The organism is Actinomadura graeca (assembly GCF_019175365.1).
GTDB classification, from domain to species: domain Bacteria; phylum Actinomycetota; class Actinomycetes; order Streptosporangiales; family Streptosporangiaceae; genus Spirillospora; species Spirillospora graeca.
In genome coordinates this window covers 5351839-5577334 of record NZ_CP059572.1, presented here as the reverse complement: position 1 = coordinate 5577334, position 225496 = coordinate 5351839, and the positions used below count along the sequence as shown (strand labels likewise).

Below are 225496 nucleotides of genomic sequence, written 5' to 3'. Positions count from 1 at the left end.
GGGCGGCCTCCTCGAAGACGCGGATGAACTCACGGCCGATGATCTTGCGCTTCTCCTCGGGGTCGGTGACCCCGCCGAGGGCGGCGAGGAAGCGCTCCTGCGCGTCCACGACGTGCAGGTTCACGCCGGTGACGGCGACGAAGTCCTTCTCGACCTGCTCGGCCTCGCCCTTGCGCAGCAGCCCGTGGTCGACGAACACACAGGTGAGCTGGTCGCCGATCGCCTGCTGGACGAGCGCCGCGGCGACGGCGGAGTCCACGCCGCCGGACAGCGCGCAGATGGCGCGCCTCCCGCCGACCTGCGCGCGCACGGCCTCGATGGACTCGTCGGCGATGTTCACCATCGTCCAGTTCGGACGGCACCCGGCGCCCTCGTAGAGGAAACGCCGCAGGATCTCCATGCCGTGCTCGGTGTGCAGCACCTCCGGGTGGAACTGCACGCCGAAGAAGCCGCGCGTGCGGTCCTCCATGCCCGCGACGGGGGTCACGTCGGTGCTGGCGGTGACGGTGAAGCCGGAAGGGGCACCGCTGACGAAGTCGCGGTGCGACATCCACACGGCCTGCTCGTGGGGCAGACCCGCGAAGAGCATGCCCGGCGAGGTCACGGCGATGGTCGCGCCGCCGTACTCGGCGACATCGGAGTTCTCGACCGTCCCGCCGAGCGCCTGCGCCATGACCTGGTGCCCATAGCAGATCCCGAAGGTCGGCACGCCGAGGTCGAAGAGACCCTCGGGGGCGGCGGGGGCGCCCTCCTCGTACACCGAGGCGGGGCCGCCCGACAGGATGATCGCCTTCGGCCGCCGGGCGAGCATCTCCGCGGCGGGCATGGTGGACGGCACGATCTCGCTGAACACATGGCACTCGCGGACGCGCCGCGCGATGAGCTGCGCATACTGCGCGCCGAAGTCGACGACGAGCACGGTGTCAAAGGACTGGTCTGCGGCCACCAACAACGCCTTTCGCACGGCCGGAAGGGCCTCCCAGTCTAAGGGCCCCGGCCTGGGCGGACGCGCGCGCCCCTCGCCTGCCGATCACTTAGAGAAACTGGCCGATAACGGTCAGCAACCTTTGACCTTGATCACACGCGGAGCAGGACTTCGCTCTGATACCTCTTGATAACGCTCTGTGTTCATTTGTTTCCCATCCGCGTACGAACGCCCTCCCTAGGAGTGCCGTGAAGCTGCTCGCCGCCGCCCTGATCGCCGCCCTCGTACCCGCCGTCCCGACCGGACCCGCGGGCACCGGCACAGCGGCCGGACGCCAGCACCCGGGCGGCCACGCGTACGAGGCCGGACGCCCCTACGCGGCCGGGCACACGGTTACGGCCGGGCGGCATTCGCACCCGGGCGACTGCGCTTCCCCCGAGGCCCGGCTCCGTCCCGGCGCCGACCCCCACGTCCGCGAGCCCAACGACCTGACGCCTGAGCAGGCGGCGACCATCGAGTTCGGCCTCGACCGGCTCCTCACCCGCCTCGGCCTCCACGGGCCCCGCGCCACCCGCTCCCCGGCGGCGGCCAGGCGCCTCGCCGCGCCGATCAGCGTTCCGGTCTACTTCCACGTCCTGCATGACGGCGCCAGCGGGAACGTCTCCGACGCGGACGTCCGCCGGCAGATCGACGTGCTGAACGCCTCCTACGGCGGACGCAACGGCGGCGCCAACACGAACGTGACGTTCAAGCTCCGCCAGATCAGCCGCACCGACAACGCCGCCTGGCACCGCGACCCGGAACGGTACGAGCGCACGTACAAGCCGCGGCTCCACAAGGGCGGGAAGGAGACCCTGAACCTCTACAGCGCCTACATCGGCGGTGACCTGCTCGGCTGGTCGACCTTCCCGTGGAAGTACAAGGCCGAGCCCAGGATGGACGGCGTGACGATCCACTACGCCAGCATGCCGGGAGGGTCGATCGAGAACTTCAACCGGGGATTCAGCGCGACGCACGAGGTCGGCCACTGGCTCGGGCTCTACCACACCTTCCAGGACGGCTGCGGCGGCAAGGGCGACCGGGTGGCCGACACCCCCGCCGAGCGCGACGCCACCAACGGCTGCCCCGCCGGTAAGGACACCTGCCCCTCCCCCGGCGCCGACCCCATCCACAACTACATGGACTACAGCTACGACACCTGCATGAACTCGTTCACCGCCGGACAGGGCGCCCGCATCCACAAGACTTGGGCCGCCTACCGCGCCTGACACCACCGGAGCCGGAACGACCCCGCGGCACCGACGGCGCGGGGTCAGCGGGCCCGGTAGGCGGCCATGAGCCTCGCCGCGTCGTCCTCCGGCAGGCGGCGCACCGCCTCGCGGATCGTCACGCCGGAGACGGCGTCCATGCGGGCGCCGACCCAGTCCGCCACCCACGCCGGGTCCTTCTTGGACAGCTCCCGCAGTACCCAGCCCAGCGCCTTGCGGATGAAGAACTCCTTCTCACCGATCAGCGCGTCCCCGAAACGGGAGAGCCGGTCCAGGTCCGGGGCACCTGACCGGACACCGGGGAGCAGCGCCAGCAGAGCCGTGCGCCGGATCCACATGTAGGGGTCGCCGACCCACACGTCCAGCGTGCCGCCCAAGGACGGGTAGCGCACGACCAGCGAACCGACCACCTTTTCCGCCAAGTGGTCGACGTACGCCCAGCTCACCGACTCGCGGACGAGCCGCTCCGCCACATCCAGGTCACCGGGTTCCAGCAGGGACGACCGCTTGGCCAGGATCTCCACCGCCGCCATACGGGTCTCGTGCAGCGGGCGGCCGTCGTCGGTGACCGTCCACAGGCTGTGGACGAGCGCGAGCAGCTCCCCGCGCTCCGGCGGCCTCCGCACCGACGCCAAGGCGACCTTCCGCAGTGCCGGAACCGGGACGCCCAGGTGCGTGTAGTCGCTCTTGAGGTAGCGCTTCTCACTCGCGGCGCGTTCAGGATCAGCCTGGTCACGCAGCCGCGCCAGGATCCGCGCCGTCTCCTCCTCGACGTCCATGGCGACACGCTACGCCCGGCCCCGACGTCGCGTAGACCGCGCTACGGCGCCGAATTCGACATTATCTGTACGGATTCGTCCAGGATTGCTAAAGACGCAGTATCCAGCGGCTACCAGGCTTGTTCACAGCGATGACTCCGCTCCCACGCGCGTCCCCACCGCGCCGGCCCCCAAGGAGTTCCATGAACCGCGCCGGAATCGCCACCGCCGCCGGAATGCTCGCCGCCTTCTCCGCGTACGCGCCCGCCGCCGTGTCCGCCGCACCGTCCGCCGCAGCGTCCGCCCAGGCCCGCGAGTGCGCCCCGGAGAGCGGGCAGGCCGCTCAGGCGCGCGTCCGCGCGGGCTCGCACGTCACCGAACGCAACCAGCCCGGCGCCGCCCAGGTCGCCGAAATGGAACGGGACTTCCGCGGCCGCCTCGGACGCCTCGCCGTGGCCGGTCAGAAGCCGCTCGTCGCGATCACCGTCCGGGTGCACTTCCAGGTCGTGTACGGCAGCTCGGGCAACGTCCCGGACGCGACGCTCGCCAAGCAGCTCGACGTGCTGAACAAGGCGTACGCGTCGAGCGGCGTGTCGTTCACGCTCGCCGAGACCAAGCGGACGAACAACGCGACGTGGTTCTCCGACCCCCAGGCCAACGAGTCCAAGATGAAGAACGCCCTGCGCGCGGGCGGCGCGCAGGACCTCAACTTCTACACCGGCAACCTCGGCGGCGGACTGCTCGGATGGGCAACGTTCCCCAGCAGCTACCGTTCGCAGCCCAAGCTGGACGGTGTCGTCGTCCACTACCAGAGCCTGCCCGGAGGCACCCTCACCAACTACAACGAGGGTCACACCGGAACCCACGAGGTCGGCCACTGGCTGGGGCTGTACCACACGTTCCAGGACGGATGCAGCGGCCAGGGCGACGCGGTGGCCGACACGCCCCCCGAGCAGAGCCCCGCCTCAGGCTGCCCGAACGGCCGCGACACCTGCACCTCGCCCGGCGTGGACCCCATCCACAACTTCATGGACTACAGCTACGACTCGTGCATGACGGAGTTCACGCCCGGACAGAAGCAGCGCATGAGCGAGCAGTGGGCGGCCTACCGCACCGCCTGATCCACCTCTCGGCGGTCCCGGCCCCCCACGGGCCGGGACCGTGCGACACGCACTGGGTTCAGGCGCACTTGCTTACGGGCATGCCCCAGGCGCGCATCAGGCGCTTGGGGGCCGGACGCGCGCACGGGTCGTACGCTCCGTCCGCCATGGTGACGGCCCAGCGGCCTTTGGCGCCGCGCTTGGTGAACCCGGTTCCGGCATCGGTGTTCTTCGTCGGGCTGTCGCGGTACCAGAGGGACAGGACGGCGTAGTAGCGGTTACCGACCCGTCCGTAGTGGGCGCCTTGTTTCTCCACAACGAGGTCCCGGAAGCGCCCGGGGTTGTTCTTCTGGTGGTAGAGCCGGGCAAGGTCGTCTCGTAGTTTCGCGCTCATCGGCAGGACCCGCGGGGACGGTCCACCGGCCAGCGCGGGCCCGGCCGGGGGCGCGAGCGCCAGGACCGGGGAGAGGATCAGCGCCGGGAGCAGGGCTGAGGTCGTGCGCATACCCGAAGGGTAGGACGGTCCGGTCGGCAATGCACGACTACGGAGTGTCGGAACTTTTAGGGCCTTTCGACCATCAGCCGCAAAGGCGCGATAAGGGCATCGCGCCTCCGGCCCGGAGGATCAGGTGACGTCCACGATGGGCAGGCGCAGCGCCGCGGGCGCGTCGGACGGGACGACCGGGTCCTTCGGCGCGACCGCCGGGACGCGCCGGTAGCCGCCGCCCAGTCCGGGACGCGGATCCCGCTGGCCCCGGTTGGGCCAGAAGGACATCGCCCGCTCGGCCTGCGCGGTGATCGTCAGGGACGGGTTGACGCCGGGGTTGGCCGAGACCGCCGAGCCGTCGACGACGTGCAGTCCGGGGTGGCCGTAGACGCGGTGGTAGGCGTCGACGACGCCCGACTCGGCGGAGTCCCCGATCACGCAGCCGCCGAGGAAGTGCGCGGTCATCGGGATGTCGAACAGGTCGCCCCAGGTGCCGCCCGCGACGCCGCCGATCTCCTCGCCGATCAGCCGGGTCGCCTCGTGGCCCTCGGGGAGCCAGGTCGGGTTCGGCTCGCCGTGCCCGGCGGCCGCGCGGACGTCCCACCCGAACGGGCCCTTCCTCGGCCGGAGGGTGATCGAGTTGTCGCGGGTCTGCATGACGAGCGCGATGACCGTCCGCTCCGACCAGCGCACGACGTCGAACAGCTGGAGCAGGTCACGGGGCCGCCGCGCCGCCTCGCGGGCGAACCTCACGAGGCGGGGGGTGTGCCGCTCGCCTGGACGGTCACCGTCCACGAGCAACGTCTGGAGGATCGCCAGCAGGTTCGACCCGCGCCCATAGCGGACGGGTTCGATGTGCGTGTCGGGGGTGGGATGGAACGATGACGTGATGGCCACGCCCCGGGAGAAGTCGGGTCCCGGCCTCCCGCGCCGGCGGCCGGCGCCGAGGATCGCCTCGGAGTTCGTGCGGGTCAGTGAGCCGAGCCGGTCGGACAGGCGCGGGAGGGCGCCGGTCGCCTTCAGCTTGTGCAGGAGCTTCTGCGTCCCGTAGGTTCCGGCGGCGAAGACGACCTCCCCCGCCGTCAGCGTCTTGCGGTGGCGCCCGAACGACCCCGTCCGGACGATCTCGACCTCATACCCTCCGCCCCGGCGGGGCGCGACGCGGGTGACGCGGCTCAGCGGCATCACCCGGGCACCCGCCGTCTCGGCCAGGTAGAGGTAGTTCTCGGTCAGCATGTTCTTGGCGCCATGGCGGCATCCGACCATGCATTCGCCGCATTCCAGGCAGCCACGGCGGCGCGGGCCGCGGCCGCCGAAATAGGGGTCGGCGCCCTCGATCCCGGCGCCGCGCCCGAAGTAGACGCCGACGGGGGTCCGGACGAACGTGCCGCCCGCGCCCATCCGGTCGGCGACCCTCTTCATGACCTTGTCGGCCTCGGTGGTCGTCGGGTTCCGGACGACGCCGAGCATCCGCTGGGCCTGCTCGTAGTAGGGGGCCAGCTCGTCCCGCCAGTCGGTGATGTGCGCCCACTGGCGGTCCCGGAAGAACGGCTTCGGCGGCACGTACAGGGTGTTGGCGTAGTTGAGCGAGCCGCCGCCGACGCCCGCGCCGGCCATCACCATGACGCGGCTGGACCGGGCACCGCGGATCAGGTGGATCCGCTGCATGCCGGTCAGGCCGAGCGCGGGCGCCCACAGATAGCGTGCGATGCGCCAGTTCGTCTTCGGCAGCGCGGGATAGCGGGAACCCGGCGCGCCGGACGGGCTGCTCCGGGGAGTGTGGGGGGTCGTCCCAGAAGAGACCGGGGCGGTGTCGAAGCGCCGTCCCGCCTCGATCACGCCGACCTTGTAGCCCTTCTCGGTCAGCCGCAGCGCCGAGACGCTGCCGCCGAACCCCGACCCGACGACGAGGACGTCGAAGTCATGCCGCACGGGTGATCCCTACCTGATCCGCAGCTTCTTCATGATCTTGACGCCTTCGGCCATCAGGTCGGCGAACCGCTCGTAGCCGAGGGCGCCGGGCGGTTCGAAGTCCATGAGGTGCTGGCTCGCGACCGTCTGGGCCTCGGTGAACCTCAACAGGCCCTCGGCGCCGTGGCGGCGCCCGACGCCGGACTGCTTCATACCGCCCATCGGCGAGTCGTAGGAGGCGTACGCGGCGCCGTACCCGTCGTTGACGTTGACGGTGCCCGCCTGGAGCCGGGCCGCGACGCGCCGTCCGGCGGCGGTGTTCCTGGTCCACACCGAGGCGTTGAGGCCGTAGGGGGTGTCGTTGGCGCGGGCGATGACCTCGTCCTCGTCCCGGTACTTGTAGACCGCGACGACGGGTCCGAACGTCTCGTTGGCGCACAGGTCCATGTCGCCGGTGACGCCGGTGAGGATCGTCGGCTCGTAGAACAGCGGGCCGAGGTCCGGGCGGGCCCGGCCCCCGGTGAGGACGGTCGCGCCCTTGCCGACGGCCTGGTCGACGTGCCGGGTGACGGCGTCCAGCTGGCGCTGGTGGGTCAGCGACCCCATCTCGGCCTCGAAGTCGAGCCCGGAGCCGAGCCGCATGCCCTCGACCAGTTCCACCAGGCGCGGGACGAACCGGCCGTAGACGTCCTCGTGGACGTACATCCGCTCGATCGAGATGCAGAGCTGCCCGGCGTTGGTGAAGCACGCGCGGACGGCGCCGCGCGCGGCGCGCTCGACGTCGGCGTCCGCCATCACGATCATGGGGTTCTTGCCGCCGAGCTCCAGCGAGTACCCGACGAGCCGCGGCGCGACCCGCTCGGCGATCGCCCTGCCGCCCCGCGTGGAGCCGGTGAACGAGACGTAGTCGGCGCCGTCGACCAGCGGGTCGCCGATGTCGGACGGGTCGCCGACGACGATCTGCCACACGTCCTCGGGCAGCCCGAGCGAGGTCAGCAGGTCCAGCACCCAGAGGCTGGACAGGCACGTCTGGGTGTCGGGCTTGTGGATCACCGCGTTGCCCGCCATCAGCGCTGGCGCGATGTCGGCGGCGCCGAGCGCGAAGGGGTAGTTCCACGGGGCGATCAGCGCGACGACGCCCTTCGGGTGCCGCAGCTCCTGGACGCGGGTCAGCGCCGGCATCAGGCCCTGCCTGCGGCGCGGCTTGAGCAGGCGTTCCGCGCGGCGGGCGTAGTAGAGCGAGCACAGGGCGACGTCCAGGAACTCCTCCATCGCGTGGCGGCGCGCCTTGCCCGTCTCCAGCTGGATGATGTCGAGGATCTCCGAGCGCCGTTCGACGAGCGCGTCCGCCAGCCGGAGGAAGGGCCTGACCCGCTCGCGGACGGGTAGCGCCGCCCAGGCGCGCTGCGCCGCGCGGGCCCGCCCGTACGCCACGCCGATGTCATCGGCGCTGGTCAGCGGGATGGTCGCGAGCGGCTCACCGGTGAACGGACCGGGGATGGCCGCCGTCGCGGCGCCGTCCGAGACGACACGGGACACCAGCCGGCCGACGAGCGCCGGGGGGAGCGTGTGCTCTGCCGCGCCTTCGGCGGGAACCGTCGGGGAAGCCATGCCGACAAGGGTATGACCCCCCGGCCACTTTTGGCTACCCGCAAGTAACGAGCCGCTTGGAGGCAGCTTGTTGGCATATGCCCCACCTGCCCTGATTCCGATAGTCCGCCCCCCGAAGCGGACCGTTCCAACCCGGCCGGACTTACGCAACTCGGGGAATGACCATGTTCAGCCGGTGTATCCCGGAAAGCAGGAGGAGAAAACCGGCGTCGCCCCCGGACGTCCGCTGCCGCGCGTCCCGGGGCCCACGCCCGATCCCCGAAAGGGAGTGCGCATGAACGACACCCACGGACCGCCCGAGGGTGACGCGAGCGTCCGGGACGACGGCCCGTCCCCGGCGAGCGGCAGCAGACCACGCCCCGCCCTCCCGTCCGCGCGGCGGGACCGGCGCGAGCAGACCCGTACCGCGCTCCTCGGCGCGGCCGAGCGCCTCTGGGCCGAGCACGGCATCCACGGCGCCTCACTGGACGACATCGCCGCGGCGGCCGGGCTCACCAAGGGCGCGGTCTACTCCAACTTCGCGGGCAAGACCGACCTGCTGCTCGCCCTCATGGACCGCTTCACCCGCGACCGGGCCGGCCGCGGGGTCCTCGACGAGCTCCAGGCCGCCGCCGGGGACGACCTCCCCGAGAGCGCCGGGCCCGCCCGTCATGCCCGCCCGTGTCCCGACGCCCAGGAGCGCGCCCGCCGCGTCGCCCTGCTGTTCGTCGAGTTCTGGCTGTACGGGATGCGCGACTACGCCGCGGGCTGGCGCATCGCCGACTGGTACGCCGAGCGCCGCGCCCGCCTGACCCGCGACCTGGCCGAGACCGGATCCGGCGACCAGCACGGCGCCGCGGCCGGCGACCGCGCCACCCTGGCCCTGGCCATGGAGATCGGCCTGCCGTTCCAGCAGCTCCTGGACCCCGAGCGGGTCCCCGCGCGCCTCTACACCGTGGGGCTGGACCTCCTGCTCGGCCCGCCCTGACGTTTCGGTCCCCCTGGAGCGGACCAACTACGGCCACCGTAAAACACCCCAAGTCCGACACTTCTCACTAGTCTGATTCCCCAACGGAGCACGCCGTAGGGGGAAGATGGCGAGGCGGGTCGGCGGGGGCGCGTTCAGGCGCGGGAAAAGGCGACGGGGCCGGCGGAGGTTACCGGTCACCGCGATGTTGATCGCGGTGTTCGCCGGGCTGCTCGCGCTCTACATTCCGCTCAACCATGGCCCGGCCCGCTGGTCGCCGAAGACCCCGCTGGACGACCACATCCCGCTGATCAAAGAGATGGTGGTCCCCTACGTCACGGTGCTGGCACTGGGACCGTTCACGCTGGTGTTCCTCGTGCTCACCTCGGTGCGGCTGGCGCGCGCGGCGCTCGTCGCGGGCATCGTGCTGCTGCTCGTCGCCTACCCGTTCTACGCGTTCGCGCAGACGCACGTGCCACGGCCCGAGGTGAGCGGGGACGACGTGTTCTCCACGCTGCTGCGCCTGGTCTACGGCGGCGACAACGCCTACAACTGCTTTCCCAGCCTGCACGCCGGATTCTCGACGATCATCGCGGTGTACTGGCTGCTGAGCCGCCGGCGGGCGGGCCGGTACGTCGCCGCCTGGTGCGCGCTGATCATCGCGTCCACGCTGTTCGTCCACCAGCACTACGTCCCCGACATGGTCGCCGGTGTGACGGCCGGCCTCTTCGCCGGCTGGGTGGGACTGCGGATCGTGCGACCGCCCGGTCAGGCGTCAGAACGGGCCAGCTCGCCCTGAAGATAGACGTGCTGGAACTGGTACACCGGCCCCACCCGCCGCAGGACGCCGCGTTTGTGGGCCTCGTCCAGGAAGTCCATCAGCTTCCAGGGCGGCGGTGTCTTGCCCCCGGGCCACAAAATCAGCGTGAACAGGAACAGATGCACCGAGGCGACGACGCCCGCCTTCCCCTTCGCCGACCTCAGCGCGAGCACCCAGGGGAGCCCGTACAGCAGCCCGCCGCACAGCGCGCTGCACATGCCGAAGACCACGCCGAACACCGGATGGACCAGGAACCACGCGACCCCGCCGCTGGTCAGCCCGTAGGCGAGGCCGAAGAAGACCACGACGCGCCTGTCACGCCGCAGCAGGATGCGGGGACTGCCGATCCGCACGGTGGCGTCCGGTTGCGCCCCGCTGTACGCCAGCCCGAGGGGGATGCCGACGACCGCGCCGACGAGGATCGCGCCCCCGGCCCCTCCCAGGAGGAAGCCGCTCACCCCTCCGGCCAGCGCGGTGCACAGGCTGCCCATGAGCATGGTCTGCCACTTGTCCTGCCAGCCGAACTGGAGCTCGGACGGGATGGGCAGGTTCCGCGCCGCCGGGACGGCCATCCCGGCCCCGCCGGCGACCGCCGCCAGCACCCCGATCAGAACGCCCGTCGCCGACCCCCATCTGAGCCAGCCCACCGTCCCGAAGGCCAGCCCCGCCGTGGCGCCGGAGATGCCCCCGCCCAGCACGCCCGCCAGCACCCGCTGGCGGCGGCCCGCCAGCTCGGGCAGCGTCCACCAGGCGATGTTCGGCAGCTCCCGCGCGTTCATCCCGGCGGCGAGGAACCGCAGCCACCGTCCCACGTCCGCGCCGTGCCAGCCGTCGCGCCGGTCCTGCGCGGGGAGCGAGGGGAACACGGCCGGGACGAGCCGCCGCAGGAGATGGTCCCGGAGGTCCTCGGACCCGGGGAAGCGGCCGGTGTCCAGTAACTCCTCCGGCTCGGTGCCCGGGTCCTTGTAGACCTCCCGGGCCAGCGCCACCATGAGCGGGGTGGACAGGGCGTGGGCGAGCCTCCCGTCCGGCTCGCCGCGCAGCGACGCGAACACCGGCTCCCAGCGCGCCCGGCCGTCCATGATCCCGGACAGGTAGTCGACGACGCTCCGCGGATCCAGGTCCCGCAGCTCGACGACCTTCGCGTCGCGGATCGGCGCCCTGTCCATCGTGGCGTTCTGGAAATGCTCGGTACGGCAGGTGATGATCAGCCCGGGCAGCCGGACGAGCGCGTCGTTGATCTGCTCGATGGGGTTCGCCCGCGCGGACGCGTCCCAGCTCAGCTCGTCCAGGCCGTCCAGGACCGGCAGGATCTTCCGCGTGGTCAGCAGCCGCTCGATCGTGTCCGGCGGGTACTTGCCCTTGTTCCGCAGGAACAGGAACTGCACGCCGAGCTCCTCCTCCAGCCACTTGATCAGCCCCTGCTCGTGCGGCACCCAGTTCGCCAGGGACAGCTTGACCGGCACGGGGCCGGTCCCGTCCTCGGTGCGGCGCTTGACCAGGTCGAGGGTGAGCAGCACCGCCAGCGAGGTCTTGCCCGCCCCGGGCTCGCCGGTGATCACCAGCCGCCGGGACGGCGACGCCACGAAGGCGTCCATCATCGTCGGGATGTCGACGACCGCGTCCTCGTCGAACCCGGTCAGCGACCACCGGAACGGCACCAGGCCCGCGTGCAGGTCAAGCCGCCGGACGGCGGCCTCCTGATGCCAGTCCTCGTTCACCAGCTCGGCGAGCTGCGCGGTGATGGCGTCGAGATCGTCGACCGTCACCCGGTCGGCCCTGGCCTGCAGCACCAGCCAGATCACCAACACGACCGCCAGCAGGACCATGGTCCACGGCCAGTGCTGCTCCCCCCAGTCCTCGAACGGCTTCGACGCCAGGCCCGAGAGGATGCCCACGATCAGGGACAGGATGAGCGTCAGCACCGCGAGGCGCGCCGCCGAATCCCCTCTCCGGCGGCTCATCCCCGCCCGCCCGTTCGAGCCCCGCCAACCCGCACGACATCGCCCCCTCGGCTCCCTCCTCAGGCTCCGGACGCGGAGCACAGTAGGGCCAGCGCGAGGCCATGTCCATACCATCGGACACAGAGGTCCATTTCGGGCACAAAGTCACAAAAGCAGGACTTCACCCCGGTTTGTTATCCCACGTCAGACAAGTCGTGCACGCGATAAGGATCGCGCCGCAAACCAGGCCGAAAACCCATCCCTCCCACGCCCAACACGAACACCCGGCACCCGCCAAAGGAAGGCGCCCCAGAGCCTGATACAAGGACACCGCAATCGCATCCGAGACAGTTGCGGCGAACGCAAGCTTGCGCCACACCCGGACGAAAACAGAACACCCTACCAAGCAGGCTCGTAGCCCAGCCCCCGACAACCTCCACGTTGCGATCGCGTCCAAGGGCAGGTGCGAGCGAAGCGAAAACCTGCGAAGACAGTGCGGCGAACGCAAGCATGCGCCACACCTGGACGAAAACAGAACACCCCACCAAGCAGGCTCGTAGCCCAGCCCCCGACAACCTCCACGTTGCGATCGCGTCCGAAGGCAGTTGCGAGCCTGCGAGCAACTGATCGCGGAGCGAGCCGCCAGGCGAGTCCGGAGCGATGCAGCGATCGCGCGCGGCACCCGTTGAAGGGAGGGCCGCCAGGCCCGACCGCCGAGGGTGCCGCTAATAAACAGGAACTATGTCGGGGGCGCCTCGGCGGCGGGCGTCGGCCTCCTGGTCGTCGTCCTGGGTCTGGGACGCCCGTTCCGCTTCGACGCGTTTGCGGTAGTACTCGATTTCGCGGTCGCGTTGTTTCTTGGACCAGCCGAGGACGGGTCCGAGGAGGTCGGCGGCCTCCTGGGCGACGCCGACGCCGCGGTCCCAGGTCTCGATGGAGATGCGGGTCCGGCGGGCGAGGACGTCGTTGAGGTGGCGGGCGCCCTCGTGGGAGGCGGCGTAGACGATCTCCGCGCGGAGGTAGTCGTCGGCGCCGGCGAGGGGTTTGCCGAGGTCGGGTTTCTCGGCGATGAGGGCGAGGAGGTCGTCCACGAGGGTGCCGTGGCGGCGCAGGAGGTGCTCGATGCGGGCGACGTGCAGGCCGGAGCGGGCGGCGAGGCGGTGCCGGGCGTTCCACATGGCCTGGAAGCCGTCGCCGCCGACGAGCGGGATGCGGTCGGTGCACGATTCGGCGACCTTGCCGTCGAGGCCGTGGGCGACGGCGTCGATGGCGTCCTTGCCCATGACCCGGTAGGTGGTGTACTTCCCGCCGGCCACGAGGACGAGGCCGGGGACGGGGTGGGCGACCATGTGCTCGCGGGAGAGCTTCGAGGTCTCCTCCGTCTCGCCGGTGAGGAGGGGGCGGAGGCCGGCGTACACGCCTTCCACGTCGTCATGGGTGAGGGGCGTGTTGAGGACGGCGTTGACGTGGTCCAGGACGTAGTCGATATCGGCCTTGGACGCGGCGGGGTGCGCCCTGTCCAGGTCCCACGCGGTGTCGGTCGTCCCGATGATCCAGTGGCGTCCCCAGGGGATCACGAACAGGACGGACTTCTCGGTGCGCAGCAGGATTCCCGTCGCGGAGTGGATCCGGTCCTTCGGGACGACCAGGTGGATGCCCTTCGACGCCTTCACGTGGATCTGCCCGCGTCCGCCGACGAGTTCCTGGATGTCGTCGGTCCACACGCCGGTGGCGTTCACGACCTGCTTGGCGCGGACCTCGGCCATGGTGTTGGCCTCAAGGTCGCGGACGCGGAGCCCGGTGACGCGTTCGCCTTCGCGCAGGAAGCCGAGGCACTGGGTCCGCGACGCGATCTGCACGCCGTACTCCGCGGCCGTGCGCAGCACCATCATGACGAAGCGCGCGTCGTCGACCTGCGCGTCCCACAGCTGGATCGCGCCGGTGAAGGCGTCCTTGCGCAGAGACGGCGCCAGGCGCAGCGCCCCCCGGCGGGTGAGATGGCGGTGATGCGGGACGCCGCGGGTGCTGCCCATCTGGAACGCGAGCATGTCGTACAGGGCCACGCCCGCGCCAAGGTAAGCGCGCTCCCACACGTGGTGGGTCGTCGGCAGCAGGAACGGGACGGGGCGGACGAGGTGCGGCGCGATCTGCTGGAGGAGCAGCCCGCGTTCGGTGAGCGCCTCCCGGACCAGGTCGAAGTTGTACTGCTCCAGGTAGCGCAGCCCGCCGTGGATCAGCTTCGAGGACCGCGAGGACGTCCCGGACGCGAAGTCGCGGGCCTCGACGACCGCCACCGACAGTCCCCGGGTGGCGGCGTCGAGGGCGGCGCCGGCGCCGACGATGCCGCCCCCGACGACCACGACGTCGAACTCCTCGCGGGCCATGCGGTCGAGCGCCGCGGCCCGTTCGGCGGGTCCGAGCCGTGAGCTGCCGAGGCCGGTCACCGGTGATCCCGTCATCGCGATTCCCCCCAGTGCTGTTGGTTCACCAGCTGTACCTACCCAACGGTAGGGACGGCACCACCCGGGAGGCGCCCGATTATCGGTGAGCCCGATCTCAGTCGCCGAGACGGCGCGGCGCGACGACCACCTGCACCCGCTGGAACTCCTTCAGCTCGGTGTAGCCGGACGTCGCCATCGCGCGGCGCAGCGCCCCGATGAGGTTCATCGAGCCGTCCGCGACATGGGACGGGCCGTGCAGGATCTCCTGCATCGTCCCGATCGTCCCGAGGTCGAGGCGGGTGCCGCGGGGGACGTCGCCGTGGTGGGCCTCGCTGCCCCAGTGGTAGCCGCGGCCGGGCGCCTCGGAGGAGCGCGCGAACGGCGAGCCGACCATCACCGCGTCCGACCCGCAGGCGAACGCCTTCGCGATGTCGCCGCTGTTGACCATGCCGCCGTCGGCGATGACGTGGACGTAGCGGCCGCCGGACTCGTCCATGTAGTCGCGGCGCGCGGCGGCCACGTCCGCGACCGCGGTGGCCATCGGCACCGCCACTCCCAGCACGGTGCGGGTCGTGTGGCCGGAGCCGCCGCCGAACCCGACCAGCACGCCGGCCGCGCCGGTGCGCATCAGGTGCAGCGCGGCGGTGTAGGTCGAGCAGCCGCCGACGATCACCGGGACGTCCAGATCGTAGATGAACTGCTTGAGGTTGAGCGGCTCGGCGCGCCCGGAGACGTGCTCGGCGGACACGGTGGTGCCGCGGATCACGAACAGGTCCACGCCCGCGTCGATGACGGCCTTGTGGAACTGCGCGGTGCGCTGCGGCGACAGCCGCGCCGCCACGGTCACGCCCGCCGACCGGATCTCCTCGATCCGGCGGCCGATCAGCTCCTCCTTGATCGGCTCGGAGTAGATCTCCTGGAGCCGGTGGGTGGCGCTGACGTCGTCCAGCGAGGCGATCTCGGCGAGCAGCGGCTCGGGGCTCTCGTACCGCGTCCAGAGCCCTTCGAGGTCGAGGACGGCGAGGCCGCCGAGCCGTCCGACCGCGATCGCGGTGGACGGGCTGACCACGCTGTCCATCGGCGCGACGACCAGCGGCATCTCGAAGCGGTAGGCGTCGATCTGCCAGGCGACGCTGACCTCCTCGGGGTCGCGCGTGCGGCGCGACGGCACGATGCCGATGTCGTCGAAGGCGTATGCCCGGCGGCCGCTCTTGCCCCGGCCGATCTCCACCTCAGCTGCCACTGCGCCCTTCCCTCACGTGGTCGGTGTCCCCGCCGGTGGCGGGGACGAGCCCCGGAAGAGCTTACGCGAGGTCAGCGGCCCTGGTAGTTGGGGGCCTCGACGGTCATCTGGATGTCGTGCGGGTGGGACTCGCGCAGGCCCGCCGGGCTGATCCGCATGAGCTGGCCGCGCTCCTGGAGCTCGGGGATCGTGCGGGTCCCCGCGTACCACATCGACTGGTGCAGGCCGCCGATGAGCTGGTGCGCGACGTTGGCGAGCGGCCCCCGGTAGGGGACCTGGCCCTCGACGCCCTCGGGGATCAGCTTCTCCTCGCTGGTGACGTCCGCCTGCGCGTACCGGTCCTTGGAGAACGACGCGCCGCGCTCGCGGTTGCGCATCGCGCCGAGCGAGCCCATCCCCCGGTACGACTTGTACTGCTTGCCGTGGACGAAGATCAGCTCGCCCGGGGACTCCTCCACCCCGGCGAGCAGGCTGCCGAGCATCACCGTGTCGGCGCCCGCGACGAGGGCCTTGGCGATGTCCCCGGAGTACTGGAGGCCGCCGTCCCCGATCACCGGGACGCCCGCCTCCCCGGCGGCGCGGGCCGCCTCGGAGATCGCGGTGATCTGCGGGACGCCCACCCCCGCGACGACGCGGGTCGTGCAGATCGACCCCGGCCCGACACCGACCTTGACCGCGTCGGCGCCCGCGTCCACCAGCACCTTCGCGCCGGCGTAGGTCGCCACGTTCCCGCCGACGACCTGTACCCGCGCGTTCGCCTTGACCGCGGCGATCGTGTCGGCGACCCCCTTGGAGTGGCCGTGCGCGGTGTCGACGACGATGACGTCGGTGCCCGCGTCGATCAGCGCGGCGGCCCGGCGGAGCGCGTCCTCCCCGACCCCCACCGCCGCCGCGACCAGCAGCCGGCCGTCGGCGTCCTTGGTGGAGTCGGGGTACTGCTCGCTCTTGGTGAAGTCCTTGGTGGTGATCAGCCCCCGGAGCCGGCCCTCGCCGTCCACCAGCGGGAGCTTCTCCACCTTGTTGCCCGCCAGCAGCCGGAACGCCTCGTCCTTGGTCACGTCCACCGGCGCGGTGACCAGCGGCATCGGGGTCATGACCTCGCGGACCGGACGGGACGGCTGCGTCTCGAACCGCATGTCCCGGTTCGTCACGATGCCGACCAGCACGCCCCGCACGTCCGTGACCGGCACGCCCGAGATCCGGTACCGCGCGCACAGTTCCTCGACGTCGGCGAGCGTCGCGTCCGGCAGGCACGTCACCGGGTTGGTGATCATCCCCGCCTCGGACCGCTTGACCCGGTCGGCCTGCTCCGCCTGCTCCTCGATCGCCATGTTCCGGTGCAGCACGCCGATGCCGCCCTGCCGGGCCATCGCGACCGCCGTGCGCGCCTCGGTCACCGTGTCCATCGCCGCCGACACCAGCGGGATCCGCAGGGAGATGTCACGGGTCAGCCGTGTCGTCGTGTCGGCCTCGCCGGGCTGCAGGTCGGAGTACCCGGGGAGCAGCAGCACATCGTCGAAGGTCAGGCCCTGGGGGAGGAATGCGGCGGGCTCGGCGGCGGGGTTCATGAGGACCTTCCCTTGGAGGCGGCGGTATCCGGCCAGGTCACGGCGACCCTGTTCCCATGGTAGGGCGTGAACCCGCGGCGGGACGGGCCGTTGGGGGCGCCACGGCAGTGGGCTTGGTGACATCCCTGAACAAGCACGCAGCGTTCCCTCATTCCCCGTGAATGGACACGCTGGGTGATTGTTCGCGTACAGAGAAGGCCGGGGGTGCACCTGGCGGGGCGTCGCGCAGTAGCGTGGGTACGTGCACGACGATGCTCCGCTCGACCCGTTCGCCGGAGATCCGGAGGATCCGGCGGCGTCGCTCGGCGACCCCGGCGAGGACGCCGCTCCGCTCAGCGTGGCGGAGCGCGAGGACGTCCTGGCCGATCTCGCCGACCTGGAGGTGTTCCGGGCGCTGCTGGAGCCGCTCGGCGTGCGCGGGCTCACCGTCGACTGCGGCGACTGCGGCAAGCTCCACTACATCGACTGGGACCTGCTGCACGGCAACCTGCGCCACCTGCTCGACCAGGGGCTTCCGCGCGTCCACGAGCCCGCCATGTCCCCCGATCCCGTCGACTACGTCAGCTGGGAGTACGCCCGCGGCTACGTCGACGGCGTCATCGACAGCGAAGAGGGCCACGACGACTAGGCCGTGTTCCACAGTCCCGGCCTACTTCACTGGCGCGGACATCACGGGGCCGAGCGGACATCAGCGGTCGTACGGGTAGTTCTGGTAGCGGTCCAGGCGTTTCTGGGTGCGGCGGCGGATGTCGTCCAGGCGGCGGCGCGCGTCGTCGGACGGCTCGCCGGACTTGGCGCCCTGGTCTCCGGGACGGCCGCCGTAGGTCGGGTAGCCGGGCCGCCGGTAGCGGGGCGGTTGCGCCAGGAGACGTTCGAGCCGGTTCCTGAAGCGCTCGTAGTCCGCGCGCCCGTTGTCGTCGGCGCGGCCGGGACGTCCGGGCTCCGGCGCCGGGCGGGACACGGGCGCCGGAGCGGGGCGCTCGAAGCTGGCGACCTCGGTGTCGTTGGGTTCGGTGCGGGGTCCTCCCGCCTCACCGGCCGCCTCGGTGGCCGGGACCGACGCGGCGGACGTGTGCTCGCCCGCCCGGTCGCCCGCGGCGGCGACGCCGGTGCTGGCCAGCATGGCACCGGCCACCCCCAGGGCGACGATGGTGCGGGGGCCCCGGCGGCGCGGGCCCGAGCCGGGGCCGGTGGGCGGCGCGGGCTCGGGAGAGTCACGGGGGTCGCGGGCGGGCTCGTCCACGTCGGTGACCAGCGCCCGGAGCAGGCGGACGATCGTGTCGCCGCCCTCGGAGCCGGCGGCGCGCCGCTCCGCGAGGGCCTCGATGATCGCGTCGGTGCGGCGCACCGCGCCCAGGTCGGCGGGAGGCGCGGCGGACGGCCGGGCCCCCGGCGCGGGGACGTCGCCGGAGTGCGAAGGCTCGGCCGGATCCGGGGCTCCAGGGCTCCGCTCCGTCAAGCGATCGACTCCTCTCTGGCCATCGCGCGGAGCCGGGCCAGCGCCCGGTGCTGCGCGACGCGTACCGCCCCCGCGGACATGCCCAGTACATTACCGGTCTCCTCCGCCGACAGTCCCGCCACGACCCGCAGCAGCACCAGTTCGCGCTGGTGGTCGGGGAGGCGCGTCAGCAGGTCACGGGCGCGCTGGGCCTCGATGTAGCGGACCACCGTCTCCTCGGGCCCCGGGCGGTCGTCCGGTCCGTCCGGGAGGTCCTCGGTGGGCACGGCCGCGCGGACCGCGCTGCGCAGCGCGTCCGCGATCTTGTGGGCGGCGATGCCGAAGACGAAGGACGCGAAGGGCCGGCCCATGTCCCGGTAGCGGGGCAGGGCCGACAGCACGGCGATACAGACCTCCTGGGCCACGTCGTCGGCGATGTGGTACTGCCCGGAAACCCGGCCGAGCCGGGCACGGCAGTAACGGACGACCATCGGGCGAACCTCCCCGATGAGGACCTCGATGGCCCCGGGGTCGCCCTGGACGGCGAGCGTCGTCAGCTCCTTGAGGTCACCGTCGTCGGCCTTCGCCGCGCGCAGCATCCGCACCCCGCGGCCGGTTTCACGGGGTGGTGGGGGGGTCGGCCCCCGGGAGGGTTCGGTAGCGCGCGCGGTCACGGTCCCGGCGTAGCATCCCTCGGTCACGTCAAGCATGATGCCCAGCGTCGCCGGGCGTGTCTCCACTGTCCTCGACAACGGAATGGTCACAGTGCGGGGACGAGTCTGGGGATACTACGCAACGCAGTCACGGACGTGCCCTGAGTGCCGAATTCCGTGGCGTTCCCGTAAGTTGCACTACAACATTACGCACCGGGAAAGTACCCGGAACGGTGAGACCCCGCCCGGCGCACCGGACGGGGTCTCTCAATGATCTCGGGGACGGGCGAGTCGCGCGCCCGGCCCCGCCGGCCGGCGGCCGATCAGTGACCGTGGCCGTGACCGTGGCCGTGACCCCCGGCGGCGGCCTCGTCGGCCTCCTCCGGCTTCTCGACCACGAGCGCCTCGGTGGTGAGCAGCATGCCCGCGATGGAGGCGGCGTTGGTGACCGCCGAGCGGGTGACCTTCACCGGGTCGGTGACGCCCTGGGCGATCAGGTCGCCGTACTCGCCGGTGGCGGCGTTGTAGCCGTGGCCCGGCTGCAGCTCCTGCACCTTGGAGACGATGACGTAGCCCTCCTGGCCGGCGTTCTCGGAGATCCAGCGCAGCGGCTCGACCAGCGCGCGGCGCACGGCCTCCGCGCCGGTGGCCTCGTCGCCGGACAGCCCGAGGGTGTCGAAGCCCTCCTTGGCCACGTGCACCAGGGCGCTGCCGCCGCCGGACACGATGCCCTCCTCGATCGCCGCGCGGGTCGCCGAGATGGCGTCCTCCAGGCGGTGCTTCTTCTCCTTCAGCTCCACCTCGGTGGCGGCGCCGACGCGCAGCACGCAGACGCCGCCGGCCAGCTTGGCCAGCCGCTCCTGGAGCTTCTCGCGGTCCCAGTCGGAGTCGGAGTTGTCGATCTCGACCTTGATCTGGTTGATCCGCGCCGTGATGTCGTCCGCGGCGCCCTCACCGTCGACGATGGTGGTGGCGTCCTTGGTGACGGTGATCCGGCGGGCGCGGCCGAGGTCCTCCAGGCCGATGGAGTCCAGCTTGAGGCCGATGGCCTCGCTGACGACCTGGCCGCCGGTCAGGGTGGCCATGTCGCCCAGCATCGCCTTGCGGCGGTCGCCGAACCCCGGCGCCTTGACGGCGACGGAGGTGAACGTGCCGCGGATCTTGTTGGCGACCAGCAGCGCCAGGGCCTCGCCCTCGACGTCCTCGGCCACCACCAGCAGCGGCTTCTTGGTCTGGGCGACCTTCTCGGCCAGCGGCAGGAACTCCTGCACGTTGGAGATCTTGCCGTCCACGATGAGCACGTAGGCGTCCTCCAGGACGGCCTCCATGCGCTCGGGGTCGGTCACCATGTGCGGCGACAGGTAGCCCTTGTCGAACTGGAGGCCCTCGGTGAACTCCAGCTCCAGGCCCATGGTGTGGGCCTCCTCGACGGTGATGACACCGTCCTTGCCGACCTTCTCGAACGCCTCGGCGATCAGCTCGCCGATCTGCGCGTCCTGCGCGGAGATGGTCGCGACGTGCGCGATGTCCCCCTTCTCCTCGACCTCGCGGGCCGACTTGAGGAGCTGGTCGGACACGTACTGGGCGGCCGCGTCGATACCGCGCTTGAGGCCGAGCGGCGAGGCGCCGGCGGCCACGTTGCGGGTGCCCTCGCGGACCAGCGCCTGCGCGAGGACGGTCGCCGTGGTGGTGCCGTCGCCCGCGATGTCGTTGGTCTTGGTCGCCACTTCCTTGGCGAGCTGGGCCCCGAGGTTCTCGTAGGGGTCCTCCAGCTCCACCTCGCGGGCGATGGTGACGCCGTCGTTGGTGATCGTCGGCGCGCCGAACTTCTTGTCGATGACGACGTTGCGGCCGCGCGGGCCGATCGTCACCTTGACGGCGTCCGCGAGAGCGTTGACGCCGCGCTCAAGAGCCCGGCGAGCGTCCTCCTCGAACTCCAGGATCTTCGCCATGCGGATACTCCTCTTTCACGCGATCCGCCCCGGCAGCCCCGCCGAAGGGCGGCGCCTGCCGGGGCGGGGGCATCACGTCTCGGTGATTACTTCTCGATGACCGCGAGCACGTCGCGGGCCGAGAGGACGAGGTAGTCCTCGTTGTTGTACTTGACCTCGGTGCCGCCGTACTTGCTGTAGAGCACGACCTCGCCGACCTTGACGTCGACGGGGACGCGCTCGCCCTTGTCGTCGACGCGGCCCGGGCCAACGGCAAGGACGGTGCCCTCCTGGGGCTTCTCCTTGGCGGTGTCCGGGATCACCAGGCCCGACGCGGTGGTGGTCTCGGCCTCAAGCGGCTGGACGACGATGCGGTCCTCGAGCGGCTTGAGAACAACCTTGGTGGCGGTCGTCACGATCTGACCTCCCCTTCGATTGGTCCTCGGCCGGCCATGGCTGACCGACCGGCACATGTGACAGAAGAGGCGACCCTGGACCGGCCTGTCGTCGCGGGTGCCAGACCGACCTTTGTCGCTGTGTTTGGCACTCTCGCAAGGAGAGTGCCAGTCATGGAGACTATGCCGTGCCCGGAGGCCCGTCAACACGGACACGACCTCCCCCTCCGCCGGGGATCCTCCTCGCGGGACGGGCCGCCGTGCCTGGTCGCGCGCCGTTCACCGGCCGATAACTTCCAGCGTATGGACATCGCGTCGTTCCGGGGCCTGCTGACCCCTGCCGGACAGGCCGTCCTGGACGAGGCCGCCGCCGCGGACGTGAGCGAGGGCGGGCTGCTCGCCACGGCGTCCCGCCTGCGCGAACGGCACGACCCGGCGCTGGTGGCGGCGGCCCTGACCCAGGTGCGGCTCCGCGACCGGGCGGTGGCCAAGTTCGGACCGGACGCCCGCCGCATGTACTTCACGCAGGCCGGGCTGGAACAGTCCACGCGCGCGAGCGTGGCGGCGCATCGCGCGCGCCGGTTCGCCGAGTGTTCGCTGTCCGGTGAAACCCTGGAACTGGGATGCGGGGTCGGCGCGGATCTGGTCGCACGCGCGCGCGCCGGGCTCCCAGGGGTCGGCGTGGAGATCGACCCGCTGACCGCTGAGGTGGCGCAGGCCAACGTCACGGCACTCGGGCTGGACGGTCTCGCGTCGGTCCGGGTGGGTGACGCGACCGAAGAGGACCCCGCCGGGCATGCGGCCGTCTTCGCGGATCCGGGGCGCCGCACCGCGCGGGGGCGCGTCTTCGACCCCCGCTCCTACGAGCCGCCGCTGGACACCGTCCTGGACCTGGCCGGACGGGTCCCCGCGGCCTGCGTCAAGGTGGCGCCCGGCATCCCGCACGAGGCCGTCCCGGACGGCGCCGAGGCGGAGTGGGTGTCGGTGGCCGGGGACGTGAAGGAGGCCGCCATCTGGCTGGGCCGTCTCGCGGGCGACGTCGGCCGCCGCGCCACCCTCCTCCCGCCCGACGACGCGGACCGGCCGAGGGACGAGGACCCTCACGGAGGGTGGACGCTGACGCCGCGCGGGCTGGACGATCCCGACGTGCGCCCGTGGGGCCGCTACCTCTACGAGCCCGACGGCGCGGTGATCCGCGCGCACCTCGTCGCCGAGGTCGCGGAGCTGGTCGGCGGCGGCCTGGCCGACCCCCGGATCGCCTACGTCACCTCCGACGCCCTGCACCCGACCCCGTTCGCGTCCGCGTACGAGATCGAGGACGTGCTTCCGTTCTCTGTGAAGCGGCTGCGGGCCGAGCTGCGCCGCCGCGGGGTGGGCGTGCTGACCGTCAAGAAGCGCGGTTCGGCGGTCGACGTGGACCGGCTGCGGCGCGACCTCGGTTTCGGCGGACGGCGCGCCGGGCGTGGCGGGGCCGCGCTGACGCTGGTGGTGACCAGGGTGGGACGCGATCCGGTGGCGCTGCTGGCGGCGCCGGTGCCCCGCTGACCGTCCCGTCCCCGGCGGGCCGCCCGAGGGCCCCTGGCGGCCGCGCCGCTACCCCGAAGACCCGCCCGGGCGCGGCCCGGCGCCGCTAATCGGGCCAAAGATCTTCCGCCCGGACGGGCAATGCCAAGGGGCCCCGGGGGACGCGCCATGGCAGCGCAAATCATCGGCGCTTTCCGGCATTGCGTTGGCCAGGGAATGCTCGTCACCGGCAAGAGCACGACGGGCCACGGGAATCGGCGCGTCGAGATCCTCAGGCGAAGAAACACCAAGGCAGGTTCAGCAACCGGGTCCGTGACGCGTCCGAAAACGGTCCCGAATTCACCTCCGGACCGCCCGCTCCGGAGCGCCGGCGGGGCGGCACGTGCGGGACCACCGGTCCGCGGGGCAGGACACGAACTCCGGATATCAGTGGAGATGTACGGCCATACTCCACGCCGAACGGCCCCGCCATCGCGCGGACACGCCGTCCCCGTACCGGGACAGCGGCCACCCGACGGCCGATGCCCGCCGAACCGGGAATTCTCCCTGACATCCCGCGGTACCCAGCAATCCGCATCAGTGGGGTAACAGGCGCATTCCACAGAACTCGCAATGTTCCCTGCTACCCCTTATAGCGGCGGTGTACACGCACTACAGTGGCCACTTCACGATTCATTGCCGTGCGCCATTTCGTGCGTCGGCACACGAAGGAGCATCGGGTGGAAACGAATCACAACTTCCTGCAGACGGGGGGTCAACCGGTCTCGGATCGGATGCGGGAGTTGCTCGCCCGTGCGGCGCAGGACCACGTCTATGAACAGCGCTCACAGGGTCAGGTCCTGGACGAGATCCGCCAGCGGCTGGAGGGTATGGAGTGGCTGCTCCGCGAGGTCCGCGAGCGCGAGCTCAGCGGGCTGACCGGGCAGATCGACAGCGTCCGCGGGCAGGTCGACGACCTGTCCAGCAAGCCCCCGGAGTGGGCCGAGGGGCTCGCCGAGCACATCGAGGCGTTCGGCGAGCGGGTCAAGCCCGTCGCCGAGCTGCCCGCCCTGTGGGCCGACGTGGGCGTCGTCGCCGAGAACGTCGACGAGGGCCTGACCCGCATCCAGGCCGTCCTGGACTCCGCGCAGCACATCACCGAGGCCACCCAGCAGGCCGCGCAGCGCATGGAGGAGATGACCAAGCGGCTGGACAAGCTCCAGGGCAGCATGGAGGCCGCGTCCGTCCGCTTCAACCGGCTGGACAAGTCCCTCGCGGAGCTCGGCCACCGGTCCGAGCGGCTCGAGCACTCGATCAACGGGGTGACGGCGCGGGTCGACCAGGCGCTCGGGGAGATGGCCGAGCGGATGGAGCAGGGGCTGGAGGCGGTCAACGGCCGGGTCGAGGGCGTCGGCGGCCGGCTGGACGGGCTGGACGGGCGGCTCGACGGCGTCGACGGCCGGCTGGAGGGCCTGTCGGGCAAGCTGGAGGGCCTGGACGGGCGGTTCGAGAGCATCGACGGGCGCCTGGACGGCGTGGGCGAGCGGATCGGGCGGCTCCCGGCCACGCTGGAGATCGCCGAGCTGCACCGGCTGCTCGCCGAGCTGGCCCAGCGTCCGATGACCGACCACAGCGACCGCTTCGACGCGCTGGAGAAGCACCTCGCCGACGCGGTCGACCCGCTGATCGAGGAGCTGCGCGCCCGCCCGGACCGGGACGAGGTCAAGGCGACCATGTCCCAGATCGCCGAGACGGCCTACAGCGACGTCGCCAAGCGCATGGACGAGTTCTCCCGCCGGTTCGAGGACGTGCACGAGAACGTCCGCAAGCGCATCGAGGGGATCCACGAGGAGGTCACGAAGAGGGTCGACGGCGCCCTGGAGGAGTTCACGGCGCAGGTCGACCTCGTCTCCCGCCGGGTGGAGTCGGTGCACATCGACGTGACCAAGCAGGTCGAGTCGGTGCACACCGAGGTGGCGCGCCAGGTCAGCGGCGTGCACGACGACTTCGGCAAGCGGATCGGCGACATCCACGACGACGTCACCCGGCAGGTCGGCAGCATCCACGAGAACGTGGCCAAGCAGGTCGGCAACATGCAGGAGGACGTCGCCCGGCAGGTCGGCGGCGTGCAGGAGGAGTTCGCCCGGCGCGTCGAGGGCATGCAGGACGAGGCGGGACGGCGCGCCGAGGCCGCGCAGTCCGAGTTCGCCAAGCGCTTCTCCCACGTCGAGACCGAGGTCGGCAAGAAGGTCGACGGCGTCCACGACGACGTCTCCAAGCAGGTGAACGCGGTGCACGAGGACGTGCTGAAACGGCTGTCCACCTTGGAGGAGACCATGCTCGCGCTGGCCGAGGCGCTGCTGCGCCCGCGCCGCGAGGGCAAGGACTGAGGCGACCGCTCACCGGCGTCGCCCGGGATGGAAAGGTGTGATCGGGGACCGGGGGATTATCCCCAGAATGGACTATTCCGGTGGAACCGAACGGGTTCCTCCTGGAATGAATGGCACCCGAACCGCGATCGGGTGGGGCCGTGCCGGCCCCGCCCGATGCACTCCTTCGGATACCCATCGGAACCCGCGACATTTGTCCGGTAAACCGACGCGACGACCGAAGAGGTTCCATCAAGACACGTCGATGACGTGCAATTTGTTACGTTCCGTCTTCGCAAAATCACTCCCAATACCCTTCGGAATCCGTTTTCATGGATCTCGTGACCCACTCACCGGCTCCCACTCTTCCCGTCGGCGCCCCGCTCAGCCCCACCACCCTGCGCTGGGTGGAGGGCTGTCTGGGCAAGGGCGCCGAGGTGCGGATGATCCGGCCACTGGCGGGGGGCTCCGCCCACGCCAACCACGCCCTGCTGGTGGAGACCCCCGCGGGCAGCGCCCACCGGCTCGTCCTGCGCCGCTGGACGCCCCGCGACACCGCGCCCGCGGCCGACCCGGTGACGGCCGCCCGCCGCTACTACGTCGACACGGAGTTCTCACCCGAGCGTGAGATCGCCGCGCTCGCGCTGCTCGCCGGCTGTGAGATCCCGACCCCCTCGCTCGTCGCCGCCGACCCGTCCGGCGCGTACTGCGATGTCCCCGCGCTGCTCATCACGCGGCTGGTCGGGCACCCGCCCCGCCCGGCGCCGGACGACCTGCCCGAGTACCTGATCCAGCTCGCCGCGGCGCTGCTCGCGGTGCACGCGCTGAACGGGGCGTCCACGATGCCCCCGTACGTCCCGTACAACCGGCTCGACGTGCGGCTGCCGCCCAAGCACGCGACGCGCCCGGGCCTGTGGGAGCGCGCCTTCGAGGCCGCCGCGGGGACGCCGCCCGAGGCGCCCGCCCGGTTCATCCACCGCGACTACCACCCCGACAACACGCTCTGGTCGTACGGCAAGCTCACCGGCGTGGTCGACTGGTCGGACGCCTCGTCCGGCCCCATCGCCGTCGACATCGCGCGGATGCGGCGCGGGCTCGTGCTGCGGTACGGGCGGGGCGTCGCCGACCGGTTCCTGGCCACGTTCGACCAGGTGTCCGGCGGCCACCCGCACCACCCGTACTGGGACGTGCGCAGCGTCCTCGACCTGCTGCCCGAGGAGGACGACCGCCTCCTCGACGAGGCGAAGGTCCCGCTCCTGGAGGACTACCTCGCCGGCCTGCTGGCCGGGCTCACAGGGTGATCGACTCGATCGGCAGGCTGGAGTCGGCCGGAAGCTCCAGGTCGGACGGGGCGAGCCCCGAGGCGACCAGCTCCGAGCCCAGCGCGGCGACCATCGCGCCGTTGTCGGTGCACAGCTTCGGGCGCGGCACCCGCAACCGGACCCCGGCGGCCTCGCACCGCTCCGCCGCGAGGGCCCGCAACCGCGAGTTCGCCGCGACTCCCCCGCCGATCAGCAGGTCGTGGACGCCGTTGTCCTTGCAGACCTTCAGCGCCTTCTGCGTGAGGACGTCCACCACGGCCTCCTGGAAGGACGCGGCGACGTCCGCGACGGGCACCGGCTCCCCGGCCCGCTCCTTCGCCTCCACCCAGCGGGCCACCGCCGTCTTCAGGCCGGAGAACGAGAAGTCGTAGGTCCCGTCGTTGTACTTCCCGCGCGGGAACGCGATCGCGGCCGGGTCGCCCTCGCGCGCCATCCGGTCGATCACCGGCCCGCCGGGGAACCCGAGGTCCAGGACCCTCGCGACCTTGTCGAACGCCTCCCCCGCCGCGTCGTCCACCGTGCTGCCGAGGGACCGGACGTCGCTCGCCACGTCCGGCACCAGCAGCAGCGAGGAGTGCCCGCCCGAGACGAGCATCGCCACGCACGGCTTGGGCAGCGGCCCGTGCTCGAGCTGGTCGACGCACACGTGCGCGGCGAGATGGTTGACGCCGTACAGCGGCTTGCCCAGCGACAGCGCGTACGCCTTGGCGGCGGCCACGCCGACCATCAACGCGCCCGGCAGCCCCGGCCCGGCCGTCACCGCGAACGCGTCGACATCGGTGAACGACACGCCCGCGTCGGCCAGCGCCCGCTCCACGGTCGGCGTCATCGCCTCCAGATGCGCGCGCGACGCGACCTCGGGCACCACCCCCCCGAACCGGGCGTGCTGGTCGACGCTCGACGCGATGGCGTCGGCGAGCAGGGTGTGCCCCCGCACGATGCCGACGCCCGTCTCGTCGCATGAGGTCTCGATGCCGAGCACCAGCGGCTCGTCGCGGATCATCACTTCTCCCTGGAAAAGCCCACAGGACGGCGGTGCAGCACGCGCCGCATCACGATCGCGTCCACGTTCGAAGGCTGGTAATAGCGTCGGCGGATGCCGACCTGCCCGAAACCGAACCGCTCGTACAGCCGGCGCGCCCCGGCGTTGTCGGCGCGGACCTCCAGGAACACCGCCTCGCTCTCCCGGCGGACCGCCTCGTCCACCAGCTCGGTCAGCAGCGCCGCGCCGACCCCGGCCCCGCGCCGGTCCTCCCGGACCCCGATGGTCTGCACATCGGCCTGCCCGCCCGCGGCGGCGAGACCCGCATAGCCGATGATCTCCTCCCGCTCCTCGGCCACGACGTAGTGCCGCGTGCCGGGCTGCCCGGCCAGCTCCTCGCGGAGCATCCCCTCGCTCCACGCGTCCTCGGGGAACAGCACCGTCTCCAGCCGGTGGACGGCCGGGAGGTCCGCGCCGGTCATGGGCCGCAGGACGACCTCGCTCACGCCCGCGTCACCTTCTTGCGCGGGCCCGGCTCCTTCGCGTCCGGCCTGCGCAGGTAGAGCGGCTCGGGCGGCAGCAGCACCGGGACCTTGAGCCCGCCCAGCCGCGCGATCGCCAGCTCCGCGAGCGCCGTGGCCGTCGGCAGCAGCGGCTCATGCCCGGACTCGCCGAAGACCTCCGGATACAGGGCCGCGCCCTCCCCCACCACGGGCAGCCCCTGCGGCGCCCCGTCCAGGACCTCCGACGGCGGCCCCACGGACGGCTCGCCGATACGCGCGCCACGCGAGGCGTACCGCGCCCAGTACACCTCCTTGCGCCGCGCATCCGTGGCCACCGCGAACGGCTCGTCCCGCCCGGAGGCCCACGCGATCACGTCCAGCGTGCAGACGCCGTGCACCGGCACGCCGAGGGCCTCCCCCATGGCGCGCGCGGTCACCAGCCCCACCCGCAGCCCGGTGTACGGCCCGGGCCCCACCCCGGCCACGATCGCGCTCAGATCCTCCGGCGCGGCACCGGCGTCCGCCATCACCCGCGCGATGGACGGGGTGAGCACTTCCGTGTGCCGTCGCCGGTCGACGGCCTCGGCCGCCCCCCGCGACACGGCACCCTCGCCGGGCGTCCACTCGTACAGCGCCACGGTGATCGCGGCGGTAGCGGTATCGAAAGCCAAGACCAGCACAGGTCCAGTTTAGGTTCGAGCTGTCTGCGCCTGGGTCAGTCCAGGTTTTGCAGGACGGCTTTGGCTGCTTGGACGGCGCCGTTGATGGCGGTCTTGGCCGCCAGGGGGTCGCCTTTGTCGGAGCCGGAGTAGTGGACGGTCACCAGGACGTTGGCCGCGCGGACGTTGGCGATGGCCTCGCCGGAGCCCTGGGCGCCGTCGACGCTGTAGACGGCGTAGCCCTCGTCGCCGACGTCGTCCAGGCCGCGCTTCTCGGTCAGCTCCTGGCCGGCCAGGAGCGCCTTGCCGGATTCGTCGTCCTTGCGCTCGGAGGCGAAGGCGGCGCCTGCGGCGTCGGTCGCGGTCCGGTCGCCGTTGCCGGGGATGGCGCGCAGTTCCACAGTGAGCTGGCGCTTGCGGTCGCCCGTGTAGGCGCCCCAGACGCACTGGTTCTGGCGGTCGTTGCCCTGGTAGTTGTCGGCCTGGTTGCGCGTGGCGCCGGGCGCGAGGCGGGCGGCGAGGTCGTCGCCCACGGTCGTGCAGGTGTCCGGGACGAGGGAACGTTCCGTTCTGTCCATCGGCGTGCTCTCCGCGGCGCTGGAACCGACGACCTGACCCGACGCGTTCCCGTGCCCGTCGGAACCGCCCAGGATGGCGACGGCGGCGAGCACGCAGGCGACGGCGCCGACCCCGACACCGGCGAGCGTGATCGCCACGCGGCGTCCGGTGTGCGGCTCGCGGACCACGCGGTGGGTGCCGGTCCCCGTGCGGTGGCCGGTAGCGGCCCGGTGGGCGCCGCTGCCCGCCTGGTAGCCGCCCAGCCGGTAGCCGCCGCTGCCCGCCTCGTAGCCGCCGTGGCCCCGATGGTCACGGCCGTGGTAAGGCCCGTATTCGCGGTCGTGTCCACCGCTGCGATGGCTTCCACTCACCGGATCCCCACTCCCGCTTGCGAAACTCTCATTTGTCGCGAAGAAGAGGTTCGTTCGCGCAAAGAGTACGACATGGACCAGCGAAGTAGTTCATGCCAGACTCACAAAAAGCGGGACGATCTTCCAGCGCTCAGGCGGGGTCGAGCTCCAGGTCGGACCAGCGGTCGCCCACGCCCGTGATCCGCACCCGCCGCTCCTCTCCGGGGCCGTCCCCGCGAGAAATGATCATTTCCAGGCGGTCGTCGGCAAGGCCCTCGGCGAGCCCTTCGCCCCATTCCACGATCGTCACCGATTCCTCCACGGAGGCGTCGAGGTCCAGATCGTCCAGTTCCGCGAAACCGCCCAGCCGGTAGGCGTCCACGTGCACCAGCGGCGGCCCGCCAGCGAGCGAGGGGTGCACCCGCGCGATGACGAACGTCGGGGACGTGATCGGCCCCCGCACCTTCAGGCCCTCGCCGATGCCCTGCGTGAGCGTCGTCTTGCCCGCGCCCAGGTCACCCGTCAGGACGAGCAGGTCCCCGGGCCGCAGCAGCCCGGCGAGCCGCAGCCCGAGCTCCCGCATGTCCCCCGCCGTCGGGACGGTGACCGTGATGTTCTTCACGCGCTGCGCTCCTCCTCGTACCCGGGCCGGACCCGCTCGGCGAGCCGCCGGAGCCCGCCGGTCACCACGCCGGGGTACTCCAGCGGCAGGACGTGCCCGGCCTCGTCCACCTCGATCAGCTCCGCGTCCGGCAGCGCCCCGGCGATACGGCGGCCGTGCGAGGCCGGGGTGAGCCGGTCCTGGCCGCCCGCCACCACCAGCACCGGCACCTTGCCCACCACGTCCAGCGAGGCCGCCTCGTCGTGCGCGGCCAGCGCCGGATAGAACTCGGCGATCACGTCGATCGGCGTCGCCCTGATCATCTGCTCCAGGAAGTCGACGACCGTCGGGCTGACGTGCTTGTCGGCGAACGCCATCCTCCGCGTGACGACGAACGCCAGGTCCGCGCCCAGCCCGCGGGCGCGGTCCACCAGGTCGGCGCGCCGGCCGAGGCCCCGCAGCGTCCGCGGCGCCAGCGGGCGGACGAGCTTGGCCAGCACCAGCGGGAGGCCCAGCGTCATCTCCGCGAGGTCGCCGCACGAGGTGTTGATCAGCGCCACCCCGGCCACCTGGTCGCCGAACAGCTCGGGATGCCGTCCGGCCAGCGCCATGATCGACATGCCGCCCATCGAGTGTCCCACGAGGATCACCGGCTCGCCCGGCCGGGCGGTCGCCCGCAAGACCGCGTACAGGTCCTCGCCGGTCTGGCCGATGGTGGCGTGGGTGGGCTTGCCGCGCCCGCTGCGGCCGTGGCTGCGCTGGTCCCAGAACACCGTCCGGAGCCCGCGGAGGTCGCGCCGCTGGTAGTGCCAGGAGTCCTGGTTGAGGGTGTAGCCGTGGCAGAACACGACCGTCAGGGGGGCGTCGTCGGCGCCGTCCACCTCGACGTGCAGCGGGAGGCCGTCGTCGGCCTCGACCGTCAGCTCACGGCCCCGCAGTTCACCGAACGGCTCCCCGGCGTCGGGGTCGGGACGGAGCCGCACCCGCCCGACCGCCAGATGCCGCAGCCCGACCGCCGCGCCCACCCCGGCCGCGCCGACGCCCGCGACGGCGCCGGCGATGCCGATCCTGCGCCTGTTCCTGCTGCCCATGCGCGGCCCCCTACAGCGCCCCGCCCGAGTACACCCTCGGCACCCGGGAACCGATGCGGGTGACGATCTCATACGAGATCGTTCCAAGGGCGTCCGCCCACTCCTGGGCCGTCGGCTCGCCCCGGTCCCCCGGGCCGAAAAGGATGATCTCGTCACCGGCGGACATCTCATCGTCCCCCAGGTCGATAACGAACTGGTCCATGCAAACGCGCCCGGCGATCGTCCTGCGCCGGCCCGCCGCGAAGACCTCCAGCAGATTGGACCCGTGCCGGGGTACGCCGTCGGCGTACCCGGCGGGCACCAGGGCCAGGGTCGTCGCCTGCCCGGTGTGGTAGGTGTGGCCGTACGACACGCCGCTTCCCGCCGGGACGCGCTTGACCAGCGCCGCGTCCGAGACGAGCGTCATCGCGGGACGCAGGCCGAACGTCCCCAGTTGCGGCACCGGCGTCAGGCCGTACGTCGCGATGCCCGGCCGGACGAGATCGAACCGGGCCTCCGGCAGAGTCAGCGCCGCCGCCGAGTTCGACAGGTGCCGGACCTCGAACCGCGCCCCCGACCGCTCCGCGTGCTCCACCATCGCGGTGAACGCGGCGAGCTGCGACGCGATCGACGGATGCCCCGGCTCGTCCGCGCAGGCGAAGTGCGACATGACCCCGGCCACCCGCAGATGCCCGGACGCCTCCGCCTTCAGCGCCGCGTCCACGAGCATCGGCCAGTCCCGGTCCCCCGCGCCGCCCCTGCTCATGCCGGTGTCGGCCTTCAGATGCACCCGTGCCGGGCGCCCGGCGCGCTCGGCGGCCTGGACGACCTCCTCGATCATCCACAGGGCCCCGGCCGTCAGGTCCACGTCCCGCGCGACGGCCTCCTCGTAGGGCTCACCGGGCACCCCGACACCCACCAGCGTCCGCACCGCGACCCCGGCCTCACGCAGCCTCAGCGCCTCGTCCAGCTTCGCCACGCCGAGCCAGGACGCCCCTCCGGCGACCGCGGCGCGCCCGGCCTCCACCAGCCCGTGCCCGTACGCTTCGGCCTTCACCATGGCCATGACCTCGGCGCCGCCCGCGTGCTCGCGCACCCGGCCGACGTTGTAGCCGATCGCGTCCAGATCGACGCGTGCCTCCGCTGGAACCCTCATGGTCACCCAGTGTGCCGTCCCGGAACCCCTGCTCGGGGCACCCTGCCCCAGCTCACGGCCCCCGCACCCCGTCCCTTCTACCCCTTATGACGCCTTTATCCCTGATCTGGTTGGGCCCATTTTCACGGGGACGGCGGACCCGAGCAGGTGGCGAAGGCCGCGGGGAGCGCGTTGATGACGTCTTCGGCGCTGATCGGGGTCTCGGCCCGCCAGGGGGTCTCGGGCGTGCGGGGGGCGTTGGCCGCCAGGCGGGCCGCCAGCCCGTGGAGGTAGGCACCGGCGGCGGCCGCGTCCAGGGCGGGCATACCGCCTGCCAGGAGGGCGCCGATCAGCCCGGAGAGGACGTCGCCGGTGCCGGCGGTGGCCAGGCGCGGAGTGCCGGTGGGGTTCACGCGGACGGGACGGTCCTGCTCGGCGATCAGGGTCGTGGAGCCCTTGAGCAGGACGGTCGCGGACAGTTCGGCGGCGGCCAGCCGGACGTGGTCCAGGCGGGCCGCCTCGATGGCGGCGCGGTCGGCGTCGATCAGCCGGGACAGCTCGCCGGCGTGGGGGGTCAGGACGGTCGGGGCGGCGCGCCGCAGCAGGTCGCGGCGGCGGGCGAGGACGGTGAGGCCGTCGGCGTCCACGAGGACGGGCAGGTCGGTGGCGAGGGCGGCCTCCACGAGCGACTCGGCGGCGGCGCCGGTGCCGAGGCCGGGGCCGACGACCCAGGACTGCACGCGGCCGACGCGCTCGACGACCTTCGCCCCGTGGCGGCCCGGCTCGATCACCGTGGTCACGGCCTCGGGCCAGCGGTGCCGGACGAGCTCGACCGGGTGGGCGACGGAGGCGAAGCGCACCATGCCCGCCCCGCCGCGCACCGCGCCGCCGGTGCTGAGGACGGCCGCGCCGGTGAACTCGTCGCCGCCCGCGAGGATCCCGACGACACCGCGCCGGTACTTGTCGGACTCCGGGCGCGGCTCGGGCGGCTGGACGTCCGCGGGGCGGAGCGCCACCACGTCCGGGTCGGGCAGGTCGGCGCCGAGCCCGATGTCGACCAGCTCGACCACGCCGCAGCGGGACGCGCCCGGGTCGATCAGCAGGCCCGGCTTGTAGGTGCCGAACGTGACGGTCACGTCGGCGTGGACGGCGGCGCCGGCGACCCGCCCGGTGCTCGCGTCGACGCCGCTCGGCACGTCGCAGGCGACCACCGTGCCGGGGGCGGCGGACGCGAGGGCGGCCAGGGTGGCGTGGGGCTCGCGGAGGCCGCCGGACCCGCCGATGCCGGTCAGGCCGTCGATGATCAGGTCGGCGGCCTCGACGGCGGCGGCGCCGTCGTCCTCCAGCAGGCGGCCACCGGCGGCGCGCAGGGCGGCGAGGCCCTCCTGGTGGATCTTGGAGCCCGCCTGGACGGCGGAGACGCGGGCACCGCGCCGGGCCAGGCGTGCACCGGCGTAGAGGGCGTCACCGCCGTTGTCGCCGCCGCCGACGAGGAGCACCACGCGCGCCCCGTACACGGCGGGCAGGAGGCGGGCGCACACCGACGCCAGGCCGGCCGCCGCCCGCTGCATCAGCGCACCGTCCGGCAGGCGCGCCATGAGCGCCTGTTCCGCCGCCCGCACCTTGGCGACCTCGTGCGCGTACCTCACCAGAAGCTCCCCTCCCGCCGATCACATACTCAGGGTGCCACGGCGGTGACGTCCGCACCCCCTGGCGTCGATCAGGAAATTGCTCTGCAAGTTGCGGCGTCATGTGCGCATAAGAATCTTGGGTCGTAGAATCGAGTTCACGGTCCGATGTGTTCGCACTGCCGTGCCCCCGTGCGGCAGAATGCGGCCTGAACAGTCCGTTGAGGACTGGAGAGGCACCGGCAATGAGCACTTCCCGAGGTCCCTCCGTCCGGCAACGTCGGCTGGCCGCCGAACTCCGCAGGCTCCGCGAACGCAGGGGCCTGACGGGGGACGAGGTCGCCGAGCGGCTGACCTGGTCCACAGCCAAGGTCAGCCGGATCGAGAACGCGCGGACCGGCGCCAAGATCAGCGACGTCCATCGCCTGCTCGACCTGTACGACGTCGACGGCGCCCGCCGCGGGGACCTCATCTCCCTGGCGCGCGACGCCGCGGAGCGGGACTGGTGGGAGGACTACCGCGACCTCCCGAGCCCGCTCGCCGACTTCATCGCGCTGGAGTCGGAGGCGTCCGCCGTCCGTGAGTGGGGCAGCACGGTCTTCCCCGGGCTGCTGCAGACCGAGAGCTACGCGCGGCACGTGATCGGCGGCTGGAGCGCCCTCGCGACGCTGCCGCCCCAGGAACTGGAGCGCAGAGTCGAGGTGCGGATGCGCCGGCAGGAACTTCTGCGCCGGGAGAATCCGCTGGAGCTCTCGGTGGTCATGGACGAGGCCGTCCTGCAACGCCGGATCGGCGATCGGAAGGTCATGCGGGAGCAGCTCGAACATCTCTGCGGGATGACGGAGCTTCCCAACGTGACCGTGCAGATACTTCCACTCGACATCGCGCACTCGGTGTTGGCGGAGACATTTATCCTGCTCGAATTCAAGCCGGTGCACGACATCGTTTTTCCTGATATCGTGCACACCGAATCGCTGACAATCAGCCACTTTGCGGATGAGACCGTTACTTATATGTACAGGCTCGCCTATACAAATCTCGCTGGTCAGGCATGGGGCGCCGAGGAATCGCGGCGCCGTCTCGCCGAGGCCAGGGACGCGTGGTGACGGGCCGCCGCACAGTGGCCTTCACCATGTGAAAGGCACCTAGTGTCCCCTTTCGCCACTCCCGCTCCGCATTGGCGTAGAAGCGCCCATTGCGGGGCAAGCAACACGTGCGTCGAAGTTGCCACACTGGCCGATCCGTCCCTTTCCGTCGGGGCACGGGACGCGAAGCACGGTTCTCAGAGCCCGGTCCTGTCGTTCTCCCAGGGAGAGTGGCGGACCTTCGTCGAACGGGCCAAGAAGGGCGAGTTCGACCTGGGCTGACGGCACGCGGCCGGCTCCCGGCGCGCGGGGGCCGGCGGCGAAACAAGCAGTTCCGGGGGGTGTGGGGGGTCGCCCCCCACAAGAGACAGGGCTGTTCCGGGGGGTGTGGGGGGTCGCCCCCCACAAGAGACAGGGCTGTTCCGGGGGGCATAGGGGGTCGTCCCCCCACAGAGAAACCGGGCCGGATTCGGCGGGGCGGGACCCGGCCGGGCCCGGCCCTCCGCCGTCGCGGGGGAAACAGTGGTGCTACCTCGCCCCTTCCGCATCTCCGGCACCATCCGGCCGTCCTCGATCACCCGTTTTCGGCGATCTTGTTACCTTGTGCTTGAGCACCGGCAGCGCGGCCGCGGGCACAGGCAACTTTCGAGGCAGGAGCCGGAATGGGTTTCGATGTGACACCGCCCGCCCGATGGCGGAGGAGTGCCCGATGCGGCGCCAGCAATGGATGCGTCGAGATCGCACGGCCGGGCGCCGGGGTGATCTTCGTACGTGACAGCACTCACATCGGCGAGGACACCCCGATCCGGCTGGTGTTCGATGTGGGAGAATGGCGGCGGTTCGCGGACGACGCCAAGGGCGGTCGATTCGACCGCCCTTGAGAATTACAGAGCCAGTGGGAATCTCAATTTCTGCTGGGAATGGAGATTCCTGATCTCCGTCCGCGCGAATGCGAAAAGCATGACGGTACGGGGTGGGAACGCACGCTCAGGCGACGCGGACGCCCTTGGGCACACGGCGCAGCGGCGTCCGCAGCCGGGCGGCGCTGACCCAGACGGCGCCCGCCCCGAGGGCGAGGTCGAACACCAGCCCGTAAGGCCAGACGGGGGGACGGTCGTCCCGGGTGCGGTACCGGTAGCCGTCCTCCACGCGCAGCCCGCGCACGTCGCGGCTGAGCTCGCCGAGCGGGTCCCCCGGCGGGGAGACCAGGTAGACGTGGTCCCCGGCGACGACCCGCCGCTTGGGCAGGCTCGGCGCGGCGTCGGCCAGCACGACGGCGGGGTTCGGCGCGAGCAGCCACCAGACGCGCTCCTCGTGCTGCTCGGTGTAGCCGCCCACGTGGCGGTCGGCGGTGAACGGGACCGCGATCATGAACAGCAGCGGCGTCCCGACGATCAGCCCGAACACGGTCAGGTACGACATCAGGACGGAGGTGACGCTGCGCGCCAGCAGCGCCGACCAGCCCTGGGAGAGGGCGCAGACCACGCCGATCAGCAGCGCGGTGACGAGCAGCACGACGGCGGCGCGGCCGGGGCCGACCGCGCCCTCGGCGACCGGCCACAGCAGGCAGGGCAGGGTGAGCAGCAGCACGACCAGGCCCGAGCCCCACGCGGCGGCGAGCTTGCCGAGCGCGATGTCGCCGGGGGTGAGCCGGGTGACCTGGAGGGTCGCGAGCGTCCCGCGCTCCCGGTCGCCGTTGATCGACTGCGCGCCGAGCGCCGGGGTGACCAGCAGCGTCAGGACCAGGACGCCGAGCAGCACGCCGCCGAACATGGGGACGCCCGGGTGCCCGTCGCCGGGGTCGTAGTCGGCCTCCAGTGCCAGCCGGAACGCCAGCCCGAGCCCGTTCACGAGGACGAACCAGACTCCCAGCAGCACCCGCCAGCGGCCCGTGCGCAGCCGGGTCCTGATCTCCTGCCGCGCCACGAGGGCGGCACCGCGTGCCGTCATCCCCGCGTCACCTCCGGTTCTCGGTCATCGCCAGGTACGCCGTCTCCAGGGCGCTGCCCGCCGGGGCGAGTCCGGTGACCGGCACGCCCCGGGTGACGAGCGCGGCCAGCAGCCCGGCGGCCTCGGTCTCGGTGAAGGGGCCCGCCTCGGCGCCGCCCGGCAGGTCACGGACGGGGTCGAGGCCGGACCACGCCGACAGCTCCCCCGCCAGCGCCTCGGCCAGCAGGCCGGGGTCGAGGGAGCGGAGCCGCCACCGGACGCGCGCGGCGGACGAGCCGGCGAGGTCGGCCATGGCGTGCTCGCCGACCGTGCGCCCGTGGTCGACCAGGACGACCCGGTCGGCGATCTCCTCCAGCTCGCTGAGGATGTGGCTGGACACCAGCACCGCCACGCCGTCGGCCGCCAGCGAGCGCAGGAGGTCGCGCAGCTCGACGCGGGAGCGCGGGTCGAGGCCGGACGCCGGCTCGTCCAGCAGCAGGACGCGGGGCCGGTGCACCAGCGCGCGGGCCACGCCGAGCCGCTGCTTCTGGCCCCGCGACAGCGCGTGCACGGGGTGGCCGAGCCGGTCCTCCAGGTGGACGAGGGTCAGCAGCGCGCGGATGCGCCGCGGCCGCTCGTCCTTGGGGAGCCCGTAGGCGTCGGCGAAGAACGCCAGGTACTCCTCGACGGTGAGCTGGTCGTACACGCCGAAGGTGTCCGGCATCCAGCCGAGGGCGTCGCGGGCCTCGCCGGGACGCGCGCGGACGTCGTGCCCGGCGATCCGCACCGTCCCCTCGTCCGCGCCGAGCAGCGTCGCGAGGATGAGCAGCAGGGTCGTCTTCCCCGCGCCGTTCGGCCCGACCAGCGCGGTGACCTGGCCGTACGGGACGGTGAGGTCGAGTCCGCGTAGGGCGTGCAGCGTGCCGAAGCGCCGCGTCACGCCGCGCGCCTCGATCCCGAGTCCTTCAGGGGCTCCCACCCGCCACCTCCCGCAACACCGGGGTCCTCCCCCTGCGACGCGTGAGGACGGCGGGCGGTTCCCGCGGGGCGGCTACTCGACGGTGACGGACTTGGCGAGGTTGCGCGGCTGGTCGACGTCATGGCCCTTCGCGGTGGCCAGCTCGCACGCGAACACCTGGAGGGGGACGGTCGTGACCAGCGGCTGGAGCAGCGTCGGGACGGCCGGCACCCCGATCAGCGTGTCCGCGTACGGCTCGACCGACGTGTCGCCCTCCTCGGCGATCACGAGCGTCCGGGCGCCGCGGGCGCGGATCTCCTGGATGTTGGAGACGATCTTGTCGTGCAGCACCGCCCGCGCGCGCGGCGGGACGATCACCACGACCGGCAGCCCGGACTCGATCAGCGCGATCGGGCCGTGCTTCAGCTCGCCCGCCGCGAAGCCCTCGGCGTGCATGTACGCCAGCTCCTTGAGCTTCAGCGCGCCTTCGAGCGCGACGGGGAAGCCCACGTGCCGGCCGAGGAACAGCACGCACCGCTCCCCCGCCAGCGACCGGGCCAGCTCCCGGACGGGCTCCATCGTCTCCAGGACCTTCTCCACCTTCTCCGGCATCCGCTCCAGGAGCTGCACCATGGCGAACACCTCGTCGCCCCACTTGGTGCCCCGCACCTGCGCGATGTACAGCGCGATCAGGTAGACGGCGACGAGCTGGGTGAGGAACGCCTTGGTGGACGCGACGGCGATCTCGGGCCCCGCGTGGGTGTACAGGACGCCGTCGCACTCGCGCGGCAGCGTCGAGCCGTTGACGTTGCAGATGCCGAGCAGCTTGGCCTTCTGCTCGCGGGCGTGCCGGACGGCCATCAGCGCGTCCATCGTCTCGCCGGACTGGGAGATCGCGATGACCAGCGTCGTCGGCGACAGGATCGCGTCCCGGTAGCGGAACTCGCTGGCCAGCTCCACCTCGCAGGGCAGCCCGGCCCAGTGCTCGATCGCGTACTTGGCGATCAGGCCGGCGTGGTAGGACGTCCCGCAGGCCACGATTATGATCTTGTCGACCTCGCGGAGCTCCTGGTCGGAGATCCGCATCTCGTCCAGCGTGAGCCGCCCGTCGGCGCCGATCCGGCCGAGCAGCGTGTCGGCGACGGCGCGCGGCTGCTCGGCGATCTCCTTGAGCATGAAGTAGTCGTAGCCGCCCTTCTCGGCGGCGGACACGTCCCAGTCGACGTGGTACTCCTTCACCTCGGCGGGACGGCCGTCGAAGTCGGTGACCGTCACCCCGGCGGCGCGCAGCTCCACGATCTGGTCCTGGCCGAGCTCGATCGCGTCGCGGGTGTGGGCGATGAACGCGGCGACGTCGCTGGCGAGGAAGTTCTCCCCGTCGCCGACGCCCACGACCAGCGGCGAGTTGCGGCGCGCGCCCACCACCAGGCCCGGATCGCCGGTGTGCACCGCGACCAGCGTGAACGCGCCCTCCAGGCGGCGGCACACGGCGCGCATGGCGGCGGGGAGGTCGCCGCCGGACTTCAGCTCGTCCTCCAGCAGGTGGGCGACGGCCTCGGTGTCGGTGTCGGAGCCGAGCTTGTGCCCGGCCTCCTCCAGCTCGCCGCGCAGCGCGGCGAAGTTCTCGATGATCCCGTTGTGGACCACCGCGACGGTGCCGGTGCAGTCGACGTGCGGGTGGGCGTTGCGGTCGTTCGGCGGGCCGTGCGTCGCCCAGCGGGTGTGCCCCATGCCGAGCGTCCCGGCGGGGGGCGGCTCCTCCTCCAGCGCGCCGCGCAGGTTGACGAGCTTGCCCGCGCGCTTCGCCGTCGCCAGCCGCCCGTCCGCGAGCACGGCCACCCCGGCCGAGTCGTAGCCGCGGTACTCCAGCCGCGCCAGACCCTCGATCACCACGTCGAGCGCCGGCCTGCCGCCGACGTAACCCACGATTCCGCACATGACGGCAAGCCTATTCAATGCATGCCGTAAGACCTACAGGCAGGCGCGTCCGAGAGTGGCGTCACCGTGTACGCAGGGTGAAAACCGGGGAGCCGACTTGAACGGGCGGTTACTGTTCGACCCATGACTAGCGGATGGGACAGCGTGCCGAGCCCCTACGTGGAACTCTCCCGTGAGGACTGGCGGGCCCTGCGGGAGAACACCCCGCTGCCCTTAACGCCCGGTGAGCTCGACGCGCTGCGCGGGCTGCGGGACCCGATCGACATCACCGAGGTCGAGGAGGTCTACCTGCCGCTGTCCCGGCTGCTGAACCTGTTCTTCCTGTCGGACGGGCGGCTGCGCGACACCGTCAGCGGCTTCCTCGGCGGCGAGGTCGAGCCGACGCCGTTCATCATCGGGGTCGCGGGCAGCGTCGCGGTCGGCAAGTCCACCACGTCCCGCCTGCTGCGCACATTGCTGGCCCGCTGGCCCGAGCATCCGAGTGTGGAGCTGGTCACCACCGACAGCTTCCTGCACCCGAACTCCGTGCTGACCGAGCGCGGGATCATGGACCGCAAGGGGTTCCCCGAGTCCTACGACCGGCGCGCCCTGGTCCGCTTCGTCTCCGCGATCAAGGCGGGCGCGGACGAGCACACCATCCCCGTCTACTCCCACCTGGAGTACGACATCGTCCCGGGGGCGGCGCAGACCGTCCGGCGGCCGGACATCCTGATCGTCGAGGGCCTGAACGTGCTCCAGGCCCCGCCCGCCGGCTCCCTCGGCGTGTCCGACTTCTTCGACTTCTCCATCTATGTGGACGCCCGGGTGGAGGACATCAGGCAGTGGTACGTCGACCGGCTGTTCGCGCTGCGCCGGACCGCCTTCACCGATCCCCGCTCCTACTTCCACAAGTACGCCCACGAGCTGGACGAGGACGAGACCGCCGCGTTCGCCCAGCGCGTCTGGCGGGACGTCAACGAGATCAACCTCGTCTCCAACATCCTCCCGACCCGCGCCCGCGCGACGCTCGTCCTGCACAAGAACAGGGAGCACGCCGTTCAGCGCGTACGGCTGCGCCGTATCTGACACGCTTCCGGGGGAACCGTCCCGGCCGTCCGCGGGTCGTATCCGCGATCATCCGGCGGACACACCCAGGAAACAGGAGCGATGTCGCCTACTCCCCCCGAAGCGCCCCAGAACTCCCTGCCGCCGCTGCTGGCGGCGCCGCCCTGGGTCAGGGCGCCCCGCGACCCGGAGCCGGTCGTCCTCAAGGGCCTGAAGGCGCCGTCGGAGCCGACGGCCGTCATCTGGGCGCCCGGCGAGCGGGAGGAGTGGACGGCCAAGGCCCGCCAGGAGTGCCCGCCGCTCGGTGAGACCGACTGGGACGCCCGCGCCGCGGCCTTCGCCGACGGAACAGCCCGGTCCGAGCAGCTCCGCCGCCGCAGGGCACTGGTGGCCGACCTCCTGCTGTACGGCCCCGAGGAGCACGGCCGGACCCTGCTCGCGGACGACCGTTACCGCGACGACCTCACCGGCACGTTCGTCCTGCGCGGCGTCGTCGCCCGCTACGAGCTCGCCGCGCTCCCCCTGGCCCTGTACCGGGACAACCAGTGGGCGGTGAGCCCCTTCCTCGACGCCCAGATCGCGCAGTACCTCCTCAAGCACAAGGACAACTCCTTCAGCCACCCCGCGAAGGACTGGTTCGTCAAGCACGGCCCGGCCGCCATCGCCCTGATCGTCCCCGACGCGCTGCGCCGCCCCGGCCCCAAGCGCGCGCGGGCAGAGGCGCACATCCGCGCCGTGGCGGACGCGCACGGCGGCGCGGCCGTGCTGGAGGCCGTTCGCCCCTACGGCGAGGAGGCGGAGCGGGCCATCGCCGCGCTGGGCATCGACCCGCTCGACCGGTACCCCGTCCTGCTGCCCGAGATCGGTTTCGACCTCGCCGCGCTCCCGCCCGTCCTGCTGCGCGGCCGGGAGCACCGGCTGCCGGAGTCGGCCGTCCGCCACCTGGTGACGATGCTGCTCATCTCGACGCCCGCCGAGCCGTACGCCGGTGTCGAGCCGTCCGTCGAGGCGTGCGACCCCGGCTCCCTGGCCGAGTTCGCCTGGGCGCTGTACCGGGCCGAGGACACCCGCCCGCGCTGGGCGTCGCCCGGCGTCGAGTACGCGCTGGGCCGCCTGGGCGACGACGGGACCGCCGCCCGCCTGGGCCCGGTCGTGGCCCGCTGGGAGAAGTCCACGTCCTGGTACAACGGCGGCGTGAGCGCCCTGAACGTGTTCACCTCGATCGGGACGGACGGCGCGCTCCGCCAGTTGCACCTGCTGGCACAGGGGGCGAAGGACAAGAAGCGCATCCGCGCCTACGCCAAGTCCGCCCTTGCCCGCATCGCCCGCGACCGGGGGCTGAGCGACGAGCAGCTCGCCGACCGGCTCGTCCCGGACCTGGGCCTGGACGCCGACGGCGGCTTGACCCTCGACTACGGTCCCCGCCGCTTCGCCGTCGGCTTCGACGAGCACCTCAAGCCCTATGTCGCGGACGAGGACGGCAAGCGCCGCAAGGCCCTCCCCAAGCCCGGCGCCAAGGACGACGCCGACCTCGCGCCCGCCGCCCACCGGCGCTTCGCCGAGCTGAAGAAGGAGGTCCGGGCCGTCGCCGCCGACCAGGTCAGGCGCCTCGAATCGGCGATGGTCGCCGGCCGCCGCTGGGAGCCCGAGGAGTTCCGGACCGTCCTGCTCGACCACCCCTTCCTCTGGCACATCGCCCGGCGGCTCGTCTGGAAGTCCGGCCCCACCGCGTTCCGCGTCGCCGAGGACCGCAGCCTCGCCGACGTCAACGACGACGCCTTCACCATCACCGCGCCCGTCGACCTGCCGCACCCCCTGCGCCTGGACGCCCTGGACGCCTGGTCGGAGATCTTCGCCGACTACGAGATCCTCCAGCCGTTCCCGCAGCTCGGACGCGCCGTCCACACCCTCACCGACAAGGAGCGGGACGCGACGCGCCTGGAACGTTTCGAGGGCGGCACCGTCCACTTCGGCCGCATCCTCGGCCTCGCCGACCGCGGCTGGACGCTGGGCGGCAAGGAGACCGGCGGGTTCCGCCGCCACGTCTCCCTGAAGCTCGCGGAGGAGCGCCACCTGGTGATCGACCTGGAGCCCGGCGTCCGCGTGATCTCCCCCGAGGAGTTCGCCGACCAGGAACTCCGCCGCGTGACGCTCGCCACGACCTCCTACGGCAGCGGCGAACGCCCCTTCGGCGACCTGGACCCCGTCACGGCGTCCGAGATCCTCGCCACCCTGACCACCCTCACCGCCCGCTGAGCCTGGCGGCGTCCAGCCACACCCGCCGGCCCTCCGGCGTCACCGTCATCGTCCCCGATACCCGTACCGCGCACTCACCGGCACCGTCGTCCTTTCCGGTCCGGGGCGCGGCGGCGGGACGGGAGGGCCGTCCCGCCGCTCTCGACCGCAGGGCTGTCCGCGGCCGGGGCCTCCTGGGTCCATACGGAGGTCGGGTGGAGCTGGCGGGACCCGATCAGCAGCAACCACCACGTCCAAGGCCCGACCCTGGGGTCCTCCCGAGGATCGGGCACGCGAAGCGGCATTTCAGGAACTCCTCCGGTGACGGTGACGCGGCGGGGCCGCGAAGTGGGGCATCTGGGCTGGAGAAGGGTGGTCCGATCGGGAAGCCGCTCCGCTGCGGGTCGTGGCCATGCCGTCCATGAGGTGTTGGACGTGTCCGGCCAGGTCGTCCTCACTTCTGGCCTCGATCAGCAGATAACCCAGCCGGGACCAGGGCCAGGGAAGCAGCGCCCAATAATGTCCGGTGGTATTGCCTCGCCAGTGCGACACCCCGAGCGGGAAACGCGGCGCGGGAACGCCGGTCATGGCGGGCACACCAGAGCGTCGGCGACGTGTCGGACCGCGCCGTCCACGTCCGTGATCGGCCCGATGTCGTCGCCCAGCCCCCAGCGGAACCTGCCGTTCCTGCAGGTGATCAGAAATTGGCGCTCGTTCCGCCCGGTGACGATCAGGTTCGTGGCGTAGGTGCGGACGGCGATACCGCGCGCGACCAGCCCGTCCGACAAGGCGCGCAGGGCCTCCTCGCGCCCGCTCACTGCCCGGCCTCCTCGGCGCGGGCAGCCTCCCGCAACTTGAGGCGCAGCCCGTCAGCCGTGTCGGCGTCGAAGGTGGAGCCCTCGACCCGCGACAGATCCTCACTGACCAGCGTCACCCGCGTCGCCCACCAACGCCCGGTATCGGTAGTGCGGATGATCGACCACCCAGGAAACTCCCCCCGCAGTGCGGCCTTTTGCGCCAACACATCACGACTTAAGGCGGCCTTGGACTCGTTGAGTGATCGATCGTGTTCCATGAGTCACAGAATGCGGGTTGTGAAAACCGGCACTGTTCCGACTCAGAACATCCCGCGGTTGCGGATCGAGCCGCCATTCCCTAGCCGACTACCCGGGCATGGAGGCGACGCAGCGGCTCTGGCAGAGTGCGCCGTACGTCCACCAGATGTGCCACCACCGTGTGAGCAGTCGGGTGGTAGTGCGTCATCAGTGGCGCGTTCCGCTCGGCGAACGACAGCCGCCGCAACGCCCGGTCATAGGCGCCCGCCTCGGTGAGTGCTCGCGCCATGTCGATCTCATGATGCGTCCGCCGTTCGAGCGGCAGGGCCGACAGCGTCCGCTCACCGATCCGCTCGTCCCGTCGTACGGCCTCGTCCATGTCGCCGAGCTCGACCGCGACGGCCGCACCGTGTACGGCCGCGTTCGCCGCGGTCACCTCCTGCCCGTACACCGCGGTCACCTGGCCCGCGGCATGGATCATGTCGGTCACCCGCCCGTGGTAGTCCCACGCCCGCGTCGCGTCACCCGCCCGGGCGGCGATGACGGCCGAACGCAGTCCCAGCGCGCCTTGTACCTCGCCCGCGTCCGGACGGCCGGTCACCACCTCGGCGGAGGCCCGATCGAGAAGACGCAGTGCGGGTAGCGACTGGTTCATGCCGGTCAGCACCAGGGCCCGCAGCAGCGGTTCGAGCAGGCGGAGATTCGGTTCACCGCTACGCCGCGCCGCCGCGGCCTCACGTTCGAGCAGCGCGAGGCAGTCTCCGCTGTAACCGAGTCTGCGTGTCAGGCTCGCGGCCAGGTAGAGGGCCCTGCTCAGCAACCCCCATGCTCGCGGGTCGTCACCGTCATGAGCCCACCAGGACAGTTCTTCCAAGACCGATGGGAGCCGCGTCCCGGCCTTCGACAGCTTCGCGTCGTTCAGCAGGCGCCGGACGGTGGCGGTCTCGGCCGCCAGCACATCGAGGGAACGCGACGACCCGCGCAGGTCAGGGCCCACATCACCCAACGCGATGGCCCGGCGCAGTTCCGGGATCACCGCATGAAGCCGGTCATCGCGACCATGTGCCTGGTAGGGCTGCCCGTAGAGCTCAGCGGGGTCGACGTTAAGGGCCGCAGCCACCGAGGCGACGAACGCCGGGGTGGCGACTTTCCGGCCAGCCTCCACCCCGGCGATGTGGGAGCGGGAGTACGTCGCTCGTTCGGCTAGACCGATCTGGGTGAGGCCGCGACGTTTGCGCGCACGAGCCAGCCGCGTTCCGACGGTGCTGGGAGTGTCGTCAGACATGGCCCTGCCCTTCCGCGAAGCGTCGACGACTTCACAGTAGGCGTGGGGCCGTCTCCATGTCAGGCGCCGACCACGTTCTGCCTGCGCCTGGCTGACGGGCCGCCGGATCCAGCACGCCGCCGCGCTATCCCTCCAGACCCACCCGTCCGCGCTATCCCGGGAACTGCGGGCCGCCATCGGGGCTACGCGCCAGGAGCTTGCGTCTCCTCGTCCATCCATTCCAGGTACGACGGCCCGCGCCACACTCGAAGCCGTTCGTGTTGCCCGGTCGCGGGCTTGTTCAGCCGAGCGCGAGCGGGATCCTCGCGGCCAGCCCGCCCAGGGCGGCCCTGTCGGCGTCCGTCGGGGGACGGCGCCCGGTCACGACCAGCAGGGCGTCGGCGTCGGAGAAGGACGCCGGGACCGGCGTCCCGATGATCTTCTCCAGGGAGGCGCGGGCGGCCGCGAGGGTCTCGGCGGGCGGTTCGGCGGCGGACGGCAGGTGCGCGATCAGGTCGAGGTGGTGCAACGTCCATTCCATGACGTACGCGGCCAGGAAGTCGCCCACGGTCAGGACCTTGTCCTGGGTGCTGACACGGGCGTTCGCGTCCGCGAGTTCGGCGGCGCGGCCGGCGGCGGAGCCGACGTCGTCGAAGTGGAACTTCAGCCACCTCGGCTCGCCGTACGCGGCGGCCAGCCGGGGGATCAGGGCGTCGAGCGGGTCCTCGCCGGTCGGCGGCTCGACGAGGTCCCAGTAGGTGGCCGAGTCCACGGTCGGTTCGGACTCCGAGGGCGTGACCAGCGTGATCAGGACGTCCTGGGCGTCGATGACCAGATGGCACACCAGGTCCCGGACGAGCCAGCCCGCGCAGCCGGACGGCCGCTCCCAGTCCTGGCCGGAGAGTTCGTCGACCGCCGCGCGCAACGCCGTCCACGAGCGTGAGAAGAGATCCACTTCCGCAAGCTAACGCCGTACAGGAGCGATGGACAAGCCGATTCGCGGAGCGGCCGGGGCCGCCCCGCGCCCAGGGGTTCCGTCCTAGTCGGCGCTCGCTACGGCGAGGGAACGGAGGCGGTGGACGGCCAGGAACGTGCCGGCCAGGGCCACCGCCACCAGGAGCGGAATGGCGACCGGGAGGTCCACGGACGACTTCACCGGGCTGGCCGAGGTGAGGGCGTCGGTGACGGACAGGGCCCACTGCTGGATGGACGCCGACTTCGCGCCGGGGGCGAAGTTGCCGAGGAGGCTCTCCCACACCAGGGCGTACAGGAGGCCGATCGTGACGGCGTTGCGGCTGGCCACCGCGAGGGCCACGAACACGGCGCTGTAGGTGACGCCGCCCACGAGGACGCCGACGGTGAAGGCCGGTGTCATCTGCGCGGTCGTCCCCGTCAGGATCAGGCCCGCCAGCAGCGTCGGCACCACCGCGAAGGCGGTCACCAGGACGATCGCCACCGCGAGCTTGGTGAGGACGACGACCTGGCGCGGGATGGGCTTGGTCAGCACGTACATGATCTGGCCGTCGTCGATCTCCGGGCCGATCACGCCGGTGCCGGCGATGAGGGCCAGCAGCGGCAGCAGCGTCGCCAGGCCGAACTTCTGGAGGACGTCCGCGGAGATGTCGAGGTCGTCGTTGCCGGTGTAGCGCAGGACGGCCGCGAGGACGAGCAGCACCAGCGGCAGCGCCAGCAGGAGCAGCGCCCGGCGGCGGCCGAGCATCGCCCGGAACGTGATCATGGCAATGGTCGGGTTCATCGGGCCACCAGGTAGGAGAAGACGCTTTCCAGGGACTCGTCCGCCGGGGAGACCTCCCAGAGCCGCACCTGCGCCTCGCGGGAGATCCGCGGGAGGAGCCAGGTGAAGCGCTGGAAGTCGACCGCCTCGATCTGCAGGCCCTTGTCGGTGAGCTGGACGCTGCTGGCCGAGCCGTCGGCGATGATCGAGGCGGCGAGGCGGCGGTCGTCGGACGAGCGGACGAGGAAGATGTGCGGCCGGTCCGTCATCAGCCTGCGGATCTTGCGGAAGTCGCCGGACGCGGCGTGCCGGCCGGCCACGATGACCTCGATGTGGCTGGCGAGCCGCTCGACCTCCTCCAGGATGTGCGAGCTGAACAGGATGGTGCGGCCCTCGGCGGCCATCCGGCGGATGAGGTCCATGAGCTGGAGCCGCTGCCGGGGGTCCATGCCGTTGAACGGCTCGTCCAGCAGGAGGACGGGCGGGTCGTGGACCAGCGCGGACGCCATCTTGATGCGTTGCTTCATGCCCTTGGAGTAGGTGCCGATCGTGCGTCCGGCGGCGTAGCCCATCTCGACCTGCGCGATGGCGCGCCGCGCGCAGGCCTCCGGGTCGGCCAGCCTGTGGAGCTTGGCCATCGCGAGGATGAACTGCTCGCCGGTGAGGAAGTCGTAGGCCGACTCCCGCTCGGGCACGAGCCCGAGGCCGCGGTAGACGCCGGGGTTCTGCCAGATCGGCTCGCCGTCCAGCGTGACCGTCCCGGACGAGGGGGCGAGGAAGCCGCCCATCATGTGGATCAGCGTGGACTTGCCGGCGCCGTTCGGGCCGAGCAGCCCGGTGACGCCGGGGCCGACCGTCATGGAGATCCCGTTGACGGCGACGACGTTGCCGTACCAGCGGGACACGCCGTCCAGCCTCAGCTCGCTCATGACAGGCCCGCCTTCCGGAACCGGCGGTACAGGACCGCGACCGCGCCGAGGACGATGACGGCGCACAGCGCGAGCGCGATCGCGCCGCCCGCCACGCCGGGCGCCACCTGCACCGACGACTTCTCCGCGCCGAGCAGCCTCACCTGCACGGCGTCGACCAGGTTGAACGGGGCGAGCAGCCCGACCCAGCCGGACAGCGTGAAGTCGGTCTGCTCCTCGGCGATGCCCTGCACGATCAGGACGAACGTGCTGCTCAGCATGTAGACGGCGATGACGGCGGCGACGCCGAAGCCGCGCCGGGGCGTGAACGCCGCGACCACCATCCCGATGGCGCCGAGGACGAGCGCGAACAGCACGCAGCCGACCAGGGCGCCGAGGTAGCGGCCCAGCTGGTCCGCCGAGTCGGGGACCTTGGTCACCAGCCCGCCGACGTACAGGACGGTGACGGGCACCGCCATGAGCGCGAACAGCGCGGTGGTCATGGCCACGACCTTGGCCAGCACGAAGTCCAGGTGGCCGACGGGGCGCGAGAAGTACAGCGGGACGACGTGGAAGCGCAGCTCCCGCGAGGCCAGCACCGGCGCCTGCGTCGCCAGGAAGATCGCGATGATCACCTGGAGGAGCGGCGCGTAGGAGGAGTAACGCATGAGCGCGTCCTCCTGCTTGGTGACGGCGAAGACCGCGACCGACCCCGCGGCGGGCAGCAGCATGATCGCCGCGAGGAGGAACGGCATGACCTTGGCGCGGGCGGGACGGCCGAGGCCGTACGCGGCGCGCAGGTTGTGCACGAACAGCGACCGCAGCACGTACGCGCGGCCGTTGCGGCGGCCGTCGTAGTGCCGGTAGCCGATGTCGTGGATCGTGCTGGTGCTCATCGGGGCGCTCCCTGCGGGACGTTCCCTGCGGGCGCCCGCCGCTCGGGCGGCGCCTCCTGGAAGACCTCTTCGATGTGGTGGCGGCGCTGCTCCATCCGGATCAGCCGCAGGCCGAGGTCGGCGACGCCGTCGCGGACGAGGTCGTAGGTCGTCTCCCCGGCGATGTCGACGATGAGGAACCGTCCCTCGGGGTGGACGGCGACGCCCTGGGCGTGCAGGTGCCGGCCGAGGTCGTCGCGCCCCTCGTCCACCTCGACGGTGAGCACGCCGCTCTCGGTGGTGTACGCCTCGACGGCCTGGGACCGCAGCAGCCTCCCGCCGTCGATGATGACGACGTGGTCGCAGACGCGCTCCAGCTCCCCCAGCAGGTGCGACGTGACCAGGACGCTGATCCCGAACTCGGCGCCGATCCGGCGGATGAGGTCGAGCATCTCGTCGCGCCCGGCCGGGTCGAGGCCGTTGGTGGGCTCGTCCAGGAACACGAGCTTCGGGTCGTGGACGAGGGCCTGCGCCAGCTTCACGCGCTGCCGCATCCCGGTGGAGTAGCCGCCGATGGGACGGTAGCGCTCCTCGTACAGCCCGACGTGGCGGAGCGTGTCGGCCGCGCGCTCGCGGGCGGCGGTGGGGGGCAGCCCGCACATGCGGGCCATGTGGACGACGAACTCGGTCGCGGACACGTCGGGCGGCAGGCACTCGTACTCCGGCATGAACCCGACGCTCTCGCGGATCCGGACGCCCTCGCGGGCGATGTCCATGCCCAGCACGGTCGCCGTCCCGGCGCTCGGCGGCTGGAGGCCCAGCAGGATCTTGATGAGCGTCGACTTGCCGGCGCCGTTGGCGCCCACGAGCCCGACGACCCCGGGTTCGACGGCCACCGAGAGGTCGTCCAGGGCGGTCACCCGGGGGAACCTCATCGTCAGCCCCTGGGTGGCGATGATCGGCATAGTCCGAACCTAGTGCCTGGTCCCGCCGTCGGCGTCCCCCTCAGGTGCTATGCGCGCACAGCCTCATGGCCGATTTTCCATCGACCTAAGTTCCCTGTCCCGCTGCCCTCCGGCCCTTCCGGCGGAGCACGAGCGCCCACATCGCGCGCTGGACGAGCAGCGTCGCCGTCCCCGCGATGATCATCCCGGCGAAGTTCAGGGCCAGCTGGAGCAGGGAGCCGTTGATCTCGCTGCCGTGCTCGAGCGCGAGCGCGACCGCGAGGTTGCCCGCGGCGGGCACGGTGGTGACGGAGATGAACACCCCGACCAGCGCGGACGACTTCCCGGCCGTCAGCGACAGCACCCCGGCGGCGCCCGCCAGCAGAGCGACGATGAACGACCAGCGGTCCGGGCTGTAGATGAACGCGGTCAGCGGCCGCTCGTCCGGCAGCCGCGACATCTCGATCACCCCGGTCCAGTGACTCACCAGGGCGCACACATAGGTGATCACGATGGCGATGAGGAATCCGGCGGCCAGCGTCCGCACCGCCTGGGCGATCCGCCACGGCTGCCGGCGCGTCAGCCCGTAGCAGATGGCCGCGACGGCGGCGAACTCCGGGCCGAGCACCATCGCGCCGACCACCAGGACCGGCGAGTCGATCAGAGCGGCGATGCCGGCCAGCTGCGTCGCCAGTGCCAGGAACGCCACGAACGACCACGTCAGCGCCGTTCCCTCGGTGACCTGCCGGTCGAGGTCCGCCCAGACGACGGCGTCGTCGCCGTGCCCGGGGGCCCGTCTCTCGGCGAGGTCCGCGGTCTCCGACAGCGGCAGGTCGATCTTCTCGACCGCGATGGAGCCGTCCCGCTCCAGCCCGAGGTCCCGCAGCCCCGCGAGCACCTCGTTGGCGGCCTCCCGGGCGATGTCGCTGGTCACCAGGTCGCCGCGCGGCGAGCGCGCCGCGCCGGGGACGACGACGATGTTCGTCGCGCCTCGGCTGTCGCCGAGCAACGCGCAGACGGCTTCGGTCCGGTCGGCCGGAACGATCACTCTGAGGTGCAACACGCCGTACATCGTGCCGCATGGGCCGCGGGCACGCCGCACGGAACCCCAGGTCGTACAGTGTGATCGTTTAACTCCGGCGAAGACGGCGAAACCCCGCACAAACCCCGGGTGGTGACGCAATGACGTGGCGCAACCGCGTGGCGGCGGCCGTACTGGCACTGGCCGTCCCCCTGGCCACCGGCTGTGAAGGCAGTGTGGGCCTGTCGGACACCGGCTCCCCGAAGGAGCCCGGCTCCCGTCCCGCCGCGGGCGAGCAGGGACGGGCCCGCAAGGACCTCTCCGGGCTCCGCGTCGCGGACGAGGGCAGCGGCGGCGGCTACCGGCGCGACGAATTCGGCACGCGCTGGAAGGACACCGACCACAACGGCTGCGACCAGCGCAACGACGTCCTCGCCCGCGACCTGACCGGCGTCGCGAAGAAGGGGCGGTGCGTCGTCACGTCCGGCCGCCTGCACGACCCCTACAGCGGCAAGGACATCACCTTCGCCAAGTCCGACGCCGCCGAGGTCCAGATCGACCACGTGTACCCGCTCGCCCTCGCCTGGCGCATGGGCGCCTCACGCTGGGACGAGGACCGCCGCGAGCGCTTCGCCAACGACCACGCCAACCTGCTCGCCGTCTGGGGCGTCCCCAACCGGCAGAAAAGCGACTCGGGGCCCGGCGAGTGGAAACCGCAGAAGGGCTTTCAGTGCGCCTACGCGGTCAAGTACGTCGCGGTCGCCAAGAAGTACGAGCTGCCCGTGACCCGCGCCGACCACGACGCCCTGCAGGACTTCCTCGGACGCTGCTGAGCCGCCCGCGCGCCGCCCGGGCTCCCCGCGTCCGGGCGGGAGCGCGGCCCCCATATGCTCGACGCATGAGCAAGGAATCCCACGAGCGGTCACCCAACGGCGAGGTCACCGGCACCAGGAACGAGCGCCCCCGCGTCCGCGACGGACGCGCCGTCGGCGCCCGCGCCACGGGCGCCGAGGTCACCGGCGCGTCCGCGACCGGCCTCACCCTGCGCTTCGGCAACGGCCTCGGCTCCCTCGCCCTCGGCGCGATGGCCCTCGGCGCCCTCACCGTCGGCGCCGTCGGCATCGGGAAGCTCGTGGTCAAACGCGCCGTCATCGAGCACCTCAAGGCCGGCACGGTCGAGATCAAGCACCTCAAGGTGGGCCGCCTGGACATCGACGACGCAGGCTGAGCCGATGCGATCCCGGCCCAAGGGACCCGCCTGGCGGCTCGCCCCTTGACCGTGCCCGGGTAGACGCGACACCGCTTCGCGATCAGCCCGGCGGGACCCGCCTCCGGCTTCGTCCCGCCGGGCCGGTAGCGCACTCGGGTGACGGCCTCAGGTCGCCGCCCGTCAGCCCAGGGCCGCCTGGACGACGCCCACCAGGTGCTCGGCCACCGACTGGGCGCGGTCGTGCGACTCCGCCTCCACCATCACCCGCACCATCGGCTCGGTGCCGCTCGGCCGGATCAGCACCCGGCCCGTGTCGCCCAGATCCGCCTCGGCCGCCGCGACCGCCGCCGCCAGCTCCGGAGAGGTCTTCGCGCGCGCCCTGTCCACGCCCCTGACGTTGATCAGCACCTGCGGCAGCCGGGTCATCACCTTCGCCAGCTCGTCCAGCGGACGGCCCCGCCGCGCCATCGCCGCCAGCAGGTGCAGGCCGGTCAGCACGCCGTCCCCCGTCGTCGCGTGGTCCAGCATGATCACATGGCCGGACTGCTCGCCGCCGAAGCCGAACCCGCCGTCCTTCATCGCCTCCAGCACGTACCGGTCGCCGACCGCGGTCTCCACCACGGTGATCCCGGCCTCCCGCATCGCCAGCTTGAACCCGAGGTTGGACATCACGGTCGCGACCACCGTGTCCGCGGCCAGCGCCCCGGCCTCCCGCAGGTCCAGCGCCAAGATCGCCATGATCTGGTCACCGTCCACGACGTCGCCCGACGCCGTCACCGCCAGGCAGCGGTCGGCGTCGCCGTCGTTCGCGATCCCCGCGTCCGCGCCGTGCTCCCGGACGGCCCGCTGCAACGCCTCCAGATGCGTGGACCCGCACCCGGAGTTGATGTTCAGCCCGTCCGGCGCCGCCCCGATCGTGATCACCTCGGCGCCCGCGCGGCGCAGGGCCTCCGGCGCCACGTCGCTGGACGCGCCGTTCGCGCAGTCCACCACGACGCGCAGCCCGTCCAGCGACACCGGCAGCGTCGTCATCAGGTGCGCCACGTACTGCTCGACGGCGCCGTGCGCCTCCCGGACCCGCCCGACCCCGGCACCCGTCGGCGGCTCCCACTCCGCGCCGAGGCTCGCCTCGATCCGGTCCTCGATCCCGTCCGGCAGCTTGTAGCCGCTCCGGTCGAAGAACTTGATCCCGTTGTCGGGCGCCGGGTTGTGCGACGCCGACAGCATCACGCCGAGATCCGCGTCCAGCGCGTGCGTCAGATACGCGACGGCCGGCGTCGGCAGGACGCCCAGCCGCAGCACCTCCACGCCCGCGCTCGCCAGCCCCGCCACCACGGCGGCCTCCAGGAACTCGCCCGACGCCCGCGGGTCACGCCCGACCACCGCCAGCGGCCGGTGCCCCTTGAACGCCCCCTCCTCGCCCAGCACCCGCGCCGCCGCCACGGACAGGTCCATCGCGAGCCGGGCGGTCAGATCGCGGTTGGCGAGGCCGCGCACGCCATCGGTGCCGAACAGACGACCCACAGTTCAACTCCCCAGAGAGACGAAAAGACCGCGCGGACGCGCCGCGCGGTCAAATCTAACGGGAATGCCAGGCCGGAGCGTCACCCCACGGCCGCACCCGGCCCCCCGGAACGCGCACGAGCCGCCGCGCCCGCCGGAGCGGGTGCGACGGCTCGTACCGACGATCAACGCTTGCTGTACTGCGGCGCCTTGCGCGCCTTCTTGAGACCGGCCTTCTTGCGCTCCGGCACCCGCGCGTCACGGGTGAGGAACCCGGCCTTCTTCAGGGCCGGACGGTGCTCGATGTTCGCGAACTGCAGCGCGCGGGAGATCCCGAGGCGCAGCGCACCGGCCTGGCCGGTGGTGCCACCGCCGTTCACCCGGGCGAGGACGTCGAACTGGCCCTCCAGGCCCAGCAGCACGAACGGCTCGTTCACGATCTGCTGGTGGACCTTATTGGGGAAGTACTGGTCCAGCGTCCGGCCGTTGATCTTCCACTGGCCGGAGCCGGGAACGATGCGGACCCGCGCGATGGCCTGCTTGCGGCGGCCCGTGCCCGCCGCCGGGCCCGTCGCGACCGGCTGGCCGAGCAGGCCCTCGCCCGCCGTCTCAGGGGTCTCGGTGCTGTACTCGGACGGCGTGTCCTCGTACGAGTCGAGCTCGGCGCCCTCGGCGGGCGCCTCCGTGCCGGTGGAATCGTCCACGGTTCTCCTTGGTGTTCTAGCCAGGGCGGCTGACCCGGTCATCGGGTGCCCCGGCGGCCTCTGTCCTCACAACCGCGCGCCGACGGGCGCGCGGGTCACTTCTTGATCTGGCTGACCTGCGAGATCTCGAACGGAACCGGCTTCTGCGCCTGGTGCGGGTGCTCCGGACCGGCGTAGACCTTCACCTTGCCGAACATCTTCCGGCCGAGGGAGTTCTTGGGCAGCATGCCCTTGATCGCCTTCTCGACCGCCCGCTCGGGGTGCTTGGCCAGCAGGTCGCCGTAGGCCACCGAACGCAGACCCCCCGGGTACCCGGAGTGCCGGTAGGCCTTCTTCTGCTCCAGCTTGTTGCCGGACAGCGCCACCTTCCCGGCGTTCACGATGACCACGAAGTCACCGGTGTCGAGGTGCGGCGCGTAGATCGGCTTGTGCTTGCCCCGAAGCAGCTGCGCGACCTGACTGGCGAGACGGCCCAGCACGACATCGGTCGCGTCGATGACGTACCACTGACGCTGGACGTCAGCGGGCTTAGGGGTGTACGTGCGCACGGTCGTAGACCTTCGTTTCTCGTCGACTTCTCAGCGGATATCCTGCTCGCGCCGATCAGAGGTCTGCATCCGACCTGGCGCTCCGGGACGCCGGGACCCGCGCGAACACGCAGAGGCGCACCGGCTCATCGTTGCGAACCGACCCCGCCCGAGCGGGCAGGCGACGGCACACACAACAAACCCGCAGAATACCCAGCCCTAGGCGGCGGGGTCAATTTTCACTGGGGGGGGCGACCCCCATACCCCCCGGCTGCGCAGCACGGGTCTCCTCCACTGCGCTCGCTGCACTCGCTTCGTTGCGGGGACGCGGCGCGCCGGGGATACCCGCTGCGCTCGCTTCGCGTGCCTCCCCGTAACCGGTGGCTGAGCTTCAAACCGTCGGCTGAGGCTCGGCCTGCCGGGGTGCGGCCGACCCGCCCGGGGCCGGTTCTTGCTGGTGGGGGTGGGGGTGGTGAGTTGGATGGGGTGTTGGGGGCGTGCGGTTTTGGGGGGATTCTCAGGATTTTGGCGTTCTGTGGGGATAAGGTGCGGCCGACCGGTCCACGCCGGCTTGTTCCGGCCCGCACCCGGGAGCCCCCGCTGACCTCTCCCCGCAGACCCGGCCCACCCCCCGGACGTCATCAACACGACGGTCGTGGCGCCGCCTTCCACGAGGCCGCTCCCCGCGGCATCGGCCCGCAGGACACCATCGGGCCCCGCTCCCGTCCCGTCCCTCCGCCGGGGCGCGGGCGCTCCGGGGCCAGGACGGTGATCGCCGCCGGGGTGGCGGTCACCGCGGCCTCGCTCGCGATCGGGACGGGGATCGCGCTCGACCGGCTCGTCCTGCCCGAGCTGCGGTCCGAGCCCGCCTCCGTGACCGGGCCGACGGCGGAGCCCCAGGCGGTCGAGTCGTCGGGGCTGCCGGACATCGACACGAGGGCGCCCGCGGACCCCACCGCCAAGCCGGTGCCCACGGCCACCGAGAAGGCGCCGCCGCTGAGGTCGATGCCGGCGCGGGCGCGGCCGTCGGCGCGGCCGTCCCCGACGAAGACGCGGAAGCCCGAGCAGCCGCTGCCCACCGGGCCTGTGGGGGGCGGGTCCGGGCCCGAGGCGACCGTCGTGGCGCTGACCAACTCCGAGCGCGTCAAGGCGGGCTGCAAGGCGCTGCGGCCGGACGCGCGGCTCGCGGCAGCGGCGCGTAAGCACTCGGCCGACATGGCGGCGAACGGCTACTTCGACCACACCTCGCGCAACGGCGACAGCCCCTGGAAGCGGATGGAGGACGCCGGGTATCCGAGCCCCGGCGCGGAGAACATCGCCAAGGGGTACGCGACCGCCGCGGCCGTCGTCGCGGGCTGGATGAAGAGCCCCGGGCACCGCGCCAACATCCTCAACTGCGACCTGCGCGCCATCGGCGTCGGCATGGCCGACGGGGCGGGCGGCCCGTTGTGGACGCAGGACTTCGGCTGGAAGTGACGCACCCCCGGCCCCGGGCCGACCTTTGGCGAACCGGGGACGCCCGGTTCGCCCCCATGTCATGGTGGGTGTTCCGAAGGTCCAGAGCCCTGAACCAGGAACGGTAAGGTCCAAGCCATGGGTTATCCGGGCGATCAAGGCAAGCCCGGCGGCTGGCCACCCGAGCAGCCGCCGCAAGCGGCGTACGGCCCCGGAGGCGACAGGCCGGAGACGTCACCGTACGGCACCGGCGACGACGAGGCCCCCTTCGCCCCGCGTGCGGAGGGGGAGACATCGGGCACCGGCCCGCTCGGCGCGTTCGGCGGCACCGTCGACTCGGGCGCGTGGGAGAGCGGGACGGGAGCGCCGCAGTCCACCGCGCCACCGGACGGGGCCGCCCCCGCGCGGCGCCGCAACCTGCCGCTGATCATCGGCGGCGCGGTCGTGGCGGGCCTGGTGCTCATCGGCGGCGGCGTCGGGCTGTCGTCCATATTGAAGGACGACCCGAAGCCGAAGAGCGCCGCCGCGCCGACGCCGTCCGCCTCCACGGCGCAGACCAAGGTGAGCCCGAGCGTCCCGCCGCTGGAGCCGGTGAAGCTCAAGAGCCGCACGACCGACCCCAAGGCGCTCACCCTGCCCGAGGTGTTCGGCAAGTCGTCCTTCAAGGCCGGCAAGCAGAAGTACGTGCGGACGGCCGTCAACGCCAAGAAGGGCTGCACCGGCGTCGTCGGCGGCACGACGCTGACCTCGACCCTCAAGAAGGGCGGTTGCGCGCAGGCCCTGCGCGCCACCTACGCGCTCAGCACGGGCAAGCTCATCGGCACCGTCGGCGTCCTGAACCTCAGGACCGAGGCCGCCGCCAAGCAGGCCGTGAAGGCCGCCGGGAACAAGGACGCCTTCCTCCAGGCCCTGCCGGGCACAGGCGTCTCCAAGACCAACGGCAAGGGTGAGGCGCTCGGCACGTCCGAGGCGTTCGGCCACTACGTCATCATGACGTGGGTGCAGCGGCCGGACGGCAAGAGGATCGCCAGCCGGTACCACTCCGTCGTCCGCGTCTTCGGCACCCAGCTCGTCAAGGGCAGCGGCCTGTCACTGGCCCTGCACTACAGGGAAACCGAAGGCAAGCCCCTCCAGAAGTGACCGCTTTGAATACGCTGACTGCTTATGTCTGGACCTGAAGACACCCGGGAGTCCGCCGCGGAGGCGGGGGCGCAGGCCGTCCCCTCCACCCCGGCGCCGCCCAGCTTCGGCGGCTCGGGCCCCCCGGCCGAGGCACCCCCCGAGGACGCGGCGCCCGCCGCGGCCGGGGCGGAGCCCGCGTCCCCCGCCGCCCTCACACTGCCTCCGTTCGGCCTCCAGACCCCCTGGTGGGCCGCCGAGTCGCAGGAAGCGGCACCGGAGCCCGCCCCCGCCGCCGAAACCGCGGAACCCGAGGCCGTGGAGCCGGCGCCCGAGGTCGGCGAACCGGCCGCCGAGGCCGCCGTAGCCGCGGAGCCCGCGCCCGACGCCTCGCCCGGCACCCTCGTCGCCGGGATCGGCGTCCCGAAGGTGGACTCGCGCCGGGCCGTCCCCGCCGAGCCGATCGTCAAAGGCGCGGCCACCGATCTCACCGACACCGACCCGGAGGGCATCCCCGCCGTCCAGGACGAGATCCCGCCGGTGCCCGGACCCGAGCCGCAGCCCGAACCGGAGGCACCGGCCGCCGCCGTCCCGGACCCGGACGAGCCGGAGCCGCCCGCCCGGCCCTCCCCCGCGGACAAGCGCCCGCCCGCCTTCGAGAGGGTCGCCGAGGCGGACGGCCCCAAGCCGCCCCCGCCTCCGGCCGAGAGGCCGGTCCCTGGTGAGGGGACGACGACCCCCCACAGGCCCGTACGTCCCGCCGCGACCTGGGTGAGCGAGCGTCCCTCGGCCTTCGAGAAGGCCAAGGAGGCGGAGAAGATCAAGGCTCCGCTCGCGCCGGTGCTCGTGCCCGACGCGATCCTGCCACCCGGCGTGGTGCCGCCCACCGGCAGCGGGCCGCATCCGAAGACCGGGCAGAACGGCGCGCAGCAGCCCGCCATGGCCGCCGTGATCACGCCGGTGTACCACGCCGAGGGCATCTCGCTCGATGCGCCGTCCGCGCCGTCGGCGAAGAAGCCCGCGCCGAAGGCGGCCCCCTCCGGGAAGCGGAGGCCGATGATGATCGGCGGGGGCGCCGCGGCGGTACTCGCGGCGGTCGTCGCGCTGTTCACCCTCGGCGGGACGGGCGCGGGCGACGACGCGAAGGGCGGGTCCGCGCAACCTCCCGTGAAGAGCAGCGCACCGGTCCCCGCGCCCCCGGCGCCCGCCCCGGTGGACATCACCGACGAGAAGAACGACACCAAGGGCCTGGAGTTCACCGAGGTGTTCCCGGAAGGGACGATCCGCCTCGGCGGGCGCACCTACGTCCGGGACCGCTGGTCGATCAACAAGGACCCGGCGTACGCGGCGAACGGCGCGATGCTCGCGGTGCTCAGGCGGGAAAACTGCCGGAAGGTCGTCCGGGCCACCTACCTGGACCGTGACCGTAAGCTCGCCGTCACCTCCGGGATCGCGGTGATGCCGACCAAGGCCGCCGCGCTGAAGGTCGGCAAGGCCGGGAACCCCGCGAAGTACGAGTGGTTCCGCGGGATGCCCGGCAAGCGCGCCACCGACATCGACAGGGCCGGCGGGTACGCGGCGGCCACCGTCCGCGGCCGGTACGTCGTCTACGCCTACGTGCAGTGGGCCGACGGCCGCAGCGCCCGCCCCGGCGACCCCATGATCAAGCAGGTCGCGCAGCAGTTCCTGGACTACGACGCCCGGCCGATCGAGGCCCGGGCCCGCGGCTGAGACCGGTCAGGGCCGCTCCTCGGCGCCGTCCGCCGCGGCCGCGGCGGCGGCGTTGAGGGTCCGGACCCGGCGGGTCTCCTGCGCGCGTCTCGCGAGGCTCTCGGCCCCCGGGTAGCGGATCTCCTCCAGCGACAGCCCGTGCGCGGGCGCCACGTTCACGCCCGAGTCGCGGACGCGCGCGGCCAGCACCTGCGCCGGCCACTCGGGTTCACGGCGCCCGTCGCCGACCATGAGCAGCGCGCCGACGAGCGCGCGGACCATGGAATGGCAGAACGCGTCGGCCTCGACCGTGGCGAGCGCGAGATGCGGGTCGCGGTCGTCGCGCGCCCACTCGTACCGCAGCAGCTCGCGGATGGTCGTCGCGCCCTCCCGCTTGCGGCAGTACGCGGCGAAGTCGTTCTCGCCCACGAGCAGCCGCGCGGCCTGGTTCATCCGCTCCAGGTTGAGCGGACGGGGATGCCACAGGACGTCGTGGCGGCGCAGCGGGTCCACGCCCACCGGGTTGTCGCAGACGCGGTACACGTAGCGGCGGGACAGGGCGGAGAAGCGCGCGTCGAAGCCCTCGGGCGCGATCGACACCCGCCACACCCGCACGTCGGGGGGCAGCAGCCCCGCGAGACGGCGCGGCATCGTGCCGTTGATCGCCGAGTACGCCGCGACGGGCACCACGAGGTGCGCGACCTGCGCGCTCGCGTGGACGCCGGCGTCGGTGCGTCCGGCGACGGTGAGCATGGGCGGCGGGTCGAGCCGCAGCATCCGGGCCAGCGCGTCCTCGATCACGCCCTGGACGGTCCGCTGGTTCGGCTGGCGCGCCCAGCCCGCGAAGTCCGACCCGTCGTAGCCGATGTCGAGCCGGAGTCGTACCAATGCGGTCATGTCGGCTGGGCTGTCCTTCTCCAACGTCTGTCCGTTCCTCCCGACGAGCCGCGTTCATCGGGCACTCCCCTGACACGCTCCCCAGCGAATCGTCGCCCCCCTGACCTGACCATGAGATCAAGTCTGGCAAAGATCAGGCCCACCGTCTCGTACCGACGACGGTGGGCCTGGTGAGCCTTGGCGAGATGGCGTCCGGAGAACCGCGAGCTGCCGGTTACTTGTCGTCCTTTTCCCCGCCCTTGGCGTCCTCGGCCTCGCCGGTCTCGCCGGTCTCGGCCTCGCCGGTCTCGGCCTCGTCCTTGGTGAGGGCGACCTCGTCCTCGGCGGGCGCCTCCGGCTCGGGCGCCGCGGTCGCCGGAGCGGCCGTGGCGGTGGCGGCGGTGGAGGCGGCCAGCTGCTCCTGCACCAGCTCGATCACGGCCATGGGGGCGTTGTCGCCCTTGCGCGGCCCGATCTTGGTGATGCGGGTGTAGCCGCCGGGACGGTTCTCGAAGCGCGGCGCGATCTCGGTGAAGAGCTCGTGCACGACGCCCTTGTCGCGGATGACCTTGGCGACCTGGCGGCGGTTGTGCAGGTCGCCCCGCTTCGCCTTGGTGATCAGCTTCTCCGCCAGCGGGCGCACCCGCCGGGCCTTGGCCTCGGTGGTGGTGATGCGGCCGTGCTCGAACAGCGCCGTGGCCAGGTTCGCCAGGATCAGCCGCTGGTGCGCGGCGCTGCCGCCGAGGCGGGGGCCCTTGGTGGGCTGGGGCATGGTGCTTCCTTCCTGCATCGGCCGTATCAGGTACCGATGTCAGCCGGTCGCGGCGGGGACGTTCCCCACCGCGCTGGGTGTCGTGTGACCGCCGAGGACCGTCAACGGGCCTCAGCCGTCACGCGAGCGCGAAGGCTGCCCGCGAGGGGCAAAGCCGAAGGCGAGCCCCACGCGGGCAGATCGCGAAGCGATGACGCGCTCGCACGATCACGGTCAGGTTCCGAGCCGCCAGGCGAGGATCCTGGGCCGGGATCACAATCAATACTGCTCGGTCTCGGCGTAGCCCTGGTCGTCGTCGCCGTAGTTGTCCGCCGCCGCGCTCGGGTCGAACCCGGGCGGGGAGTCCTTCAGCGAGAGGCCCATGTCGTTGAGCTTCTGCTTGACCTCTTCGATCGACTTGGCGCCGAAATTCCTTATGTCGAGAAGGTCCTGCTCGCTGCGGGCCACCAGCTCGCCCACGGAGTGGATGCCCTCGCGCTTGAGGCAGTTGTAGGAGCGGACCGTCAGGTTCAGCTCCTCGATCGGCAGGGCCAGGTCCGCGGCGAGCGCGGCGTCCGTGGGGGACGGGCCCATGTCGATGCCCTCGGCCTCGACGTTGAGCTCCCGGGCCAGCCCGAACAGCTCGACGAGGGTCTTGCCGGCGGAGGCCACCGCGTCGCGCGGCAGCATCGCCTGCTTGGTCTCCACGTCCAGGATGAGCCGGTCGAAGTCGGTGCGCTGCTCGACGCGGGTCGCCTCGACCTTGTAGGTGACCTTGAGCACGGGCGAGTAGATGGAGTCGATCGGGATCCGGCCGATCTCCTGGCCCGGCTGCTTGTTCTGGGCGGCGGAGACGTAGCCGCGGCCGCGCTCGACCGTCAGCTCCATCTCCAGCTTGGCCTTGTTGTTGAGCGTGGCGATGTGCAGGTCGGGGTTGTGGACCTCGACGCCCGCGGGCGGCGCGATGTCGGCCGCGGTCACCTCGCCCGGGCCCTGCTTGCGCAGGTACATGACCACCGGCTCGTCGTGCTCGGAGGAGACGACGAGCTCCTTGAGGTTCAGGATGATGTCGGTGACATCCTCCTTGACCCCGGGGACGGTGGAGAACTCGTGGAGGACGCCCTCGATCCGGATGCTGGTGACGGCCGCACCGGGGATCGAGGAGAGCAGCGTACGGCGGAGCGAGTTGCCGATCGTGTAGCCGAAGCCCGGCTCCAGCGGCTCGATGGTGAACCGCGACCGGTACTCGTCGACCTGCTCTTCGGTGAGAGTGGGACGCTGTGCGATGAGCATGGTTGTGCCTTCTTCCCGCGGTGCCCGCTATTTGACTACCGCGTTCCTGAGTGTTCCCCGTATCCACCAGGATCCCACGGATCCCGCCGCGGGATCCTGGCGGACGTCGAGCCCTTACTTGGAGTAGAGCTCGACGATCAGCTGCTCCTGGACGGGAGCGTCGATCTGCTGCCGGACGGGCAGCGAGTGCACGAGGATCCGCATCTTGTCGGCGTCGACGCCGAGCCACGCCGGGACGGGCCGCTCGCCGGCCTCGGCCTTGGCGACCTGGAACGGCGTCATCTCCAGGGACTTGCCCTTGACGTCGACGATGTCGGCCTCGCCCACCTGGAAGGACGGGATGTCGACCTTCCTGCCGTTGACCCGGATGTGGCCGTGGCGGATGAGCTGGCGGGCCATGTCGCGCGACTTGGCGAAGCCCGCGCGGTACACGACGTTGTCGAGGCGGCGCTCCAGGAGGGTGAGGAGGTTCTCACCCGTCTTGCCGCCCTGGCGGTTGGCCTCGACGTAGTAGTTGTGGAACTGGCGCTCCAGCACGCCGTAGATGCGGCGGGCCTTCTGCTTCTCGCGAAGCTGGAGCAGGTACTCGGTCTCCTTGGGCCGGCCGCGACCGTGCTCACCCGGCGGGTAAGGACGGATCTCGATCGGGCACTTGGGGCCCTCGCACTTGCTGCCCTTGAGGAACAGCTTCATCTTCTCGCGGCGGCAGAGCTTGCAGTCCGCACCGGTGTAACGAGCCATTGTTCTAGATCTCCCCTGCCTCAGACGCGCCGGCGCTTCGGCGGACGGCAGCCGTTGTGCGGAACGGGCGTGACGTCTTGGATCGAGCCCACTTCGAGTCCGGTCGCCTGCAGCGACCGGATGGCGGTCTCGCGGCCCGAGCCCGGGCCCTTCACGAAGACGTCGACCTTGCGCATGCCGTGCTCCATCGCGCGCCGGGCGGCGGCCTCGGCGGCCTGCTGCGCGGCGAACGGGGTCGACTTGCGCGAGCCCTTGAACCCGACGTGGCCCGAGGAGGCCCAGGAGATCACGTTGCCGTTGGGGTCGGTGATCGAGACGATCGTGTTGTTGAACGTGCTCTTGATGTGGGCGTGCCCGTGAGCGACGTTCTTCTTCTCCTTGCGGCGCACCTTCTTGGCGCCGACACGGCTCTTAGGAGGCATCTGCTCTCTCTACTCTTGAGGTCATCGATCCGGAGGACCGACTCCGGACTACTTCTTGCCGGCCTTCTTCTTGCCGGCGACGGTCTTCTTCTTGCCCTTGCGGGTGCGCGCGTTGGTCTGGGTGCGCTGGCCGTGGACGGGAAGACCGCGGCGGTGCCGGATGCCCTGGTAGCACCCGATCTCGATCTTGCGGCGGATGTCCGCCTGGACCTCGCGGCGAAGATCACCCTCGATCTTGTAGTTCGCCTCGATCCAGTCGCGGAGCTTCACCAGCTCGTCGTCGCCGAGCTGGTGCACCCGCAGGTCGCCGCTGATCTCGGTACCCGCGAGGGTCTCGAGGGCGCGCGTCCGGCCGATGCCGAAGATGTAGGTGAGAGCGACCTCCAGGCGCTTTTCGCGCGGGAGGTCGACGCCGAGGAGGCGTGCCATCTGGGCAGTTCCCTTCATATCGCGGAGGTATGGACGCGCCGCCCCCGCACACACCCTGCCCGGGTGGCGGCCCCGGCCTCCGTCGGTCCGGGGGTGTCCCTCGCACACCGGCGCCGTGCGACCGATCAAGGTCGCACGGCTCACTGTGCGAAGGCTGCGACGCGCTTGTCGTGGGATGGTCCGGCCGTGCGGCCGGTCAGCCCTGGCGCTGCTTGTGGCGCGGGTCCGAACAGATGACCATGACCCGGCCGTGCCGGCGGATGACGCGGCACTTGTTGCAGATCTTCTTGACGCTCGGCTTGACCTTCACTGGGTCTCCTAGGATCAGGGTCACCCCCGCGCCGCCACGCGCGGGGAAGGCAACCCCAGTGCGACTACTTGTAGCGGTAGACGATCCGACCGCGCGTGAGGTCGTAGGGGCTCAGCTCCACAACAACACGGTCGTCCGGCAGGATCCGGATGTAGTGCATCCGCATCTTGCCGCTGATGTGGGCGAGCACCTTGTGCCCGTTGTCGAGCTCCACCCTGAACATCGCGTTCGGGAGGGACTCGATGACGGTGCCCTCGATCTCGATGGCCCCTTCTTTCTTGGGCATGTCCTCCGCGCTTCACTGATCGGCTCATTGGACCCGGCCCGGGCGTCCCCCCCAGGGGACACGGCCACACCCGTGCCACGACACCAGGGGCATCGAGAACAGGGGAATCAGGCGGCCGACAGCGGACCGGCATAGGAGTCTACGGTACCGGGCCGCCGAATGCGAAATTGTCGCACGATACAGCTCCGGAGACCGCTCCCGACACAAGCATACCTCGCGTCCGCGTTGTACCTTTCCACTAGAGCCCGTGAGGCGGGCAGGGGGCCGTTCCCCGTGATGACAGGGCGTCGAGACGTCCGAAGGAGGGTCAGCATGCCGAGCTACGACTTCGCGCTGATCCTCAGCCGCCCCCTCTACGAGGACGAGCTCGACCCGCTGTTCGACCGGACGGACGGCGCCGTCACGGTCTCGATCATCAGCGAGCCGCAGCACGCCGACCGTCCCGGCAACGCCTCCTGCTCCTGGCAGGGCGCCACCCTCGCCGCCGCGATCATGGAGATCGTCCAGCACGTCGAGGCGAGCGCGCCGGGCGTGCACGTCCTGCGGGTCGAGGCCGACCCGCTGCTGACGATCCGCGACATCGCCGAGCGCGTGGGCCGCTCGTTCGACTCCGTCCGGCTGGCGATCACCGGCGCCCGCGGCCAGGGCGGCTTCCCCGCCTCGGAGATCTCCACGGCCGGGCACCGGCTGTGGCGCTGGTCCAAGGTCGCCGCCTGGTACGGCCTGGAGGACCCCCAGCTCATCGAGGCCAAGCCGACCGTCCAGGCGATCAACGGCTGGCTGGCCCTGCGCGACGTCGTCCCCGACGTCGCCCCGGCCCCCGAAGACGTCACTTCCGCCCTGTCCCTCGTGATCCCCCATGTAGCGTAGGACCCAGTGATCATCTAGCTGGGGCACCCATTCCCGAACCATCGCCGTCCTCAGCCTCGCGATCGCGTCCGAAGGCGGGTCCGAGCTAGCGGGGCCCCGATCGCGCAGCGAGCCCCAGGGCGGGTCGGGGCGATGCGGCGACCGCACGCGGTGTCCGCCGAAGGAGGGCGCCCCAGCGCCCGACGCCAAGGGCACCGCAAGGAGCACGCATGCCGATCATCGCCCAGTTGAGCGACATCCATCTGGCGGCCGGACGCGACGGCGAGGTCGACGACGGCTCGGGGCCGGTGCGGGCCCTCCGGGCGGCCGTGTCGAGCCTGCTGACGCTGCCCGCGCGGCCGGACGCCGTGGTGCTCACCGGCGATCTCGCCGACGGCGGCCGGCCCGCCGAGTACGCCCGGCTGCACGCGCTGCTGTCGCCCCTGCCGATGACCGTGTTCCCCATGCCCGGCAACCACGACGACCGCGACGCCCTCCGCGAGGCGTTCGCCGGCCACCCGTCGCTCGCGGGCACCGGCAGCGGCCCCCAGGCGCCCATCCAGTACGCGGCGGACGTCGCCGGGATACGGCTCGTCTGCTGCGACACGACCGTGGACGGCCATCCGCACGGCCACATGAGCGAGGACCGGCTCGCCTGGCTGGACAGGACGCTCGGCGCCGCGCCGGGGGTCCCCACGGTCGTCGCCACCCACCATCCGCCGTTCCCCATCGGCATCCGCTTCATCGACGACATGCGCTTCGTCGACCCCGCCGGGTTCGCCGCGGTCATCGCCCGGCACGAGCAGGTCGTCCGGATCATCAGCGGGCACGTGCACCGCGGGGCGGTCGGGCAGGTGGCGGGCAGGGTCAGCACGACGTGCCCCAGCACCTACCGCCAGTTGTTCCTCGACCTCACCCGTCCCGGCCGCGCCGCGGTGACCGGGGAGCCCGCCGGGTTCGCCGTCCACCTCGTGGGCGACGACGGCACGGCCACCACCCATTTCGTGCCCACGGGCAACTACCGCCCGCTGATGGACGTCGAGTAGGCCGGCCGGAGGTCAGCCGTGGCGTTTCGGTCCCAGCAGCGAACTGAGCAGGATCACCGCGCCCCAGGGGCCCGCCACCCAGATCCACCAGGGGTAGACGACCTCGCCCGCGAGGGCGATGGCCAGCCAGACCGCGACGTTGATGCCGCTCACGAGGGCCCAGGTGCCCCACATCGCCCGCATGCCACGCCCGTACAGCTCGCCCTTCGGACGGGGCGCGACGGAGGCGGTGCTCTTGGCCTGGGACGCGGGGACGGGCAGCTGGTACAGGTCCTCCTCGGGGAGGTCCGAGGTGATCTCCTGGAGCTGGCCGAGCGTCTTGGCCTGGTAGACGAGGTCGAGCCGTTCGTTCATCTCGTCCATGCTGATCCGGCCGACGCCGCAGTGCTCGCGCAGGCTCTCGGCGACGCGGTCACGGTCGGCGTCCGACGCCCGCATGTCAGGATTCGGCGCCATCTCGACTCCTTCCGCCCCCTCTGCCCGACGGGCCCCTCCGCCTGACGGGCCCCTCCGCCTGACGGGCCCCTCCGCCTGACGGGGGCCCGGTCCGGCGGACCCTCCGCCTAACGGGACGGAGTGCCCGCCTCCAGCTTGGCGAACCACTCCCGGCCCTCGTCAAGTGCCGTCAGCACACGGGGCCCGTCCGGGGTGACGGCGAACGAGTGCTCGAAGTGCGCCGAGAAGCGGCCGTCGGCGGTGACGACCGTCCAGCCGTCGTCCAGTTCCAGGGTCTCCTTGGTGCCGAGGTTGACCATCGGCTCGACCGCGAAGCACATGCCGGGCTTCAGGACCGGACCCTGCCCCGGGGCGCCGTGGTTGGGGATGAGCGGGTCCATGTGCATCTCGGTGCCGATGCCGTGCCCCCCGTAGCCCTCGACGATGCCGTAGGGGCCCTGAGAGCGGATGTGAGCCTCGATCGCGTGCGACATGTCCGTGAGCCTGGCCCCGGCGCGTCCGGCCGCCAGGCCGTGCCACAGGGCCGTCTCGGTCACCTCCAGCAGCCGCCGCAGCTCCGCGGTGATCTCCCCGACGGGGACGGTGACGGCCGCGTCGCCGTGCCACCCCTCGACGATCGCCCCGCAGTCAATGGAGATCACGTCGCCGTCCCGCAGCGTCTTCCCGGCGCTGGGGATGCCGTGCACGATCTCCTCGTTGACGGACGCGCAGATCGTTCCGGTGAACCCGTGGTAGCCCTTGAAGGACGGGATGCCGCCGTTGTCGCGGATGTTCCGCTCGGCGAGCTCGTCCAGCTCCAAGGTGGTGATGCCCGGCTTGACCGCCTCGCGCAGCAGCTGGAGGGTCTTCCCCACGAGCAGCCCCGCGGCGCGCATCAGCTCGACCTGCTCCGGCGACTTCACCTGGATCGCCGGTCTACGGCCTCTGAACATGAACCCCCCTGGAACGGTCCGCCGGGATCGCCATGCGGGCGACCCCGGCGTGAGGACGCGGAGACCCCGCGTCCGCTGTCACTTCCCCGGCGGCCCCGCTCACCTCTCGAACGGGCGGAGGGCGGTGAGCGCGCGCTTGGTGACCTCTTCGACCGGGCCCGTCGCGTCTATGCCGACGAGGATGTCCTCGTCGGCATAGAACTGCACCAGCGGGGCCGTGTCGTGCCGGTACACCTCCAGCCGGTGCATGACGACCTCTTCCTTGTCGTCGTCCCGCTGGAACAGGTGCCCGCCGCAGTCGTCGCAGATGTCGTCCTGCTTGTCGTCGAAGTCGACGTGCCAGATGCGCCCGCACTTGTCGCAGGTGCGCCGGCCCGACAGCCGCCGGACGACCTCGTCCTCGTCGACCACCAGCTCCAGGACGATGTCCAGCCGGTTGTCCCACTCGGCGAGGATCTTCTTGAGGGTCTCCGCCTGCGGCACGTTGCGCGGGAAGCCGTCCAGCAGGAACCCGTCGCTCGCGTCGTCCTCGCCGAGCCGGTCGCGCACCATCGCGATCGTCACCTCGTCCGGGACGAGGTCGCCGCGGTCCATGAACTGCTTGGCCTGCCGGCCGAGTTCGGTGCCGCCGCTCACGTTGGCGCGGAAGATGTCACCTGTCGAGATCTTCGGGATGGACAGATGAGATGCGATGAACTGGGCCTGCGTCCCCTTGCCCGCACCCGGGGGGCCCACCAGCACGATACGCACTACCGGAGGAAGCCCTCGTAGTTGCGCTGCTGTAGCTGACTCTCGATCTGCTTCACGGTATCCAGTCCGACGCCGACGACGATGAGGATGCTCGTGCCGCCGAACGGGAAGTCCTGGCTCGCCTTCAGGAGCGAGAAGGCCACCATGGGGATCAGTGCCACGAGCCCCAGGTAGAGCGCACCGGGTGTGGTGATCCGGGTCAGCACGTAGTCGAGGTACTCGGCGGTCGGCCGGCCCGGACGGATACCTGGGATGAATCCACCATACTTCTTCATGTTGTCGGCCACTTCAGTGGGGTTGAACGTGATCGCCACGTAGAAGTAGGTGAAGAAGATGATGAAGACGAAGAACACCGCCATGTGCCAGGCGTTGCTGGGCTGCAGGTAGGGCTGGATCTTCTGCAGCCACTTGGTGTTCGGCCACAGCTGCGTGGCGAGGACCGGCAGGTACAGCAGCGACGAGGCGAAGATCACCGGGATGATGCCGGCCTGGTTCACCTTCAGCGGGATGTAGGTGGACGTGCCGCCGTACATGCGGCGTCCGACCATCCGCTTGGCGTACTGGACGGGAATGCGGCGCTGCGCCTGCTCGACGAACACGACCCCGGCCATGATGGCCAGGCCCACGAGGACGACGATCGCGAAGACGAAGCCGTTCTTGGTCTGGTAGATGCTCCAGAACTGCGCCGGGAAGACCGCGACCACCTGCGTGAAGATCAGGATGGACATGCCGTTGCCGACGCCGCGGTCGGTGACCAGCTCGCCCAGCCACATGATGACCGAGGTGCCCGCCACCATGCAGATCACCATCGTGATGATCGGGAAGACGCCGGTGTCGTACAGCACGTCGCCGCCGCCGGAGACGCCCTGGAACAGCTGCCCGGTGCTCGCCATCGCCACGATGCCGGTGGCCTGGAGGATCGCCAGCCCGATCGTCAGGTAACGCGTGTACTGGGTGATCTTCGTCGTGCCGGCCTGGCCCTCCTTCTTGAGGGCCTCCAGACGGGGGATCACGACGGTCAGCAACTGCAGGATGATGCTCGCGGTGATGTAGGGCATGATCCCCAGCGCGAACACCGACAGCTTCAGCAACGCACCGCCACTGAACAGGTCAACAAGGCCGTAGAGCTGGTTCTGGTCCTTGGCCGCGTCGGCGGTGTCCTTGAGCACCTTCACGTTCACGTTGGGTGTCGGCAGGATCGATCCGATCCGGAACACCACGATCATCAGCAACGTGAACAACAGCTTTTTACGCAGGTCAGGCGTACGGAAAGCCCGAGCGAACGCGGTCAGCACCATTCCTCCTGCGCGGGTGACGAGTTCATGGCCGCCGAGGGGCCGGTTACAGGTCCATGAGGTACGGCGGAAACGACCGTGTGATATCTCACTCCGGGCGTGTCCGCCGGTGTGACTCTAACAGCAGATGACACCGGGGCCGTCCCACCGAGCGCGCGGACCTCTCGGCCCCCGGCACTTGGTGAACACGGCCCCGGCATCGACGGTGTTCTTTCTACAGCTCGTCGGTGGTTCCACCGGCTGCGGCGATCTTCTCCTTCGCGGCGGAGGAAAAGGCGTGGACCTTCACCTGGACCGCGACGGAGATCTCGCCGGTACCGAGGATCTTCACCGGGCGTCCGCGGCGCACCGCGCCCCTGGCCGCCAGGTCCTCCGCGGTGACCTCGCCCCCGTCGGGGTAGAGGGCGGCGAGCTTGTCCAGGTTCACGACCTGGAACTCGACCCGGTTCGGGTTCTTGAAGCCCTTGAGCTTCGGAACCCGGCGGATCAGCGGCATCTGGCCGCCCTCGAAACCGACGGGGACGGTCGAGCGGGCCTTGGTGCCCTTGGTGCCGCGGCCCGCGGTCTTGCCCTTGGACGCCTCGCCGCGGCCCTTGCGGACCTTGGCCTTCCTGGCGCCGGGGGCCGGACGCAGGTCGTGCACCTTGAGGGGCGTGCCCTCGGTGGCCGGGGTCTCCTTCTCGAGATCAGCCGCCATGTCAGTCGACCTCCTCGACGATGACCAGGTGCGCCACCGTCCGGATCATGCCGAGCACCTCGGGGCGGTCCTCGCGGACGACGCTCTGCCCGATCTTCTTCAGGCCGAGGGTGCGCAGCGTGTCACGCTGGTTCTGCTTCTCGCTGATCACGGACTTCGTCTGCGTGATCTTCAAGTTGCTCATGAGCTCGCGGCCTCCGCCCTCGGCTCGCTGCCCGCGGCGCGGGCCCGCAGCATGGCGGCGGGCGCGACGTCCTCGATCGGCAGCCCGCGCTTGGCGGCGATCTCCTCCGGGCGCTTGAGCGCCTTGAGGCCCGCGATCGTCGCGTGCACGATGTTGATCGCGTTGTCGCTGCCCAGCGACTTGCTCAGCACGTCGTGGATGCCCGCGCACTCCAGCACCGCGCGCACCGGGCCACCGGCGATGACGCCGGTACCGGGGCTGGCCGGACGCAGCAGGACCTCGCCCGCCGCGTCGCGCGCCTGCACCAGGTGCGGGATGGTGCCCTGGATCCGCGGGACCTTGAAGAAGTGCTTCTTGGCCTCCTCGACGCCCTTGGCGATGGCCGCGGGCACCTCCTTGGCCTTGCCGTAGCCGACGCCGACGGTGCCGTTGCCGTCACCGACGATCACCAGGGCGGTGAAGCTGAAGCGACGGCCGCCCTTGACGACCTTGGCGACACGGTTGATCGCCACGACCTTCTCGATGTACGACTGGCCCTTGTCGGCGCCACCGCGGCGGTCGTCGCGGCGGCCGTCGCGACGGTCGCCACCCTGACCGCCGCCACGCCTCTGCGCTGCCATCAGTGGTTCCTTCCAGTAAAGGTGGTGGGTGGGGACTGGAGGACGGTCATCACAGCTCCAGGCCCCCCTCGCGCGCACCGTCCGCCACTGCGGCGATGCGGCCGTGGTACTTGTTGCCGCCGCGGTCGAACACGACCGCGGACACACCGGCGTCCTGGGCGCGGCGGGCGACGAGCTCGCCGACCTTGCGGGACTTGGCCGTCTTGTCGCCGGACTCGGCGCGCAGGTCCGCCTCCATCGTCGACGCGGAGGCCAGCGTGTGGCCCTTGTCGTCGTCGATGACCTGGACGAACACGTGCCGGCTGGAGCGGGTCACGACCAGGCGGGGACGCGCGGCGCTGCCGACGACCTTCTTCCGGACCCGCAGGTGCCGGCGCTTGCGGGACAGCGCGCGTCGGCTCGTGGCCTTTCCGGCCAGGGTCTTGGTGCCTGCCATGCCTACTTACCAGCCTTTCCGACCTTGCGGCGGATCTGCTCACCCTCGTACCGCACGCCCTTGCCCTTGTACGGGTCGGGCTTGCGCAGCTTGCGGATGTTCGCGGCGACCTCGCCGACCTTCTGCTTGTCGATGCCCTCGACGATCAGCTGGGTCGGCCGCTCCACCGTGAAGGAGATCCCCTCCGGGGGCTCCACGGTGATCGGGTGGCTGTACCCGAGCGAGAACTCCAGGTTCTTGCCCTTGGCCGCCACGCGGTAACCGACGCCCTGGATGACCAGGGTCTTCTTGTAGCCCTCGGTCACACCGACGACCATGTTGTTGATCAGCGACCGGGTGAGCCCGTGCAGGGCGCGCACCGTGCTCACGTCGCTCGGCCGGGACACGGTCACCTGGCCGTCCTCCAGCCGGACCTCGATGGGGTCGGCGACGGTGTGCGACAGCGTGCCCTTCGGCCCCTTGACGGTGACCTCCCGGCCGTCGAGCTTCACCTCGACGCCACCGGGCACGGCGATGGGGAGACGTCCGATTCGAGACATGGTTAGAGCCCTCCCCTCACCAGACGTAGGCGAGGACTTCCCCGCCCACGCCGCGCTTGCCCGCCTGCCGGTCCGTCATCAGGCCGGAGGACGTCGAGATGATCGCGACGCCCAGTCCGCCGAGGACCTTGGGCAGGTTGTCCTTCTTCGCGTACACGCGCAGACCCGGCTTGGAGACGCGCTTGATCCCGGCGATCGAACGCTCGCGGGTCGGGCCGAACTTGAGCTCGATGTTGAGCTTCTTTCCGACCTCGGCGTCCTCCACGCTCCAGCCCGAGATGTAGCCCTCCTGCTGGAGGATCTCGGCGATGTGCGCCTTGATCTTCGAGTACGGCATCGCCACCTGGTCGTGGTACGCCGAATTCGCGTTCCGCAGACGCGTCAGCATGTCTGCGATCGGGTCGGTCATCGTCATGGCCTGCTGGCCCTCCCTCGCCACGGTTTCCTCGGGCTGATGTGGTCCCGTGGACCTGTGGCGCGGTCGTGGGCACCCTCGCCGGGTGCCCGGTGGTTATTACATGCCGGTGCGCCGCCCCCGGAGGGGCGGGCGGCTACCAGCTGGACTTCGTGATGCCGGGCAGCTCGCCGCGGTGGGCCATCTCCCGGAAGCACACGCGGCACAGGCCGAACTTCCGGTAGACGGAGCGCGGACGTCCGCAGCGCGAGCACCGAGTGTACGCGCGGACGCCGAACTTGGGCTTGCGCGCCGCCTTGGCGATCAGCGACTTCTTCGCCATGCTCAGTTCTCCTTGATGCGATCCCCGGCCGGTGACCCGGCCGCCACAGGACCCCTAGTTGTCCTTGAAGGGGAAGCCCAGGAGCTTGAGCAGCGCCCGGCCCTCGTCGTCGGTCTTCGCGGACGTCACGATCGTGATGTCCATGCCCCGCTGCCGGTCGACCTTGTCCGGGTCCACCTCGTGGAACATGACCTGCTCGGTCAGCCCGAAGGTGTAGTTGCCGTTGCCGTCGAACTGCTTCGGCGACAGGCCGCGGAAGTCGCGGATACGGGGCAGGGCGGTGGCCAGCAGCCGGTCCAGGAACTCCCACATCCGGTCGCCGCGCAGCGTGGTGTGCGCGCCGATCGGCATGCCCTCGCGCAGCTTGAACTGCGCGATGGACTTGCGGGCCCGGTTCACGGCCGGCTTCTGGCCGGTGATCGCCGACAGGTCGCGGATGGCGCCCTCGATCACCTTGGCGTCCTTGGCCGCCTCGCCGACCCCCATGTTGACCACGATCTTGGTCAGCCCGGGGATCTGCATGACGTTGGCGTAGCCGAACTGCTCGCGCATCGCGCCCGCGATCTCCTCGCGGTAGCGGAGCTTGAGCCTCGGCTGCGGGACGGGGCGCTCGGTCACGGTCTCGGTCATCGGTCTCAGATCTCCTTACCGCTGCGCCGCGAGATCCGGACCTTCGTGCCGTCGTCGTTGATCCGGTAACCGGCGCGGACCGGCTTGCCGTCCTCGACGAGCGCGACGTTGCTCACGTGCAGCGGCGCCTCGACCGTCACGCGCCCGCTCTCCTTGCCCGCACGCTGCTGGTCGGCCTTGATGTTCTTGGTGATGAGGTTGACGCCCTCGACGACGACGCGCTCGGCGCGCGGGTCGACGCGCAGGACCTTGCCCGTCGCGCCCTTGTCCTTGCCGGCGATGACGATGACCTCGTCGCCCTTACGGATCTTCATCACAGCACCTCCGGCGCGAGCGAGATGATGCGCATGAACTTCTTCTCGCGCAGTTCGCGGCCCACCGGGCCGAAGATGCGGGTACCACGGGGGTCGCCGCCGTCCTTGATCAGGACGGCCGCGTTCTCGTCGAAGCGGATGTAGGAGCCGTCCGGGCGCCGGCGCTCCTTGCGGGTGCGCACGACGACCGCCTTGACGACGTCACCCTTCTTCACGCCCGCGCCGGGAAGGGCGTCCTTCACCGTCGCGACGATGATGTCGCCGACTCCCGCGTAGCGCCGACCCGAGCCGCCGAGAACCCGGATGCAAAGGATCTCCTTCGCACCCGTGTTGTCGGCGACCTTGAGTCGCGACTCCTGCTGGATCACGTCAACTCCTGTTCGTCACACCGGTTCTGCCCGGGACACCGTCCGGCGGGCAGCCTGGTGGAACCAGTAATTACTTGGCCTTCTCAAGGATCTCGACCACGCGCCACCGCTTGGTGGCCGACAGCGGGCGGGTCTCCATGAGACGGACGCGGTCGCCGACGCCACACTCGTTGGCCTCGTCGTGCGCCTTGTAGTTCTTCGTGCGGCGGATCACCTTGTGGTACTTGGCGTGCTTCACGCGGTCCTCGACGGACACGACCACGGTCTTGTCCATCTTGTCGCTGACCACCAGACCCTCAAGGATCTTGCGGCTGCTCCGCTGCTGCGTCTGCTCGGTCATTCGTCGTCCTCCCCGGCGTCCCCGGTGGCGTCTGCGGCGACCGTGACGATGCCGAGCTCCCGCTCCCGCATCACGGTGTAGATGCGGGCGATCTCGCGCTTCACGGTGCGCAGGCGCCCGTGGCTCTCAAGCTGGCCGGTCGCGGCCTGGAAGCGGAGGTTGAACAGCTCCTCCTTCGCCTCCTTGAGCTTGGTGACCAGGACGTCCTCGGGCTCGGTCCGCAGGTCGTCGGCGGCAAGACCCTTGGCCATCAGGACTCACCCACCTCTCGCTTGACGATCTTGCACTTCATCGGCAGCTTGTGGATCGCGCGCGTGAGCGCCTCGCGGGCCACCTGCTCGTTCGGGTAGGAGATCTCGAACATCACCCGTCCCGGCTTGACGTTGGCCACCCACCACTCGACCGAGCCCTTGCCGGAGCCCATGCGAGTCTCGGCGGGCTTCTTGGTCAGCGGACGGTCCGGGAAGATGTTGATCCAGACCTTGCCGCCGCGCTTGATGTGGCGGGTCATGGCGATACGCGCGGCCTCGATCTGCCGGTTGGTCACGTACGCGGGCTCGACCGCCTGGATGCCGTACTCGCCGAACGTCACCTTGGTGCCGCCCTTGGCCATGCCCCGGCGCTTCGGGTGGTGCTGCTTGCGGTGCTTGACCTTGCGAGGGATCAGCATGGGTTACTCAGCTCCCCTCACCCTGCGGAGCAGCCTCGGCCGTCTGCGCCGGCTGCTCGGAACTCTGCTGCTGCTTCGGCGCGCCGTCGCGGCTGCCACCGCGCTCGCCGCCACCGCCACCGGCGCCACCGCGGCCGCCACGACCACCGCGGCCGCCGCCGCGGCGGTCGCCGCCACGGCGCTCACGGCCGCCGCCGCCACCGGCGGCGCGCTGCTGCGCGGCCTGCTGCTCGCGCTCGGCGCGGGTCTGGGCGGCCTCGCCCTTGTAGATCCACACCTTGACGCCGATGCGGCCGAACGTCGTCCGGGCCTCGTAGAACCCGTAGTCGATGTCGGCGCGCAGCGTGTGCAGCGGCACCTGGCCCTCGCGGTAGAACTCCGAGCGGGACATCTCCGCGCCGCCCAGCCGTCCGCCGCACTGCACCTTGATGCCCTTGGCGCCCGACTTCATCGCCGACTGGATCGCCTTGCGCATGGCGCGCCGGAACGCGACGCGGCTCGACAGCTGCTCGGCCACGCCCTGCGCGACGAGCTGGGCGTCGATCTCGGGGTTCTTGACCTCAAGGATGTTCAGCCGCACCTGCTTGCCGGTCAGCTTCTCCAGGTCGCCGCGCAGCCGCTCGGCCTCCGCGCCGCGGCGGCCGATGACGATGCCCGGCCGGGCGGTGTGGATGTTGACCTCGACACGGTCACGGGTCCGCTCGATCTCCACCTTGGAGATGCCCGCCCGGTCCATGCCCTTCTGCAGCATGCGCCGGATCTGGACGTCTTCCTTGACGTAGTCCTTGTAGAGCTTGTCGGCGAACCACACGGACTTGTGGTCGGTGGTGATGCCGAGCCGGAACCCGTGCGGGTTGATCTTCTGACCCACTACCGGGCCCTCCTCGTCTTCTTACCGCCGGGCGCGGCCCCGCTGCCGGCGGACGCCTCGTCCCGCGACTCCACGACCACGGTGATGTGGCTCGTGCGCTTGTTGATGCGGTAGGCCCGGCCCTGGGCGCGGGGGCGGAAACGCTTGAGCGTCGGCCCCTCGTCCACCCACGCACGGCTCACGACGAGCGTGTCCGAGTCGAGCTTGAAGTTGTGCTCGGCGTTGGCGATGGCACTCGCCAGCACCTTGCCCACCGGCTCACTCGCAGCCTGGGGGGCGAACCGCAGCACCGCCTGAGCCTCCGCGGCAGGCAGGCCGCGGATGAGGTCCACCACGCGGCGGGCCTTCCTGGGCGTGACGCGGATGAACCGCGCCTGGGCCCTGGCTTCCATCGCTGATCCCTCTCTCCTACGTGCGTGCTCTGCCTGCTCAGCCGCGACGGCTGCGGCGGTCTTCCTTGACATGGCTGCGGAACGTCCGCGTCGGCGCGAACTCGCCGAGCTTGTGCCCCACCATGGCGTCGGTGACGAACACCGGGACGTGCTTGCGGCCGTCGTGCACGGCGATCGTGTGACCGATCATGTCCGGCACGATCATGGAGCGCCGCGACCACGTCTTGATGACGTTCTTGGTGCCCTTCTCGTTCTGCACGTCCACCTTCTTCATGAGGTGGTCGTCCACGAATGGGCCCTTCTTAAGGCTACGTGGCATGACGAGCGACTCCTACCGCTTCTTCTTGCTGCGACGACGGACGATCAGCCGGTCGCTCGACTTGTTCGCCTGGCGAGTGCGGCCTTCCTTCTTACCGTTCGGGTTCACCGGGTGCCGGCCACCGGAGGTCTTGCCCTCACCACCACCGTGCGGGTGGTCGATCGGGTTCATGGCCACGCCGCGGACGGTCGGGCGCTTGCCCTTCCACCGCATGCGGCCGGCCTTGCCCCAGTTGATGTTCGACTGCTCGGCGTTCCCGACCTCGCCGACCGTCGCGCGGCACCGCACGTCCACCATCCGCATCTCGCCCGAGGGCATGCGCAGCGTGGCGTACTTGCCCTCCTTGGCCAGCAGCTGGACGCCCGCGCCCGCGCTGCGGGCGATCTTGGCGCCGCCGCCGGGCCGCAGCTCGATGGCGTGGATGACGGTACCCGTCGGGATGTTGCGCAGCGGCAGGCAGTTGCCCGGCTTGATGTCCGCGCCCGGCCCGTTCTCCACCCGGTCGCCCTGCCGCAGGCCGCGCGGGGCGAGGATGTAGCGCTTCTCGCCGTCCACGTAGTGCAGCAGCGCGATCCGCGCGGTGCGGTTCGGGTCGTACTCGATGTGCGCGACCTTGGCCGGGACGCCGTCCTTGTCGTGCCGGCGGAAGTCGATCAGGCGGTAGGCGCGCTTGTGCCCGCCGCCCTGGTGCCGGGTGGTGATGCGGCCGTGGTTGTTGCGGCCGCCCTTCTTGGGGAGCGGACGCAGCAGCGACTTCTCCGGCTCGCGGCGCGTGACCTCGACGAAGTCGGCCACGCTGGAGCCGCGACGACCCGGGGTCGTCGGCTTGTAGTTACGGATGCCCATCTTTTTCGTTCATCCCTTGGTCTATCTCCGGGACGGCCGGCTGGTTAGGCCGGGCCGCCGAAGATGTCGATCCGCTCGCCCTCGGCGAGGCTGACGATGGCGCGCTTGGTGTCCTTGCGCTTGCCGTAGCCGAACCGGGTGCGCTTGCGCTTGCCCTGCCGGTTGAGCGTGTTCACGCTGGTCACCTTGACGCCGAACACGGCCTCGACGGCCTGCTTGATCTGCGTCTTGTTGGCGTCCGGGCGGACCACGAACGTGTACTTGTTCTCGTCCAGCAGCCCGTAGCTCTTCTCCGAGACGACCGGCGCGATGATGACGTCGCGGGGGTCGGCGATCTTGTTCATGTGCGACCCTCCTTACTTCTTCGCCGCGCGCGAGATGAACTCGTCGTACGCCTTCTGCGTGAAGACGACGTCGTCGTTCACCAGCACGTCGTAGGTGTTGAGCTGGTCGGAGACGATCACGTGCACGCTCGGCTCGTTGCGCAGGCTCTTCCAGGTCAGCTCGTCCTCGCGGTCCAGGACCAGCAGGACGCGCTTGGCCTCGGTGACCGAGCGCAGCGCCGTCAGCGCCGTCTTCGTCTTCGGGGTGTCGCCCTCGATGAGGTTGTCGACCACGTGCACCCGGCCGTACCGGGCGCGGTCGGACAGGGCGCCGCGCAGCGCGGCGGCCTTCATCTTCTTGGGCGTCTTCTGCGAGTAGTCCCGCGGCTGCGGGCCGTGCACCGTGCCGCCGCCGGCGAACTGGGGCGCGCGGGTCGAGCCCTGGCGGGCGCGGCCGGTGCCCTTCTGCCGGTACGGCTTCTTGCCGCCGCCGCGGACGTCGCCGCGGGTCTTGGTCGAGTGCGTGCCCTGGCGCGCCGCGGCCAGCTGCCCCACCACGACCTGGTGGATCAGCGGCACGCTGGTCTTCGCGTCGAAGACGTCGGCGGGCAGGTCGATGTCGAGCTTGGAGGTCACTTGCCCGTCCCCTTCACTGCGTCGCGGACCAGCACCACGCCGCCGTTGGGACCGGGAACCGCGCCCTTGATGAGCAGCAGGTTCTTCTCCGCGTCGATGGCGTGGACGGTCAGGTTCTGCACGGTGGTGCGGGCGTTGCCGTGCCGTCCCGCCATGCGGAGGCCCTTGAAGACGCGACCGGGGGTCGCGCAGCCGCCGATCGAGCCCGGGGAGCGGTGCTTGCGCTGGGTGCCGTGCGAGGCGCCGAGGCCCTTGAAGCCGTGGCGCTTCATGACACCCGCGGTGCCCTTGCCCTTGCTCGTGCCGGTGACGTCGATCCTCTGGCCGGCCTCGAAGACGCTGGCGGTGATCTCCTGGCCGAGTTCGAACTCGGTGGTGTCGTCGGTGCGCAGCTCGACGAGGTAGCGGCGCGGCGTGACGCCGGCCTTCTCGAAGTGACCCGTGCGCGGCTTGTTCACCTTGCGCGGGTCGATCTGCCCGTAGCCGATCTGGACGGCGGTGTAGCCGTCCTTCTCCTGGCTGCGGAGCTGCGTGACGACACACGGCCCGGCCTGGACGACGGTCACCGGGACGATCCGGCCCTCATCGTCGAAGACCTGGGTCATGCCGAGCTTCTCGCCCAGGACGCCCTTCCTCTGCGTACTCATTGTCGGTGCGTCCCTTAGAGCTTGATCTCGATGTCAACGCCGGCCGGAAGGTCGAGCCGCATCAGCGAGTCGACCGTCTTGGGCGTCGGGTCGATGATGTCGATCAACCGCTTGTGCGTGCGCATCTCGAAGTGCTCGCGGCTGTCCTTGTACTTGTGCGGCGAGCGGATGACGCAGTACACGTTCTTCTCGGTCGGCAGCGGCACCGGGCCCGCGACCTTGGCGCCCGTCCGCGTCACCGTCTCTACGATCTTCTTCGCGGAGGTGTCGATGACCTCGTGGTCGTAGGCCTTGAGCCGGATGCGGATCTTCTGTCCCGCCATGGTGGCCTCGGTGTCCTTTGCTGTAGTGCCGCTGTTTACTTCACTGATCGCGATGCGGCGGCCCGGCTGTGCTGAGAGCGGCCGGACCGCCGCCGCGCGAGAGGTGTTACTTGATGACCTTGGTGACGCGACCCGAGCCGACGGTCCGGCCACCCTCGCGGATGGCGAACTTCAGGCCCTCCTCCATGGCGACGGGCTGGATCAGCTCGACGCGCATCTCGGTGTTGTCGCTCGGCATGACCATCTCGGTGCCCTCGGGGAGGTTCACCACGCCGGTGACGTCCGTGGTCCGGAAGTAGAACTGCGGACGGTAGTTGTTGAAGAACGGCGTGTGACGGCCGCCCTCGTCCTTGGACAGGATGTAGACCTGCGCCTCGAACTCGGTGTGCGGGGTCGTGGTGCCCGGCTTGATGACGCACTGGCCGCGCTCGACGTCCTCGCGCTTGATGCCGCGCAGGAGCAGGCCGACGTTGTCGCCCGCCTGGCCCTGGTCGAGCAGCTTGCGGAACATCTCGACGCCGGTGACGGTGGTCGAGGTGGTCTCGTTCTTGATGCCGATGATGTCGACGGTCTCGTTGACGTTGACGACACCGCGCTCGATGCGGCCGGTCACGACCGTGCCGCGGCCGGTGATCGAGAAGACGTCCTCGATCGGCATCAGGAACGGCTTGTCGATGTCGCGCACCGGCTCCGGCACGTTCTGGTCGACGGCGTCCATCAGCTCGGCGACGGAGGCGCCCCACTTCTCGTCGCCCTGCAGGGCCTGGAACGCGGAGACGCGCACGACCGGGACGTCGTCGCCCGGGAACTCGTACTCCGACAGCAGCTCGCGGACCTCGAGCTCGACGAGCTCCAGGATCTCCTCGTCGTCGACCATGTCGCACTTGTTCAGCGCGACGACGATGTAGGGCACGCCGACCTGGCGGGCGAGGAGCACGTGCTCCTTGGTCTGCGGCATCGGGCCGTCGGTGGCGGCCACCACCAGGATGGCGCCGTCCATCTGCGCCGCACCGGTGATCATGTTCTTGATGTAGTCCGCGTGACCGGGGCAGTCCACGTGCGCGTAGTGCCGGGCCTCGGTCTGGTACTCGACGTGCGCGATCGAGATCGTGATGCCGCGCTCGCGCTCCTCCGGCGCCTTGTCGATGTCCTCGAACGGCGTGAAGGGGTTGAGGTCCGGGTACTTGTCGTGGAGCACCTTGGTGATCGCCGCGGTAAGCGTGGTCTTACCGTGGTCGATATGTCCAATGGTGCCGATGTTCACGTGCGGCTTCGTCCGCTCGAACTTGGCCTTCGCCACTGGTTGCTCCTTGTTGCGATCCTCGGCCGTCTAGACGACCGCTTCGATGTACGTCTGGTGTGATCTGTGGGCAGGCCCGGCGCTCTACTCGCCCCGCGCCTTCGCGATGATCTCCTGTGCGACGTTCGCGGGAACCTCGGCGTAGGAGTCGAACTGCATGGTGAAGACGGCCCGGCCCTGGGTCTTGCTGCGCAGATCACCCACGTAGCCGAACATCTCGGACAGGGGCACGAGCGCCTTGATGACGCGCATGCCGTGCCGCTCGTCCATGGACTGGACCTGGCCGCGGCGGCTGTTGAGGTCGCCGATCACATCGCCCATGTTGTCCTCGGGCGTGGTGACCTCGACGGCCATCATCGGCTCCAGCAGCGTGGGGGACGCCTTGCGGGCGGCCTCCTTGAACGCCATGGAACCGGCGACCTTGAACGCCATCTCCGAGGAGTCGACCTCGTGGTAGGCGCCGTCCCTCAGGGTGACCTTGACGCCCACCATCGGGTACCCGGCGAGGACGCCGAACTCGGCGGCCTCCTGGCAGCCGGCGTCCACCGACGGGATGTACTCCCGCGGGATGCGGCCACCGGTGACCTTGTTCTCGAATTCGTAGCCGTCAGACCCTCCGCCCAGCGGCTCCAGGTCGATGATCACGCGGCCGAACTGGCCGGAGCCACCCGTCTGCTTCTTGTGGGTGTACTCGACCTTCTCGATCTTCTTGCTGATCGTCTCGCGGTAGGCGACCTGCGGCCGGCCCACGTTCGCGTCGACCTTGAACTCGCGCTTCATCCGGTCGACGAGGATCTCCAGGTGGAGCTCGCCCATCCCGTAGATGATCGTCTGCCCGGTGTCCTCGTCGGTCTTCACCTGGAAGGACGGGTCCTCCTCGGCGAGCCGCTGGATGGCGGTGCTCAGCTTCTGCTGGTCGCCCTTGGTCTTGGGCTCGATCGCGAGGTGGATGACGGGCGCCGGGAAGTTCATCGACTCCAGGACGATCGGGTCCTTGTCGTCGCACAGCGTCTCACCGGTGGTGGTCTGCTTCAGGCCCATCACCGCGACGATGTCGCCCGCGCCCGCGCGCTCGATCTCGGTGCGCTTGTTGGCGTGCATCCGGTAGATCTTGCCGATGCGCTCCTTGCGCTCCTTGACGGAGTTCATCACGTTCGCGCCGGACTCCATGACGCCCGAGTAGACGCGGACGAACGTCAGCTTGCCGAGGTGCGGGTCGCTCATGATCTTGAACGCGAGCGCGGAGAACGGCTCCTCCTCGCTCGGCTTGCGCGCGAGCACCTTCTCCTCGTCGCGGACGGAGTGGCCCTCGATGGCGTCCACGTCCAGCGGGGAGGGCAGGTAGCGGACGATCGCGTCCAGGAGCGGCTGCACGCCCTTGTTCTTGAAGGCCGTCCCGCAGGTCACCGGCGTCAGCTTCGCGGCGACGGTCGCGCGGCGGATGCCCGCGTAGAGCTGCTCCACGGTGGGCTCGTCGCCCTCCAGGTACAGCTCCATGATCTCGTCGTCGTTCTCGGCGAGGGTCTCGACCAGCTTGTCGTGCCACTCGCGCGCCGACTCGGCGTGCGTCTCGGGGATGTCGACCGTGTCGTACATCTCGCCGAGCTTGGCCTCCTCGTTCCACAGCAGGGCCTTCATCGTCACCAGGTCGATGACGCCCTTGAAGTCGGCCTCGGCGCCGACCGGCAGCTGCAGCACGAGCGGGGTCGCGTTGAGACGATTCTCGATCATGTCGACGCAGCGGTGGAACTCGGCGCCGACCCGGTCGAGCTTGTTCACGAAGCACATGCGCGGCACGCCGTACCGGTCGGCCTGGCGCCACACGGTCTCGGACTGGGGCTCGACACCGGCGACACCGTCGAACACCGCGACGGCGCCGTCGAGCACCCGCAGGTTGCGCTCCACCTCGACGGTGAAGTCGACGTGACCCGGGGTGTCGATGATGTTGATGGTGTGCTTGACGTCGTCCACGGGCCACTCGCAGGTGGTGGCGGCGGAGGTGATGGTGATCCCCCGCTCCTGCTCCTGCTCCATCCAGTCCATGGTGGCGGCGCCGTCGTGGACCTCGCCGATCTTGTAGCTGATGCCCGTGTAGTACAGGATCCGCTCGGTCGTCGTGGTCTTGCCCGCGTCGATATGGGCCATGATCCCGATGTTGCGGACCTTGGCCAGGTCTACACCGGTTTTGGTAGCCACTGTGTCCTCGCGTCGTCTCGTCGTTGCGGTGCCCGCCGGCTTACCAGCGGTAGTGGGCGAAGGCCTTGTTGGACTCCGCCATCTTGTGCGTGTCCTCGCGCTTCTTGACAGACGCGCCGAGGCCGTTGCTCGCGTCGAGCAGCTCGTTCATCAGCCGCTCGGTCATGGTCTTCTCGCGGCGCTGCCGGGCGTACACCACCAGCCAGCGCAGCGCGAGCGTGGTGCTGCGCGCGGGCCGCACCTCGACCGGGACCTGGTAGGTCGCGCCACCGACACGGCGGCTGCGGACCTCCAGGGTCGGCTTCACGTTGTCGAGCGCGCGCTTCAGCGTGACGACCGGGTCGTTGCCGGTCTTCTCGCGAGCGCCCTCCAGAGCGTCGTACACGATGCTCTGCGCGATCGAACGCTTGCCGTCCAGGAGAATCTTGTTGATGAGCGCGGTGACCAGCGGCGAGTTGTACACCGGGTCAGCGATCAGCTGGCGCTTGCCAGCAGGGCCCTTGCGCGGCATCAGCTCTTCTCCTTCTTGGCGCCGTACTTGCTACGCGCCTGCTTGCGGTTGCGGACGCCCTGGGTGTCGAGGGACCCGCGGATGATCTTGTACCGCACACCCGGGAGGTCCTTCACACGTCCGCCTCGCACGAGCACGATCGAGTGCTCCTGCAGGTTGTGACCGACGCCGGGGATGTAGGCCGTGACCTCGATCCCGCTGGTCAGCCGGACACGGGCGACCTTGCGAAGCGCGGAGTTCGGCTTCTTGGGCGTCGTCGTGTAGACGCGCGTGCAGACACCCCGCCGCTGGGGGCTCTCCTTCAGCGCGGGCGTCTTGTTCTTGGTCACCTTGTCCTGGCGGCCCTTGCGGACCAGCTGCTGGATCGTGGGCACCGCGTCTCCGTCTTCCTCGTACCGAGCCGGTAAGTCCTTATGCTGCAATCACCACCTCAGGCGAGGCTGTGACCTGCCGGTTTCCCGACCTCTCCGACCCACGCGGTCGGGCGTGTCGCCACCTCACGGAGCATCGCGCCGCCAAGAACCGACACAGACCGCCCGGCCCATATCAGGGCCAGATCAAGCCGGGGAGTAGATGCGGCGCTGAGCCCGGCCTCACCGGCCTCGCCTACGCGCACGCATAGCGGCCCGCACACAGCGGGCACAAGTGAAGAGGTTACCGACCCCCACGCCAAAGTGCAAAGCGAACTGTGTCGACTGTAGTGCCCTTGGCGTCAGGCGCTGGCGCGCCTTCCTTCGGCGGGCACTACGGCGATCGCTGCATCGCTTCGACTCGCCCTGGAGGGCTCGCTGCGCGATCAGGTTCTCGCTTCGCTCGCACCTGGCTTCGCACGCGATCGCAACGTTTCAGGTCGTCGGTGGCTGGGGTGGTGGCTGGTGTTGTGTGACCGGTCGGTCCGGCCCTTTGATTTGCTGCGCGCTTCTGCGGCGGAGGCCGTTGCGCTCGGACGGGGCCGGAGGCGGCGGTTGTCGCATTCTGTCTCACATCCTCGCTGTTGGGGAAGATGTGGACGAGCTTTTACGCCGTCCCCGGCCCTCCGGGCGTCCTAGAGGACGAAGGCGACCACCAGCACGACGATGATCACCACGATGGCGACCGCGCCGGCGATGAGGAGCAGCGTGTTCTTGCCGCCGCCCTTGCCCTCGTCGTGGCCGGACTGCTGCTGGCCGCCGTACTGGGTGGGCTGCCCGTACTGCTGCTGCCCGAACTGTCCCTGCTGTCCCTGCTGCCCGAACTGTCCCTGCTGCCCCTGTTGTCCTTGTCCTTGCTGTCCCTGCTGGCCGTACTGCTGCTGGCCGTACTGGGGCTGTTGCTGGCCATACTGCTGGTCCGGCTGGCCGCCGTACTGCTGGTTCTGCTGCTGACCGCCGAACTGCTGCTGCTCCTGCTGGCCGTACTGCTGCTGGCCCGCGTAGGGCTGCTGCTGGCCGTACTGCTGCTGGGCGCCCCACTGCTGCTGGCCGATGTCCATCCGCGTGGGCTCGGCCATGCCCTGCGGCTCCGCCGGACGGGTCTGGGCCTGCGGGTCGAACGTCTGCGTCGGCTTCGCGTCCTCGCCGCTCTCGGCGTGGCGGCCGAACGGCGGCGGCTCCTCCGCCGGGGGCGCGGGAGGCGCGCCGAAGCCCTGCTCGGGCGGCGGGACCATCAGCGTGCGGTCGTGGTCGGCCTGGCCGCCCTCCGGGGACCACGGCTCCGGCGTGGGCGGCGGGGTCGGCGCCTGCCACGGCTCGGCCGGGGCCTCGTGCTTGCGCTCGGGGCCGGTGGCCACGGGGATGTCGGTGCCCGGCGACCAGTGCAGCGTCGCCTGGTCGTCGATCACCGGGCGCTGGGCCTCGGGCTCGGGCGCGGTGGCTCCCGGGCCGGGCACGATGAGCGTGCGGTCGTTGGAGCCCTCCTGCGGCGGCTCCTGCCTGGCGGGCGGCGCGGCCTCGGGCGCGCGCGGTTCCGCCGGGGGTGCGTAGCCGCCCGGTCCTGCGAAGGGCTGCTGCCCGTACGGCTCCTGCGGCGCGCCGTGCATGGGCTGCTGCGGGTACTGCTGCTGTTGCTGCTGCGGAGGCGGCGCGTACGGGTCCTCGGGCTGCTGGCCGTAGGCCGGCGGCGGACTGTACTGCTGCGGCTCCTGCGGGGGCGGGAAACCGCCCGGTCCGGGAGGGGCGCCGTAGGGCGCCTGCTGCCCGTACTGCCCCGGGGCCCCGTACTGCGGGGGCGGCGGTGGCTGCTGCTCGCCGAACTGCTGCACCGGCTGCTCGACCATCGTGGGCGGAGGCGGCGCGGGGCGCTCGCCCTCGCGGGGCTGCTGGGGTGCGGGCGGCTGCTGGCCCGGGGTGCCGCCGAGCTGCGGTGCCCCGAACACCACGGTGCGGTCACCGAGCGGGCGGGCCGGAGGCTCGTTCTGCTGGTCCTCGGGGGGCCTCGGCTGCCCCTCGTCCTCCGGCAACGGCCACTGCGGTCCCTGCGTGCCGTCATTGTCGGTCATCGTCGGGCTCCTTCAGCGCCGTCGTCCCGGGTTCCTCGGCACCCGGCAGCTCGGAAACGCGCGGCGCATAACGCGGCCTCCAAGCCTTGTCACCGATGTCCCCACGTGGCGGTCTTGCCGCCCGTGGGCGTTCTCGTCCCCAGCCTGCCCCGATAGCCGGTGGTATCGCAAATCACCACCCTGGTAGACGCCCGGCACCCCCGGACTGTTCGCGTCCGAGGGTGCCGATCTACGGCGGCAGGTCAGGAATGCCCGTTGACCGGGTGGGGCCGGTAGGGGGCCTCCAGCCGCGCGACCTCCTTCTCGTCCAGCCGGAGGTCCGCGGCGGCGATCGCGTCCTCCATGTGCGTGAGCTTCGTCGCGCCGATTATGGGCGCGGTGACGCCCGGCTTGCCGAGCAGCCAGGCCAGCGCGACCTGGGCGGCCGGGACGCCCCTTTCGGCCGCGACCTCCCGGACGACGTCGACCACGTCGAAGTCGGACTCCTCGTACAGGTCGTCGGCGTAGGCGTCGCTGTTGGCGCGGACGGTGTTGCGTTCGCCACCCCGCCCGCGGTTGCCCGCAAGGAGTCCCCGGGCGAGCGGGCTCCAGGGGATGCACCCGACCCCCTGGTCGAGGCAGAGCGGGATCATCTCCCGCTCCTCCTCCCTGTAGACGAGGTTGTAGTGGTTCTGCATCGTGACGAACTTCGTCCAGCCCCGGGTCTCTGCGACGTGCTGCGCCTTGGCGAACTGCCAGGCGTACATGCTGGACGCGCCGATGTAGCGGGCCTTGCCGGACTTCACGACGTCGTGCAGGGCCTCCATCGTCTCCTCGATGGGCGTCTCGTAGTCCCACCGGTGGATCTGGTAGAGGTCCACGTGGTCAGTGCCGAGACGGCGCAGGGACGCGTCGATCGAGGCCGTGATGTGCTTGCGCGACAGGCCCGCGTCGTTCGCCCCCGGACCCATGGGGAAGTACACCTTCGTCGCGAGGACGTAGTCGTCGCGGTGCTCGAACATGCGGGACAGCAGCCGTCCTGTGATCTCCTCGCTGGCGCCCCTGGAGTACATGTCGGCGGTGTCGAAGAACGTCACCCCCGCCTCCACGGCCCGCCGGACGATCGGCTCCGCGGCGTCCTCGCCGAGGAACCACTCCCGCTGCCCGGGGTCGCCGTAGCTCATCATCCCGAGGCAGATCCGCGAGACCTTCGTCCCGGTCGTCCCGAGCCGCACCTGGTCCATATCTTCTCCCTCTGCTCTTACCGCCCACCATGCCGCATATGGCCGTATTCTCGGCCGATCCGTAACGTGGTGGAATGGCGAACCGAAGGAACCGGCCGGGCCGCGCCTGCGAACCCAAGCCGTGAGGTCAGCCGAACGCGGAGCACTCCACCTCGGCGCGACGCTCGGTCATGCCCAGCTGCACCGACGACGTCACGCACGCCCGCTGCTTCTCGTTGAGCTGGACCTTGCCGCACTCGGTGACGCTGGAGTAGGTGCGGCAGTCCTGGCGTGCGCCCTGCTCCGGGGACTGCTGCGCCGCGGCGGCGCTGCCCGCTCCCCCCAAGGCGACGGCTGCGGCGATCATCGCTCCGGTCATGACCTTCTTCATATGCGTCCTCCCCCGAGGTGAAGATTATCTGCCGCTCCCGTCATCCCCGGGCACGTGGTGACAAAACGTGGCAAAAGGTCAAGAAAACCAGCGAACGCGCAGGTAAAGCCGGTGCACCGGTGACGCGCCTCCACCGTGAGGCGGGCACCGGAATCGACGATCGGCAGATGTGCCACCCGAGGGCGGGCCGTGACCATGGAACCCATGACGCCGGTGACCGAACGCCTCCGCCGAGGCGCCACCCTGACCTCAGGAGCGCTCCTGCTGTCCCTGACGGCCCCGCACGCGGCCGGTGCGCCCTTGGACGGGAAATCCGAGACGGGGTTCCAGAGGCGGCTTGACGAGCTGCGGGACGCAGGCGTCATCGGCATCGAAGGCCGCGGCATCCCCCCGGCAACCGAACGCCGCCCGAACCGCTACCAGTAGTCACGCCGATCCCGCACCCCAACGAAGTCACCACCTTCCAGGCGCGCTCGGTGGGACGCCCTTCCTGCGCGGACGGCTCAGGGCCTCGCACGGCTCCGCGGACTGGGTGAGGGTGGTGTTGACCGCGCTCTGTGCCGTTTGGGCCGGAGGGAGGCCGAAGGCCCCTTCCGAGGGTTCGGAAGGGGCCTTCGGACCTGGTGACTACCGGTTGTACTGGCCGAAGTCGTACTCCTCCAGGGGGACGGCTTCGCCGGAACCCTGGCCGAACGCGTACTCGGCGCCGTCGTCGTAGGAGCCGACGGAGTACACCGCCGCCTTCGCCTCCTCGGTGGGCTCCACCCGGACGTTGCGGTACTGCGGCATGCCGGTACCGGCCGGGATGAGCTTGCCGATGATGACGTTCTCCTTGAGGCCGAGCAGCGGGTCGCTCTTGGCGTGCATCGCGGCCTCGGTGAGGACCCGGGTCGTCTCCTGGAAGGACGCCGCCGACAGCCACGACTCGGTCGCGAGCGAGGCCTTGGTGATGCCCATCAGGACGGGGCGGCCGGCGGCGGGGACCCCGCCCTCGGCCACGACGTTCCGGTTCGTCTCCTCGAAGATCGGACGCTCGACGAGGTCACCCGGGAGCAGGTCGGTGTCGCCCGACTCCAGGATGTTCACCCGCTTCAGCATCTGGCGGACGATGATCTCGATGTGCTTGTCGTGGATCGACACGCCCTGCGACCGGTAGACCTCCTGGACCTCGTGGACCAGGTGGAGCTGCACGGCGCGGGGGCCGAGGATGCGCAGCACCTCGTGCGGGTTGATGGCACCCGCGATGAGCTGCTGGCCCACGTCGACGTGCTCGCCCTCCTTGACCAGGAGGCGGGAGCGCATCGGCACCGGGTAGGCGATCTCGTCGGAGCCGTCGTCGGGGACGACGACGACCTTGCGCGCCTTCTCCGTCTCGTCGATCTTGACGCGTCCGGCGACCTCGCTGATCGGGGCCACACCCTTGGGGATGCGGGCCTCGAACAGCTCCTGGACGCGCGGCAGGCCGTGCGTGATGTCACCGCCGGCGACACCGCCGGTGTGGAAGGTGCGCATGGTCAGCTGCGTGCCGGGCTCGCCGATGGACTGCGCGGCGATGATGCCGACGGCCTCGCCGACGTCCACCCGCTTGCCGGTGGCCAGGGAACGGCCGTAGCAGGCGGCGCAGACGCCGATCTTGGCCTCGCAGACCAGGGCGCTGCGGGTGCGGACACGGTCCACACCGGCCTCGACCAGGCGCGTCACGACCGCGTCGGACAGGTCGGTGTCGGCCGGGAAGATGATCGTCCCGTCGACCTCGACGTCCTCGGCGATGGTCCGGCCGACCAGGCTGGTCTCCGTGGTGGCCAGCTTGACCAGCGACCCGTCGGCGGCGCGCTCGGCGACCTCGAAGGGGATCGTGCGGTCGGTGCCGCAGTCCTCCTCGCGGACGATGACGTCCTGCGCGACGTCCACCAGGCGCCGGGTCAGGTAGCCCGAGTCGGCGGTGCGCAGCGCGGTGTCGGCGAGGCCCTTGCGGGCGCCGTGCGTCGAGATGAAGTACTCGACGACCGACAGCCCCTCGCGGAACGACGACTTGATCGGACGCGGGATGGTCTCGCCCTTGGGGTTGGAGACCAGGCCGCGCATCCCGGCGATCTGCCGCAGCTGGAGCGGGTTGCCGCGGGCGCCCGACTGGATCATCATCCAGATCGGGTTGGCCTTCGGGAACGCCTGCTCCATGTCCTTGGCGACGTCCGCGGTCGCGTGGTTCCAGATCTCGATGAGCTCCTGCTTGCGCTCGTCATCGGTGATCAGACCGCGGTTGAACTCGCGCTGGACCTTGTCGGCGCGCTGCTCGTACCCGCCCAGGATGTCCTGCTTGTTGGGCGGGGTGATGACGTCGTCGATCGCGATGGTCACGCCGGACCGGGTCGCCCAGTGGAACCCGGTGCTCTTCAGCGCGTCCAGCGCGTTGGCGACGGCCACCTTCGGGTAGGTCTCCGCCAGCTCGTTGACGATCGCCGAGAGCTGCTTCTTGCCGATCTCGTCGTCGACGAACGGGAAGTCGTCCGGCAGCGTCTCGTTGAACATCGCGCGGCCGAGCGTCGTCTCCAGCCGGTACGGCTGGCCGGGCTCGTAGCCCTCGGGCGCCATCCAGCCGCGCGGCGGCGGGACGTCCTTCAGCCGAATGTGGATCTTCGCCTGGAGGTCCAGCTCGCCCCGGTCGTAGGCCATGATCGCCTCGGCGATGCCGCCGAACGCCCGGCCCTCGCCCTCGGCGCCGTCCTTCTGCGTGGTCAGCCAGTACAGGCCGATCACCATGTCCTGGGTGGGCATGGTGACGGGCTTGCCGTCCGACGGCTTCAGGATGTTGTTGGTCGACAGCATCAGGATCCGCGCCTCGGCCTGCGCCTCGGCGGACAGCGGCAGGTGCACCGCCATCTGGTCGCCGTCGAAGTCCGCGTTGAACGCGGTGCAGACGAGCGGGTGGATCTGGATGGCCTTGCCCTCGACCAGCTGCGGCTCGAACGCCTGGATGCCGAGACGGTGCAGGGTCGGCGCGCGGTTGAGCAGCACCGGGTGCTCGGTGATGACCTCTTCCAGCACGTCCCACACGACCGGACGGGCGCGCTCCACCATCCGCTTGGCGGACTTGATGTTCTGCGCGTGGTTGAGGTCGACCAGCCGCTTCATGACGAACGGCTTGAACAGCTCCAGCGCCATCTGCTTGGGCAGGCCGCACTGGTGCAGCTTCAGCTGCGGGCCGACGACGATGACCGAACGGCCGGAGTAGTCGACGCGCTTGCCCAGCAGGTTCTGCCGGAACCGGCCCTGCTTGCCCTTGAGCATGTCCGAGAGCGACTTCAGCGGGCGGTTGCCCGGCCCGGTGACCGGGCGGCCGCGGCGGCCGTTGTCGAACAGCGCGTCGACGGCCTCCTGCAGCATCCGCTTCTCGTTGTTGACGATGATCTCGGGGGCGCCCAGGTCGAGCAGGCGCTTGAGCCGGTTGTTGCGGTTGATGACGCGGCGGTACAGGTCGTTCAGGTCGGACGTGGCGAACCGCCCGCCGTCCAGCTGCACCATCGGGCGCAGGTCCGGCGGGATCACCGGGATGCAGTCCAGCACCATGCCGAGCGGGCTGTTGCGGGTGTTGAGGAACGCCGAGACGACCTTCAGCCGCTTGAGGGCGCGGGCCTTCTTCTGGCCCTTGCCGGTGCGGATGATGTCGCGCAGCTTCTCGGCCTCGGCGTCGAGGTCGAAGTTCTGGAGCCGGGCCTGGATGGCCGCGGCGCCCATGCCGCCCTCGAAGTACTTGCCGAACCGGTCGCGCATCTCGCGGTAGAGCAGCTCGTCGCCCTCCAGGTCCTGGACCTTGAGGTTCTTGAAGCGGCTCCAGACCTCGTCGAGGCGGTCGATCTCGCGCTGCGCGCGGTCGCGCAGCTGCTTCATCTCCCGCTCGGCGCCGTCGCGCACCTTGCGCTTCTGGTCGGCCTTCGCGCCGGCCTCCTCCAGCTCCGCCAGGTCGCCCTCCAGCTTCTGCTGGCGGGCCTCGACCTGCGCGTCGCGGGCCTGCTCGATCTGCTGGCGCTCCACGGAGATGTGGGCCTCCAGCGTCGGCAGGTCGCGGTCGCGGCGCTCGGCGTCCACGCTGGTGATCATGTAGGCCGCGAAGTAGATGATCTTTTCGAGATCCTTCGGGGCCAGGTCCAGCAGGTAGCCGAGGCGGGACGGGACGCCCTTGAAGTACCAGATGTGCGTGACGGGCGCGGCCAGCTCGATGTGGCCCATCCGCTCACGGCGCACCTTGGCACGGGTCACCTCGACGCCGCAGCGCTCACAGATGATGCCCTTGAACCGGACGCGCTTGTACTTCCCGCAGTAGCACTCCCAGTCGCGGGTCGGACCGAAGATCTTCTCGCAGAAGAGCCCGTCCTTCTCCGGCTTGAGGGTGCGGTAGTTGATCGTCTCCGGCTTCTTGACCTCGCCGTGGGACCACTGGCGGATGTCGTCAGCGGTCGCCAGGCCGATGCGTAGCTCGTCGAAGAAGTTGACGTCAAGCAACTGTTTTCCCCTTGAGTTGATCAGACCTCTTCGACACTGCTCGGCTCACGCCGGGACAGGTCGATGCCGAGCTCCTCCGCGGCGCGGAAGACGTCCTCGTCGGTGTCGCGCATCTCGATGGACATGCCGTCGCTGGAGAGGACCTCGACGTTGAGGCACAGCGACTGCATCTCCTTGATGAGCACCTTGAAGGACTCGGGAATGCCGGGCTCGGGGATGTTCTCGCCCTTGACGATGGCCTCGTAGACCTTCACGCGGCCAAGGACGTCGTCGGACTTGATGGTCAGCAGCTCCTGCAGGGCGTAGGCGGCGCCGTAGGCCTCCAGCGCCCAGACCTCCATCTCACCGAAGCGCTGGCCGCCGAACTGGGCCTTACCGCCGAGCGGCTGCTGGGTGATCATGGAGTACGGGCCGGTCGAGCGGGCGTGGATCTTGTCGTCGACCAGGTGGAGCAGCTTGAGGATGTAGATGTAGCCGACCGAGATCGGGTCCTTGTACGGCTCGCCGGTGCGGCCGTCGAACAGCTTGGCCTTGCCCCCGGGGCCGACCATGCGGTTGCCGTCGCGGTTCGGCAGCGTGCTCTCGATCAGGCCGGTGACGTCGTCCTCGCGGGCACCGTCGAACACCGGCGTCGCGGTGTTCGTCCAGGCCGGGGCCTCATCGGCGCCGATGGCCTTGAGGGCCTTCTTCCAGTCGGCGTCGTCGCCCTCGACCTTCCAGCCGCGGGAGGCGACCCATCCGAGGTGGGTCTCCAGGACCTGGCCGACGTTCATGCGGCCGGGCACGCCCAGCGGGTTGAGCACGATGTCGACCGGGGTGCCGTCCTCCAGGAACGGCATGTCCTCCACCGGCAGGACCTTGGAGATGACGCCCTTGTTGCCGTGCCGGCCCGCGAGCTTGTCCCCATCGGTGATCTTGCGCTTTTGCGCCACGTACACCCGGACCAGCTCGTTGACCCCCGGCGGCAGCTCATCACCCTCGTCCCGGGAGAACACCCGCACCCCGATGACCTTGCCCTGCTCACCGTGGGGCACCTTCAGCGAGGTGTCGCGCACCTCCCGCGCCTTCTCACCGAAGATCGCCCGCAGCAGCCGCTCCTCGGGCGTCAGCTCGGTCTCGCCCTTGGGCGTGACCTTGCCCACCAGGATGTCCCCGGGCACCACATCGGCGCCGATCCGGATGATCCCGCGCTCGTCCAGATCGGCCAGCACCTCCTCGGAGACATTGGGGATGTCCCGGGTGATCTCCTCGGGCCCCAGCTTGGTGTCGCGGGCATCGACCTCGTGCTCCTCGATGTGGATCGAGGACAGCACATCGTCTTGCACCAGCCGCTGCGACAGGATGATGGCGTCCTCGTAGTTGTGGCCCTCCCACGGCATGAACGCCACCAGCAGGTTCTTGCCCAGCGCCATCTCACCGTCATCGGTGCACGGCCCATCGGCGATGACCTGCCCGGCCTCCACCCGCCGGCCCTCGTCCACGATCGGCTTCTGGTTGAAGCAGGTGCCCTGGTTGGACCGCTTGAACTTGGCCACCCGGTAGGTGGTGCGGGTCCCATCGTCGTTCATCACCGTGACGTAGTCGGCCGAGACCTCCTCCACCACCCCGGCCTTCTCGGCGGTGATGACGTCACCGGCATCGGTGGCCGCCCGGTACTCCATCCCGGTGCCCACCAGCGGCGCCTCGCTGCGCAGCAGCGGCACCGACTGCCGCTGCATGTTCGAGCCCATCAGCGCCCGGTTGGCGTCATCGTGCTCCAGGAACGGGATCATCGCGGTCGCGACCGAGGTCATCTGCCGCGCCGAGACGTCCATGTACTGCACGTCCCGCGGCGCGATCAGCTCGACCTCACCGCCCTTCTTGCGGATGAGGACCTTGTCCTCGACGAAGGTGCCGTCGTCGTTGAGCAGGGAGTTGGCCTGCGCGATGACGTAACGGTCCTCCTCGTCGGCGGTGAGGTAGTCGATCTGGTCGGTCACGACACCGTCGGTGACCTTGCGGTACGGCGTCTCGACGAACCCGAACGGGTTGACGCGCCCGAAGGCCGCCAGCGAGCCGATCAGCCCGATGTTGGGGCCTTCCGGCGTCTCGATCGGGCACATCCGGCCGTAGTGCGAGGGGTGGACGTCACGGACCTCCATGCCCGCCCGCTCACGCGACAGGCCGCCCGGCCCCAGCGCCGACAGCCGGCGCTTGTGGGTCAGCCCGGCCAGCGGGTTGGTCTGGTCCATGAACTGCGACAGCTGGCTGGTGCCGAAGAACTCCTTGATGGAGGCGACGACCGGCCGGATGTTGATCAGGGTCTGCGGCGTGATCGCCTCGACGTCCTGGGTGGTCATCCGCTCCCGGACCACCCGCTCCATCCGCGCCAGGCCCAGCCGGACCTGGTTCTGGATCAGCTCCCCGACCGTCCGCAGCCGCCGGTTGCCGAAGTGGTCGATGTCATCGACCTCGATCGGCACCGCCACCGCGCCCAGCGTCGCCTCCTCCTCGCCGGCGTGCAGCCGCACGAGGTACTCGATGGTGGAGACGATGTCGTCCTCGGTCAGGGTGCCCTGGTTCATGTCCAGGTCCAGGCCGAGCTTCTTGTTGATCTTGTAGCGGCCGACCTTGGCGACGTCGTACCGCTTGGGGTTGAAGTACAGGTTCTCCAGCAGCGTCTGCGCCGACTCCCGCGTCGGCGGCTCACCGGGGCGCAGCTTGCGGTAGATGTCCAGCAGCGCGTCGTCCTGGCCGGAGGTGTGGTCCTTCTCCAGCGTGACATTGATCGACTCATACGACCCGAACCGCTCGCGGATGCGCGCCTCGTCCCACCCCAGCGCCTTCAGCAGCACCGTCACCGGCTGCTTGCGCTTGCGGTCGATCCGCACGCCCACGTTGTCGCGCTTGTCGATCTCGAACTCCAGCCACGCCCCCCGCGAGGGGATGACCCGGCACCCGTAGATGTCCTTGTCGGACGCCTTGTCGAGCGCACGGTCGAAGTACACGCCGGGCGAGCGGACCAGCTGCGAGACGACCACGCGTTCGGTGCCGTTGATGATGAAGGTGCCCTTGGGGGTCATGAGCGGGAAGTCGCCCATGAAGACCGTCTGGCTCTTGATCTCACCGGTGGTGTTGTTGATGAACTCCGCCGTGACGAACATCGGGGCGGAGTAGGTCATGTCCTTGTCCTTGCACTCCTCCACGGAGTACTTGGGCGGCTCGAACCGGTGGTCGCGGAACGACAGGGACATGGTCCCGGAGAAGTCCTCGATCGGGCTGATCTCTTCGAAGATCTCCTCCAGCCCCGACTGCGTCGGGACGCTCTTACTTCCGGCCTTCTGGGCCGCCTCGACCCGGGCCTTCCACCTCTCGTTGCCCAGCAGCCAGTCAAAGGAGTTGGTCTGCAGCGCAAGGAGGTCCGGGACTTCGAGCGGCTCCTTGATGCGCGCGAAGGAGACGCGGTTCGGACCGGTTGCGGTATTCGAGGCGTTGCGCGAGGCTGCCAAGAGTGGTCCTTCCGAGGGCTCGCGGCGTAACTGACGACACGCACGCCAGACGATCCACGCCCAAGACCCGCACTTCAGGGTCCAGAACAGACCCCTCGCGGGGGAGCTCTCACACGTGGATAGTCAGAGGGCAGCGCAAAGGGGCAGTGTAGCCGACCACCACACCGCTCGCAACTCTAGCGCCGCAGTATGCATCACAGTTGCCTTGGAGCATCGCCCCTCAGGGCCTTCTAGTCAAGAGCGGACTTGGACTTTTCGGGCTCTGACCTGCAGTGAGGAACGCCATAGTTTAGGATCCCGTCGCCTACCCGTTGGTATGCCCTGGAAACGGGCAGAACGCCCACTCCAGAGGGGTGATCGTCCCACTCTGGGCGGGAGTGTCCGGGCAGGTCCCCGGGCGGATGCCCGGGGCCGACGCGGGCCCTAGGAGATCACCGTGAGCTCGGAGGCGAGCCACGTCCCGTCCACCTTGATCATGGTCATCTTGATCCGCAGCGGCTCGGGCAGCCGCTGTTGCTTGTCGGTGTTCGTGGCCGCCGACCGGTTGGCGTACACCAGGGCCACGACCCGGTCCGGGGAGGCGCTCACGGCCCCCGCCTTCATCACGGTCGTGGTGGAGACGGCCTGCTGGCGCGGCGCGAGGGTCTTGAGGGTCTCGGCGAGCTTGTCGAACTGCTCGCGCAGCTTGCCCGTGGTCATCGCCGAGGCGGCCTTCAGATCGCCGTCGAGGCTCCGGTAGTCGTAGGACGACAGCGCCTGCGCGGCACGCGACGCCGCGAACACGCCCTCCCTGGACGCCGCCTCGGTCGCCTTCTGGTCGCGCATCTTCATCGCCAGTGCCGTCGTCGCGCCCCCGAGCGCCAGGACGAGCACGACCAGAACGGCGATCAGCGTCCCACTCCGCAGCGCGCCGGGCCACGTCCGCCGCTCCCGTTCGTCGTCCTCCGCAGGAGCGGAGGCGGCCTCCGAAGCGTCTGAGCCGCCCTCTGCGCCCTCTTCGCCCTCAGAGGCGGTTTCGGGAACGTCCGAGTCGCGTTCGCGCTTCTCCGTGGATGTGACGGCCTCGGCTTCCGGCTTGATCCCGGGATCCGAAGAGGAGTCGATCTCGGCGTCGGGCTCAGGGTCGATCTCGGCGTCGGGCTCGGGGTCCGTGTCGGCTTCCGCGGCGGCCTCGGCGGCTGCTTCGGCGGCGGCGATCTCGGCCAGCCGGGCGGCCTCCCGGGCACGCTCGGCGGCCTCCTCGGCGAGCCGGGCGGCCTCCTCGGCCTTCGACGGCTGCTTGGCGGTCTTGCGCGCCGTCACGGGACCACCTCCAGGTTGGACACCAGCCACCGGTCGCCGACCCGGGTCAGGTCCATCAGGTATCTGTACGCGCGCGGGGCGCCTTCCTTCACCTTGGCGTTGGTGACGGTGCCGTTCAGGGAGACCATCACCTCGGCGGAGTCGCCGTCGATGGACACCACCGCGGCGTCCACCTCGCTGACGGTGGACTTGGCGCCGGTCTTGGCGAGCTGGTCCAGCAGCGACTTGGTCTGGGAGCCCAGGGTGTTCTTCAGGTCGCCGGTGGTGCCCGCGACGATCCGGTCGATGTCGTGCTGCGCGGTCTTGTTGTCGAGGGTCAGCAGGTTCACGCCCATCTGCCGCGCCGACTGGAGGGCCTTCGCCCTCTGGTCGGCGTCGTCCTTCTTGTGCAGGGTGACGAAGCCGAGCCAGGAGGAGGCGACGATGAGCCCGACCACGAGGACGCTCAGCACGACCGTGGCGACCGGGGTCCAGGGGAGGCGTCTCATAGGCCCGGCCTCACTGGCTCAACGGTCCGAGCAGGAGCCACTTCCACGACGCTTCCTCTCCCAGCTGGCGCGTCCCGGCACTGCGGGGCATGACGTATCGCTTGCCGTCGGGGCCGTAGACGGCGCCCGTCGATGGATCGTATCCAGCGAATTCCACCGAATCGGCCGGGTAGGAGAGGTAGAGCCGGCCGTCCGCGAGCTGCCCGGTCGGCGCGGCGGCCTGCTCCGGGTCCTGCTGGCCTGGGTTCTGCTGGTCCGGGTTCTGCCGCTTCGTGCCGCCGGAGCCGCCCGCGGCCTCGGCGCCGCCCTTGCCCTTCGTCCCGTAGGCGCCGCCTCGTGGGAAACCGGCGCCGCTGGTGGCGCCCGGGGGGACCTGCGGGTAGGGCGAGATGGCGTCACGCGGGAAGTTGCGGGCGCCGCGTACCGCGCTGGGCGAGTTGTGGGCGTCCTTGCAGCCGACATTCAACGCCGGGTTCCGTTCGCGGGTGTCCTGGGGCCAGCGGGGCTTGGTCTTCTCATAGCCCTTCGTGCAGGGGGGCGGCGAGTCGATGTTCAGCGCGAGACCCAGGTGCTGGGTGCCGTCCCCGGGTGTGACGGTGAACGCCCCCGCGACCGTCACCGGGTACAGGATGAACAACGAGCGCAGCCCGGCCTGGCGGGACGAGATGATCTGGCCGGTCGTGGTGAGGTTCGCCAGCAGGACGGGCAGGGTCGGCGAGAGCTGGTCGATGGCCCTGTGGGTCTCGTCCACGGCCCCGGGGGCGTTGGTGAGGGTCTGGCGCAGCGCCGGGTCGTCCTTGCGGATCGAGGTGGTCAGCTCGTTGAGGTTGCGGGCGAAGCCCCGGATGTCCGCGCCCAGCGAGCGCTGCGTGCCGAGGACGGTCACGCTGTTGTCGAGCAGCCCCTTGGTGTCCGGGTAGGCCCGGTCGGCGGTCTTCAGCAGCCGGTCGGTGTCGTCGAGGATGGATTGCAGGTCCGAGGACGAGCCGGAGAACGCCTTGTCCAGCTCGTCCACGATCGTGCCGAGGTCCCGGGTGTCCACCGACCCGACGAGCGCGTCGACGTTGCGCAGCAGCTCGGCGGTGGACACCGGCAGCCTGGTGAGCCGCCTCGGGATCGTGTAGGCGGGGCCCTGGTCCATGTAGGGGCCGCTGCCCTTGGTGGGCTGGAGGTCGATGTACTGCTCGCCGACCGCGGACCGGTTGGCCACGATGGCGGACGTGCCCTCGCGCGGGATCCGCCTCCCGCGCTCCAGCAGCAGCTTGACGCGGATGCCGTCCTTGGTCAGCTCGATGGGGCCGACCCGTCCGACGGGCACGCCGCGGTAGGTGACCTCGGCGTTGGTGAACACGCCGCCGGAGTCGGTGAGGTCGACGTAGGCGGTGTACTCCTTGCCGAGGACCCCGCGCCCGATCCCGATGTAGTTCACCGACACGATCGTCACGCCGATGACGGTGATGAGCGCGAAGGCGATGAGCTGCAGCTTCACGCCGCGCTTGAGGATCACGAGAGGCCCCCCGTCATCAGGGTCTGGAGACCGCCGCCCGGTGCCATCGCCCCGGGACGGCCCTGCGTGGCGCCGCCTCCGGGCAGGGCGGGGATCTCGGGGAGCCCGGGCAGGCCGCCGCCCGGGCCCGCGCCGGGCGTTCCGGTGCCGGACGAGCCGCCCGGCGACTGCGGCAGCACCCCGAGCGGCGGCTGCGGCAGCGTCACGTTCGGGACCTGGAGCATGTCGCGCATCTGCCGGCCGCTGCCGAGCAGGCCCTCCAGGTCGGTCCCGCCGAGCAGGTTCCGGGCGATGGACTCGAAGTCCAGGTCGAGGGTGAGCCGGACGTTGCCGTAGTCGCCGGCGATGACGTTCCCGAACGTCGCGGGGAACGGGAAGGTGATCAGTGTCTCCAGCGACTTCGGCAGGTCCGAGCCCGCCTTGTTGAGGTTGCGCAGGATCGTGTCGAGGTCGCGCAGGTTCGCCACCATGTCGGCGTGCGAGCGGTCGATGACGCCGGTGGTGGTGCGGCTGAGCCTGTCCAGAGCCACGAGCATCCTGGTGAGGTCGGCGCGGTTGCGGTCGAGGACGGTGATCGCCGGTCCCGTCCTGTCGATCGTGTCGGTGATCGTCTTGCGTTCCGCGGCGAGCTTGCCGGTCAGCCGGTCGATGCCGTCGAGCGCGCGGGTGATCGCGGCGCGGTTGCGGTCGAGGGTGCCGGTGAAGGTGTCGAGCCGGTGCAGGACCGACCTGATCGTGGCCTCCCGTCCGCCCATCGCGGCCTGGAGTTCGTGGCTGATCGTGGCGACCTGCTCGATGCCGCCGCCGTTGAGCAGCAGCGACATCGCCGACAGCACCTCCTCGATCTCGGTGGTGCGGGTGGTGCGCGCGAGCGGGATGAGGTCGCCCGAGCCGAGCTCGCCGGTGGCGGGCCGGTTCGCGGGCGGCGCCAGCGCCACGTACTTCTCGCCGAGGAGGCTGGTCTGGCCGATCGTCGCGGTGGCGTTGTCGGGGAGCCTGACGTCGCGGCGCAGCTTGACGGTGACGACGGCGTGCCAGCCGCCCGTCCCGCCCGCGAGGTCGATCTTCTCGACCTTGCCGACGGAGACGTCGTTGACCTTGACGACCGACTGCGGGACGAGGTCCAGCACGTTCGCGAACTCGATCCGGACGGTGCGGGGGTCGGAGCCGAGGTCGGGGCCGCCGGGCAGCGGGAGGGTGTCCACGCCGCCGAACGAGCAACCCGACAGCGCCGCCGCCACCGCGGCCGCCGCGGCGCCGAGCAGCCGCGCCCGGCGCCCGGTGCCGCGCCGCGTCCGGCTCGTCGCCGGTGTCCTCGTCATCGGCCGCCTCCGGGGAGCAGCGAGGTGATGTCTTGGGGTTTGTGCTGGTTCGGGGTCTGGCGCGATCCGGCGCCGCCGCGCGGGGCGGCCGTCGTGGACGACCCGCCCCGGCCGCCGGGCCCGTAGGCGTCCGGCGGGATCGGCACCGGGTCGTAATGCGTGGTCAGCGCCGTGATCCAGGACAGGTCCAGGCTGAAGCCGGTGAGCGCCTTGCCGATCCCGTTGTAGGGGCGGACGAAGTCGAGGCACTGCTTCGCGGGCGTGCCCACCGAGTAGGCCAGCGAGCAGATCCAGTCGGCGAGGTCGTGGAACTGGCGCAGGTCGGCGCGGTTGTGGATGGTCCCGCTGATCGGGTCGTAGGCGCGCGCCAGGTTGTTGATGGCGAGCGGCCCGACGGTGAGCAGCTCGGCGAGGGCGTCCTTCTCCTTGACGAGCACACCGGTGATCTGCGCGAGCTGCCGGACGGACGCCGACAGCCCACCGCGGTTGTCCTTGATGAACCGCTGCACGTTCCGCAGCGTCGGAGCCAGCGTGTTCAGCGCCGCGCTCAGCTCCTCCTTCTCCCCCGCGAGCTGCCCCGACACGCCGTTCAGGTGCCCGGTGAACGACGCGATCTGCCGGTCACTGGCCTTCATCGCGTCGGTGATGATCCGCAGGTTCCGGATCGTGCCGGCGACGTCCTCGCGGTCGGTGCTGAGCGTGCCGAGCATCCTGGACGTGTCGCCGATCGTCTGCCGGATGCTCTCGCCCTGGCCCTCCAGGTTGTCGGCGCCGACCTTGAGCAGCCGCGACAGCGAGCCCGTGCCGTCGGTCCCGGGGGCGTTGGCGCCCTGCGGCCCGAGTGCCTTGGTGAGGTCGTTCAAGCTGCCGCCGACCTCGTCCACCTCGACCGGGACCGCGGTGCGGCCGACGGTCAGCGTCGCGCCGTCGGCCAGCACCGGCCCGCCCTTGTAGACGGGGGTGAGCTGGACGTAGCGGTCGGCGACGAGCGTCTGGTTGACGATCACAGCCTGCGCGCCGGCGGGGACCTTGTACGTGGCTTCGTACTCCAGCTCGACCTTGACCGCGTCGCCGACGGGGGTCACCTTCGTGACGGTTCCGACCGGGATGCCGAGGATGCGTACGTCGGCGCCCTTGTACAGGCCGACGGCCCGGGTGAAGTACGCCGTCATGTGCCGCCGCTCGGGTTTCTGGAACACCAGCATGAGCGCGGCGGCCAGCACCGCGACGGCCAGCACCGCGACGGCGAGGCGGAGGATGGTTGCGGGGTTGCGCACGGTGACCTGCCTGCTGCTCACGGGAGGAACGGCAACGGGTTGCCGCTCTGGTCGCCGGTCCGGCCGTCGTTCTGGCCGTTCTTCTGGCCGCCGCCCCGGGGCGGGTTCTGGATGGACGCGGGGATCGGGAGGAGGTTCTGGATGTAGGAGTCGAACCAGCGTCCCGTGCCGGTGACGTCGGCGAACTGGCGGGCGAACGGCGCGAACAGCCGGAGGATCCGGTCGAGGTTGCCCTGGTTCCTCAGCAGCACCCCGTTGACCTTCTGGAGGTTGTCCAGCATGGGCCGCAGCTGCCCCTCGTTCTCCTTGATCAGGGCGTTCACCTGCTGGGAGAGCGTCACCGTGTTGATCAGGAGCTGGTGGATGACGGCGCGCCGGGCCTGGACGGCCTGGAGCACCTTGTCGCCGTCGGCGATGAGCCTGGCGAAGTCCTGGTTGCGGGAGGCGAGCAGCTGCGAGACGTCCTTGGCCTTGCCCGCCAGCTCGTGCAGCTGGTCGTCGCGGGAGGCGACGGTGTCCGACAGCCGGCGCAGTCCCTGGAGCGACGCCCGGATCTCGTCCGGCGAGTTCTCGAAGGTCCGTGACAGCACGTCGAAGGACGTCGCGAGCTGCTTGTAGTCGATCTTGCTGACCCGCCGGCTCAGCTCGCTGATCGCCGGGACGACCTCGAACGGCGTGTGCGTACGCTCGATCGGGATCGTGCGGCCGAGCCGCCCCGTCCCGCGCGGGGTGAGCGCCAGGTAGTGCGCGCCGAGCACCGTCTTGATCTTGATGTCGGCCTCGGTGCGGTCGCCGAGCCGCACCCCGTCGTCCACCCGGAACGTGACTTTGACGTGGTCGCCGTCCAGGTCGAGGCCGGTGACCTTGCCGACCTTGACGCCCGCGACGCGGACCTCCTCGCCGGCCTTGAGCCCGGCCGCCTCCTTGAACGAGGCGGTGTGCGTCCTGCCGCCGGACACGAACGGGATGCTGTCGAGGTTCAGCGCCACCACCAGCGCCACGATGATGACCGCGAAGCCGCCGAGGCCGATGGGGACCGGGTTGCGCTCCCGGAAGGGGACCCTCATCTACTTGCACCTCGCGTTCTCGTTCACGATCGCCGGGGTCTGGTAGACCGGTCCGCCCGGCAGCCGCACCTTCGCGTCGAGGCCGCAGATGTACATGTTGAACCAGGAGCCGTAGGAGGAGATGCCGACGAGCTTCTGAAGCCTGTCCGGGGTCCGCTTCAGCCCCGAGTCGAGGATCCCGCTGTTGGCGTCCAGCGTCCCGGTGAGCCGCCGGAGCCCGGCGATGTCGTCCTTGAGGCCGGGCCGGACGTCCTTGAGCAGGCCCTGCGTGGTGCCGGTCAGGTCGTTGATCGCCGCGACCGAGTCGAAGATCGCCTGCCGGTCCCGGGAGACCCCGCCGACGAACCCGCGCAGGTCGGTGATCAGCCGGTTCACCTCGTCGTGCCGCTCGTCGATCGTGCCGAGGACGGCGTTCAGGTTGTCGATCACCCGTCCGATGACCTTGTCGCGGTCGGCGAGGGTGCTGGTGAGGGACGCCACGTGCGCGAGGAGGCTGTTGACCGTCCCGCCCTCGCCCTGGAGGGTCTGGACGATCTGGAACGCCAGCTTGTTCACGTCGTCGGGCTCCAGCGCCCGGAACAGCGGCCGGAACCCGTTGAACAGGACGGTCAGGTCCAGCGCGGGCCTGGTCTGGCCGACCGGGATGGTGCCGCCCGGCCGCAGGTAGTCGTTGGCGCCGCCCGGCCCGTCGGTCAGCGCGAGGTACCGCTGCCCCATGAGGTTGCGGTACCGGATCTGCACCTGCGTGGACGCGGGGAGCCCGGCCTGGAAGACCCCGCCCTTCCGGACGCTGAACGTCACCTCCGCCTGGGTCCCGTGGTACAGCCGGATCTTCTCGACCTGCCCGACGCGGACGCCCGCGACCCGCACGTCGTCCTTGTCCAGCAGCCCGGCCACGTCGGTGAAGATCGCCTTGTAGCTGCGCGTCGCCCCGAAGTGCACGTTCGAGATCGTCATCGCCAGCACGCCGGTGACCAGGGACGTCAGGACCACGAAGATCCCCAGCTTGATCGCCGCGCTCGTCGTCCTCATCGGACCGTCACCACCGATCCCCGCATGACGGGCGCGAACATCAGCTGCGCCACGTCGGAGACCTCGTCCGCGGGGGTCCGCGTCATCGGGCCCACGACGCTCTTGATCCGCTCGTTCTCGCTCATCGAGCCCGGGTCGACGAACACGTTCGACAAGGCGCGCCCTCGGTCACCGCTCCCGCCGTTGGGGTCGTCGGGGTTCTTCCACCACAGGTCGTCCTGGGTGCCGTCGAGCGCCAGGTAGTCGGGGAAGGGCACCTTCGGATTCGGCAGGCCGTAGCAACGGGGATTGCGATGGTCCTTGGCCTCCGGGAGGTCCAGCGGGTACTTGTACGCCGGACGCGGCTTGACGATCTCGATCGTCAGGTTGAACGTCTTGGACCCGTTCCCGCCGGCCACCCGCTCCGCCTCGGGCGTCAGCTTCGTCATCCCCGCGAACACGCACGGCAGGGACGGCGAGTAGCGGGCGATCAGCGCCAGCCCGTCCCGGTTCGCGATGTTGAAGCCGATGATCTTCGGGCCGTTCTGGCGCATGAACGTGGTCCCGTCGACCGCCAGCCCGGTCACCGCGGGGATCAGCCGCTCGATCGTCGCCCGCCTGTCGGTGATCGTCGTACTGGTCACGTTGAGGTTGCGCAGCGTCTGGAGCAGGTCCGGCGCCGCCGCGGCGTAGATGTCCGACACGTCCGACAGCGCGTGCAGGTCGTGCACCAGCGTGCCGAGCTCGGGGTTGATCTTCCTGAGCAGGGCGTCGGCCTGCTCCAGGTTCCGCCCGAGCTGGTCGCCCCGGCCCTGCAACGCGGTGGCCAGGGCGTTCAGCGTCGTGTTCAGCTGCGCCGGCTTCACCGCCTGGAGCAGCGGCAGCAGGTCGTCCAGCACCTTGCCGATCTCGACGGCGGCCTGCGAGCGGTCCTGCTGGATCACCTGGCCCTTGCGCAGGCCCGCCGGGCCCGGCCGCTCCGGGATCTCCAGATCGACGTACTTCTCACCGAACAGCGTCTTCGGCAGCAGCCTGGCCTGCACGTTGTTCGGGATCAGCTTGGCCTTGTCCGGGTCGAGCGCCAGGTGCAGCGTCGCCCCGTCCGCGGTCGCCTTCGTGCCGCGCACCTCCCCGACGATCAGGCCGCGGACCTTCACGTCCGAGCGCGGCAGCAGCTGGAGCCCGGCCCGCTCCGCCGCGACGTCCACCCTGACGACCGGCGTGAACGCCTTGTTGAACAGGGCGGCCGTGAGCGCCAGCAGCAGCGCGATCACCACGAGCATCGACAGCCCGAGCAGCCGGTACCGGATGTGCTCCCTCACCGCGCGCTCACCCCGCGATCCGGACGGACGTCGTGGCTCCCCAGATCGCCATGCCGAGCAGCAGGTCCGCCACGTTGATCACGACGATGCTGGTGCGGACGGCGCGGCCGACCGCGACGCCGACACCCGCCGGGCCGCCGCTCGCGTGGTAGCCGTAGTAGCAGTGGATCAGCATCACCAGCACCGAGAAGACGATCACCTTGCCGAACGACCAGAGGATGTCGTCCGGCGGCAGGAACAGATGGAAGTAGTGGTCGTAGGTGCCGGTGGACTGCCCGTAGAACACCGTCACGATCAGCCGGGTCGCGCCGTAGGAGGCGAGCAGGCCCACGATGTAGAGCGGCACGACCGCGATCATCCCGGCGATCATGCGGGTGGTGACGAGGAACGGCATCGAGGGGACCGCCATGACCTCCAGCGCGTCGATCTCGTCGGAGATCCGCATCGCGCCGAGCTGCGCGGTGAACCCGCAGCCGACCGTCGCCGACAGCGCCAGCGCCGACACCAGCGGCGCGATCTCGCGCGTGTTGAAGTAGGACGCGACGAACCCCGTGAACGCGGCCGTGCCGATCTGGTTCAGGGACTCATACCCCTGGAGGCCGACCTGGCTGCCGGTGAAGAACGTCATGAACCCGACGATCACCACCGAGCCGCCGATCACCGCGAGCCCGCCGGTGCCGAGGCTGACCTCGGCGAGCAGCCGCAGCACCTCGGTCCGGTAGCGGCGCAGCACCCGGAACACCCACGCGAACGCGCGCAGGTAGAACGACAGCTGGTGCCCGAAGTCGTCCAGCCGCTGGAGGGGGGCGGTGAAGACGCGCCTGCCCCCCATCACATGCCCTTCGACGGGACGAACTGGAAGTACAGCGTGGAGATCAGGAAGTTCTCCAGGAAGAGCAGCATGAAGGTGATGACGACGGTCTGGTTCACCGCGTCGCCCACGCCCTTGGGGCCGCCCTTGGCGTTCAGGCCCTTGTAGGCCGCGACGAGGCCGGCGGTGATGCCGAACACGAACGCCTTGAACTCGGCCTGGAGCAGGTCGGGCAGCTGCGCGATGGCGTTGAACGAGGCGAGGTAGGCGCCGGGCGTCCCGTCCTGGAGCATCACGTTGAAGAAGTAGCCGCCCATCAGGCCGACGACCGACACCAGCCCGTTGAGGAAGACCGCGACGAACGCGCACGCCAGCATCCGCGGCACCACCAGGCGGTGCAGCGGGTTGATGCCGAGGACCTCCATGGCGTCGATCTCCTCGCGGATCTTCCGCGAGCCGATGTCGGCGCACATGGCCGAGCCCGCGGCCCCGGCGACCAGCAGCGAGGTGACCAGCGGGCTCGCCTCGCGGACGATCGCCACCACCGCGGTCGCGCCGGTGTAGGACTGCGCGCCGAGCTGCCGGATCAGCCCGCCGACCTGCAACGACAGCACGCCGCCGAACGGGATCGCGACCAGCATCGTCGGGACGACGGTCACGCCGACGATGAACCACGCCTGCTCGATGAACTCGCGCCACTGGAACGGCCACCGGAACATCGCGCGGAACGTGTCCAGGCACAGCGCGAAGAACCGGCCCGGCTCCTTGATCGCGACGTTCACCGCGCCGTCCCCGATCCTGCGGAGCGCGCCGGAGGGGCCCGTCCCGCCGCCTCGCCCGTCCGCACCGGCACCCGGAGTGGACATCAGCGCCCTGCACCCGCCCCGGGCGGCGGCGCGCCGGGGCCCCGCGGGACGGTACCGCCGACGGGCGCCATGGACGCCACGTACCGCGGCCACTCCTGCACCCAGTCGCGGCCCAGGTCGTCGATGAACGAGCCGGGCGGCGGGGTGACGCCGTGCGCCGCGCACCAGGCGCCGGGGGCGTGCTGCCCCGCGCGGACCCTTCCGTCGCTGGTCATGAGCTGCGGTGGGATCGGGGGGAGCCTGCCGGGGTCGTGGCCCAGCTTGGCCTCGGCCTCCAGCTCCGAGAGGTCCTTCTCCTCCGACATGCCGATCGGGCCGACCGTGCGGGCGTTGAGGAACTGCCGGACGACCGGCTCCTCGCTGGACAGCAGCATCTCGCGCGGCCCGAACATCACCAGCTCGCGCAGGAACAGCAGGCCGATGTTGTCCGGAACGGTCCGGGCGGTGTTGATGTCGTGGGTGACGATCAGGAACGTCGCGCCGATCTCCGCGTTGAGATCGACCATCGTCTGGTTCAGCAGGGCCGTGCGGACGGGGTCCAGGCCGGAGTCCGGCTCGTCCACCAGCAGGATCTCGGGGTCCAGGACGAGGGCGCGGGCCAGTCCCGCGCGCTTCTTCATCCCACCGGAGATCTCACCGGGCAGCTTCTTCTCCGCGCCCACGAGCCCGACGAGTTCGAGCTTCTCCATGACGATCCGCTTGACCTCGGACTCGGACTTGCGGGTGTGCTCGCGCAGCGGGAACGCGACGTTGTCGAACAGGTTCATCGAGCCGAACAGGGCGCCGTCCTGGAACAGCACGCCGAACAGCTTGCGGGTCTCGTAGAGCTTGGACTCCGGCAGGTTCGGCAGGTCGCGGTCGCCGATCCAGATGTGACCGCGGTCCGGCCTGAGCAGTCCGACCAGGGACTTCAGGAACACCGACTTGCCGGTGCCGGAGGGGCCGAGAAGGACGGAGATCTCTCCCGCGGGCACGGTCAGCGACACGTCCTGCCAGATGGTCTGGCGTCCGAAGGACTTCGTCAGGCCCTCGACCCTGATCTCGACGCCCACTCGTCACCTTTCGTCCAGGCCGGGGGGACTCCCGAACCGATGGGCGAGTAGCCCAGGCTCTGTGCCGTCGCCGCACGCGTCGTCACACCACGTGTCCGCCCACTTGCTACCGCCGGGTAGCTGTGACGGGTTCCACTACCGTAGCGGCCCTTCGCCCGAATGGAAGAGGTTCGCCCCCAGATCAACGACGAAAGCCGACGTTGTAAGACAATCGTTACTTACGGGACTGCACGTCCGGGTGTGGTCACAGCGCCACCAGGGGACGCTACGCCGCGCGTCGAGATCCGCACAACCCGTTCCGGGGCACGCTTTTCCGCCGCACTTTGTCACTCCGGCACAGGAGGACGGGCAGTTCCGGGGGACGTGGGGGGTCGTCCCCCCACAGAGACCGGCACAGCTCCGGGAAGGCGAAGAGGCGGCCACCCCCCGATGGGGGCGGCCGCCTCTCCGAAGAGCGATGGAGTCCGCGTGGACGCGGGCGCTCCGGAGCCGTCCTACTTGACGGTGACCGACGCGCCGGCCTTCTCCAGGGCCTCCTTGGCCTTGTCGGCCGTCTCCTTGTTGACCTTCTCCAGCAGCGGCTTCGGCGCGCCGTCCACCAGGTCCTTGGCCTCCTTGAGGCCGAGGCTCGTCAGCGCGCGAACCTCCTTGATGACCTGGATCTTCTTGTCGCCGGCGCCCTCGAGGATGACGTCGAACTCGTCCTGGACGGCGGCCTCCTCGCCACCGCCGGCGCCGCCCGCCGCGGGGGCGGCGGCCACGGCCGCGACCGGGGCGGCGGCCTTGACGTCGAAGACCTCCTCGAACTCCTTCACGAACCCGGACAGTTCGAGAAGGGTCATCTCCTTGAACGCGTCGAGCAGCTCTTCGGTGCTGAGCTTCGCCATGATCTTTCCTCCGCTATGGCTTCGAATCTGGGGTGTCAGGGGAACCGCGGGTGCCTACTCGGCGGGTGCCTCGGCGGTGCCGGCCTCGGCGGCCGGCGCGTCGTCGGCCGGAGCCTCGGCGGCCGGCGCGTCGTCCGCCGGGGCCTCGGCGGTCTCGCCGGCGGCCTCGCGCTTGGCGCGCAGGGCCTCGGCCAGCTGCGCGGCCTGCGTCGGCAGGGCGTTGAACAGGGCGGCCGCGTTGGCCATGGAGCCCTTCATCGCCCCCGCCAGCTTCGCGAGGAGGACCTCGCGAGACTCGAGGTCCGCGAGCCTGGTGACCTCGGAGGCGTCCATCGGCTGGCCGTCGATGAAGCCGCCCTTGATCACCAGCAGCGGGTTGGCCTTGGCGAAGTCACGCAGGCCCTTGGCGGCCTCGACCACGTCGCCCTTGACGAACGCGATGGCCGACGGGCCTTCGAGCAGCTCGCTGAACCGCTCGTCGACACCGGCCTCGCCCGCGGCGCGCTTGGTCAGCGTGTTCTTCACCACGGCGAACCTCGCGTTCTCGCCGAGGTTGGTGCGCAGCTCCTTGAGCTGCGCCACCGTGAGCCCGCGGTATTCGGTCAGCACGGCGCCGCTGGAGCTTTCGAACTCGTTCTTGAGCTCGGCGATCGCCGCGGCCTTCTCGGCCTTGGCCATGGGGCCTCCTTCCGATTACCTGGGGAAGCCGCCGGGGCGGAAAGCTCCAGAAAAACAGGAACGCCCCGGCGCAGGCGCACGGGGCGTGACACGACACGGAGGTCATGCGGAAGCTCTCGTCTCACCTACGCGGGCCGCCCGAATCTCTTCGGGTCCTTCGGTCACCTCGCGGGAGGCGACGACCGGCGGTCTTCGGCAGGGAACAGCGTACGTGCTCGCCGCCGCCAATCCAAATCGGCGGCGGGCGAAGCGGAGGACCGCGCCGTCCGCGGCGCGGTCCTCCCGGCGTGTCCGCCGCCCGTCAGGTTCCGCTCGGCGGCTTCAGTGCACCGCCTAGGTTCGTCATCAGCGCGCCGAAGTCGGAGACCTGGTCGGCGGGCGGAGCGCTGATCTGCACCGGCTGCCCGAAGTCGTGGTAACTCATGGTGAGGTCCATGGTGCCCTCGGACGTCCGGCCCGACTTCATGGACATCTTCCGGGGGAGCTGCTGGTCGTCCACCCACAGGTCGAACGACATGGCGTCCGCGCCGAGCGTGGCCGAGTTCTTGCGGAGCTGCTCCCGCTGGTCGGCCGGGAGCTTGGCCAGGGCGTCCTCCAGCCGGTAGGTGCCGGTGTAGTGCGTCGTCTTCACGCCGTCCACCGTCTCCTTGCCGACCTCGCGGGCGTCCTTGGACGCGGTCAGCATCTTCGTGTTCTGCACCGGGTCCATCTGCCGGGACTGCTGGAGCAGCTGGTCGATGTTCATCCCCGACTTCTTGCCCAGCTCGTCCAGGGAGATCTTGAGCCAGGGCTTGGCGGTCGCGCCGCCGCCGAACTGCGACAGCGCGGGGATCTTCATGTACATGGTGCGGCCGACCAGCACCTGCTTCATGCCCGGCATGGACCGGCCGCCCACCGACATCTGGCCGAAGTCCATGCTGTAGGCGAGGTCGGGCTTCGTGCGGTACTGCATGGTGCCCGACATCGACACGTTGCCGACCTCGGCCCTGCCGCCGGTCATCCGCATCGACAGGTCGGCCTTGAACGAGTCGGTCCGGCCGGTCTTCTCGGCCGTCCTGCCGAGCACCTGCGCGGCGGTGAGCTTGATGTTCTCGCCGGCCTCGTCCACCTTGCCGCCGGCGTCCCCGAGGCAGCCGGTGAGGGAGAGGGCGAGGCCGGTGGCCACTGCCGTGCCCGCGGTGAAGCGACGGATCATTCTGGGAGTCTCCTTCGTCTGGTCTGAGTGCCCGAGCGCTCCGGCCGGACGTTCGATTGGACGCAGGGGAGACTAGCGGGGTTCGCTTTGTCCCGTGATGCCGGTCATCCAGAAGTGATCAGTTGCCGCCGAGGAACGATCCGAGCGAGAGCTGCCCCACCTGGTCCGACGGCGGCGGGTTCACGCCGAACGACTTGCCGTAGTCGCTGTAGAGGACCGTCACCGAGCCGCTCTCGCCCTGCGGGCCCGTCCCCTTGGAGACCAGCTTGCGGGGCAGGTTGTCGCCGTCCGTCCACAGATCGAAGTTGATCTTCGCGTTGGCGTCGTCCTTCGGCAGCCACCCGCGGACCTTCTCGCGCGCCTGCGCGTCGAGGCGGTTCAGCGCGTCCTGGACGGTCACCGTGCCGGTGTAGTGCGTCGTCTTCACGCCGTCGATCGTCTCGGTGCCGACCCTGCGGGCGTCCTTGGAGCCGGTGAACATCTTCGTCTGCCCGGCCGGGTCCACGTTCTGTACCTGCTTGACGAGGTCCTGGACGTCCAGCCCGGTGCCCTTCGCCGCCTGGTTCGCGTCGATCTTCACCCACGGCTTGCCGCCGCTGACGAACTGCGCGAGCTGCGGGACCTTCGCGTACAGGACGTTGTCGGTGTAGACCGCCTGCCCCTTCAGCCCCGGGATGGACTGCCCGCCGTGGCTGAACTCGTCCAGCTTGGCGCTGAACTTCAGCACCGGCCGCAGCCGGAACTGCCCGTTCGCGTGGATCTTGTCGCCGCCGGTGCCGGTCACGGTCAGGTCGGCCTTGAACGTGTCGGCCTGCCCCGTCTTCTGCGACGACTTCAGCAGCGCCTCGTTGGCGCTGAGCTTCATGTTCCCGTTCGCGCCGGTGCCCGATCCGTCCCCGTTGCACCCGGACAGCAGGAGCGCTGCGCCGACTGCGGCGCCACCGGCCGCTACCACGATTCGTCGGTTCATGGGGGTTGGAGCCTCCTTTGTCGCCCTGTTGATGTCCCCAGTCTCGCGGGGCGCTCCTGGCGCTACATCCCCCGGTGGTACGAATGGACGGCGCTTCGGTACGACCATCGGCGTACCCCTGCGACGGCCCGGAAACGTTCAAGTGGCCACCCGCGAGGTCGTGGGAACGGCGTCAGGGCGCCCCCGTGAACGGGGACGCCCTGACGTCTCGCGCTGCTGGTGCGCGCGGAATCTCGCGGCCTGGACCGGATCCTGGATCGGATCTCGTGGATCAGACCCTTCTGACTCAGGACTCGTCGAACTCCGCGGTGAGGTTGCGGACCGCGTTCGGGTCCACCGGGATGCTGGGGCCCATCGAGGTCGTCAGCGCGGCCTTCTTGACGTACCGGCCCTTCGCGGCGGACGGCTTGAGCCGCTGGATCTCCTCGACGGCGGCGGCGTAGTTCTCCACGAGCTGGCGCTCCTCGAAGGACGCCTTGCCGATGATGAAGTGCAGGTTCGCGTGCCGGTCGACCCGGAACTCGATCTTGCCGCCCTTGATGTCGGTCACGGCCTTCGCCACGTCCATCGTGACCGTGCCGGTCTTCGGGTTCGGCATGAGACCGCGCGGGCCGAGGACCCGGCCCAGCCGTCCGACCTTGCCCATCTGGTCCGGCGTCGCCACGACCGCGTCGAAGTCCAGGAAGCCGCCTTGGATCCGCTCGATCATGTCGTCCGAGCCGACCAGGTCGGCGCCGGCCTCGCGGGCCTCCTCGGCCTTGGCGCCGCCCGCGAACACCAGGACGCGGGCGGTCTTGCCCGTGCCGTGGGGCAGGTTGACGGTGCCGCGCACCATCTGGTCGGCCTTGCGGGGGTCGACGCCCAGCCGCAGCGCCACCTCGACGGTCGGGTCGAACTTGGTGACGGCGGTCTCCTTGGCCAGCTTCACGGCCTCGACGGGGCTGTACAGCCGCTCGCGGTCGATCTTCTCGGCCGCGGCGCGGTAACCCTTGCTGCGCTTCATTCCGTTCCTCCTCGGGAACTTGTGGTATGGGCCAGCGCCGGCCCTTCCACGGGTGAGCTGCTTACTTGACCTCGATGCCCATCGAGCGGGCGGTGCCGGCGACGATCTTCTCGGCGGCGTCGAGGTCCTTGGCGTTCAGGTCGGGCATTTTCGTCGTGGCGATCTCGCGGACCTGGTCGCGGGTGACCGAGCCGACCTTGGTCTTGTGCGGCTCGCCGCTGCCCTTCTCGACACCGGCGGCCTTCAGGATGAGCTGCGCGGCCGGCGGGGTCTTGGTGACGAAGCTGAACGACCGGTCCTCGTAGATGGTGATCTCTACGGGGATGACGTTGCCGCGCTGGGACTCCGTGGCAGCGTTGTACTGCTTGCAGAAGTCCATGATGTTGACACCGTGCGGGCCGAGCGCGGTGCCGACCGGCGGGGCCGGGGTCGCGGCGCCCGCCTGGAGCTGCACCTTGACGAGCGCGGCGACCTTCTTCTTCTTCGGAGGCATGAGGAACCCCTTCGTCCCGTTTGATGTCGATCCCGACTCCCGCTTCGCGGGCAACACGGCGGCGGGACTCGTCCGCCGTGTAGGGATCACTGGTGGACCCGGTCCGTCCCGCGGGCGCGGGACGGGGGGTCAGATCTTGGAGACCTGGTTGAACGACAGCTCGACCGGGGTCTCCCGGCCGAAGATCGAAACCAGCACCTTCAGCTTCTGCTGCTCGGCGTTGATCTCGTTGACGGTGGCCGGGAGGGTGGCGAACGGGCCGTCCATGACGGTGACGGACTCGCCGACCTCGAAGTCGACGGTGGCGGCGACCTTGGCCTGCTCCTTGGCCTTGACCACGCCCTCCTCCGGCTCGGGCGCCAGCAGGTTGGCGACCTCGTCGAGGCTCAGCGGGGACGGCTTGTTCAGCAGGCCGACGAAGCCGGTCACGCCCGGCGTGTTGCGGACCGCGGCCCACGATTCGTCCGTGAGCTCCATGCGGACGAGGATGTAGCCCGGCAGGACCTTCTCGTTGACCTTCTGCCGCTTGCCGCCCTTGATCTCGGTCACCTCGTGCTGGGGGACCTCGATCTGGAAGATGTACTCCTCCATGTTGAGCGTCTGGGTGCGGGTCTCGATGTTGGTCTTGACCCGGTTCTCGTACCCCGCGTAGGAGTGCACGACGTACCAGTCGCCCGGCTGGAGCCGGAGCTGCATCTTGAACTCGGCGTACGGGTCGACCGGCGGCTGCTCGGGGACGTCCTCGGCCTCTTCCGCCTCGTCGGCGTCCCCGGCCTCGGCATCTCCGGCCTCGGCTTCTGCGGCCTCGACGTCCTCGGACTCGATGTCCGCGGTCTCGGCGTCCGCGGTCTCGGCGTCCGCGGTCTCGGCGTCCGCGGCGTCGGCGCCGTCCTCCGCGGTGTCCTCGGCCGTGACGGCGCGGGCGAGGTCGGCGGCGCCCTCGGCGGCGTCCGCGGGCGGTTCGTCCTCGCCCTCGGTCTTCGTGTCCGCGGGCTCGGCCTCGCCGGCGGCGACGGCCGCCTCGGCCGTCTCGTCGGCGGGCGCGGCCGCCGGATCCGCCGCAGCAGCCGCAGCGGACTGGGCCTCTTCAACGGCCTCGTCGTAGGGCTGTGAGGGCTCGGACACGATGACTCTTTCTCTCGTACGGTCTGCGGTGTTGGACGTGCTCCGGGGCGGCGGTGGCCGCTCCGGCGGGCCGGGGCTCAGCCGAAGATCTGGTAGATGCCCTTCTGCAGCCCCCAGTCGACGCCGGACACGATCCCGACCATCACCAGCACGAACACCAGTGACACGGTCGTGTAGGTGACGAGCTCGCGGCGCGTGGGCCAGATGACCTTGCGCAGCTCGGCGACGACCTGGCGCACGAAGAGTGCGGGGCCGGTGCGCTTGCGCGTCGGCTTGCCCTTGCCTTCGTCCTTCTCCGCGGCCTCGCCGCGCGTCTCAGTCGCCATTGCGCCGTTCACCTCATAGGTCGTGTGCCAACCACTCTGTGGTTGTCGCGCGTGCCCGTGCCACGGGGTGCCACGGCGACCGCCGCGGCGCGGACGGCACGGTGCGAGCACCGCACCTCGCAGGGCAGGAGGGACTCGAACCCCCAACCGCCGGTTTTGGAGACCGGAGCTCTACCAATTGAGCCACTGCCCTTCGTTCCCCGGCTACGGGGAACGCCCGGCCACGGGACCAGGATCGTACCGCTCACCAGCTTACGGCCTGCCACGGACGTCCATGCGCGGACAGCCGCGTATCCCGGTGGGCGCTACTAGGACGGTGAGTCTACGTCTCGGAGGCCCCCGCGTCGAACCAGACCGCCGTAGATCATCGCGCGTCGGAAGGCGGCGCGCCGTCCGGCCGGGTCCGCTCCATGGCCTGGGGCATGGACCGGCGTCTGTAACGATAGGGATATGAGCATCGACCGTCCTCGCATCTCCCAGCGCATCGCCGCCATCTCCGAGTCCGCCACGCTGGCCGTCGACGCCAAGGCCAAGGCGCTGAAGGCGGCGGGCCGCCCGGTCATCGGGTTCGGCGCGGGCGAGCCCGACTTCCCGACGCCCGGCTACATCGTCGAGGCCGCGGTGACCGCCTGCCGCGTGCCGCGGTTCCACAAGTACACGCCCGCCGGGGGCCTGCCCGAGCTGCGCGCCGCCATCGCCGAGAAGACCGAGCGCGACTCCGGGTACACGGTGGAGGCGTCGCGGGTCCTGGTGACCAACGGCGGCAAGCAGGCGGTGTACGAGGCGTTCGCGACCCTGCTCGACCCGGGCGACGAGGTGATCGTCCCGACGCCGTACTGGACGACCTACCCCGAGTCGATCAAGCTGGCGGGCGGCGTGCCCGTCGACGTCGTCGCGGACGAGACGACCGGCTACAAGGTGGGCGTGGAGCAGCTGGAGGCCGCCCGCACCGACCGGACGAAGGTGCTGCTGTTCGTCTCGCCGTCCAACCCGACGGGCGCGGTGTACGGCCGGGACGAGATCGAGGCGATCGGCCGCTGGGCCGACGGGCACGGCCTCTGGGTGATCACGGACGAGATCTACGAGCACCTGGTCTACGGGGACGCCGGGTTCCACTCCCTGCCGGTCGTGGTGCCGGAGCTGGCCGACCGGACGATCGTCCTGAACGGCGTGGCCAAGACGTACGCGATGACCGGCTGGCGGGTGGGCTGGATGATCGGCCCGGCGGACGTGGTGAAGGCCGCGGCGAACCTCCAGTCGCACGCGACGTCCAACGTGGCGAACGTGTCGCAGGCGGCGGCGCTCGCGGCGGTGACCGGCGACCTGTCGGCGGTGGCGGAGATGCGCACGGCGTTCGACCGGCGCCGGCAGACGATGGTCCGGATGCTGAACGAGATCCCCGGCATCGTGTGCCCCGAGCCGCAGGGCGCGTTCTACGCCTACCCGTCGGTCAAGGGGCTGCTCGGCCGGGAGATCCGCGGCAAGCGCCCGCAGACGTCGGTGGAGCTGGCGTCGCTGATCCTGGAGGAGGCCGAGGTGGCGCTGGTGCCGGGCGAGGCGTTCGGCACGCCCGGCTACTTCCGCCTCTCGTACGCGCTGGGCGACGACGACCTCGTCGAGGGCGTGTCCCGCGTCGGCAAGCTGCTGGGCGAGGCGACCTGACCACCCGGGCGATCACCGTCCGGACGTCCGCCGTCCGCGCGCTCACCGTCCGTGCGATCACCGTCCGTACGTCCCGCACGATCACCGTTCCACGTGCCGCGGAAGCGGCGACCGGCCCCGGCGCACCCCAGTGCACCGGGGCCGGTCCGCGTCCGGACGAGCCTGGCACCCCGTCCGGTTCTGCTTCGGCGGGGGTGTCCCGCCGCGGCCCCTCTTCCGCCGCGGGACGCCCCCGCCGGAGCGGGGAGTCGCCTCGGGCGCCCTAAGGGCGGACACCCTCGGCGATACGCATCAGCCGGTCCTCGGCTCCCCCGCCGGCCCGGACGACCGCCCCGACGCCGGGCCGCGCCAGCCAGGCGATCTGCCGTCCCGAGCCGGGCCCGTCCCCGATGATGGCGGGCGTCCCCCGGACGGACGCGCGGCCGGGGACGCCGCGCACCGGCGGCAGGTCGCCGAGGCCGAACCCCGTCCCCCGCACGAGCGTGATCTCCACCCAGCCGCCGGTGCCGCGCCACTCGCAGACGGTCGTCCTGCGCTCGGCGCCGCCCTTCATCGCGCAGGGGGCGTGCGCCGTGAGGCCACCGGGCAGGTAGGTCACCCAGCCGGGCGGCTTCGGAAGGCCGGGGACACCGGGCTTGGACGGGTGCCCGCCGGGCGCTCCGGGCGGGGTGCCGCCCGCCGCGCCGTGCGACCTGCCCGCCCCGGGCCTCCCCGCCGGTGGGGAGACGGGGACCTCCGGGGCGGGCGGTGGCTCCGGCTGCCGGTACATGGAAACGCTGTTGGACGGCGCCGCGTTCTCGGGCGCCCCGGCGGGTGCGGCCCGGAACGTCTGGTAGGCGGGCACCAGGGCGATGGCGACGACGGACGCCCCGGCCGCGCCCATCGTGGTGCGGATCCGCGCCACCCGGCGCCGGTGGCGGCGCCGGACGTCGGCGGCGAGCGACGGCGGCGCGGCGGCCCCGGCCACCTGCTCCGCCATGGCCTTCCGCAGTTCACTCTCCAGGTCCATCGCTCAGCTCCCCAGTGGCGCCAGGCTCTTGTCGAGGCGTTCCCGGAGCCTGGCGAGCCCCCGGGATGCCTGGCTCTTGACCGTTCCGACGGAACAGCCGAGAGCCTGCGCGGTCTCCGCCTCCGAGAGGTCCTCCCAGAAGCGCAGGACGAGGACGGCGCGCTGACGCGGTCCCAGTTTGCGCAGTTCGTTCATGAGCGTCCCCCGTAGCTCCACGGCATGGTCGGACGAGGCCGCCGGGGTCTCGGGCAACCTCGCCATCTGGATCTCCCTGAGCACCTTCCACCGCCGGGACCGGCTGATCACGAGGTTGACCAGGATCCGGCGGACGTAGGGCTCGGGGTCGGTGTCGGCGTCCAGGCGGCCCCAGTGCCGGTACGCCTTCTCCAGCGCGGTCTGCAGCATGTCCTCGGCGTCCTGATGGGCGCCGCAGAGCAGCGACGCCGTGCGCAGCAGCGCGTTGCCGCGCGCCGTCACGAACTCCACGAACGACCTGTCGTCTCGACGGCCCACTGTGCTCCGTCCGGCTGAGATCGGATACGCCTTCCGGGGACGGGCGGCCCCCGCGCCGGAGCCGCCCGTCCGCGGTCCTACCGGGCCTGCCGAAGCGCGGCGGCCACGTCCTGGAGGCCACCGGCGAGGACGGGACTGCCGTTGACGAACAGGGAGTAGCCGCTCGGGTCGAACAGCAGGACGCCGTTGCCGCCGGGCCCCTGCCAGCCGGCCACCCCCGCCACGGTGACGGGCGCGCCGCCCCCGGGCAGGGCCAGCGCCTTGCGCAGCTCATTCTGCGACAGCCCGGCGGGGGTCTTCAGGCGTTCCACGGTGAGCCACTGGCCGGCCTTGCCGGTCCACTTCTGCGTGACGGCGCAGATGTGCTTCTTCTCCAGCGCCTTCGAGCCGCGGGTGGTGGAGACGTGGTGGAGGCCCCGGGTGAGGATGACGGCCTTCTCCGCCGGGCCGCCGATCGTGACGGCGGGCGGGAGCTTGGAGCAGTCGAGCGCGGGGACCGCGGGCAGGCCGGGCTTGGCGGGGACGGGCACGGACGGGGCCTTCGACGGCGCGCCCTTCGGGAGGTGCTTGATGTCCGGCAGGCAGGTGGGCAGCTTCGCGGGGACGCCCGGCTTGCCCGGGACGCCCGGCTTCGCGGGGACGTTGGGGACGTTCGGTGCGCCGGGCAGGTTCGGCTGCCCGCCCGGGAGCGACGGCGGCACCGCCGGGGTGTCCCCGTGGACGCCGGGCTTCGGCGCCTTGACCGTGGGCGCGCCCTTGGGCAGGTCCGGCTTCGCGGCGCCGCCGGGCAGCCCGCCCTCGGGCAGCTTCGCGCCCGGGACCCCGGAACCGGGCGTCTTCGGGAGCCCCGCGTCCGGGAGCCCGCCGTGGGGCGGCCTGATGTCGGGCAGCTTCGTCTTCGGCAGGCCGGGCTTGCCCGGCAGGGCGGGCTTCGCCGGGAGGCAGGTCGGGGCGGCGCTGGGCGCGACGTCCTTCAGGTGCCGGACGGCCGCGGTCTTGGAGTTCTCAGACTGGAGGCCCGCGTCCTGGTGGGAGCCGGTCATCGCCCACGTCGCGCCGCCGCCCACGGCCACGGTACCGACGGCGGACGCCGCGATCAGGGCGGCCTTCAGCGTGATCATCGTGTATCCCTCTCTGCCCGTATGTCTCTTGCGCCCCTCGTATACGCACGACCACGGAGAGGGGTTGCACGCGATTCCAAAGTTTTTCCGGGCATGCCCATGGACACCACGTCCGCCCTCCCAGGGGCATCACAGCCCCACTGCGCATAGGCATGGCCGTCGTGCGTATAGGCACATGGCCGCCCTGCGCCTAGACCCCGGGGCCGTCCTGCCCATGGGAACCATGGTCGTCGTGTGCCATGGCGGGTAGTCCGGTCAGGTGATCCTGGTGGGGCGGGAGTCCAGGGGAGAGCATGATCCGGCAACATACGTCCATGGAGGCCCGTACCGTGTCACCCCGCCCGGCCCAGGAACCTTCCGCGCCGGTCCGCCAGAACGGCGCCCGCGCGTCGTCCCGCACCACCCGCCCGGACGTGGCCCTGCTCCCCAAGGCGCACCTGCACCTGCACTTCACCGGATCGATGCGGCATTCGACGCTCGTCGAACTGGCCGCGCAGCACGGCGTGCACCTGCCGGACGCCCTTGTGGAGGACTGGCCGCCCCGGCTCCACGCGACCGACGAGCGGGGGTGGTTCCGGTTCCAGCGGCTGTACGACATCGCCCGGTCCGTCCTGCGGGAACCGGACGACCTGCGGCGGCTGCTGCGCGAGACCGCCGAGGACGAGGCGGCCGAGGGATCGGGCTGGCTGGAGATCCAGGTGGACCCCGGCGGGTACGCCGCGCGGTTCGGCGGGCTCACCCCGACCGTGGAGCTGATCCTGGACGCGGCGCGCCAGGCGTCGGAGGCGACCGGCGTCGGCATCGGGCTGATCGTCGCGGCGAACCGGACGCGGCACCCGCTGGACGCCAAGACGCTCGCGCGGCTGGCCGTCCGGTACGCCGGCCAGGGCGTGGTGGGGTTCGGGCTGTCGAACGACGAGCGGCGCGGACGGGCCTACGACTTCGAGGGCGCGTTCCGGATCGCCAGGCGCGGCGGGCTCCTGTCGGACCCGCACGGCGGTGAGCTGCTCGGCCCGGCGAGCGTCCGGGAGTGCCTGGAGGCCCTCGGCGCCGATCGCATCGGCCACGGCGTCCGCGCGGTGGAGGATCCCCGCCTCATCGAGATGATCGTGGACCGCGGCGTGACGCTGGAGGTCTGCCCCACCTCCAACGTGGGCCTCGGGGTGGCGGCGACGGCCGCGGACGTCCCGGTCCGCCGCCTGTACGAGGCGGGCGCGTCCATCGCGCTCGGCGCCGACGACCCGCTGCTGTTCGGGTCGCGGCTGGCCCGCCAGTACGACCTCGTCCGCACCGAGCACGGCTTCGGCGACGCCGAGCTCGCCGACCTCGCCCGCCAGTCGATCCGCGCGTCCGCCGCCCCCGGCGACGTCCGCGCCCGGCTCCTGTCCGGCGTCGACGCCTGGGTCGGCACGTAGCGCCGCGCCGACGGCGGCCAGGCGGCCAGGCGGTCAGGCGGTCAGGCGTGAGGCGGTCAGGACGGCCCGGCTGTGAGGCGGTCAGGCGGTGATGCCCTCGATGAGGAGCAGGACGCCGAAGATCGCGAAACCGGCCGCCGCGCCGTAGGTGATGACCCGTTCGGGGAGCCGCTTGCCGAGCATCTGCCCGGCGATGATGGCGAGGCCGTCCGCGGCGACCATCCCGATGGTCGAGCCCGCCCAGACACCGGTCAGCGCGGCGAGACCACCGTGGTCGGCGGCCAGCGTGACGGTCGCGAGCATCGTCTTGTCGCCCAGCTCGGCCAGGAAGAACGCCACCCCGACCGCCAAAATCGCCGAACCCGTGGCGCGCCTGGCCTTGTCGCGGTCCTTCTCGTCTAGCTCGTCCCCGCGCAGCGTCCACAGCGCGAACCCGAGGAACGCCAGCCCGGCGAGGATCGAGATCGGACCGGTGGGGATGGCGGCGCCGAGCGCGGCGCCGAGGCCGACGCTCGCCAGGTGGACGAGCGCCGTCGCCGCCGTGATCCCGATCAGGACGGGCAGGGCGCGGAAGCGGGTCGCGAAGGTCATGGCCATGAGCTGGCTCTTGTCGCCGAGCTCGGCCACGAAGATCACGGCCAGGCTGATGATGAAGGCGTACACGGGTCCCTCTCGCTCGGAGGCCGGGCGAAGGGCGGGAGCGCCGGATACGGGCACACGACCTCGGCCCGGCACGACTGCCGGGCCGAAGGTCTCGTCCGCCTCGAAGACCGGGCGCCGCCCTGGCCCGAGGCCCGCGCGACCGGGCGCCTCACGCGGCGCCAGCGTGTCGATCACGCGATTGGGACTACTCCCCCTCGACGACGCCCACACTACCAACCGGGCGCGAATGCGCCGTTCAGAGGGCGACGCCGATGAGGACCGGCTCGTTCACCAGCTCGACCCCGAACGCCTCGCGCACCCCGGCGCGGACCTCGCGGGCGAGGGCGAGCAGGTCGGCCGTCCTCGCACCGCCCGGGTTGGTGAGCGCCAGGGTGTGCTTGGTCGAGATCCGCGCCGGGCCCAGCGCGTGGCCCTTGGCGAAGCCGGCGCGGTCGATCAGCCAGGCGGCGGACGTCTTGACCCGCCCGCCGGACTCGGGGTAGCGGGGGAACGCCGCGTCCGGCCCGAGCCGCTCGGCGACGCGGCGTTCCAGCTCGGCGACCTGGTCGCCGTCCAGGATCGGGTTGGTGAAGAACGACCCGGCGCTGCGGGTGTCGGGGTCGGCGGCGTCCAGGACCATGCCCTTCCCGCGGCGCAGCTCCAGGACGGCGTCGCGCGCCTCCTTGAGCGTGACCCGCTCCCCCGGCCGCACCCCCAGCCGCTTCGCGAGCTCGGCGTAGGCGATGGGCTGCGACTCCTCGGCCTCGCGCAGCGCGTACGTCACGTCCAGGACGAGATACCGATCATCGCCCTTGAAGACACTGTGCCGGTACGTGAAACGGCACGCGTCGCGGTCGAGGGTGACGCACGCGCGGTCCCGCCGGTCGTAGGCGCGGACTTCGACGATCGTCTCGCTGACGTCCTGCCCGTAGGCCCCGACGTTCTGGATCGGGGTGGCGCCGACGCGGCCGGGGATCCCGGACAGGCACTCGATCCCCGCGAGACCGTCGGACACGCAGCGGGCTACGAACGAATCCCAGTCCTCCCCCGCCTGGACGCGGACGCGGACCGTGTCGCCCTCCCCCCCCATCCGGTCGGTACCGCGGGTCCCGATATGGACCACGGTGCCGGGGAAACCGTCGTCGGACACCACGAGGTTGCTGCCGCCGCCGAGCACCAGCACCGGCTCGCCCTCGTCGTCGGCGGCGCGGACCGCGGCGACCAGCTCCGCCTCCGTCGTCGCCTCGACGAACCGGCGGGCGGGACCGCCCAGCCGCAGCGTGGTGTACCCGGCCAGGTTCACCTCTTCAGCGAACACCGCCACGTCGCCTTCCCCTCCCGCTACCTCGGCCACCTCGCGCCCGCACAGGCCGCCGGTCTCCGGGACCTCTAGCCTCCGGGCCCCACGGCTGCCGGGCCTCCGCTCTCAGGCGAGCCGGACGACGGCCTTCGCGCGCGTGAGGACCTTCTGCCCTTCCGACCTGGCGGTGAGCGCCACGACGACCGTGTTGTCGTCCAGCTTCCGCTCCACCTTGCCGCTGATCACCAGTGTCGCGCCGTCCGCGTCGGACACCACGACCGGCGAGGAGAACCGTACCCCGTAGTCGACGACGGCGCCCGGGTCGCCTGCCCAGTCGGTGACGAACCGCCCGCCCTGCGCCATCGTGTACATGCCGTGCGCGATGACGTCCGGCAGCCCGACCGCCTTGGCGAAGCTCTCACGCCAGTGGATCGGGTTGAAGTCGCCGGACGCGCCCGCGTACATGACGAGGTTCAGCCGGTCGATCGGGAACCTGCGCTCGGGGATCTCGGTGCCGACCTCGACGTCGGCGTACTTCACCTTGGCGGTCATCAGGCGCCCCGCTCCACGATCGCGTTGTAGGACGTGCAGACGAGCTCGCCCTCGACCGTCCGCACGGCGGTCTCGATGGACATCTTCTCGTTGCCGCCGATCGACCTGATCTCGGTGATCGTCGTCTCGCAGGTCACCACGTCCCCGGCGCGCAGGGGACGGGTGTACTCGAACCGCTGCTCGCCGTGCACGACCATCGCGAAGTTCAGCCCGAGCTCCGGATCGGCCAGCGCGTCGTTCCCGAACGACACCACGATCGGGAAGGTGGGGGGCGCGATCACGTCGGGGTACCCGGCCGCCTTGGCCGCCTCCTGGTCGCGGTAGAGGGGGTTCGGGTCGCCGATCGCGTCCACGAACTCCCGGATCTTCACCCGGCTGATCTCGTACGGCGCGGTGGGCGGGAAGCTCCGCCCGATGAAGTCACGGTTGAGTGCCATGCGTTTCCGTCCCTCCAGGTCGTCCGGGGCCCTGGGCGCCCGCGCCGGGGCACGTTCCCCCGCTCTCGGACGGACCGTAACAGCACGACGTACAGCCCGTCCTCGCGGGTCTCACTGGCGAGGACGGGCTGGTTCACGTCTGGGCAAGCGTGCGAAGAAGTCGCCCGCAGGGACCCCTCCCGGGGCCGCTCCGACTAGCGGATCGCGACTAGCAGGTCTCGACCAGCGAACCTGGGCTAGCGGACCCTGGCTGCGGACCCTGACTAGCGGGTCTCGCGGTGGGGGCGGTGGGTCCTGCAGTTGGGGCAGTACTTCTTGATCTCAAGGCGGTCCGGGTCGTTGCGCCGGTTCTTCCGCGTGATGTAGTTGCGGTGCTTGCACTCCTGGCAGGCCAGCGTGATCTTCGGCCGGACGTCGGTGGCAGCCACGATGGAGTGCCTTTCTGGGCTAGGGACATGGACTACGTACGTCGGCCGCCCGGAGAGGGCGGCAGGCGATTCGACCCAGCCTTCTCACCCCCGGGGACGGAGGTGAGAGACATGGGTAGTAGCGAGGGCCGGACTTGAACCGGCGACACAGCGATTATGAGCCGCTTGCTCTGCCTGACTGAGCTACCCCGCCGTGATGGTCGGTGTGGACCGGATTGCAAGGATACCGGATGCTCACCGAGCCCAGGAAACGACGAGACCCCGTGCCGTGATCGGGGAATCGGTTTCGCGGGCTTCCGGAAGCGCCTCCAGGTTACCGGGTGGGGCCGACGACCTGCGAAACGTCCTGCTGGAACCGGTGGGACGCTACCACAGGGCCCCGTATGGAGCGAATCAGGCACCGGCGGCCGGACGGGCGCGTCGCGGGCAGAACCCGGCGGCGGTGGATGGCAGGCGGGATGGCAGGCGGCCCCGGGCGGCGTCGCCGACGTGGTCGAGGTCACCCCGCTCCCACCAGGGCAAGGACGCCGAACCACCCTGAATCCTCAGACCCGGGACGGGCCCGCGCGGGACGAGGCGGACCGGGGCGGGGCAGGGGCGTCGGCCGTCCATCCCCGACGCAATTTTGATCAGTACGCCTTCCCGGACGCCCGGCACAGTTCCTTGGTCATAAAGTGACCGCATCGCGGCAGATCCGGGACGGCACTGGCCAATGAACCGGCGAGCGGCGTTGAATGGCGACCGGCGCGGAAATCACGCGAAGCCGGAATGAAGATCAGGCAATGTGCGTTTCGATATCGGCGAGAGGTCTCCCTATGGCCGTTTCCTGTCATCGGCGGGTGTAGGCGTTATGGGCGGGCGAAAGAACGCTCGAACGCCTGGGTCTATCTCGACCACGCCGGTTGGCGGAAACTCGATGACACCAATGACGACGCCTGCACCGATCTCCTCGTCCTCGCCGCGCAGGCCAAGGCCGAGGGTGCGGCCGTGCGCGTCCGCGAGGACCTGCGCGGCGGAAGCTGGTTCGTCACGGAGATCTACGACCTGCGCCCCTCGGCGCCGCCCCCGGTCCAGGAGATCTCGTTCGGCGTCACCGAATGCGTCTCGGCTGGACGGCGGCGTTCCGGCAGCAGGGCACGCATATCTCCGCCCGCATCGAACTCGTCCCCGAGGCCGACGTGACGGCGGAACTGCTGGGCGAGGTCAAGTGCCGCTGGAAGAGGGGATCGAGGAGAAGTGGAGTTGGCGGTTCGCGTGCTGCCGGTCCGCCGACTGCGTGATGCCCTGCGCGTTGACGTTCGAGGTGGAATGGGTGGAGGAGGGCCAGCACCTCAGCGTGCGCGTGAAGAAGGGATCGGGCCGCAGCAACCTGGGACTGTGGTTCACCGACGCCTCGGGTGACGTCGCGTCCCACGAATTCGGCATCTGCTCGGCCATCCCGACGAATACCGGGACGCCGTCTGCCCGGACCGGAGCCCGGTCGGGACCGGAACCGTCATGGACGACAACACCGAGGCCCTCCAGCGCCTGTGCGAGCCCTTCTGCGCCCGCCTGTCGCAGGCCACCACACCCGTCTGAGGAGGGACATGGCCGCAGGAGGCAAGGACCGGCCCGTGCCGCCGGGACCGGACGACGCCGTCAGGACGGCCCTGGTCCGCGCGGCGGAAGGCCAGGTCGACGAGGAGCTGACCATCACCCTCCGCATCGCCGGGGGCCTTCCGTCGCAGGCGTACCGGTTCGACTTCCGGATCGGCGGCGACCTGCGGGCGCGGGCGGCCGTCCAGGAGACACCGCCGCGGCCCGAGCACGAGCGGGCGGCGGAGGCCATCTACGAACTGGCGGGACGGCTGATGGACGCGCCGCCGCCGCGGCCGTGACGAGAAGGGAGCCGCCACAACGGCATGACGCGGAGCCCGCCGTGCGGCGGATGCGTGAGGCGCGTCCCGGCGGGGAGATCGGCCGCCTGGTCAGCGAGAAGGCCGCGCCCGCCGACATCGGCGCCAACGAGATCGGAGCCCAGCGGACGGGCGGGACCGCCGACGGCTTCCGTCCGCGACCGTTTCACCACGAGCGCCGTGCCGGACGAACCCGCAGACGGCCCGGAGGACTTCAAGGCCCGCCCCGACCGCCCGGCACCCTGATGCCCGATGCACAGGCGCCCCCGACCCGGCCTCACCTTCCCGCGCCCGGCCTCGCCTCCCGCGCCCGGCCTCACCTCGCCTCGCGGAGACGGGGTAGTGCCCCGGCCGAGACATGGGGCTGTCCCGGCCGAGGCGGGGTCGCGCCTCGGCCGAGACGGGGTAGGCCCAGCGGAGACAGGGGCCGGGCCTCGGCCGAGACGCAGGTCGTCCTGGCTAGGCCGGCTTGCCGCTGGCCGTCACCACACCCTTGGACGTGATGTAGACCCGCTGCCAGTACGCGCGGCTAGCGCTGGCGTTGCCGATCCCGAGACGGGCCTTGAAGTTGCCGCCGGCGCTCATCCAGGGCTTGCCGTTCCTGGCGTATCCGCACCAGCTCCACTTGACGTCGTAGGTGCCCTGGTCGTCGCAATTGACCCGGTGCTGGTAGACCTTCTTGCCGTTGTAGGTGAAGGCGGCGTTCGTCCAGGCGGCGAGGAACTTGCACCGCCACCCGCCGAGGCCGCCGACCTTGGGCTTCTTCTCGCCCCAGCACCAGCGCAGCTTCACGCTCTTGGTCTTCCAGGCCGCGGCCGTGAGCTCGGAGGACGGCACTCCCGCCGCCCGCAGGTCCGCGCGGGTGGCCGGTCGCTCGGCGCCCTCCTGGACCAGCGGCGTCACGGTCGTGTTCGCGATCCCGGTGTGAACCGCGTGACCCGCGGTCCCCGCGTGGGCCGCGGTCCCGGCGACGCCAAGGGTCAGCATCGCGGTCATCGCGGTCCCCACCGCCCCCATGATGAGACGCTGTTCGTTCACATGAACCCCCTGTTCGAGTGCGCGGTCCCCTTCAGGACCGCGCATTCAGAGAACAGGGAGCCCGTCTCCCGGCCGTACCCGCCGCATACCGCCGACGTCTCGGGAGCGTCTCGGCCTGCGTCTCCACCGCAGGCCACAGCGATGCAGAAGATCGAGTGAAGTGAAGGACGGCCGCCACCCGGACGAGGAGCACAGCCCTGCGAGGCTCTGCCGGGGGTCACGGCTCCGCCGGGAGTGCATGATCCCGCCCGACCGTTCTCCGGGTCCGTGTCCGGAAACGAGAAAACCGCCCCCGATGATCTTCGGGAGCGGTCTCTGACCTGCGGAGCCCCTTTACGGAATCGAACCGTAGACCTTCTCCTTACCATGGAGACGCTCTGCCGACTGAGCTAAAGGGGCCTGTGTCGTTCGCGCAGGAAAACCATACAGGGTTCGGGGCCCGGGTGCGAAATCGTTTGAGGCACCGGCCGCAGGGACGCTCCGCCGCTGGTCAGCGCACGAGATCACGCGATCACCGGCCACCGGATCCGGCGGCACCGCGGACGGCCGCGAGCCCGCCGGCGCGGTCCGGCGCCCCCCGCTAGAAGCGCACCAGGACGGCGGTGGCGTCGTCGTACGGCTTGCCCCGCTCGACGTCGACGGCCCCGGACGCCTCCGCGACCCTCGTCCGCCGGACGAGCTCCCTCGGCCCTTCCTCCTCCAGGACCCGGAGCAGCCCGTCCCAGCTCAGGACACCGAACACCTCTACCAGCCTGGACGCCCCGTCGCTCAGCACCGCCGCCCTCCTCAGCCCCTCGACCGGGACCTCACCCGTCAGGCCCTCATATGCGGCCTCCGGTTTTGAACCCGCCACCCAGAACCCGCCGGGGCTGTTCCGGTACCTCCGCACGGACTCCACGGTGTACTCCGGCAGCCGGTCCACCCGATCGTCCCGGAAGACGACGATCTCCCCCATGTCCATCACGATCGGCGAATCGGCCAGGACGAACCATTCCACCGCGTTGTCCCGCCGACGTAGCAGCGACACGGTCGCCGACGGGGTGTCCGGACTCTCCAGGTCGCACGTCCCGGCGTGCGCCTCCCCGGCCACCTTGATCGCCTCGGCGACCAGATCCGGCAGCGGCTCGCCGTCCTCCAGCGCCATCAGCGCCGCGATCTGCCCGCCGATCCGCCGCACCAGCCAGGCCGGGCCATGACGGCACCCGCTGTCGGCGTCCGGCGGCGCCGTCACGCCGTCCAGCAGCACGACCCACCCGGGCCCCGCCGCGACGAAATCCTCGTTGGTCCGCCCGGGCGTCGGTTCACTCACATAACTCATCTGCACGAGTGCAGGTCTACCCGCAAAGCCACTTTCTCCGGCCCCACCGCACCGAATGCTCACCCTCCGTCCCGGCCGGGGCGGGTCCGCGCACCCTCAGGACCACCGCCCGTGGGCGGCGATGAGCTCGTCCGGACGATCGGCGAAGAAGCGGATGACCCGCGCGTCGGCCCGCTGCCCCAGCGGACGCACGACGGTGATCGGCTCCTTCAGCTCGACCACCACGTTCGTCTGCGCCGAGACCGCCACCGACAGCCTCCCGTCCTCCACCCGGACCAGGCCGCTCTCGCTGTAGTTGCGGACGAGCCGCACCGAGGCGATCCGGTCCCGCGGGACGCGCAGGTCGAAGAAGGCGCCGTACCGGATGCGCATTTCCTTGTCCGACAGCACATGCGGCCGTGTCACGCATGCCGCGATGACCGCGAGCACGACGAGCACCGAGTACACGTCCACCGCCAGGACGATCTTGCGCACCGTCCCTGGAGCCCCGACCCCTCGGAGCAGGATCTCGGTGACCACCGCCTCCAGCGCCATCACGAAGAGAAAGGCCAGGTGCATGGACGTCTGCGCCCCCGAGTAGGGGGCGTCGATCGCGCCTGGCGGAACCCCGTGCCGACGGCGCGCGGCGAACAGGACGAGACTGACCAAGCCCTTGGTGTCGAATCCCAGAACGCGGCGCACTCTCACGGGCACGAGTTCATCCACACTCGCCCGAAATGCAGGCCACCTGCGCGAACCGTCCCGGCGCCGATCCGCATAAAGCCGTCCCAGCACCACCAGTTCCAGAAGGAGGACGGCGGTGACCACGGCCTCGCCCACCACGCCGACGGCCCGGGGCAGCGAGATCCCCGACGCCACGAGGACGACCAGCACCGCCTCGCCCGGAAGCAACGCGAACAACGCGACACGCGCGACCCTCAGCACACCCTCTCCCTCAGCAGTTCCACGACCCGGCTGAAAACGGCGCCCTGCGCCGGAGTCATATCGTCGATCCAGCGCACGTCCTCTCCTCGATCCGCGACCAGTGTGGCCAATTCGTCCGGAATGAGGGCCGCGATCGCCTCCGCCGTGTCCCCGACACGCGGATCGTCCGGCCCGGCGCCGGCGAGCCCGTCCAGCCGCGCGTAGACCTCCCGCACCCGCGCCGCCGTCTCCGGCTCGGTGAACGGCCGCAGCATTTCGGCGAAACGCCCCCGCTCCTCCGGCCCGGCCGCCGTATCGACCAGCGCCAAAAGCCCGCGATCCACTTCGGCGAACCCCGCCCCGCGCGGCAGTTCCCGCAGCACATCCGCCATTTCCGGCGAGACGGCCGAGTCAGGCCCCAGATCCGTCTCCGCGAGCAGCCCCGCGAGCCGCGCCCTCTGGACGGCGAGCGCCTCCTGCCGCCGCGCCAGGTCCGCGTCCAGCTCGCCCAGCACCTCTCGCAGCTCCCGTCCGCGATCATCGTTCAGGACGTCCCGGACCTCGTCCAGCGAGAGCCCCAGCTCCACCAGCCGCCGAGCCCGCGCGAGCAGCACCGCGTCCCGCACCCGGTAGTCCCGGTAGCCGTTGGCGAGCCGCGCCGGCTCGGGCAGCAACCCGAGATGGTGGTAGTGGCGGACGGTCCGGGACGAGACCCCGACCAGCGCGGCGACCTCCCCGATCTTCATACCCCCATTACAAACCCCGCCGCAGCGTCAAGGTCAAGCCCCCGGCCGTCGCACGTCGCTCTCCGGCGCGGAAATCGCATGGGTCACGACCTTCCAATTCCCCTGATCCGATCATGGCCATTTCAGGTCTCGGACCGGTGGACGGGAAAGGCGGCGAACGCGAAGCCCGCCTGTACCATCGCCAAGGAGTCGCCGGAATGAAGCGCTGCGGCCAGAACGAGAAAATCACGTGATCGAAAGTCGCGAAGGCCGTCCGAGACGTCGGAAAAGAGGCGAGAGATGTCCGCTTCCCGAAGGACCGTCCTCCTGAGCGGCCTGGCCCTCGCGGCCGGCACCGCGGCCATGCCCGCGTCCGCCGCGCCCATCGGCCCGCGGACCGGCCCCCTTCCACCCCTGCTCCGCTCCCGCGCGGAGCTGGCGTCCCGCGGCGCCCGGGAACCCGGCGCCGCCCCGACCGCGCTTCCCATCCAGGCCGACGGCACGACCTACCAGATGGCACAGGCCCTGGCCTGGCTCGACACGGGCCACTTCGCCGTGGGCCGCTGGGACGGCAGCATGAGCGTCTTCGCCTACAACCCGTCGGCGGTGTCCGGCCCGACCATCGACGTGGCCGTGAACAGCCCGTCCGACCAGGGCGTGCAGATGGTCGCGGCGGTGGGCGGCCACCTGCTCGCCTCGTCCAACGACGACCGCTCGTTCATCCTGTGGAAGGGCTTCCGCGACTGGGCCTCCCTGCGCCCCAAGAAGATCGGCTTCGACCCGGCCCTCGGCGTGGCCACCAGCGGCAAGACCGTCACCGTCGCAGGCCAGAAGATCCTCTGCGTGGGCCACACCACCGGCCGACTGACCCTGTGGACGGTGGCGAACGGAACGGCCACGCTCCGCACGACCCTCGACCTGAGGAACCCCGCGCCGGTGAACCCGTGGAACCTTCACGACATCCGCGCCATCGAGCCCTTCGGCGACACCACGGTCATCACCGGCTCCGAGGACGGCTACCTCTGCGCGATCGACGTCCGGTCCGGGAAGATCCTCTCCCAGACCGTCTTCAACTCCGACGCCCAGCGCGGGATCAACGACCTCGACGTCCGAGACGACCAGCTGCTGGTCGTGAACTGCTCCGTCGGCTCGAAGGACCGCAACCTGTGGCTCTACTCCCTCGACCGGACCACGGGCCGGCCGACCCTGAAGACGAGCACCAACCTCCTCGTCGACGACCGCCGCCCCCAGGCGTTCGCCTTCAGCGTCGTCTGGGCCGCCTACCCGCAGGGCCCGTGCTGGTTCGTCTCCACAGAAGAGGGCGCCCTGTGGATGGGCACGCCGGACCTCAAAGTCCTCGGATACCAGCAGGTGACCGCCCCCCTAGGCTCAGCCCTAGGCTGGACGACGAACCCCGGCCGTCTGGCCCTGGTCTCCCACGACCTCTACGAATTCACCACCGGCGTCTGACCCGCCCCGCCGAACCCGCCTCCTCAAGCTCGCGACGGCAGACGGCAACAAAGGCCCTCCCCTCACCCACGTCGACGGGCAGGCCCGAAAAATAGAAGCCCCCCAACCGTCGGCTGATCTGCACGGCCGCCCTGGAGACGGCCCTGGCAGCCCGTCCCGCCTCGTCCGATCCGACGATCTGCACCCTGGCACGCGCACCCTTGGACGCGACGACGACCGCACTCGCCTCGTCGATCATCTTCCGCGCCTCATCGCCCCCGGGCACGCCTTGGGAGAAACGCAGAAGGGCCAAATGCAGAAGACGGGTGTCTTCGTGAGCGATGCGAAGGAAGTCGGCATAGGCGTCGGTGCGGTCCCTGCGAAGAGCCATCCACCGTTCATGGCCCAGCCGGCGCTCGTCCGTTCGCCTGCTCAAAAGCCCAGTAAGGGACGCTCCGCCGAGCGCCGCGATGAGGGTGGACCCCGCCGTGATCAAATTCGTCCACGGAAAAGACACTTCTCACCCACCAAAGAATCCACCCTCGCACCAAACCCCCGAACTCCGACTCACGGCTCAGACTCCAATTCGGACTCCTGGGCCGGTAAATGAGGATCGCTACCCAAAAGCTCCCTCAGCGTCTCATCCCGCGGTTTGATGCCTTGCAGGATCATGACATGCACCAGCTGCATCCTCATCACCCGTTCACGCTCGGCCGGGGTCGCGGCCCGATGGAACCATCGTCTGCTGGTGGCCCGGACGCCCTTGGACTGGATCACCTCCGGCCTGTTCACGATCTCGGCGATCGAGATGGCGGCGATGACGGCGAGGCACGCCAGGACCAGCACCGCGGACAGGAGGCCGGCGACCCCATTGGCATGATGACCGGAGCGGATGACGGTGACACTCCCGAAGGCGGTCGCACCGCATCCCGTGAAGGCGGCAAGGCCCGCCGCCATCGATGGCCTGCGCATCGCACTATCACCATCCGAAACGGTGATCGGGTATATACCGGGAACGGGCACGGGACGGTATCGCCAAAAGACGCCGACCACGCTCTCAAGGCTTAGAGATCAGGGACCCGAGAAATGCCAGAGACGCCCGATCGAACAGTTCGATCGAGTCGATCGCTGATCGGAGACGGCCACCACGCCAACGCCGCCGAACCGACCACCCGGCGACGCTGAAGCACCCCCACAGGAGAATTAGATGATCACCATCTCCATCTCCTTGATCGTTGAAGTTTCCGGCACGATATCCGGCCATGATGCGCTCACGCAACCGCTTGCGCAACCGCTTGCGTGGTAACATGTCGCTACCCTTCACTAGGAGGCCAGTGGTGGCCACGATGGCCGATGTCGCCCGCAAGGCCGGCGTTTCCATATCGACCGTCTCCCACGTGATCAACGGAACCAGATTCGTCGCCGACGCGACTCGCGATCGCGTTTTACAGGCAATCAGGCAGACCGGCTATTCCCACAACACACTGGCCCGATCACTGGCGACCGCGAGCACCAATTCGATCGGCATCGCCATCTCCGCGATCTCGAACTTCTACTTCGCGAACATCGTCACCCAGATCGAGACCAACCTACGTGAAGCGGGCTACACCCTCCTGCTCACGGAAACACACGAAGACCCGGACCTCGAACTCGAAGTGGTCCAGGCCCTCCACCAGCGCCGCGTCGACGGGCTCCTCCTGGCCCCCACCACCGACCAGGACAACCGCGCGCTGAGCTACCTCCAGGATTTGGACGTCCCGACCGTCCTCGTCGACCGCTTCTCTCCGGACGACTTCGACCAGGTCGGCACCGAGAACATAGAAGCGACGGCCCACCTGGTCGAACACATCTCCGGACACGGCCACAAGGCGATCGGGATGATCTCCGGTGTTCCAGGCGTACGTACCACAGAAGAACGCCTGCAAGGCTATTACCAGGGGCTCGAACGCAGCGGCATCCCCGCCGACCCCGAACTGGTGGCGATCGGATACTCGAACGCCGAAGGCGCCGAGCGAGCCGTCCGCGACCTCCTGACCCGGAAGAACAGTCCCACCGCTTTGGTCGTGGGCAACAACCACATGACGATCGGCACGTTCCGCGCACTACGCTCTCTCGGCGTGGAAGTACCCCGCGACCTCGCGGTCGTCTGCTACGACGACTTCGAGTGGGCCGACCTGTTCCACCCCCGTCTCACAACGATGGCTCAGCCGATCCCCGGAATCGCGAACGAGTGCGTACGGCTCCTCCTGACCCGAATAAGAGACCAGAACAAGCCCACGCGCCGGATCTGCCTACCCCCCGAATTCATGCTGCGAGAGTCCTGTGGCTGCACATCGAACTGACCCGGATAAGGAGCCGTCGATGCAGGCGAAAGTACTGGTCATAGGCGAGAGCGTCGCCGACGCGGTCATCTCGGATGACAGATCGTCCGGCGACAAGACGGTCATGACCGTCATCGCCGGCGGAGGCCCGGCGAACACCGCGGCCACCCTCTCCAGCCTGGGAACCCCAACCCGCTTCGGAGGAAGACTCGGCCAAGGCCCCCTGGGCGCACTGCTCTACCGCCGACTCCAGGAATCAAATCTCGACCTGAGCGCAAGCGTCCAAGTCCAAGACCCCGTCTCTCTGGCCATCTCATCCCTGACCCCCGACGGTCAGCCGACCTACGGCTTCTACACCGAAGGCACCGCCGACTGGCTCTGGACACAGAAGGAACTCGCGGCGATCCCTACCAACGACGTCTGCTGCCTGCACACAGGATCCCTCGGCCTAGCCATGAGGCCAGGCGGCCCCCTCATCGAGGACCTCGCCGCGTCCCTGCGCCCGAACGTCACGATCTCGATCGACCCCAACGTCCGCCCGACCCTCGTCCCCATCGACGAGTACCAACACCGAATAGACCGCTGGTGCCAACTAGCGGACATCATCCGCCTCAGCGACGAAGACCTCGCACACATAGCGCCAGACACCCCAGAGAAAACAGTCTTCGAGCGCTGGCACTCGCTAGGGGTAAGCCTGATAGTGACAACCAGAGGCAAGAACGGCGCCTCCATATCCCTGAACGGCGAAACCGCAACCGTCCCCGGCGTCTCCGTAGACGTCGTAGACACAGTCGGCGCAGGTGACTCCTTCGCCGCGGGCCTGCTGCACTGGCTATGGCGCCACGATCACCTAGGCGGCCGCCTACACAAACTCACCCTCGACGACGCCCTAAAGGCAGCCACCCTCGCAACACACGTAGGCGCCCTGGCCTGCACCACAACCGGCCCAAGCGCAGCCCACCCCTCAGACCTCCCCCCAGAAGCCCACCAACTCCTAAGCACCTAAAGAACGCCTGACGGGATGGACTCCACGACTGGAACCCGCCCCACAGCCGCTTCAATGCTCCACAATGCCTAGGGCACACTGATCAAAGAGACGGAGCCTCTTCACACCCAGCAGGACCGCCGTCCCGCCGTGACGGGACTCGGCACCGACCTTCGTCCTCCGCGGCTCTCGTCGGCGTCGTGGTCGTCGTCTTCCCCGAAGCGCACGGGCGATCTCGAAGCAGCCACGTCGCTCCAGCGTCAGCCCCCACAGCAGGACACGCGTACGGCTCGCCTCTGCGGGGTTCCCTAGCTGAGCATGGAACGGCGCCGGACGGACGGCTGTTCTCCAGTGGGCGCGGTGGGCCGCTCTCCGAGGGCGTATACGGGCAGGTCTTGTAGTTCGCCCGCGCCACGGTGCTCACCCCCACAAAGGTGGCCTCTCCCCTGGCCGGACGGTCGTACGACGTCAGCCGCAGCGGCGTCGCGCAACCCCTCAACGCCAGCGTTCCGGCGCCTGAGGTCGCCCGCCGCGCTGGGCACGGCGTCGACGGTCGCATTGACAACGCTCTCAAGGACGACGGCTAGGGAGGCAAGGGCTGCAAAGCCTGTCTCGTGACCGTCCTGCGAACGCCCGGGGATCACCGGTAGGAGCCGGACTTACCGGGAAGCAACTCGAACAGCCCCTGGCAGCGTTGTAGCTGGTCAGGGGCCGTTCTGGGTGGTGTGGCGGGTGCAGGGTTCGAACCTGCGTAGGCTAAGCCGACGGATTTACAGTCCCACCGCCAAACCGTCCTAATCTGCTGTTTCTCTCCTTCGCTAACGAATGTCGGCAGGCATTCGGCAAGCCGGTGTTTCGCCGTATGTGTCTGATACTCCGACAACCCGCCGTTACTGGTCCGGAGTGCTCGTTCGCGCGAACGGCGAGCAAGGTGTGACAGGCGGTTTCGCGCGAATGAGTGCTCCGGCTCGCGGGGGTCCAGGGGGCCGCGAGGCCCTTTGGTTCGGGCTCGCTGAGTCTGCCTGGCCGTCTCCGCGTCACTTCTTCGCTGCGGGCTATGGGCGTTGCTGTGTCTTCGTCGCTTTGTCGGGATCGTGCACGCCTGGGTGGTGCGTTCGTGTGTGCGGTGTCTGATTGTCCGATGGCCGTGGTCCGGCCGTGTTAGGCCATCGCCGGTTGTGTTGGTGTGGTTTCGGTGCGCTGCTCTTGGTTGCCGGTGATGCTGGGGTCATGAGTCGTGGGGGTCGTGGGCGGGTGTTCTGGCTTTGGCTGCTGCTGGTGGTGTGTGGGGTGGTGGCGGGGGTGGTGCCGCTGTTGCCCAAGTCGTGGCCGGTGGTGGTGCAGGCGCTGCTGGGTGTGCTGGCGGCGGTCGCTGCCGGGGCGGCGGGCACGTACGTCACTGACTTGATCGCTGTCCGCCGTAGGTCCGTCGAGGTTCGGCGGGCGGAGGTGGCGGAGCCGGGGGCGCGGCGGGCTGCTTTGGCGGCGACGGGTGAGAGGGCGGCGGCTGATCAGAGTGTGGCGGGGTTGCTGCGGCCTGAGCGTGCGGTGGTGGATTTCGTCGGCCGGGAGGAGAGGAACTGGAGTTGTTGCGGGAGTGGTGTGCTGATGAGGGGGCGTGTCCGGTGTGGCTGGTGACGGGTCGGGGTGGGGTGGGCAAGACGCGGCTGGGGCGGGAGTTGGCGAAGGGTCTGGCGCTTGAGGGGTGGGAGTGGGAGCTGGTGGGGGTGGGGGGTGAGGTTGCGGCGGTGGAGGCGGCCGGCCGGGTGAGGCGGCGGGTGTTGCTGCTGGTCGATTATGCCGAGACCCGTTCGGGGCTGGCGGCGATGCTGGCCGGGGTGGCGGCGCGTGAGGCGGCCGGGGACGCTGGGGGGTTACGGGTGCTGCTGCTGGCCCGGCAGGCCGGGGAGTGGTGGGCGAAGCTGGGTGCTGAGCCGGATGTGGTGCGGGCGTTGGTGGCGCGGGCGCGGGTGCTGGAGCTGGCGGCGGCACTGGATGATCGGCGGGGTGATGTTGAGGTGATCGAGGGGGCGTTGCCGTTTTATGCGGCGGCGCTGGGGCGGCCGGTGCCGCGGGTGGGGTTTGAGGTGGATGGGGGGGTGCGGTTGCCGGTGCTGGTGTTGCATGCGGCGGCGTTGGTGGCGGTGCTGGATGCCGAGCGGGGCGGTAGCGGGGGGCGGGCGGCGGCGGATCTGGGGGTGCTGGACCGGTTGCTGGGGCATGAGCGGCGGTTGTGGGAGAAGACGGCCCGGCGGGTAGGGCTGGGGGTTGGGCTGGCGGTACTGGAGCAGGTGGTGGCGGCGGTGGTGCTGCTGGGTGCTGAGGAGGGCGGGGAGGCTGCGGTCCGGGAGGTGATCCGGCGGGTTCCGGATGTCGCGGGGGCGGATGAGGAGCGGGTGGGGGCGCTGGCGCGGTGGCTGCGGCAGCTGTATCCGGGGGCTGGCGGGTGGGTGGAGGTGCTGCGGCCGGACCTGGTGGCTGAGCGGCATGCCGCTAACCAGCTTGGTGAGCATGAGTTGTTGCGGCGGGCGTGTTTCACGGGTGTGGAGTTGCCGGGGGCGGTTCGGGCGTTGACGGTGCTGACGCGTGCCTGTGCTCATCATGATCGTGCTGCTGTGCTGCTGGAGCAGGTGTTGCGGTGTGACCTGATGGGGTTGGCGGATGCGGCGATCGTGGTGGCTGTTCAGACCGGTACCCGGCTGGGTGATCTGCTGGCCGGTGTGCTGGAGGATGTCCCGGCCGGGGTGGAGGATCTTGAACACATCGCCCGGCGGATTCCTTTTCCCACGGTGGCGCTGGCTGCTGCTGATGCGGTGGCCACTCGCCGGGTGCGGGAGCTCTTGCCTGCTGATGCCGATCCTGCGGATATCGCTCGTTGGAGCGGGCAGCTCGCGGTTGTTCTGGGGCAGGTGGGGCGGCGGGAGGAGGCGCTGGAGGCGGTCACCGAGGCGGTGGAGGTCTACCGGACGCTGGCCGAGGCCCGGCCCGATGCCTTCCTGCCCGACCTGGCCACGTCGCTGAACAACCAGTCCGGGTGCCTGTCGGATCTGGGGCGGCGGGAGGAGGCGCTGGAGGCCATCACCGAGGCGGTGGAGGTGTACCGGACGCTGGCCGAGGCGCGGCCCGATGCCTTCCTGCCCGACCTGGCCATGTCGCTGAACAACCAGTCCAACCGCCTGTCGGATCTGGGGCGGCGGGAGGAGGCGCTGGAGGCCGTCACCGAGGCGGTGGAGATTCGCCGGACGCTGGCCGAGGCGCGGCCCGATGCCTTCCTGCCCGACCTGGCCGCGGCGCTGAACAACCAGTCCAACCACCTGTCGGGTCTGGGGCGGCGGGAGGAGGCGCTGGAGGCGATCATCGAGGCGGTGGGGGTGTACCGGGCGCTGGCCGAGGCGCGGCCTGATGCCTTCCTTCCCGACCTGGCCGCGACGCTGAACAACCAGTCCAACCACCTGTCGGATCTGGGGCGGCGGGAGGAGGGGCTGGAGGCGATCATCGAGGCGGTGGAGATTCGCCGGACGCTGGCCGAGGCCCGGCCCGATGCCTTCCTGCCCAACCTGGCCATGTCGCTGAACAACCAGTCCAACCGCCTGTCGGATCTGGGGCGGCGGGAGGAGGCGCTGGAGGCCATCACCGAGGCGGTGGAGATTCGCCGGACGCTGGCCGAGGCCCGGCCCGATGCCTTCCTGCCCAACCTGGCCACGGCGCTGAACAACCAGTCCAACCACCTGTCGGATCTGGGGCGGCGGGAGGAGGCGCTGGAGGCCATCACCGAGGCGGTGGAGATTCGCCGGACGCTGGCCGAGGCGCGGCCTGATGCCTTCCTGCCCGACCTGGCCACGGCGCTGAACAACCAGTCCGGGTGCCTGTCGGATCTGGGGCGGCGGGAGGAGGCGCTGGAAACCATCACCGAGGCGGTGGAGGTGTACCGGGCGCTGGCCGAGGCGCGGCCTGATGCCTTCCTTCCCGACCTGGCCATGTCGCTGAACACCCAGTCCGGGTGCCTGTCGGGTCTGGGGCGGCGGGAGGAGGCGCTGGAGGCGATCATCGAGGCGGTGGGGGTGTACCGGGCGCTGGCCGAGGCGCGGCCTGATGCCTTCCTGCCCGGCCTGGCCGGGTCGCTGAACAATCAGTCCAACCGCCTGTCGGATCTGGGGCGGCGGGAGGAGGCGCTGGAGGCGATCATCGAGGCGGTGGGGGTGTACCGGGCGCTGGCCGAGGCGCGGCCTGATGCCTTCCTGCCCGATCTGGCCAGAAGCCTCGTTGTGCTGGGTGGGGTATTGGTTGATCTCGATCGAGTCGAGGAAGGAACGCGGTTCCTTGTTGAGGGACTTGCGGTTTCTTTAGAGCGTGATCTAACGGAACTCGTAGGTGCCTGTGTCGCATATCTCCAGCGAGCGCATGCGCAGGACGCCAGCGCGGTGACTGCGGTCTGGCGCCAGCTTACGGGTGAGGGACTCCCTGAGTGGTTTGAGTGATCTCAATCTGGAACGAGGCCGGTCGTCTGGGGCGGGACCGGCCCGGAGAGGCCGCATGCCCGCCCCAGACGACCGGCCGGCGGCCGCGTAGCGGGCGCCTTTAAAGACGTGAAGAAATTGCTCATCCGGCGCTGGGGTCCTACGGCGTGCTGGTGTTGGAGCGTGTGGCTGTGGGTGGTCTTCGCGGGTGGTAGAACGCTCGGTTATGGGTGAGGAGCGGTTGCGGGAGATCGGTGGGGAGTTGCGGCGCCTGCGGAGGGCGGCGGGGCTGTCCGGGGTGGGGCTGGCTGCGCGGGCTGGGGTGCCTCAGCCGACGGTGTCTCGGGTGGAGACAGGGCGGCGGGTGTCGGATCCGGAAGTCGTGGCGCGGCTGTTCGGGGCGTTGGAGTTGGACCCTGCCGAGGTTGAGCGGTTGGTCTCGGTGGTGCGTGAAGCGTACGCGGGGACGGCTGCTCGTCGGGTTGATGCTGGGGTGTCGTTTCGTCCCGGAGCCGGTGTGGAGCTGGCGAGGGGGGCGGGTGTGCTTCGGGTGTTCTCGGCGTCGGTGATGCCTCGGCTGTTGTGGACGGGTGAGTTCGCCGTGGCGGCGGGGTTGGGATCGGAGGACGAGGCTGCGGCGTGGTCCTCGGTGCTGGACGATGAGGGGCGGCGCGTGATCGTCGTCCTGACGGAGGGTGCGTTGCGGACTTGGCCGGGGTCGGGGGATTCCGTTGCCGGTCAGTTCGCGCGTTTGCTTGAGGTGTCGGCGCGTGAGGACGTGCGGGTGGGGATCCTGCCTGGGCTTGCCGGTGCTCGGGTACCGCTGCATGGGTTCGTCGTATGCGACCAGGCGGCTGTCCATGTGGAGACGTTCACGCGTGAGTTGACCTTGACCGACGCCGGTGAGGTGCGGGACTACCTGGCGATCTTCGAGGAGTTCGAGCAGGCGGCCGTGTTCGGTGATGAAGCCCGGGTTCTGATCGAGCGGGCCGGGCGTGATCTGCGGAACGCTCTCAGTTCTATTCACTGAACGTATTGAATAGACCCCTAGACTTGCCGTACGCTGCGTGTCTCTCAGGGCGTATAGCCCCCTAGACGCGGGTGGTGATCGACGTGACGCGCTGGTCTCGTCTGTTCGCGGGCCAACCTCAATCGATCGGCGACGCCAGGGCTTTCGCTCGGGCGCTTGTGGTCGATCGTGCTCCCGATGATCTGGTGCGAACGGTTGAGCTGGTCGTCAGTGAGTTGTGCACGAACGCTGTAGAGCACACGGCGAGTGGTGAGGACGGCGGTGAGTTCGTTCTCGAACTAGAGGTGCAATGCGGGCATGTGCGAGTGGGCGTGCTCGACATGGGGGCGCAGACTCGTCCGGCCGTCAGCGATCAAGCGAGCGGTTCGGACGTCATATCCGGGCGCGGGCTGTTCATCGTGGAAGCGGTCTCCAAGGCGTGGGGTAGCGAGCCGATCCGGGTCGGACGGCGGGTCTGGGCGGACGTCGTCGGTATGCCGGTGTGAGCGGGCCACCGATACCGCGTAGGCGACGGCGGCTGCGCGCTGTCAGTTCCTCGACCGGTGATGAGCTTTCCGGCACAGTGTCTAGGGTCCTAGACTCGCTGGCACAGGTCGGAGGGGGTGTCATGCCAGGCGAGTTGGAGCGCATCGCGCAGATCGACGACCCGCATGAGCTGCTGCGCGTCGCCACTGAGCGTCTGGCGGAGGCTCAGCAGGAAGTGACGGAGCTGGCGCGGTTGCGGCGGCGGCTGATTCAGGAGCTGCACGCGCAAGGCTTGTCGTACGCGCAGATCGCGCATGCGGCGGGGCTGAGCCGCGGGCGTATCCATCAAATCCGGCACACCGGGCCGGCACCGGAGGGTGCGTTCCTCGGGGCGGGTGAGGTGACGGTGGTCACCCCCCTGCGTCCCGACCCTGCCAGTGACCGGACGTACGTGGCTCTGGACGACTTGAAGACGGGGCAACGGCTGGGAGACCTGGCACGGACGTTCGACCTGACCGTCAACACTGATCATGTAGGCCTGGACGGGGGCATCGATCTCAACCGGGCGGGCCTGCTGGTGATCTGCGGCCCCCGGATGTCGCCTGCGATGCATGAGGCGTACGGCAAGGATCCCGTCCTGGAGTGGGAACGGGACGAGGCCGGATGGCTGTTGCGCGACACCCGCACCGGCGCCGAGCACAGGTCGGGCCAGGAGGACGCCCCTCCCCGGCTGTACGACGTCGGTTACCTCGGTCGGCTCCCCCGGCCGGACGGCAACGGCAGTTTCCTCGCCATCGCGGGTATCCACCCTGAAGGTTCGTTGGGTGTGGTGCACCTGCTGACCACGGATATCGGAAGTCTGTGGGGGCAAGTCGGCAACGACCGGTTCTCGGTCGTGGTCGGTACCGAGTACAGCGCGGACACCCACGAGCCGGTGCGGACAGAGCTGCTGACACCGATCTACCGGCATGACGAGGCGGCAACCTGACGAGGGACCCATGCGCGTACAGATCGCCAGCGAACCCGGGCGGCCGGGTCGGGCGAACGAGGACTTCGCTGCGGCGGCCCCTGGGCTCTGTCTGGTCATCGACGGGGCGGGCGCTCCGGCGGACGTGGGGACGGGGTGTGTCCATTCTGTCGCCTGGTACGCGCGCCAACTGGGTGGGCTGCTCCTGGCGGCTGCGGCTGATGTCGGCTTGGGCTTGGGCGAGGCGCTCGCAGTCGGTATCGAGCGGGTCAATGCCATGCATGCCTGGACATGCGATCTGAGGCATCCGGGATCGCCGTCGGCGACTGTCGCGCTGGCGCGGGTGAACGGCGAACGGCTCGAACATCTGGTGCTCTCGGACGCCGTGCTCGTCCTCGATCGGGTCGACCAGGCGCCAGCGGTCGTCACGGATGACCGCCTTGCCGAGGTGATCACACGGCTGGACGAGCCCGGCCGATTGCCCGCGGTGGGCAGTGACGAGCACACCCGACGACTGCGGGATCGGGTCGAGCGGCTCGCGGCCTACCGCAACCAGCCCGGCGGGTTCTGGGTGGCCAGCACAAAACCCGAAGCGGCCAGGGAAGCGCTCGTGGGATCGACTCCCCTGGTTGAACTGAACGGCGTTGCGCTGCTCAGCGATGGCGCCAGCCGGTTGGCCGACCGCTTCGGCCTGCTGGGCTGGCCGGAGTTGCTCGCCGTGCTCCGCAAGGGCGGACCGGCCGAACTCATCGCCCGTACACGTGAGGCGGAGGCATCCGATCCTGTCGGAGCCCGCTGGCCACGTGGCAAGGCGTCCGATGATGCAAGCGCGGTCTGGTGGACGACTTCGGACTGAGTCCAGAAGTTCTGCATACCCCCCTAGACAGTCGATGGCCGATCGCCTACCTTGGTTGTGTACCCCTCTAGACAGTCGCTCGCAGGATGCGAACGATCCAACTGTCTAGGGGGATCGACAGTGGAGGTTTTTCGTGCGCAACATCCCGGTGGACGTGTCGGCGCTGACGTTCGTATGTGTCTCGGCGCCCCGTCCCAAGCTCGTCAGTCAGGAGACCGGAGAGGTCAAGACCGATCGGGACGGCAACACCGTGTTCACGGTGGGGCTGTCGGCGGCCGACGCGTTGGGGCGGGTGGAGCTGCTGAACGTGTCGGTGCCGAGTGACCAGGAGGTGGCGATCGGTCAGATCGTGGCGCCGGTCGGTCTGGTGGCGTTTCCGTGGGAGCAGGTCGTCAGCGGTCAGAAGCGGTGGGGCATCGCCTACCGCGCGGCGCGGGTCGACGTGGCGGGTCCGGTCGCGGTGCCGGATGCTCCGGGCTCGTCGTCCGCTGCGGCGGGCGTGGCCTGATCGGCGGCCCGGTCATGACCGACTTCGTTGTGGTGCTCGGCGTCCTGGCCGCTGCGGCGGCCGGGCTCTGGGCCTGGCGCCGGTTCCACCCGGTGTCGTTCTGGTACGGCGCCACCTTCCCGGCCCGGGCAGTGCTGGTGTACCTGACGTGGCATCACGTCGCGTCGGGCTGCAGGCTGACCCGCAACCGGCGCCGGTACCGCCTCACCCTGGACACCGTCCCGGTGCTGGGGCCCGCGGCTCGCAACGCCGCGACCGTTGTCGAGCAGAAGCGGCGGGTACGGCGGGTCGACGTCGAACGCGCTCCCCGGCTGGGTCTGCTCCGCCCGACCCGGCTTGGCTGGCGGATGCGGCTGCGCCTGCACGACGGCCAGGTCCCGGCCGACTACGAGAAGGCGGCCGAGGGGATCGCGCACGCCTGGTGCGTGCACTCGGTGCGGGTGGTCGATGTGCGGCCGGGGTTTGTGACGTTGTGGGCGACCATGCGGGACCCGCTCACCGAGGTGAGGCTGTCACCGGCGCCGGTGGAGCTGCTGCGGGTGCGGCCGGGGAAGCTGGAGAACGGGCACGACTGGGTGATGGACTTCCGGACCGTGCCGCACTGGCTGAACGCGGGGGCGACGCAGTCGGGCAAGTCCAACCTCGCGAACGCGATCATCCGGGGTCTGGCGCCGCAACCGGTCGCGCTGGTCGGGTTCGACCTCAAGGGCGGGGTGGAGTTCACCCCGTATGCGCCCCGGTTGTCGGCGCTGGCCACCACCCGCACAGAGTCCGTCGACCTGCTCTCCGATCTGGTGGGTGAGGTGGAGAACCGGATGGCGGTGTGCCGCGCGCACGGTGCCCGCAACATCTGGACGCTGCCGGAGGGGCTGCGGCCGGTGCCGGTCGTGGTCTTGGTGGACGAGGTCGCCGAGCTGTTCCTGATGGCCGACAAGTCAGAGAAGGACGAGGTGTCCAAGACCGCTACCGCGCTGTTGCGGGTGGCGCAGCTGGGCCGGGCGTTCGCGGTCCACCTGGTCGTGTGCGGTCAGCGCATCGGGTCCGATCTGGGGCCTGGTGTCACGGCGCTGCGGGCGCAGTTGTCGGGGCGGGTGTGCCACCGGGTGAACGATCCGGAGACGGCGAACATGACGCTGGGCGACCTGGACCCGGCCGCGCTGGACGCCGCCCGCGCCATCCCGGCCGAGACACCCGGGGTGTGCATCGTCGCCGGGCAAGACGGCGCGTGGCACCGCGCCCGCTCGGTCTACGTCCCCGAGCCTGAGGCCGAACAGGCGGCTCGTGAGTACGCGCACCTGAACCCGGACTGGGCGGGTCTCGTCGGCTCGGTCCCGGCCGTCCGTCCGGCCGCCTGACCGGCTTCGTTCCTCTCCACCTCTGCGGCTCGGTGTGAGCCCTGATCACGCCACGTCCCTACCCGACCCATGCCCGAAACCGCCTCTGGAGGCTGCCCGGTGACTGCTCACGCGAACGTCCCTCGTCCCCGTCCTCGCCCCCGATTCATCGTCGTTTCGTCCCCGCGTTCGTCCCCGTCCTCGGGCTCGCCTCGCTCGTCCTCGGTGTCGTCCTGGGAGGTGTGGCCGGTCGGGGTCGAGTGGGACGAATTCCGCTCCCTGCACATCGCCCGCTGCCAGTGCTGCGCCGAGTCGTTCACCTCGTCCCGCTCGGGCGAGGCCGACGGGTGGGCCGACACCCACCGCTGTGACCCGGAGCTGGCCGCGCTGCTCGCTCTGGTCACCGATCGGCGGGCGGCATGACTCGCCGCGTCCTGGGGGCGGTGGCCGACTCCGCTCCGGTCGTCGTCCTGGCGGGCATCGCGGCGGCCGGGTCGTTCACCCACATCCGCGACACCGCCACCGACCACGGCCAACACGGCTGGATGGCCTGGGCCATTGCCGTGTGCGTCGACCTGACCTGTGTCATGGCCGCCGGAGAACGCCAGCGCGACAAGCTCACCAGGCGGGACACGAGTCGGCTGTCATGGCCGACGCTGGTCCTGGTCGGCGGAATCCTGCTCTCCCTGGCCGCGAACCTGGCGCAGGCCGACCGGTCGGTGTGGGGCTGGATCACCGCAGGAACACCGGCGGGCGCCTTCCTGGTCGCGGTCTCCATGCTAGAGCGCAGGAAGGGCGGCAAGCCCGCCGGGCTTGCGGACTCCTCCGCCTCGGCTGTCTTGGCCGTCCCGGACTCCTTCGGCCATCCGTCCCCGTCCTCGCCCGGCTCGCCGGTCGTCCCGTCCGCGTCCTCGTCTCCGTGGGTCGTCTGGGACACCGATCGCTCGGAGTCCCCCACCGCTTCGTCTGTGTCCGGTCAGAGCAGCGATGCGGGCGAGGACTCCCGGGACGGTCAGACCTCCATCCCCGTCCCCGTCGACCCGTCCGCCGTGACGCCGTCCTCCTCGTCCTCGCCAGCCTCGTCGTCGGGCGCGGCAGGCCCGCTGGTCGACTTCGCGCGGCGAGTCGCCGCCGATCACGAAGCCAAGCACGGACGGCCGATCACCCGTGACGCGCTGCGCGCCCGGCTCGGGGTCTCCGACCAGCTCGCCTCCGACCTGCTTCGTCAGCTCCGCACCCAAACAACCGCGCCCGTCGCCTGACCTTCTGGAGGAACCTGTCATGACCGCTCACACCGACCCGGCCGCCGACACGTCGTCGATCGTTCCCGGTGACCTGTTCGCCCGCCACCACACGATTGCCGGCCTGCGCGCGCTGGCTGACTTCCTGGAAGCCAACCCGGCCGTGCCGGTCAGGGAGTTCGGCGGGGACTACACACTCTTCACCCGTAGAGGGGACGACGCGGCGGCGGTCGCCATGGTCGATCGGGTCGCCGCGCTCTTGGGCGCCGAGATCACCGACGACCGGCCGCGCGGCGGTCACTACCTGGCGGAAAAGACCTTCGGTCGCATCACCTACGGAATCGTCCACGTCCCCGACCAGCGGCGACGCGAAAGCCTCGCCCGTGACAGCTACTTCCACAACATCGTTCTCGACACCGACCAGTACACCGGCGAACACGGCGGCGAGGACTCCGGGCTGGTGGCGTGATGTCCACCGACCGGCACCGAACACCATCGCATGGGTTCATCCCACTGGTCCGGCTGGGTCTCGGCCTCGGAGCGGGCTGGATGTGCGGGACGTGCGGCGGGGGCGGCGTCGCCTCCGATGGTTCCACCTGCCCCGACTGCCACGGTCACGGCCACACCACCTGAGGAGCTAGCCGGATGTTCTTCCGCCGCTGTGCCTTCGTCGCCTTCTGGATCGTCCTCGGCCTGTTCGTGATCCGCCAGCCCGAGAACGCCGCACAAGCCGTCCGCGCCCTCGTCGGGGGCCTGGCCCTGCTGGCTGACGCCCTTTCGCGCTTCGTCGCCGCGTTCTGAGTACGCCCCCGGCGCGGCCCGCAAAGCCGCCAAGCAAGCACACCGCGCCGGGGGCCTCGTCCCCACCAGCCACATGACCGGATAAGGGAGACCCGTCCATCGTGCCGCACTCTGCTCCGATCGTCAGTGACCTCGCTGCCCGTGACATGGCCGAGCGCTTCAACCGGCCGGACTTCAACCGCTGGGCTGCTCGCGCTCGCGCGACCGGCGGCTGTGCTCAACCGGTTCACATCCGCGGGCGGGTGGAGTACCGCGACCCGCTGACGGACGCCTTGCTGCACTCCTACTCCACCGCCGGTGAACCCGGCGGGGCGCTGCGGGTGGCGTGCAAGAGCCGCCGTGCGTCGCGCTGCCCGTCCTGCGCCGAGACCTACCGTGCCGACACCTACCAACTCGTCCGCGCGGGCCTGGTCGGCGGCAAAGGAGTCCCGGCGTCGGTGTCGGCGCATCCCGCCGCGTTCGTGACGCTCACCGCGCCCTCGTTCGGACCGGTGCACTCCCGCCGCACCGGGACCGGCGGCGCCGTCACCTCCTGCCACCCTCGCCGCAACGGCGGCACCTGCCCACATGGACGGCCCGTCTCCTGCACCCTCCGCCACTCGACGGACGATCCCCGCCTCGGCCAGCCGCTCTGCCCCGACTGTTTCGACTACCCGGGCGCGGTGCTGTGGAACGCTCACGCACCCGAACTGTGGCGCCGCTTCACCCTCGCCTTTCGCCGCTACATCGCCCGGTCAGCCGGTCTACGAGCCACCGAGATGCGCGAGGTCCTCACGGTCTCCTTCGCGAAGGTGGCCGAGTACCAACGGCGCGGCTTGGTGCACTTCCACGCCGTCATCCGACTCGACGGACCGGCCGGCCCCGACGCGCCCCCGCCCGGCTGGGCCACCCTCGACCTACTCAAAGCGGCCGTGGACCATGCGGCGGGCGCGGTAACCGTCAACACCCCGGCGGCTGGCGGGGTCCCGGCGAAGACCCATACCTGGGGCGTCCAGATCGATGTCCGACCTATCACCGCGACCGGGGAGCTGACCGACACCGCCGTCGCGGGCTACATCGCCAAGTACGCGACCAAAGCGGCCGAATGCGTCGGCACCCTGGATCGGCGCATCCGCGCCACTGATGACTTGGCCGACCTACCGGTCAGCGGCCACGCCCGGCGGCTGATCGCCGAATGCCTCCGCCTGGCCGAGGTGGACGACTTCGCCAGTATGCGGCTGGCCGAATGGGCCCACATGCTCGGCTTCCGCGGCCACTTCTCCACCAAGTCCCGCCACTACTCCACCACCCTCGGACGCCTGCGCGCCGACCGCATCGAACACAACCGGCGCGAACACGCCGAGATCACGACCGGGCGACTGCCCTTCGACGATGACGCCGTCCTGGCGATCTCCCACTGGCGCTACCTCGGCCAAGGCATGACCCCCGGAGAAGCACTCCTCACAGCAGCCATCACCGGCAAACCACTCGCCCGCGTCGACCCGTCCGGCTCCTGACGCCATGGAAAGGCAACACGTGACGACGTCCAAGAACCGTGACACGCTCACCGTCCCCGAAGTCTGCGCCGAACTTCAGGTCTCCCGCTCGACCTTTTACGACTGGCGCCAGAAGGGACGCGCTCCGCTCTGCCTGGTCCTCCCGAACGGAAGTCTCCGTGTCCGTCGCCGGGACCTTGACCGGTGGCTCTCGGCCTGCGAGGACGCCGCCTGATGGACGACATCACATATGACGTCCGCGTCTACAAGACCGAGGTCTACAAGGGCAAGCGCGTGACGACCTACACCGTGCGGTGGAAGGTCGCTCGGAAGCCCTGGAAAGAGCCGTTCCGCAACAGCGCACAGGCAGATAGCTTCCGGTCCTCGCTCCTCACGGCGGCACGCAAGGGTGAGGCGTTCAGCGTCATCACCGGCCGTCCGCTGTCCTGGAAGCGAGAGGAGAACGCCACCACCTGGTTTGCGTTCTCCCTCGACTACTGCGCGGCCAAGTGGCCGTACGCCTCGCCCAACCACCGGCGCGGTATCGCTGAAGCGCTCACGGACGCTACTGAGGCGCTGCTCACCACGGGGGACGGCGCTCCCGCGGGCAGCGTGCTACGCGAGGCCCTGCGGACCTGGGCATACAGCGGACGCTTGCAGAACGGCGAGATCGAGCCACCCGAACAGTTGGCGTCGGCCGTCCGATGGCTGGAGCGGAACACGGTCGACATGAGCGACCTCGCACCGGACAGGCAGGGACCGCAACTCGCGCGCCAAGTCCTCGACCGGCTGAGCCGTCGTCAGGACGGGGCTCCGGCGGCGGGTAGCACTGCGACCCGCAAGCGTGCGACCTTCAACAACGCCATGGAATACGCCTGCGAGCAGCGTCTTTTGCCGGTCAACCCGCTGACCCTCGTCAAGTGGACTCGTCCACGTGTGGCGCAGACACTCGACCTGCGGGTGGTCGCCAATCCCGACCAGGCGCGGCGGCTCCTCGACGCCGTCCGGAGTCAGGGCAAGCGCGGTGAGCGCATGGTCGCGTTCTTCGCCGTCATGTACTACGCCGCCCTTCGCCCTGAGGAAGCGGTTGACCTGCGGCGGGATGCCCTCGTTAGCCTGCCGGATGACGGCTGGGGCGAACTGCGGCTGACGCACGCCGAACCGCGTAGCGGCTCCCGGTGGACGGACAGCGGCAAGCCGCGGGACAGACAGCCTCTCAAGCATCGGGCGCCCGGCGAGACCCGGCCCGTGCCGATCCATCCGGAGCTCGTCACGCTGCTGCGCCACCACATCAAGGCGTTCAACATCCCGGCCGATGGTCGGCTCTTCGTCGGGCCGCGCGGCGGGATCATGACGGACCGGACGTACCTCGGGGCCTGGCACAAGGCGCGAGAGACGGCGCTTACCCCTCGTGAGGCGGCCTCACCGCTCGCTGAGACGCCGTATGCCCTGCGGCACGCTGCCGTATCGACGTGGCTCGGTGCCGGGGTGCCTGCGGCTCAGGTCGCCGAGTGGGCAGGGCACAGTGTGGCCGTTCTGCTGCGCGTCTATGCCAAATGCGTGGCCGGTCAGGAGGAGGACGCCAAACGCCGGATCACCGACGCGACCAGGCCAAAAGACGTCTAGAACTTCGGCACGTATTCGGCACAGCCACCCGTAGGACGCCGTAAACGATCAGAGACAGCCGGACGGAACGAAGACAGCCCTTGACCGGGTCATGCCTGGTCAAGGGCTGTTCTGCGTGGTGTGGCGGGTGCAGGGTTCGAACCTGCGTAGGCTAAGCCGACGGATTTACAGTCCGCTCCCATTGGCCACTCGGGCAACCCGCCTGGCGTCGCTCTCGCGACGGCACTGGAAAGGATAGCGGACGGGGAGAGCGGTCGTGACATCGGTTGGTGTGAGCGGGAGGACCGCTTCGTCGCTACTCTCTCCTGATCGGGAAGTTGCTGCTGAGGGGATGTGTGTGGCATGGCCGACTCTTCGTTCGACATCGTCTCGAAGCTCGACCGGCAGGAGGTCGACAACGCGCTGAATCAGGCCGCCAAGGAGGTCGCGAACCGGTTCGACTTCCGGAACGTGGACGCGGGGATCAAGTGGTCCGGCGAGTCCATCGACATCCAGGCGAACTCCGAGGAGCGGGCGAACGCCGTGCTGGACGTCCTGAAGGACAAGCTCGTCAAGCGGGGCATCTCGCTGAAGGCGATCGACCCCGGGGAGCCGAAGGTCTCGGGGAAGGTGTACAAGCTGGGCGTCGGCCTCAAGGAGGGCATCGCCCAGGAGGACGCCAAGAAGATCGGCAAGATCATCCGGGATGAGGGGCCGAAGGGCATCAAGGCCCAGATCCAGGGGGACGAGCTGCGGGTCAGCTCGAAGAAGAAGGATGATCTTCAGCAGGTCATCACCCTCTTGAAGGGCAAGGACCTGGACGTCGCGCTCCAGTTCGTCAACTACAGGTAGGTGATCGGGGTGCGGGCGCTCTCACCTGCGCCCGCCCCCGGGCCGACGCCTTCTGGGCACAGCGCCCGGCCACGTCCCGCTCCCCGTTGCCACATGCCGCGCCGGAGGGCGATTTGGGCCGTCCGCGCAACTCCGCTCGATGTGGTTCGTCTGCTCTGTCGGCGGCCTGATCGAGATCTGGGCTCCAGGCTTCGTCTTGGCTGGGACGCATTGGTTGCAGGGTCGCCGCAGTGGCTCCGCCTCGTCGTGGACGGTAGCGGTCGATGGACGGGGCTCGGCTTTGATGCTGTCGGTGATGTGGCGGGGGCGGTGATGTGGGTAGGGAGGTCGAGCGCGACCTGCCCGTTTCCCAGTTTGAGAAAGGTTCCTGGCTGAGCCCTGCCAGGTCTGTGGGCACATGACATGCCGCCAGCGGCGCGGTGCCCGCTGTCGGGCTTCGGCGGAGTGCCTATGCCTCGCACCTGGTGAGCGTCTCGGCAGCTTCGGGTTACGGCGCGGCCGACGCTGTGAGGGACATCGCTAGCGGTGCTCGTGCCGGGCGCACGGCGGTTGGCCTGTGTGCGTTTCTGTGGCTCATGGCCTTGACTGCACCCAGGCATGCCGGGCGCAGGACCCGGGCCTCTTGGCCCGCTCCGCTCGGTGTCAGCGGGCTTGGCTGCCACGGTTGTTTGTACTACGTAGTGGCAGCGGTTCAGGTCTAGCGGTCGCGCTGGAGTCTCCAGGCGTCCTTGTCGCCGGCCCGGGATCGGGGCGGGCGGGGGTGTGCCGGTCCCCCGCCCGCCGGTGGGTGGCCGGCGGGCGGGGAGGTGGGCTAGGCGGCCACTCGGGCGCGGTAGTTCGTGCCTAGCGCGTCCCTGGTGAAGGTGATCGTCTTCGGCGCGAACCTGCCCTTGGCGCATACCAGCCCGGTGGCCTTCTCCTTCGGCGCGAGCATCATGCTGTCGAACTCGCCCTCGGCCTCCCCGACGTCGGCTTTGCGCTTCACGCCGTCCCCGCCGGTCAGTTCGAAGAAGAACGGGTTGATTTGCAGGTTCTTGCTGGTGTTGTTGGTGACGGTGGCCTTGACGCAGGTGAACGCGCCACCGGTGTTGAGCGGGCCGGGCTCGAAGGTGGCCCTCTTTGCCTTGATGGCGACCGGGACCGGCTTCGGCTTCTTGCCGCCGGCCGCCTTGGCGCCCTTGGCCTCCTCGGCTGGCTGGACGGCGGTGGGCTCGGTGCCCGTGTCGCAGGCGGTGAGCAGCAGCAGGCCGGCGGCTGTGGCGACGAGTGCCGCGATCTTGCGCATGGACGTCCTCTCCTGGGTGACGCGGCGGGGGACGCGTGTGTGACGTGCGGCCACTGAGATCGGTTGCGTCTGGTGATGCGGCTGTCACTATCCGGCCATTGTCGGCTGTGAGCGTCCGCTCGGCGGGGCACGTCCGCTTCGTCCCAGAGTGTTCGCTCGGCTTGCTTTCGCGGCGGGACGGGTCCGGTGCGCGGCCTCTGGCGCGCTCGCGACGGGCGCCTCCGCCGGCCGGGTCTAGCAACTGATGGTTGCGCGTTGGTGGATTGGGGAGTAGCTTATGCAACCAAACGTTGCAGGAGGTTGGCATGGAGTTCGGGACCATTGAGCGGGAGATCTTCGTCGAGGCGTCGCCTGAGGTCGTGTTCGGGGTGGTGAGCAGTCCCGACCACCTCAAGGAGTGGTGGCCGGACGACGCCAGGTACGAGCTGGAGCCCGGGGCGCCCGGGGAGATCGTCTTCGGGGACCGTGACGGGGACGGGACGGTGGTGGCGTTCACCGTCGTGGACGTGCGGCCGCCGCGGACGTTCTCGTTCCGCTGGACGCATCCGGCGGGGGACGTCGCGGAGGAGGGGAACTCGCTGCTGGTGACCTTCGACCTGACGCCGTCGAGGGGCGGGACGCTGCTGAAGATGACCGAGACGGGCTTCCGGGAGATGGGCTGGGAGGCCGCCGTCCTGGAGCAGCAGTACCGCGAGCACGTCACCGGCTGGGACTACTACATCCCGCGGCTGGCCCCGTACGTCGCGACGCTGGGGGTGCGGCGGTGAGCACCTCGGTGGCCGAGGAGGTCGACGACGATCTGTGGTCCGCGATCGGGGACCCGACCCGGCGGCGGATCCTCGACCTGCTGCTGGCCGACGGTGTCGGGACCGCGACCACGCTGGGGCGGCGTCTGCCGGTCACCCGGCAGGCGGTGGCCAAGCACCTCGGGGTGCTGGACCGGGCGGGGCTGGTGCGGGCGACGCCGGCGGGGCGGGAGAAGCGGTACCAGGTGGACGACGAGCAGCTGGCCCGCGCGGTCGCCCAGTTGTCGTCGGTCGGGGCGGCGTGGGACGCCAGGCTCCGGCGGATCAAGCGGATCGCGGAGGCGATCCAGCGCAGTCGGCAGGATTGAGAGAAGGAGAAGCAAATGGTGGACATTCTGCACAGGGTCGGAGTCAAGACGCCCGCACCGGACAAGGTGTACGAGGCGCTGACGACCGTCGACGGCCTCAGCTCGTGGTGGACCGGCGACACGACGGGGGACGGCGACGTCGGTGGCGTGCTGGAGTTCCGGTTCTCGGCCGGGTACTTCCACATGAAGGTCATCGAGCGGAAGCCGTCCGAGCGGGTGACGTGGAAGGTCGTCGAGGGGCCCGAGGAGTGGGTCGGGACGACGATCGACTGGACGCTGCGCCAGGACGGCGAGTACACGATCGTGCTGTTCAAGCATGAGGGGTGGAAGGAGCCCGCGGAGTTCATGCACCATTGCAGCACCAAGTGGGGTTCGTTCCTGATGAGCCTGAAGTCCCTGGTGGAGACGGGTGAGGGCGCTCCGGCACCGCGGGACGTGCAGATCAGCGACTGGCACTGAGCCGGAAAAGTGGCGAGCGCGCCGACTTCTTCCCCCGCAGAAGTGGTCGGCGCGCTCGTGACTGGTATGACGCGGAGGCGCTCGAATTGGTTCGGAAGTTTTCCGACCAATTCTGACGCGGGGCCGTGGAAGGCGTCCCGGGGGCGGGGCGAAGGGCATGAGGCCCAGGTCAGGGGCCTGGGTGCGGAGCAGAACTGTCGCGGGCGGTGCTCTCGCTAGCGGGGGCCCGCCATGCGCTCCAGGCGGGCGATGCGGTCGGCCGTGGAGGGGTGCGTGGAGAACAGCCGGCCGATGCCGGCGCCGGAGAACGGGTTGGCGATCATCAGGGCGCTGGTGGTGGCGAGCTCGGGATCCTGCGGCAGCGGCATGGCCCGGGTGCCCGCGTCGATCTTGCGGAGGGCGGCGGCGAGGGCGAGGGGGTCGCCGGTGAGCCGGGCCCCGGCGGCGTCGGCGGCGTACTCGCGGGTCCGGCTGATGCCCATCTGGACGACGGCGGCGGCGACCGGCCCGAGGACGAGCATCATCAGCGCGCCGAGGACGCCGGGGCCGTCGTCGTCCTCGGCGCGGCCGATCGGCAGGAAGATCGCCAGGTGGGACAGGTAGGTGATCACGGTGGCGATGGCGGCGGCGACGGAGGAGATGAGGATGTCGCGGTTGTGGACGTGGGAGAGCTCGTGCCCGAGGACGGCCCGCAGTTCGCGCTCGTCCAGCATCCGCAGGATGCCGCGGGTGCAGCAGACGGCGGCGTTGCGCGGGTTGCGGCCGGTGGCGAACGCGTTGGGCTGCCGGGTCTCGGAGACGTACAGGCGCGGCATGGGCTGGCGGGCGGCGGTCGACAGCTCGCGGACGAGCCGGTAGAGCACCGGCGCCTCGACCTCGCCGACCGGGTGGGCGCGCATCGAGCGCAACGCGATCCGGTCGCTGAACAGGAAGGCGACGCCGTTGGTGCCGAGTGCGACGACCACGGCGATCGTGAGCCCGGTGCGGCCCGCGAAGACCCAGCCGGCCGTGAGCATCAATGCCGACAGCGCAGCGATCAGTGCCGCGGTCTTGACGCCGTTGAACTGCACTTTCGTGTGCCTCCCCGTCGACTTCCGGCCATGAACATCAACGGTTTGACCTGCCCAAACGTTCCCGGCCCCGGCGGACCTGGGCATTGGAACGTTGTCAGGGGCGGTGCCGGGTCAGGTGACCTGGGTGACCGTCTGCAGGACGATCTGCGGCGCCACCGACAGCACGGCGGCGCCGGCGGCGGTCGCGGCGATGGCGGCGCGGACGGGGAGTCCCGGCGCGGGGTCGTGGACGTGCCCGGACGGGGCGGCGAACAGCCGCGCGGCCCACGCCAGGTAGTAGTAGAGCCCGATGACGGTGTTGGCGGCCATCACGACGGCCAGCCAGGTGACGCCGCCCGCGACCGTCGCGCGGAACACGACGACCTTGGCGAACAGGCCCATGACGCCGGGCGGCAGGCCCGCGAGGCAGATCAGGAAGAACGCGAGGGCGGCGGCGACGGCGGGGGCGCCGCGGGCGAGGCCGCGGAAGTCCTCCAGCGTGTCGGAGGGGCCGGGGCCCGCGCCGGCGCGGCGGCGGAAGCCGATGACGACGGCGAACGCGCCGAGGTTCATGACGGCGTAGAGGGCGACGTAGGCGGTGGTGGCGGCGACCGCCTCGGGGAGGCGGTGGGTGCCGACCGACAGGGGCGCGAGCATGTAGCCGGACTGGGCGACCGACGACCAGGCGAGGAGCCGGATGGCGGTCCGCTGGCGGAGGGCGAGGAGGTTGCCGAGCGTCATCGTGACCGCGGCGAGGACGGCGACGAGCGGCCCCCACACGTGCGCGTACGCGGGGAAGCCGAGGGCCAGCACGATCGCGAGCCCGGCGAACCCGGCGGCCTTGGACACCACGGACAGGAACGCGGCGACGGGCAGCGGCGCGCCCTGGTAGACGTCCGGCGCCCAGAAGTGGAACGGGACGGCGGCGACCTTGAACGCGAATCCGGCGAGGACGAGGACGACCCCGGCGGCGGCGACCGGGTCCAGGTCGGAGGGGAGGCGCTCCAGGGCGGCGGCGATCCGGTCGAGGTGCATGGCGCCGGTCGCGCCGTACACCAGGCTGATGCCGAACAGCATGATCGCGGCGGAGACGACGGAGACGAGGAACAGCTTCAGCGCCGCCTCGGAGGCGCGCCCGTCGTAGCGGCGGAGCCCGGCGAGGGCGAACACCGGCAGCGACAGCGTCTCCAGCGCGACGACGAGCAGGACCAGGTCGCGCGCGGCGACGAGGGACAGCGCGCCGATCACGGCGGACAGCAGCAGGAAGTGGTATTCCCCCACCGGGATCTCCGAGTCGGTGATCTCCTGGAGGGACAGCAGGACGACGACCACGGCGGCGCCGAGGACGATGCCCTGGAACAGCAGCGTGAAGTCGTCGGCGACGTAGGAGCAGGAGCGGGGGCCGCCCGCGCGCAGGCCGTCCGGCAGGCAGAAGGTGGCGCGCCGGTCGCCGAAGGCCAGCGCGGCGACGGCGAGCAGCGCGGCCGCCAGGGACCCGCCGCTCAGCAGGCCGAGGACGCGGCGTGGCGCGTCGAACGCGTCGGCGAGCAGCAGCCCGATCGCGGCGACGGCGAGGATCAGCGGCGGCGCGATCGCCGCGTAGTCGATGCCCTGGATCATCAGCCGCCTCCGAACAGCGCGCGGACGGGTCCGGTCGTCACGTCCAGCAGGGTCTTCGGCCACAGCCCGACGAGCAGCGTCAGCGCGATCAGCGGGACCCAGGCGGCGTACTCCTGCGCGGACACGGCCTGGCCGCGCGAGGCGGTGAGGCCGTCGGACGGGCCGTGCGTGAGCCGGGCGAGCATCCGCAGGAAGTACGCGGCGGTCAGCACCGCGCCGAGCGCGGCGACGGCCATGAACGTCACGAACGTCTCGCGGGGCAGGTCGGCGTGCGGGCGGTAGGCGCCGAGCAGCGCGAGCATCTCGCCCCAGAACCCGGCGAGGCCCGGCAGCCCGAGGGACGCGACGGACGCGAACGTCAGGATCGACGCGAGCCGAGGGGACGTGCCGAGCAGCCCGCCGCCGAGCTCGTCCAGGTCGGCGGTGCCCCAGCGTTCCTTCACCGCCCCGGCGAGGAAGAACAGCAGGCTGGTGATGAGGCCGTGCGCGATGTTGCCGAACAGCGCGGCGTTGATCCCGACGGGGGTGAGGGTGGCGATGCCGAGCAGCACGAAGCCCATGTGCCCCACGGACGAGTAGGCGATCATCCGCTTGAGGTCGCGCTGGGCGAGGCAGGCGAGGGCGCCGTACACGATGCCGATCACGGCGAGGAGCCCGAGCCACGGCGCCCACACCTGCGCGCCGTGCGGCGCGAGCGGCAGCGCGACGCGGACGAGCCCGTACGTGCCCATCTTCAGCAGCACGCCCGCGAGCAGCACCGACCCGACGGTCGGCGCCTCGGTGTGCGCGTCCGGCAGCCAGGTGTGCAGCGGCCACATCGGCGCCTTCACGGCGAAACCAATCCCCATCAGGGCGAACGCCGTGATCTGGACGCCGTGGGAGAGTCCGGCGCCGTGCCGCGCGGCGAGCTCGGTCATGTCGAGCGTGCCGGCCTTCACCGCGACGAGCAGCATCCCGGCGAGCAGCAGCCCCGAGCCGAGCAGCGTGTAAAGGATGAACTTGTACGCGGCGGCCTGGCGGGCCGCCCCGCCCCACAGCATGATCACCACGTACATGGGGATCAGGACGACCTCGAAGAACACGAAGAACAGCACGAGGTCGAGGGCCACGAACGTGCCGAGCAGCCCGATCTCCAGGACGAGCAGCAGCGCGGTGAGCAGCCGGATCCGCCCGCCCTTCGGCGGGTGCCGCAGCGTGTAGAGGAAGCAGAGGAACGTCAGCAGCGCCGTCAGCACGACGAGGGGCAGCGAGATCCCGTCGGCGCCCAGGTGGAAGCGGAGCCCGACCGCGGGCGCCCACGACCGGTCCACCTCCAGCTGCATACGGGACGTGTCGTCGAAGTCGAAGGCGGTCGCCGCGGACACCGCGACCAGCAGCGTCGCGCCGGACACCGCCGTCCCGAAGGTCCGGACGGCGACGTCCGTCCGCAGGAACCGGTCCGCCGGGACGAGCATCGCCAGCGCCCCGGCGAGCGGGATCGCCATCATCAGCACAAAGATCATCGGAGGATCACCGCCCCGGCCACGATCACGACGACGCCCGCGAGCAGGCCCGTGAGGTAGGTCTGCGCGTTGCCGTTCTGCGGGACGCGCAGGATCCCGCCGAGCCTGCGGGCGCCGCGGGCGGTCCCGACGACCGCCGCGTCGACGCCGCGCGAATCAAAGGCGACGACGTGCCGGGCCAGCGCCCAGACCGGCCGGACGATCGCCGCCGCGTACAGCTCGTCGATGAGGAAGGCCCGCGCGAAGACGGGACGGAGCCGTCCGAGCGCCTGCGCCGGGTCCTGGGCGGGGTCACGGTTCCAGATCACGTAGACGGCTCCCGCTCCGAGCGCCGCCAGGACGAGCCCGAGCAGCGCCGATCCGACGTGGGGGCGCAGTTCGTCCGCGCCGAGCCCGAAGAAGCCGAGGATCGCGGCGGGCACGGCGAGGACCGCGACCGTCCACGCCATGGTCCTCGGCGCCTCCCGCGGCTCGTACGTCCCGCGCGGCTCCCCGAAGAAGGTCATCAGCCAGGCGCGCGTCGCGTACGCCGCCGTCAGCGCCACGGTGAGCAGCAGCCCGAGGTAGACCAGCCACGCGACACCGGCGGGCAGGTCCACCGCGGGGTGCGGCGGGGACGCGTGGACGGATCCGCCGTGGAACGCGGAGTGCTGGGCGGCCTCGATGACGGAGTCCTTGCTGAACCATCCGCTGAGCGGCGGGACGCCCACGAGCGCGGCGAGGCCCACCGTCATCGACCAGAACGTGACGGGCATGCCGCGCCGGAGCCCGCCGTAGTGGGCGAGCATAGTGGAGCCCGCCACCGTGATCACGCATCCGGCGGACAGGAACAGCAGCGCCTTGAACGCGCCGTGCGTGAGGAGATGGAAGATCGCGGCGGTGTCGGCGCCGACCGCGAGGCCCGCCGCCATCACGCCGAGCTGGCTGATCGTCGAGTACGCCAGGACGCGTTTGAGGTCGTCCTGGGCGAGCGCCGCGAGCGCCGACCCGATCATCGAGACCACCGCGACGACGCCGAGGACGGTCAGCGCGGCGGGCGCGGCGGCGAACACCGCGTACAGCCGGGCGACGACGTAGACGCCCGCCGCGACCATGGTGGCGGCGTGGATGAGCGCGCTGATCGGGGTGGGGCCCGCCATGGCGTCCGGGAGCCAGGTGTGGAGCGGGAACTGCGCGCTCTTCCCCGCGACACCGGCGAGCAGCAGCAGCGCGGCCGCCGTCACCGTCGTGTGCGGCATCTGCGGGGCCTTGGCCAGGACGCCGCCCAGCGAGAACGTGCCCGCGCCCACGCCGAGCACCAGGATCCCGATGAGGAAACCCACGTCGCCCAGGCGCGTCACGAGGAACGCCTTGACCGCGGCGCGGGAGTTGTCGCGGTTCTCCCAGTGATGCCCGATCAGGAAGTACGAGCAGACGCCCATGACCTCCCAGCCCGCGTACAGGACGATCAGGTCCCCGGCGAAGACCACCAGCAGCATCGCGGCGGTGAACATGGAGATGAACGCGGCGTAGGACGAGTAGCGCCGGTCGTCGTCCATGTAGGCGACGGAGTAGACCTGCACGGCCAGCGCCACGCAGCAGACCATCAGCGCGACCACCGCGGACAGGCCGTCGACCTGGAAGGCGACCCGGATCGGCACGGAGCCGGTGTCGATCGTGGTGAGCGTGCCCGTCCGCGCGCCGGGGTCGCGCCAGACGGTGAACGCGACGATCGCGGCGAGGACGAGCGACGCCGCGACGGGCACGCACGCGATCAGCGCGGGCCCGTTGCGCAGCGGCGCGCCCCCGGTGGGACGCCCGCCGAGCAGGCGCGTCAGCCGAGGGCCGAGCAGCATCCCGGCGAACGCCGCGAGGAACGGCAGCAGGACGGTCAGCGAGGCGAGCCAGATCACGGCGCCGCCCCCTCGTGCCGCCTGCCGGCCGCTTCGACCGGTTCGTCCGCCGGGCCGTCCCCGGGCCCGTCATCCGGCCCATCCGCCGGGACGGGGCCGTCCTCGGACAGGGCGCGGATCCGGTCGACGTCGATCATCTGGCGGTTGCGGTACACCAGCAGCACGATCGCCAGGCCGAGCCCGACCTCGGCGGCGGCGATCACGATCGTGAACAGCGTGAGGACCTGGCCGCCGTGCAGCCGGTCGCGGAACCAGACGTCGAACGCGACGAGGTTGAGGTTCACCGCGTTCAGCATCAGCTCGACCGACATCAGGACGAGGATGGCGTTGCGGCGCGCGAGGACGCCGTACACGCCCACGGAGAACAGCAGCGCCGCCACGATCGTCGGATAGGCGAGATGCATCAGACGCCGTCCTCCTCGTCTGCGCGCGCGCCCGTCTCCGGGCGGGCACGGATGTCCAGGCGCGACAGGACGATCGCGCCGACGAGGGAGGCCAGCAGCAGCACCGAGAGCACCTCGAACGGCAGGACCCACGTCCGGAACACGCTGGCGCCCAGTTCGTCGGCCGAGCCGTGGCCCGCCTTCAGCGGCATCCGCTCGTCCCGGAAGCCCATCGCGACCACCGTGACGAGCACCAGGGCCGTCGCGGCGGCGACCGACGCCGCCGCCCACCGGTTGCCGGAGTCCAGGTCGGCCGACTCTCCGATCGGCGCCCGGGTCAGCATGATCCCGAACAGCAGCAGCACGACGACCGCGCCGACGTAGATGAGCACCTGCACCCAGGCCACGAACTCGGCGGTGAGCACCAGGTAGCCGCCCGCCAGCGCGCCGAACGACACGACCAGCCACAGCGCCGCGTGGACGAGGTTCCGCGTCGTCACCACCATGATCCCGGACCCGATCGCCACCACGCCGAGCAGCGCGAAGACGACCTCCTGCCCGCTCACGCCCCCGCCTCCGGCGCAGGACCCGGTGGGCTCGCGGGGCGCTTCGCGGCACGCGCGGACGCCTTCTCCGCCGCGCCCAGCTCCTTGGGCGGCTCGGCGGACGGGTCATGCGCCTGCGGGGGCGGGACCGTCCACATCCACTCGCGCAGCCGCTCCTTCTCGTGGGTCAGCTCGGCGATGTCGTACTCGGCGTACTCGAACTCCGGCGACCAGAACAGCGCGTCGAACGGGCACACCTCGATGCAGATCCCGCAGTACATGCACAGCGCGAAGTCGATCGCGAACCGGTCGAGGATGTTCCGCGTGCGCGGGCGGCCGCCGCCTTCGGCGGGGAGCGTCTCCTTGTGGGAGTCGATGTAGATGCACCAGTCCGGGCATTCGCGGGCGCAGAGCATGCAGACCGTGCAGTTCTCTTCGAACAGCGCGATGACACCCCGGCTGCGCGGTGGCAAGTCGGGCTGCACTTCCGGGTACTGACGCGTTATGGAGCGACGCGTCATCGTCCGCAACGTCACGGCGAGCCCTCTGGCCAGCCCGCCTCCTGGTAGCCGTCCCACGCGCCCCATGATTGCGTACGAAGCGCCGCTGGGGAACGCGGCGGGAGCCGCGTTCGTCGAACCACACGTGGGACCCCTGGTTCCGCGCTTCGATCGGCCTGCGGGCGAGGAGGGCATGTGAGCCATCACGCGGACGGGCCCTATGGCCCCGATCCGGGCCGTGACCAGGCCCGTCCCCCCCATGTCCGCCCGTCCCAGCCGCCCCCGCCGCACGGCCGCGCACAACGGGACCGTTCCTCCCGCGAGCACCGCGCACACGATCGTCCGCCTTATGGGACGCCGCCGCCGGACCCGCGCGTCCATCCGTATCCGCCGGGCCGTCCCTACGCGGCACCCGGCTGGCGTCCGACGTACCCGGTGCCGCCGATCCAGCATCCGCTTCCGCAGCCCGTGCAGGTGCCCGGCGGCGAGGGACCGCAGGGGATCCTGTGGGCGTCCGTCCCGTTCCTGACGTTCGGTTTCGGGACGCCCTTCTCGTTCCTGTACGCCGCCCTCCGGCGCGGCTCGGGGAAGCTCGGCGTCACCGCCGCGGGCTACGGCGTCGCCGTCACCGGCGTCATGGCCCTCTTCTCGACCGACAGCGCGGCCGCCATCGCCCTCGGGTCCCTGCTGACGCTCATGCTGTGGCTCGCGGGCACCGCGCACACCTTCGCCGTCCGCTCGGCCGTCTTCCCGCGCGAGGTCCCGCGCAACCGGCTCAACCGGCAGGCCGTCGAGGTCGCCCGGTACCGGCGGACGCTGCGCGAGGAGGCGCGCGCGCTCGCCGCCGAGGACCCGGCGCTGGCCCACGAGCTGCGGATCGGCCGTCCCGACGTGCCCCGCACCTACGACGACGGCGGTCTCGTCGACGTCAACCACGCCCCGAAGGAGATCATCGCGGCGCTGCCCGGCATGGACGACGAGATGGCCGAGCGCGTCGTCCGGCGGCGGGAGGCGCAGGGCGCGTTCGTCTCCGCCGAGGAGATGGCGGTCGACGCCGACCTGCCGCCCGACCTCGTCCCGCAGCTCTCCGAGTACTCGATCTTCCTGCGGTAGCGGGCGCGTCCCGAGCGGCGCCGGTTCAGCCGAAGGCGACCTTCAGGACGCCCGTCAGCGCGAGCTGTGCCAGCGACAGCGGCACCAGGTACTGCCAGGCGAGCTTCTGGAGCTGGTCCTCGCGCATCCGCGGGTAGCTGACCCGCAGCCAGATGACGAGGAACGCCAGCACCCCGCCCTTCAGCAGCGTCCAGAGCCAGCCCAGCTCCGCGTTCAGGAAGGGGCCCTTCCAGCCGCCCAGGAACAGCACGGTCGTCAGACCGCACAGCACCACGATCCCGGCGTACTCGGCCAGCAGGAACAGCGCGAACCGCAGCCCGCCGTACTCGGTGTACGGGCCGAAGATGATCTCCGAGTCGGCGACCGGCATGTCGAACGGCGGGCGCCGCAGCTCGGCCAGGCCCGCGACGAAGAACACCACGGCGCCGGCCGCCTGCCACGGCAGCCAGTACCAGCGCCACTCGTCCACGATCCCCGTCAGCGACAGCGTGCCCGCCGCCATCGCCACCGAGGACGCCGCGAACACCATCGGCAGCTCGTAGGACATCAGCTGCGCCGCGACCCGCATCCCGCCGAGCAGCGAGTACTTGTTCGCGCTCGCCCAGCCCGCCATGATCGCGCCGATCACGCCGACGCCCATCACCGCCAGCGCGAAGAACAGCCCGAGCCCGAGGTCCAGCGCCACCTGCCCGTCCGGGCCGACCGGCACCACGAGCAGGACGAGCAGGTACGGGACGAGCGCCACGCCGGGGGCCAGTTTGAAGACCCACCGGTCCGCCGCGCGCGGGACGACGTCCTCCTTCTGCGCGAACTTCACCCCGTCCGCGACGAGCTGCGCCCAGCCGTGGAAGCCGCCCGCGTACATCGGGCCGAGCCGGCCCTGCATGTGCGCCATCACCTTGTGCTCGGCCTGGCCGACCAGCAGCGGCAGCAGCGCGAACGCCGCCGCGACCAGCGCCAGCTTCACGACGATCTCAAGCATGCGGCCCCCAGTCGTCCGGGACGCCGGGCGGGCGGACGCGGCGGCGGCTCGGCGCGCCGTGCCCGGACTCGCCGGGTTCCTTGGCGCCCGGCCACGGCTTGGCGACGCGGGCGGCGAGCACGAAGTCCTTGCGCAGCGGGTTGCCCTCGAAGCCCTCCGGCAGCAGCAGCGGGACGAGGTGCGGGTGGCCCTCGAAGACCACCCCGAACATCTCGAACGTCTCCCGCTCGTGCCACGCGGCGCCGCGGTAGACGCCCGTCGCGGTCGGCAGCACCGGGTCCTCGCGGGGGACGCGCGTGCGGACGAGGAGGTGGTGACGCCGCGCGGGCGAGTACACGTGCACGACGACGGCGAAGCCCTCGTCCAGCTCGTCGACGCCGGTCAGCCAGTCGAAGAACACGCAGTCCAGGTCGTCCCGCGCGAAGGTGAGCGCCGGCAGCCAGTGCTCGGACGGCACCCCCACGGCGAGGCCGCCGAACGTCTCCTCGGTGGTGATCTCGTCGCCGAACCGGTCCGTCCAGGCCGCGGTGAGCGCCGCCGGGCCGGGTGCCGCGCTCACCGGTGCCGTCCGATCTCGTCGTCGCCGTCGTCGGCGAGGCCGGGGATGATCGACGGATCGTGGTCGCGGGGCGGCCCGGCGTCCTCGGGCGGCGACGGGCGCGTCCGGCCGGGCGGGGCGGTGTCGTCCCCGGCGGGCGGCGGGGCGGCGGGCGGCGGGGTCTCCTGCGTGACCGGCGGGATGGGACGCGTCTCGTCGGCGGCCCCCTCCTCCGGGGGCGGCGCGGGCGGTGCGTCCTCCCCGGCCTCCGGGACGGGCGGGAGCTCGATGGTGGCGCCGTCGGGAGCGGGCTGGATCGGCCGCCGCAACACCGTGGCCGAAAGCGGACGCGGCGGAGGCGGCGGGGACATCGATTCGCCGCCGTTGTAGCGGTCGCCGAGCGACTCGCCCGCGATCTTCTCCTGGAGGTGGACGATGCCGTGCAGCAGCGCCTCCGGGCGCGGCGGGCAGCCGGGCACGTACACGTCCACCGGGATGATCTGGTCGACGCCCTTGGTCACGCAGTAGGAGTCCCAGTAGGGGCCGCCGCAGTTGGAGCAGGCCCCGAACGAGATGACGTACTTGGGCTCGGGCATCTGCTCGTAGAGGCGGCGCACGGCGGGGGCCATCTTGTCGCTGACGGTCCCCGAGACGACCATCAGGTCGGCCTGCCGGGGGCCCGGCGCGAAGGGGATGACGCCGAGCCGGATGAAGTCGTGCCGGCTCATCGACGTGGCGATGAACTCGATCGCGCAGCAGGCGAGACCGAAGTTGAACACCCACAGCGAGTACCGGCGGCCCCAGTTGAGCACGAACTTGACCGGCTTCGGCGCCAGCCGGGACAGCGGCCCGACGCCGGGCGGCGGGAGATCGATTGCGCTCACACACGGCATTGTCGCAGCCGCCGCCGACCACGCCAGGGCCGAGGATCGAAGAGCGGGTCCGGGAGCGGGCCCGGGGCACGACCGCAATGGCGGCGCGCTCAGACCCAGGACAGGACGCCCTTCTTGCCCGCGTAGGCGAGCCCGGCCGCCAGGAACGCCAGGAAGACGAACATCTCGCCGAGCGTGGTGGCGCCGTAGCCGGGCGCGGCGAACACCGTCGCCCAGGGGAAGAGGAACACCGCGTCCACGGCGAACACCACGTACAGGTAGGCGAACACGTAGTAGCGCACGTAGGAATGCGCCCACCCGTCGCCGACGGGATCCACGCCGCACTCGTAGGTGAGCAGCTTCTCGGCGGTGGGACGGTGCGGGCGCAGCAGCCGGTTCGCCGCCAGGCCACCGCCGACGATCCCGCCTCCGACCAGCATCAGCGCCACCACGACGACGTACGAGTCGAAATAGTCCGGCACCACGACCTCCGATCGAGCGTCCAACCAGTATCCCCGACGGCCGTATGCGGGAGTGTGACGTCGTACCTCCTCCCCGGAGGATCACAATGTCATCGTTTTGCTGCACACTGGGTTATGCATTGGGGTCAAATGACCTGGAAGGACGTGACCGATGAGCAACCCTCCGCCTCCCCCGGGCTGGGAACCTCCGGGCGGTGCCTCATGGCCGCCCCCGCCACCGCCCGCGGGTCCCGGCGGCCCACCGGGCCCCGGCGGGCCCGGAATGCCGGGAGGTCCGGGCGGGACGGCCCCTCCGCCCGGCGGGTTCGGCGGGCCGACCACGCCGCCCGGCTTCTACCCGCCGCCCCCTGGCGGGATGATGGCGCCCCCGCCGCCCAAGCGGGGCGGCGGCGCGCTCGTCGCGGCGCTCCTCGGCGGCGGCCTGGTCGTCATCGTGCTCATCGGCGTCGTGGTGTTCGTGCTGGCGTCCGGCGGCGGTAAGAAGCCCGAGGAGAAGCTGCGGTCCGCGGCCGACACGGTGGCCGCCGCGCGCGCCGTCGGCCTGAAGGGCAGCTTCGGAGGCGGCGCCGAGACGCTCCAAGGTGAGTTGAACGTCACCAAGGGCGGCCGCGTGACGGGGCCCGTCACCTGGAACAGCGACAACGTCACGCTGCTCGCGGCGGACGGCAAGCTGTTCGTCAAGGCCGACTCGGCCTACTGGCGGCGGCAGATCTCCGGCACCGAGACGCCCTACTACCTCGGCACCGGCGAGCAGTGGGGACGGCTCAGCGCCGACAAGCTCGACATCGACTTCAAGCAGGAGCTGACGCCCGCCGCGCTGGCGACCAAGCTGCGCGCGGCCGCCGCCGCGAAGGTGAAGCCGGTCAAGACGACCTGGCAGGGCAAGAAGGCGCTGAAGTTCAGCACCTTCTCCTCCACGCTCTACATCACCGACGCCGACGACGCGGAGCTGCTGCGCTACGAGGCGACGACGCCGCGCCTGTCCCTGGACGTCACTCCGAAGAACTCGGGCCAGGCGTCGTCCATCATCTCCGACATGCGCACGAGCATGGGCGAGCTGAAGGACTCCTTCGACGGCTCGGCCCGCCCGACGGTCGACGAGTGGAAGAAGGGCGGCTGCAACGGCAACTCCGGCTGCACGGTCGAGGCCAAGATCCGCCCGCCGTACGGCGTGCAGACGCCGGTGACGATCGACGTCCGGTTCCGGCTGACCGCGGGCACGCTCACCGGCCGTGACCTCGGCAACTGCACGGCCAGGATCACGATCAGCAGCACGACCCCGCAGTGGGCCAGCTGCCGGGTCACCAGCGGCTCCTGGTCGAGCTGGGCCAAGTCCACCGGTGGAACCTTCTACAAGCACGCCGAGTACAAGGTGATCGGCGCGACCGCGAGCGAGGTGTCGGCCCTGCAGAGCGGCCTCGACAGCGAATGAGACGGCCGGTCAGGCGCCCCTCGCGCTGAGCCGTCCCGTCTCACGGTGCCCGGCGATGTGCCGTCCCCGCCCCGGCGGGGCCCATCGTCGGGCACCCTTATGCTCTGGGTGGGCGCTCCCTCCGAGCCCCCGGCAACCACCCTCTGTGCCTGACACGAGTGGGCCGACCCGGGCCCGGAATCGAGCAGAGTGAGCCCCGAGTGAGCGTTGAACAGGACGAGCCGTCCCCCGCGGCCTCCCGCCCGTCCGGCGGGGCCGCCGCCGACAAGCTCGTCGCCGGCGGCCGCCTGGCCGGCAGGCCGGTGGCGGGCGGACCACCGCCCGACAAGGTGGTCGCCACCGGACCCGCCCCGGCTCCGGAAGAGCCCCCCTCCGACGAACCCGCCGCAGAGCCCGACGCCGGATCCGCCGACGCGGACACGACGGGCGTGGCGGACACGACCGTCCCCGACGGGTTCGCCGTCGGCGAGCCGGCGACCGTCACGGACGTGCCCGTGTTCGCTCCTCCGCCTCCGCCCGGCGTGGGAGCGACCGTTCCGGACGGCTTCGCCCCAGGCGGGATTCCGCCTGCCGCCCCGTCACCGGCAGGACCGCCCCCCGGCGGGCCTTTCCCCCCAGGCCCCCCTCCGCCACCGGGCGGCTCCGCCAGGGAGCGCATGCTCCGCCGGAGGCGCGTCGTGATCACCGTGGCGGCGGGCCTGGCCGCCCTGACCGCGGCCGCCGTGGGCGGGACGGCCGTCGTCGGGGAGGGCGAGGCCGAGAAGAAGGCGCCCAAGCCGACCGCCGCCGCCCGTTCGGAGTGGTCGCGGGAGGCGGGGCAGCAGCTCGCGGCGGAGGCCGGCCTGCGCTACGACGGGACGCTGACCGTGGCGGGCAAGCCCGTCCAGGCGCGCCTGCGGGTCACGCGGAGCGGCCTGGCGAGCGGAACGCTCACGGCGGGCACGCTGAAGGCGGACGTCATCGCCGTCGACGGCGTCACCTACATCAAGGCCGGGCTCACGTTCTGGCGCGACTACGCCGGGGAGGGCGCCCGCCCCGACAACTACGCCGGACGCTGGTCGAAGGCCCCGGCCACGGTGCCCGGCTTCGACGTCCCGGCCCTGCTGGCCCCCAAGTCGATCGCCTCGCGGCTGGCGAAGGCGGCGGTGAGACCGCCCACGGAGGACGTCGGCGGCACCCGCGCGTACAAGATCAGGACTCCGGCCGCGGACTACCTGGTCGCGGCGGCCGCGCCGCACCGGCTGCTGGCCGTGCGGACGGCCGGGCACGGCGACCCGAGGTTCACCGTCACACCCCTCCCGAACGTGGCACCGGTGCTCGCCGAGCTGCGCCCCCGCGTCGCCGGGCTCGGCGGCGCGGCCGACCCGGCGCTGCGCTTCGCGCCGGGGAAGCTGAGCTTCGTCAACTGCGACCAGAACCCCAACGGCTGCACGGTGAGCGTGCCCGCCACGCTCTCGGCCCCCGACACCACGGTCCCGGACGGCGCCCGCGCCGCCCTGTTCGCCATGGTCGTCTCGAAGGGGCGGTCGCTCGGCTCCTGCGCCGGTTCGGACGAGGTACCCGCCGGACGGACGCTGGTGCTGCGGTGCACGGTCACCGGACGGGCCTGGCGATCATGGATGAAGGCCGCCCTGGACCAGCCCGGCCCGCACCGCTACGAGGCGCAGGCCCGCGTGGTCGGCGAGGCCGTGGCCGTGACCGCGGTCCCCGCCCTGCTGGACGTGGTCGACCGCGAGCGCCGCAAGGCCCGGCCCCAGCCGTCCGGCGAAGCAGGCGCCCAGTCCGGCACGGGACGCCAAGACGCCCCGAACGCAGGCACCGCAGGCCAGCCCAGTCCCTAGAGCGCCAACTCGGTCACAACGACCTCAACCGTCACGCGAGCGCGCTACCAGCCCCGTGAGGCAATGCCGAAGGCGAGCCTCACGGGGCCGATCGCGAAGCGATGACGCGCTCGCACAGCACGGTCAGGGGGCCGAGCCGCTAGGCGAGGGCCACTGGGCCGGGGTGCAATCAGCACTGTCTACACTTCGTGGCGTGAACTCCGTGCCCGGGGGCCTCGGCTCCTCGACGAACCCTGCGCGGCTCGTGCGTCGGCTCCATGTCGACCTGCGCCGCCAGGCCAGCTGCCTGTGTTCGCTGTGAACCCGGGCGCCCGTCCAGGTCGTACCACCGGATAGGACCTGCCCGAATCCAGGGGATTCAGATGAACTTCAGGTCGCAGTGATACCTCTTGTGTTACGGGGCCGACCTCCCTGGAAGCGGGATGTCACATGACGGGCGGAGTGGTACTTTCCGGTCGATTTCTCTACGACCGGCGGCCATCGGCGGGCCGGAGAGCGGACGCGCGTGAGCGCCGTGCCCCATCCGGTATCCCCCCGTCCCCCGAGAAGAGCATTCCACTCCGGACATACCATGAAGGTAAGCCTAAGTAGCGTCATGATCCCGGGTGCCTCCCCCGGGACGGACGCTGCGCGTCGAGGAGGTCTTCCTCTGTGACCAAACAGGTCCAGCAACTCGACCGGGTCATCATCCGCTTCGCCGGTGACTCCGGTGACGGCATGCAGTTGACCGGCGACCGCTTCACCCAGGAGACGGCGGCGTTCGGCAACGACTTGTCGACGCTGCCGAACTTCCCGGCCGAGATCCGTGCCCCTGCCGGAACCCTCCCCGGCGTGTCCAGTTTCCAGTTGCACTTCGCCGACCACGACATCCTGACACCGGGCGACGCGCCCAACGTCCTGGTCGCGATGAATCCCGCCGCCCTCAAGGCCAACCTCGGGGACCTCCCCCGCGGGGCGGATCTGATCGTCAACACCGACGAGTTCACCAAGCGGAACCTCGCGAAGGTCGGCTACGCGGCCGACCCGGTCCAGGACGGCTCGCTCGCCGAGTACCGGGTCCACGCGCTGCCGCTGACCTCGATGACGGTGACGGCCCTCACCGGCTTCGAGATCTCCAAGAAGGACGCCGAGCGCGCCAAGAACATGTTCGCCCTCGGGCTGCTGTCGTGGCTGTACCACCGGCCCACCGAGGGGACGGTCTCGTTCCTGGAGAAGAAGTTCGCCCGCAAGCCCGACATCATGAAGGCCAACATCGCCGCGTTCCAGGCGGGCTGGAGCTACGGCGAGACCACCGAGGCGTTCTCGGTGCAGTACGAGATCAAGCCGGCCGAGCACGACCCGGGCGTGTACCGCAACATCACCGGGAACGTGGCACTGGCGTACGGGCTGGTCGCGGCCGGTGAGCGGAGCGGACTGCCGATCTACCTGGGCTCCTACCCGATCACCCCGGCGTCCGACATCCTGCACGAGCTGTCCAAGCACAAGAAGTTCGGGGTCAGAACGTTCCAGGCGGAGGACGAGATCGCCGCGGTCGGCGCCGCGCTCGGCGCCTCGTTCGGCGGGTCCCTCGGCGTCACGACGACGTCCGGGCCGGGCATCGCGCTGAAGAGCGAGACGATCGGGCTCGGCGTGGCGACCGAGTTGCCGCTGCTGGTGATCGACGTGCAGCGCGCCGGGCCGTCCACCGGGCTGCCGACCAAGACCGAGCAGGCGGACCTGCTCCAGGCCATGCACGGCCGCAACGGCGAGGCGCCGGTCCCGGTGATCGCGCCGCAGTCGCCGTCCGACTGCTTCGACGCCGCGCTGGAGGCGGCCCGGATCGCGGTGAAGTACCGCACCCCGGTCATCCTGCTGTCCGACGGCTACCTCGCCAACGGCTCCGAGCCGTGGCGGCTGCCGGACGTGGCGTCGCTGCCGCGGATCGAGCCGGACTTCGCGGCTCCCGGCCAGGAGGACTTCCAGCCGTTCCGGCGCGACCCGGAGACCCTGGCCCGGCCATGGGCGATCCCGGGCACGGCCGGGCTGGAGCACCGGATCGGCGGCCTGGAGAAGGCCGACGGGTCCGGGAACATCTCCTACGACCCGGCCAACCACGACCGCATGGTCCGGCTCCGGCAGGCCAAGGTCGACGGCATCGCGAACGACATCGCGCCCCTCGCCGTGGACGACCCGTCCGGTGAGGCCCGGGTGCTGGTGCTCGGGTGGGGCGGGACGTTCGGGGCGATCTCCGCGGCCGTCCGCCGCGTCCGCGGGAACGGGCAGCGCGTCGCGCAGGCCCACCTGCGGCACCTCAATCCCTTCCCGGCGAACCTGCCCGAGGTCCTGCGGTCCTACGACAAGGTCGTGGTGCCGGAGATCAACCTCGGCCAGCTCGCGCTGCTGCTGCGCGGCCGGTTCCTCGTCGACGTGATCGGCTACAACCAGGTCCGCGGCCTTCCCTTCAAGGCCGAGGAACTCCAGGGCGTCATCCAGGATGTGATCGACAGTGAGTGACAGCGCCGTGGGCGGCGACGGGGTGAACGGCTCTCGCGGGCCGGCGGGGCGGTCCCTGCTCTCCCTCGTCCCGAAGGCGGACGAGCCGCAGAAGATGAAGGACTTCAAGACCGATCAGGAGGTGCGCTGGTGCCCCGGGTGCGGTGACTACGCGATCCTCGCGGCCGTCCAGTCCTTCCTGCCCGAGCTGGGGCTGCGCCGGGAGAACATCACGTTCGTGTCCGGCATCGGCTGCTCGTCCCGGTTCCCGTACTACATGAACACCTACGGGTTCCACTCGATCCACGGCCGCGCGCCCGCGATCGCGACGGGCCTCGCGACCTCCCGTCCCGACCTGTCGGTGTGGGTCGTCACGGGGGACGGGGACGCCCTGTCCATCGGCGGCAACCACCTGATCCACGCGCTGCGCCGCAACGTCAACCTGAAGATCCTGCTGTTCAACAACCGGATCTACGGGCTGACCAAGGGCCAGTACTCGCCGACGTCCGAGCTCGGCAAGATCACCAAGTCGACGCCGATGGGCTCGCTCGACGCGCCGTTCAACCCGCTGTCGCTCGCGATCGGCGCGGAGGGCACCTTCGTCGCCCGGACGATCGACTCCGACCGCAAGCACCTCCAGTCGGTGCTGCGGGCGGCGGCGGAGCACCGCGGGACCGCGCTGGTGGAGATCTACCAGAACTGCAACATCTTCAACGACGGCGCGTTCGACCCCCTCAAGGACGCCGCCGTCCGCGACGACGTGACCGTCCGGCTGGAGCACGGCGAGCCCATCGTGTTCGGCGCCGAGCGGACCAAGGCGCTGCGCCGCACCCGGTCGGGGTCGTTCGAGGTCGTGGACGTCGCGGACGTGGACCCGTCCGAGATCGCCGTGCACGACGCGCACGACCCGGACCCGTCGCAGGCGTTCGCGCTGTCGCGGCTGGACTCCCCGGCGTTCGAGCACACCCCGATCGGCGTGTTCCGCGACGTCGACCGCCCGTCCTACGACGAGCTGATGCGCGAGCAGGTCGACGAGGCCGTCGGGTCGCAGGGCAGGGGCGATCTGGCAGCCCTGCTTGGCAGTGGTGACACCTGGCGCATCGACTAGCGCCGTCCCCGCGGTCCTCGGCGGAGGGACCGGACGGGCACGGCGCCCGCGCGATGGGCGAGGCCGTTTCTTCGGCACGATGCCGCAGGCCCGCCCCCGGGTCACGTCCGGGGGCGGGCTCTTTCGCGCATTGAAACGGCGTCGACGGGGCACCGTTACCACGGGACGGGCACCGTCGCGGCCGTACCGCCATGTTGGGCCAGGGCACGATGCGCGGCTCTCGCTCGTCCTGAAAGACTGAGGAGATCACGCAGTCGGGGAGGTGACGATGCGGGTCGTTCCGCGCCGTGGCAGGGACCGTTCGAAGGATCGGCCGCCTGCCCCGTCCCCAGGTGACCCGGCGCCCGCCCCCGCCGCCCCCCGGCCCGCGGCGCAGCTCGTCGCCCCCGCGCAGCCGACGATCCCCCGGATCCCGCCGGCGCAGCCGCCTGGCCCCGCGCAAAGACCCGCGCGGGATCGGCCGCCCGCCCCGAGCGCCACCCTGCCCCCCGACACCTCGATGCCCCCCGAGACCTCGATCGCGGACGCGGGGACGCAGCCGCTCCCCGCCGCCTCCTACACGGGCGGCGCCGGGCCGGACGCGGAGGCGCGGCGGCGCCGCGAGCGGGCCGCCCAGCGGAGGCGCGCCCAGGCCGAGGCCAAGCGCAGCCGCGCAGCGCAGCGGGTGCGGCAGCCGCCGAGGCCCCCGGCACGGGCCGCCGCCGAGCACCGGTCGTCGCTGCTCATCATGGTCATGACCCTGGGCCTGCTGATCGCGGCGGTCGCGGTGACCGGCGGGCTGGTCGCGGCGTCACGGCGGACGCAGCCGGTGACGCTGACCGCGCCGCTGCACGTCTACCCGGTCACCCAGTCCGCGCCGGGCCAGTGCCCCGCGGGCACGCCGGGGATCACCGGGCAGGCGAGCACCGGCCCGGTCTGCTACCGGCTCTCCCAGGGCATCGCGATCCACAAGGTGTCCGACCTGCGCGTGCAGCGGTCCAAGGGCACCGGCTACGACGTCGCGGTCACGCTGCGGCCGGTCGACCGGCGGGCGTTCGCCGACCTGACCCGCGCGACGGTGGGCCGCGACCTGGCCTTCGTCGTGCGCGAGCGGCTCGTCACGCTGCCCCGCGTGGACATGGCGATCCTGGACGGCAAGGTCGTCGTGACCGGCCCTCCGGACCGCGCCGCCGCCGACCGCCTCGTCCGCGAGCTCAAGGGCCGCTGACCCGCCGCCGGAGCGGCCGACGCGGGCCGACGGCCGACACGCGCCCGCGGCTCTCGTCACGACGGCGTGCCGGACGGCCCATCCGCCCTCCGTCCGCACCGATGCGCGCAGACCGTGATCGTCACCCACGAACGACCCGCACTCCAGGTTCGTGCTCTCGTCGTCGGCCGCTCGGGTCCGTCACCGGTCGGGATGGCCGAGCTCGATGTCGTGCCCGTCCTCGCCGCCGCCGGAGAGCGACAGCCCGGTGGCCACCGGCGGATAGCCGGAGGCGATGATGGTGTACCGGCCTCCGACGAGGTCGGTGAAGGCGTACTCCCCGTCCGGGCCGGTGATCACCATGGCGATCGCGTCGCCCGCCGCGTCCACGAGGGTGACACGGGCGTCGGCGACCGGGCGGCCGGTCTCGCCGCGGACGGTGCCGCGCAGCGCGGCGGACGGGACGGGCTCGCCGGTGCCGGACCGCACGACGCCGCGCACGGGGACGCCACCGCGTCCGCCCACCGGATGCGGCCGGCCGGTGGACGGCCGGTCGGTGGACGGCCGATCAACACGCGCCACCGGCGCGTCCGCCGTTTCGGACCGCTCCACACCGGCGCCGGAGTGCCCGGACCGCGAGGTGTGCTCCGGGTGGCCGAAGCGCCCCTGCGGGGACGCGCCGTTGGGCGGCGTCCCGTTCATTGCCGCCTCGTTCATCGCGCCGACCACCTCGTCGGACGGGGCCCCGACGACGACGGAGGCCGGTTCCCGCCCGGCGGCGGGCCGCTGATCGTGGCCGCGCGCGTGCCCACCGGCCACGCCCACGCCCGCGTCGGACGGCGGGGCGTCCTTCGCGGGCGCGCCGCGTCCGGCGGAACCGCGCAGCGGCACCTCCTTGAGCGCCAGCACGGCGAGGAAGCCGAGCACCGCGACCGGGACGCCGACCAGGAAGACGCTTTCCAGCGCGTCGGTGAACGCGGTCAGCACGATGTGCTTCAGCGGCTCGGGCAGCGCCTGGATCTGGTGGGGCGAGCCGAGCTCGCCGCCGCCGGGCGGGAGGGAGATGTGCGCCTCGCGCACGCCGGCGGCCAGCTCGTCCCCGAGCCGGTTGGTGAGGATCGCGCCGAAGGCGGCCACGCCCATCGCGCCGCCGAGGTTGCGGAAGAACGACACCCCGGACGTGGTGGACGCCAGGTCGGCGGGCGCCGCGGCGTTCTGCGCGGCCAGGATGAGGATCTGGAGCGTCAGGCCGAGCCCGATGCCGAGGACGGCCATGTCCGCGCCGATCAGCAGCTTCGACGAGCCGACGTGCAGCCGCGACAGCAGCAGCATCGACGCGCCCACGAAGACCAGCCCGAGCACCGGGAAGATCTTGTAGCGGCCCGTCCTGGTGACGAGCTGGCCGGAGCCGGTGGAGGTGACGAGCATGCCGACGACCAGCGGCAGCGTCATCAGGCCCGAGGAGGTCGGGCTCATCCCCTTGACGATCTGGAGGTACTGCGGCATGTAGATCATGGCGCCGAACATCGCGATGCCGACGCAGACCGAGGTGAGGCCCGCGATCACGAACGTCCGGTTGCGGAACAGCCGGGGCGGCAGGATCGGGTCCCTGGCGGTGCGCTCGGCGACGGCCGCGAGCACGAGCAGCACGCCGGTCGCGCCGAGAAGGAGGTAAGTCCACCGCGAGTTCCACGCGAACTGCTGCCCGCCCATGGACAGCAGCAGCATCGCGGTCGTGGCGCCGCCGGTGATGGTGAAGGCGCCGAACACGTCGATGCGGGTGTCGCGGCGGACCTTCGGCAGCTTCAGCACCTTCTGGATGACGGCGAACGCGACCACCGCGAGCGGGACGCAGACGTAGAAGCACCAGCGCCAGCCGAGCCCGTCCGCGTCCACGATGAACCCGCCGAGCAGCGGGCCCGCGACGGTGGCGACGCCGAAGACCGCGCCCATGAAGCCGGAGTAGCGGCCGCGCTGGCGCGGTTCGACGACGTCGCCGAGGATCACCTGGGCCAGCGCGGACAGCCCGCCGACGCCGAGGCCCTGGAAGGCGCGGGCCGCGATCAGCTCGCCGATGTTCTGGGAGAGCCCGGCCGCGACGGACGCGACGACGAACAGCAGCAGCGCGCCCTGGAACATCAGTTTGCGGCCGAAGATGTCCGACAGCTTGCCCCACAGGGGCGTCGAGGCGGTCATGGTGAGCAGCGACGCGCTCGCGACCCACGAGAGCTGGTCCTGGCCGCCGAGGTCGCCGACGATCGTCGGCAGCGCGGTGCCGACCACGGAGGTCGAGATCATCGCGGTCAGCATCGCCATCATCAGCCCGGAGAGGATCTCCAGGATCTGGCGGTGCGTGTAGTGCGGCCGCGTCACCCCCGGCGCGTCCGCCGGCACGTCCCCCGGTGCGCTCGCTCGAACCACACTGCCCCCATCGAAGCTCATTACCTGTGCTTTGCATGTATGTTATGTAGACGCTTGTTTACTTGCAAGTCGGGGATACTGGACGGCGTCGGTGACCTGGTGATCGGGGATGGAACGGCGATGACGACGCAGGCCGGGGTGACGGTGCAGGCCGGGGAGGCGGCGCGGCCGGTGGAGGCGGCGCGGCCGGTGGAGGCGGCGCGGCCGAAGCGCGACCGGGCGGCGACCCGGCGCCGCATCCTGGACGCCGCCCGCGACCTGTTCGGTGAGCACGGCTACGCGGGCGTCACCGTCCGCATGATCGCCGCGTCCGCCGGCGCGAACACGGCGCTGGTCAACCGGTACTTCGGCTCCAAGGCCGCGCTGTTCGGCGAGGTGCTGGAAGGCGAGTCCACGCTGCGCGGGGTGATCGCCGGTGATCCGGACGGGCTGCCCCGGCGGCTCGCCGAGCACTTCGTCCGGCAGGTCGACCGGCGCCCGGTCAGCGCGATGACCCGGATGATCGACCGGTCCGCCGGGCATCCCGAGGTCAAGCAGATCCTGCTGCGGTACCTGGAGGACGCCATCGTCGAGCCGCTCGCCGCGCAGCTCGGCGGGCCCGACGCGCGCGCCCGCGCCCTCCTCGCGTCCACGATCATCATGGGCGGCGGTCCCGTCCGGCGGCTGCTCGGCCTGAACGACCTGCGCGCCGCCGACCCCGCCGAGCTCACCGACCGGCTCACCGCGATGTTCACCGCCGCGCTCGCCCCCGCCCCCGGACCGGCGGGCGTACACCGCGAGGTGTAACCGGCGGGACGCCGCGTACGGCACCGGGCGCAGCGGGGATCGGCTCAGGGGCGGAGCGTCCCCCGCCGTGCCGCGCATAGGCTGCTGCGCATGAGGGTGGGGGGCGCGATCAAAGCGCGGTGGGGCGGGACGAGCCGGGCCGCGCGCTGGACGGCCGCCGGAGCGGCGGTCGTGCTGGTGGGCGGCGGCGCCGCCTGGGGCGTCGCGGCGGGAGGGGAGCCGCACGTCCGGACGTCCGACCAGCGTGTCGCCGTCGTGGACGGCCCCAAGGACGACCAGCGCGTCACGCTCGACACGACCTTCTATGCCCCGGTGGGCCGCGCGAAGGGCCCGGCCGTCCTGCTCGGGCATGGCTTCGGCGGCGACAAGTACGGCGTCGCGAGCGAGGCGCGCGCGCTGGCGCGGGAGGGTTACGCGGTGCTGGCGTGGTCGGCGCGCGGGTTCGGGCGCTCCACCGGCGAGATCGCCCTGAACTCCCCCGACTACGAGGTCAAGGACACGCGGCAGCTCATCGACTGGCTGGCCAGGCGCCCCGAGGTCCAGCTCGACGGGCCGGGCGACCCCCGTCTCGGCATGGCGGGCGAGTCCTACGGCGGCGCGATCGCGCTGATGACCGCCGCGTACGACCGGCGCGTGGACGCCATCGCCCCGCAGATCACCTGGAACGACCTCGCCGGCGCGCTGTTCCCCAACGGCACCGGGGCGGGCGCCGAGACGGGCGTCTTCAAGAAGCTGTGGGCGGGCCTGTTCTTCACCGACGGCGCGGGCGCGTCCGCGTGCGGGCGTTTCCTGCCGTCACTGTGCGCGATGTACCAGAAGGTCGCCGAGTCGGGCCGTCCCGACGCGGACGCGGTCGCGACGCTGCGCCGGTCGAGCCCCGCGTCGGTCGCCGACCGGATCAGGGTGCCGACGCTGCTCGTCCAGGGGCAGACCGACTCGCTGTTCCCGCTCGACCAGGCCGACGCGAACGCCCGCGCCATCGCCCGCAACGGCGCGCCGGTGTCGGTCGTCTGGTACCAGGGCGGCCACGACGGCGGCGACCCCGAGACCGAGCGGGTGCGGGGGCTGCTGCGCGACTTCTTCGACGCGCGGCTCCGCCACCGCGCCCCCTCCGGAAACGGGAACGGGAACGGGAACGGGGCCGGGGACAAGGACGGGTTCGCGGTCACGCGCGCGGGCGGGATCGACTCCTCCACCCAGGAGGTCGTCGTGGAGGAGGCGACGGCCCGCGCGTATTCGGGGCTCGGCGCCGGGCCCCAGACGCTCTCCCTGGACGGACGCGAACAGACGATCTTCAATCCGGCCGGGGGCTCCCCCGCGTCCATCTCCGCGCTGCCCGGCCTCGGAGCGCTCGGCGGGCTCGGCGACCTCGGCGCGGGCGCGCTGGGCGGCGGGCTGCCGGCCGACATGCCCGGCCAGTCCGCCCGGTTCGACACCCGCCCGCTGGCGCACCCGCTGCGGCTCACCGGCGCCGCGACCGTCCGGATCAGGGTGTCCGGGAAGAAGGACGTGCCGCTGTTCGCCAAGCTCTACGACGTCGCGCCCGACGGGCAGGCCGCCCCCGCCCGGCGGCTCGCCGCGCCCCTGCGCGTGACCGGCGGGGCGACCGTCACGGTGACGCTCCCGGCGATGGACTACCGCTTCGACCGCGGCCACCGGCTCCGGCTCGTCCTCACCACCACCGACATGGGCTTCGCGACACCGCCGGAGCCCGCCTCGTACAAGGTGGCCGTCGTGTCGGGGCTGACCGTCCCGACCGTCCCCTCGCTCGCGACGCGGCCCGCCCCGATCCCGGGCTGGGTCTGGGGGCTGCCGCTCGCCGCGTTCGCGGCCGCCGCGGGGATCCTCGTCCGGGGACGCCGCGGACGCCCGTCCCATGCCACCCCGGCGGACGTGCCGCTGGAGATCACCGGGCTGACCAAGGCGTACAGGAACGGCCACCTCGCCGTCTCCGACCTGTCGTTCCGGGTGGAGAAGGGGCAGGTGCTCGGCCTGCTCGGGCCCAATGGCGCCGGGAAAACGACCACCTTGCGGATGCTCATGGGCCTCATCCACCCCGACGCGGGCGAGATCCGCATCTTCGGGCACCGCGTCACGCCCGGGGCGCCCGTCCTGTCCCGCCTCGGGTCGTTCGTGGAGGGACCCGGCTTCCTGCCGCACCTGTCCGGACGCGACAACCTCGACCTCTACTGGCGCGCGACCGGCCGTCCGCCGGACGAGGCCCACATGGAGGAGGCGCTGACCATCGCCGGGCTGGGCGCCGCGCTCGACCGCGCCGTCCGGACCTACTCGCAGGGCATGCGGCAGCGCCTCGCGATAGCCCAGGCCATGCTCGGCCTGCCGGACCTGCTCGTCCTGGACGAGCCGACCAACGGCCTCGACCCACCGCAGATCCGGGAGATGCGCGAGGTGCTCGTGCGGTACGCGGCGGCCGGGCGCACCGTCATCGTGTCCAGCCACATGCTCGCCGAGGTCGAGCAGACCTGCACGCACGCGGTCGTGATGGCGGGCGGCCGCCGCGTCGCCGCCGGGCCCGTCGCCGAGATCACCGGCTCCGGGCGGCGGCTGGAGGACGCGTTCCTGGAGATCATCGGTGAGGCCCCGTGACCGCGGGAGAGAGCGCAGGAGAAGCCGTGACCGCGACCTCGTCCGCCCCCGGGCCGACCTCAGGACCCGGCTCCGGGCCGACCTCCGGATCCGCCTCCCCGCCGCGGGACGGATCCGGTGGATCACCGGGCTACCACGTGCGGCGGACACTGCCGCTGCGGGTGGAGGCCGTCCGCCAGTTCCGGCGGCGCCGCACCCTCGTCGCGTTCGGGATCCTGCTCATCCTGCCGTGGGTGCTGGTCGGCGCGTTCAAGATCGGCGGCGATCCGGGGCCCGACGGCATCCCGAGCCTGGTCGACGTCGCCACCGCGAGCGCGCTGAACTTCGCCCTCTTCGCCCTGTTCGTCTCGACGGGTTTCCTGCTGGTCGTCGCGGTCGCCCTGTTCTGCGGTGACACGGTGGCGAGCGAGGCCGGCTGGTCGTCCCTGCGCTACCTGCTCGCCGCGCCCGTCCCGCGCGCGCGGCTGCTCCGCCAGAAGCTGGCCGTGTCGCTGTCCTACGCCGTGGTCGCCGTCGTCAGCCTCCCGCTGATGGCGCTGGTCGCGGGCACCGTGGGCTTCGGCTGGGGCGACGTGGAGCTGCCGACCGGCGGAACCGTCCCGGTGGGCACGGCGCTCGGCCGGATGGCGATCATCATCGGCTACTCCCTCGTCGCCCAGCTCGTCGTCGCGGCGCTGGCGTTCCTGCTGTCGGTCACCACCGACTCGCCCCTCGGCGCGGTCGGCGGCGCCGTCGGCCTGGTCATCGTCAGCAACATCCTGGACGCGGTGACCGCGCTCGGCTCGTGGCGCGACTTCCTGCCCACCCACTGGATGTACTCGTGGATGGACGCGCTCCAACCCCAGATCCAGTGGACGGGCATGGCCAAGGGCGCCGCGATATCCCTCTCCTACGCCGCCGTCCTGTTCGCGCTGGCGTTCCGCCGTTTCCGGAACCGCGACATCGTCTCCTGACCGCGTGCGGCCATGTCTCCTGACCGCGTGCGGCCGTATCCCCTGGCCGCGTGCGGCCGTCCGCGCGCCGTCCACGCGGCAGAAATTCGGTCGAACAGGCAGACGTTGTCACATAAGCTCGGCGAACCTGACGCGCGGTAGGCGCGTCCTACGAAGTGCATGCGACATCGGCTCGATCACCGGGTTAACACCCGGTCCGACGGGGGAGATGATCACCATGGCACGGCAGCAGCTCATCAAGCGCCCCAAGCCCCCACGTCAACCGAGTCCATCCGACCTGAGGACGCCCTCGGGCCGCCTCCTGCCGTACTGACCGAAGCCACGCCGAACCACAGGGCCTCCCGTTCCGGGAGGCCCTGAGCCGTTTCCGGCCCCGGCGGGACGCGGGGCCCGGAGTAACCTGACCGGAAGATCCCCGCCTGACACTGGAGGGACATGCCCCGGGCGGACGCGCGACGCAACCGCGAGCTGCTGCTGGCGGCCGCCAGGGACGTCTTCGCCGACCAGGGGACGGACGCGCCGCTCGACGTGGTCGCCCGCCGGGCGGGGGTCGGCAACGCGACCATGTACCGGCACTTCCCCACCCGCCGCGACCTGCTCGTCGCCGTGTACGCCGGGGAGGTCGCCGCCCTCACCGCCGAGGGGCGGGACCTCCTCACCGAGGACCCGCCCGCCGACGCCCTGTTCTCCTGGCTCCGGACCTTCATCGCCCACGTCGCCACCAAGACGGACCTGGCCCGCGCCATACCCGAATGCGAGCGCAGCGCACTGTTCGACGATTGGCACACGGCGATGCACGAGACTACGTCGGCGCTCCTCGCGCGCGCGCAGAAGGCCGGTGAGGTCTGCCCGGATCTGAAAGCAACCGACCTCCTCACCCTGGCCAACGGCATCGCCTTGGCCGCAGAGGACGCGGCCGCAGAGGACGCCCCGCAGACCGACAGGCTCCTCCGGCTCGTCCGCCAGGGCACGACCCCCTGAGATCGCCCCTTAGGAGGACGGAGGCGGCTGAACACCCCGCTGCGTCCAGGCGACGAGCCGGTCGAACGCCGTGAGGAAGTCGGACTGCATCGGCCGGACGAGCGTGGGGAACGCAGCGCTGAACCCATCCGTGTGGGTACCGCCGGGAACACGGTAGTAGCGGTGCAACGATCCGCGTCCGGAGTCCCGCACCATCTTGGCGTAGACGTCACCGGTCTTGCTGATCGGCGCCAGCACGTCGAGCGTGCCGTGGACGCTGATGAGCGGGCGTGCGATCCGTCCCGTCAAGGACACCCGCCGCACGGCGTCGTGCACCGACCGCGGACGCGACCCGTAGTCGTAGTCGGTGTCGCAGCCCGCACCCGTCCCCTCCGGGCAGAACGGTGTACCGGCTTCGGCGGCGCCGTCGTAGGACGGGTCGAGTTCCTCGCGCGTGATCCGCTGCAAGAAGTCCCACTGGTTCTTGTAGTGGGCGCCCCAGAGCGGCTCGGAACCGGCCGGATACCCGGCCGCGAGCATCTCCTCATGCGCGCCCGGCTTACCGGCCGCGTACCGGGGATAGGCGCGCAGCGCGGGCGGCAGGGTGGTGAGCAGGTTCGGGCCCTTCGCGGTGAACAGGAGCGCGTTCCAGTCGACCCCGCCCGTGTAGAGCCCGGTGTGGCGTTCGAGTTGCCCCCGGACGATGTATCCGCCCGCGGACAGCCCGGCCGCGTACGTGTAGCGCGGCGCGCTCCCGTACCGCTGCGCCGCGACAGATTTGGCAGCCACTGTCAGCTGGGCGAGGCGCCTGTGCCACTCCTGGATCACGTCCCCCGGACGCCGTCCGCCCTTGTAGATGGCCGCGCCGGTGCCGCCCTTGTCGGTCGCCGCGAACGCGTACCCCTTGGCCAGGACGTGGTCGCCGATGATGCGGTCGTTCGCGTACTGCTCCCTCACACCCGGCGGGGCGCTGACGACCAGACCTCCGTTCCACTTCCGCGGAAGCCGGATCACGAACTGGGCATCGTGGTTCCACCCGTGGGTCGGGTTGCCGGCGGACGTGTCGGGGAAGTACCCGTCGATCTGGATGCCCGGGACGCCCGACGGGTTGACCGTCCCGGGCGCCTCCAGGCCGGCCCAGTCGGCCGGGTCGGTGTGGCCGCCGGGCACGGTCCCGGCGGTGGTCAGGTCGTCCAGGCAGGCCGCGACGGAACGCTCGGCGCCCGGGACGCGGAGCCTCTGCTCCCCGCAACCCGCGTCGGCCACCGCGGCGGCCGGGCTCAGAAGAGAGGCGAGCAACGTCGGGACAAGCACGGCGGATCGCAACGCCATGGCGAACTCCTTCTGTAGGAACACACCGCAACGTAGAAGGAGCCGCCCGTAGCGGATAAGTGAGAGACGGCCACACCCGCACCGGCCGATGGGCACATGACCATCCGCCATTTTTGTGGCAGCCCGTGGCCCGTGGCGTCCGCGCCGCCGTAGCCTTCGCACATGGTGATGACGCGCCCGGTGCCGTGGGTGTCACCCGTCCTCTGCCTGGCAGTACTCCTTGGCGGCGTGTACTACGCCGTCGTAGAGGCGGGCCCCTCGCCCCGCACGGCGGGTTTCGCCGCCTCCCTCCTCCTGCTGGCGGGACTGGACGTCCTCGACGGACGTCTCCCATCCCCCGGCCGGCGCCTGCCACCGCTCGACGGCCGTCTCTGGCAGGTCGTGCTGCTCGCGGCGCGGATCGTGCTCTATCTCGCGGCCGGCGCCCTCGACGTCTCCGGGATCGCGCGCGTGCTGTTCGTGCTCGTCCCCTTCACCGCGTACTTCGCCTTCGGCCGCCGGACGTCCGTCGCCCTGGGCGTCGCCTGCGTCGCGTCCCTGGTCACCGTGTTCTCCGTCCGGGTCGAGGACTGGCAGACCCGCTCCGAGTACGTCTCCGACGTCGTGATGTTCGGCCTCGGGATCGTCCTGTCGATCACGATGGCGTCCGTCGCCGTCCGCGAGCGCGACGCCCGCATGCGCCTGGAGCGGACGATGCGCGACGCCGAGGCGCTGTCCGCCGAACGCGAGCGCACCCGCCTCGCCCGCGAGATCCACGACAGCCTCGGCCACCACCTGACCGCGATCGGCATCCAGCTGGAGAAGGCGGAGACGTTCGCCGACCTCGACCCCGGCGCCGCCCGGGACGCGCTCTCCAACGCCCGCTGGTCGGCCGACCGCGCCCTCACCGAGGTACGGCAGTCCGTGCGCACGCTCGGACGGCACCCCTTCCGCCTTACCGAGGCGCTCAACGACCTGATAGACCACCTGAACAACGACAGCCTCGCCATAAGCCTCGACGTGACAGGCGACGACCAAGACCGCCCCTTGGCGCCCCTCACGGCCGTCTACCGCACAGCCCAGGAAGCTTTGACGAACGCCTGCCGCCACTCGGAGGCGACACACATCCGCCTGTCCCTCGCCTACGAGGAGAAGGGTGCGAGCCTGGTCGTCACCGACGACGGCCGTGGTTTCGACCTCCGCGAAGGGTTCGGCCTACGCGGGATGCGCGAACGCATCGCCCACATCGGCGGCCGTATGGAACTCGCCAGCGCACCCGGCCGGACCACCGTCTCGGTGACGGTGCCTTGGTGAAGCCCATCCGCGTCCTCGTGGTGGACGATCAGGAACTCGTCCGCGAGGGGATCGCCTCCCTCCTCGGCGTCCAGCCCGGGATCGAGGTCATCGGCACCGCCGCCGACGGCGCCGAGGCCGTCGCCGCCGCCCTGTCCGCGCGGGTGCCCGCCGACGTCGTCCTGATGGACGTGCGGATGCCGGGCACGGACGGCGTCGCCGCCACCGCCGAGCTCCGCCGCCGCGTCCCGTCCTGCAAGGTCGTGATGCTCACCACCTTCGACGACGACGAGTACGTCGTCCAGGCGCTGCGCGCGGGCGCGACCGGCTACCTGCTCAAGAACCTGCCCGCCGCCGAGCTCGCCGCCGCCGTCCGCCTGGCCTGCTCGGGCGTCGCGCAGCTCGACTCCACGATCACCCGCCGCCTCGCCGCCGCGCTCCCCGGCCCCGCCGACCTCACCTCCCGCGAGACCGACGTCCTGCGGCTCATCGCCGCCGGCGCGACCAACAAGGAGATCGCCACCCGCCTCTACCTCAGCGAAGGGACCGTCAAGAACCACATCTCACGCATCCTGCAGCGGCTGAATCTCAGAGACCGGACCCAGGCCGCCCTCTACGCACGAGACCAAGGGCTCCTTTAGCTCCCTGGAAACCCCGCATCCGCCAGTAGTTCTGTTTCGCCTACCCGAAAACCATCGTCGGCATCTCTCAAAAGGAGACATGATGGAAAAGCACCACGAAGGATCCTCACGCAGGAACTTCCTGGGCATGGCCGCCTCCGCCACCCTGCTGCAAGTGATGACGGGCGCCGTTCCCGCCCACGCGGAAACCGCACCCGCCGGCCTTTTCAAGGCGCCCGCCGGGAAGGCCAACGGGAAGAGCGTGGTGATCCTCGGCGCCGGAGTCAGCGGAATGACCGTCGCCGGAAAGCTGATCCAGGCCGGATACGCGGTCACCGTCCTGGAGGCCCGCGACCGCACCGGCGGCCGCGCCTTCACCGTCCGGCGCGGCGACAAGATCACCGAAGTGTGGGCGGACGGCTCGTCCCGCACCATCACGTGCCAGTTCGACCCGGGCCTCTACCTCAACGCCGGGCCGAGCCGGCTCTCCCACCAGCACCAGCGGGTCCTCGCCCTGTGCCGCCGTTTCCGCATCCCCCTTGAGCCCTACATCATGCAGTCGACCGCGAACCTCTATCAGACCGACAAGGCGTGGAAGAAGGCGAGCAAGACCCACCGCCGGATCGCCTTCGACACCGCCGGATACGTCGCCGCCTACGCGGCCGCCGCGGTCAAGAAGGGAATCCCCGGCGACACTTTGACCGACGCCCAGCGTGAGAAGCTCCTGACCCTCCTGGTGGAGTTCGGCCAGCTCGACAAGACCGACCACACCTACACGGGTTCCGTCCGCGCGGGCCTCGCCAAACCCCTCAGCGTCACGCAGATGGCCGAGAAGATCGACCCGCTGCGCCTCACCGACCTCTTGCAAAGCGAGTTCTGGAACGACCAGTTCTACCGTGGCAGCGATATCGTCTGGCAGGGCACGATGTTCCAGCCGATCGGCGGCATGGACATCATCGCCCGCTCCATCGCCAAGACACTTCCCGCCGGAACCGTCACGCTGAACGCCCCCGTCCACGCCATCCGCCTGGGCGACGACGGCGTCCGGATCTCCTGGAAGGACGCCCAGGGGACGCACGACAAGACGTTCGACCATTGCCTCAGCAGCATCCCCATCCCGGTCCTGAGACAACAGGTCCACCTGGAAGGTTTCTCCACCGACTTCACCTGGTCGATCCAGAACGCCCAGGCCGCGCCCACCTGCAAGGTCGGCTGGCAGGCCAACCAGCGATTCTGGGAATCCGACAAATACCAGATCTATGGCGGCATCAGCTGGCTCGGCAACAACGTCCGGCAGATCGTCTATCCGTCGAACGACTTCTTCTCCCCCACCGGCAAGGGCACCCTCACCGGCGCCTACGCCTCCTACGACGCCGGAGCCGAATTCGGCGACCTCACCCACGACCAGCGCCTGGCAACGGCCCGCGCCGCCGGAGCGAAGCTCCACGAGGAGTTCAACAGCCAGGCCATCGTCCCGGACGACAAGGCGATATCCATCGCCTGGCACAAGGTCCCCTACACCCTCCACGGCTGGGCCCACTGGGACCCCGACGTCCCCGACCACAAGAAGATCTACCAGACCCTCATCTACCCCCAGGGCAACAACAACTTCATGGTGATCGGCGACCAGCTCTCCCCCCTCCCCGGCTGGCAGGAAGGCGCGCTGATGTCCGCCGAATGGGCCTTCGAATGGATCCACGGCGACCGCCGCATCGCCCGCGTCCCCGTCCAGCAGGTCCCCGACTCCAAAGCCCTGACCACCGGCCACACAACCTGACGCTCCAGTGGGGCGGCGCCCAAAAGCGCCGCCCCACCCCACCCGCTTCAGACCGCAAACAACCCAGCAAAGACGGCGGGCCGGGAGGCTGTAATCGCCTCTTGCGCTCAGCCTGCCTTGTGTCGGGCCACCCGGCGTTCGACGGTCATACTCACCCTTTGGGCCGGTCAAGGGTGCCAGGAGCGGCGAGCCACTGCATCGCCTGGTTCGTCACTTCGGCAATCTGATCGAAGTCGCGGTCATAGTGCAGCAGTGTGACGTCATGCAGATCAGCAGCCGCGGCGACGAGAAGGTCGACGGGACCGGGGGCACGGTGCTGCCCGCGTGCCGTGAGATCCGCTTGGACGGTCAAAGCGCGTCCGTAAGCCCGGTCTGGTACGGCCAGCCAGCCGAACACCTCGGCCAACTCATCCACCAGGTCGGCGCGATCGGCCGGTGACCGGGCGCTGTAGAGGATCTCCAGTTCGGTGATCGGGCAGATCGCGACCAGACGGCGAGCGAGCATGGCCTCCCACTGGCTGTACGCCTGGTCGTCGCGAAGCAGCCTGACGACTGCAGAGGTATCGGCTAGCCAGTGGGCGGTCACTCGGCGTCGGCGTCGCCTGGGACGGCGGAGGGCCTTGAGCGGTAGGCGTCCTTGGCGTACAGCTCGTCGAACTGCCCGGCCTGGGCCCGTCGGCGAAGCCGCGCGAGAGCCTGGCGGCGGCGCAGCACAGCGGCGGCTTCGGCGAGGGCCGTGTTGACGGTGTCCTTCATCGTTCGGGTGCCGTACACCTCGGCTGCGGCGGCAAGGGCGTCTTCGTCGATGTCGATCAATTTCTTGGTCATGACCTCATCCCCCGTATATCCAACCGCAGCTTCAGTATATACGCCCGCTTCGTCGACAGCAGCCGAGCCAGTACTCAACGACCGTGAGCCCTTCATACGGTCGGCCAACCGGCGGGCCTGGCCGCCAGCATCTACGTTCTGGCAGCTTGGCCTTTACTCGGTGCGGGCTGCGCCTACGGGGCAGAGCACGGAGACCGGAAGGCGTGGGCTGGAGCGAGTCACACGGCGACTACCTTGATGGACTTTCCGCAGAGGGTCGTCATGGCGCCCTCGTCAGAAGTGAGCAGTACGACGGGCTTGGGAGCCCGAAGCGCAGTCGAGGCGACGACCGCATCGATCGCGTACTGATGCCCGTGAAGGCGGTGGACGCGAAGGAGGTCGGCGGCCGCCAGGCTGATCTCTTCGGTGACCGGTTCGATGCGGAGCCTGGACAGGTACCAACGGAGCCTGTCCGGCTTGGTCCGGATGTCCTGGGCTTCGATCGGAGTGAGCGCACTGGCCACCACGCGGAAGTCGTTGTCCTGGGTTTCGCGGACCAGAGCGGTGACGCGTTGATCGGCTCCGCACCACTTGACCAGACCCTCGCAGTCGAGGACGAGCGTCCCCGCGCTCAGCCTGCTTCGTGTCCGGTCCACTCAGCGCCCTCCTGCAGCTCGGGTGCCGCCTTGACCGAACGGAAGAGATCTGCGGCCTCGTCGCGAAGCGTCTGCGGGATCGGCCCAGAGGCGTCCTCATTGGCCTGTAGTGCCTCTTCGAGCAGGTCCCGCTCTATCTGACGCTCAACGGCGGCGTCGACGTAGGCGGAGAAGCCGCGGGCTCCCACCCGTTCGCGGACTGCACGGATGTTTCCTGCCCTCAGTGAGACGCTCGCCTTCACCGCCGGGCCTTCACCCAGCCCGAACTCCTTCTCCTCCGCAGCCATGCCCGCAGTTTACTACCCCAAGTAGCAAACTGCGTGTCGTCGCCGGTGGGGCCAGAAGGGTGCACGCGGCGAGGCGATGAGCGCAGAAGGTTTCGCGGACCTCCCCGCGTTCATCGGGTGTCCGGTGAACGGCGGGGGTCTCGCGCCGGACAGCATCCCCGTCCAAGGAGCGCCAGGGGACGATCCTTGGAGGGGCTCACCACTTCGGCACGGGCGCTTTGACGCCCACCGCTCACGCGTGAACGTCTCGACTCGTTCCGCGTGAGCCGTTCATCGCGCCGCTCGGACAGTGCGGGCCCCGAAGGTAAAGAACCTCACCCCAGGCCACCATCCCGGGGCCCGCCGCCCGCACCGAACAGCCCGGAACAGGCCGTGTTCGAGGGGGATCTCTGAGGTACGCAGTAAGCTGCGACCTTATAAGCGACACGACGAAAGGAATCGGCTCGACGTGGGCCGCCCTCGAAAGAGCTTTGGAGATCTATCAATGATCGTTTGGCGCAAGGCGTCTCAGAGCGACACGTCCGGCGGCGACTGTGTTGAGATTGCGCAGCTACCGGAAAACATCGGAGTACGAGACAGCAAGAACCCCCTTGGCCCCGCCTTCGCGCTCTCCCCGACGTCCTTCCGGGCCCTCGTTCACGACGTTAAGACGGGTAACCACGACACCCCCTAACGGCCGGGCGGCTGCAAGCCCGATCGCATCGTGTGATCGGGGCTTTGTGCTGTCTGCGCGGGGCAATTCCGTCCAGGGAGCGTGCACGCGTGTGGCCCGGCTTCGTTCAGCCATTCTGGCAGGTCAGCCCTACTCTGCTCGGGCGACGCCGACGAATGATGATCGAGCAACTCGAACATCATGTCAGCTCCTCACCGTGGGGGCCGACATGGCGTTCGCCGAAGCACCGGGCATGGTCGGACGGCTCGTCCTGGAGCCGGACCGTGTGGAACGCTACGCGCGACGCATGGAACAAGTCAGTGATCTAGCCTGGAACACGGCAGAAAGCCATAATGCGATCGTGGAAGCAACGAGGACGCACGCATGACCACATGGCGCAAAGCAAGCAAAAGCACATCTGAAGGCGGGGCCTGCGTAGAGCTGGCCGCCCTCCCCTCGACCGTGGGTGTCCGGGACAGCAAGGATCCGGAGGGTCCCAGGCTCGCGCTTCCCGCCGTGAGTTTCCGCGAGCTTGTGACCGCGATCAAGCGTGGTGACCACGACATGCCCTGACGGGCGAACAGCACAAAGCCCTGATCATCTCGTTGATCGGGGCTTTGTGCTGTCTGCGCGGCCAATTCTTTCCAGGGAGCGTGCACGCGGGTGCCCCGGCTTCGCTCGGGCGTTCTGGAAGGTCAGTCCTACTCTGCCCTCGCGACGCCTACGGGGCAGCTCAGGCCGGTTCCGCCCAGGCCGCAGTAGCCGCCGGGGTTCTTGTGGAGGTACTGCTGGTGGTAGTCCTCGGCGTAGTAGAAGGTCGTCGCCGGGGTGAGGTCGGTGGTGATGGGGCCGTGGCCGGCGGCGGTGAGGACGGGCTGGTAGGCGTCCCGGGACGTTTCGGCGGCGGCGCGCTGGGACTCGGTGCGGTAGAAAATCGCCGAGCGGTACTGGGTGCCGACGTCGTTGCCCTGGCGCATGCCCTGGGTGGGGTCGTGGGACTCCCAGAAGACGCGGAGGAGGACGTCGTAGGAGACCTTGGACGGGTCGTACGCGACGCGGACGGTCTCGGTGTGGCCGGTGAGGCCGCTGCAAACCTCTTCGTAAGTGGGGTTCGGGGTGTGGCCGCCCTCGTAGCCGACGGACGTGGACACGACGCCGGGGGTCTCCCAGAACTTGCGTTCGGCGCCCCAGAAGCAGCCGAGCGCGAACTCGGCGATCTCGGTGCCGTCGGGGAAGGGCGGGGCGAGCGGAGCGTCAAGGACCTCGTGGCGGGGCGGCACCGGGATGGGCGTCTCCCGGCCGGGGAGGGCCTTCTCCGGACTGACCATGTGGGTCTTCGCGAAGCCGAACATGACTTCAGGTTAGCTCGGCGACGGCGTCATGAGTGTGGATCTATTTGGGTGATTACGTCCTGCTAGGGTGCCGTTTGTGAAGCGTGGTGTGCTGTACGGGGCCGGAGCCTACGTTCTGTGGGGGTTGTTCCCGCTCTACTGGCCGCTGCTGAAGCCGGCGGGCGCGATGGAGATCCTGGCCCACCGGATCATGTGGTCGCTGGTCGCGGTGGCCGCGATCCTCGCGGCCGGGCGGAACTGGAGCAGGCTCCGGGCGATCACGTGGCGGCAGGCCGGGCTGCTGGCGCTGGCGGCGGTGCTGGTCAGCGCCAACTGGGGCACCTTCATCTACGCGGTCAACAGCGGGCACACCATCGAGGGGGCGCTGGGGTACTTCATCAACCCCCTGATCAGCGTGCTGTTCGGGGTGGCCGTCTTCCGGGAGCGGCTCCGGTTCTGGCAGTGGGCCGCGGTCGGGCTGGGCACGGCGGCGGTCGTGCTGCTGACCGTCGACTACGGGCGGCTGCCCTGGATCGCACTGGTCCTGGCGTGCTCGTTCGGGACGTATGGCCTGCTCAAGAAGTTCGCGAACACGCCTTCGGTGGAGAGCCTGACCGTCGAGACGGCCGTCATGTTCCTGCCCGCGCTCGCGGTCGCGGTGACACTCCAGGTGCGGGGGGACGCGGCGGTCGGCCACCACGGGATCGGGCACGCGGCGCTCGTGGCGGGGGCGGGGCTCGTGACGGCGGTCCCGCTGCTGCTCTTCAACTCGGCGGCGATCCGGCTGCCCCTGAGCACGATCGGCATGCTCCAGTACCTGGCGCCCATCCTGCAGTTCCTCATCGGCCTGCTGGTCCAGGACGAGCGGATGCCCGCGAGCCGCTGGGCCGGATTCCTCCTGGTGTGGCTCGCCCTCATCGCCCTGACATGGGACGGGGTGCGCGCCGCGCGACGGACGCGGCCGCTCCCCGAGCCGGTGCCCGAGGCCGTCCACTAGCCCTGGAGCACGGGCCCCTGAACCACTAGAGTGCCGGAAGCCACATCGCCCCCGGCCAAGGAGCCCCGTTGCGCCTGCTCAGCGTCACCGTGTTGGGAACCGCACTCGTCACGGCGGGGCTCGCGGCACCGGCGGTGGGACAGGCGACGGCGACGGGACGCGGCAGGATCACGGTGGAGCCGGGTGCGGCACGTCCCGGACAGCGGGTGCAGTTGTCGGTCCCCGGGTGCGTCCGCCCGCGCGACGCGGCCTCCGCGGCGTTCACCGGACGGGCCCCTCTGGACGGCCGCGGGCACGGCACCGCGACCGTCAAGCGCGAAGTCAAGCCGGATATGTACACCATCGAGGCGCGGTGCGGCGCCCGCACGGTCTCCGGCAGGTTCAAGGTCTCCAACGGACTGGCATGGCCCGCCATGCTCACCCCGTCGAACGACCTGTAACCCCGGCGTTTTCGAAACATCTCGATGGCCGACAGTTCGAACATTTGTGCGACTTTTGCGCTGTCAGACGCTACTGACGGCAGAGACAAATCACTTGCAAAGTGACCTACATCACAAGCGGATAGTCACAATTCCTCCCATTAGGACGCTTGTTTCCGTCAAATGATCATGTGATACTTCCCTCGAAACGCCCAAAAACTGATCATCGATCACAAAACCACATAAAGCACCACCGAGTCCGCCTCCGAGCCACCGTCCTGGACTACCCGCGCCACCTCTTGACACAAAGGGTCCAGAATGTCCCTCGATGCCGGTACCCGCTCCGTCCGTGAAGCCAAGACGCTCTCGATCAGCCACCTGCCAGGGCTCTTGCGAAATCCACTGAGAGCGTTCGAGGCGATCGGCAGGGAGGCCGACGGCGAGATCGCGCGGGTGAACCTGGGCCCGTTCCGCCCCTACTTGATCACTCACCCCGAGCACCTCCAGCACGTCCTGCGCGACAACGTGGTGAACTACCGCAGGGAAGGCATGATGTGGAAACCTCTCAGCCGGCTTACGGGTGAGGGGTCCGACGCCGACCCGAGCTGGCCCGTCAAACGCAAGGTCTTCCAAACGCTGCTGTCCGGGCCGAGCACCATGGCCATCGCGGACGAGATGACGGCGACCATCGCCGAGGCCATCGACGATCTCGCCGCCCGGGTCCGGCCCGGACGGCCGGTGGACGCCTTCGCGGAGATGACCCGTGTCGTGTACCGGACGATCATCCGCGTGCTCGTCGGGGACCGTATCTCGCTGTCCGGGATCGACGAGCTCGGCCGCGTGCTGGTCACCGCGACGACGTCCTCGTTCCGATCACGGATGCTGATGCCGTTCGTGCCGCTCTCGATCCCGCTTCCCGGCGACCGGGCCTTCAACCGCTGCGTCGAGGCCGTTGACGATCTCATCTTCCCCATCGTCGCGAAAGCGCGCCGCGAGGGCGCCGAGGGGCGCGACGTCGTGTCGATGATGATCCGGGCGCGTGATGACGCGGGGCGGGGCGTCGACGACCAGGCAGTGCGGGACGGGGTGGTCGGCCTGTTCGTCGCGAGCACCGACACCACGGTCTCGGCCCTGTCGTTCCTGTGGGCGGCGCTGGACTCCCATCCGGAGATCCGCGCAAGGCTCTACGACGAGATCGACAGCGTGGTCGGGACGGACGCGCCCGGTTTCGACCACCTTCCGAAGCTGGTGTACACCAAGAAGTTCCTGCACGAGGTTCTGCGCATGTACTCGGTGGCGTGGATCACGCCGCGCACGGTCGCGGCCGACGACGTCATCGATGGGATACGCGTCCGCGCCGGTTCCACCGTGATCATCTCTCCCTTCCTCACCCACCGGCTGCCCGACGTCTGGCCGGAGCCCGGCGTCTTCGACCCCGAGCGTTTCGCCCCGGGCGAGACGCGGCACCGTTTTGCCTACATGGCCTTCGGCGGAGGGCCCAACCAGTGCGCGGGCCGCGTCTTCTTCTTCCTGGAGGCCCCTCTCATCCTCGCCACGCTCCTGAGCCGGTTCCGGCCCGTCCTCCAGAACACCTCGCCGGTCGAGCCGCGGGTGGACATCACCCTGAAACCTCGCGAACCGGTCCTCCTCCACCTGCGTCGGGTCGAACGCTGATGGCACCCCGCGTGGTCCCGGCACCGTCGGCCGGGAGTGAGATCGTGTCCGCGGCCGAGCACGGCAGGATCTGTGCGCTGGCATTGGAATGCCGGAGGGACCTGAAGGCGTGCGTCGACGCCTATCCCGACCTGTTCCCCCGCAAACCCTTCGACGAGCGGCTCTTCACCGGGGTCGCACTCGCGAACGCCTACGGATCCCCGTGGGAGGACGCCGCCGGACTGCGCATGGCGATCAAGACCTCGATGTGGAACTTCGCCGCCGACTGGCAGATCGACTACGTGGCCGGGACACGGGAGGAGGTCCAGGACCTCATCGCCGACTGCCTGTCAGTGGCGGACGGTGATGATCCGGTCCGCTCCGGCCCGATCACGACCTTCCTGGCGGAGATCGTGAAGGATCTCGCAGACGGGCCGGCCGCCGCCATCCTGCCTGCCTGGCGCGACCAGTTCGCCCGGTGGCTGGCCGCCATGGCGCGGGAGTGGGAGTGGAAGACGGCCCGTGCCGAGGGCACCGGCGGGCTGCCGACGTTCGAGGAGTACCTCGCCAACGCCGACAATTTCGGCACCACCTGGGTCAACATCTCCCACTGGATCCACCGCGGGGACACGATGACCGTCGCCCGCATCGACGAGCTGTGGTCGGCGAGCCAGGAAGTGCAGCGCATTCTGAGGCTGCTCAACGACCTCGCCACGTACCGACGCGACGTCGAGTGGGGGGACCTTAACGCCCTGATGCTCGGCCTGGAGCGGTCCGAGGTGCGAGCCCGCATCGAGGCCCTGATCGCTCACAGCCGCGAGCTGATCGAGCCCCTCAAGCCCGACTGCCTTGAGGCGGCCACCTACTTGGAACGACAGATCGGGTTCAGCACGGGCTTCTACGGCGTCACCGACTACTGGGGGGCGCTGTGACCATCGGCGATGCGATGCCTGCGGCAAGGGCCACGGAGGTCATCGACATCCCGGCCACCGTACGGGACCTGGTCGGCAGCCTCCTAACGGCACCCTGGGGCCAGGTGTCCGCATCGGTCTACGAGACGGGGAGGCTGGTGACGCTCGCGCCCTGGCTCACCGGCCACCAGCGGCGGCTGGCGTACCTGGTCGGCTCGCAGCGCCCGGACGGCGGCTGGGGCGGGCCTTGCGGCTATTCGATCGTGCCGACCCTGAGTGCCGTCGAGGCGGTTCTCGCGAGCCTCGGCCGGGTGCCCACCGGCGAGGTGGAGGCACCTGGGACGGACGACGCGGGCGAGGTGGCACCGTACCCGGGTCCGGCGGTCCTGCTCGGAACGGCCGAGCGCGGACTGCGACTGCTGTTCCGCCTACTGCCCTCCATGGACGCGTCCGCCGTCCCGGACACGCCGGCGCTCGACCTGATCGTGGCCGCGCTGACCGACGCGATCAACGGCCATCTGGACGGCGAACGCTCGGCACCGCCGACAGCGCTCGCCCGTGTCACGTTCAGCGGGCGGTTGAGCCCTCCCGCGGGCGTCGACGGCGCTCGGCTGGCGATGGTCCGGGCGGCCATGCGGGGCGGGACGGGTCTGCCGGTGAAGATCCTTCACGCGCTGGAGGTCACCGGGTCGGCGGCGCGGGGGCATCCGGCCATCCGTCCCGAGCACACCGGAACGGTCGGGGCTTCAGCCGCGGCTACGGCGGCATGGTTGGGCGACGCCACCGAGGACGGCGGGCGAGACGAGGTCGGCACAGACGGTCCTCGTGCCCGCGCCAGACGATTCCTTGAGAACGTGGTGAACGAGCACGGCGATCTTGCACCCTGCGGGATACCGGTCACCGCGTTCGAGAGGTCATGGGTGCTGAGCGGTCTGGCACGCGCGGGGCTGACGGTCCGGGCGCCGCGGCAGATCGTCGTCGAGCTCGCCTCGGCTCTCGGGCCGAATGGTGCGGCGGCCGCCGACGGGCTGCCCGCGGACGCCGACACAACGGCCATGAGCCTCTACGCCCTCGGGCTGCTGGGGATGCCGCACACGCCCGACCCCCTGTGGCAATTCGAAACGGAGACGCATTTCTGCACGTGGCAGGGCGAGCAGGGGTTCTCGGTCACGGTCAACGCCCATGTGCTCGACGCCTTCGGCCAGCACCTCCGCGCCGTCCGGGGGGCACCATCGACCGTGGGCGCCTCGGCGGATCGATGCAGGGCGGCTGTCGGGAAGGTCACGCGTCTGCTGTGCGACAGGCAGCGAACGGACGGGAGCTGGCGCGACCGATGGCACGCCTCACCGTATTACGCGACTGTCTGCTGCGCCCTCGCGCTGGGCGAGTTCGGCGGGAGCGCCGCTGTGGACACCGTGCAGCGCGCACGCGAGTGGGTCGTGAACACTCAACGTCCGGATGGCTCCTGGGGGCTCTGGGACGGCTCCGCGGAGGAGACCGCCTATGGGCTGCAAATCCTGGCGCTCACAGGATCCGCACGCGGAGGGGTGGAAGAATCTTTCACCCGGGGTTATAAATTTCTCCTCGAAGTGACACGCGACACACTTGAGAAGGACTCCGGACCCGCCCTCTGGCATGACAAGGACCTTTACTATCCGAGAGCGATTGTTCGGGCCGCTGTCATGTCGGCCCTTCACCTCGCGGACACCTCCCGGCCAGCCCGGGGACGGATCGCCGACGACCGATAGCGTGTAACGCAGATCACAATTCGCATGTCAAGGGCAAACGCTCTTCTCGTGTGGACAAAATGCATCATTTGAACCCTCAACGTTGCTAAGGTACTGCGCTGTGCGGGAGCGGCGACCCCCACCGCATCGCACGCCCTGGACAGCAGCGGCTCGAAGTCGGCGACACCTCGTGACGGACCGCGAGTCCTTCCGGAACTCGTTGAGGACAGGTAGATGCGCATCCGCAACACGCGTCTGCGGACAAAGATCACGGCCCTGCTCGCGTCCCTCATCGCGTTGTGGGCATTCGCCGCGTGGGTCACCCTCCGGGAAGGGCTGACCCTTCTCTCCGCCAGCTCGATCGACCAGAACGTCACACGGCCGATGGTCACGCTCGTGACCGACCTCCAGGAGGAACGCAAGCTCTCAACGATCTATCTCAGCAGCCCGGGCACCCAGCAGCGGCAGGCGCTCCTCGCCCAGCGCGAGCACGTCGATCGCTCGCAGGACACGTTCCGCAAGCGCGCCGGAAGCGGCAACATGCTGGGCACCGGCGGCGGGACGCTTGAGAAGCGCATCAAAGAGTCACTCGACGAACTCGACGGCATCGCGCCCGGACGGGCGGCCATTGACTCCCGCACGATCGACCGGCAGACGGCGGTCAGGCCCTACAACGAGGTCATCGACTCCGCGTTCCGCATCTACAACGCGGCGGGCGGCGTGAACGACGAGGGCATCTCCAGGGACAGCCGGGCCCTCAACTCGCTCACCCGGGCCAAGGAGATCCTCGCCCGTGAGGACGCGCTCCTGTCGGGCGCGCTGGCCGCCGGCCGCCTCACCGCCGCCGACCACGCCCAGTTCGTCTCGCTCGTGGGCACGCAGCGGTACCTGCACGACGAGGCCGCCGCCGAGTTGCCTCCCGACGATCTGGCCGAGTACAGGGCCCTGACGAACAGCGCGCCGTACAAGCGGCTCCGCTTCCTTGAGGACCACGTCTACCAAGGACGCCCCGGCGCGCCGCTGCGTGTGAAGTCCGAAGAGTGGCGGTCGTCGATGGAAACGGTCCTGGCCGGGCTGGAGGACGTCGTCCTCAACGGTGGCGAGCGGCTGGTGAACCGGGCGAAGCCCGTGGCCATCGGCGTCATCCTGCGGCTGGTGCTCGCGGGCGGGCTCGGGCTGCTGGCGGTCATCGCGTCGGTGATCGTGTCGATCACGACGGCGCGGGCGCTCGTGCGGCAGCTGGAGCGGCTGCGGCAGGCGGCGTGGGAGCTGGCCGAGCAGCGGCTGCCGGGGGTCGTCGAGCGGCTCGGGCACGGGGAGGAGGTGGACGTCGCGGTCGAGGCGCCGCCGCTGGAGTTCGGCAGTGACGAGATCGGCCAGGTGGGACGGGCGTTCAACGCCGTCCAGGAGACCGCGATCCGCACCGCCGTCGAGCAGGCCGAGCTGCGCCGCGGCATCCGCGACGTCCTGCTGAGCCTGGCGCGCCGGACGCAGACGCTCGTGCACCGGCAGCTGACCATGCTCGACACCATGGAGCGGCGCCGCGACATCGAGGTCAAGGACCTGGAGGAGCTGTTCCGGCTCGACCACCTCGCGACCCGCATGCGGCGCAACGCGGAGAACCTGATCGTGCTCTCGGGTTCGCTGCCCGCCCGCGGGTGGCGCAACGCGGTGCCGATGGTGGACGTCATCCGCGCCGCGGTCGGCGAGGTCGAGGACTACACCCGGGTCACCGTCCTGCCGCTGGGGCAGTACGAGCTGGCCGGGCGGGCGGTCGGCGACGTCACCCACCTGCTGGCCGAGCTGATCGAGAACGCGGTGTCGTTCTCGCCGCCCGACACCGTCGTGCAGGTCAGCGGCCACCTCGTCGCGAGCGGGTTCGCCATCGACATCGAGGACCGCGGGCTCGGCATGACCGAGGAGAAGCTCACCGAGATCAACGAGCGGATCGCGGACCCGCCGGAGTTCAACCTGCAGAGCTCGGTGCAGCTCGGGCTGTACGTGGTCAGCAAGCTCGCCGAGCGGTACGGGCTCCAGGTCTCGCTGAAGCGCTCGGCCTACGGCGGCACCACCGCCGTGGTGGTCATCCCCAAGGAGCTGGTGGTCGAGGAGGGACCGGTGCCCGTCGGCGCGGGGGCCACCACGCGGAACGGGCTGGAGGTGCGGCAGCCGGCGGCGGTCGGCGGCGGCTCGGGCCAGCACGCGATCGGGACGCTGACGATGACGGGCCAGCCGTCCGGGCCGGCGCTGGTGGCGGTGCCGCCGCCCGCGCCCGAGCCGCCCGGCCGGGGGGACGGCGGCGACACGACTTCCCTGCCCGACCGGCAGGACGACCCCGCGCGCGGGACACGCTCCCACGACGACACCGTCCCGCGCGACCGGTCGACGACGACCGGCAGACACCGGCTGGTCGAACCCGCGGACACCGGCGAAGGGCCGCCGGACGGGGCGTCGGACGGGGGGCAACACGAAACCACCGAGCCGGAGGACCAGTCACCCGTGCCCGAGATCTCCACGACCCCGTCCGGCCTGCCCGTCCGGGTGCCGCAGGCGAACCTCGCCGAGCCCCTGCGCACCGACGAGCCGGTCGTCGCCGAGCAGCCGGACGAGGAGGACGATCCCGGACGTCCGCCCGAGGAGATCAAGCGGATCATGGGCTCGTACCAGCGCGGCTCTCGGCGGGGCCGTAGCGACGCGGCTGAGGCCATCGGCGATCAAGCAGCGGAAGGCGAGGAAGACCAGTGATGCAGAAGGCGGGTTCTTCATCCGATCTGGGCTGGTTGCTGGACGATCTGGTCCATCGGCTGCCGCATGCGCGCAGCGCGGTCGTGCTGTCCGCGGACGGCCTGCTGATGGCGTCCTCCAAGGGCGTGACCCAGGACGACGGCGAGCACCTGGCGGCGGTGGCGGCCGGGATCCAGAGCCTGGCGAAGGGCGCGGGCACACGCTTCGGCGGCGGCCCCGTCCGGCAGACGATCGTGGAGATGCAGTCGGCGTTCATGCTGGTGACGGTCGCCGGGAAGGGCGCCTGCCTCGCGGTGCTCGCCGGGGAGGACGCCGACGTGGGCCTGATCGCCTACGAGATGGCCATGCTCGTCACCGCGATGGGGCACCATCTGACGTCCCCGTCCCGCACCGAGGCCGCCGCGGAGGGACGGACCTGATGATTCCCCCGGAGGACCCCCCAGTCCAGGACCACTGGCCGGACGACCCGGTGCCCCGCCCCCCGGTCCCCGACCACCGGTGGCTCGACGAGCACGCCGGGCCGATGGTGCGCCCCTACGTGATGACCAGCGGGCGGATCGAGCCGACCCGCGGCAAGTTCGACCTCATCACGCTGGTGGTGGCGGACGGCCCGGAGCCCGAGGGCGCGATCGGGCTCGGCCCCGAGCACCTGGCGATCCTCCGCCTGTGCCAGTCGGTCCTGTCGGTGGCCGAGCTCACCGGCCACCTGGACCTCCCCGTCGCGACCGTCCGGGTGCTGCTGGGCGACCTGCTCGACAAGGGGTTCGTCTCGATGCAGGAACCCGAACCGGAAGCGGACATGCACGACATCAGGCTCTACAAGGCGGTGATCGATGGTCTCCGGGCCCTCTAGGCACGACGTGCGCGCCCGCCGGCTCCCCACCGCGGTCAAGATCGTGATCGCGGGTGGTTTCGGTGTCGGCAAGACCACCATGGTCGGCACGGTCTCCGAGACGCAGCCGCTGCGTACCGAGGAGCTCCTCACTGACGAGAGCGTCGGCGTCGACGACGTCTCGGGCGTGGAGCGCAAGAAGACGACCACCGTCGCGATGGACTTCGGCCGCATCACGATGCGCGACGACTACGTCCTCTACCTGTTCGGCACGCCCGGCCAGGAGCGCTTCTGGTTCATGTGGGACGAGGTGGCCCTCGGCGCCCTGGGCGCGGTCGTCCTCGCCGACACCCGCCGCCTGTCCGACTGCTTCCCGTCGGTCGACTACTTCGAGCGCCGCGACACCCCGTTCATCGTGGCCGTCAACTGCTTCGACGGCGCCCGCCAGTACGACCTGGACGAGATCCAGCTGGCCCTCAACCTCGGCCCCAAGGTCCCGGTCATGCTCTGCGACGCCCGCAGCCTGGACTCCTGCAAAACGGTCCTCATCGACCTAGTCCTGCACGCCATGAAGACCCGCGGCCTAACCCAAGAACCCCTGAAGGCGTAAACCCGCCTGGCGGGGGTGCACCAGAACCAGCACCCCCGCCAGACACAACCGGGCTCGTGCCCGACCCCTCAACGACACGAAACGTTGCGATCGCGTCCGAAGGCAGTTGCGAGCCGCGAGCAACTGATCGCGAAGCGAGCCGCCAGGCGAGTTCGAAGCGATGCAGCGATCGCACGCGGTTCCCGTGGAAGGAGGGCGCGCCAGCGCCTGACGCCAAGGGAACCGCAATCAACACAGCGATCGCGTCCGAAGGCAGTTGCGAGCCCGCGAGCAACTGATCGCGAAGCGAGCCCGCTAGGGCGAGTTCGAAGCGATGCAGCGATCGCCGCGGTTCCCGTGGAAGGAGGGCCGCCAAGGCCCGACGCCGAGGGAACCGCAATCAACACAGCGGTTCCCGTGGAAGGAAGGCGCGCCAGCGCCTGACGCCAAGGGAACCGCAATCAACACCGCAGATTAACCCGTCCTTGAGACGACGTAGTCGCAGAGGCCGGTGAAGGCGGAGCGGGCGGGGATGTCGGGGAGGGTGAGGAGGTCGGCGCGGGCGTCCTCGGCCCAGTGGCGGAGGTCGGCGCGGGCGTGGTCCATGGCGGGGTGGGCGCGCAGGAGGGCGAGGGCCTCGGCGTGGAGGGTGTCGTCGGAGAGGTCCTGGGCGAGCAGTTCGCGGAGGCGCGCGTCGTCGGGGCCGGAGCCGACGCCGGCGAGGACGTGGTGCATGGGGAGCGTGCGGATGCCCTCGCGCAGGTCGGTTCCGGGGGTCTTGCCGGACTGCTCGGCCTCGGAGTCGATGTCGAGGATGTCGTCCGACAGCTGGAACGCGATGCCGATCTTCTCGCAGGCGGAGGTGACGGTCTCGACGACGGAGGCGGGCGCGCCGGAAAGCAGGGCGCCGAACTGGCCGGAGACGGCGATGAGCGAGCCGGTCTTGTCGGCGAGGACGCGCAGGTAGTGCTTGAGGTCGTCGCCGCCTTCGGCGGGGCCGACGGTCTCCTGGATCTGGCCGCGGACGAGGCGGGCGAACGCGCGGGCCTGGATGCGGACGGCGTCGGGGCCGAGGTCGGCGAGCAGGTCCGAGGCGCGGGCGAAGAGGTAGTCGCCGGTGAGGATGGCGACGGTGTTGGTCCAGCGGGCGTTGGCGGACTCCCGGCCCCGGCGGACGGTCGCCTCGTCCATCACGTCGTCGTGGTAGAGGGTCCCGAGGTGGGTCAGCTCGACGACGACCGCGGCCGGGACGACGCCGGCCGCGGCGGGGTCGCCGAAGTGGGAGGCGAGGAGCACCAGCATCGGCCGGAATCGCTTGCCACCCGCGACGACCAGGTGTTTCGACGCCTCGGTGAGCAGCGGGTCCTCGCCGTGGACGGACTCCAGGAGCAGTTCCTCGACCGAGGCGAGGCGCTCCTTGGCGTCGGCCGCGAGGGCCGCGTCGAGGTGGAGCCCGAACGGACCGGCGTCCTGTGGAGGGGCCGCCCCCCACTCCTCCTGGGACGGACGAGGCTCCTCAGCGAAGACATTGCTCACCCATGACCCCTTACCGGACGAACATCTGTGTCGTTGCGTGCCCCGCGAGGTCCAGGATCGGCTGGGGGAGCACACCGAGTACCACAGTAGCCGTCAACCCGAGTGCGACGGCTGCCGCGGTCGCCGGGCCCGCGACGACGGTGGGCCCGTCCGCCTCCGGCTCGCTGAAGAACATCACGACGATCACCCGGACGTAGAAGAACGCGGCGACGGCCGAGGACACCACGCCGACGATGACCAGCGGGGTGGCGTCCGCCTCGACGGCCGCCTTGAACACCGCGAACTTGCCGGTGAAGCCGCTGGTCAGCGGGATGCCCGCGAAGGCGAGCAGGAAGAAGGCGAAGGTCCCGGCGACGACCGGGGAGCGCTTGCCGAGCCCGGCCCAGCGGGACAGGTGCGCCGCCTCGCCGCCCGCGTCCCGCACCATCGTGATCACCGCGAACGCGCCGATGGTGGTGAAGCCGTAGGCCGCGAGGTAGAACAGCGTGCCGGACAGGCCGTCCCGGGACGTGGCGACGACGCCGGTGAGCAGGAAGCCCGCGTGCGCGATCGAGGAGTAGGCCAGCATTCGCTTGAGGTCGGTCTGGGTGATCGCGATGACCGCGCCGATCACCATGGTGATGATCGCCACACCCCACATGATGGGTTCCCAGTCCCACTTCAGCGTCTCGAACGCGACGTAGTAGACGCGCAGGATCGCACCGAACGCGGCGACGAGGGTGCAGGACGCCATCAGCGCCGTGATCGGGGTCGGAGCGCCCTGGTACACGTCCGGCTTCCACATGTGGAAGGGGACGGCACCGAGCTTGAACAGCAGCCCGACCGACAGCAGCGCGGCACCGGCGAGCAGGAGCGTCTCGCTCCCGGCGTCCTTGCCGATCTGGACGGAGATGTCGGCGAGCTTCACCGACCCGGCGTAGCCGTACAGCAGCGCCGTCCCGTACAGGAAGAACGCGGAGGAGAACGCGCCGAGCAGGAAGTACTTGACCGCGGCCTCCTGCGACAGCAGGCGGCGGCGCCGGGCCAGGCCGCACAGCAGGTACAGCGGCAGCGACATGACCTCCAGCGCCACGAACATGGTGAGCAGGTCGTTGGACGCGGGGAACATCAGCATCCCGCCGACCGCGAACAGCATCAGCGGGAACACCTCGGTCTGGGTGATCCCGGCGGCGGTGCTGCGCTGCTCGGCCTCGCTGCCGGGCAGCGCGGACGCCTGGGCGGCGAAGTGGCCGCCGACGATGCCGCCGCGGCCGTTCCCGCGCTCGGCGATCAGCAGGAGGCTGACGAGCGCGAGGATCAGGATGGTGCCCTGGAGGAACAGGGTGGGGCCGTCGACGCCGAGGGCGCCCTCGGCGGCGACGTGGTGGGGCTCGTCCCGCCAGCCGAGGACGATCGTCCACGCGAACGCGCCCGCCAGGCCGAGGAACGCCAGCGGCACCTGGACGTAGTACCGCCAGGTGCGCCCGACGAACGCCTCGACCAGCACCGCGACGACGGCGACGCCGAGGACGAGCAGCAGCGGGCCGATCTGGTCGTACTCGATGTGCGGCGCCTGGATGTCACCTCCCTGCGCGAGGACGGCGCTCACATGACTGCTGCGGCTCATGGACGGGCTCCGTTCTCGGCCACGTTGCCGGTGGTCTTCGGCGCGGGATCGTGCCGGTCGACCCGGGCCAGCGTGTGCTTCACCGATGGGTTGATGACGTGCAGCACCGGCTGCGGGAACAGGCCCATCGCCACGATGATCGCGATGATCGGCGCGACCGTCAGCTTCTCGCGGGCGGTGAGGTCCGTCATGCCCTCGACGGCCGGGGCCTTGGGCCCGCCCATCGTCCGCTGGTACATCCAGAGGATGTAGATGGCGGCGAGGACGACGCCGCTGACGGCGAGCACGGCCGCCCACCGGTAGCGGCTGAACGTCCCGACGATGACGAGGAACTCCGAGACGAACGTGGACAGTCCGGGCAGCGACAGCCCGGACAGGCCCGCGATGAGGAACGTCCCGGCGAGGACGGGGGCGGCCTTCTGGACGCCGCCGTAGTCACCGATCCGCGCCGACCTCCGCCGGACGATCATGAAGCCGACGACGAGGAACAGCGCGCCGGTGGAGAACCCGTGGTTGACCATGTAGAGCGTCGCGCCGGACTGGCCCTGCGAGGTCATCGCGAAGATGCCGAGCACGATGAACCCGAAGTGCGACACCGACGTGTAGGCGATCAGCCGCTTGAGGTCGACCTGCCCGATCGCGAGGACGGCGCCGTAGATGATGCTGAGCACCGCGAACCCGAGCACGACCGGGGTCGCCCACTTGGCGGCGCCGGGGAACAGCTCCAGGCAGAACCGGAGCATCCCGTAGGTGCCGACCTTGTCCAGGACGCCGACGATCAGCACGAGCGCGCCCGGCGGGGACTGCTGCGCGGCGTCCGGCAGCCAGGTGTGCACGGGCACCATCGGCGCCTTGATCGCGAACGCGACGAAGAAGCCGAGGAACAGCCACTTGGCGGTGGTCGGGTCGATGTCCATCCTCGACAGCTCGTCGAACATGAACGTGCCGTGCCCGAGCCCGCCGTCGGCGACGGACTTGCTGGACAGGGGGTACAGCCAGATCACCGCGACGAGCATCAGCAGCCCGCCGAACAGCGAGTACAGCAGGAACTTCACCGCGGCGTAGGAACGCTGCGGGCCGCCGTAGTACCCGATGATGAAGTACACCGGGATCAGCATCGCCTCGAAGAAGACGTAGAACACGAACACGTCGGTCGCCGCGAACACGCCGATCATCGCCGCTTCCAGCGACAGCAGCAGCGCCATGTACGTCTTCACCGACCGCCTGGCGGGAACGTCCACGCCCCCGGACCGGTCGGCCTCGTTCCACGACGCCAGGATCACCAGCGGGACGAGGATCACCGACAGCACGATCAGCACCAGCGCGACGCCGTCGACGCCGAGCGCCCAGTGCACCCCGAACGCCTTGATCCACCAGTACTTCTCGGTGAACTGGAACCGCGCGCCGCCCGCGTCGAAGCGCGCCGCCATCACCAAGGCCAGCGCCCCGACGACCACGGACACGCCGAGCGCGACCTGCTTGACCAGGGTCTCCCGCTCGCGCGGCAGCACCGCCACGAGGAACGCGCCGGCCAGCGGCAGCGCGATGAGGACGCTCAGCCAGGGAAAGTCACTCATGTCACGTTCACCACCAGGAGCGCCGCCACGACGAGCGCCGCGCCGAAGAACATCGAAAGGGCGTAGGAGCGTGCGAAGCCGGTCTGCAGCCGCCGGATCCGGCCGGAGCTGCCGCCGACGCCCGCGGCGAGGCCGTTGACGGCGCCGTCGACGCCCCGTCCGTCGAACCACACCGCGAGCCGGGTCAGCCACTGGCCGGGCCGCATCAGCAGCGACTCGTTCAGCGCGTCCCCGTAGAGGTCCTTGCGGGCGGCGACGGTGACGAACGAGCCGGCGGGCGCCTCGCGCGGCACCTTCCGGCTGCCGTACTGCCGCCAGGCGATGCCCGCGCCGATGATCATCAGCACGAACGTGGCGATGCCCGGCGCGGTGAGCGCCTTGAACTCGTGCTCGTGCTCGGGCGTGCCGACGACCGGCTCCAGGAAGTCGGCGAACCCGCCGAGGATCAGGAAACCGCCCGCGAACACCGAGCCGAACGCCAGCACGATCAGCGGGATCGTCATCACCTTCGGCGACTCGTGCGGGTGGACGTCCTCCTCCCAGCGCTTCTCACCGAAGAACGTCATGAACATCACCCGCGACATGTAGTAGGCGGTGATGCCCGCGCCGATCAGCGCGCAGGTGCCGAGGATCGCGCCGGACGTGCCGCCCTTGTCGTAGGCGGCCTCGATGATGGCGTCCTTGGTGAACCAGCCGGACAGCCCCGGGAAGCCGATGATCGCCAGGTAGCCGAGGCCGAACGTGACGTAGGTGACGACCATCACCGCGCGGAGCGCGCCGTAGCGGCGCATGTTCACGTCGTCCTTCATGCCGTGCATGACCGACCCGGCGCCGAGGAACAGGCCCGCCTTGAAGAAGCCGTGCGCGATCAGGTGCGCGATGGCGAAGACGTAGCCGGGCTTGCCGAGGCCCGCGGCGAGGTGCATGTAGCCGATCTGCGACATCGTCGAGCCCGCGAGGGCCTTCTTGATGTCGTCCTTGCCGCACCCGATGATCGCACCGGCGAGCAGCGTGGCCGCGCCGACGATCGTCACCACCAGCTGCGCGGTGTCGGACATCTCGAAGATGGGCCCGGCCCGGACGATCAGGTAGACGCCCGCGGTCACCATCGTCGCCGCGTGGATGAGCGCCGACACCGGGGTCGGGCCCTCCATCGCGTCCAGCAGCCACGACTGGAGCGGGAGCTGCGCGGACTTGCCGCACGCGCCGAGCAGGAGCAGCAGCCCGATCGCGGTGGCGGTGCCGGTGCTGAGCCGGGACGCGAGGCCCGCGTGCTCGGCGCCGGTGCCGAGGATCTGGTCGAAGCCGATCGTCCCGAACGTGGAGAACATCAGCGCGATCGCGAGGATCAGTCCGAGGTCGCCGACGCGGTTGACGACGAACGCCTTCTTCGCGGCGGTCGCCGCGGTCGGCTTGTACTGCCAGAACCCGATCAGCAGGTAGGAGGCGAGGCCCACGCCCTCCCAGCCGAGGAACAGGACCAGGAAGTTGCCGCCGAGCACCAGCAGCAGCATCGCCGCGACGAACAGGTTCAGGTACGCGAAGAACCGGCGCCGGTCGGGGTCGTCGGCCATGTAGCCGATCGAGTAGACGTGGATGAGCGAGCCCACCCCGGTGATCAGCAGGACGAAGCTGATGGACAGCGGGTCCACCAGCAGGTCCATCCCGACCTTGAACGCGCCGACGTCGATGAAGTCCCACAGGTGCAGGGTGCGGCGCCGCTCCTCGGCGTCGTATCCGAGCATCTGCACGAACATCGCGCAGCCGACCGCGAACGACGCGGCCGACATGGTGACGCCGAGCAGGTGGCCCCACCTGTCGGTGCGCCTCCCCCCGAGCAGGAGGATCGCGGCGCCCGCGAGCGGGAGCGCGATGAGAAGCCAGGACGCGGCCTGGATGCCTTCGGCTTTCATCCCCGGCCTCTCAGTACTTCAGCAGGTTCGCGTCGTCCACCGACGAGGACCTGCGGGTCCGGAAGATGGTCATGATGATCGCCAGGCCCACCACGACCTCCGCCGCGGCCACCACCATCACGAAGAACGCGATGATCTGCCCGTCGAGCTCGCCGTGCATGCGGGAGAACGACACGAACGCCAGGTTCGTGGCGTTCAACATCAGCTCGACGCACATGAACACCACGATGGCGTTGCGGCGCACGAGCACGCCCAGCGCACCGATGGTGAACAGGATCGCCGAGAGCGCCAGGTAGTGCCCCGGACTCATTGACCAGCCTCGCCTTCACGTTCGTTGCCGGAGGCCCCGCCGCCGGCGTTCCCGCCCGCGACCGGCGACCCGGCCTTGACGACGCGCGACTCGGCGCCCGCGTCCTGCGACTCCTCGGTCGCGGCCCGCACCGCGGCCACGTCCCGCCCGGCGGCCTCCTCCTCGGTCTCGCCGTACAGGTCGGTGTGCCGCTCGACGGTGTCGGTGCGGGCGGCGATGACCGGGTTGACCGACAGCTCCGACGGCGTCCCGTCCGGCAGCAGCGCCGGCATGTCGACGGCGTTGTGCCGGGCGTAGGTGCCGGGCCCCGGCAGCGGGCCCGGGTGGTCGCCGGACAGGAACCGGTCCTTCGACAGGTCGCGCTGCGTCTTCTTCGGCTCGGTCCGCTCGCGGTGCGCGAGGACCATCGCGCCGAGCGCCGCGGTGATCAGCAGCGCGCTGGTCGCCTCGAACGCGAACACGTAGTCCTTGAACAGCAGCCGGGCGAGGCCGATGACGTTGCCGTCGGCGTTGGCCGTCTTCAGCCCGGCGGAGTCGCCGAGCGCCGCGTTCCCGAGGCCGGCGGCCAGCAGGACGACGAAGCCGAGCGCCCCGATCGCCGCCCAGAAACGCTGCCCCCGGATCGTCTCCACCAGCGAGTCGGTGGAGCTGACCCCGACGAGCATCAGCACGAACAGGAACAGCATCAGCACCGCGCCGGTGTACACGATGACCTGGACGAACGCCAGGAACGGCGCGTCCTGGATCGCGTACAGCGCGGCCAGCGACAGCATCACCGTCGCCAGCAGCAGCGCCGAGTGCACCGCCTTCCGCATGAAGATCATGCCGAGGGCGGCGCCGACGGACACCACGGCCAGCAGCCAGAAGAAGAACGGCTCGCCCGCCTGCTTGTCGGCGACCTCCCCCGCCAGCACCTGGCCGGCCGCGAGGTGCCCCGCCAGGACGTGGCCGCTCATGCGCCCTCACCGCCCAGCGGACCGTCCTCGCTCCGGACGGCGTTGTCGACGCTCGCGCGGCGGCCGCCCTCGGCGGACACCGACGGGCCCTCGTCGGGCTGGAGGCCGAGGCGGTAGTAGTCCTCCTCGGTGTCGCCGAGCCGCATCTCGTGCGGCGGCGTCTCCATGCCCTCGCGCAGCGGCGCCAGCAGCATGTCCTTGGTGTAGATCAGGCTCTCGCGGCTGTCGTCGGCGAGCTCGTACTCGTTGGTCATCGTGAGCGCCCGGGTCGGGCACGCCTCGATGCACAGCCCGCACAGGATGCACCGCAGATAGTTGATCTGGTAGATGCGGCCGTACCGCTCACCGGGCGAGTAGCGCTCGTCCGCGGTGTTGTCGGCGCCCTCGACGAAGATGGCGTCGGCGGGGCACGCCCAGGCGCACAGCTCGCACCCGATGCACTTCTCCAGGCCGTCCGGCCACCGGTTGAGCTGGTGCCGCCCGTGGAAGCGCGGGGCGGTCGGCTTCTTCACCTCGGGATACTGGACGGTCTCGCTCTTGCTGAACATCTGGTGGAACGAGACCCCGAACCCCTTGACCGGATTCAGGAAATCAGTGAGTCCCACTGGTGACCTCCTCTGGAGGGGTTGGGATCGTCGTCGCCCCGGCCGGGCCGCCGTGGTAGTGCGGCGCGTCCATCGGCGGCACGGGGAACCCGCCGGCCGCGGGATCGGGCGTCACGTCCCGCTCCGCGCCCTGGGCGGCGTCCTCGTCGTCCCCGCCGCCCCGGACCATCTCCCAGAGCACGCTGGCCACCAGGACGACCGCCGCGACCGCGGCGGCGCCGATGAAGATCTTCTGGACGTCGTAGCCCTCGTTGCGCAGGGCCTTGACGGTCGCGACCAGCAGGATCCAGCCGAGCGAGAAGGGCATCAGCACCTTCCAGCCGAGCTTCATCAGCTGGTCGTAGCGCACGCGCGGCAGCGAGCCGCGCAGCCAGATGAAGAAGAAGATGAACAGCCACAGCTTGACGAGGAACCACAGCACCGGCCACCAGCCGGCGTTGGCGCCCTCCCACACCGTGGAGATCGGCGCGGGCGCCCGCCAGCCGCCGAGGAACAGCGTCGTGGCGAGGGCCGACAGCGTCGCGAGGTTGATGTACTCCGCGAGGAAGAACATCGCGAACTTCAGCGAGGAGTACTCGGTGTGGAAGCCGCCGACCAGCTCGCCCTCGCCCTCGGGCAGGTCGAACGGGATGCGGTTCGACTCCCCCATCATCGTGATCACGTACACGATGAAGGACGGGAACAGCAGCACCACGTACCACTTGTCGTGCTGCGCCGCGACGATGTCCGAGGTGGACATCGAGCCGGCGAACATGAACACCGCGACGAACGACAGCCCCATCGCGATCTCGTAGGAGATCATCTGCGCGGACGAGCGGAGCCCGCCGAGCAGCGAGTACGGCGACATCGACGACCAGCCCGCGAGCACGATCCCGTAGATGCCCATGGACGACATCGCCAGCACCAGCAGCACCGCGACCGGCAGGTCCGTGCCCTGGAGCGCCGTCTCGTGCCCGAACACCGACACCGTCGGCCCGAACGGGATGATCACGAAGGAGATGAACGCGGGCACCGCCGACATGATCGGCGCGAGGACGAACACGATCTTGTCGACCTGGCGGGGGACGATGTCCTCCTTCAGCGCCAGCTTGACGCCGTCGGCGAGGCCCTGGAGCAGCCCGAACGGGCCGACCCGGTTCGGGCCGACCCGCAGCTGCATGCGGCCGATGACACGCCGCTCGACCCACATCGACAGCAGGACGGTCAGCACCAGGAACACGAAGATCGCCAGCACCTTGCCGCCGATCAGCCACCACGGGTCGGAGCCGAAGTCCTTCAGCCCGGGTTCCTTCGCGGGTGCCGCCGCGAGCAGGTGCGGACTCATCGTGGGCCTCCAGCGGTGTTCTCGGCCTCGCCGCCCGCGGCGTCGGCACGTGTGGCCCCGGCGGGCGCCGGGCCGGTCCGCGTCGCGCGGACGCGCGTGACACCGGCGGCCACGTCACCGGACCCGCCGCCGGGCGCGCCCGGCGCGATCCGGACGACGTCTCCGGCGCCGGCCCCGAGGTCCCGGTGTAGGGCGCAACCGGCCGAGTTGGTGGGCAGCCACACGACCCTGTCGGGCAGGTCGTCGGTGATCTCCAGCGGCAGCGTGACCGAGCCGCGCGCCGCCGACACCGTCACCGTGCCCGCCGTCGCCGTGCCCGTCGCGTCCGCCGTCGCCGTGTCCGCCGTCACCGCGTCCGCCACGCCGATCTCCGCGGCCGTCGCGGGCGACAGCCGCACCACGGCGGGCTTGGCCGTCCCGGCGAGGAACGGCTCGCCGTCCTGGAGGCGGCCCCGGTCGAGCAGCAGCCGCCAGGTCGCCAGCAGCGCCTCACCCGGTCCGGGCTGCGGCGGGAGCGCCTGCGGCACGCTCGGCGCGTCCGGGCGGACGCCGCGGTAGGCGCCGAGCCCGGCCAGCTCCCGGCGCGCCGCCTCGGGCCCCGGCAGCCCCAGATGGACGTCCATCTCGTTCGCCAGCGCGTCCAGGACCCGCAGGTCCGACAGCCGCCCGGCGGACCTCAGCACCACGTCGAACTGGCGGCCGCGGCCCTCCCAGTCGACGAACGTGCCGGACTTCTCGGCGACCGCCGCGACCGGCAGCACGACGTCCGCGCGGTCGGTGACGGCGCTCGGCCGCTGCTCCAGGCTCACCACGAACGGGGTCGCCTCCAGCGCCGCCAGCAGCGCCGCGGGGTCGGCCAGGTCGTCGGGGTCGACGCCGCCGACGAGCAGCGCGCCGCGCCGTCCCTCCGCCGCCGCCGCGATGATCCCGTCGATGCCGAGGCCGGGTTCCTCGGGCAGCTCCGCGACCCCCCAGGTTCGGGCCACCTCGGCGCGCGCGCCCGGGTCGGAGGCCGGACGGCCGATCGGCAGCAGCCCGGGCAGCGCCCCGGCCTCGATCGCGCCGCGCTCCCCGGCCCGGCGCGGCACCCACGCCAGCCGGGCCCCGGTCACCTGCGCGAGCCGGACCACCGACGACAGCGCGCCGGGGCTGCCCGCCAGCCGCTCGCCCACCATGATCACGGCGCCGGGGGCCTCCAGCAGCGTCCGGACGTCCGCGCGGTCGTCGTCGCCGATCAGCGACCCGAGCGTCTCGGCCTCGGCGCCGGGCGGTGTCGGCAGCAGCGTCCCGCCGACCTTGCGCAGCCCGCGGGTCGCGAACGGCGCGGCCGCGACGACCTTCAGCCGGTTCTTGCGGAACGCCTTGCGCAGCCGCAGGAACACGATCGGGGACTCCTCCTCCGGCTCGAAGCCGGCGAGCAGCACCGCGGGCGCCTTCTCCAGGTCGGCGTAGGTCACCTCGATCGGGCGGCCCGCGACGGAGGAGGCGAGGAACGCCGACTCCTCGTCCGACGCCGGGCGGGCCCGGAAGTCGACGTCGTTGGTGCCGAGCGCGATCCGCGCGAACTTGGCGTAGGCGTAGGCGTCCTCCAGCGTGACCCGCCCGCCGGGCAGCACGCCGGCCGAGCCGCGCGCCGCCGCGAGCCCGCGGGCCGCGATCGTGAGCGCCTCCGGCCAGGACGCGGGCTCCAGCCCGCCGTCCTCGCCCCGGACGAGCGGGTGCGTGAGCCGCTCCGGCCGGGTGGCGTAGGTGAAGGCCCAGCGGCCCTTATCGCAGTTCCACTCCTCGTTGACCTGCGGGTCGTCCCCCGCCAGCCGGCGGGTGATCTTCCCGCGCCGGTGGTCGGTGCGCAGCGAGCAGCCGGACGCGCAGTGCTCGCACGTGCTCGGCTGGGACACGAGGTCGAACGGACGCGACCGGAACCGGTACGCGGCGCCGGTCAGCGCGCCCACCGGGCAGATCTGCACGGTGTTGCCGGAGAAGTAGGACTGGAACGGCTTGCCGTCCGCCGCGCCGACCTGCTCCTTCGCGCCGCGCTCGAACAGGTCGATGAACGCGTCGCCGGCGATCTGGTCGGAGAACCGGGTGCAGCGGGCGCACTGGATGCAGCGCTCCCGGTCGAGCAGCACCTGGCTGGACAGCGGGATCGGCTTGGGGAAGGTCCGCTTCGCCTCGGTGAAGCGGGTCTCGCCGCGCCCGTTGGACATCGCCTGGTTCTGCAGCGGGCACTCGCCGCCCTTGTCGCAGATCGGGCAGTCCAGCGGGTGGTTGATGAGCAGCAGCTCCATCACGCCGTGCTGCGCCTTGTCGGCGACCGGCGAGGTGAGCTGGGTCTTGACGACCATGCCCGGCATCACGGTGGTGGTGCACGACGCCTGCGGCTTCGGCATGCCGCGGCCGTTCCCGGCGTCGGGGATCTCCACCAGGCACTGCCGGCAGGCGCCGACCGGGTCGAGCAGCGGGTGGTCGCAGAACCGCGGGATCTGGATGCCGAGCAGCTCGGCCGCCCGGATGATCAGTGTGCCCTTCGGCACCTCGATCTCGAAGCCGTCGATGGTGACGGCGACCATGTCCTCGCGCTTCTCGACCGCCGCCTTGTCGTCGGTGACCGTCACTTGGCACCTCCCCAGAGGGTGGACTTGGACGGGTCGAACGGGCAGCCGCCCTGCTCGAAGTGCTGGAGGTACTCGTCCCGGAACAGCTTGATGGACGACACGACCGGGCTGGTCGCACCGTCGCCCAGCGCGCAGAACGAGCGGCCGAGGATGTTGTCCGACAGGTCGAGGAGGGTCTCCAGGTCCTTCTCCTCGCCCTGCCCGGCCTCCAGCCGCTTCAGCATCTGCTTGTACCAGTAGGTGCCCTCGCGGCACGGCGTGCACTTGCCGCACGACTCGTGCGCGTAGAACTCCGACCACCGCAGGACGGCCCGGACGACGCACGTCGTCTCGTCGAAGATCTGGAGGGCCCGGGTGCCGAGCATCGACCCGGCGGCGCCGACGGACTCGAAGTCCAACGGCACGTCCAGGTGCTCCTCGGTGAAGATCGGCGTGGACGAGCCGCCCGGCGTCCAGAACTTCAGCCGGTGGCCCTCCCGGACCCCGCCCGCCATGTCGAGCAGCTCCCGCAGCGTGATGCCGAGCGGCGCCTCGTACTGGCCGGGCCGGGTCACGTGCCCCGACAGCGAGAAGATCCCGAATCCCTGCGACTTCTCGGTGCCCATCGACGCGAACCAGTCGGCGCCGTTCTCCACGATCGAGGGAACGGAGGCGATCGACTCGACGTTGTTGATGACGGTGGGGCCGCCGTACAGGCCCGCGACCGCCGGGAAGGGGGGCTTGAGCCTGGGCTGACCGCGGAACCCTTCGAGGGAGTCCAGCAGCGCCGTCTCCTCGCCGCAGATGTAGGCCCCGGCGCCGCTGTGCACGACCACGTCCAGGTCGTAACCGGACCCGAGGATGTCCTTGCCGAGGTAGCCGGCCTCGTACGCCTCCGCGACGGCCCGCTGGAGCCGCCGGATCACGTGCAGCACCTCGCCGCGCACGTAGATGAACGCGTGGTTGGATCTGATCGCGTACGAGCTGATGATGACGCCCTCGACGAGCACGTGCGGGTTGGCCATCATCAGCGGGATGTCCTTGCAGGTCCCGGGCTCGGACTCGTCGGCGTTGACGACGAGGTAGCGCGGGTTGGGGCTGCTCGGCGGCAGGAACCCCCACTTCATGCCGGTGGGGAACCCGGCGCCGCCGCGGCCGCGGAGGCCGGAGTCCTTGACGGCCTGGACGATCTCGTCCGGATCCGTCCGGAACGCCGTCCGCAGGGCCCGGTATCCGCCCTCGCGCTCGTAGCCCTCGCGGGTGAACGAGTCGGACTGGTCCCAGTTGCCGGTGAGGACCGGGGTGAGCGTGGTCACTGGTTACGGCCCTCCTGGCTCCCGGGCTTGACGTCGCCGCCGATGGGCTCGCCCGGCTCGTTCGGCGGCGGGTCGGACACCTCGCCCGGCTTCACGGGCTCGGACGGCCGCTCCCGGTCGGCGTCCGCCGCGGGCGCCGTCCAGCCGCGCTCGCGCGCCAGCTCAAGGCCGCGCAGCGACTCGGGCCCGGCCTGGACGCCCTCGTGCGCGAGGCCGTCGGGGAACCCCGCCAGCACCCGGGAGGCGTCCTTCCAGCCGACCAGCGTGTTCGGCCCGCGCGAAGGAAGCACTTCCTTACCCGAGCGCAGATCGTCGACGAGCCGTTTGGCCTTCTCGGGAGTCATGTTGTCGAAGAACTCCCAGTTGACCATCATCACCGGCGCGAAGTCGCAGGCGGCGTTGCACTCGATCCGCTCCAGGCTGACCCTGCCGTCCGCGGTGGCCTCGTCGTGGCCCACCCCGGTGTGCTCGCTCAGCTCGTCCCAGATCTGGTCGCCGCCCATCACCGCGCACAGCGTGTTGATGCACACGCCGACGTGGTACTCGCCCACGGGCTTCTGCTTGTACTGCGTGTAGAAGGTGACGACGCCCGTGACCTGCGCGGGCGTGATCCCGAGCTGCTCCGCGCAGAACTCGATGCCGCGCCGGGTCACATGCCCGTCCACCGACTGCACCAGGTGCAGCATCGGCAGCAGCGCCGACCTCGGCCTCGGATACCGGCCGATGATCTCCTTGGCGTCGCGCTCCAGCCGCGCGCGGACGTCGGGCCCGTACGCGCCGTCCTCGGCCGCGCCGTTCTCGGTCACGCTGTTCTCCGTCATCGGTCCACTCCCCCCATGACCGGGTCGATGCTGGCCACGGCGGCGATGACGTCGGCGATCATGCCGCCTTCGGCCATCGCCGGGGTGGCCTGCAGGTTGACGAAGGACGGCTCGCGGAAGTGCACGCGGTACGGGCGGGTGCCGCCGTCGCTGACCACGTGCGCGCCGAGCTCGCCGCGCGGCGACTCGATGTGCGAGTACGCCTGCCCCGCGGGCACCCGGAAGCCCTCCGTCACGAGCTTGAAGTGGTGGATCAGCGCCTCCATCGAGGTGCCCATGATGTGCGCGATGTGCTTGGGCGAGTTGCCCATGCCGTCCGCGCCGATCGCGAGCTGCGCCGGCCAGCCGATCTTCTTGTCCTCGATCATCACCGGGCCCTTGACCGACTGCAGCCGCTCCAGGCACTGCTCGACGATCTTCAGGGACTGCTCCATCTCGTCCATCCGGACGAGGTAGCGGCCGTACACGTCGCAGGTGTCCTGCGTCGCGACCTCGAAGTCGTAGGTCTCGTAGCCGCAGTAGGGCTGCGACTTGCGCAGGTCCCACGGCAGGCCGGTGGCGCGCAGCACGGGGCCGGTCACGCCGAGGGCCATGCAGCCGGTGAGGTCCAGGTAGGCGATGTCCTTCGTGCGCGCCAGGTAGACGGGGTTGGCGTCCATCAGCTTGCGCAGCGCCTGGATCCGCTTCGGCATGCGGTCCAGGTAGTCGCGGACCTTGCTGATCGCCCCGCTCGGCAGGTCCTGCGCGACGCCGCCCGGACGGACGTACGCCATGTTCATGCGCAGGCCCGTGATCTCCTCGAACAGGTCGAGGGTGTACTCGCGCTCGATGAAGCCGTTGAGCATCACCGTCGTCGCGCCGAGCTCCAGCCCGAACGTGGCGATCGCCACCAGGTGCGAGGAGATCCGGTTCAGCTCCATCATCATCACGCGGATGATCTGGGCGCGCTCCGGCACCTGGTCGGTGACGCCGAGCAGCTTCTCCACGCCGAGGCAGTACGCGGTCTCGTTGAAGATCGGCGCGAGGTAGTCCATCCGGGTGCAGAACGTGGTGCCCTGCGTCCAGGTGCGGAACTCCATGTTCTTCTCGATGCCGGTGTGCAGGTAGCCGATGCCCACCCGCGCCTCGTTCACCGTCTCGCCGTCGAGCGTCAGGATCAGCCGGAGCACCCCGTGCGTCGAGGGGTGCTGCGGGCCCATGTTGACGACGAGCCGCTCGTCGCCGAGGTCCTCGGCGCCCGCGACGACCTGGTCCCAGTCCTGCCCGTTGACGTCGAAGACCCTGCCCTCGGCCGCCTCCTCGGCGGCGTAGGCGTCGTACTCGGTGTACTTCGTGGAACTCATGTGTACGACCTCCGCTCGTCGGGCGGCGGGATCTCCGCTCCGCGGTACTCGACGGGGATGCCGCCGAGAGGATAGTCCTTGCGCTGCGGATGGCCGACCCAGTCGTCGGGCATCTCGATCCGCGTCAGCGCAGGGTGGCCGTCGTACACGATCCCGAAGAAGTCGTAGGTCTCCCGCTCGTGCCAGTCGCTCGTCGGGTAGACCGGCACCAGCGACGGCACGTGCGGGTCGGCGTCGGGGCAGGTCACCTCCAGCCGGACGCGCCGGTTGCGCGTGATCGACAGCAGGTGCACCACCGAGTGCAGCTCCGCGCCGGTGTCGGCCGGGTAGTGCACGCCCGACACGCCGGAGCACAGCTCGAACCGCAGGGACGGCTCGTCCCGCATGGTCCGCGCGACCTCCACGAGGTGCTCGCGGCGGACGAAGAACGTGATCTCGCCGCGGTCGACGACGACCCGCTCGATCGCGTCCCCGTAGATCGGCAGGGCGCGCTCCAGCTCGTCGGCGACCTCGTCGAACTCGCCCGCCTCGGCGGCGCCGTCCGGCCCGCCGTAGGGGCGCGGCGCGCTCACCTTCGGGCTCTGCCGGACGACCAGCCCGCCGTAGCCGGAGGTGTCGCCGGTCGTCTTCGCGCCGAACATCCCCGTGCGGGCGACGGGCTGCTCCCGGCGCTCGTCCTCGGCGTGCGCGGGCAGCCGGTCGGCCGCCTGCTCGGCCCTCTGCTCGGGGTTCTGCGACGACATCAGGCCCCCTGCCCGAGCAGCGGGAGCCGGCGGCGCTTGGCCTCTTCCAGCTCGGCGATCTGCTTCTGCCGCTGTGGCCCCAGCTTGGTGTTCTGGATCTTGTCGTGCAGCTTCAGGATGGCGTCCAGCAGCATCTCCGGCCGCGGCGGGCAGCCGGGCAGATAGATGTCGACCGGGACGATGTGGTCCACGCCCTGCACGATCGCGTAGTTGTTGAACATGCCGCCGGACGAGGCGCACACGCCCATCGCGATCACCCACTTGGGCTCGGTCATCTGGTCGTAGATCTGCCGCAGCACCGGCGCCATCTTCTGGCTCACCCGGCCCGCGACGATCATCAGGTCGGCCTGCCGGGGCGTCGCCGAGGCGCGCTCCATCCCCCACCGGGAGAAGTCGTGCCGCGGGTCGCCCGTCGCCATCATCTCGATGGCGCAGCACGCCAGGCCGAACGTCGCCGGCCACACCGAGCTCTTGCGCGCCCAGCCCGCTACCTGCTCGACCGTCGTCAGCAGGAACCCGCTGGGGAGTTTCTCCTCAAGGCCCATGTCAGTCCCACTCCAGACCGCCGCGCCGCCAGATGTAGGCGTACGCGACGAGCACGGTCACGATGAAAAGGACCATCTCGACGAGCCCGAAGATCCCCATGTGGTTGAACGCGACCGCCCAGGGGTACAGGAAGATGATCTCGATGTCGAAGACGATGAAGAGCATCGCCGTCAGGTAGTACTTGATCGGGAAGCGGCCGCCGCCGACCGGCTGCGGCGTCGGCTCGATGCCGCACTCGTAGGCGTCCAACCGGGCGCGGTTCCACCGCTTCGGCCCCGTGAGCGAGGCCATCGCCACCGAGCCGGCGGCGAAGACGAGGGCCAGCACCCCCAGCACGATGATCGGAACATAGAGATCCATGTCTCTACAGCCCCTCCTCGGAACGTACGACGCTGTACGGGGCGGCCCCGCCGCGGGTCGCCACCCTAGCCAAGGTGATCAATAGCACTTCCCTCCGGGGTGGATCGATCTCACTCACGCGGTGCCCCCCGCACCCCTCCGACCTGCTCGTCGTCCAGCTCGTCGTCCCGCTCATGCCGCCGGGGCCACCTTCTGCATCGCGTTGATGACCCGGTCCATCGCGTCGCCGCCCTTCGGGTCGGTCAGGTTGGCGAGCAGCTTGAGCGTGAACCGCATCAGCGTCGGATGCGGCAGGCCGTGCGAGGTCAGGAACTTCATGACGCGCGGGTCGCCGATGGCCTGCACGAACACCCTGGCCAGCGTGAAGTAGCCGCCGTGCTCGTCCTTGAGGATCCGCGGGTACTCGTACAGCGTGCGCTCACGCTGGGCGGGGGTACGGCGGGCGAGCGCCTGGACCATGATGTCGGCGGCCAGCCGGCCGGACTCCAGCGCGTAGTCGATGCCCTCGCCGTTGAACGGGTTGATCATGCCACCGGCGTCGCCGACGAGCAACATCCCGCGGGTGTAGTGCGGCTGCCGGTTGAAGCCCATGGGGAGCGCCGCGCCGCGGATGCGGCCCGTGGCGTGCTCCTCGTCGAACCGCCAGTCCTCGGGCATCTGCGCGCACCAGCGTTTCAGCATGCCGCGGTAGTCGACGTTCTGGAACGCCTTGCTGGTGTTGAGCAGGCCGAGCCCGACATTGGACGTGCCGTCGCCGACGCCGAACACCCAGCCGTAGCCGGGCAGCAGGCGCTCGCCGTCCCACAGCTCCAGCCACGCCTCCATGTAGTCGTCGTCGTGGCGGGGCGTCCGGAAGTAGCGGCGGACGGCGACGCCCATCGGGCGGTCCTCGCGGCGCCGCAGGCCCATCGCCAGCGACAGCCGGGTCGAGTTCCCGTCGGCGGCGACGACCAGCGGCGCGTGGAACCGGACGTCCTCGCCCTCGTAGGTCGCCGTCACGCCGGTGATGCGGTCGGTGCGCTCGTCCAGGATCGGGCCCGTCACCGTGCAGCCCTGGAGCAGCCGGGCACCCGCCTTGGCGGCGTGCTCGGCGAGGAGCCGGTCGAGGTCGGCGCGCTTGCGGACGAGCCCGTAGTCGGGGAAGCTCGCGAGCTCCGGCCAGGGCAGCTCCACCTTGACGCCGCCGCCGTAGATGCGCAGGCCCTTGTTGCGCCCCCAGCCCGGGTCGTTGACGTCCACGCCCATGCCGATGAGCGCGCGGACCGCACGCGGGGTCAGCCCGTCACCGCAGATCTTGTCGCGCGGGAACGTGGCCTTCTCCAGGAGCAGCACGTCAAGGCCCGTCTGGGCGAGCCAGTAGGCGGTCGACGCCCCTGCGGGGCCTGCCCCGACGACGATGGCGTCCGCGTGTCGGGTGGAGTCGGTCACGGCGGTCCTCTTCAGCTCGTTCGCTTGTGAAGTACTTCACAAGGATCCGATGGGGAGTCTATTCCCTTATCACGACTGGTGGGTACTTCCGAGCCGATCCGAGCTGGACCGGTCCGGTCACCCCCCGCGTCGTGGTCCCGCCACGTCATCCCGGGTTGGTGGCGTGATGCAGCGCGGCGACCCCGAGCGTGAGGTCGCGCCAGCGCACCGCGCGCCAGCCCGCGTCCTGGATGAGCCGCGCCAGCGCCGCCTGCCCGGGCCAGGCGAGCGTCGACTCGGCGAGGTAACGGTAGGAGTCGGGATTGGAGCTGACCCGCGCCAGCAGGGGGAGCCCGTACCTGAGGTGCGCCTTGTGCCCGAACGCCAGCAGGGCGTTCGGCGGATGGCTGACCTCGCACACCAGCAGCCGCCCGCCCGGCTTCGCGACGCGGCGCAATTCGGCCAGCGCCCGGACGGTGTCGGCGACGTTGCGGAGCCCGAAGGAGATCGTGACCGCGTCGAACGAGCCGTCGGCGAACGGGAGCCGCAGCGCGTCGCCCGCGACGAAGCTCAGCCGCGCCGCGCCCCGCTGCCGGCGGACGCCGACGCGCAGCATCCCGAGGGAGAAGTCGCACGCCACGGTGTCGGCCCCGGCCTCGGCGAACGGCACCGACGACGTCCCCGTCCCGGCGGCGAGGTCGAGGATCCGCTCCCCCGGCCGCGCGTCCACCGCCCGGACGACCTCCCTGCGCCAGCGCCGGTCCTGCCCGCCGGTCATGAGCGTGTTCAGCAGGTCGTACCGCTCGGCGGTGCCGTCGAACATCGCCGCCACGTCGGCGGGCTGCTTGTCCAGAGAGGCGCGGGTCATAGGTCCACCCTAAGAGGAGGTGCGACCCACATCGCGCGCGCCCCGCGGCGCGGGCCCGGGGCCCCCGTCCGGGGTGCTCTTCCCGGAGACGCTCCAGGCGCCTTTAGGCGTCTTCCTTGGCGCGCGCCTTCTCGAACTTCCGGCGCCTGTCGCGCACACCCGACACGACCGCGGCGGACATCCGGTCGCGCTGGCCGGACAGCAGGACGAAGCTGACGATGCCGCTGATCAGCAGCGCGAGCAGCAGGAGCAGGAACCCGCGGGCGCCGAACAGCGCCAGCACGCCCAGGGTGGCGACGAAGATCCCCAGGCGCGCCGCGGTGTAGAACAGTACGGAGTTCATGGCCCTCCGAGCGTACCCCGGCCCTCCGATGATCTTGCGGCAGGTCAGCGGACGACCTCCTGGAGGAGCGCCGGATCGACGTTGCCGCCGGACAGGACGGCGACGTAGGGGGCGCCTTCGGGCAGCTCGTCACGGTGGTGGAGGACGGCGGCGGTGGCGACGGCCCCGGCGGGCTCGGCGATGAGGCGCGCCTCGCGGGCCAGGCGGCGCATCGTGCCGCGGATCTCCTCCTCGGTGACGGTGACGACCGCGTCCACGTGCGCCTTCATGTGCGCGAAGGGCAGGTCGCCCACCCGCTGGACGCGGAGCGCGTCGGCGATGGTCCGGCCGGTCTCCTCGGCCGCCCACGAGACGGGACGGCCCTCGCGCAGGGAGTCGCGGGCGTCCGCGGCGAACTCCGGCTCGACACCGATCACGCGGGCCCGCGGGCGCAGCGCCTTGACCGCTGCGGCGACACCCGAGATCAGCCCGCCGCCGCTGACCGGGACGAGCACGACGGCGTCGGGGGCGGCGTCACCGCCTGCCTCCGCGTCGGCGCCCGCGTCCGTGTTCGCGTCGCCGGCCGCGCCCGCGTCGCCGCTCGCGTCCGCGGCGTCGCGCGCGTCCGGCAGGTCCTGGACGATCTCCAGCCCGACGGTGCCCTGCCCGGCGATCACGCGCGCGTCGTCGTAGGGCGGGATCATCGTGAAGCCGTGCGCGGCGGCGAGCCGTCCGGCGGTCTCCACGCGCGCCTCGGAGGTGGGCTCGACGTGGACGACCTCGGCGCCGAGCGCCTGGCACGCCTGGACCTTGACGCCCGGTGTGGTGTGCGGCATGACCAGCACGGCGCGGATGCCGAACGCGCGGGCGGTGTAGGCGACGGCACGCGCGTGGTTGCCGCTGGAGTGCGTGACGACGCCGCGCGCGCGGACGTCCTCGGGCAGGGAGGAGATCGCGGCGTAGGCGCCGCGCAGCTTGAACGCCCCGACCGGCTGGAGCGACTCGGGCTTGACCAGCAGGGACGGGGAGCCGGGAGGCTGCGGGAACGGGACCAGCGGCGTCCGGACGGCGATGCCCGCGAGGCGTCCGGCGGCACTCTCGATGTCGGCCAGGGAGACAAGGTCCGTCATGCCCCCGCAGACTATTCGCTCCCTGGCCGCCCCAGTGTCAACACGGCGTTGCGGGCGTGACACGGCTGGTCAACCGGGGTCCGCGTGGCGCTTGTGCGCAACGGCCCGCTCACATCGCGTGATCGGGCCAGTTCGCCCGACTACCCAGCGTCATGTTTTCCGAAAACAAGGGAGAAATCGGTCTTGACCCGCCACACTGTAAACAGTCCACCCGCGCCGAGAGCGGGACAAAGGGGGAGAGAAAACGTGGAGAGCACGAGCGAGCGCTTGCTCACTCCAGGAGAGGTGGCCGCCCTCTTCAGGGTCGATCCGAAGACGGTCACCCGCTGGGCCGCGGCCGGCCGGATCAGCAGCATCCGCACTCCCGGGGGGCACCGCCGCTTCCGCGAGTCCGAGGTGCACGCGCTGCTGCGCGGCGACGAGCCCGTCGCCGAGCACTCGGCGCGCTGACCCGGTTCAGGCCACGGGTTCCGGCCACCCGGTTCTGGGCACCGGGCTCTCGGAACCCGACCTGAATCCTTTCGGACCGCCGCAGCGGCCGGGGCGCGTCACGGGGAAGCGCCCTAGTCCTCCGCACGGTCCGCCTTCCACTCCTCGAAGTGCCTGAGGAGATCCGCGTCCTCGTCCCGCCAGCGACGCCGCCGTTCCGCCAGCTCGTCCTCGGTGAGCGACTGACCGAGCAGCCGGTCGTAGTCGGGGTCGCCGGGGCCGATCTCCACATAGGCGTCGGCGATGATGCGCCCCTGGCCGGGCTCGTCCCCGCCCGGCTCGGCCAGGACGCTGTGGGGTACCCGGAGTGTGCCGTCGGGGAGCCGGATCACCTGCATCGTCGATCATCCTCGGTGTCCATCGCGGAGTCCTAGATCCCGTACCTGCGGTTGAAGAAGAGCATGACCTCAAGGGCCATCCGGATATTGCCGGCGAGCATATCCACCAGGGCCGGACGCTGCCGGGACGAGATCGCGGCGAACGCGTCCGCGAAGAACTCGCGCCGTCCGAGCGCGTCGGGCTGCCGGTGGAAGTCGCTGGACAGGTGCGGCAGGCACTGCTCGTACAGCGCGGCGAACGCCGGGCTGTCGGAGGTCCAGGCGCCGTCGCCGCCGTCGATGTCGTCGAGCGCGTGCCCGACCTCGTGCAGCATCACGTCCGGCGTGGGCGAGGGCCGGTCGCCCACGATGATCTTGCGGTCGCCGTAGGCACCCGCGCAGATGTCCCAGGTCGCCTGGCCGGACGGCAGCGGGCGGTCGCGCAAGTGGCCCATGTCGTCGAGCTGCGGGACGCCGCCGGGGCCCACGTAGATGCCGTCGAGCCCGCCCGCCAGCTTCTCCTTGAGCGCGTCGGGCAGCCCGGCGAGGCTGTCCACCGCCCGGATCACCTCGGGGGTGGGCGGGCCGTGCCTGGCATCCCACTGCCGATAGAGGATCCCCTCCAGGACGCCACAGTTGCGACGCCCGTCGGCGACGTGCGGCATGCCCGCCGGCCACGGCTCCACCCGGAGCCGGTCGTCCTCGAGCTCGAAGTCGCGCCAGGAGTAGTCACCGGGACGCCCGGCGCGGCGGCGTCCGTGGCGGCCCGCGAGCCCGGCGGCGTCGCCGGGACGGTCGGGCCCGAGGGCGAAGTCGTCATCGCGCCCGGCCTTGCGGAAGCGGCCGAACCTGTCCCTCGGCTGGTTGCTGCGCGGACGCACCCGGCTCGACTCCGGCCGCTGCCCGGAGTCGGGCGGCGAGGGCGAGTAGGCGGAGTCGTCCGCGCGGGCGTCGGCACGGGCGTCGGCGCGTGCCGCGCCGCCCCGGGCGGCCTCCCGATTCTTCAGCTCCCGGGGCTTTCGGTGGATGCCTTTGAAGCGCATCAGGCTCCTCTGTCAGCGGGACCCTGCGGGGGTTCGACGAGCGACCGGGTCCCGGAGGCAGGGTAAGCCGGAACGCGACACGGCGTCATCCCCTCCGGTCACCGGTTACCCTCGGGTCATGGCGTATGTGCTGGTAACGCTGTTTCTGATTGGAATATGGCTTTTCTGTCTGCTCGATGTTCTTCAGACTGACGCGTCCGAGATGCGGCACCTATCCAAATCCGGCTGGTTCATCGTGACCCTGCTCGGGTTCCTGCTCGGCGCCCTGCTGTGGCTGCTGGACGGACGTCCCCGCCATCGCCCCACCGCCCGCACGGCCTGGTCCCCCGTGACGGCCGAGGGCCCGATCGGACCCGACGACGATCCCGCCTTCCTCCGCGAGATCGAGCGGCGCCTGCGCGGTGACGACGGCGTCTAGGACGGGCCGTCGCACGGAAAAGGGGACCGCCACGGCGGTCCCCTTTCCGATTCGCTCTGTCAGGCGCCCTGTCAGGCGTAGGAGTGCATGCCGGAGAAGATGTAGTTCACTCCGAAGAAGTTGAACAGCAGCGCCGCGAAGGCCACCATCGACAGGATCGCCGCCTTGCGTCCCTTCCAGCCCGCCGTGGACCGCGCGTGCAGGTACGCCGCGTAGATGATCCAGGTGACGAACGACCAGGTCTCCTTGGGGTCCCAGCCCCAGTAGCGGCCCCACGCCTCGTCCGCCCAGATGGCGCCCATGATGATCGCGGCCGTCCAGATCGGGAAGGCGAACATCGTCACGCGCAGGGACAGCCGGTCCAGGGCCTCCACCGACGGCAGCCGCGACAGCACCCCGCCGGCGGCGACGGCCTTGCGGGCCTCCGCGCGGACCTTGACCAGGTAGAGGATCGTGGACGCGCCCGCGACGGTGAACGCGCCCGTCGCGGTGATCGCGGCGGTCACGTGGATGGCGATCCAATACGAGTTGAGCGCCGGGCTGACCGGGCCCACCGAGTCGTACAGCCACAGGTTGTCCACGCCCAGGGCGACCACGGCGGCGACCATCACGAAGGCGCCGAGGAACTGCGCCTTGTAGCGCCACATGACGACGAGGAAGGCGGTGACGGCGGCGAACGAGATCGCGGCGAGGAACTCGTACATGTTCGCCCACGGCCAGCGGTCGGCGGCGAGGCCCCGCGACACCAGGACGCCCAGGTGGGAGCCCCAGCCGAGCACGTTCAGCAGGATCGCGAGGCGCGCCCAGTCGACCTGGCGGCGCTCGCCGTCCTCCCCGGCGGGACCGGACGCGGACGCGGCCGCCTCGCCGCCCTCGGTGCCGGTCCCGGCGCCGCCTGCGGCCACCAGGACCTTCGCCCCCGTCTTCTCGGCCACGGCAGCCGGCACAGCGGCCACCTCGGCCACGGCGGACTCACGGCGGCGGCGGCCGAAGCCGAGGTCCGCGGCGTAGGCGAACAGCGCGATGATGTAGAGCACCACCGTGGTCAGCATGAGCTTGTCGCTCAGGTTCGCGAGGTCGGCGTCGCCCACCCTCGTCACTCCTTCGGTTCTGTGTCGGGGCCTTCCGAGTCGGGCTCCGAGTCGGGACCGTCCTTGGTGGGCTCTGCTTCTCCGCCGGACTCTGCCTCTCCGCCGGACTCTGCTTCTCCGCCGGACTCTGCTTCTCCGGCGGGCTCCGTCTCTTCGCCGGGCCGCGCCTCCTCGCCGCGGAGGGCGGTCACGATGTCGTCGAACTCGGGGGTCGGGTTGCCGAGCGTGAGGCCGCCGACCTCCACCACCGTACGCCCGCCCCTCCCGGCGCCCGCACGGACCCACACCCTGCGGCGCCGGACCATGAACGAGGTCGCGACGCCGAGCACCGCCAGGACGGCCGCGACGAGCGCCGGGAGGCGGCCCGGGTCGCGGTTGACCGACAGGGTCGCGTACTCCCGGAGCCCGTCGAAGGTGATCGACCCGGCGTTGCCGGGGAGCGTGAAGGTCTCGCCCGGCTCCAGCAGCTTCTGGCCGCCCTTGACGGGCTGGAGCGTCCGCCCGATCCCCTCCAGCTTGTAGACGGACTGGGGGTTCCCGGAGTCCAGGCCGATGTCGCCCTTGAACGAGGAGATCGTCACGACGGGGCGGATCGGTCCAGGGAACGCCGAGACGATCTGCCTGCCGTCCTCGCTCGCCACCGCCGTGGGCCACAGGATCGCGTAGAAGGCGAGCTGCTCCGGCTCGGCGTCGGGTGCCTTGATGACGCCCTCGGAGGTGAGGTTGCGCGGCTCCATCGGCAGGAACGGCACGGAGTCGCGGTAGGCGATGTCCCCCTTGGCGTCCCGGACGGTGAAGACGGGCGCGTAGCCGTGGCCGAGCAGGTAGAGCTTCGCGCCGCCGACCTTGAGGGGGTGGTTGAGCCGCAGGTCCCAGTTCTTCTCCCGGCCGTCCGGGGTGTCCCGGTAGCGGAGCTTGGCGTGGAAATCGGTGGCCTGGCCGCGCTTGTCGCCCTTCGTCTCGTAGGTGGCGGTGAAGTCGTCCATCGTGATCGAGAACGGCGCGAGCTCGTCGGAGCCGAACGCCCGCCCCGGCTCGAACTCGTCGTACTGGCTCAGCGAGTTGGCGAACGACTTGCCCTCCGAGAGCAGCACGTTGCCCCGGTAGCCGAACAGGTTGCCGAGGCCGAGCGCGAACAGCAGGGCCAGCAGCGCCAGGTGGAAGAGCAGGTTGCCCGTCTCCCCCAGGTAGCCCTTCTCCGCCGAGGCGGAGCCGTCCGACACGTCGACGCGGAACCGGCGGCGGCGCAGCAGCGCGCGCGCCTCCGCGAGAACGTCCTCGGGCGGCGCGTCCGTCTCGTAGGACGCCGACTGCGGCAGCCGGCCGAGGTTGCGGGGCGCCGCGGGGGGCCGCGCCCGCATCGACTGGTAGTGCTTGATCGCGCGGGGGACGACGCACCCGGCGAGCGAGACGAACAGCAGGATGTAGATCGCCGCGAACCAGGGCGCGGCGAAGACGTCGAACAGCGACAGCCTGTCCAGCCACGGCGCGAGCGTCGTGTGATCCTCGAAGTACTTGGCGACCTTCTCCGGCGCCTGGCCGCGCTGCGGGAACAGCGAGCTGGGCACCGCGCCGAGCGCGACCAGGAACAGCAGGATCAGCGCCGTCCGCATCGTGGTGAGCTGCCGCCAGCCCCAGCGCAGCCAGCCGAGGGGCCCGATGCCCATCGGCCGGGGCACCTCCCCGGGGGCCTGCCGGGCGGACGGCGCCCGCGTCCCCGATTCCATGTCCGTGACGTCGCTCATCTCAGATAACCGGTTCGAAGCCGCTGATCCACGACCTCAGCTCGATGGTCAGGTCCCCCCACAGGCCGCTCACCAGCAGCACCCCGATGAGGACGAGCATGCCGCCGCCGGCCCGCATGACGAGGGGGTAGTGCCGCTTCACCGCGCCGAACGCGCCGAGCGCCCGCCGGTACGCGACGGCCGTCACCACGAACGGCAGCCCGAGGCCCACGCAGTATGCCAGGGACAGCAGCGCGCCCCGTCCGGCGCTCGCCTCGGTGATCGCCAGTCCCTGCACGGCGCCGAGCGTCGGGCCGATGCACGGCGTCCACCCGAGCCCGAACAGGACGCCGAGCAGCGGCGCCCCCGCCAGGCCGGCCGCCGGGAGCCGCCCGGACTTGACCGTCCGCTGCAACCCCGGGACGAACCCCATGAACGCCAGGCCGAAGACGATCGTCACGACCCCGAGGACGCGGGTGATCTGGTCCTGGTACTCCAGCAGCCACCGCCCGAGCCCCCCGAAGACCACGCCGTAGCTGACGAACACCGCGGTGAAGCCCGCGATGAACAGCGACGCCCCGGCCAGCAGCCGGCCGCGCCCCCGCTCGGCCAGGTCGGCGCCGGACATGCCCGTCACGTACGACAGGTAGCCGGGGACGAGCGGCAGCACGCACGGCGAGGCGAACGAGA

At 70.7% G+C, this 225496-nt stretch carries 227 protein-coding genes, 4 tRNA genes and 1 pseudogene (2 of these 232 running past the window's edge); 73 read left to right on the top strand and 159 right to left on the bottom strand.

Annotated elements, in window-relative coordinates; all coding sequences use genetic code 11:
* On the bottom strand, positions 1-952 hold the 5' portion of the coding sequence (guaA, locus tag AGRA3207_RS24900; protein WP_231336381.1) for a glutamine-hydrolyzing GMP synthase. It extends 683 nt beyond the left edge of the window; only the first 952 of its 1635 coding nucleotides appear in the window; its start codon is at positions 950-952; the stop codon falls past the left edge of the window.
* Positions 953-1173: 221 nt separating this feature from the next.
* On the opposite strand from guaA, the gene AGRA3207_RS24895 reads away from it, so the two are divergent.
* Entirely contained in the window at positions 1174-2193 is a 1020-nt protein-coding gene (locus tag AGRA3207_RS24895) for a zinc metalloprotease (RefSeq protein WP_231329426.1), read from the top strand.
* Between the two features lie 44 nt (positions 2194-2237).
* Here AGRA3207_RS24895 and AGRA3207_RS24890 read toward each other — a convergent pair whose 3' ends face one another.
* Positions 2238-2972, bottom strand: a complete 735-nt coding sequence (locus tag AGRA3207_RS24890; protein ID WP_231329425.1) for a DNA alkylation repair protein — start codon at positions 2970-2972, stop codon at positions 2238-2240.
* Positions 2973-3154: 182 nt separating this feature from the next.
* Here AGRA3207_RS24890 and AGRA3207_RS24885 point away from each other — a divergent pair, with 182 nt between their 5' ends.
* Positions 3155-4072, top strand: a complete 918-nt coding sequence (locus AGRA3207_RS24885) for a zinc metalloprotease (RefSeq protein ID WP_231329424.1) — start codon at positions 3155-3157, stop codon at positions 4070-4072.
* Positions 4073-4130: 58 nt separating this feature from the next.
* Here the strand turns inward: AGRA3207_RS24885 and AGRA3207_RS24880 are convergent, their stop codons facing one another.
* The 3 genes from AGRA3207_RS24880 to AGRA3207_RS24870 form a co-directional block, all read right to left on the bottom strand.
* Positions 4131-4556 (bottom strand): hypothetical protein, encoded by a 426-nt coding sequence (locus AGRA3207_RS24880; protein ID WP_231329423.1) that lies wholly within the window; start codon positions 4554-4556, stop codon positions 4131-4133.
* A 120-nt stretch (positions 4557-4676) separates the two neighbouring features.
* Positions 4677-6470 (bottom strand): GMC oxidoreductase, encoded by a 1794-nt coding sequence (locus tag AGRA3207_RS24875; RefSeq protein ID WP_231329422.1) that lies wholly within the window; start codon positions 6468-6470, stop codon positions 4677-4679.
* A gap of 9 nt (positions 6471-6479) precedes the next feature.
* A complete protein-coding gene (locus AGRA3207_RS24870) occupies positions 6480-8060 on the bottom strand; it encodes a succinic semialdehyde dehydrogenase (protein ID WP_231329421.1) in 1581 nt (526 codons plus the stop codon).
* Positions 8061-8334: 274 nt separating this feature from the next.
* Here AGRA3207_RS24870 and AGRA3207_RS24865 point away from each other — a divergent pair, with 274 nt between their 5' ends.
* Together AGRA3207_RS24865 and AGRA3207_RS24860 are read left to right on the top strand one after the other, a co-directional pair.
* Positions 8335-9027 carry a TetR/AcrR family transcriptional regulator gene (locus AGRA3207_RS24865; RefSeq protein WP_231329420.1) on the top strand — a complete coding sequence of 231 codons (693 nt, stop codon included), beginning with the start codon at positions 8335-8337 and terminating at the stop codon, positions 9025-9027.
* A gap of 184 nt (positions 9028-9211) precedes the next feature.
* Complete coding sequence (locus tag AGRA3207_RS24860) at positions 9212-9805, top strand: phosphatase PAP2 family protein (protein WP_231329419.1); 594 nt, start codon at positions 9212-9214, stop codon at positions 9803-9805.
* Here the strand turns inward: AGRA3207_RS24860 and AGRA3207_RS24855 are convergent.
* From AGRA3207_RS24855 to guaB, 4 genes are all read right to left on the bottom strand, one after another.
* Positions 9775-11790 carry an NACHT domain-containing protein gene (locus AGRA3207_RS24855; RefSeq protein ID WP_231329418.1) on the bottom strand — a complete coding sequence of 672 codons (2016 nt, stop codon included), beginning with the start codon at positions 11788-11790 and terminating at the stop codon, positions 9775-9777. The two genes, AGRA3207_RS24860 and AGRA3207_RS24855, sit on opposite strands and share 31 nt — an antisense overlap.
* A 704-nt stretch (positions 11791-12494) precedes the next feature.
* Positions 12495-14228 carry a glycerol-3-phosphate dehydrogenase/oxidase gene (locus AGRA3207_RS24850; RefSeq protein ID WP_231329417.1) on the bottom strand — a complete coding sequence of 578 codons (1734 nt, stop codon included), beginning with the start codon at positions 14226-14228 and terminating at the stop codon, positions 12495-12497.
* Positions 14229-14325: 97 nt separating this feature from the next.
* Entirely contained in the window at positions 14326-15441 is a 1116-nt protein-coding gene (locus AGRA3207_RS24845; RefSeq protein ID WP_231336380.1) for a GuaB3 family IMP dehydrogenase-related protein, read from the bottom strand.
* Positions 15442-15524: 83 nt separating this feature from the next.
* Positions 15525-17021, bottom strand: a complete 1497-nt coding sequence (gene guaB / locus AGRA3207_RS24840) for an IMP dehydrogenase (RefSeq protein WP_231329416.1) — start codon at positions 17019-17021, stop codon at positions 15525-15527.
* Positions 17022-17262: 241 nt separating this feature from the next.
* Here guaB and AGRA3207_RS24835 point away from each other — a divergent pair, with 241 nt between their 5' ends.
* The gene (locus AGRA3207_RS24835; RefSeq protein WP_231329415.1) at positions 17263-17649 is read left to right on the top strand and encodes a DUF5319 domain-containing protein; all 387 of its coding nucleotides are present in this window, start codon (positions 17263-17265) and stop codon (positions 17647-17649) included.
* A 60-nt stretch (positions 17650-17709) separates the two neighbouring features.
* Here AGRA3207_RS24835 and AGRA3207_RS24830 read toward each other — a convergent pair whose 3' ends face one another.
* The 4 genes from AGRA3207_RS24830 to groES form a co-directional block, all read right to left on the bottom strand.
* Positions 17710-18480, bottom strand: coding sequence for a hypothetical protein (locus tag AGRA3207_RS24830; RefSeq protein ID WP_231329414.1), 771 nt, complete (start codon positions 18478-18480; stop codon positions 17710-17712).
* Complete coding sequence (locus tag AGRA3207_RS24825; protein WP_231336379.1) at positions 18477-19058, bottom strand: sigma-70 family RNA polymerase sigma factor; 582 nt, start codon at positions 19056-19058, stop codon at positions 18477-18479. The genes AGRA3207_RS24830 and AGRA3207_RS24825 overlap by 4 nt, the downstream gene beginning before the upstream one ends.
* Before the next feature lie 377 nt (positions 19059-19435).
* Complete coding sequence (gene groL / locus AGRA3207_RS24820; protein WP_231329413.1) at positions 19436-21064, bottom strand: chaperonin GroEL; 1629 nt, start codon at positions 21062-21064, stop codon at positions 19436-19438.
* Between the two features lie 86 nt (positions 21065-21150).
* Positions 21151-21459 carry a co-chaperone GroES gene (gene groES, locus AGRA3207_RS24815; RefSeq protein ID WP_067454521.1) on the bottom strand — a complete coding sequence of 103 codons (309 nt, stop codon included), beginning with the start codon at positions 21457-21459 and terminating at the stop codon, positions 21151-21153.
* 282 nt (positions 21460-21741) lie between these two features.
* On the opposite strand from groES, the gene AGRA3207_RS24810 reads away from it, so the two are divergent.
* The 3 genes from AGRA3207_RS24810 (at position 21742) to AGRA3207_RS24800 (ending at position 26611) form a co-directional block, all read left to right on the top strand.
* Positions 21742-22983 carry a class I SAM-dependent methyltransferase gene (locus tag AGRA3207_RS24810; RefSeq protein WP_231329412.1) on the top strand — a complete coding sequence of 414 codons (1242 nt, stop codon included), beginning with the start codon at positions 21742-21744 and terminating at the stop codon, positions 22981-22983.
* Positions 22984-23681: 698 nt separating this feature from the next.
* Positions 23682-25331 (top strand): hypothetical protein, encoded by a 1650-nt coding sequence (locus AGRA3207_RS24805; protein WP_231329411.1) that lies wholly within the window; start codon positions 23682-23684, stop codon positions 25329-25331.
* Positions 25332-25642: 311 nt separating this feature from the next.
* Positions 25643-26611: a phosphotransferase family protein gene (locus tag AGRA3207_RS24800; RefSeq protein WP_231329410.1), complete on the top strand. Its 969-nt coding sequence runs from the start codon at positions 25643-25645 to the stop codon at positions 26609-26611.
* Here AGRA3207_RS24800 and tsaD read toward each other — a convergent pair.
* The 8 genes from tsaD to AGRA3207_RS24760 form a co-directional block, all read right to left on the bottom strand.
* Positions 26601-27635: a tRNA (adenosine(37)-N6)-threonylcarbamoyltransferase complex transferase subunit TsaD gene (gene tsaD / locus AGRA3207_RS24795; RefSeq protein WP_231329409.1), complete on the bottom strand. Its 1035-nt coding sequence runs from the start codon at positions 27633-27635 to the stop codon at positions 26601-26603. The genes AGRA3207_RS24800 and tsaD overlap by 11 nt on opposite strands.
* Positions 27635-28120 (bottom strand): ribosomal protein S18-alanine N-acetyltransferase, encoded by a 486-nt coding sequence (gene rimI, locus AGRA3207_RS24790; RefSeq protein ID WP_273699935.1) that lies wholly within the window; start codon positions 28118-28120, stop codon positions 27635-27637. Before rimI ends, tsaD begins: the two co-directional genes overlap by 1 nt.
* Complete coding sequence (gene tsaB, locus AGRA3207_RS24785) at positions 28117-28797, bottom strand: tRNA (adenosine(37)-N6)-threonylcarbamoyltransferase complex dimerization subunit type 1 TsaB (protein ID WP_231329408.1); 681 nt, start codon at positions 28795-28797, stop codon at positions 28117-28119. Before tsaB ends, rimI begins: the two co-directional genes overlap by 4 nt.
* Before the next feature lie 35 nt (positions 28798-28832).
* On the bottom strand, positions 28833-29705 hold the full coding sequence (locus AGRA3207_RS24780; protein ID WP_231329407.1) for a hypothetical protein: 873 nt from the start codon (positions 29703-29705) through the stop codon (positions 28833-28835).
* A gap of 130 nt (positions 29706-29835) precedes the next feature.
* Positions 29836-30267, bottom strand: coding sequence for a tRNA (adenosine(37)-N6)-threonylcarbamoyltransferase complex ATPase subunit type 1 TsaE (gene tsaE / locus AGRA3207_RS24775; RefSeq protein ID WP_231336377.1), 432 nt, complete (start codon positions 30265-30267; stop codon positions 29836-29838).
* A 35-nt stretch (positions 30268-30302) separates the two neighbouring features.
* Positions 30303-31376, bottom strand: a complete 1074-nt coding sequence (locus tag AGRA3207_RS24770) for an alpha/beta fold hydrolase (protein ID WP_231329406.1) — start codon at positions 31374-31376, stop codon at positions 30303-30305.
* Between the two features lie 10 nt (positions 31377-31386).
* On the bottom strand, positions 31387-32511 hold the full coding sequence (gene alr, locus AGRA3207_RS24765; protein WP_231329405.1) for an alanine racemase: 1125 nt from the start codon (positions 32509-32511) through the stop codon (positions 31387-31389).
* 122 nt (positions 32512-32633) lie between these two features.
* A complete protein-coding gene (locus AGRA3207_RS24760) occupies positions 32634-34139 on the bottom strand; it encodes an NAD(P)H-hydrate dehydratase (protein WP_231329404.1) in 1506 nt (501 codons plus the stop codon).
* A 224-nt stretch (positions 34140-34363) separates the two neighbouring features.
* On the opposite strand from AGRA3207_RS24760, the gene AGRA3207_RS24755 reads away from it, so the two are divergent.
* The 3 genes from AGRA3207_RS24755 (at position 34364) to AGRA3207_RS40305 (ending at position 36084) form a co-directional block, all read left to right on the top strand.
* Positions 34364-35224 carry a helix-turn-helix domain-containing protein gene (locus AGRA3207_RS24755; protein ID WP_231329403.1) on the top strand — a complete coding sequence of 287 codons (861 nt, stop codon included), beginning with the start codon at positions 34364-34366 and terminating at the stop codon, positions 35222-35224.
* A 42-nt stretch (positions 35225-35266) separates the two neighbouring features.
* Complete coding sequence (locus AGRA3207_RS24750) at positions 35267-35485, top strand: DUF397 domain-containing protein (protein WP_231329402.1); 219 nt, start codon at positions 35267-35269, stop codon at positions 35483-35485.
* A 380-nt stretch (positions 35486-35865) separates the two neighbouring features.
* Entirely contained in the window at positions 35866-36084 is a 219-nt protein-coding gene (locus AGRA3207_RS40305; protein ID WP_420830771.1) for a DUF397 domain-containing protein, read from the top strand.
* Positions 36085-36190: 106 nt separating this feature from the next.
* Here AGRA3207_RS40305 and AGRA3207_RS24745 read toward each other — a convergent pair whose 3' ends face one another.
* The 3 genes from AGRA3207_RS24745 to glmS form a co-directional block, all read right to left on the bottom strand.
* Positions 36191-37153, bottom strand: a complete 963-nt coding sequence (locus AGRA3207_RS24745) for an ABC transporter permease (protein WP_231329401.1) — start codon at positions 37151-37153, stop codon at positions 36191-36193.
* Between the two features lie 7 nt (positions 37154-37160).
* A complete protein-coding gene (locus AGRA3207_RS24740; protein WP_231329400.1) occupies positions 37161-38111 on the bottom strand; it encodes an ABC transporter ATP-binding protein in 951 nt (316 codons plus the stop codon).
* Between the two features lie 72 nt (positions 38112-38183).
* Complete coding sequence (gene glmS, locus AGRA3207_RS24735; RefSeq protein ID WP_231329399.1) at positions 38184-40028, bottom strand: glutamine--fructose-6-phosphate transaminase (isomerizing); 1845 nt, start codon at positions 40026-40028, stop codon at positions 38184-38186.
* Between the two features lie 123 nt (positions 40029-40151).
* On the opposite strand from glmS, the gene coaA reads away from it, so the two are divergent.
* Both coaA and AGRA3207_RS24725 read left to right on the top strand, forming a co-directional pair.
* Entirely contained in the window at positions 40152-41093 is a 942-nt protein-coding gene (gene coaA, locus AGRA3207_RS24730; protein WP_231329398.1) for a type I pantothenate kinase, read from the top strand.
* An 81-nt stretch (positions 41094-41174) separates the two neighbouring features.
* Positions 41175-43328 (top strand): DUF4132 domain-containing protein, encoded by a 2154-nt coding sequence (locus tag AGRA3207_RS24725; RefSeq protein WP_231329397.1) that lies wholly within the window; start codon positions 41175-41177, stop codon positions 43326-43328.
* 563 nt (positions 43329-43891) lie between these two features.
* Here AGRA3207_RS24725 and AGRA3207_RS24720 read toward each other — a convergent pair.
* From AGRA3207_RS24720 to AGRA3207_RS24680, 9 genes are all read right to left on the bottom strand, one after another.
* Positions 43892-44125 (bottom strand): hypothetical protein, encoded by a 234-nt coding sequence (locus AGRA3207_RS24720; protein ID WP_231329396.1) that lies wholly within the window; start codon positions 44123-44125, stop codon positions 43892-43894.
* Positions 44122-44382: a hypothetical protein gene (locus AGRA3207_RS24715; protein ID WP_231329395.1), complete on the bottom strand. Its 261-nt coding sequence runs from the start codon at positions 44380-44382 to the stop codon at positions 44122-44124. The genes AGRA3207_RS24720 and AGRA3207_RS24715 overlap by 4 nt, the downstream gene beginning before the upstream one ends.
* Before the next feature lie 80 nt (positions 44383-44462).
* Positions 44463-45647, bottom strand: coding sequence for a helix-turn-helix domain-containing protein (locus tag AGRA3207_RS24710; protein WP_231329394.1), 1185 nt, complete (start codon positions 45645-45647; stop codon positions 44463-44465).
* A gap of 280 nt (positions 45648-45927) precedes the next feature.
* The gene (locus tag AGRA3207_RS24705; protein WP_231329393.1) at positions 45928-46581 is read right to left on the bottom strand and encodes a maleylpyruvate isomerase N-terminal domain-containing protein; all 654 of its coding nucleotides are present in this window, start codon (positions 46579-46581) and stop codon (positions 45928-45930) included.
* A gap of 84 nt (positions 46582-46665) precedes the next feature.
* Positions 46666-47382 (bottom strand): ABC transporter permease, encoded by a 717-nt coding sequence (locus tag AGRA3207_RS24700; RefSeq protein WP_231329392.1) that lies wholly within the window; start codon positions 47380-47382, stop codon positions 46666-46668.
* Positions 47379-48290 (bottom strand): ABC transporter ATP-binding protein, encoded by a 912-nt coding sequence (locus AGRA3207_RS24695; RefSeq protein WP_231329391.1) that lies wholly within the window; start codon positions 48288-48290, stop codon positions 47379-47381. Before AGRA3207_RS24695 ends, AGRA3207_RS24700 begins: the two co-directional genes overlap by 4 nt.
* On the bottom strand, positions 48287-49165 hold the full coding sequence (locus AGRA3207_RS24690) for an ABC transporter permease (protein ID WP_231329390.1): 879 nt from the start codon (positions 49163-49165) through the stop codon (positions 48287-48289). Before AGRA3207_RS24690 ends, AGRA3207_RS24695 begins: the two co-directional genes overlap by 4 nt.
* A complete protein-coding gene (locus tag AGRA3207_RS24685) occupies positions 49162-50109 on the bottom strand; it encodes an ABC transporter ATP-binding protein (RefSeq protein ID WP_231329389.1) in 948 nt (315 codons plus the stop codon). Before AGRA3207_RS24685 ends, AGRA3207_RS24690 begins: the two co-directional genes overlap by 4 nt.
* 85 nt (positions 50110-50194) lie before the next feature.
* Positions 50195-51151 (bottom strand): DUF389 domain-containing protein, encoded by a 957-nt coding sequence (locus tag AGRA3207_RS24680; protein WP_231329388.1) that lies wholly within the window; start codon positions 51149-51151, stop codon positions 50195-50197.
* Between the two features lie 119 nt (positions 51152-51270).
* Between AGRA3207_RS24680 and AGRA3207_RS24675 the strand changes: the two genes are divergently transcribed.
* Complete coding sequence (locus AGRA3207_RS24675; RefSeq protein ID WP_231329387.1) at positions 51271-51942, top strand: HNH endonuclease family protein; 672 nt, start codon at positions 51271-51273, stop codon at positions 51940-51942.
* A gap of 65 nt (positions 51943-52007) precedes the next feature.
* Entirely contained in the window at positions 52008-52337 is a 330-nt protein-coding gene (locus tag AGRA3207_RS24670; protein ID WP_231329386.1) for a hypothetical protein, read from the top strand.
* Between the two features lie 162 nt (positions 52338-52499).
* Here AGRA3207_RS24670 and glmM read toward each other — a convergent pair whose 3' ends face one another.
* The 3 genes from glmM to rplM form a co-directional block, all read right to left on the bottom strand.
* Entirely contained in the window at positions 52500-53843 is a 1344-nt protein-coding gene (gene glmM, locus AGRA3207_RS24665) for a phosphoglucosamine mutase (protein WP_231329385.1), read from the bottom strand.
* Positions 53844-54007: 164 nt separating this feature from the next.
* Positions 54008-54526 (bottom strand): 30S ribosomal protein S9, encoded by a 519-nt coding sequence (gene rpsI / locus AGRA3207_RS24660; RefSeq protein WP_231329384.1) that lies wholly within the window; start codon positions 54524-54526, stop codon positions 54008-54010.
* Between the two features lie 95 nt (positions 54527-54621).
* Complete coding sequence (gene rplM, locus AGRA3207_RS24655) at positions 54622-55074, bottom strand: 50S ribosomal protein L13 (RefSeq protein WP_231329383.1); 453 nt, start codon at positions 55072-55074, stop codon at positions 54622-54624.
* 747 nt (positions 55075-55821) lie between these two features.
* Between rplM and AGRA3207_RS24650 the strand changes: the two genes are divergently transcribed.
* The 3 genes from AGRA3207_RS24650 to AGRA3207_RS24640 all read left to right on the top strand — a co-directional run bounded on the left by AGRA3207_RS24650 (position 55822) and on the right by AGRA3207_RS24640 (position 59358).
* Positions 55822-56529: a CAP domain-containing protein gene (locus tag AGRA3207_RS24650; protein ID WP_231329382.1), complete on the top strand. Its 708-nt coding sequence runs from the start codon at positions 55822-55824 to the stop codon at positions 56527-56529.
* Positions 56530-56646: 117 nt separating this feature from the next.
* Positions 56647-57648: a hypothetical protein gene (locus AGRA3207_RS24645; RefSeq protein WP_231329381.1), complete on the top strand. Its 1002-nt coding sequence runs from the start codon at positions 56647-56649 to the stop codon at positions 57646-57648.
* A 24-nt stretch (positions 57649-57672) separates the two neighbouring features.
* Complete coding sequence (locus AGRA3207_RS24640; protein WP_231329380.1) at positions 57673-59358, top strand: hypothetical protein; 1686 nt, start codon at positions 57673-57675, stop codon at positions 59356-59358.
* A gap of 6 nt (positions 59359-59364) precedes the next feature.
* Here AGRA3207_RS24640 and truA read toward each other — a convergent pair whose 3' ends face one another.
* The 8 genes from truA to infA all read right to left on the bottom strand — a co-directional run bounded on the left by truA (position 59365) and on the right by infA (position 64445).
* Complete coding sequence (gene truA / locus AGRA3207_RS24635; RefSeq protein WP_231329379.1) at positions 59365-60234, bottom strand: tRNA pseudouridine(38-40) synthase TruA; 870 nt, start codon at positions 60232-60234, stop codon at positions 59365-59367.
* A 214-nt stretch (positions 60235-60448) separates the two neighbouring features.
* Positions 60449-60985 (bottom strand): 50S ribosomal protein L17, encoded by a 537-nt coding sequence (rplQ, locus tag AGRA3207_RS24630; protein ID WP_231329378.1) that lies wholly within the window; start codon positions 60983-60985, stop codon positions 60449-60451.
* A 258-nt stretch (positions 60986-61243) separates the two neighbouring features.
* Entirely contained in the window at positions 61244-62257 is a 1014-nt protein-coding gene (locus AGRA3207_RS24625; RefSeq protein WP_067454600.1) for a DNA-directed RNA polymerase subunit alpha, read from the bottom strand.
* 114 nt (positions 62258-62371) lie between these two features.
* The gene (gene rpsD, locus AGRA3207_RS24620; RefSeq protein WP_231329377.1) at positions 62372-62998 is read right to left on the bottom strand and encodes a 30S ribosomal protein S4; all 627 of its coding nucleotides are present in this window, start codon (positions 62996-62998) and stop codon (positions 62372-62374) included.
* 20 nt (positions 62999-63018) lie between these two features.
* The gene (gene rpsK, locus AGRA3207_RS24615; RefSeq protein WP_021596710.1) at positions 63019-63420 is read right to left on the bottom strand and encodes a 30S ribosomal protein S11; all 402 of its coding nucleotides are present in this window, start codon (positions 63418-63420) and stop codon (positions 63019-63021) included.
* A 48-nt stretch (positions 63421-63468) separates the two neighbouring features.
* A complete protein-coding gene (gene rpsM, locus AGRA3207_RS24610; RefSeq protein ID WP_067454606.1) occupies positions 63469-63849 on the bottom strand; it encodes a 30S ribosomal protein S13 in 381 nt (126 codons plus the stop codon).
* Positions 63850-64045: 196 nt separating this feature from the next.
* Positions 64046-64159, bottom strand: a complete 114-nt coding sequence (rpmJ, locus tag AGRA3207_RS24605) for a 50S ribosomal protein L36 (RefSeq protein WP_021596712.1) — start codon at positions 64157-64159, stop codon at positions 64046-64048.
* A 64-nt stretch (positions 64160-64223) separates the two neighbouring features.
* The gene (gene infA / locus AGRA3207_RS24600; RefSeq protein ID WP_018657567.1) at positions 64224-64445 is read right to left on the bottom strand and encodes a translation initiation factor IF-1; all 222 of its coding nucleotides are present in this window, start codon (positions 64443-64445) and stop codon (positions 64224-64226) included.
* 312 nt (positions 64446-64757) lie between these two features.
* On the opposite strand from infA, the gene AGRA3207_RS24595 reads away from it, so the two are divergent.
* Entirely contained in the window at positions 64758-65315 is a 558-nt protein-coding gene (locus AGRA3207_RS24595; RefSeq protein ID WP_231329376.1) for a hypothetical protein, read from the top strand.
* A 209-nt stretch (positions 65316-65524) separates the two neighbouring features.
* Entirely contained in the window at positions 65525-66340 is an 816-nt protein-coding gene (locus AGRA3207_RS24590) for a phosphodiesterase (RefSeq protein WP_231329375.1), read from the top strand.
* Positions 66341-66352: 12 nt separating this feature from the next.
* Here the strand turns inward: AGRA3207_RS24590 and AGRA3207_RS24585 are convergent, their stop codons facing one another.
* The 32 genes from AGRA3207_RS24585 to AGRA3207_RS24430 form a co-directional block, all read right to left on the bottom strand.
* Positions 66353-66796, bottom strand: coding sequence for a DUF1707 SHOCT-like domain-containing protein (locus AGRA3207_RS24585; protein WP_231329374.1), 444 nt, complete (start codon positions 66794-66796; stop codon positions 66353-66355).
* A 107-nt stretch (positions 66797-66903) separates the two neighbouring features.
* The gene (gene map / locus AGRA3207_RS24580; protein ID WP_231329373.1) at positions 66904-67728 is read right to left on the bottom strand and encodes a type I methionyl aminopeptidase; all 825 of its coding nucleotides are present in this window, start codon (positions 67726-67728) and stop codon (positions 66904-66906) included.
* A 99-nt stretch (positions 67729-67827) separates the two neighbouring features.
* The gene (locus tag AGRA3207_RS24575; protein WP_231329372.1) at positions 67828-68478 is read right to left on the bottom strand and encodes an adenylate kinase; all 651 of its coding nucleotides are present in this window, start codon (positions 68476-68478) and stop codon (positions 67828-67830) included.
* Complete coding sequence (gene secY, locus AGRA3207_RS24570) at positions 68478-69773, bottom strand: preprotein translocase subunit SecY (RefSeq protein ID WP_231336376.1); 1296 nt, start codon at positions 69771-69773, stop codon at positions 68478-68480. Before secY ends, AGRA3207_RS24575 begins: the two co-directional genes overlap by 1 nt.
* Before the next feature lie 214 nt (positions 69774-69987).
* Positions 69988-70470: a 50S ribosomal protein L15 gene (gene rplO / locus AGRA3207_RS24565; protein ID WP_231329371.1), complete on the bottom strand. Its 483-nt coding sequence runs from the start codon at positions 70468-70470 to the stop codon at positions 69988-69990.
* A gap of 1 nt (position 70471) precedes the next feature.
* Entirely contained in the window at positions 70472-70654 is a 183-nt protein-coding gene (gene rpmD / locus AGRA3207_RS24560) for a 50S ribosomal protein L30 (protein WP_231329370.1), read from the bottom strand.
* Positions 70651-71274 (bottom strand): 30S ribosomal protein S5, encoded by a 624-nt coding sequence (rpsE, locus tag AGRA3207_RS24555; protein WP_476692271.1) that lies wholly within the window; start codon positions 71272-71274, stop codon positions 70651-70653. The genes rpmD and rpsE overlap by 4 nt, the downstream gene beginning before the upstream one ends.
* A 49-nt stretch (positions 71275-71323) precedes the next feature.
* Positions 71324-71710, bottom strand: coding sequence for a 50S ribosomal protein L18 (rplR, locus tag AGRA3207_RS24550; protein WP_067454822.1), 387 nt, complete (start codon positions 71708-71710; stop codon positions 71324-71326).
* Between the two features lie 2 nt (positions 71711-71712).
* A complete protein-coding gene (rplF, locus tag AGRA3207_RS24545) occupies positions 71713-72249 on the bottom strand; it encodes a 50S ribosomal protein L6 (protein WP_231329369.1) in 537 nt (178 codons plus the stop codon).
* A 16-nt stretch (positions 72250-72265) separates the two neighbouring features.
* Positions 72266-72664 (bottom strand): 30S ribosomal protein S8, encoded by a 399-nt coding sequence (gene rpsH / locus AGRA3207_RS24540; RefSeq protein ID WP_067454634.1) that lies wholly within the window; start codon positions 72662-72664, stop codon positions 72266-72268.
* A gap of 136 nt (positions 72665-72800) precedes the next feature.
* Entirely contained in the window at positions 72801-72986 is a 186-nt protein-coding gene (locus AGRA3207_RS24535; RefSeq protein ID WP_018657585.1) for a type Z 30S ribosomal protein S14, read from the bottom strand.
* 54 nt (positions 72987-73040) lie between these two features.
* A complete protein-coding gene (rplE, locus tag AGRA3207_RS24530; protein ID WP_231329368.1) occupies positions 73041-73616 on the bottom strand; it encodes a 50S ribosomal protein L5 in 576 nt (191 codons plus the stop codon).
* 5 nt (positions 73617-73621) lie between these two features.
* Complete coding sequence (gene rplX / locus AGRA3207_RS24525; protein WP_231329367.1) at positions 73622-73930, bottom strand: 50S ribosomal protein L24; 309 nt, start codon at positions 73928-73930, stop codon at positions 73622-73624.
* Entirely contained in the window at positions 73930-74298 is a 369-nt protein-coding gene (gene rplN / locus AGRA3207_RS24520; protein ID WP_021596728.1) for a 50S ribosomal protein L14, read from the bottom strand. The genes rplX and rplN overlap by 1 nt, the downstream gene beginning before the upstream one ends.
* Positions 74299-74368: 70 nt before the next feature.
* Positions 74369-74638 (bottom strand): 30S ribosomal protein S17, encoded by a 270-nt coding sequence (gene rpsQ, locus AGRA3207_RS24515; RefSeq protein WP_231329366.1) that lies wholly within the window; start codon positions 74636-74638, stop codon positions 74369-74371.
* Positions 74635-74889, bottom strand: a complete 255-nt coding sequence (gene rpmC, locus AGRA3207_RS24510) for a 50S ribosomal protein L29 (RefSeq protein WP_231329365.1) — start codon at positions 74887-74889, stop codon at positions 74635-74637. The genes rpsQ and rpmC overlap by 4 nt, the downstream gene beginning before the upstream one ends.
* Positions 74889-75308 (bottom strand): 50S ribosomal protein L16, encoded by a 420-nt coding sequence (rplP, locus tag AGRA3207_RS24505; protein ID WP_067454653.1) that lies wholly within the window; start codon positions 75306-75308, stop codon positions 74889-74891. Before rplP ends, rpmC begins: the two co-directional genes overlap by 1 nt.
* Before the next feature lie 7 nt (positions 75309-75315).
* Complete coding sequence (rpsC, locus tag AGRA3207_RS24500) at positions 75316-76179, bottom strand: 30S ribosomal protein S3 (protein ID WP_231329364.1); 864 nt, start codon at positions 76177-76179, stop codon at positions 75316-75318.
* Complete coding sequence (rplV, locus tag AGRA3207_RS24495; RefSeq protein ID WP_067454659.1) at positions 76179-76571, bottom strand: 50S ribosomal protein L22; 393 nt, start codon at positions 76569-76571, stop codon at positions 76179-76181. Before rplV ends, rpsC begins: the two co-directional genes overlap by 1 nt.
* A gap of 37 nt (positions 76572-76608) precedes the next feature.
* The gene (rpsS, locus tag AGRA3207_RS24490; RefSeq protein ID WP_148347474.1) at positions 76609-76890 is read right to left on the bottom strand and encodes a 30S ribosomal protein S19; all 282 of its coding nucleotides are present in this window, start codon (positions 76888-76890) and stop codon (positions 76609-76611) included.
* A 12-nt stretch (positions 76891-76902) separates the two neighbouring features.
* Positions 76903-77736 carry a 50S ribosomal protein L2 gene (gene rplB, locus AGRA3207_RS24485; RefSeq protein WP_231329363.1) on the bottom strand — a complete coding sequence of 278 codons (834 nt, stop codon included), beginning with the start codon at positions 77734-77736 and terminating at the stop codon, positions 76903-76905.
* 44 nt (positions 77737-77780) lie between these two features.
* The gene (rplW, locus tag AGRA3207_RS24480) at positions 77781-78080 is read right to left on the bottom strand and encodes a 50S ribosomal protein L23 (protein ID WP_067454668.1); all 300 of its coding nucleotides are present in this window, start codon (positions 78078-78080) and stop codon (positions 77781-77783) included.
* 12 nt (positions 78081-78092) lie between these two features.
* The gene (gene rplD / locus AGRA3207_RS24475) at positions 78093-78695 is read right to left on the bottom strand and encodes a 50S ribosomal protein L4 (RefSeq protein WP_231329362.1); all 603 of its coding nucleotides are present in this window, start codon (positions 78693-78695) and stop codon (positions 78093-78095) included.
* Entirely contained in the window at positions 78692-79342 is a 651-nt protein-coding gene (gene rplC / locus AGRA3207_RS24470; RefSeq protein ID WP_067454674.1) for a 50S ribosomal protein L3, read from the bottom strand. Before rplC ends, rplD begins: the two co-directional genes overlap by 4 nt.
* A gap of 14 nt (positions 79343-79356) precedes the next feature.
* Positions 79357-79665 carry a 30S ribosomal protein S10 gene (gene rpsJ, locus AGRA3207_RS24465; protein WP_018657599.1) on the bottom strand — a complete coding sequence of 103 codons (309 nt, stop codon included), beginning with the start codon at positions 79663-79665 and terminating at the stop codon, positions 79357-79359.
* Between the two features lie 106 nt (positions 79666-79771).
* Positions 79772-80965 (bottom strand): elongation factor Tu, encoded by a 1194-nt coding sequence (gene tuf / locus AGRA3207_RS24460; RefSeq protein WP_067454676.1) that lies wholly within the window; start codon positions 80963-80965, stop codon positions 79772-79774.
* 84 nt (positions 80966-81049) lie between these two features.
* Positions 81050-83161 (bottom strand): elongation factor G, encoded by a 2112-nt coding sequence (gene fusA / locus AGRA3207_RS24455; protein ID WP_231329361.1) that lies wholly within the window; start codon positions 83159-83161, stop codon positions 81050-81052.
* 40 nt (positions 83162-83201) lie between these two features.
* Positions 83202-83672, bottom strand: a complete 471-nt coding sequence (rpsG, locus tag AGRA3207_RS24450; protein WP_021597494.1) for a 30S ribosomal protein S7 — start codon at positions 83670-83672, stop codon at positions 83202-83204.
* Positions 83672-84046: a 30S ribosomal protein S12 gene (gene rpsL, locus AGRA3207_RS24445; RefSeq protein WP_030176166.1), complete on the bottom strand. Its 375-nt coding sequence runs from the start codon at positions 84044-84046 to the stop codon at positions 83672-83674. Before rpsL ends, rpsG begins: the two co-directional genes overlap by 1 nt.
* 671 nt (positions 84047-84717) lie before the next feature.
* Entirely contained in the window at positions 84718-86148 is a 1431-nt protein-coding gene (locus AGRA3207_RS24440) for a hypothetical protein (protein WP_231329360.1), read from the bottom strand.
* A gap of 242 nt (positions 86149-86390) precedes the next feature.
* The gene (locus AGRA3207_RS24435; RefSeq protein WP_231329359.1) at positions 86391-87371 is read right to left on the bottom strand and encodes an aldo/keto reductase; all 981 of its coding nucleotides are present in this window, start codon (positions 87369-87371) and stop codon (positions 86391-86393) included.
* 127 nt (positions 87372-87498) lie between these two features.
* Positions 87499-87741 carry a hypothetical protein gene (locus AGRA3207_RS24430; RefSeq protein ID WP_231329358.1) on the bottom strand — a complete coding sequence of 81 codons (243 nt, stop codon included), beginning with the start codon at positions 87739-87741 and terminating at the stop codon, positions 87499-87501.
* 204 nt (positions 87742-87945) lie between these two features.
* Between AGRA3207_RS24430 and AGRA3207_RS24425 the strand changes: the two genes are divergently transcribed.
* On the top strand, positions 87946-88167 hold the full coding sequence (locus tag AGRA3207_RS24425) for a hypothetical protein (RefSeq protein ID WP_231329357.1): 222 nt from the start codon (positions 87946-87948) through the stop codon (positions 88165-88167).
* Positions 88168-88368: 201 nt separating this feature from the next.
* Here the strand turns inward: AGRA3207_RS24425 and AGRA3207_RS24420 are convergent, their stop codons facing one another.
* From AGRA3207_RS24420 to AGRA3207_RS24315, 22 genes are all read right to left on the bottom strand, one after another.
* On the bottom strand, positions 88369-92241 hold the full coding sequence (locus AGRA3207_RS24420) for a DNA-directed RNA polymerase subunit beta' (RefSeq protein WP_231329356.1): 3873 nt from the start codon (positions 92239-92241) through the stop codon (positions 88369-88371).
* Between the two features lie 20 nt (positions 92242-92261).
* A complete protein-coding gene (rpoB, locus tag AGRA3207_RS24415; RefSeq protein ID WP_231329355.1) occupies positions 92262-95729 on the bottom strand; it encodes a DNA-directed RNA polymerase subunit beta in 3468 nt (1155 codons plus the stop codon).
* Between the two features lie 423 nt (positions 95730-96152).
* Complete coding sequence (locus tag AGRA3207_RS24410; protein ID WP_231329354.1) at positions 96153-97031, bottom strand: hypothetical protein; 879 nt, start codon at positions 97029-97031, stop codon at positions 96153-96155.
* On the bottom strand, positions 97028-97519 hold the full coding sequence (locus AGRA3207_RS24405) for a hypothetical protein (protein ID WP_231329353.1): 492 nt from the start codon (positions 97517-97519) through the stop codon (positions 97028-97030). The genes AGRA3207_RS24410 and AGRA3207_RS24405 overlap by 4 nt, the downstream gene beginning before the upstream one ends.
* A gap of 10 nt (positions 97520-97529) precedes the next feature.
* On the bottom strand, positions 97530-99026 hold the full coding sequence (locus tag AGRA3207_RS24400; protein ID WP_231329352.1) for an MCE family protein: 1497 nt from the start codon (positions 99024-99026) through the stop codon (positions 97530-97532).
* A complete protein-coding gene (locus tag AGRA3207_RS24395) occupies positions 99023-100348 on the bottom strand; it encodes an MCE family protein (protein WP_231329351.1) in 1326 nt (441 codons plus the stop codon). Before AGRA3207_RS24395 ends, AGRA3207_RS24400 begins: the two co-directional genes overlap by 4 nt.
* Positions 100345-101646, bottom strand: a complete 1302-nt coding sequence (locus AGRA3207_RS24390) for an MCE family protein (protein ID WP_231329350.1) — start codon at positions 101644-101646, stop codon at positions 100345-100347. Before AGRA3207_RS24390 ends, AGRA3207_RS24395 begins: the two co-directional genes overlap by 4 nt.
* The gene (locus tag AGRA3207_RS24385) at positions 101643-102692 is read right to left on the bottom strand and encodes an MCE family protein (RefSeq protein WP_231329349.1); all 1050 of its coding nucleotides are present in this window, start codon (positions 102690-102692) and stop codon (positions 101643-101645) included. Before AGRA3207_RS24385 ends, AGRA3207_RS24390 begins: the two co-directional genes overlap by 4 nt.
* A complete protein-coding gene (locus AGRA3207_RS24380) occupies positions 102693-103724 on the bottom strand; it encodes an MCE family protein (RefSeq protein ID WP_231329348.1) in 1032 nt (343 codons plus the stop codon).
* Positions 103721-105025: an MCE family protein gene (locus AGRA3207_RS24375; protein WP_231329347.1), complete on the bottom strand. Its 1305-nt coding sequence runs from the start codon at positions 105023-105025 to the stop codon at positions 103721-103723. Before AGRA3207_RS24375 ends, AGRA3207_RS24380 begins: the two co-directional genes overlap by 4 nt.
* Before the next feature lie 7 nt (positions 105026-105032).
* Positions 105033-105857, bottom strand: coding sequence for an MlaE family ABC transporter permease (locus AGRA3207_RS24370; RefSeq protein ID WP_231329346.1), 825 nt, complete (start codon positions 105855-105857; stop codon positions 105033-105035).
* Complete coding sequence (locus AGRA3207_RS24365) at positions 105857-106702, bottom strand: MlaE family ABC transporter permease (protein WP_273699892.1); 846 nt, start codon at positions 106700-106702, stop codon at positions 105857-105859. The genes AGRA3207_RS24370 and AGRA3207_RS24365 overlap by 1 nt, the downstream gene beginning before the upstream one ends.
* Positions 106702-107754: an ABC transporter ATP-binding protein gene (locus AGRA3207_RS24360; RefSeq protein WP_231329345.1), complete on the bottom strand. Its 1053-nt coding sequence runs from the start codon at positions 107752-107754 to the stop codon at positions 106702-106704. The genes AGRA3207_RS24365 and AGRA3207_RS24360 overlap by 1 nt, the downstream gene beginning before the upstream one ends.
* Positions 107755-108248: 494 nt before the next feature.
* Positions 108249-108641: a 50S ribosomal protein L7/L12 gene (gene rplL / locus AGRA3207_RS24355; protein WP_231329344.1), complete on the bottom strand. Its 393-nt coding sequence runs from the start codon at positions 108639-108641 to the stop codon at positions 108249-108251.
* A gap of 54 nt (positions 108642-108695) precedes the next feature.
* Positions 108696-109319: a 50S ribosomal protein L10 gene (rplJ, locus tag AGRA3207_RS24350; RefSeq protein WP_231329343.1), complete on the bottom strand. Its 624-nt coding sequence runs from the start codon at positions 109317-109319 to the stop codon at positions 108696-108698.
* A gap of 301 nt (positions 109320-109620) precedes the next feature.
* A complete protein-coding gene (locus AGRA3207_RS24345; protein ID WP_231329342.1) occupies positions 109621-110514 on the bottom strand; it encodes an SCO4651 family lipoprotein in 894 nt (297 codons plus the stop codon).
* 118 nt (positions 110515-110632) lie between these two features.
* Complete coding sequence (locus AGRA3207_RS24340; protein WP_231329341.1) at positions 110633-111484, bottom strand: SCO4651 family lipoprotein; 852 nt, start codon at positions 111482-111484, stop codon at positions 110633-110635.
* A gap of 286 nt (positions 111485-111770) precedes the next feature.
* On the bottom strand, positions 111771-112487 hold the full coding sequence (rplA, locus tag AGRA3207_RS24335) for a 50S ribosomal protein L1 (RefSeq protein ID WP_231329340.1): 717 nt from the start codon (positions 112485-112487) through the stop codon (positions 111771-111773).
* A gap of 61 nt (positions 112488-112548) precedes the next feature.
* The gene (rplK, locus tag AGRA3207_RS24330) at positions 112549-112980 is read right to left on the bottom strand and encodes a 50S ribosomal protein L11 (protein WP_231329339.1); all 432 of its coding nucleotides are present in this window, start codon (positions 112978-112980) and stop codon (positions 112549-112551) included.
* A gap of 129 nt (positions 112981-113109) precedes the next feature.
* Positions 113110-114105 carry a transcription termination/antitermination protein NusG gene (gene nusG / locus AGRA3207_RS24325; RefSeq protein ID WP_338028217.1) on the bottom strand — a complete coding sequence of 332 codons (996 nt, stop codon included), beginning with the start codon at positions 114103-114105 and terminating at the stop codon, positions 113110-113112.
* Between the two features lie 77 nt (positions 114106-114182).
* Positions 114183-114431, bottom strand: a complete 249-nt coding sequence (gene secE / locus AGRA3207_RS24320) for a preprotein translocase subunit SecE (RefSeq protein WP_231329338.1) — start codon at positions 114429-114431, stop codon at positions 114183-114185.
* A gap of 120 nt (positions 114432-114551) precedes the next feature.
* Positions 114552-114624 (bottom strand) — tRNA-Trp (locus tag AGRA3207_RS24315).
* A gap of 257 nt (positions 114625-114881) precedes the next feature.
* On the opposite strand from AGRA3207_RS24315, the gene AGRA3207_RS24310 reads away from it, so the two are divergent.
* The gene (locus AGRA3207_RS24310) at positions 114882-116093 is read left to right on the top strand and encodes a pyridoxal phosphate-dependent aminotransferase (RefSeq protein ID WP_231329337.1); all 1212 of its coding nucleotides are present in this window, start codon (positions 114882-114884) and stop codon (positions 116091-116093) included.
* Positions 116094-116355: 262 nt separating this feature from the next.
* Here the strand turns inward: AGRA3207_RS24310 and AGRA3207_RS24305 are convergent, their stop codons facing one another.
* From AGRA3207_RS24305 to AGRA3207_RS24295, 3 genes are all read right to left on the bottom strand, one after another.
* The gene (locus AGRA3207_RS24305; RefSeq protein WP_231329336.1) at positions 116356-117102 is read right to left on the bottom strand and encodes a hypothetical protein; all 747 of its coding nucleotides are present in this window, start codon (positions 117100-117102) and stop codon (positions 116356-116358) included.
* Between the two features lie 3 nt (positions 117103-117105).
* Positions 117106-117615: a SigE family RNA polymerase sigma factor gene (locus tag AGRA3207_RS24300; RefSeq protein ID WP_231329335.1), complete on the bottom strand. Its 510-nt coding sequence runs from the start codon at positions 117613-117615 to the stop codon at positions 117106-117108.
* A 77-nt stretch (positions 117616-117692) separates the two neighbouring features.
* The gene (locus tag AGRA3207_RS24295; RefSeq protein ID WP_231329334.1) at positions 117693-118736 is read right to left on the bottom strand and encodes a hypothetical protein; all 1044 of its coding nucleotides are present in this window, start codon (positions 118734-118736) and stop codon (positions 117693-117695) included.
* Between the two features lie 461 nt (positions 118737-119197).
* Between AGRA3207_RS24295 and AGRA3207_RS24290 the strand changes: the two genes are divergently transcribed.
* Positions 119198-120151 carry an adenosine deaminase gene (locus AGRA3207_RS24290; RefSeq protein WP_231336372.1) on the top strand — a complete coding sequence of 318 codons (954 nt, stop codon included), beginning with the start codon at positions 119198-119200 and terminating at the stop codon, positions 120149-120151.
* Positions 120152-120232: 81 nt separating this feature from the next.
* Here the strand turns inward: AGRA3207_RS24290 and AGRA3207_RS24285 are convergent, their stop codons facing one another.
* The 6 genes from AGRA3207_RS24285 to AGRA3207_RS24260 form a co-directional block, all read right to left on the bottom strand.
* Positions 120233-120814: a TMEM165/GDT1 family protein gene (locus tag AGRA3207_RS24285; protein ID WP_231329333.1), complete on the bottom strand. Its 582-nt coding sequence runs from the start codon at positions 120812-120814 to the stop codon at positions 120233-120235.
* 235 nt (positions 120815-121049) lie between these two features.
* A complete protein-coding gene (locus AGRA3207_RS24280) occupies positions 121050-122117 on the bottom strand; it encodes a UDP-N-acetylmuramate dehydrogenase (protein ID WP_231329332.1) in 1068 nt (355 codons plus the stop codon).
* Positions 122118-122219: 102 nt separating this feature from the next.
* Positions 122220-122645: a MaoC family dehydratase gene (locus AGRA3207_RS24275; RefSeq protein WP_231329331.1), complete on the bottom strand. Its 426-nt coding sequence runs from the start codon at positions 122643-122645 to the stop codon at positions 122220-122222.
* The gene (locus tag AGRA3207_RS24270) at positions 122645-123082 is read right to left on the bottom strand and encodes a MaoC family dehydratase N-terminal domain-containing protein (RefSeq protein ID WP_231329330.1); all 438 of its coding nucleotides are present in this window, start codon (positions 123080-123082) and stop codon (positions 122645-122647) included. Before AGRA3207_RS24270 ends, AGRA3207_RS24275 begins: the two co-directional genes overlap by 1 nt.
* A 263-nt stretch (positions 123083-123345) precedes the next feature.
* On the bottom strand, positions 123346-123510 hold the full coding sequence (gene rpmG / locus AGRA3207_RS24265; protein ID WP_026404241.1) for a 50S ribosomal protein L33: 165 nt from the start codon (positions 123508-123510) through the stop codon (positions 123346-123348).
* A 119-nt stretch (positions 123511-123629) separates the two neighbouring features.
* A tRNA-Met gene (locus tag AGRA3207_RS24260) sits at positions 123630-123703 on the bottom strand.
* Between the two features lie 575 nt (positions 123704-124278).
* Between AGRA3207_RS24260 and AGRA3207_RS24255 the strand changes: the two genes are divergently transcribed.
* Complete coding sequence (locus tag AGRA3207_RS24255; RefSeq protein ID WP_231329329.1) at positions 124279-124692, top strand: hypothetical protein; 414 nt, start codon at positions 124279-124281, stop codon at positions 124690-124692.
* Between the two features lie 21 nt (positions 124693-124713).
* On the opposite strand, the gene AGRA3207_RS24250 is transcribed toward AGRA3207_RS24255, so the two are convergent.
* Positions 124714-124947 (bottom strand): hypothetical protein, encoded by a 234-nt coding sequence (locus AGRA3207_RS24250; RefSeq protein ID WP_231329328.1) that lies wholly within the window; start codon positions 124945-124947, stop codon positions 124714-124716.
* A gap of 149 nt (positions 124948-125096) precedes the next feature.
* Here AGRA3207_RS24250 and AGRA3207_RS24245 point away from each other — a divergent pair, with 149 nt between their 5' ends.
* Positions 125097-125387 (top strand): hypothetical protein, encoded by a 291-nt coding sequence (locus tag AGRA3207_RS24245; RefSeq protein ID WP_231329327.1) that lies wholly within the window; start codon positions 125097-125099, stop codon positions 125385-125387.
* 477 nt (positions 125388-125864) lie between these two features.
* Here AGRA3207_RS24245 and AGRA3207_RS24240 read toward each other — a convergent pair whose 3' ends face one another.
* The 5 genes from AGRA3207_RS24240 to AGRA3207_RS24220 form a co-directional block, all read right to left on the bottom strand.
* Positions 125865-126443, bottom strand: coding sequence for a hypothetical protein (locus AGRA3207_RS24240; RefSeq protein WP_231329326.1), 579 nt, complete (start codon positions 126441-126443; stop codon positions 125865-125867).
* Positions 126444-126769: 326 nt separating this feature from the next.
* Positions 126770-126842, bottom strand: a tRNA-Thr gene (locus tag AGRA3207_RS24235).
* 181 nt (positions 126843-127023) lie between these two features.
* The gene (locus AGRA3207_RS24230) at positions 127024-127761 is read right to left on the bottom strand and encodes a protein phosphatase 2C domain-containing protein (RefSeq protein WP_231329325.1); all 738 of its coding nucleotides are present in this window, start codon (positions 127759-127761) and stop codon (positions 127024-127026) included.
* Positions 127762-127857: 96 nt separating this feature from the next.
* Entirely contained in the window at positions 127858-128685 is an 828-nt protein-coding gene (locus AGRA3207_RS24225) for a hypothetical protein (RefSeq protein WP_231329324.1), read from the bottom strand.
* Positions 128679-129410 (bottom strand): MerR family transcriptional regulator, encoded by a 732-nt coding sequence (locus AGRA3207_RS24220; protein WP_231329323.1) that lies wholly within the window; start codon positions 129408-129410, stop codon positions 128679-128681. The genes AGRA3207_RS24225 and AGRA3207_RS24220 overlap by 7 nt, the downstream gene beginning before the upstream one ends.
* Before the next feature lie 279 nt (positions 129411-129689).
* On the opposite strand from AGRA3207_RS24220, the gene AGRA3207_RS24215 reads away from it, so the two are divergent.
* On the top strand, positions 129690-130859 hold the full coding sequence (locus AGRA3207_RS24215; protein WP_231329322.1) for a WD40 repeat domain-containing protein: 1170 nt from the start codon (positions 129690-129692) through the stop codon (positions 130857-130859).
* Here AGRA3207_RS24215 and AGRA3207_RS24210 read toward each other — a convergent pair.
* Together AGRA3207_RS24210 and AGRA3207_RS24205 are read right to left on the bottom strand one after the other, a co-directional pair.
* Positions 130843-131229: a hypothetical protein gene (locus AGRA3207_RS24210; protein ID WP_231329321.1), complete on the bottom strand. Its 387-nt coding sequence runs from the start codon at positions 131227-131229 to the stop codon at positions 130843-130845. The genes AGRA3207_RS24215 and AGRA3207_RS24210 overlap by 17 nt on opposite strands.
* A gap of 176 nt (positions 131230-131405) precedes the next feature.
* Positions 131406-131891: a hypothetical protein gene (locus AGRA3207_RS24205; protein WP_231329320.1), complete on the bottom strand. Its 486-nt coding sequence runs from the start codon at positions 131889-131891 to the stop codon at positions 131406-131408.
* Positions 131892-132184: 293 nt separating this feature from the next.
* Here AGRA3207_RS24205 and AGRA3207_RS24200 point away from each other — a divergent pair, with 293 nt between their 5' ends.
* The 17 genes from AGRA3207_RS24200 to AGRA3207_RS24120 all read left to right on the top strand — a co-directional run bounded on the left by AGRA3207_RS24200 (position 132185) and on the right by AGRA3207_RS24120 (position 148904).
* On the top strand, positions 132185-133180 hold the full coding sequence (locus AGRA3207_RS24200; RefSeq protein WP_231336371.1) for a LacI family DNA-binding transcriptional regulator: 996 nt from the start codon (positions 132185-132187) through the stop codon (positions 133178-133180).
* A gap of 19 nt (positions 133181-133199) precedes the next feature.
* The gene (locus tag AGRA3207_RS24195) at positions 133200-134165 is read left to right on the top strand and encodes a carbohydrate kinase family protein (protein ID WP_231329319.1); all 966 of its coding nucleotides are present in this window, start codon (positions 133200-133202) and stop codon (positions 134163-134165) included.
* A gap of 1233 nt (positions 134166-135398) precedes the next feature.
* Positions 135399-135782, top strand: a complete 384-nt coding sequence (locus AGRA3207_RS24190) for a hypothetical protein (RefSeq protein WP_231329318.1) — start codon at positions 135399-135401, stop codon at positions 135780-135782.
* A 14-nt stretch (positions 135783-135796) separates the two neighbouring features.
* On the top strand, positions 135797-138622 hold the full coding sequence (locus AGRA3207_RS39900) for a tetratricopeptide repeat protein (RefSeq protein ID WP_273699872.1): 2826 nt from the start codon (positions 135797-135799) through the stop codon (positions 138620-138622).
* Between the two features lie 205 nt (positions 138623-138827).
* Positions 138828-139631, top strand: coding sequence for a Scr1 family TA system antitoxin-like transcriptional regulator (locus AGRA3207_RS24180; protein WP_231329317.1), 804 nt, complete (start codon positions 138828-138830; stop codon positions 139629-139631).
* Positions 139632-139705: 74 nt separating this feature from the next.
* Positions 139706-140116 carry an ATP-binding protein gene (locus AGRA3207_RS24175; RefSeq protein ID WP_231329316.1) on the top strand — a complete coding sequence of 137 codons (411 nt, stop codon included), beginning with the start codon at positions 139706-139708 and terminating at the stop codon, positions 140114-140116.
* 122 nt (positions 140117-140238) lie between these two features.
* A complete protein-coding gene (locus AGRA3207_RS24170; RefSeq protein ID WP_231329315.1) occupies positions 140239-141084 on the top strand; it encodes a sigma-70 RNA polymerase sigma factor region 4 domain-containing protein in 846 nt (281 codons plus the stop codon).
* 10 nt (positions 141085-141094) lie between these two features.
* Complete coding sequence (locus AGRA3207_RS24165; RefSeq protein WP_231329314.1) at positions 141095-141919, top strand: protein phosphatase 2C domain-containing protein; 825 nt, start codon at positions 141095-141097, stop codon at positions 141917-141919.
* 133 nt (positions 141920-142052) lie between these two features.
* On the top strand, positions 142053-142427 hold the full coding sequence (locus AGRA3207_RS24160; RefSeq protein WP_231329313.1) for an SCO3933 family regulatory protein: 375 nt from the start codon (positions 142053-142055) through the stop codon (positions 142425-142427).
* A gap of 14 nt (positions 142428-142441) precedes the next feature.
* Positions 142442-143782, top strand: coding sequence for an FtsK/SpoIIIE domain-containing protein (locus AGRA3207_RS24155; RefSeq protein WP_231329312.1), 1341 nt, complete (start codon positions 142442-142444; stop codon positions 143780-143782).
* 204 nt (positions 143783-143986) lie between these two features.
* A complete protein-coding gene (locus tag AGRA3207_RS24150; protein ID WP_231329311.1) occupies positions 143987-144184 on the top strand; it encodes a hypothetical protein in 198 nt (65 codons plus the stop codon).
* A complete protein-coding gene (locus tag AGRA3207_RS24145) occupies positions 144181-145023 on the top strand; it encodes a DUF2637 domain-containing protein (protein WP_231329310.1) in 843 nt (280 codons plus the stop codon). Before AGRA3207_RS24150 ends, AGRA3207_RS24145 begins: the two co-directional genes overlap by 4 nt.
* A 19-nt stretch (positions 145024-145042) precedes the next feature.
* Positions 145043-145471, top strand: coding sequence for a hypothetical protein (locus tag AGRA3207_RS24140; protein WP_231329309.1), 429 nt, complete (start codon positions 145043-145045; stop codon positions 145469-145471).
* Between the two features lie 176 nt (positions 145472-145647).
* Positions 145648-145803, top strand: coding sequence for a hypothetical protein (locus tag AGRA3207_RS24135; protein ID WP_231329308.1), 156 nt, complete (start codon positions 145648-145650; stop codon positions 145801-145803).
* Between the two features lie 101 nt (positions 145804-145904).
* Entirely contained in the window at positions 145905-147299 is a 1395-nt protein-coding gene (locus AGRA3207_RS24130; protein WP_338028216.1) for a replication initiator, read from the top strand.
* A gap of 4 nt (positions 147300-147303) precedes the next feature.
* A complete protein-coding gene (locus AGRA3207_RS24125; protein ID WP_231329307.1) occupies positions 147304-147513 on the top strand; it encodes a helix-turn-helix transcriptional regulator in 210 nt (69 codons plus the stop codon).
* Complete coding sequence (locus tag AGRA3207_RS24120; protein ID WP_231329306.1) at positions 147513-148904, top strand: tyrosine-type recombinase/integrase; 1392 nt, start codon at positions 147513-147515, stop codon at positions 148902-148904. The genes AGRA3207_RS24125 and AGRA3207_RS24120 overlap by 1 nt, the downstream gene beginning before the upstream one ends.
* A gap of 121 nt (positions 148905-149025) precedes the next feature.
* Here the strand turns inward: AGRA3207_RS24120 and AGRA3207_RS24115 are convergent.
* Positions 149026-149107: transfer RNA gene (locus AGRA3207_RS24115), tRNA-Tyr, on the bottom strand.
* A 139-nt stretch (positions 149108-149246) separates the two neighbouring features.
* Here AGRA3207_RS24115 and AGRA3207_RS24110 point away from each other — a divergent pair.
* Entirely contained in the window at positions 149247-149735 is a 489-nt protein-coding gene (locus AGRA3207_RS24110; RefSeq protein WP_231329305.1) for a YajQ family cyclic di-GMP-binding protein, read from the top strand.
* 811 nt (positions 149736-150546) lie between these two features.
* Here AGRA3207_RS24110 and AGRA3207_RS24105 read toward each other — a convergent pair.
* On the bottom strand, positions 150547-151020 hold the full coding sequence (locus AGRA3207_RS24105) for a DUF4352 domain-containing protein (RefSeq protein WP_231329304.1): 474 nt from the start codon (positions 151018-151020) through the stop codon (positions 150547-150549).
* A 305-nt stretch (positions 151021-151325) separates the two neighbouring features.
* Between AGRA3207_RS24105 and AGRA3207_RS24100 the strand changes: the two genes are divergently transcribed.
* From AGRA3207_RS24100 to AGRA3207_RS24090, 3 genes are read left to right on the top strand one after another with little or no spacing between them, the layout of a single operon-like run.
* Entirely contained in the window at positions 151326-151787 is a 462-nt protein-coding gene (locus AGRA3207_RS24100; RefSeq protein WP_231329303.1) for an SRPBCC family protein, read from the top strand.
* The gene (locus AGRA3207_RS24095) at positions 151784-152134 is read left to right on the top strand and encodes an ArsR/SmtB family transcription factor (RefSeq protein ID WP_231329302.1); all 351 of its coding nucleotides are present in this window, start codon (positions 151784-151786) and stop codon (positions 152132-152134) included. The genes AGRA3207_RS24100 and AGRA3207_RS24095 overlap by 4 nt, the downstream gene beginning before the upstream one ends.
* Positions 152135-152149: 15 nt before the next feature.
* A complete protein-coding gene (locus tag AGRA3207_RS24090) occupies positions 152150-152593 on the top strand; it encodes an SRPBCC family protein (RefSeq protein ID WP_231329301.1) in 444 nt (147 codons plus the stop codon).
* Between the two features lie 215 nt (positions 152594-152808).
* Here AGRA3207_RS24090 and htpX read toward each other — a convergent pair whose 3' ends face one another.
* The 7 genes and pseudogenes from htpX to AGRA3207_RS24055 all read right to left on the bottom strand — a co-directional run bounded on the left by htpX (position 152809) and on the right by AGRA3207_RS24055 (position 160072).
* Complete coding sequence (gene htpX / locus AGRA3207_RS24085; protein WP_231329300.1) at positions 152809-153663, bottom strand: zinc metalloprotease HtpX; 855 nt, start codon at positions 153661-153663, stop codon at positions 152809-152811.
* Between the two features lie 114 nt (positions 153664-153777).
* Entirely contained in the window at positions 153778-155265 is a 1488-nt protein-coding gene (locus AGRA3207_RS24080; protein WP_231329299.1) for an NADH-quinone oxidoreductase subunit N, read from the bottom strand.
* Positions 155265-156767, bottom strand: a complete 1503-nt coding sequence (locus AGRA3207_RS24075) for a complex I subunit 4 family protein (protein ID WP_231329298.1) — start codon at positions 156765-156767, stop codon at positions 155265-155267. The genes AGRA3207_RS24080 and AGRA3207_RS24075 overlap by 1 nt, the downstream gene beginning before the upstream one ends.
* Positions 156764-158659, bottom strand: a complete 1896-nt coding sequence (locus tag AGRA3207_RS24070) for an NADH-quinone oxidoreductase subunit 5 family protein (RefSeq protein WP_231329297.1) — start codon at positions 158657-158659, stop codon at positions 156764-156766. The genes AGRA3207_RS24075 and AGRA3207_RS24070 overlap by 4 nt, the downstream gene beginning before the upstream one ends.
* Before the next feature lie 122 nt (positions 158660-158781).
* Positions 158782-159063: pseudogene (gene nuoK / locus AGRA3207_RS24065) on the bottom strand (NADH-quinone oxidoreductase subunit NuoK); the annotation flags it as partial.
* Positions 159063-159608: an NADH-quinone oxidoreductase subunit J family protein gene (locus AGRA3207_RS24060; protein ID WP_231329295.1), complete on the bottom strand. Its 546-nt coding sequence runs from the start codon at positions 159606-159608 to the stop codon at positions 159063-159065. The pseudogene nuoK (AGRA3207_RS24065) and the gene AGRA3207_RS24060, both read right to left, overlap by 1 nt.
* Positions 159605-160072: a 4Fe-4S binding protein gene (locus AGRA3207_RS24055; protein ID WP_231329294.1), complete on the bottom strand. Its 468-nt coding sequence runs from the start codon at positions 160070-160072 to the stop codon at positions 159605-159607. Before AGRA3207_RS24055 ends, AGRA3207_RS24060 begins: the two co-directional genes overlap by 4 nt.
* Positions 160073-160282: 210 nt before the next feature.
* Here AGRA3207_RS24055 and AGRA3207_RS24050 point away from each other — a divergent pair, with 210 nt between their 5' ends.
* Positions 160283-161200 carry a helix-hairpin-helix domain-containing protein gene (locus AGRA3207_RS24050; RefSeq protein ID WP_231329293.1) on the top strand — a complete coding sequence of 306 codons (918 nt, stop codon included), beginning with the start codon at positions 160283-160285 and terminating at the stop codon, positions 161198-161200.
* Between the two features lie 25 nt (positions 161201-161225).
* On the opposite strand, the gene AGRA3207_RS24045 is transcribed toward AGRA3207_RS24050, so the two are convergent.
* From AGRA3207_RS24045 to AGRA3207_RS24030, 4 genes are all read right to left on the bottom strand, one after another.
* On the bottom strand, positions 161226-162182 hold the full coding sequence (locus AGRA3207_RS24045; protein WP_231329292.1) for a complex I subunit 1/NuoH family protein: 957 nt from the start codon (positions 162180-162182) through the stop codon (positions 161226-161228).
* Positions 162175-162741: an NADH-quinone oxidoreductase subunit C gene (locus tag AGRA3207_RS24040; RefSeq protein ID WP_231329291.1), complete on the bottom strand. Its 567-nt coding sequence runs from the start codon at positions 162739-162741 to the stop codon at positions 162175-162177. The genes AGRA3207_RS24045 and AGRA3207_RS24040 overlap by 8 nt, the downstream gene beginning before the upstream one ends.
* A complete protein-coding gene (locus tag AGRA3207_RS40485; RefSeq protein ID WP_338028215.1) occupies positions 162738-163604 on the bottom strand; it encodes an NADH-quinone oxidoreductase subunit B in 867 nt (288 codons plus the stop codon). Before AGRA3207_RS40485 ends, AGRA3207_RS24040 begins: the two co-directional genes overlap by 4 nt.
* A 98-nt stretch (positions 163605-163702) precedes the next feature.
* The gene (locus AGRA3207_RS24030) at positions 163703-164074 is read right to left on the bottom strand and encodes an NADH-quinone oxidoreductase subunit A (protein WP_231336368.1); all 372 of its coding nucleotides are present in this window, start codon (positions 164072-164074) and stop codon (positions 163703-163705) included.
* Between the two features lie 262 nt (positions 164075-164336).
* Here AGRA3207_RS24030 and AGRA3207_RS24025 point away from each other — a divergent pair, with 262 nt between their 5' ends.
* The 5 genes from AGRA3207_RS24025 (at position 164337) to AGRA3207_RS24005 (ending at position 172134) form a co-directional block, all read left to right on the top strand.
* Positions 164337-165506 (top strand): hypothetical protein, encoded by a 1170-nt coding sequence (locus AGRA3207_RS24025; RefSeq protein ID WP_231329290.1) that lies wholly within the window; start codon positions 164337-164339, stop codon positions 165504-165506.
* A 200-nt stretch (positions 165507-165706) separates the two neighbouring features.
* Positions 165707-167347: a hypothetical protein gene (locus tag AGRA3207_RS24020; RefSeq protein ID WP_231329289.1), complete on the top strand. Its 1641-nt coding sequence runs from the start codon at positions 165707-165709 to the stop codon at positions 167345-167347.
* A 651-nt stretch (positions 167348-167998) separates the two neighbouring features.
* On the top strand, positions 167999-169840 hold the full coding sequence (locus AGRA3207_RS24015; protein WP_231329288.1) for a 2-oxoacid:acceptor oxidoreductase subunit alpha: 1842 nt from the start codon (positions 167999-168001) through the stop codon (positions 169838-169840).
* A gap of 7 nt (positions 169841-169847) precedes the next feature.
* The gene (locus tag AGRA3207_RS24010) at positions 169848-170927 is read left to right on the top strand and encodes a 2-oxoacid:ferredoxin oxidoreductase subunit beta (RefSeq protein WP_231336367.1); all 1080 of its coding nucleotides are present in this window, start codon (positions 169848-169850) and stop codon (positions 170925-170927) included.
* A 499-nt stretch (positions 170928-171426) separates the two neighbouring features.
* Positions 171427-172134, top strand: coding sequence for a SecDF P1 head subdomain-containing protein (locus AGRA3207_RS24005; protein ID WP_231329287.1), 708 nt, complete (start codon positions 171427-171429; stop codon positions 172132-172134).
* A 180-nt stretch (positions 172135-172314) separates the two neighbouring features.
* Here the strand turns inward: AGRA3207_RS24005 and AGRA3207_RS23995 are convergent, their stop codons facing one another.
* A complete protein-coding gene (locus AGRA3207_RS23995; protein WP_476692270.1) occupies positions 172315-174534 on the bottom strand; it encodes an MFS transporter in 2220 nt (739 codons plus the stop codon).
* Between the two features lie 120 nt (positions 174535-174654).
* On the opposite strand from AGRA3207_RS23995, the gene AGRA3207_RS23990 reads away from it, so the two are divergent.
* The 4 genes from AGRA3207_RS23990 to AGRA3207_RS23975 all read left to right on the top strand — a co-directional run bounded on the left by AGRA3207_RS23990 (position 174655) and on the right by AGRA3207_RS23975 (position 179861).
* Entirely contained in the window at positions 174655-175320 is a 666-nt protein-coding gene (locus AGRA3207_RS23990) for a TetR/AcrR family transcriptional regulator (protein WP_231329286.1), read from the top strand.
* A 90-nt stretch (positions 175321-175410) separates the two neighbouring features.
* Complete coding sequence (locus AGRA3207_RS23985; protein ID WP_231329285.1) at positions 175411-177927, top strand: alpha/beta fold hydrolase; 2517 nt, start codon at positions 175411-175413, stop codon at positions 177925-177927.
* A 26-nt stretch (positions 177928-177953) separates the two neighbouring features.
* Positions 177954-178880, top strand: coding sequence for an ABC transporter permease (locus AGRA3207_RS23980; RefSeq protein ID WP_338028214.1), 927 nt, complete (start codon positions 177954-177956; stop codon positions 178878-178880).
* A gap of 435 nt (positions 178881-179315) precedes the next feature.
* Positions 179316-179861 (top strand): TetR/AcrR family transcriptional regulator, encoded by a 546-nt coding sequence (locus AGRA3207_RS23975; protein ID WP_231329284.1) that lies wholly within the window; start codon positions 179316-179318, stop codon positions 179859-179861.
* Between the two features lie 9 nt (positions 179862-179870).
* On the opposite strand, the gene AGRA3207_RS23970 is transcribed toward AGRA3207_RS23975, so the two are convergent.
* A complete protein-coding gene (locus AGRA3207_RS23970; protein WP_231329283.1) occupies positions 179871-181172 on the bottom strand; it encodes an alpha/beta hydrolase family protein in 1302 nt (433 codons plus the stop codon).
* A gap of 162 nt (positions 181173-181334) precedes the next feature.
* On the opposite strand from AGRA3207_RS23970, the gene AGRA3207_RS23965 reads away from it, so the two are divergent.
* The 3 genes from AGRA3207_RS23965 to AGRA3207_RS23955 all read left to right on the top strand — a co-directional run bounded on the left by AGRA3207_RS23965 (position 181335) and on the right by AGRA3207_RS23955 (position 184841).
* On the top strand, positions 181335-182465 hold the full coding sequence (locus AGRA3207_RS23965) for a sensor histidine kinase (protein WP_231329282.1): 1131 nt from the start codon (positions 181335-181337) through the stop codon (positions 182463-182465).
* The gene (locus AGRA3207_RS23960; RefSeq protein WP_231329281.1) at positions 182462-183085 is read left to right on the top strand and encodes a response regulator; all 624 of its coding nucleotides are present in this window, start codon (positions 182462-182464) and stop codon (positions 183083-183085) included. Before AGRA3207_RS23965 ends, AGRA3207_RS23960 begins: the two co-directional genes overlap by 4 nt.
* Before the next feature lie 82 nt (positions 183086-183167).
* On the top strand, positions 183168-184841 hold the full coding sequence (locus AGRA3207_RS23955) for a flavin monoamine oxidase family protein (protein ID WP_231329280.1): 1674 nt from the start codon (positions 183168-183170) through the stop codon (positions 184839-184841).
* A gap of 151 nt (positions 184842-184992) precedes the next feature.
* Here AGRA3207_RS23955 and AGRA3207_RS23950 read toward each other — a convergent pair whose 3' ends face one another.
* From AGRA3207_RS23950 to AGRA3207_RS23935, 4 genes are all read right to left on the bottom strand, one after another.
* Positions 184993-185427, bottom strand: coding sequence for a PIN domain nuclease (locus tag AGRA3207_RS23950; protein WP_231329279.1), 435 nt, complete (start codon positions 185425-185427; stop codon positions 184993-184995).
* Entirely contained in the window at positions 185424-185669 is a 246-nt protein-coding gene (locus AGRA3207_RS23945; protein WP_231329278.1) for a type II toxin-antitoxin system VapB family antitoxin, read from the bottom strand. The genes AGRA3207_RS23950 and AGRA3207_RS23945 overlap by 4 nt, the downstream gene beginning before the upstream one ends.
* A 218-nt stretch (positions 185670-185887) precedes the next feature.
* A complete protein-coding gene (locus AGRA3207_RS23940) occupies positions 185888-186304 on the bottom strand; it encodes a PIN domain-containing protein (protein WP_231329277.1) in 417 nt (138 codons plus the stop codon).
* Complete coding sequence (locus AGRA3207_RS23935) at positions 186280-186591, bottom strand: hypothetical protein (RefSeq protein WP_231329276.1); 312 nt, start codon at positions 186589-186591, stop codon at positions 186280-186282. The genes AGRA3207_RS23940 and AGRA3207_RS23935 overlap by 25 nt, the downstream gene beginning before the upstream one ends.
* A 484-nt stretch (positions 186592-187075) precedes the next feature.
* Between AGRA3207_RS23935 and AGRA3207_RS23930 the strand changes: the two genes are divergently transcribed.
* Complete coding sequence (locus AGRA3207_RS23930) at positions 187076-187264, top strand: DUF397 domain-containing protein (RefSeq protein WP_231329275.1); 189 nt, start codon at positions 187076-187078, stop codon at positions 187262-187264.
* A gap of 363 nt (positions 187265-187627) precedes the next feature.
* A complete protein-coding gene (locus AGRA3207_RS23925; protein WP_231329274.1) occupies positions 187628-187816 on the top strand; it encodes a DUF397 domain-containing protein in 189 nt (62 codons plus the stop codon).
* A gap of 128 nt (positions 187817-187944) precedes the next feature.
* Here the strand turns inward: AGRA3207_RS23925 and msrA are convergent, their stop codons facing one another.
* Complete coding sequence (gene msrA / locus AGRA3207_RS23920; protein ID WP_231329273.1) at positions 187945-188595, bottom strand: peptide-methionine (S)-S-oxide reductase MsrA; 651 nt, start codon at positions 188593-188595, stop codon at positions 187945-187947.
* Between the two features lie 67 nt (positions 188596-188662).
* Between msrA and rarD the strand changes: the two genes are divergently transcribed.
* The 9 genes from rarD (at position 188663) to AGRA3207_RS23875 (ending at position 198468) form a co-directional block, all read left to right on the top strand.
* Positions 188663-189571 carry an EamA family transporter RarD gene (gene rarD, locus AGRA3207_RS23915; RefSeq protein WP_231329272.1) on the top strand — a complete coding sequence of 303 codons (909 nt, stop codon included), beginning with the start codon at positions 188663-188665 and terminating at the stop codon, positions 189569-189571.
* A gap of 68 nt (positions 189572-189639) precedes the next feature.
* A complete protein-coding gene (locus AGRA3207_RS23910) occupies positions 189640-190011 on the top strand; it encodes a hypothetical protein (protein WP_231329271.1) in 372 nt (123 codons plus the stop codon).
* A gap of 297 nt (positions 190012-190308) precedes the next feature.
* Positions 190309-191664 carry a cytochrome P450 gene (locus AGRA3207_RS23905; RefSeq protein ID WP_231329270.1) on the top strand — a complete coding sequence of 452 codons (1356 nt, stop codon included), beginning with the start codon at positions 190309-190311 and terminating at the stop codon, positions 191662-191664.
* Between the two features lie 44 nt (positions 191665-191708).
* Complete coding sequence (locus AGRA3207_RS23900; protein WP_231329269.1) at positions 191709-192575, top strand: terpene synthase family protein; 867 nt, start codon at positions 191709-191711, stop codon at positions 192573-192575.
* Positions 192572-194302: a prenyltransferase/squalene oxidase repeat-containing protein gene (locus tag AGRA3207_RS23895; RefSeq protein WP_231329268.1), complete on the top strand. Its 1731-nt coding sequence runs from the start codon at positions 192572-192574 to the stop codon at positions 194300-194302. The genes AGRA3207_RS23900 and AGRA3207_RS23895 overlap by 4 nt, the downstream gene beginning before the upstream one ends.
* Positions 194303-194515: 213 nt before the next feature.
* Positions 194516-197026, top strand: a complete 2511-nt coding sequence (locus AGRA3207_RS23890) for a sensor histidine kinase (protein ID WP_231329267.1) — start codon at positions 194516-194518, stop codon at positions 197024-197026.
* The gene (locus AGRA3207_RS23885) at positions 197026-197445 is read left to right on the top strand and encodes a roadblock/LC7 domain-containing protein (RefSeq protein WP_231329266.1); all 420 of its coding nucleotides are present in this window, start codon (positions 197026-197028) and stop codon (positions 197443-197445) included. The genes AGRA3207_RS23890 and AGRA3207_RS23885 overlap by 1 nt, the downstream gene beginning before the upstream one ends.
* Complete coding sequence (locus tag AGRA3207_RS23880) at positions 197445-197879, top strand: DUF742 domain-containing protein (RefSeq protein ID WP_231329265.1); 435 nt, start codon at positions 197445-197447, stop codon at positions 197877-197879. Before AGRA3207_RS23885 ends, AGRA3207_RS23880 begins: the two co-directional genes overlap by 1 nt.
* Positions 197860-198468, top strand: a complete 609-nt coding sequence (locus tag AGRA3207_RS23875; protein WP_231329264.1) for a GTP-binding protein — start codon at positions 197860-197862, stop codon at positions 198466-198468. The genes AGRA3207_RS23880 and AGRA3207_RS23875 overlap by 20 nt, the downstream gene beginning before the upstream one ends.
* Before the next feature lie 453 nt (positions 198469-198921).
* Here the strand turns inward: AGRA3207_RS23875 and AGRA3207_RS23870 are convergent, their stop codons facing one another.
* The 19 genes from AGRA3207_RS23870 to AGRA3207_RS23780 all read right to left on the bottom strand — a co-directional run bounded on the left by AGRA3207_RS23870 (position 198922) and on the right by AGRA3207_RS23780 (position 219724).
* Positions 198922-199839, bottom strand: coding sequence for a polyprenyl synthetase family protein (locus AGRA3207_RS23870; protein WP_231336364.1), 918 nt, complete (start codon positions 199837-199839; stop codon positions 198922-198924).
* 154 nt (positions 199840-199993) lie between these two features.
* Positions 199994-201589, bottom strand: a complete 1596-nt coding sequence (nuoN, locus tag AGRA3207_RS23865) for an NADH-quinone oxidoreductase subunit NuoN (RefSeq protein ID WP_231329263.1) — start codon at positions 201587-201589, stop codon at positions 199994-199996.
* The gene (locus AGRA3207_RS23860; protein WP_231329262.1) at positions 201586-203166 is read right to left on the bottom strand and encodes an NADH-quinone oxidoreductase subunit M; all 1581 of its coding nucleotides are present in this window, start codon (positions 203164-203166) and stop codon (positions 201586-201588) included. The genes nuoN and AGRA3207_RS23860 overlap by 4 nt, the downstream gene beginning before the upstream one ends.
* Positions 203163-205079, bottom strand: coding sequence for an NADH-quinone oxidoreductase subunit L (gene nuoL / locus AGRA3207_RS23855; RefSeq protein WP_231329261.1), 1917 nt, complete (start codon positions 205077-205079; stop codon positions 203163-203165). Before nuoL ends, AGRA3207_RS23860 begins: the two co-directional genes overlap by 4 nt.
* Before the next feature lie 10 nt (positions 205080-205089).
* Positions 205090-205389: an NADH-quinone oxidoreductase subunit NuoK gene (nuoK, locus tag AGRA3207_RS23850; protein ID WP_067466785.1), complete on the bottom strand. Its 300-nt coding sequence runs from the start codon at positions 205387-205389 to the stop codon at positions 205090-205092.
* A complete protein-coding gene (locus AGRA3207_RS23845) occupies positions 205386-206345 on the bottom strand; it encodes an NADH-quinone oxidoreductase subunit J (protein WP_231329260.1) in 960 nt (319 codons plus the stop codon). The genes nuoK (AGRA3207_RS23850) and AGRA3207_RS23845 overlap by 4 nt, the downstream gene beginning before the upstream one ends.
* Positions 206342-206893 carry an NADH-quinone oxidoreductase subunit NuoI gene (gene nuoI / locus AGRA3207_RS23840; RefSeq protein WP_231336363.1) on the bottom strand — a complete coding sequence of 184 codons (552 nt, stop codon included), beginning with the start codon at positions 206891-206893 and terminating at the stop codon, positions 206342-206344. The genes AGRA3207_RS23845 and nuoI overlap by 4 nt, the downstream gene beginning before the upstream one ends.
* 43 nt (positions 206894-206936) lie before the next feature.
* Positions 206937-208274, bottom strand: coding sequence for an NADH-quinone oxidoreductase subunit NuoH (gene nuoH / locus AGRA3207_RS23835; RefSeq protein WP_231329259.1), 1338 nt, complete (start codon positions 208272-208274; stop codon positions 206937-206939).
* Positions 208271-210844, bottom strand: a complete 2574-nt coding sequence (locus tag AGRA3207_RS23830; protein WP_231336362.1) for an NADH-quinone oxidoreductase subunit G — start codon at positions 210842-210844, stop codon at positions 208271-208273. The genes nuoH and AGRA3207_RS23830 overlap by 4 nt, the downstream gene beginning before the upstream one ends.
* Before the next feature lie 41 nt (positions 210845-210885).
* Positions 210886-212184: an NADH-quinone oxidoreductase subunit NuoF gene (gene nuoF / locus AGRA3207_RS23825; protein ID WP_231329258.1), complete on the bottom strand. Its 1299-nt coding sequence runs from the start codon at positions 212182-212184 to the stop codon at positions 210886-210888.
* Positions 212181-213005: an NADH-quinone oxidoreductase subunit NuoE gene (gene nuoE, locus AGRA3207_RS23820; RefSeq protein ID WP_231329257.1), complete on the bottom strand. Its 825-nt coding sequence runs from the start codon at positions 213003-213005 to the stop codon at positions 212181-212183. Before nuoE ends, nuoF begins: the two co-directional genes overlap by 4 nt.
* Entirely contained in the window at positions 213002-214348 is a 1347-nt protein-coding gene (locus AGRA3207_RS23815; protein ID WP_231329256.1) for an NADH-quinone oxidoreductase subunit D, read from the bottom strand. Before AGRA3207_RS23815 ends, nuoE begins: the two co-directional genes overlap by 4 nt.
* Positions 214345-215091 carry an NADH-quinone oxidoreductase subunit C gene (locus AGRA3207_RS23810; RefSeq protein WP_231329255.1) on the bottom strand — a complete coding sequence of 249 codons (747 nt, stop codon included), beginning with the start codon at positions 215089-215091 and terminating at the stop codon, positions 214345-214347. Before AGRA3207_RS23810 ends, AGRA3207_RS23815 begins: the two co-directional genes overlap by 4 nt.
* Positions 215091-215636 carry a NuoB/complex I 20 kDa subunit family protein gene (locus AGRA3207_RS23805; RefSeq protein WP_067466804.1) on the bottom strand — a complete coding sequence of 182 codons (546 nt, stop codon included), beginning with the start codon at positions 215634-215636 and terminating at the stop codon, positions 215091-215093. The genes AGRA3207_RS23810 and AGRA3207_RS23805 overlap by 1 nt, the downstream gene beginning before the upstream one ends.
* Position 215637: 1 nt before the next feature.
* Positions 215638-215997 carry an NADH-quinone oxidoreductase subunit A gene (locus AGRA3207_RS23800; RefSeq protein WP_231329254.1) on the bottom strand — a complete coding sequence of 120 codons (360 nt, stop codon included), beginning with the start codon at positions 215995-215997 and terminating at the stop codon, positions 215638-215640.
* Positions 215998-216168: 171 nt separating this feature from the next.
* Positions 216169-217425, bottom strand: a complete 1257-nt coding sequence (locus AGRA3207_RS23795) for a geranylgeranyl reductase family protein (RefSeq protein WP_231329253.1) — start codon at positions 217423-217425, stop codon at positions 216169-216171.
* Positions 217426-217570: 145 nt separating this feature from the next.
* Positions 217571-218272 carry a demethylmenaquinone methyltransferase gene (locus tag AGRA3207_RS23790; protein ID WP_231329252.1) on the bottom strand — a complete coding sequence of 234 codons (702 nt, stop codon included), beginning with the start codon at positions 218270-218272 and terminating at the stop codon, positions 217571-217573.
* A gap of 103 nt (positions 218273-218375) precedes the next feature.
* A complete protein-coding gene (locus AGRA3207_RS23785; RefSeq protein WP_231329251.1) occupies positions 218376-218615 on the bottom strand; it encodes a DUF4229 domain-containing protein in 240 nt (79 codons plus the stop codon).
* Between the two features lie 44 nt (positions 218616-218659).
* The gene (locus AGRA3207_RS23780) at positions 218660-219724 is read right to left on the bottom strand and encodes a threonine ammonia-lyase (RefSeq protein WP_231329250.1); all 1065 of its coding nucleotides are present in this window, start codon (positions 219722-219724) and stop codon (positions 218660-218662) included.
* A 246-nt stretch (positions 219725-219970) separates the two neighbouring features.
* Here AGRA3207_RS23780 and AGRA3207_RS23775 point away from each other — a divergent pair, with 246 nt between their 5' ends.
* The gene (locus tag AGRA3207_RS23775) at positions 219971-220174 is read left to right on the top strand and encodes a BldC family transcriptional regulator (protein WP_067466823.1); all 204 of its coding nucleotides are present in this window, start codon (positions 219971-219973) and stop codon (positions 220172-220174) included.
* A gap of 113 nt (positions 220175-220287) precedes the next feature.
* Here the strand turns inward: AGRA3207_RS23775 and AGRA3207_RS23770 are convergent, their stop codons facing one another.
* Together AGRA3207_RS23770 and AGRA3207_RS23765 are read right to left on the bottom strand one after the other, a co-directional pair.
* Positions 220288-220551 carry a hypothetical protein gene (locus tag AGRA3207_RS23770; protein WP_231329249.1) on the bottom strand — a complete coding sequence of 88 codons (264 nt, stop codon included), beginning with the start codon at positions 220549-220551 and terminating at the stop codon, positions 220288-220290.
* A gap of 32 nt (positions 220552-220583) precedes the next feature.
* Positions 220584-221573: a hypothetical protein gene (locus AGRA3207_RS23765; RefSeq protein ID WP_231329248.1), complete on the bottom strand. Its 990-nt coding sequence runs from the start codon at positions 221571-221573 to the stop codon at positions 220584-220586.
* 118 nt (positions 221574-221691) lie between these two features.
* Here AGRA3207_RS23765 and AGRA3207_RS23760 point away from each other — a divergent pair, with 118 nt between their 5' ends.
* Complete coding sequence (locus AGRA3207_RS23760) at positions 221692-221991, top strand: PLDc N-terminal domain-containing protein (RefSeq protein ID WP_231329247.1); 300 nt, start codon at positions 221692-221694, stop codon at positions 221989-221991.
* 71 nt (positions 221992-222062) lie between these two features.
* Here the strand turns inward: AGRA3207_RS23760 and ccsB are convergent, their stop codons facing one another.
* The 3 genes in view from ccsB to AGRA3207_RS23745 are tightly spaced (at most 5 nt apart) and all read right to left on the bottom strand, a layout consistent with a single transcriptional unit that may run on beyond the window.
* A complete protein-coding gene (gene ccsB / locus AGRA3207_RS23755) occupies positions 222063-223082 on the bottom strand; it encodes a c-type cytochrome biogenesis protein CcsB (RefSeq protein ID WP_231329246.1) in 1020 nt (339 codons plus the stop codon).
* 5 nt (positions 223083-223087) lie between these two features.
* Positions 223088-224827 carry a cytochrome c biogenesis protein ResB gene (gene resB / locus AGRA3207_RS23750; protein ID WP_231329245.1) on the bottom strand — a complete coding sequence of 580 codons (1740 nt, stop codon included), beginning with the start codon at positions 224825-224827 and terminating at the stop codon, positions 223088-223090.
* Position 224828: 1 nt separating this feature from the next.
* On the bottom strand, positions 224829-225496 hold the 3' portion of the coding sequence (locus AGRA3207_RS23745) for a cytochrome c biogenesis CcdA family protein (protein WP_231329244.1). 73 nt of this gene lie beyond the right edge of the window; 668 of the gene's 741 nt are visible here — the last part of the coding sequence; its start codon lies off the right edge, out of view — the gene reads right to left on this strand; it ends in the stop codon at positions 224829-224831.

Coding starts and splice junctions, on each gene's coding strand:
- AGRA3207_RS24890 (WP_231329425.1), bottom strand. CDS start 2,972: ATGGACGTCGAGGAGGAGACGGCGCGGATCCTGGCGCGGCTGCGTGAC.
- AGRA3207_RS24885 (WP_231329424.1), top strand. CDS start 3,155: ATGAACCGCGCCGGAATCGCCACCGCCGCCGGAATGCTCGCCGCCTTC.
- AGRA3207_RS24880 (WP_231329423.1), bottom strand. CDS start 4,556: ATGCGCACGACCTCAGCCCTGCTCCCGGCGCTGATCCTCTCCCCGGTC.
- AGRA3207_RS24870 (WP_231329421.1), bottom strand. CDS start 8,060: ATGGCTTCCCCGACGGTTCCCGCCGAAGGCGCGGCAGAGCACACGCTC.
- AGRA3207_RS24865 (WP_231329420.1), top strand. CDS start 8,335: ATGAACGACACCCACGGACCGCCCGAGGGTGACGCGAGCGTCCGGGAC.
- AGRA3207_RS24860 (WP_231329419.1), top strand. CDS start 9,212: ATGTTGATCGCGGTGTTCGCCGGGCTGCTCGCGCTCTACATTCCGCTC.
- AGRA3207_RS24855 (WP_231329418.1), bottom strand. CDS start 11,790: ATGAGCCGCCGGAGAGGGGATTCGGCGGCGCGCCTCGCGGTGCTGACG.
- AGRA3207_RS24850 (WP_231329417.1), bottom strand. CDS start 14,228: ATGACGGGATCACCGGTGACCGGCCTCGGCAGCTCACGGCTCGGACCC.
- guaB (WP_231329416.1), bottom strand. CDS start 17,021: ATGAACCCCGCCGCCGAGCCCGCCGCATTCCTCCCCCAGGGCCTGACC.
- AGRA3207_RS24825 (WP_231336379.1), bottom strand. CDS start 19,058: ATGCTGCGCGCGGCGAAGGCCGACGACGGTGACCTCAAGGAGCTGACG.
- groL (WP_231329413.1), bottom strand. CDS start 21,064: ATGGCGAAGATCCTGGAGTTCGAGGAGGACGCTCGCCGGGCTCTTGAG.
- AGRA3207_RS24810 (WP_231329412.1), top strand. CDS start 21,742: ATGGACATCGCGTCGTTCCGGGGCCTGCTGACCCCTGCCGGACAGGCC.
- AGRA3207_RS24800 (WP_231329410.1), top strand. CDS start 25,643: ATGGATCTCGTGACCCACTCACCGGCTCCCACTCTTCCCGTCGGCGCC.
- tsaD (WP_231329409.1), bottom strand. CDS start 27,635: ATGATCCGCGACGAGCCGCTGGTGCTCGGCATCGAGACCTCATGCGAC.
- tsaE (WP_231336377.1), bottom strand. CDS start 30,267: ATGCGGGAGCTCGGGCTGCGGCTCGCCGGGCTGCTGCGGCCCGGGGAC.
- AGRA3207_RS24770 (WP_231329406.1), bottom strand. CDS start 31,376: ATGGGCAGCAGGAACAGGCGCAGGATCGGCATCGCCGGCGCCGTCGCG.
- alr (WP_231329405.1), bottom strand. CDS start 32,511: ATGAGGGTTCCAGCGGAGGCACGCGTCGATCTGGACGCGATCGGCTAC.
- AGRA3207_RS24755 (WP_231329403.1), top strand. CDS start 34,364: ATGAGCACTTCCCGAGGTCCCTCCGTCCGGCAACGTCGGCTGGCCGCC.
- AGRA3207_RS40305 (WP_420830771.1), top strand. CDS start 35,866: ATGGGTTTCGATGTGACACCGCCCGCCCGATGGCGGAGGAGTGCCCGA.
- AGRA3207_RS24745 (WP_231329401.1), bottom strand. CDS start 37,153: ATGACGGCACGCGGTGCCGCCCTCGTGGCGCGGCAGGAGATCAGGACC.
- glmS (WP_231329399.1), bottom strand. CDS start 40,028: ATGTGCGGAATCGTGGGTTACGTCGGCGGCAGGCCGGCGCTCGACGTG.
- coaA (WP_231329398.1), top strand. CDS start 40,152: ATGACTAGCGGATGGGACAGCGTGCCGAGCCCCTACGTGGAACTCTCC.
- AGRA3207_RS24725 (WP_231329397.1), top strand. CDS start 41,175: ATGTCGCCTACTCCCCCCGAAGCGCCCCAGAACTCCCTGCCGCCGCTG.
- AGRA3207_RS24715 (WP_231329395.1), bottom strand. CDS start 44,382: ATGGAACACGATCGATCACTCAACGAGTCCAAGGCCGCCTTAAGTCGT.
- AGRA3207_RS24710 (WP_231329394.1), bottom strand. CDS start 45,647: ATGTCTGACGACACTCCCAGCACCGTCGGAACGCGGCTGGCTCGTGCG.
- AGRA3207_RS24700 (WP_231329392.1), bottom strand. CDS start 47,382: ATGAACCCGACCATTGCCATGATCACGTTCCGGGCGATGCTCGGCCGC.
- AGRA3207_RS24695 (WP_231329391.1), bottom strand. CDS start 48,290: ATGAGCGAGCTGAGGCTGGACGGCGTGTCCCGCTGGTACGGCAACGTC.
- AGRA3207_RS24690 (WP_231329390.1), bottom strand. CDS start 49,165: ATGAGCACCAGCACGATCCACGACATCGGCTACCGGCACTACGACGGC.
- AGRA3207_RS24685 (WP_231329389.1), bottom strand. CDS start 50,109: ATGCCGATCATCGCCACCCAGGGGCTGACGATGAGGTTCCCCCGGGTG.
- AGRA3207_RS24675 (WP_231329387.1), top strand. CDS start 51,271: ATGACGTGGCGCAACCGCGTGGCGGCGGCCGTACTGGCACTGGCCGTC.
- AGRA3207_RS24670 (WP_231329386.1), top strand. CDS start 52,008: ATGAGCAAGGAATCCCACGAGCGGTCACCCAACGGCGAGGTCACCGGC.
- AGRA3207_RS24645 (WP_231329381.1), top strand. CDS start 56,647: ATGGGTTATCCGGGCGATCAAGGCAAGCCCGGCGGCTGGCCACCCGAG.
- AGRA3207_RS24640 (WP_231329380.1), top strand. CDS start 57,673: ATGTCTGGACCTGAAGACACCCGGGAGTCCGCCGCGGAGGCGGGGGCG.
- truA (WP_231329379.1), bottom strand. CDS start 60,234: ATGACCGCATTGGTACGACTCCGGCTCGACATCGGCTACGACGGGTCG.
- rplQ (WP_231329378.1), bottom strand. CDS start 60,985: ATGCCCCAGCCCACCAAGGGCCCCCGCCTCGGCGGCAGCGCCGCGCAC.
- AGRA3207_RS24625 (WP_067454600.1), bottom strand. CDS start 62,257: ATGCTCATCGCACAGCGTCCCACTCTCACCGAAGAGCAGGTCGACGAG.
- rpsD (WP_231329377.1), bottom strand. CDS start 62,998: ATGGCTCGTTACACCGGTGCGGACTGCAAGCTCTGCCGCCGCGAGAAG.
- rpsK (WP_021596710.1), bottom strand. CDS start 63,420: ATGCCTCCTAAGAGCCGTGTCGGCGCCAAGAAGGTGCGCCGCAAGGAG.
- rpsM (WP_067454606.1), bottom strand. CDS start 63,849: ATGGCACGCCTCCTCGGCGTCGACCTCCCGCGCGAAAAGCGCCTGGAG.
- infA (WP_018657567.1), bottom strand. CDS start 64,445: ATGCCCAAGAAAGAAGGGGCCATCGAGATCGAGGGCACCGTCATCGAG.
- AGRA3207_RS24595 (WP_231329376.1), top strand. CDS start 64,758: ATGCCGAGCTACGACTTCGCGCTGATCCTCAGCCGCCCCCTCTACGAG.
- AGRA3207_RS24590 (WP_231329375.1), top strand. CDS start 65,525: ATGCCGATCATCGCCCAGTTGAGCGACATCCATCTGGCGGCCGGACGC.
- AGRA3207_RS24585 (WP_231329374.1), bottom strand. CDS start 66,796: ATGGCGCCGAATCCTGACATGCGGGCGTCGGACGCCGACCGTGACCGC.
- map (WP_231329373.1), bottom strand. CDS start 67,728: ATGTTCAGAGGCCGTAGACCGGCGATCCAGGTGAAGTCGCCGGAGCAG.
- rplO (WP_231329371.1), bottom strand. CDS start 70,470: ATGGCGGCTGATCTCGAGAAGGAGACCCCGGCCACCGAGGGCACGCCC.
- rpmD (WP_231329370.1), bottom strand. CDS start 70,654: ATGAGCAACTTGAAGATCACGCAGACGAAGTCCGTGATCAGCGAGAAG.
- rpsE (WP_476692271.1), bottom strand. CDS start 71,274: ATGGCAGCGCAGAGGCGTGGCGGCGGTCAGGGTGGCGACCGTCGCGAC.
- rplR (WP_067454822.1), bottom strand. CDS start 71,710: ATGGCAGGCACCAAGACCCTGGCCGGAAAGGCCACGAGCCGACGCGCG.
- rplF (WP_231329369.1), bottom strand. CDS start 72,249: ATGTCTCGAATCGGACGTCTCCCCATCGCCGTGCCCGGTGGCGTCGAG.
- rpsH (WP_067454634.1), bottom strand. CDS start 72,664: ATGACGATGACCGACCCGATCGCAGACATGCTGACGCGTCTGCGGAAC.
- AGRA3207_RS24535 (WP_018657585.1), bottom strand. CDS start 72,986: ATGGCGAAGAAGTCGCTGATCGCCAAGGCGGCGCGCAAGCCCAAGTTC.
- rplE (WP_231329368.1), bottom strand. CDS start 73,616: ATGACCGAGACCGTGACCGAGCGCCCCGTCCCGCAGCCGAGGCTCAAG.
- rplX (WP_231329367.1), bottom strand. CDS start 73,930: ATGAAGATCCGTAAGGGCGACGAGGTCATCGTCATCGCCGGCAAGGAC.
- rpsQ (WP_231329366.1), bottom strand. CDS start 74,638: ATGACCGAGCAGACGCAGCAGCGGAGCAGCCGCAAGATCCTTGAGGGT.
- rpmC (WP_231329365.1), bottom strand. CDS start 74,889: ATGGCCAAGGGTCTTGCCGCCGACGACCTGCGGACCGAGCCCGAGGAC.
- rplP (WP_067454653.1), bottom strand. CDS start 75,308: ATGCTGATCCCTCGCAAGGTCAAGCACCGCAAGCAGCACCACCCGAAG.
- rplV (WP_067454659.1), bottom strand. CDS start 76,571: ATGGAAGCCAGGGCCCAGGCGCGGTTCATCCGCGTCACGCCCAGGAAG.
- rpsS (WP_148347474.1), bottom strand. CDS start 76,890: ATGCCACGTAGCCTTAAGAAGGGCCCATTCGTGGACGACCACCTCATG.
- rplB (WP_231329363.1), bottom strand. CDS start 77,736: ATGGGCATCCGTAACTACAAGCCGACGACCCCGGGTCGTCGCGGCTCC.
- rplW (WP_067454668.1), bottom strand. CDS start 78,080: ATGAACAAGATCGCCGACCCCCGCGACGTCATCATCGCGCCGGTCGTC.
- rplC (WP_067454674.1), bottom strand. CDS start 79,342: ATGAGTACGCAGAGGAAGGGCGTCCTGGGCGAGAAGCTCGGCATGACC.
- rpsJ (WP_018657599.1), bottom strand. CDS start 79,665: ATGGCGGGACAGAAGATCCGCATCCGGCTCAAGGCCTACGACCACGAG.
- rpsG (WP_021597494.1), bottom strand. CDS start 83,672: ATGCCGCGCAAGGGCCCTGCTGGCAAGCGCCAGCTGATCGCTGACCCG.
- AGRA3207_RS24440 (WP_231329360.1), bottom strand. CDS start 86,148: ATGACCGACAATGACGGCACGCAGGGACCGCAGTGGCCGTTGCCGGAG.
- AGRA3207_RS24435 (WP_231329359.1), bottom strand. CDS start 87,371: ATGGACCAGGTGCGGCTCGGGACGACCGGGACGAAGGTCTCGCGGATC.
- AGRA3207_RS24430 (WP_231329358.1), bottom strand. CDS start 87,741: ATGAAGAAGGTCATGACCGGAGCGATGATCGCCGCAGCCGTCGCCTTG.
- AGRA3207_RS24425 (WP_231329357.1), top strand. CDS start 87,946: ATGACGCCGGTGACCGAACGCCTCCGCCGAGGCGCCACCCTGACCTCA.
- AGRA3207_RS24405 (WP_231329353.1), bottom strand. CDS start 97,519: ATGAGACGCCTCCCCTGGACCCCGGTCGCCACGGTCGTGCTGAGCGTC.
- AGRA3207_RS24395 (WP_231329351.1), bottom strand. CDS start 100,348: ATGACGAGGACACCGGCGACGAGCCGGACGCGGCGCGGCACCGGGCGC.
- AGRA3207_RS24385 (WP_231329349.1), bottom strand. CDS start 102,692: ATGAGGGTCCCCTTCCGGGAGCGCAACCCGGTCCCCATCGGCCTCGGC.
- AGRA3207_RS24380 (WP_231329348.1), bottom strand. CDS start 103,724: ATGAGGACGACGAGCGCGGCGATCAAGCTGGGGATCTTCGTGGTCCTG.
- AGRA3207_RS24370 (WP_231329346.1), bottom strand. CDS start 105,857: ATGGGGGGCAGGCGCGTCTTCACCGCCCCCCTCCAGCGGCTGGACGAC.
- AGRA3207_RS24365 (WP_273699892.1), bottom strand. CDS start 106,702: ATGTCCACTCCGGGTGCCGGTGCGGACGGGCGAGGCGGCGGGACGGGC.
- rplL (WP_231329344.1), bottom strand. CDS start 108,641: ATGGCGAAGCTCAGCACCGAAGAGCTGCTCGACGCGTTCAAGGAGATG.
- rplJ (WP_231329343.1), bottom strand. CDS start 109,319: ATGGCCAAGGCCGAGAAGGCCGCGGCGATCGCCGAGCTCAAGAACGAG.
- AGRA3207_RS24345 (WP_231329342.1), bottom strand. CDS start 110,514: ATGATCCGTCGCTTCACCGCGGGCACGGCAGTGGCCACCGGCCTCGCC.
- AGRA3207_RS24340 (WP_231329341.1), bottom strand. CDS start 111,484: ATGAACCGACGAATCGTGGTAGCGGCCGGTGGCGCCGCAGTCGGCGCA.
- rplA (WP_231329340.1), bottom strand. CDS start 112,487: ATGAAGCGCAGCAAGGGTTACCGCGCCGCGGCCGAGAAGATCGACCGC.
- rplK (WP_231329339.1), bottom strand. CDS start 112,980: ATGCCTCCGAAGAAGAAGAAGGTCGCCGCGCTCGTCAAGGTGCAGCTC.
- secE (WP_231329338.1), bottom strand. CDS start 114,431: ATGGCGACTGAGACGCGCGGCGAGGCCGCGGAGAAGGACGAAGGCAAG.
- AGRA3207_RS24310 (WP_231329337.1), top strand. CDS start 114,882: ATGAGCATCGACCGTCCTCGCATCTCCCAGCGCATCGCCGCCATCTCC.
- AGRA3207_RS24305 (WP_231329336.1), bottom strand. CDS start 117,102: ATGGACCTGGAGAGTGAACTGCGGAAGGCCATGGCGGAGCAGGTGGCC.
- AGRA3207_RS24295 (WP_231329334.1), bottom strand. CDS start 118,736: ATGATCACGCTGAAGGCCGCCCTGATCGCGGCGTCCGCCGTCGGTACC.
- AGRA3207_RS24290 (WP_231336372.1), top strand. CDS start 119,198: ATGCGGCATTCGACGCTCGTCGAACTGGCCGCGCAGCACGGCGTGCAC.
- AGRA3207_RS24275 (WP_231329331.1), bottom strand. CDS start 122,645: ATGACCGCCAAGGTGAAGTACGCCGACGTCGAGGTCGGCACCGAGATC.
- AGRA3207_RS24270 (WP_231329330.1), bottom strand. CDS start 123,082: ATGGCACTCAACCGTGACTTCATCGGGCGGAGCTTCCCGCCCACCGCG.
- AGRA3207_RS24255 (WP_231329329.1), top strand. CDS start 124,279: ATGAAGATCAGGCAATGTGCGTTTCGATATCGGCGAGAGGTCTCCCTA.
- AGRA3207_RS24250 (WP_231329328.1), bottom strand. CDS start 124,947: ATGGCCGAGCAGATGCCGAATTCGTGGGACGCGACGTCACCCGAGGCG.
- AGRA3207_RS24245 (WP_231329327.1), top strand. CDS start 125,097: ATGGCCGCAGGAGGCAAGGACCGGCCCGTGCCGCCGGGACCGGACGAC.
- AGRA3207_RS24230 (WP_231329325.1), bottom strand. CDS start 127,761: ATGAGTTATGTGAGTGAACCGACGCCCGGGCGGACCAACGAGGATTTC.
- AGRA3207_RS24220 (WP_231329323.1), bottom strand. CDS start 129,410: ATGAAGATCGGGGAGGTCGCCGCGCTGGTCGGGGTCTCGTCCCGGACC.
- AGRA3207_RS24215 (WP_231329322.1), top strand. CDS start 129,690: ATGTCCGCTTCCCGAAGGACCGTCCTCCTGAGCGGCCTGGCCCTCGCG.
- AGRA3207_RS24210 (WP_231329321.1), bottom strand. CDS start 131,229: ATGGCTCTTCGCAGGGACCGCACCGACGCCTATGCCGACTTCCTTCGC.
- AGRA3207_RS24200 (WP_231336371.1), top strand. CDS start 132,185: ATGGCCGATGTCGCCCGCAAGGCCGGCGTTTCCATATCGACCGTCTCC.
- AGRA3207_RS24195 (WP_231329319.1), top strand. CDS start 133,200: ATGCAGGCGAAAGTACTGGTCATAGGCGAGAGCGTCGCCGACGCGGTC.
- AGRA3207_RS24180 (WP_231329317.1), top strand. CDS start 138,828: ATGGGTGAGGAGCGGTTGCGGGAGATCGGTGGGGAGTTGCGGCGCCTG.
- AGRA3207_RS24170 (WP_231329315.1), top strand. CDS start 140,239: ATGCCAGGCGAGTTGGAGCGCATCGCGCAGATCGACGACCCGCATGAG.
- AGRA3207_RS24165 (WP_231329314.1), top strand. CDS start 141,095: ATGCGCGTACAGATCGCCAGCGAACCCGGGCGGCCGGGTCGGGCGAAC.
- AGRA3207_RS24155 (WP_231329312.1), top strand. CDS start 142,442: ATGACCGACTTCGTTGTGGTGCTCGGCGTCCTGGCCGCTGCGGCGGCC.
- AGRA3207_RS24145 (WP_231329310.1), top strand. CDS start 144,181: ATGACTCGCCGCGTCCTGGGGGCGGTGGCCGACTCCGCTCCGGTCGTC.
- AGRA3207_RS24140 (WP_231329309.1), top strand. CDS start 145,043: ATGACCGCTCACACCGACCCGGCCGCCGACACGTCGTCGATCGTTCCC.
- AGRA3207_RS24135 (WP_231329308.1), top strand. CDS start 145,648: ATGTTCTTCCGCCGCTGTGCCTTCGTCGCCTTCTGGATCGTCCTCGGC.
- AGRA3207_RS24125 (WP_231329307.1), top strand. CDS start 147,304: ATGGAAAGGCAACACGTGACGACGTCCAAGAACCGTGACACGCTCACC.
- AGRA3207_RS24120 (WP_231329306.1), top strand. CDS start 147,513: ATGGACGACATCACATATGACGTCCGCGTCTACAAGACCGAGGTCTAC.
- AGRA3207_RS24110 (WP_231329305.1), top strand. CDS start 149,247: ATGGCCGACTCTTCGTTCGACATCGTCTCGAAGCTCGACCGGCAGGAG.
- AGRA3207_RS24105 (WP_231329304.1), bottom strand. CDS start 151,020: ATGCGCAAGATCGCGGCACTCGTCGCCACAGCCGCCGGCCTGCTGCTG.
- AGRA3207_RS24100 (WP_231329303.1), top strand. CDS start 151,326: ATGGAGTTCGGGACCATTGAGCGGGAGATCTTCGTCGAGGCGTCGCCT.
- AGRA3207_RS24090 (WP_231329301.1), top strand. CDS start 152,150: ATGGTGGACATTCTGCACAGGGTCGGAGTCAAGACGCCCGCACCGGAC.
- AGRA3207_RS24080 (WP_231329299.1), bottom strand. CDS start 155,265: ATGATCCAGGGCATCGACTACGCGGCGATCGCGCCGCCGCTGATCCTC.
- AGRA3207_RS24075 (WP_231329298.1), bottom strand. CDS start 156,767: ATGATCTTTGTGCTGATGATGGCGATCCCGCTCGCCGGGGCGCTGGCG.
- AGRA3207_RS24045 (WP_231329292.1), bottom strand. CDS start 162,182: ATGCTTGAGATCGTCGTGAAGCTGGCGCTGGTCGCGGCGGCGTTCGCG.
- AGRA3207_RS24025 (WP_231329290.1), top strand. CDS start 164,337: ATGCCGGGAGGTCCGGGCGGGACGGCCCCTCCGCCCGGCGGGTTCGGC.
- AGRA3207_RS24005 (WP_231329287.1), top strand. CDS start 171,427: ATGCCCCCCGAGACCTCGATCGCGGACGCGGGGACGCAGCCGCTCCCC.
- AGRA3207_RS23990 (WP_231329286.1), top strand. CDS start 174,655: ATGACGACGCAGGCCGGGGTGACGGTGCAGGCCGGGGAGGCGGCGCGG.
- AGRA3207_RS23985 (WP_231329285.1), top strand. CDS start 175,411: ATGAGGGTGGGGGGCGCGATCAAAGCGCGGTGGGGCGGGACGAGCCGG.
- AGRA3207_RS23975 (WP_231329284.1), top strand. CDS start 179,316: ATGCCCCGGGCGGACGCGCGACGCAACCGCGAGCTGCTGCTGGCGGCC.
- AGRA3207_RS23970 (WP_231329283.1), bottom strand. CDS start 181,172: ATGGCGTTGCGATCCGCCGTGCTTGTCCCGACGTTGCTCGCCTCTCTT.
- AGRA3207_RS23965 (WP_231329282.1), top strand. CDS start 181,335: ATGGTGATGACGCGCCCGGTGCCGTGGGTGTCACCCGTCCTCTGCCTG.
- AGRA3207_RS23955 (WP_231329280.1), top strand. CDS start 183,168: ATGGAAAAGCACCACGAAGGATCCTCACGCAGGAACTTCCTGGGCATG.
- AGRA3207_RS23945 (WP_231329278.1), bottom strand. CDS start 185,669: ATGACCAAGAAATTGATCGACATCGACGAAGACGCCCTTGCCGCCGCA.
- AGRA3207_RS23935 (WP_231329276.1), bottom strand. CDS start 186,591: ATGGCTGCGGAGGAGAAGGAGTTCGGGCTGGGTGAAGGCCCGGCGGTG.
- AGRA3207_RS23930 (WP_231329275.1), top strand. CDS start 187,076: ATGATCGTTTGGCGCAAGGCGTCTCAGAGCGACACGTCCGGCGGCGAC.
- AGRA3207_RS23925 (WP_231329274.1), top strand. CDS start 187,628: ATGACCACATGGCGCAAAGCAAGCAAAAGCACATCTGAAGGCGGGGCC.
- msrA (WP_231329273.1), bottom strand. CDS start 188,595: ATGTTCGGCTTCGCGAAGACCCACATGGTCAGTCCGGAGAAGGCCCTC.
- AGRA3207_RS23905 (WP_231329270.1), top strand. CDS start 190,309: ATGTCCCTCGATGCCGGTACCCGCTCCGTCCGTGAAGCCAAGACGCTC.
- AGRA3207_RS23890 (WP_231329267.1), top strand. CDS start 194,516: ATGCGCATCCGCAACACGCGTCTGCGGACAAAGATCACGGCCCTGCTC.
- AGRA3207_RS23885 (WP_231329266.1), top strand. CDS start 197,026: ATGCAGAAGGCGGGTTCTTCATCCGATCTGGGCTGGTTGCTGGACGAT.
- AGRA3207_RS23880 (WP_231329265.1), top strand. CDS start 197,445: ATGATTCCCCCGGAGGACCCCCCAGTCCAGGACCACTGGCCGGACGAC.
- AGRA3207_RS23875 (WP_231329264.1), top strand. CDS start 197,860: ATGGTCTCCGGGCCCTCTAGGCACGACGTGCGCGCCCGCCGGCTCCCC.
- nuoN (WP_231329263.1), bottom strand. CDS start 201,589: ATGAGCCGCAGCAGTCATGTGAGCGCCGTCCTCGCGCAGGGAGGTGAC.
- AGRA3207_RS23860 (WP_231329262.1), bottom strand. CDS start 203,166: ATGAGTGACTTTCCCTGGCTGAGCGTCCTCATCGCGCTGCCGCTGGCC.
- nuoL (WP_231329261.1), bottom strand. CDS start 205,079: ATGAAAGCCGAAGGCATCCAGGCCGCGTCCTGGCTTCTCATCGCGCTC.
- nuoK (WP_067466785.1), bottom strand. CDS start 205,389: ATGAGTCCGGGGCACTACCTGGCGCTCTCGGCGATCCTGTTCACCATC.
- AGRA3207_RS23845 (WP_231329260.1), bottom strand. CDS start 206,345: ATGAGCGGCCACGTCCTGGCGGGGCACCTCGCGGCCGGCCAGGTGCTG.
- nuoI (WP_231336363.1), bottom strand. CDS start 206,893: ATGTTCAGCAAGAGCGAGACCGTCCAGTATCCCGAGGTGAAGAAGCCG.
- nuoH (WP_231329259.1), bottom strand. CDS start 208,274: ATGAGTCCGCACCTGCTCGCGGCGGCACCCGCGAAGGAACCCGGGCTG.
- AGRA3207_RS23830 (WP_231336362.1), bottom strand. CDS start 210,844: ATGGTCGCCGTCACCATCGACGGCTTCGAGATCGAGGTGCCGAAGGGC.
- nuoE (WP_231329257.1), bottom strand. CDS start 213,005: ATGACGGAGAACAGCGTGACCGAGAACGGCGCGGCCGAGGACGGCGCG.
- AGRA3207_RS23815 (WP_231329256.1), bottom strand. CDS start 214,348: ATGAGTTCCACGAAGTACACCGAGTACGACGCCTACGCCGCCGAGGAG.
- AGRA3207_RS23810 (WP_231329255.1), bottom strand. CDS start 215,091: ATGTCGTCGCAGAACCCCGAGCAGAGGGCCGAGCAGGCGGCCGACCGG.
- AGRA3207_RS23805 (WP_067466804.1), bottom strand. CDS start 215,636: ATGGGCCTTGAGGAGAAACTCCCCAGCGGGTTCCTGCTGACGACGGTC.
- AGRA3207_RS23800 (WP_231329254.1), bottom strand. CDS start 215,997: ATGGATCTCTATGTTCCGATCATCGTGCTGGGGGTGCTGGCCCTCGTC.
- AGRA3207_RS23790 (WP_231329252.1), bottom strand. CDS start 218,272: ATGACCCGCGCCTCTCTGGACAAGCAGCCCGCCGACGTGGCGGCGATG.
- AGRA3207_RS23785 (WP_231329251.1), bottom strand. CDS start 218,615: ATGAACTCCGTACTGTTCTACACCGCGGCGCGCCTGGGGATCTTCGTC.
- AGRA3207_RS23780 (WP_231329250.1), bottom strand. CDS start 219,724: ATGACGGACCTTGTCTCCCTGGCCGACATCGAGAGTGCCGCCGGACGC.
- AGRA3207_RS23770 (WP_231329249.1), bottom strand. CDS start 220,551: ATGCAGGTGATCCGGCTCCCCGACGGCACACTCCGGGTACCCCACAGC.
- AGRA3207_RS23765 (WP_231329248.1), bottom strand. CDS start 221,573: ATGCGCTTCAAAGGCATCCACCGAAAGCCCCGGGAGCTGAAGAATCGG.
- AGRA3207_RS23760 (WP_231329247.1), top strand. CDS start 221,692: ATGGCGTATGTGCTGGTAACGCTGTTTCTGATTGGAATATGGCTTTTC.
- resB (WP_231329245.1), bottom strand. CDS start 224,827: ATGAGCGACGTCACGGACATGGAATCGGGGACGCGGGCGCCGTCCGCC.